Below are 169,588 nucleotides of genomic sequence, written 5' to 3'. Positions count from 1 at the left end.
CCGAAGCTGAGGCAAACTATTACAAGCAGTTGAGCAGTCAGGCTATCCCGGCCTGACTCACACTAACCGGCCTCCACGAAAGCCGGGGCGGTTCAGAACGCGGGCGTAGCGTCTGCGCGATTGGTGACGCGAGTCGGACGGCGACAATGCCGTGGAAACGCATGGTCGCGAATCGACACCACAATACAAGCATGCCGGTGACAGGCAGGCGCGCCGCAACCAAAAGCAAGCGATTGGGAACGATAGGATTGTTGGGGTGAACTAGCACCTGGACAGCCAAGCCTTTTGACGTACCCGCCATGCGTCGGGATACGGATGGTAGTCGGACGAGTGTGTCGTCGCATACTCTCCACGGCCGTACATCGAATAGTATTTCGTCATCGCTTCGATATGGGATGCAGCCTCGAACGTCGCGACCAGGCGAGCCCTTTCGCCAAGTGTCGCTCTGAAAGCGTCTCCGTCCGGCCCAGCCAAGCATAACCCTTCAAGCGCTTGCCCATTCTCATCCAGCTCTTCCCAAACCTCATGCAATAACAACGCCATTCCAGCTCCATAGTTGAATGACCGGCCTTGGCCGGAAGCGGCAGAACAAATCCCTTGCTCACTATGTTCTCGGCCAGACTGACGCCGTTGCCCGGCTGCCTTCTCATTTCCTGCAGCAGCATCGAGCAGCCTCGTCAGCCGCTCGCCACCCTCAGCCGCCGGTCGACATCGGCCGCGGCGCCACACCCTCCGTGGTCATGACCACCGGCTTGATCGTACCGTCCGCATTGAAGTACAAATGCTCGATGGCCATCTCGCGATGATGTCCATCGTTGTCGTTCAGTGGCCGGCGGTGGTAGACGATTACCCAGTCGTCGGTGCCGGGAATATTGGCCACCGAATGATGCCCCGCCCCTTTGGCGATGGTCGTGTCCTGCTGCAAGATGGTGCCGATGCGCTTGAACGGGCCGAACGGCGACTTGCTCATCGCATAGGCGACGCGATAGTCCGGTCCCGTCCACCCGCCTTCCGACCACATGAAGTAGTACACGCCATTGCGCTTGACCATGAACGAACCCTCCACATACGCCGGGTCGGGCGTGATCTCCTTGTAGGTGGTCCCGTCCGGGAACGGCACCACGCTCAGCAGGTCTGGCGCCAGCTTGACCACGTTGGCGTGCTTCCAGCCGCCGTAATACATATATATCTGGCCGTCGTCGTCCTTGAACACCATCTGGTCGATCGGCTGGGCGCCGTTGTGGATCTTGTCGATCAGCGGGCGGCCCAGCGCATCCTTGAACGGCCCTTCGGGACGGTCGCTGACCGCCACGCCGATGCCGCCCGGCTGGCCGTTGGCCTTGATGTCGTTGGCGCCGAAGAACAGGTAGTACTTGCCGTTGTGCGCGATGGCGGACGGCGCCCACACGGCATATGCCGCCCACGCGACGTTCTCGACGTCGAGCACCTGGGTATGCCTGGTCCAGTTGACCAGGTCGGTCGACGAGAAGGCGTCGAGGAAGGTCTGCTTCAGGTAGGGTTCCCAGATCAGGTCGAACCTGGCGCGCATCCGCTCCTGCTCCGGGGTGAAGGCGCGCGAGGTGCGCGGGGCGCCGTAGTGGTCCGAATAGGTGGGGTAGATCCAGTACTTGTTGCCGTAGATCCGGATTTCGGGGTCGGCGTACCAGCCGGGGACGATCGGGTTGGCGGCCTGCAGGGACAGGCCGGCGCTGCTGAGCAAGGCGAGTGCGAACGTTTTAGCGATGAAGAGCGGTTTTTCTTTCATCTGGTCTCCTTGTTGGTTTTTCGGCGGCGCGACCGCCTTGGGCTCCCGCCTACGCGGGAGCGACGTTGGCCTGCTTGTTCTGCTCCTGCGTTGCCCCTGCTTCGCCCCGCACGCCATCCAGGACGCCCAGCAGCACATCGACATTGACCGGCTTGACCAGGTGATGCGCAAAGCCGGCAGCCAGCGCGGCGTCGCGGTCCTGCTGCTGGCCGTAGCCGGTGACGGCGATCAGGGTGGCGCCCGCGGTCGCCGGGTCGGCTTTCAGGCGGCGCGCCAGTTCGCGCCCGTCCATGTCGGGCAGGCCGATGTCGAGCAGGCAGGCGTCCGGCCGCATGCCGCGTGCGCGCTCGAGCGCCGGCAGCGAGGCGTACTCGATCGCCACCTCATGGCTCTGGGTCGACAGCAGCAGGCCCAGCGTCTCGGCGGCATCGATATTGTCGTCCACCACCAGGATGCGCAAGGGCGCGGCGCCGGCCGGACGGGCGGCGCCCGGCGCGGGCGCCGGCGCGTCTTCTTCGTGCAGCAGCGGCAGGCTGATCACGAAGGTGCTGCCTTTACCCAGGCCCGGGCTGGAACAGCCCACCGTGCCGCCGTGCAGCTCGACCAGGTGCTTGACCAGGGCCAGCCCCAGGCCCAGGCCGCCCTGGGAACGATCGGACGAGCGCTCGGCCTGGGTGAACAGGTCGAACACGCGGCCGGTGAGTTCGCGGTCCATGCCGATGCCCTCGTCGCGCACGCTCAGCACCAGGCGCGTGCCCAGCACCTCGGCGCGCAGGTCGATGCCGCGCCCCGAGGGCGTGTACTTGGCGGCGTTGCCCAGCACATTGGCCACCACCTGCACCAGGCGCGCCTTGTCGCCGCGCACCGCGGCGTGTTCCGGCGGCAGGCGCACGCCGAGCTGCTGCGAGCGCGCATCGATCGCCGGCCGCACCTGCTCCACCGCTTCTTCGACCACGGTGCGCGCCGCCACCCGCGCCTGGCCCAGGGTGATCAGGCCGCGCGTGACGCGCGACACGTCGAGCAGGTCGTCCACCAGGCGCGTCATGTGGCGCACCTGGCGTCCGATGATGGTGCTGCTCTGGTGTACCCGGCGCTCGTCCATATTGCCCAGCCGCAGCAGCTCGGCGGCGGCGCTGATCGGCGCCAAGGGGTTCCTCAACTCGTGCGCCAGCATGGCCAGGAATTCGTCCTTGCGGCGGTCGGCTTCCATCAGCTTTTCTTCGGCCAGCTTGCGGTCGGTGATATCGCGGAAGAAGGTGGCGATACCGCCGTCCTGGGTCGGATAGGCGCGGATGTCGGTCCAGATGCGGCGCCCGTCGGGGAACACGCGGCACTCCTCGGCGGCGCCGGCGCGGCGCGTGTCCATCACGCGGTGGTACATGCGGCCGGCCTCGCTGTCGGCCATGGCGGTGAACACGTCCCAGTGGTTGCGGCCGATCACCTCCTCGCGCGTGACGGCGCAGATGCGCAGGCCCTCGGCGTTCATGCGCTGCACGATCCAGTTGCGGTCGAACAGGGCGAAGCCTTCGGAGATGTTGTCGAAGATGTCGCGGCTGCGGTCGCGTTCTTCGCGCAGCAGCGCCTGCGCGCGCGCGGTCTCGGCCGCGCCCCAGGTGCGCTCGGCCACGTCGCGCGCGAGCTGGACGTCGTGGCAGGTCCAGGAGCGCGGCGTCGGCGCATCGACGCCCAGGCAGGCGATCAGGCGGCCGGCTTTCACCAGCGGCACCACCAGCATGGCGCCGATCCGCTCGCCCTTCCAGGCGGCGCGCAGGGCTTGCGCGCGCGGGTCGTTGGCCGCATCGTGGATCTGCACCACGGCGCCGCTGCGCAACTCGTCCACCACCGCCGGACCGAAGTCGTGCAGCGGCGAACGCATTGCGGCCGGGGCGGCGCCGTCCTGGGACCACAGGCGCGGCACGTCCAGGCGGCCGCTGAGCGGATCGATCTCGGCATACAGCACGCGCGCCGCGCCGAGCTCCACCCCGAGCAAGGCGCTGGCCGTGGCGATCACCTCGCCCGGATCCTCGATCGGGCCCAGCGCATCGGACACCCTGAGCTGGAAGGCGGCGCGCCGTTCGGCCAGCACGCGGCCGGTGGTTTCCATGCAGGTGCAGAACAGGCCGCCGACCTGGCCGGCCGCATCGACCAGCGGGGCATACGAGAAGGTGAACCAGGCGCGCTCGGGATAGCCGTTGCGCAGAAGGCTCAGCTCGAGGTCTTCGAAGAACACCGCCTCGCCCGCCACCGTGCGCTCGGCCAGCGGCCCCAGCTCGGGCCAGGCTTCGGGCCACACCTCGGCGAACGGCAGGCCGGGCGAGCACGGGTAGCGCCCGCCCAGGATGGGGATGTAGGCGTCGTTGAACAGGAAGGCGAACTGCGGACCCCACGCGATGAACATCGGGAAGGACGAATGCAGCATCATGTCCACCGCCGTGCGCAGCGACGGTGGCCAGCCCTCGGGAGGGCCGAGGCTGGACGTCCGCCAGTCGTGGCCGCGCATGCGCGCCGCCACCTGGCCGTCACTCGAAAAAGCGGGATGCGGGAGCGGAACCATACCGCCAATTGTCGCATACCTGCTTGTCAATACCGTGCAGTTTTTTCTGCTTTTGCCGGGCTATTTCTGAATGAAATGCTCGCGGTAATAGCGCAGTTCTTCGATCGACTCGGTGATGTCGGCCAGCGCCGTATGCTTCTGGTGCTTCTTGAAGCCGGTAGCGACTTCCGGCTTCCAGCGGCGGCACAGTTCCTTCAGGGTCGACACGTCCAGATTACGGTAGTGGAAGAAGGCTTCGAGCTTCGGCATGCCGCGCGCCATGAAGCGGCGGTCCTGGCAGATCGAGTTGCCGCACATCGGCGATTTATTCGACGCAACGTATTGCTTGAGGAAGGCGATCAGTTCCTGCTCGGCCTGGGCTTCGCTGACGGTCGAGGCTTTCACACGGTCGATCAGGCCCGACTTGCCGTGGGTGCCCTTGTTCCAGTTGTCCATCTTGTCCAGCGTCGCGTCCGACTGGTGGATGGCGAACACCGGGCCTTCGGCGATGATGTTCAGCTCGGGGTCGGTGACGACCACCGCCACTTCGATGATGCGGTCGTTGTCCGGATCCAGGCCAGTCATTTCCATGTCGACCCAGACCAGGTTGAAATCGTTTTGACGCGGCACCGCGGCGGACTCGGTGGTTGGTGTAGCTTGTGACATAATTCTCTCTTTGCCTAGACTTGTTTCACTCAGGTGGTTCACGCTTAGTTTTCACGCATCGTTTCACGCTTAATCCTGCATTTTCTCACAGGCACAGAATGTCCTCATTCGGGTTTTCGCTTTTGTTCGTCGTTTTTTTCGTGCTGACCATGGTGCTGCGCACCTGGCTGGCCGCGCGCCACATCCGGCACATCGCGCGCCACCGCGCCAGCGTGCCGGCCGAGTTTGCGCCAAAGGTGCCGCTGGCGGCGCACCAGAAAGCGGCCGACTATACCGTCGCCAAGACCCGGCTCGGCCTCATCGGCATGCTGTGGGGCGGCGCGGTCCTGATCGGCTTCACCCTGCTGGGCGGCCTGCAGCTGCTGTCGCTGGCGCTGCTGCCGCTGCTGGGGCCGGGCCTGTGGCACCAGCTGGCGCTGGTGGTGGCCTTCGGCGTCATCTCCGGCCTGCTCGACCTGCCGCTGGACTGGTACCGCCAGTTCGTGCTGGAGCAGCGCTTCGGCTTCAACAAGATGACGCCCGGCCTGTGGTTCACCGACCTGGTCAAGAGCACGATCATGGGCGCCGTCATCGGCCTGCCGCTGCTGTGGGTGGTGCTCACGCTGATGGAAAAGTCGGGCGACCTGTGGTGGCTGTACACCTGGCTGGTGTGGAGCGGGTTCCAGTTGCTCATGATCGCGATCTACCCGAGCGTGATCGCGCCGATGTTCAACAAGTTCACCCCGCTCGAAGACGCCAGCCTCAAGCAGCGCATCGAGGGCTTGATGGCGCGCGTCGGCTTCGCCTCGCGCGGCCTGTTCGTGATGGATGGCAGCAAGCGCAGCGCCCACGGCAACGCCTATTTCTCGGGCTTCGGCCGCGCCAAGCGCATCGTGTTCTTCGACACCCTGCTGTCGCGCCTCGAGCCGCAGGAGATCGAGGCCGTGCTGGCGCACGAGCTGGGCCACTTCAAGCTGCGCCACATCGTCAAGCGGGTCGCCGTGATGTTCGCCATGTCGCTGGCCTTCCTGGCCCTGCTCGGCTACCTGAAAGGCCAGGCCTGGTTCTATACCGGCCTGGGCGTGCTGCCCTTCATGAACGCTTCGAACGACGGCATGGCCCTGGTGCTTTTCATGCTGGTGCTGCCGGTGTTCACCTTCCCGCTGGCGCCGCTGTCGTCGATCACTTCGCGCAAGCACGAGTTCGAGGCCGACGCCTTCGCCGCGCAGCACACCGACTACCGCGACCTGGTATCGGCCCTGGTCAAGATGTACGAGGACAACGCCTCCACGCTCACCCCGGACCCGCTGCACTCGGCCTTCTACGATTCGCATCCGCCGGCCTCGGTGCGCGTGAAACACCTGACGCTGGCGGGCGCATGAAGCTCGAGCATCGCAACTGCGTCCGCCGCGCGACAGCGCTCGATCCGCTGGCGATCCAGGCCCTGCTTGCCGACGTACCCGGCTGGAGCGCGGCCGACGGCATCCTGTGGCGCGAATTCCGCCTGCCGGACTACCGCGCCACCATCGCCTTCGTGAACGCGGTGGCGCAGGTCGCCGAGTCGCAGGACCACCATCCGGAAATGACGGTCGGCTATGCGACCTGCCGCGTCGCCTGGAGCACCCACTCCGCCGGCGGCGCCCTGACTGAAAACGATTTTATCTGCGCCGCGAAAGTGAATGCGCTTTACCCTGGAATGACTGGCGCATGAGCGAACTGACCGGAATCATCATCGCGGCCCACGGCCGTCACTACCTGGCCGACGTGGACGGCGAAAAGCTGCAATGCGTCACGCGCGGCAAGAAGACCAACGTCGCCGTGGGCGACGTGGTGCACCTCAAGCGGACTTCGAACGACCAGGCCGTGATCGAACGGATCGCCGACCGCACCACCCTGCTCTATCGCTCCGACCAGTACAAATCGAAGCTGCTGGCGGCGAACATCTCGCGCCTGTTCATCGTCGTCGCCACCGAGCCGGGCTTCACCGACGACCTGGTGTCGCGCGCGCTGGTCGCCTGCGAGGCGGCCGGCATCGAGGCCCACCTCATCCTGAACAAGACCGACGTCGAAGACCTGCTGCCGCGCGCGCGCGAACGGGTCGCGCCGTACGCCGCGCTGGGTTATCCGGTGCACGAGGTGTCGGCCACCGGGCAGCCCGAACAGACCGTGGCGACCCTGGCCCCGCTGCTCGAAGGCCACTCGTCGATCTTCATCGGCCAATCCGGCATGGGCAAGTCGTCGATGATCAACCTTCTGGTGCCGGACGCCGACATCGCGGTGCGCGAGATCTCGGCCGCCCTCGACACCGGCAAGCACACCACGACCTTCACCCGCCTGTACCGGCTGTCCGGCGCGGGTGGCAAAACGTCCACGATCATCGATTCGCCGGGCTTCCAGGAATTCGGCCTGTACCACCTGACGGAAGGCATGCTGGAACGCGCCTTCGTCGAGTTCAAGCCCTACCTGGGCGGCTGCAAGTACTACAACTGCCGCCACTTGGCCGAACCGCAGTGCGCCGTGCTGGACGCGGTCGCCGATGGCAAGATCGCGCGCATGCGCCACGCGCTGTATGCGCAGCTGTTGCACGAATCCTCGCAAACCTTGTACTAGGAAAGCACTGATTGATTCATGGCGGCGGTCCCGACACATCAAAAAATGCCCTGCTGCGTTGCAAATCCTCGCCATGCCACGCGGTATGGCTGCGATTGGCGCGCGGCCGGCGAGGCCTTGCCGGACGCATTGTTATGTTGCCAATCCCATCCGCCAGAATAGATCCGTGCGTCCCTGGAGACTATACTTTCCCTAACGAAAAGAGAAACCCCTTATAATTCAAGGGATAACATTCGAGTTGACCCATTATGCCAGGCACCACTCCGATCAAGCACTTCCTGCAATTCTCCGACTTCACGCGCGACGAGTTCGAATACGTCATCAAGCGCGCGGCGATCATCAAGCGCAAGTTCAAGGCCTATGAGGTCTACCACCCGCTGGTCGACCGCACCCTGGTGATGGTGTTCGAAAAGAGCTCGACCCGTACCCGCCTGTCGTTCGAGGCCGGCATGCACCAGTTGGGCGGCGCCGCCATCTACCTGAACACCCGCGACAGCCAGCTGGGCCGCGGCGAGCCGGTCGAAGACGCCGGCCAGGTGATGAGCCGCATGTGCGACATCATCATGGTGCGCACCTTTGGCCAGGACATCATCGACCGCTTCGCCGCCAATTCGCGCGTCCCGGTCATCAATGGTTTGACCAACGAACACCATCCCTGCCAGGTGCTGGCCGACGTGTTCACCTTCTGGGAGCACCGTGGCTCGATCGCGGGCAAGACGGTGGCCTGGATCGGCGACGCCAACAATATGCTGTACTCGTGGCTGCAGGCAGCCGAGGTGTTCGGCTTCCACCTGAACGTCTCGACGCCGAAGGGCTACGAACTGGACCCAAGCCTGGTCAACACCCAGCGCTACACCCTGTTCGACGATCCGGCGGACGCCTGCCAGGGCGCCCACCTGGTCACTACCGACGTCTGGACCAGCATGGGCTACGAGAAGGAAAACGCGGAGCGCCTGAAAGCCTTCGACGGCTTCATCGTCGACGAAGCCAAGATGGCGCGCGCGGCCAGCGACGCCCTGTTCATGCACTGCCTGCCCGCGCACCGCGGCGAGGAAGTCTCGGCCGGCGTCATCGACGGCCCGCAATCGGTGGTCTGGGACGAAGCCGAGAACCGCCTGCACGTGCAAAAAGCCCTGATCGAGTACCTGCTGCTCGGTCGTATCGAAGATTGATTTTTACGCCTGAAGCTTGATCGTTGGCCATTCATCCTGTTGTAATGGCAGGATGAATTTGCGCGCCAGCTGACCATACCTCCCCTACTATCCCTCCATCACTGGAACTCCCATGAGCGACATCAAGAAAGTAGTCCTTGCCTATTCCGGCGGTCTCGACACCTCCGTCATCCTGAAATGGCTGCAGGATCATTACAACTGCGAAATCGTCACCTTTACCGCCGACCTCGGCCAGGGTGAGGAACTGGAACCGGCGCGCGCCAAGGCGCTGAAGTTCGGCATCAAGCCGGAAAACATCTACATCGACGACGTGCGCGAGGAGTTCGTGCGCGACTTCGTGTTCCCGATGTTCCGCGCCAACACCGTCTACGAAGGCGAATACCTGCTGGGCACCTCGATCGCGCGTCCGCTGATCGCCAAGCGCCTGATCGAGATCGCCAACGAGACCGGCGCCGACGCCGTCTCGCACGGCGCGACCGGCAAGGGCAACGACCAGGTGCGCTTCGAGCTGGGCGCCTATGCGCTGAAACCCGACGTCAAGATCATCGCGCCATGGCGCGAATGGGACCTGCTGTCGCGCGAAAAGCTGCTGAAGTACGCGGAAGACGCCGGCATCGCGGTCGACATGAAGCACAAGAACGGCGGCGCGCCGTACTCGATGGACGCCAACCTGCTGCACATCAGTTTCGAAGGCCGGCATCTGGAAAACCCGAGCGCCGAAGCCGAGGAATCGATGTGGCGCTGGACCGTGTCGCCCGAAGCGGCACCGGACGAAGCCGAGTACCTGGACATCGAATACGAAAAGGGCGACATCGTCGGCCTGAACGGCAAGCGCCTGTCGCCGGCCGCCGTCCTGACCGAGCTGAACCGCCTGGGCGGCAAGCACGGCATCGGCCGCCTGGACCTGGTGGAAAACCGCTACGTCGGCATGAAGTCGCGCGGCTGCTACGAAACCCCGGGCGGCACCATCATGCTGCGCGCGCACCGCGCGATCGAATCGATCACGCTGGACCGCGAAGTGGCGCACCTGAAGGACGACCTGATGCCGCGCTACGCCAGCATGATCTATAACGGCTACTGGTGGGCGCCGGAACGCGTCGCGCTGCAGACCCTGATCGACCACACCCAGCAGACCGTGAACGGCTGGGTGCGCATCAAGCTGTACAAGGGCAATGTGATCGTCGTGTCGCGCGATTCGAAGACCGATTCGCTGTTCGACATGAACATCGCCACCTTCGACGAAGACGGCGGCGCCTACAACCAGGCGGATGCGGGCGGCTTCATCAAGCTCAACGCGCTGCGCATGCGGATCGCGGCCAAGGCGCGCGCCAAGCGCGGCCAATAAGGCGGCCAGCAAGGTGACCAATAAGGTGACCAACAAGGGCTGACGGAACCGGCTTCGCAGCCGGTGTCGAACCGATCGGAAAGCCGCCTTCGGGCGGCTTTTTTTCGTCCCGCGTCCGCGCTAGAATTGGCCACCATGAGCGCCGACGACGTCCCTGCCTGCCTGAGCTGCGGAGCGTGTTGCAAGAGCTACCGCGTGTCCTTCTACTGGGCCGAAGCCCTCGACCTCGGGCTGCCCGACGCCATGACCGAACAGGTCACGCCGCATATCGCGTGCATGAAGGGCACCAATGCGTCCCGCCCCTACTGCGTCGCCCTGGCAACGGGCGATGCAGGACCGATGGCTTGCGGCGTGTATGCGCAGCGGCCGTCGGCATGCCGGGAGGTCCAGATCGGAGATACCAAGTGTAATGCGGCGCGTGAGCGGCATGGGTTGGGAGTGATCGGGGGCGTGACGTGATGGCCTGGATGGTCGTTGGCGGGGGCGGTGTGCGCGCGAACTTGGGTTCCCGCCTGCGCGGGAACGACATTGAGGCTGATCGTGGTGTGCGTGCGAACTTGGGTTCCCGCCTGCGCGGGAACGACATTGAGGCTGATCGTGGTGCGCGTGCGAACTTGGGTTCCCGCCTGCGCGGGAACGACGTTGAGGCTGATCGTGGCGCCTTCACGGCACGACTCCGGCCACGCAACGGAGCACGTCGTTCCCGCGAAGGCGGGAACCCAAGTTTCCTTGAGTCGCCACAATCCCATTCCACGCCATCCAGCGCAGGCTGCTCGCATGGACAAACCTTCCTACGTCTATATCCTGGCCAGCCGCCCCTACGGCACGCTCTATATCGGCGTCACCTCCGACCTCATCAAACGCGTATGGCAGCATCGGGAAGCCGCAGTAGCCAGCTTCACGAATCGGTACAACGTCAAACGCCTCGTCTGGTACGAAATCCACACCGACATCACCCAAGCCATCCTGCGCGAAAAACAGCTCAAGCGCTGGAACCGCGACTGGAAAATCAACCTGATCCAGTCCACCAACCCGGCCTGGCACGACCTGTACGCCTCGATATGTGGCTAGGAAGGTCTACAACAACCCCAACGACTGCAGGGCCGCCTTCCCGAGCGGCACCCGACTGGCGGCCGCGGCCTCGTCGGTAATATCGACGTTCAGGGCGAACGCATACACGTTGCCCTCTTTCTCGACCCAGCCGACCCACCACCCGATCTGGTTATTGCGGTCGTCGGGCATGTACCAGCCGGTCTTGGCGTACAGATTCGGGTTGTCCTCCTGGCGCACGATCTCGCGCACCGCCGCCAGCGCGGCTTTCGGGAACGGCAGCTTGCCCTGCGCCAGCCGGCCCAGGAAGCGGGTCTGCTCGAGCGCGCTGATCTTCAATGGCCCGTCCAGCCAGAAGGCGTCGATGACCGAACCTGTCTCCATATTGCCGTAGTCGAGCCGGCGCAGGCCTTCGCGCATGCGCGCCATGCCGATGCGGCGCGCCAGCTCCTTGTACACCGGGACGTTCGACACCCTGATCGCCTCGCGCAGCGGCATGTCCCTGGCCCATTGCGGCAGGTAGGTCGGCCCACCGCCATAGGGCAGCACGTCGTCGACGCTGGACACGGCGCCGGTGGCCAGGCCGATCAGCGAATTGGGAATCTTGTAGGTCGACGCCGGGACGTAGCGCACGGCGGCGCGCTGGCGGTCATGCCCGGTGTAGACGTTGGCGGCGACGTCGTGCACGACGAAGGTGCCGGTCACGCCCGCCTGGTCGAACATCTCGGTAATCCTGGCGTCGTCGCGCCAGACGATGGCCGGCGTCTTCGCTTCCGTCGCCAGCGTCTTCGCCAACTGCGCGCGGCCCTTGTCGGCGTAGGCGCGGCAGGCGGCCCTGTCGACGAAGGCCGCGTTGCCGAGCGTGGCGCCGCCACAAGTCGCTGCCTTCCGGGTGCGCCGAGACCAGCACGTCGCACGGCAGCGCCGCGACGGTCGCGATCGAGCGCTCGATATCGCTGCGCGCGTTCGGATAGGCCGGGTCGCCGCTGTAGCGGAAGGCCCCGGCGCCGATGGCGTTCAGGCTGTCGGCGTACACCATGTTCAGGCGCTTGCCGCCATCGTTCGATGCCCAGGTCCAGGTCGAGCCGCCCTGCGTGTGGCCGGGCGTCGCATGCAGGGTGACGGCCAGCGGGCCGACCCTGACCGTCTCGCCGTCGCGCACGACGCCGACCTTGGCGACCGCCGCCATGTCGAGTTCGAGCAGGCTGGCATATTGTGGATCGCCGCGACTGGCTTTGCCGGAACGCAGGACCGGCGCCGCGGCCGGCGTGGCCCTGACCTCGGCGCCGGACAGCTGCTGCAGCTCGGCAATGCCGCCCGCGTGGTCGACGTGCTCGTGCGAATTGAGGATGATGCGGATGTCCTCGACCTTGAAACCGAGCTTGCGGACGTTGGCCGCGATCTGGCTGGCCGCGCCCGGACTCGCGCCGTCGATCAGGATGTGGCCCTGCTTCGACGTGATCAGGACCGAACTCAGGCCGCGCGTGCCGACGTAATAGCTGTCGCTCGACAGGTCGAACGGTTCCTGCGGCGTGTTCCAGCCGCCGGCGGATGCGAACGGCATGCACGCAACGAGTCCCGCCGCGGCCAAGGCCAGGCTTGTGATCTTCATGAAGTGTTCCTCAGGGTGGGGTCAGAGCGCGTCCAGCCGTGCCGGCAGTTCGCGCAGGAAGGCTTCTTTCAATAGCGGTCCGGCCGCGCGCTGCGGGTGCTGCCGGTCGAGGGTCAGGCGCGCGAACACGATCGTGCGGCCATCCTTGCTGGCCCAGCCGACGAACCAGCCATAGCAACGCGGCGGATCTTGCGCGCCCGTGGGCGGCTCCAGCACGGCGGTGCCGGTCTTGGCGTACACGTCCCAGCCGTTCGGCAGCGCGGGCAGCCGCAACAGCGTCTGCGTCATGTCGTAGGCGTGCGGCGTCAAGCCCAGCTCGCGGTTGACGATCCTGCGCAGGAAGGCCGCCTGCTCCTGCGCCGAAATCTGCAGCGAAGAACCGATCCAGGCAGCGGCGACGCCGCCCGACAGGTCCCGGTTGCCGTAATCAAAGCGCTCCATGTACGACTGCAGGCCTTCCAGCCCGAGGCGCGTCGTGACCTGCTGCGCATACCACACGGTCGAGTTGCGGATCCAGCTGGTCGGGTCGGTGGTGGTGCGCCAGGCCGGCAACCAGTCGATATAGCCTGGCTTGAACGGCAGCGCCGGGGTGCGGGCGTCGGCCAGGATGCCGGCGTCATAGCCGGCCAGGCTGACCGCGATATTGAAGGTGGAGGCCGGCGTGGCGCGCACGTCGCAATCGCCCTGCTCGACCAGGGGCGCGCCGCTCGCGGCGTCCAGCATCAGGGTGCAATCGAGCCTGGCCGGCTGGCCGCTCCAGGCCAGCGCCGGCTGCAGCGCCAGGTTGCCGCCGAAGGCCAGCGCCAGGGTCGCGAAGCCCGCGCCGCGGGCCCAGGCCGCGTGCCGCGCCGCGCCGGGCGTGCGGATCAGTTCTACCCGGGCCGCCAGCGTATCGGGGGTGACGCCGCCGAACGCCAGGGCGCCCCTCATGCCACGGTGCGCATGGTGCTGCAGGCGCAGCTGCGCGACCAGGGCGGCGGCGTAGGCGCGGCGCTCGAACGGCGGCCGGCCGCGCAGCACGTCGCGGTCGCACCCGAGTTCCTGCGCCCAGGCGAGTCGGTCGCGCAACAGGCGCATGGCGGGATTGAACCAGCACAGCGCCTGCAGCGCGGCGCCCACCGTCAGCCACCACAGGTCGCCGCGGCGCCAGTGCGTCAGCTCGTGGGCCACGATCAGCTCGCGCTGCAGCGGATCGATGTCGCGCAAGCCCCGCGGCAGCAGCAGGCGTGGCCTGAAGGGGCCGACCAGCATGGGTGGGATCGGGGCGTCGACTTCAACGACGGCTGGGTACGCCGGATGCGCCTGGGGCGTCCCATGGCGCAGCAGCCGATGCACGGTGCGCTGGCCGCGCCACAGCCGGCCGAGCATCCAGGCCAGGCCGCAGGCATAGGCCGACGCCCAGGCCCAGGCCAGCCACGCGAGCCACGAGCGCTGATCCACGATGGAGGCCGGCACGCCGGCGGCGAGGCCGGACTGCGCGAGCGCGGCCGGCATCGCCGCCGCGCTCACGTCGACTTCGAACACCGGGTGCATCGGCGCCTGCTGCGCCGGCGGCGCGAGCAGCAGCAGGAAGGTGGCCGCGATCGCGGCCTGCCCCAGCAGCCAGGTCGAGCGCTGCATGGCCAGCGCCGGCAGCGCACGCCGCGCCAGCCAGGCCGCGCCCCATACCGCCAGCCCGGCCGCCACGCAGCCGGCGCTGGCGAACAGGAAGCGGATGGCGAGCTGGTCGAGCGCGTTCATGGAGCGCCATCCTGGTCATCGGGCCAGTCGTTGAGCAGCTGCTCCAGGCGCGCCAGTTCGGCGTCGTCGACCAGCTTGCTGCCGGTGAACATATTGACGGGCAGCGGCGTGTCGATCTCCATCACGCGCCGGCCGAAATCATGGGCGAAGGCGGCCAGGGTGTCGACCTTGTCGCTCACCGCCTCGTACACCTGCACGCCATGGCGCAGCTCCTGGCGCACCATCTTCTTCTCGAGCATGCGTTCGAGCGTCTTGCGGGTCGACGAATACGACCACGCCAGTTCCCCGGCCACGGCGTCGTGGATTTCGCGGGCGCTCAGCGGCTGCCGGCGCCACAGGGCTTTGAGCAGGCTCAGTTCGGAGATCGAGGGGACAGCCATGGGACAACTCCATCATGCGACGATGGACGCAATGATGCGACAAACGTCGCACGGCTGTCAACGGGCATGTCGATCAAGTCCGCAAATCGTCGACCGGTTCGCTGCCGAAGCCCGGCGCCAGCAGGTAGTCGACCAGCTTCTGCGCGCAGGCCGCGGGCGAATCGAGCGCGCCGCCCTCCTTCAGCGCCACGAAGCGCTCGCGCATCGGGAAATCGGCATCCGGCGTGGCGCGGATCGCGGCCTGCATATCGGTGTCGATCACGCCCGGCGCCAGGCTGCAGGCGCGCACGCCCACGTCGCCATCGAGCAGCACCGCGCGCGCATGCTGGTCGAGCGCCGCCTTGGTCGCGCAGTACACGGCCCAGCCGGGATAGGCGTTGCGCGCCGCCCCGCTCGACACGTGCAGGATGCGCCGCCGGGCCTGTGGCGCGGCCCGCACGAAGGCGGCGGCCAGCGCCAGCGGCGCCCCGACGTTGAGCGACACGGCGCGCAGCACCTCTGCCGGGTCCTGCGCGGCAAGCGGGCCGACCGGCGTGACGACGCCGGCATTGTTCACCAACAGCGCTTCGTCCGCGTCGTGGAGAAAATCGCGCAGCGCGGCGCCTGCGAGCCAGGCTTGCAAGGCGGCCGGATCGGCCAGGTCGAGCGCGATCTGTTCGATGCCGGCCAGTGGCGAGCGTGCGCGCGCCAGGCCCAGCACGGCGATCCCGCGCGCCTGCAGGTCGGCCGCGATCGCGGCGCCGAGGCCGCGGGTGTGGCCGGTGACGATTGCCTTCTTCATGCTGTAGTCCTTATCTATGAATACGTCCTCAAATGAATACGGGTTCGGGTTCCAGCGCCACGCCGTAGCGGGCCGCCACGTCGGACTGGATGGCCTGGGCCAGGCGCACCACGTCGGTCCCCGTCGCGCCGCCCAGGTTGACCAGGACCAGGGCCTGCTTGTGGTAAACACCGGCCGGGCCGATATGCTTTCCTTTCCAGCCGCACTGGTCGATGAGCCAGCCCGCGGCCAGCTTTTCGCTGCCGTCCGGCTGGGCATGGTGGACGAGGTTCGGATACATTTCAAGCAGGCGCCGGCATGCTTCGTTCGACACCACCGGGTTCTTGAAGAAGCTGCCGGCATTGCCGATGTCGAGCGGATCGGGCAACTTGCGGCGGCGGATCGCCTCCACGATGGCGCCGATGTCGCGCGGCGTCGGCGCCGCCGGCGTCGCTTCCTGCACCGCGTTGGCCAGCTCGGCATAGCGCAGGTTCGGCCGCCAGGCCGCCGGCAGGGCGAAGGTGACGTCCAGCACGATGAGGTCGCGCCCTTCGGCGTGCTTGAAAATGCTGTCGCGGTAGCCGAAACGACAGGCGGCGGCGTCCAGCGTGCGCAACGCTCCGCTGGCCATGTCGTAGGCCGTCAGGCTGTGGAACACGTCCTTGGTTTCGACGCCGTACGCCCCCACGTTCTGGATGGGCGCGGCGCCCACCGTGCCGGGGATCAGGGACAGGTTTTCCAGCCCGCCCAGGCCCTGCTCCAGCGTGTACTGCACGAAGGCATGCCAGTTTTCTCCGGCCTGGGCGCGCACCAGCACTTTGCCATCCTGCTCGCCCAGGATCTCCCTCCCCTGGCCCGCCATGTGCAGCACCAGCCCGTCGAAGTCCCGGGTGAACAACAGGTTGCTGCCGCCGCCCAGCACCAGGCGCGGCAGTTGGGCGAGCGCGGGATCGGCGCGTACCGCCGCCAGTTGCCCGGCGCCGGTGACGCGCAGGTAGTGGCGGGCCGTGGCGGGAATGCGGAAGGTATTCAGGCCGGCGAGCGGCTGGTCGTGGACGATGAGCAGGTCTGGATGCATGACGGTCGGGGTAGAAAATGTCGTTTCATTATAGTGGTTCGCGCACTCCCGACTTTCCAGGCTGGCAAAACGGTCGCGATCCGGGCCGTTGTCCGCTAAAATAGAGGGATTCATCTAAAGCTTTATCAAAAAAGGACACTCCATGCCATCGTTTGATGTCGTCTGCGAAGCAGACATGGTCGAAGTCAAGAACGCGGTCGAGCAATCGAACAAGGAAATCACGACCCGTTTCGACTTCAAGGGCAGCTCGGCCAATGTCGAACAAAAAGAGCGCGAACTGACCCTGCTCGCCGATTCCGATTTCCAGCTCAGCCAGGTCAAGGACGTGCTCATCAACAAGATGTCGAAGCGCAAGGTCGACGTGCGTTTCCTTGACGAAGGCAAAGTCGAGAAGATCGGCGGCGACAAGGTCAAGCAGGTGATCAAGGTGCGTAACGGCATCGAGACCGAAGACGCGAAAAAGATCACCAAGCTGGTCAAGGAAAGCAAGATGAAGGTGCAGGCCAGCATCCAGGGCGAATCGGTGCGCATCACCGGCGCCAAGCGCGACGACCTGCAGACGGCGATGGCGATGCTGCGCAAGGACGTGCAAGACCTGCCGCTGGCGTTCAATAATTTCCGCGACTGATTTTCACGATTGAGTCGCATGTGGCCGGCATGCCCGGCTTGAGAGCAACGCGCGCGCGGACATGTTTCGCGGCGCCTTGCCCGCTTAGAGTAGAATGGCGCGTGCGAATTCGTGCGCATTTCCTACGACGTTGCGCGCCGCCGCAACCCCGGGCAGATTAGGTAGTCTAAGGATAGCAATGAAACGTGTTGATGATTTCCGCCTGCGTATGGGCAACAAGGAATATGTGCCCATCATGATCGGCGGAATGGGCGTGGACATTTCGACGTCCGAGTTGGCCCTGGAAGCGGCCCGCCTCGGCGGCATCGGTCATATCTCCGACGCCATGTCCCAGGACGTGTCCGACCGCAAGTTCGACACCACCTTCGTTAAAGACAAGACGAAGACCTACAAGTTCAACATCAACAACATGAACAAGGCGGTGGTCCAGTTCGACCTGGATCACCTGGCCGAGGCGACCCGTCGCCACGTCGGCGCGACCATGGAAGCGAAGAAAGGCGATGGCCTTATCTACGTCAATTGCATGGAAAAGCTGACCATGAACGCGCCGAAGGACACCCTGCGCGTGCGCCTGGCCTCGGCGCTGGACGCCGGCATCGACGGCATCACCCTGTCGGCCGGCCTGCACCTGGGTTCGTTCGAGCTGATCAAGGACCACCCGCGCTTCCGCGACGCCCACCTGGGCATCATCGTATCGTCGGTGCGCGCGCTGCAGCTGTTCCTCAAGAAAGTTTCGCGCCTGGACCGCAAGCCCGACTTCGTCATCGTCGAAGGCCCGCTGGCCGGCGGCCACCTGGGCTTCGGTCTCGACGACTGGAAGCAGTACGACCTGCACACGATCATGGACGAGGTGCTCGCCTTCATGCAGGCCGAGCAACTGGGCATCCCGGTGATCGCCGCCGGTGGCGTATTTACCGGCTCCGATGCGGCCGGCTTCCTGGAAAAAGGCGCGGGCGGCGTGCAGGTGGCGACCCGCTTCACCGTCACCCACGAATGCGGCCTGCCGGACAACGTCAAGCAGGAATACTTCCGCGCCAACGAAGACGACATCGAAGTCAACGGCGTGTCGCCGACCGGCTATCCGATGCGCATGCTCAAGAACACGCCGGCGATCGGCTCCGGCATCCGTCCCGGCTGCGAATCCTACGGCTACCTGCTCGACGCCACCGGCAACTGCGCCTATATCAATTCGTACAACCGCGAGGTGCAGGCCCATCCGGACCAGAAGAAGGTCTCGGTGATGGACAAGACCTGCCTGTGCACGCACATGCGCAACTTCAATTGCTGGACCTGCGGCCACTACACCTACCGCCTGAAGGACACCACGCATCTGCTGGCCGACGGCAACTACCAGATCCTGAGCGCGGAACACGTGTTCAAGGATTACCAGTTCAGCACGAACAACGAGATCGCGCTGCCGGTGAAGCAGGAAGTCGCTGCCGCGTAAGCCACTCTTTTGTATCGACGCGAGCCACGGTATTGCCGTGGCTTTTTTTTTGCCCTGCATACAACCGTAACGTGGGCGACTCGCCGCCTACGCGTTCAGCCGGCGCAAGCGCGAGGTCGCGCGAACACCAGAGAGCGCAATAGACTGGACGCGTGGACGAAAGACCCGTCCGCCCGACGTTCCTTTCCCATGCAAAAAGCCACGGCATTGCCGTGGCTTTTTGTTATGCGCTTGTCGTTACGGCTTACCGGCACCACGCCGTCACCTGCTCCGTGCGGCGCGGTGCTATTCCATTACTCCTTCAGTTGCGCGGCCAGTGCTGCGATCTTCGCCGCATCGCCGCCCACCGCCTTCACCAGGCGCTTGCCGTAGTCGGCGTCCGCCTTCCAGAAGTGCGACAGCATGGTCTCGCGGGTCTCGACGTTCTGCACACGCTTCAGGTCGCCCGACAGGTTGGCGATCAGGTCGTCACGATCCTGGCTGCTCAGCGAGCGGTAGAACTCGCCGGCCTGGCGGAAGTTGAGCGTCTTGGCGATGCGCTGCTGCTGGGTGGTGCCGGTCAGCGGCAGGTTGCTCGAGCGTGCGTTCGGATCCTCGACCAGCGGCGCCAGGCGGCTTGGCTGGTAGTTCACGCTGCCCTTGCGACCATCGATATTGCCCTGGCCATCTTGCTGGTGGTTACGCACCGGCACCAGCGGCTTGTTGATCGGCAGCGACTGGAAGTTCGCGCCGAGGCGGTGGTGCTGGGTGTCGATGTACGAGAACAGGCGGCCCTGCAGCATGCGGTCTTCCGACGGCTCGATGCCCGGGACCAGGTTGCCCGGCGCCAGCGCGACTTGCTCGGTTGCTTCGAAGAAGTTGTCAGGCACGCGGTCCAGGGTCATGGTGCCGACCTTGCGCTCCGGGATGCCAGGCCAGATCTTGGTCGCATCCAGTGGATCGAAGTCGAACTTGTCCAGGTCTTGCGGCTTGAGCACCTGCACGGTCAGGTCCCAGCGCGGGAACTTGCCGGCCTTGATCGACTCGTACAGGTCGACGGTGGCGTGCGACGTGCTCTTGCCCTGCACCAGCGGGATCTCATGCGGACGCAGGTTGCGCTCGCCCTGCTTCGTTTTCCAGGCGAACTTGGCGTACACATACTCGCCCTTGGCATTGACCAGCTTGAGCGCATGCACGCTGCTGCCGTCCATCTGGCGGTAGTTGGCCGGCGTGCCGTAGTTCGAATACACGCGGGTCAGCATGGCGGTCGACTCGGGAATGTGCGAGAAGAAGTCGAACACGCGTTCCGGCTCCTGCACATTGGTGACCGGGTCCGGTTTCAGCGCGTGGATCATGTCCGGGAACTTGATCGCGTCGCGGATGAAGAAGATCGGCAGGTTGTTGCCGACCAGGTCCCAGTTGCCTTCCTGGGTATAGAACTTGGTGGCGAAGCCGCGCGGATCGCGCGCGGTTTCCGCGCCTGAGCGGCTCGGGATCACGGTCGAGAAGCGCACGAACACCGGGGTCACGGTATCGCGCTTGAACATCTTGGCGCGGGTCAGGTCGGACAAGTCGTCGGTGACGACGAAGCTGCCGTGGGCGCCGGTGCCGGTCGCGTGCACCACGCGTTCCGGGATGCGCTCGCGGTCGAAGCGCTGCAGCTTCTGGATCAGATGCACGTCCTGCAGCAGGGTCGGACCACCAGGGCCGGCGGTCTGGCTGTTCTGGTTGTCGCCAACCGGGGCGCCATTGTCCTTGGTCAGCGTCTGGGCGTAAGCACCCTGTGCCAGGGCCATGGCCCCGGCCGACAACGTCAATGCGCACAGGGCCAGGCGCCCGGCAGAAGGTAAGGCGTAGCTCATAGTCAAAACCTATTTAAGTTAATGTAGAGATAGGTAGCTTATAGATGAGTATGACGTTTATGAAATGAATTATTTTTATTGTGATCATAGGTATTTCACTAATGACGGATGACAGGTAGCGCATCACCGACGCCTGCCGCCCTCGGAATGACCCGTGATTTGTTCATGATTCCCTGTCAATGTGCGCGGACGCACCGAAAAGCCGGTGGCGTGGAAGCTACGGTAGACCCTCCACCAGCAGGGAGAGCCCGATGAGCCAGCAACACAAACCCGTCCGCGTCGAACCCGCCACCATGCCTGCCGGCGGCTGGGGCTCGGTGGACGACGTCAAGAAAGCCCTGACCGGCCAGAACGTGGTGCTGAAGGACGCGCGCCTGTTGCTCAAGCAGAACAAGCCCGACGGCTATGCCTGCGTCAGCTGCGCCTGGGCCAAGCCGGCCGACCCGCATCCTTTCGAGTTCTGTTCCAGCGGCGCCAAGGCCACCGCCTGGGAAACCACGAGCAAGGCGATCGGACCGGAATTCTTCGAGCGCCATACGCTCACCGAACTGGAAAGCTGGAGCGACCACGCGCTGGAAGACCACGGCCGCCTGACGGCGCCGCTGCGCTACGACCCTGCCAGCGACAAATACCGCCCGGTCGACTGGGAGGTGGCGTTCGCCGAGATCGGCGCCCGGTTGCGCGCCTGCGAGCGCAGCAAGGTGGTGTTCTATGCCTCGGGCCGCGCCTCGCTGGAGACCGCGTACATGTACCAGTTGCTGGCGCGCATGTACGGCAACAACAACCTGCCGGACAGCTCGAACATGTGCCACGAGAGCACCTCGGTCGGCCTGCAAAAGACCATCGGGGTCGGCGTGGGCACGGTGGGGCTGAACGACTTCAAGCACACCGACTGCATCCTGTTCTTCGGCCAGAACGTGGGCGTGAACAGCCCGCGCATGCTGCACCAGCTGCAGGAAGCGCGCGGGCGCGACGTGCCGATCATCACCTTCAACCCCTTGCGCGAGCGCGGCCTGGTGAGCTTCACCAATCCGCAATCGCCGTTCGAGATGCTGACCGGGCACGAGACCGCGATCAGCACCCAGTACCACCAGGTCAGGCCGGGCGGCGACACCGCCGCCATCATGGGCATGTCCAAGGCCGTCTTCGCGTTCGACGACGTCGCCAGGGCGGCCGGCGCGCAGCGCGTGATCGACGTCGCCTTCATCCAGGAGCACACCCATGGCTTCGAGGAATTCGAGCGCGCCGTGCGCGCCTGCGCCTGGGACGCGATCGAGCGCGAATCGGGCCTGCCGCGCGCCGCGCTCGAAGAGGCGGCCGAGGTCTATTGCAAGGCCGGCGCCGCGATGGGCGTGTACGGCATGGGCCTGACCCAGCACCGCAACGGCGTGCAGAACGTGACCATGCTGGTCAACTTGCTGCTGCTGCGCGGCAATATCGGCAAGCCGGGGGCCGGCATCTGCCCGGTGCGCGGCCACTCCAACGTGCAGGGCCAGCGCACGGTCGGCATCACCGAAAAGCCCGAACTCGCCCCGCTGGATCGACTCAAGGAACAGTACGGTTTCGAGCCGCCGCGCGACGAGGGATTGACCACGGTCGACGCCTGCGACGCGATCCTCAAGCACGAACTGCAAGCCTTCATCGGCCTGGGCGGCAACTTCCTGCGCGCGGTGCCGGAAACCCGCCTGATGGAAGCGGCCTGGCGTGAACTGCCGCTGACGGTGCAGGTCGCCACCAAGCTCAATCGCAATCACGTCATCCACGGCAAAGCCGCGTATCTGCTGCCCTGCCTGGGCCGGATCGAGATCGACCGCCAGCGCTCGGGCGCGCAGGCCGTGACGGTCGAGGACAGCACCTCGTGCATGCACGGCTCGCGCGGCATGGCCGAGCCGGCCGCCTCGACCCTGCTGTCCGAACCGGCCATCGTGGCCGGCATCGCCAAGGCCACGCTCGACCCGAACCCGCGCGTCGACTGGGATGCCTGGGTGGCCGACTACGCCACGATCCGCGACGCCATCGCCACGACCTATCCCGAGATCTTCCACGACTTCAACGAGCGCATGTGGACGCCCGGGGGCTTTCGCAAGCCGCTCGGCGCGGCCGAACGGATCTGGAAGACCGGGAGCGGCAAGGCCGAATTCACGGCGCCGGACGAACTGCCCGGCAATCCGGACATGGACGGCGGCGCCGGGGTCCTGCGCCTGTTCACGATCCGCAGCGACGGCCAGTTCAACACCACGATCTACAGTAATGACGACCGTTTCCGCGGCGTGCACGGCAGCCGCATGGTCCTGTTCATGAGCGAGGCCGACATGGCGCGCCTTGGGTTGCGCCAGGGCGACCTGGTGGACTTGCGCACGGCCGCCGACGACGGCGTCGAGCGCCGCGTCGACGGCCTGCAGATCGTGCCCTACGACGTGCCGCCCGGCTGCATCGCCGGCTACTACCCGGAGTGCAATCCCTTGATTCCGCTGTGGCATCACGCCAAGGAAAGCAAGGTGCCGGCGGCCAAGGCAATCGACGTGCTGCTCGAGCGCAGCGCCGCCGCGACGACGCCATGAACGCGCGCGCGCCGCTTGCCGGGGCCGACGATGCCGCATTCGCGCCTGCCAGCAGCGTGCCGGCGACAAGCTGGCGCGACGGCCGGCACGAAGACGGAAGCGAACTGCTGGCCGAGGAAGTGCCGGTGGCCCTGGTCTACAACGGCATCAGCCACGCCGTGATGCTGGCGTCTCCGCAAGACCTCGAGGACTTCGCCGTCGGCTTCTCGCTGTCCGAACGCATCGTCCGCTCGGCGCGCGACGTGCGCGGCGTTGAGGCCGAGGCCGGCCCGCACGGCATCGCGCTGGCCATCGACATCGCCCCCGGCGCCATGGCGCGCCTGAAGGGGACGCGGCGCGCACGCCTCGGCAAGACCGGCTGCGGCCTGTGCGGCATCGACAGCCTGGCCTGGTTCGAACGCGAGACGGCGCCGGACGAGCGCCAGCCGCCCGACGCGTGCGCCGCGCGCGCCGGCGACGCCCGCGATGCGGGCGATTCGTTCGCGCCGGAAGCGCTGCAGCGCGCCATGGCCGCCATGGCCGGCCGGCAGCGCCTGCACCAGGCCACCGGCGCCATGCATGCGGCCGGCTGGGCCGACCGCGACGGCCGCCTGCTGCTGGTGCGCGAGGACGTGGGCCGCCACAACGCCCTCGACAAGCTGGTCGGGGCACTGGCGCGCGCCGGCATCGATGCCGGCGGCGGCTGTGCGCTCGTCACCAGCCGCGCCAGCTTCGAGATGGTGCAGAAGGCGGCGCGCGCCGGCATGGGCCTGCTGGCCGCCATCTCGGCCCCGACCGCGATGGCGGTGCGGCTGGCGGACCGCGCGGGACTGACCCTGGCCGGCTTCGTGCGCGGCGGCCGCCACGTGGTCTACACGCATCCATGGCGCCTGGCGCCACGCGCCGTCGTGCATGGCTCGTAACGTTTGCCAAGTCATTTCGGAACAGGTGTAAGCTGGCTTCACGCAAGCGCGGGCCGCAGCGGCACGTGCGCGCAAGCGAGAAAGGCGGCCCGACATGTCAGCGTTCGACCCCTCCGAGCAAGTCAGCTTCCTGGCTGATGAGGCAGGGACGATCATCACCTGGTCACCCCAGTGCGCCGCGCTGTTCGGCCTGGCGGCGGGGGATGCCCTCGGCCGCCAGGCCTCCAGGTTGCTGGGCGCGGCGCCCTAGCCCGAGCTGCGCGAGGCCGGCGCCGCCGAGCTCGCGTTGCGGGCGGGGCGCGCGGCCAGCATCACGCTCACGGCCCAGCGCGATGCGAGCGGCGCCGCACGCGGCTACCACGTCAACGTCATTCCGGCAGCCCACGCCCTGCCCGATGCCGAACGCCTCGGCGCCACCGCGCTCAAGGACGTGGTCGACCTGTTGCCGGGCACCTTCTACATCCTGGACCGCAAAGGCCGCGTGCTGATGTGGAACCACAACCTCGAGCGCGTTTGTGAAATGATGCCGGAAGAACTGGCGACGGCCAATGCGTTCGAGATGCTCGACGTGAGCGACCGGGCCGAATTCGCCGACAAGCTGCGCCGCATGTTCGACGAAAATATCGAACTCGAGATGGAAGTCGACTACGTCTCGCGCAGCGGACGCGTCACCCCTGCCCTGCTGCGCGGCGCCCGCATCGACTGCGACGGCGGCCAGTACCTGTTCGGCATGGGTATCGACATCGCCAAGCGCCGCGCGCACGAGCGCCAGCTGAACCTGTACAAGCGGGCCCTGGACGCGGCCAGCAACGGCGTGATCATCGCCAGAAACGGCAGCCCCGACCAGCCGATCGAATACGTGAACCCGGCCTTCGAACGCATCACCGGCTACACCGCCGACGAGGTCATCGGCCGCGACCCGCGCTTCATGGCGGCGCCGGGGCTGGACGAGGACGAGCGCAGGCGCATGAGCCAGGCGCTGCACGAGCAGCGCTCGGTCCATGTGGTGCTGCGCAACCTGCGCAAGAACGGCGAACTGTTCTGGAACGACCTGCACATCACCCCGGTGCACGACGAAAATGGCCAGGTGACCCACTTCGTCGGCATCCTGGTCGACGTCACCGCGAGCAAGGAGCGCGCCGACCGCCTGGAACACGAGGTCAACCACGACAGCCTGACGGGCCTGGCCAACCGCACGCTGCTGTGGGACCGGCTCGACCACGCGCTGCACCTGGCCCAGCGCCACCAGACGCTGGTGGCGGCCGTGCTGATCGACCTCGACAACTTCAAGACCATCAACGACACCTTCGGCCACGACGCCGGCGACGCGGTCCTGAAGATGGTGGCGCGGCGCCTGCAGGCGACCGTGCGCGACAGCGACACCGTGGCGCGCATGTCGGGCGACGAGTTCGTGATGGTGCTGGTCGAGCAGCCCAGCCTGCGCTACACGCTGCGCATGGTCGAACGCGTGCGCCGCGCCCTGGTGATGCCGGTGGCCTTCGGCGGCAGCGAAATCCCGGTCGGCGCCAGCCTGGGCGTGGCGGCCTTCCCGCACGATGGCCGCACCTCGGCCGACCTGGTGCGGGCGGCCGACATGGCCATGTACCGGGCCAAGAGCACCGGTGGCGGCCTGCATTTCTATTCCAGCGAAATGCGCTCGGCCAGCGAGGCGCGCGCGACCCTGGCCGGCAACATGAAAAGCGCGCTCGACGACGACCAGTTGTTCCTGCTGTTCCAGCCGCGCATGGACGCGCGCAGCGGCAAGGTGCGCGGCTTCGAGGCGCTGCTACGCTGGCGCCATCCCGAACACGGGGTGATGCTGCCGGCGTCCTTCCTGGCCGAGGCCGAGGAAAGCGGGCAGATCGTCGAGATCGGCAACCGGGTGCTGGACCGGGCCTGCGCCTTCGCGCGCGAGCTGCGCGATGCCGGCTATACCGCGCTGCCGGTCGCGGTCAACGTGTCGCACCGCGAATACAGCCGCCCCACGTTCATCGCCGGCATCGCCGAACGCATGTCGCGCTACGGCCTGCCGCCCGGTACCCTCGAGATCGAAATTCCCGAGGCCGACCTGATCAGGAATCCCGGACTGGCCCGCGACCTGGCCGCCCAGTTGCGTGACGTCGGCGCCATGCTGTCGATCGACCAGTTCGGGCGCGGCATCTCCGACCTGACCTTCCTGCAGCAGCTGTCGGTGCGCCAGGTCAAACTGTCGAGGGTGGCGGTGCACAATATCGCCGACCATGGCGGCGGCTCGCTGGCCAAGGCCCTGATCGACATCGGCCGCAACCTCGACATCACGGTGGTCGGCGAAGCGGTCGAGACCGAGGCGCAGGTGGAGTTCCTGCGCACCCACGGCTGCGACCAGTTGCAGGGCCAGTGGTTCAGCGAACCGCTGTCGGCCGACGCCGCGCGGCATTTGCTGGCGCAGCGGCAGCATATGGCCTAGGTCGGCGGACGCCAGAGAGAAGCGTCAGAACGTCATTCCCGCGAAGGCGGGAATCCAATGCCTGTATGCAGCGGTAAATCACCCCGTAGCGAACACGCCGGCAAACCTGGATTCCCGCCTGCGCGGGAATGACGTGTCAACTACCCTTCACTGGTGATGCGCTTGATCAACGCGCCAAGCACCTCTTCGGCCAGCTCATTGTCCACCTGGCAGGTGCCGGCATTCTCGTGCCCGCCTCCACCATATTCCAGCATCAGCGCGCCGATATTCGTCTTCGAGGTGCGGTTGAGGATCGACTTCCCGGTGGCAAACACGGTGTTCTGCTGCTTCAGGCCCCACAGCACGTGGATCGAGATGTTCGTCTCGGGGAACAGGGCATAGATGATGAAGCGGTTGCCGGCATAGATCACGCTCTCTTGCCGCAGGTCGAGCACCACCAGGTTGCCCTCGACTTTCGCGCAGCGCCGTATCTGCTCCTTGCAGCGCGCGCTGTGCTCGCGGTACAGGGTGCTGCGCTCGACGACGTCCGGCAGCGCCATCAGGTGGTCGATGTCCTGGCTGGCGCAATGGCCGATCAGGTCCATCATGAGCTGGTAGTTCGAGATGCGGAAATCGTGGAAGCGCCCGAGGCCGGTGCGCGCGTCCATCAAGAAATTGAGCAGGTCCCAGCCTTGCGGGTCGAGCACCTCCTCGCGCGTGAAACGCGCCGAATCGCCCTTGTCGACCGCCGCCATCATGGTGTTCCAGGCGGCCGGGAAGGTGCGTGCGCCACCGTAGTGGTTGTACACCACGCGCGCCGCCGACGGCGCATCGGGATGGATGACGTGGTTCTCGCGGCGGCCGGTGTTGCGGATGGTTTCCGACAGGTGGTGGTCGAACACCAGATGGGCGCCCGCGACATAAGGCAGGTTGGTCGTGATGTCGCGGGCGGTGATCACGATCTTGCCGTCCTGCATGTCCTTGGGATGGACGAACAGGATGTCGTCGATCAGTTCGAGATGCCTGAGCAGCACGGCGCAGACCAGGCCGTCGAAATCGCTGCGGGTCACGAGGCGGAATTTGTGGGGAATAGCGGACATCTAGCACACCCTTTCGTCGTCGGTTGTGATTGGTCCCGGCATGGCCCGGCCATCGGAGAAGAGCATCATACCTTGCAATGTTTCTAATTAGTAGCTGTTGAGTTCGATCATTCCCAGCGCATGTGCACCGTCCATTCCCCGAATCCTGCAGGCTGTCGCAGGGGGCTGGTCCTGATGCGTCCGGCGCGTTAGAGTTGCATCATTCCAACGCTCATCGTCGACTTCCTCCGGCGCTGGCGGCCAAACGAGATTGACGACCATGCAAGCACGCAGTTCGATACAACACTATTTGACGGGCATCCTGTCCTGGCTCTACCGGGCCTTCGACGCGGTGGCCACCTGGGTTACCCAGCTCTCGTGGTGGAAGTTCCTCCTGTTCGCCTGCCTGACCCTGACCGCCGCCGGCATCCTGCAGGAAGAACTGTTCAACGGCCCGGTCCAGGAAGAAATCGCGCGCGCCGAGCGCGACGCCGGGCGCCGCAGCGAAGCGAGCATCCTGATCGACGAGAGCGGCATCCGCTTCAATCCGCGCACCCGTGCCCGCAGCGGCGCGGCCGAGCCGGCGGAACCGGCCGACGCGGCCGACCCTGCGGAGCCGGCGGCGCCGGCCGATCCGGATGCGCCGGCGGCGCCCCGTGCGCCGCTGCCGCCCAAGCCGCCCGCCAGCGGCGTCAGCGGCGTCAGCATCCACCCGGGCGACGATTCGGTCCATATCGAGCTGCCGCCCCAGATCGGCGAAGAACTGTCCAACGCCATCGAAGCGGCGGTCGAGGACGCCGCCGAGCAAAAGGTGTCGCGCTACCACAAGCAGGCCTCGACCTGGTTCATGAACTTCGTGCTGCTACTGCTGCTCGCCCTGTTCGGCACCAAGGCCCTGGTCGGCGGCAAGAAGCGCGCCGATGCCGAGGCCCAGGTCGCCAATGCCGCCGCCGAGCGCGAAGCCATGCAGCGCCAGCTGTCGGAAACCAGGATGCAGATGATGCAGGCCCAGGTCGAGCCGCACTTCCTGTTCAACACGCTGGCCTCGGTCGAGCACCTGATCCGGGTCGACCCGCCGCGCGCGTCGGCCATGCAGCGCAGCCTGATCCAGTACCTGCGCGCGGTGCTGCCGCAGATGCGCGACAACGCGGTGCTCACCGGCCTGGGGCGCGAAGTGGACATGGTGAACGCCTACCTGGCCCTGCTCAAGATGCGGATGGAAGAACGCCTGACGGTCGATTGGCAGATCCCGGACGGCCTGCGCAGCGCGGCCTTCCCGCCGATGATGCTGCAGTCGCTGGTCGAGAACGCGATCAAGCACGGCCTGGAATGCAAGCCCGAGGGCGGCACCCTCAAGATCGTGGCCGAGGTGGCCGACAGCAAGCTGCGCGTGACCGTGACCGACGACGGCGTGGGCTTCGGCGTGGTGCCGAGCGACGGCACCGGCCTGGGGCTGCAGACGATCCGCGAGCGCCTCAAGCTGCTGCACGGCGACAGCGCCCGCCTGCACATCGGCGCCAACAGCCCGGGCGGCGTGATCGCGACGATCGAAGTGCCTTATCAGTTGTCGAAACAGGCTTGAGCGTAAAGCTCGAGAATGACGCGCGAGGATAAGACCGAGATGCATGCGACCGCCCGGCTTGCCTGACGCCCGGTTTCATTGAATAATCATTGGATAACAAACCCGAGAAGAGACCGCCATGCCTACCGCGATAATTGCCGATGACGAAAGACTGATGCGCGACCAGCTGCGCATGCGCCTGCAGGACGCCTGGCCCGAGCTGCAGATCGTCGGCGAAGCGAAGAACGGCGACGAAGCCGTGCAGCTGGTCGGCGAGCTCAAGCCCGACCTGACCTTCCTCGACATCCGCATGCCGGGCAAGACCGGCATGGAAGCGGCGCGCGAGATCGGCGACGCCAGCCGGATCGTGTTCGTCACCGCCTACGACCAGTACGCCGTGGAAGCCTTCGAGCGCGGCGCGATCGACTACGTGCTCAAGCCGACCGAGCCGGACCGCCTGAAGATCACCGTCGACCGCCTCAAGGAACGCCTGGAGCAACCGCAGGCCGCCGGCAGCGTCAACGACAGCGTGTCGGCCATGCTGAGCCAGCTGGCCGAGAAGATCGCCGCGCCGAAGCAAAAGCACCTGCAATGGATCCAGGCCAGCATCGGCCAGGACCTGCGCATGATCCCGGTCGAGGACATCCTGTTCTTCCGGTCGGACGAGAAATACACGGCCGTACAGACGTCCAGCTTCGAAGCCCTGATCCGCAAGCCGGTGCGCGACCTGGCCGAAGAGCTCGACCCGTCGCTGTTCTGGCAGATCCATCGCGCGACCCTGGTCAACGTGAATGCGATCGAGGGCGTGACGCGCGACATCCGCGGCCGTCACCTCGTACTGGTCAAGGGGCGCCCGGAAAAGCTCGAGGTCAGCCGCAGCTTCCTGCACCTGTTCAAGCAGATGTGATCGCGCCGGCGCGCCGGCGCCTTGTCTCCCCTCAACGCCCCGCCCTTCTTCCGCGCGTAATGTAGAGGTCCCGGTCCGCGTCCGCGGCCGTCCCCTCTAACTAAGTTTCCCGCATGAGACCTCAGCGCAGGGCACGCAGTCGCCGCACCGGTCCGGTCGTGCTGGTAGCCGGCTTCCTGAGCGGCTATTGCGCCGGCAATATGGCCGCCGCCCTGCGCCGCGCCCGCGGTCCGCAGCGCGGCGTGCGCGGCTTCGACAGTCGGCGCATCGTCCACAGCGCCAGCGACGCCATCCTGTCGGTCGACGAGCACACCACCATCCTGCTGGCCAACCCGGCCGCAGCCCAGATGTTCGGTTCCAGCGTCAGCGCGATGCAGGGCTCCCAGCTGTCGCGCTTCGTCCAGCCCCCCACGCCAGAGGCGCGCACGCCGCTCGACTATTTCCCGGCCGGCGGCGGCCGTGCGGGACGGCGCGCCACCGACTACGCCGTCACCGGCATCCGCACCGGCGGCCAGCTGTTTCCCATCGAGGGCTCGATTTCGAGCGTCGAGCATGACGGCCGCCCCGTGTTCACGGTGATCCTGCGCGACGTGTCCGAGCGCCACCTGGTGCAGCAAAAGCTGGCGCGCTCGCATGACCAGCTGCGCCAGCTGTCCTCCGCCCTGCAAAGCATCCGCGAAGAAGAACGCACCCACATCGCGCGCGAGCTGCACGACGACCTGGGCCAGCTGCTCGCCTCGCTGCGCATGGACCTGACCCTGCTGGCCCGCATCGACGAATTGCCGGATGCCAGCGCACGCCTCCTGGCCGGCATGGAAACCAATCTCCTGACCGCCATCGCCTCGCTGCGCCGCATTGCCACCAACCTGCGCCCGCGCGCCCTGGACGAAGGCGGCCTGTATTTCGCGCTGCAGGGCTTGCGCGACGAGTTCGTCGAACGACACGGCATCGCCTGCACCCTGCTGGCCGACGAAGCCGAGCTGCGCCTGGACGACGCCGCTAGCACGGCCGTGTTTCGCATCGTGCAAGAAGCGCTGACCAATATCGCGCGCCATGCAGAGGCCCGCAACGTGCTGCTCAATCTGTATCGCACCAATGGCGAGCTGCTGGTGACGATCCAGGACGACGGCCGCGGCATCCGCGCCGAGGACATGGAAAAGGCCGAGTCGCTGGGCCTGGTCGGCATGCGCGAGCGGGTCTGGGCCATGCACGGCGACATCACCATCGCCGGCGACGAGCCGCCCGGCACCCGCATCGACATCGTGCTGCCGCTGAGCGGCCACGTGGTCTAGCGTTGTCTACGGATGCCCACACTAAAGGATATTGTTCACGCCATTGCGTAAAAACAACATGGTCAGACTGTCATGAACTCGACATATTGGCTCGATAAGATCGCTGTCGATCTGAGTTGATTGATCACTCAACATCTTGTCGAAACCAAACTGGAGATCTTCATGAAGTATAAGTTCCTGGCCGCCGCCGTGCTGTCGTCCCTGCCACTGTTCGCCCACGCCCAGACCAACGTCCAGATCTATGGCGTGATGGACGCTGCCATCGCGGTCGAGGATACCGACGCGCCGGGTCAAGACCGTCGTACCACCGTCAGCTCGGGCAACCAGTCGAGCAGCCGCCTGGGCTTTCGCGGTACCGAAGATCTCGGCAATGGCCTGAAAGCCCTGTTCAACATCGAAGCCGGCGTGTCGCTCGACACCGGCGCCACCGATACCCAGACCTTCGGCCGCCGCGCCGTGGTCGGCCTGCAGGGCGATTTCGGCACCCTGACCGTCGGTCGCGAATATTCGCCGATCGCCGCCGTCGCCGCCGCCACCGACATCAACGGCCAGGGCCTGTACGGTTCGAACCTGTCAGCGTTCGGCACCAATCGCCTGACCCGCCGCCTGTCGAACTCGGTCAATTACAAATCGAATTCGCTGTCCGGCTTCGTCGTCAACGCCGCCTACGCGACCGGCGAGCAGACCGCCGATCCGTCGCTCGACCTGCTGGGCGTGTCGCTCGAATACAAGAACGGCGGCCTGTACCTGGGCGCCGGCTACCACGCCATCGAGCGCCTGAACGAAGGCGACGACAAGGAAATGGCGTTTGGCGCCGGCTACAACTTCGGCGCGTTCGAAATCAAGGGTAACTGGATGAAAGCGGAGCTGGAGGGCGCCGGCGCCGCCGTCAACCCTGAATACACCAACGCCAACATCGGCGCTTCGTACGCCGTCGGCGCGAACAAGTTCTTCCTGAACTTCCAGCAGCAGAAGCTGGACAACACCGACGCCAAGGGCAACACCGTCTCGGTGTCGTACACCTACTCGCTGTCGAAGCGCACCAACATCTACACCACCTACGCCCAGCTGCGCAACAACAGCCGCGGCGTGTTCGGCATCAACGCGTCGTCGAACAACGTGACCCCGCCGGCCACCGCGCTGGGCGCCGATCCTTCGGTGTTCACGGTGGGCCTGCGTCACGCGTTCTGATCCGCGCGGGCATCCAACGCCGGCCATGCCGGCAATACCGTTAAGTCAAGCTGCTGATCTAGCCGTCAAATGCGTCGTCCCCGCGCAGGCGGGGACCCAAGTTCTGCAAACGTCGCCGAAACGCTTGCAAGATTGGGTCCCCACCTTCGTGGGGAGTCGTTACTGCCAGTGGCAGTAACGACGTTCTTACGCTAACTCAAGAAGACTTTCGCCTTAACTTACCGTCATGACGGCCATGCCGGCATTTTTTCATGGCGCCGCCAGTGCGGCGGCATCAACAGCGCCTAGGCTGCCTCCGATCGCACCAGGCGGGCCGCAATGCCCCGCTCTTCTTCGGGCGAGAAAAAATAGGGGTAGAACGAGCGCTCGCCGGTGTCGATGCCGCGCTTGAAGGCGCCGCCGAACGCCTCGACCTGTTGCGCCACGTAGGCCAGGCTGACGTGCAGCAGGAACGACGGCGCGTTCACCCGCGGATTCACCTTCAGCCCCCCTACCTGGCGAAACCCGAGCATGCGCTCGTAGAAACGGCGGTGGCGCGGATTGACTTCGATGACGGCGTCGGTGCAGCCGTGCATCGCGCGCGCGTAGATGAAGGCGAGGTGGAATACGCTGGCCAGCGCATGCTTGGACTGGACCGAATGGTCGAACGCCAGCTTGGTCACCTCGGCCAGGCGCGCGCCCTTGCCCCGGAAGGCGTCCAGTTCTTCCTTGTACATCTGGTCGGCCATCAGCGCGCGGCTGGCATCGATCCCGATGGTCAGGGTGCCCACCACCTCGTCCTGGTCCGACGCGGTCAGCGTGATGCGGTGCGGGTCGTCGGCGTCGAGCCGCGCCGCCTGGTAGCCGCGCCAGGCGTACATGCGCTCGATCAGCAGGCTGGCGCCGCTGCGGCCGTCGGGGCTGTCGGGCGAACGCAGGCCGTAGCGGGTACGCGTCATGCGGCCACCCGCGGGGTTGCTGACGATGATGGTTCGGTGCGGAGTTTGCGTGTGACGTTAGCGTGCATGGCAAGCTTTCAACGCTCACGCCGGTGTCAGGTTGACATGGACGTGAACTGTTTCGCGTGGCGGCCCGACCATCGCGCATCCTGCCCCGCTCCCGAACGGAGCGTGCACCCTTGCCCCATTATAACAAGAACAACATTGTTATCAACAGCACAACAGCACCGTGCGCGCGTCAATCCATGTTGCCATCCGGCGCCGCGGCGCCGGGGTGGCGCTCCGGCGCGCGCGGCCTGGACCGCGCCAGCTGGCGGTCGAGCGCATTCGCGAAGTGCTGGCGATCGGCCTGGCTGAAGGCGGCCGGCCCGCCGGTGTCGACGCCGCTGCCACGCAGCTCTTCCATGAAGGCGCGCATCGTCAATTGCTGGGCGATCGTGTCCTTGGTGTACCACTCGCCGCGGGGATTGAGCGGCAGGCCGCCCTTGTCCAGCACCAGGGCCGCGAGTGGAATATCGCCGGTCACGACGATGTCGCCGGGATTGACGCGCGCGACGATCTCGGCGTCGGCCGCGTCGGGCCCGGCCGGCACCTGCAGCGCGCGGATGAAGCGCGAACCCGGCACCCGCATCAGCTGGTTCGCCACCAGGGTCACGTTCAGCTGCAGGCGCTCGGCCACGCGAAACAGGATGTCCTTGATGACGGCGGGGCAGGCGTCGGCGTCGACCCAGATGTGCAACTGCCCGGGCATCACTTCAGGCGGCAGGTCAGCACCCAGTAGAACTCCCAGCGCGCAATCTTGATCTCGCGGCCGACCTTGTCCAGGCGCTTGCGCAGATAGCTGTCGGTCGGGTAGTTCTTCACCAGCTCGTGTTGATTGCCGTCGGCGTCGAGCTGGAATTCATGCGTGTTGCCCTGCAGGTCGGTGCGGGCGATGGTGGCGCTCTCGGTTTCGACGTAGGCGTCGTCGAAGATCACCAGCAGCACGTCCTTGCCCAGTCGTTTCCTGAGCGACAGCAGCAGCGCTTCCTGCTGGTCGCGCGTCAGGCGCGACCACAGGCCGGCCATGAACACGGCGCTGAACTTGTCGCCGCCGGCCAGGTCGTCAGGCAAGTCCAGCGCGTCGCCCAGGCGGTAGGCGACGTTGTCCAGGTCTTCGCCATGCAGGCGCGCCAGCTCGAGCATGGCTTCGCTGGCATCGAGCGCCAGGACGGAGTCGGCGGTTTCGGCCAGCACTTCGGTCCAGGCGCCGGTGCCGCAGCCCAGTTCCAGGATGCGGTGGCCGGCCAGCAAGGCGGCGAGCTGCTCGCGCGACTCGTCCAGGTCTTCCAGCTGCTCTTCCGAATACCCGGCGGCGGCGTTGTCGTAGTGGGCGGCGATGCCGTCGTAGTAGGCGATGACGCCGTTCTTGTCCATCTTTGATTCCATTACAGTTCGTAGTTTTCCCCACCGCGCATCGCCGACTCGACCATCTTGCGGTTGAGCGTCGGCGCCAGCAGTTCGATGAAGGTGTAGATATAGCTGCGCAGGTACGCGCCCTGCTTGATCGCCACGCGCGAGGTGTTCATGCCGAACAGGTGGCCGACCGGCAGCGCGCGCAGGTTGCGGTCGCGCTCGGGGTCGAAGGCCATCCCGGCGATGATGCCGACGCCCATGCCCAGCTCGACATAGGTCTTGATCACGTCGGCGTCGATCGCTTCCAGCAACACGTCCGGCTTCAGGTTGCGCAGGCCAAAGGCGTGGTCGATCTTGCTGCGGCCGGCGAAGGCGGCATCATACGTGATCACGGGGTAGCTGGCGATTTCCTCGAGCGAAATGGCGCGCGACTTGAACAGCGGGTGGTCCGGAGGCGCCACTACCACGTGCTCCCACTGGTAAGCGGGCAAGGTGATCAGGCCGTCGACGGCGGTGATCGATTCGGTGGCGATGGCCAGGTCGGCCTGGTCGTTCTTGACCATGTCGGCGATCTGCTTTGGATTACCCTGCAGCAGCGACAGGCGCACCTTCGGATACTTCTGCATGAAGGCCTGGACCACCTTCGGCAGCATGTAGCGCGCCTGGGTGTGAGTGGTGGCGATGGTAAAGCTGCCGCTGTCGTGGGCCGCATACTCCTTGCCGATGCGTTTCAGGCTGTCGATCTCCTGCATGATCAGCTCGACCGACTGCAGCACCAGCCGCCCCGGCTCGGTCAGGCCGCGGATGCGCTTGCCGTGACGGGTGAAAATGTCGACCCCAAGCTCTTCCTCCAGCTCGATGATGGCCTTCGAGACCCCGGGCTGGGAGGTAAACAATGCCTTGGCGGCATCAGTCAGATTGTAGTTCTGGCGGACGGCCTCGCGCACGAAGCGCAGTTGATGGAGATTCATTTGATCATTATTGTTGTTAAAGAGGCAGCGAAGCGCCAACGAACGACATTCTAAGATGCTTATTCGGGTTACGCATATAAGCAAATAAATTATCCGTAGTTTGGAATATAAGCTTAGCTCCGTATGATCGGGGACATTATTTAATGGGCGAACACCATCCGCCTCACCTCATTCGGACCCAGCACATGTACCGTTACGACCATTATGACCACCTCATCGTGCGCGAGCGCATCGCCCAGTATCGCGACCAGGTCGCCCGCCGCCTGAGCGGCGAGCTGCTGGAAGAGGAATTCCTGCCCCTGCGCCTGCAGAATGGCCTGTACATGCAGCGCCACGCCTACATGCTGCGCGTCGCGGTGCCGTACGGCCTGCTGTCGGCGGACCAGATGCGCATGTTCGCCCATATCGCCCGTAAGTACGACCGCGGCTACGGCCACTTCACCACGCGCCAGAACATCCAGTACAACTGGATCGAGCTGGAGCAGACGCCGGACATCCTGACCGACCTGGCTTCGGTCGAAATGCACGCGATCCAAACCTCGGGCAATTGCATCCGCAACATTACCACCGACGAGTATGCCGGTGTGGCGGCCGACGAGATCGTCGATCCGCGTCCCTTCGCCGAGATCCTGCGCCAGTGGAGCACGTTCCACCCAGAATTCCTGGCCTTGCCGCGCAAGTTCAAGGTGGCCATCAATGGCGCGCTGGAAGACCGCGCCGCGATCGCCGTGCACGACATCGGCCTGACCGTCGTGCGCAACGAATCCGGCGAAGTCGGCTTCAAGTTCATGGCCGGCGGCGGCATGGGCCGCACCCCGATCCTGGGCAGCGTGATCCGCGAGTTCCTGCCGTGGCGGCACCTGCTGACCTATACCGAAGCCGTGATGCGTGTGTATAACACGCATGGCCGCCGCGACAACAAGTACAAGGCCCGCATCAAGATCCTGCTCAAGGCTGTGGGCGTCGAGGAATTCACGCGCCAGGTCGAGGAAGAATGGGCCGACCTGAAGGACGGTCCCGAAACCCTCACCCAGGAAGAATTCGACCGCGTGGCCAAGTGGTTCCAGCCGCACGCCTACCGCGAGCTGGCCGATACCGACGTCGTCGCCGCGCAACCGGACGACCGCGCCTTCGCCAACTGGCTCAACCGCAACGTCAAGCCGCACAAGGTGCCTGGTTACGCCGCCGTCGTGCTGTCGCTCAAGAAAAACGGCGTGCCGCCGGGCGACGCCACCGCCGAGCAGATGGACTTCGTGGCCGAGCTGGCCGACCGCTTCAGCTTCGGCCAGGTGCGCGTGACCCACGAGCAGAACCTGGTGCTGGCCGACGTCGAGCAGGGCAAGCTGTTCGAGGTGTGGCAGCTGGCCAAGTCGAAAGGCATGGCCACGCCGAACATCGGCCTGCTGACCGACATTATCGCCTGCCCGGGCGGCGACTACTGCTCGCTGGCGAACGCGAAATCGCTCCCGATCGCCGCCGCCATCGCCGAGCGTTTCGACGACCTGGACTTCCAGCACGATATCGGCGACATCGAACTGAATATCTCGGGCTGCATCAATGCCTGCGGCCACCATCACGTCGGCAATATCGGCGTGCTGGGCGTCGACAAGGACGGCAGCGAGTGGTACCAGGTGTCGATCGGCGGCGCCCAGGGCAACGAGTCCGCCATCGGCAAGATCATCGGCCCATCGTTCTCGGCGGTGCAGATGCCGGAAGTGATCGGACGCTTGCTCGAAGTCTATGTTCGCTGCCGCATCGACGGTGAGCGCTTCGTCGACACCGTGCAGCGCCTGGGCATCGCCCCATTCAAGGAACACGTCTATGCCACGCCGATCCCGGCGGGCGAACTGGTTGGAGAGGACCACTATGCTTGATCAACACCCACAGATCATCAAGGGTCGCGAAGTGGTCAACGACGACTGGAGCGTCCTGAAACTCGACGAGAACCAGACGCCGGAGACCGTTGAGGTCCCGGCCGGCAAGATCATCGTGCCGCTGAGCGTATGGCAGGCGCAGCGCGATGCGCTGCTCGCACGCGCCGCGCTGGGCGTCTGGCTGGCGCCGGACGAGAGCGCCGCCGCCATCAAGGACGAGTTGCAGCGCTTCCAGGTGATCGCCATCGATTTCCCGAAATTCACCGATGGCCGCGGCTATTCGATCGCCTACAACCTGCGCAAGCGCCTGGGCTGGACCGGCGAATTGCGCGCGATCGGCGACGTGCTGCGCGACCAGCTGTTCCAGATGGCGCGCTGCGGCTTCGACGCCTTCGCCACCCGGCCAGACCGCAGCATCCACGACGCGCTCAAGGGCTTGTCGGTGTTTTCAGAAACCTACCAGGCGACGGTCGACAATCCGATCCCGCTGTTCCGCCGGGTTCCACGCGATACCCCGGCTGAACACCGCGACGTCGGCGCCGGTATCTAGGAGCTTCCAGCATGAGTGACCTCCATCATCGCGTGGAAGAAACCCACGCGATACTGGCCCGTATTGCCCGCGACTTCACGCCGGCCGTGTTCGCATCGAGCCTGGCGGCCGAAGACATGGTGCTGACTGACTTGATCTTGAAGGCAAAATTGCCGATCGCGATCTTCTCGCTCGAAACCGGCCGCCTGCACGCCGAAACGCTGTCGATGGTCGAACGCGTCAAGGAAAACTATGACTACGACATCGCGCTATATCGCCCGCAACCCGAGGCGGTCGCGCGCTACGTGGCCGACCATGGCCTGAACGCCTTCTACGACAGCGTCGAGATGCGCAAGGAATGCTGCCGCATCCGCAAGGTCGAGCCGCTGGGCCGCGCCCTGGCGGGCAAGCGCGCCTGGATCACCGGCCAGCGCCGTGCCCAGTCGAGCACGCGCGCCGAACTGGCGGTGCAAGAAGACGATCAGGCCCACGGCATGCAGAAATTCAATCCGCTGACCGACTGGAGCGAGCAGAACGTCTGGGACTACTTACGCAACAATAACGTTCCCTACAATCCCCTGCATGACCGCGGCTACCCGTCGATCGGCTGCGAACCCTGCACCCGGGCCATCCAGCCGGGCGAGGACGTGCGCGCCGGACGCTGGTGGTGGGAAAACCCGGACTCCAAGGAGTGCGGCTTGCACGTGGTGGACGGCAAACTTATTCGTATCAAATCCGTGGCCGTTTGAGCCACGACCCGAGAAAAGAACAGGCACAGCCATGACAACTGTTAGCGACAACGTAGTACTGAGCGACGTCAATGCCGCCCACCTGGACGCGCTGGAATCGGAAGCGATTCACATCATGCGCGAAGTGGCGGCCGAATGCAGCAACCCTGCCCTGCTGTTCTCGGGCGGCAAGGACTCGGTGGTCCTGCTGCGCCTGGCCGAGAAGGCTTTCCGCCCGGGCAAATTCCCCTTCCCGCTGGTGCACATCGACACCGGCCACAACTTCGACGAAGTGATCGCCTTCCGCGACGCACGTGCGGCCGAGCTGGGCGAGCGCCTGATCGTCGGCAGCGTCGAAGACTCGATCAAGCGCGGCACCGTACGCCTGCGCAATCCACAGCTCGACTCGCGCAACGCGGCCCAGGCCGTGACCTTGCTGGAAACCATTGCCGAACACGGCTTCGACGCCTGCATCGGCGGCGCCCGCCGCGACGAAGAAAAAGCGCGCGCCAAGGAACGCATCTTTTCCTTCCGCGACGAGTTCGGCCAGTGGGACCCGAAAGCCCAGCGCCCCGAGCTGTGGGACCTGTATAACACCCGCGTGCATCCGGGCGAGAACATGCGCGTGTTCCCGATCTCGAACTGGACCGAGCTCGACGTGTGGCAGTACATCGCCCGCGAAAAGCTGGCGCTGCCGTCGATCTATTTTGCCCACCAGCGCGACGTGATCCCGCGTAACGGCCTGCTGGTGCCGCTGACCCCGCTCACCCCGGCGCGCGAAGGCGAAACCGTCGAAAACCGCACCGTGCGCTTCCGGACCGTCGGCGACATCTCGTGCACCTGCCCGGTGGCGTCCACTGCCGATACCGTGGCCGGCATCATCGCCGAGACGGCCGTCACCGAAGTGACCGAACGCGGCGCGACCCGGATGGACGACCAGACTTCCGAAGCCTCGATGGAAAAACGCAAGAAAGCAGGATACTTCTGATGAACGCCCGCACCGACAATTTCGAAGACACATTGGACCAACAAGCCGGCTCGACCCTGCTGCGCTTCATCACCGCCGGCTCGGTGGACGATGGCAAGAGCACCCTGATCGGCCGCCTGCTGTTCGACAGCAAGGGCATCTTCGCCGACCAGCTGGCCGCCGTCTCGCGCGCCAAGCACAAGCGCACCGTGGGCGACACCATCGACCTGTCGCTGCTGACCGACGGCCTCGAAGCCGAGCGCGAGCAGGGCATCACGATCGACGTGGCCTACCGTTATTTCGCCACGCCGAAGCGCAAGTTCATCATCGCCGACACCCCGGGCCACGAGCAGTACACCCGCAACATGGTCACCGGCGCCTCGACCGCCGACGCCGTGATCATCCTGATCGACGTGTCGAAAGTGAAGCTGCGCGAGGACGGCGGCGTCGACCTGCTCACGCAGACCAAGCGCCACTCCACCATCGCCAAGCTGCTGCAGATCGAGCACGTGGTGGTGGCCGTGAACAAGATGGACCTGATCGACTACGACCGCACCGTCTACGAGCGCATCGTGGCCGAGTACGAGAAGTTTGCCCAGTCGCTGGGCCTGAAGGACATTACCGCGATTCCGCTGTCGGCGCTGGCCGGCGACAACGTCGTGGAGCGTTCCGACAAACTGGCCTGGTACGAAGGCCCGACCCTGATCGAGCTGCTCGAATCGCTGTCGGTCTATGACCAGTCGCACGCCGCGCCATTCCGCTTCCCGGTGCAGCTGGTGGCGCGCCACAACGGCCACGAGGCGAACGACTTCCGCGGCTATATGGGCCGCATCGAATCGGGCGTGGTCAAGGTCGGCGACCAGCTGGTGGTGCAGCCCTCGAACCAGGCCGCGACGGTCAAAGAGATCGTCACCTTCGACGGTCCGCTGGAATCGGCCGTGGCCGGCCAGTCGGTGACCCTGGTGCTGAACGAATACGTCGATGTCTCGCGCGGCGACATGCTGGCCGGCAGCGCGCAGCCGGCGACCCTGCTCAAGCAGGTGACGGCCGACGTGTGCTGGATGGCCGACGAGCCGCTCGACCTGCGCCGCAAGTACTGGATCAAGCACGGCACCCGCCAGACCGCGGCCAAGGTGGCGCGCCTGGACACCATCCTGGACGTGAACACGCAAGAGCGCCATCCGGCGGAGGGACTGAAGTTGAACGACATCGCGCGCGTGCAGCTGACCGTCCAGCAGCCGCTGGCGGCCGACGCCTACGCCGACATCCGCGCCACCGGCGCCTTCATCCTGATCGATGAAGTCACCCACCAGACCGTCGCAGCGGGTATGATCCGCATCGAAGACTAATCGATACAAGAGGACTGTATGGCGGCGCTGGGCAAGGTATATCTCGTGGGAGCCGGACCCGGCGCGGCTGACCTCATCACGGTGCGCGGCGCGCGCCTGCTGGCCCAGGCCGACGTGGTGCTGTACGACGCCCTCGTCACGCCCGAGATGCTGGAACTGTGTGCACGCGCACAGAAGATCCCGGTCGGCAAGCGCTCCGGCCAGCGCTCGACGGCGCAGTCCCTGATCAACGAACAGCTGGTCGAGTGCGCACGCAATTTCTCGCTCGTGGTGCGGTTGAAGGGCGGCGACCCGATGCTGTTCGGCCGCGCCGACGAGGAATTGCGCGCGCTGGAGGCACAGGGCATCGAGGTCGAGGTCGTCCCCGGCATCACCACCGCCGTGGCCGCCGCCGCCGCGACCAGGCAGCCGCTCACCAAGCGCGGCGTCGCGCGCAGCGTCGCCTTCTTCACGTCCAGCACCGCGCCGGACGAACCCGATCATCCGGCCCTGCCCGAAACCGACACCCTCGTCCAGTACATGGGCGGGCGCGAAGCCGCCGCCACCGCCGAGCGCCTGCTGGCCGAAGGCCGGCGTCCCGACCTGCCGGTGGTGGTGGTGGAAAACTGCAGCCGCGCCGACGAGCGCATCCTGCGCCTGACGCTGACGGACCTGGCGCGCGGCCTCGAGCCGGGCAATGGTCCGGTGCTGGTGATGATGGGCGAGGCGCTCGCCAAGCGCGAACACCAGGTCTGACTCCCCCACGGCGCGAACACGATCGCGTCCCGCATCGCCCCGGAACGGACGCGCCTCGCGGCACATGCTGCATGACGCCCGTCGCGCGGCCGACGGCCGCCGCGGGCAATCAGTCGGCGGCCGCGGCCACGCAATAATCGGTCATGGCGCGCTGCACGCCCGGGTCCTCGCCGATTGCCCCGACCACGTTCAGCTTCAGGCCGGGATGCGCGGCGCGGATGGTGTCGCACAGGGCCGGCAGATCGCGCAGCAAGTGGCCGCCCTGCCCCAGGAATACCGGCACCACGGTGATCTGCGCGATGCCGCGCGCGACCATCGCCGCCACCGTGTCCGGCAGGTTCGGCGTCATCAGTTCCAGGAAGGCCAGCGCCACCTGGGCGTGCGGCGCCTGCGCCTGCGTGGCGTCGCGCAGGCGCTCGAACGGCGCGGCCCAGCTGGCGGCGCGCGCGCCGTGGGCAAACAGGACCAGGCCGCGTTGCGTTGGATTACTCATCAGTGCCTTTCCACCCACCACAGCGCCCCGAGCGCCATCAGCAGGAACAGCAGGCTGGGCGCCACCGCCGTCAGGAAAGCCGGCAGGATGGTCAGCACGCCCAGGTGCGAAAACAGTGAATTGATGAGCAGGAAGCTCACCCCGATCATGATGCCGATGAAGATCTTGAGGCTGACGCCGCCGCTGCGCGTGTGCAGGTAGGCGAACGGCAGCGCCAGCGCCATCAGCACGAAGATCGAGAACGGGTCGACGACCTTCTTCCAGAACGCGACCTTGAAGCGTTCGGTCTCTTGCCGGTTTTCAGCCAGGTGGCGCGTATAGACGGCCAGTTCGGCGGCCGACATGCGTTCGGGGTCGGAGCGGGACACCGACAGGATCTTGGGTGTGATCTCGGAAGCGAGCACGTAGCTGTCGAGCTTGCGGGTCGAGACCGAGGCCGTTTCCTGGCCATAGGTGCTCTGGATGGTCTGCCCGTCCGGGACCTTTGATCCAGGCGCCGGCAGCTCGCGGCTATTGGTGAACATGGTCTCGGTAACGTCGGAAAGACGCCAGGTATTGTTGCCGCCATAGGTGCCGCGCGCCGCCGTGACCACCGAGCGCATGCGCATATTGTTGTCGAATTCGTAGAGGCGCACGTCTTCGAGCTGGCCGTCGGCCGCAATGCGGCGCACGTTGAAGAAGCGCGAGCCGGTGACGTTGCCGCGCACACCGTCCGCGTGCACGCTGTCCTTGGTCCACATGCCCGACCGGAATTCGGCCGACACCGAGCCGCCCTTGGCGGTCAGGCGCATGCGCTCGGCGATCGGCGCCGTGCGCGGCGTGATCAGTTCGCCGAACACGAAGGCGATCAGGACGAACACCGCGCCGATCTTGAACAGCATCATGACGGCCTGGCGGGTCGACATCGAAGAGGCGCGCATGATGGTGAATTCGGAGCTCGAGGCAAATTGCGCCATGGTATAGATGGTGCCGATCAGGGCGGCCACCGGCATCACCTGATACACATTGCCCGGCACCAGCAGCAACACGTACAACAAGGCGTGCTGCATGCCGAAGTCGTTCTTGCCGACCGACGGCAGGATGCTGGTCAGGTCCATGAAGGCGACCAGGGCCAGGAAGGCGGCCAGCACGAAGGCCACTGCCTGGATAATATTGACGGCGAAATAGCGTTGGAGGATTTTCATTCTGCGCGCGCCTCCTCGCGCCTGGCGGCAGGCGACTTCTTCAGGACGCGGCGGCGCTTGAAGGCGCTGATCAGGACCAGCGGATGATAGCGGTGGTTCACGTTCAGGCGCCACGCGAACAGCCCCACCACCACCAGCAGCGCCGTGAGGTGCAATGGCCACCAGCCCATGGCGAAGGCGAGCTTGCCCTGCTTGACGCTGGCTTCGGACAGGCGCACCAGGTTGTTATAGGTGAAGAAGATCAGCAGCGCGACGATCAGGTTGGCCGACGAACCCGCGCGCGGATTGACGAAACCGAGCGGGATCGCCAGCAGCATCAGGACAAGGCAGGTGAGCGGCGCCGCGATACGGGCCAGCAGCTCGGCCTGGGTAAACCGGTTGGGCGCGATCAGGAGCGCCGGCGTGGACAGCGCCGATACCGGCACGTCGGCGCCGATCATCGGCGCCTGGGTCGCCACGCGCATGCTGTAGCGCTCGAATTCCATGGTCTGGAAATCGGCCTGGCCCGGCACGCCCTCATAGCGGCGACCATTGCTGAGCACCAGGAACTGGCCGCCCTTGCCGTCCGATTCGATCACGCCCTGCTTGGCCACCACCACCGAGTGGCTGTCGCCGTCGACGCCGCCGACGAACACGTTCTGCACCACGGTCGAACCCTCGGCGCTGCGTTCGACGAAGAACACGCGGTCGCTCGAGCTGGACTCGCGGAACTGGCCCGGCGCCACCCGCTGCAGGTCTTCGCGCTTCTGGAAGCGCTCGACGAATTCGGCGCTCTTCATCTTGGCCCAGGGCGTGACGACGAAGGACAGCGCGCCGACCAGGGCCACCATCGGCAGGCCCAGGGTCAGCACCGGACGAATCCATCCGAGCAGGGATTGACCCGAGGCGAACCAGACCACCATCTCGGAATCGCGGTAGCTGCGCGTGATGGTCGCGACCACCGCGATGAAGGACGTCAGGATCAGGATGATCGGCAAGAGCTCGGCGCTGCGGAAGACGATCAGCGCCAGCACGTCGCCGGATGCCACCTTGCCGCCCGCGGCCCGGCCCAGGATGGCGATCAGGGTCCAGGTGACGAGGATCGAAAACAGCACCGTGAAAGTAGCGCCCGCGGCGCTCGCCAGTTCACGTTGCAGGGAACGTCGAAAGATCATTCAATAGAGTAGTTATAATTGCAGATTAGGCAGTCCGCCGCCACATATCGAAACGGAGAACCAAATGGACTTTAGCATAAAAGCATTCGACACAAAAAACACCCTGGCCGCTGCGAAATCCGGCTGCATCGCGGTTGCGGTGTACGAGAACAAGAAACTGTCGGCTGCGGCAAAGGCGCTCGATGTGAACGGCGACATCAGCGCGGCGCTCAAGTCGGGCGACATCAGCGGCAAGCCGGGTTCGACCCTGCTGCTGCGCGGCGTGGCCGGCGTGGCGGCTGCGCGCGTGCTGCTGGTCGGTCTCGGCGCCGATGAAGTCGCCAGCGAAAAAAGCTTCGCCGCCGGCGTCGGCGCCGCACTGAAGGTGTTCTCCACCCTGGGCGCGGCGGATGCCATTATCGCACTCCCGCTCGACAGCGTGAAAGAGCGCGACGCAAACTGGGCGCTGCGCGCCCTGGTGATCGGCGCCAGCGAAGTGGAATTCCGTACCGACGCGCAAAAGAGCAAGAAGGATCCAGTCATCGCCGGCGTGCGCAAGATCGTCGTCGCCGCACCAGCCGCCGGCCTGGACAAGGCAACGCTGACCCAGGCCGCGGCCATCGCCAACGGCATGAACCTGACCAAGGAGCTGGGCAACCTGTCGCCGAACGTCTGCACCCCGACCTTCCTTGCCAATACCGCGCGCAAGCTGGCCGACGACTATGGCTTCGACATCGAAGTCCTGGAACGCAAGCAGCTCGAAGCGCTCAAGATGGGCAGCTTCCTGTCGGTGGCCAAGGGCAGCGACGAGCCGCCGAAGTTCATCGTCCTCAAGCACAACGGCGGCAAGCCGAAGGATGCGCCGGTGGTCCTGGTCGGCAAGGGCATCACCTTCGACTCCGGCGGCATCTCGCTCAAGCCCGGCCCCGGCATGGACGAGATGAAATACGATATGTGCGGCGCCGGCTCGGTGCTGGGCACCTTCCGCGCCATCGGCGAGATGGGCCTGAAGCTCAACGTGGTCGCCATCGTTGCCGCCTGCGAGAACATGCCATCGGGCCGCGCCAGTAAGCCCGGCGACATCGTCACCGCGATGAACGGCACCACCATCGAGATCCTGAATACCGACGCCGAGGGCCGCCTGATCCTGTGCGACGCCCTGACCTACGCCGAGCGCTTCAAGCCGGCCGCCGTGGTCGACGTCGCGACCCTGACCGGCGCCTGCATCGTGGCCCTGGGCCACCACACCAGCGGCCTGTTCACGCGCGACGAAGCTGCCCACGACCAGCTCGCGACCGAGCTGCTGGACGCCGGCAAACAGACCGGCGACGTCGCCTGGCGCTTCCCGCTGGGCGAGGTCTACAACGACCAGCTCAAGTCGAACTTCGCCGACCTGGCCAATATCGGCACCCCGGGCGCGGCCTCGATCACCGCGGCCTGCTTCCTGGAGAACTTTACCCGCAAGTACACCTGGGCCCACCTGGACATCGCCGGCACCGCCTGGAAATCGGGCGCGAACAAGGGCGCGACCGGCCGTCCGGTGCCGCTGTTGACGACTTTCCTGATGAACCGGGTGTGACCGCGCGCGTGACTGCCGCCTGATGCGCCGCAACGAGAACAGCCCCGCATGCGGGGCTGTTCTCATTCGGTGGCTCAGAAGACCCGCGTCTCGAGCGGATTCGCCCCCGCCGTCTCGGGCGGCGGCGCGGCCGGCTGCATCACGACGGTCAGGATGGCCGGATAACCATAGCCGGCGCCCGAATGACGGTCGACGAAGTAGCCGAGCCCGGCGCTGGTGACCAGGTTGCCCATCAGGTTGCCGGTGTCGAGCCTGGCCTGGACGACTTCGGCGGCGCTGGCGGCCGCCCCCTTCTTGCAGCTGACCGACATCGGCTGGCTGCTGCGGGTGACGGTCACGCGCCCGGGCGCGATCATGTACCAGCGGCCGACGTCATTGCTGAGGATGCAACCCACCCCGCCGATCTCGCGATAGTCGAGCACGGCGCGCACCTCGAGCTGCTGCACGGGAGAATCGGACATGGTCGCGCATCCGCCCAGGGCGAGGGAGGCGAGAGCGGCGACGGCAAACGGGAGAAATGATAACGGCATGGCGAGCATCGAGAGGCAGATGCCTCATTAACGGCAGCAGCGCGCCGATACTGAAGCCCTGCGCGCTGCGCTCACGCGGGCGTCGCGTCGAGCAGGGTAAAGCGCGGCAGGGTCTTGCCGGCGACCGCTACTTCCCCGAAGAAGGCGTCGTGGGGCCGTACCCACACGACGCCATCCTGGCCGCGATAGACGACCACCGGTGTGTGATCGGCTTCCAGCACTGCTTCGCACACCAGCTCGTAGATGCCGCCCTTGTAATGGCGGTAACGCATCGGCATGCGGACGGGTCAGACCTTCTCGGTCTCGGCCTTCTTTTTCTTCAGGCCCTGGATGACCTTGAGCACGCCTTCCATGCCGGCGGTTTCGTCCAGCTCGCTGAACGCGTCCAGCACTTCGTTCAGCACGCGATTGCGCACGGCTGCCTCGTCCTGGGCGATCGCCGGCTTCTGCTCGCCGTCCTTGGCGAACTTCGACGGGGCATCGGCGGCGGCCTTGGCGCCATGCGCCAACGCTGCCTGCCAGATCACCCAACGGCGCTGGGTTTCAAAAACGAGGTATTCCTCGGGCTTGTCTTCGCGGCGGCGAACGATGTGGCCCTCACGCTGGGCCCACGCTTCAAATGCACTGCGCATTTCTGTCCTTTTTCAAATCTGCGTTCGGATTATTAACTCGTGAAACCGAATATTTCACAATAGTACCACTACCGCGTGTCGATGGCCTTGGACAACTGTGTGGTCCGGCCAAACCTGCTTCACGACACGCTAATGGTACAATGGAAGTTGCCCATACGCAATTTTAATATTACCGAAAAGCAACAAACTCACACTGCCGAGTTCATTTGTATCAAACTCCGCCCTGATCTTGTTATAACGCCGACCGGGCGGTAGAGCAATACTCTTTGGCAATCTGTTAATCAATTTTATTATCACCTGTTGCGACATCACCAAGCGCGTTGCCTGCATTTTCCCTGCGGGAATGGACGGCCAGCCGATGGAGCGTCGCAAAGTCAGTGATAATAGCTCGTTGGCAAGCAACTTGGCCGCACGACAGTATGTTACGGCCAACACTTTACCATGACACATATAGAACAATGAAAATAGTTACCTGGAATGTTAACTCGCTGAAAGTCCGACTCCCACACCTGCTGCAATGGTTGCAGGCCAATCCGGTCGACGTACTCTGCATCCAGGAGACCAAGCTCACGGATGACAAATTCCCCCTGGCCGAACTGAACGCCGCCGGCTACCAGGTCGCGTTCTCGGGCCAGAAGACCTATAACGGCGTCGCCATCCTGTCGAAGCACCCGATCGAGGACGTGGTCAGGAACAACCCGCATTACGAAGACGCCCAGCAGCGCCTGCTGGCGGCCACGATCGGGGGCGTGCGCTTCATCTGCGCCTATGTGCCGAACGGGCAGGAAGTCGGTTCCGACAAATATACGTACAAGCTGGCCTGGCTGGACGCGCTGCGCACCTGGGTGGCGGCCGAAATGGCTGCGCACGCGCAGTTCGCGATCCTGGGCGACTACAATATCGCGCCCGAAGCGCGCGACGTGCATGACCCGGCCGAATGGGAAGGCCGCATTCACTTTTCGCTGCCCGAGCGCGCGGCGCTGCAGGCGCTGATGGCGCTCGGCCTCGCGGACGCGTTCCGCCTGTTCGAGCAGCCCGAGAAGCAATACAGCTGGTGGGACTACCGCCAGATGGCGTTCCGCCGCAACCGCGGCCTGCGCATCGACCACATCCTGCTGTCCAAGTCCCTGGCCGAGCGCTGCACCGCCTGCCATATCGACCGCGAGACGCGCAAGTGGGAACAGCCGTCGGATCACGCGCCGGTGGTGGCGACGCTGGCTGACTGAATTGCTCGCTGCAGTGGGATTCAGAGGCCGGGTGAACGCGGGCAGTCATGGTCCGGTGGACCAGATGACGCGTCTTGCACCCTACCCTGCCAGCAACCCTGCCACCTGCTCCGCCGGCAGCGGCCGCGCGAACAGATAGCCCTGCGCATACTGGCAACCGAAGGAGCGCAGCAATGCGTACTGCCCTTCCGTCTCCACGCCCTCGGCCACCACCGCCAATTGCAGGCTGCCCGCCAGCGCCATCACCGCCGCCACGATGGCGCGATCCTCGGTGCTGACCTCGAGCTCGCGCACGAAGGCGCGGTCGATCTTGATCTTGCGTACCGGGAAGCGCTTCAGGTAGGCCAGGCTCGAATAGCCGGTGCCGAAATCGTCGATCGACAGGCGCATCCCCATCGCATTGATCTGCCGCAGGATGTCGAGCGTCTGGCCGCCGTGCTGCATCAGCGCGGTCTCGGTGATCTCGAACTCCACCAGGCCTGGCGCGATCCCCGTCTCGTCGACGATGGCGCGGATCGAGTCGACCAGGCCCTGGTGCTTGAACTGGCGCGCCGACAGATTGATCGCCAGCGGCACCACGTCCAGCCCCTCGCGTTGCCACTGCATGACCTGGACGCAGGCGCTGCGGATCACCCACTCGCCGACTTCCATGATCATGCCGTTTTCTTCGAGGATCGGGATGAATTCGTCCGGCCCCACCAGCACGCCGCCGCGGCGCCAGCGCAGCAGCACCTCCAGTGCGCTCGGACGGCGCGTTTCGGTGCACACGATCGGCTGAAAATACAGCACGAACTCCTCCCGCGCCAGCGCGCCGCGCAGGCTCGATTCGAGCTCGAAATGGCGCGCCGCCGCCAGGTTCATGCGCTCGGTGAAGAACTGGTAATTGTTGCGGCCGGCCGCCTTGGCCTGGTACATCGCGGCGTCGGCGTGGCGCATCAAGGTCTCGACGTCGAGCCCATCGTCCGGATACAGGCAGATCCCGATCGACGGCGAGATGTGCAGGCAGTGGCCGTCGATCTGGCACGCCTCCGACAGCGCGGCGATGATCCGGTCGGCCACCGCGGCGGCATCATCGGCGCCGGCGATGTCCGGCATCAGTACCACGAACTCGTCGCCGCCGAGGCGCGCCACCAGGTCGCGGGGCCGCACCGCGGTCACCAGGCGCAGGGCGACGTCGCGCAGCAGCTGGTCGCCGACCATGTGGCCGAGGGTGTCGTTGATGTTCTTGAAGCGGTCGAGGTCGATGAACATCAGGGCCAGCTTCACGCCCGGGTGCGGCGCGTCGCCCGAGACCACCACGCGCATCGCCGCATCGAGCCGCTCGGACAGCATGGCGCGGTTGGGCAAACCGGTCAGGCTGTCGTGGTAGGCCATGTGGTGCACGCGCGCCTCGGCCTGGCGGCGCTCGTTGATCTCTTCCTGCAGCAGGGCGTTGGCGCCGGCCAGCTCGGCGGTGCGCTCGGCCACCCGCACCTCGAGTTCGTCGCGCGCGCGCAGGATCGCGTCGGCGGCCTCGCGCTGCGCGGTGACGTCGTCCACCAGCCACACGCTCCTGCCGCCCGCCTGCGCCAGGTCGAACAGGCGTCCCGACAGGCGCGCCCAGAAGCGGCTGCCGTCGCGCCGCACCATCTCGTGCTCGGCCATATGGGCCTGGCCGAGCGCGAACTGGCGCCCGGACAGCGCGCGCGCCCTTGCCCAGCTGGCCTCGTCCGGATACAGCGCGCGCACCGCGAAGCCGTCCATGCCGCCCGGCGGCGCGCCGAACAGTTCTTCCATCTTGCGGTTGCAGTGCAGGGTGCGACCGCCCTCGACCACGGCGATGCCCAGCACCGCGTTGTCGAGGATGGCGCGGTTTTCCATCAGCGCCTCGCGCAGCGATTGCTCGTCGCTGCGCTCGCGGGTGCGGTCTTCGAGCATCCAGATCGTGCCCTTGTCGGGGTCTTTCGCATTGACCTGGTAGCCGATCATCTGGACCCAGGCCGGCGTGCCGCACTTGCGCACCAGGGTGCGCGAGGTCGTGAACGGCCGGCCCTGGGCCAGTTCCGGATAGGCCTCGGCGCCGAGCTGGCGATAGGCGGCTTCGTCCGGGTAGATCATGCGCGTGGACAGTCCGACCGGCTCGTCCTCGGCATAGCCGAACATCTGGCAGAAGGCGGGATTGGCGCGCCGGATCACGCGGTTGCGCGTGAACATGATGCCGATCGAGGCATTGGTCATGATCGCCTGCACCTCGTTCATCGCCTGGCGCGCCTCGGTCACGTCCTCGACGATCCAGATGGTGCCGGCGGCGCGGTTGCCCGGCTCGACCGCGCAGCCGCGCAGGCGCGCCCAGAAGATGGCGCCGTCGCGGCGCCGGAACTGCTGCTCGCTCTTTTCGAACAGGCCGCCCTTGGCCAGCACCGCGAACGCTTCCCGCATCAGCCCCTCGTAATCCTCGGGCGATAGGCAGACCTCGGCCGGCGCGATGCTGCCGACTTCGTCCTGCCCAAAGCCGAACATCTCGCCCAGGCGCGGGTTGAAGGAGCGGATCTGGTCGGGCTGGGTGACGGCGATGCCGACCGGCGCGTTCTCGAACACGGCGCGCTGCTCGCGCACCATGCGCCGCAGCGCGGCAAGGTCGGTCAGCGCCGCATCGGCGTCGCCGGCATCAGCAACGTCCACTAAGTGCAGGTTCGAAAATCCATCCATCGGTCGTTGCTGTCGCGGCTAGGCGCATGGTTGCATTTAGTTTCCGGCTGGAAACTAGGGCAACATGATACCCCGGAACGGCCGCCTGCTGCACTCATTGCAGCAAGAAAGCGACACCGTACGGACGCCGCCGCGGCGTTTTCAGAACGCGTCACCCGGCACGCATATCCGCCCCTCCATCAAGACCCGCGCGCTGCGGCTCATGATGGCCTTGCCGACGGTCCAGGCGCCGTCGCGCCGGACCGCCTCGGCGCCCACGCGCAGGATGCCGGACGGATGGCCGAAGCGCACCGCGCTGCGTTCGCCGCCGCCGGCCGCGAGGTTGACCAGGGTGCCGGGAACCGCCGCCGCGGCGCCGATCGCCACCGCCGCCGTCCCCATCATCGCATGGTGCAGCTTGCCCATCGAGAGCGCGCGCACCAGCAGATCGACGTCGCCCTGCGCCACCTGCTTGCCGCTGGACGAGAGGTAGCCCGCCGCTTTCGCGACGAACGCGACCTTCGGTGTGTGCTGGCGCTTGCCGGCGTCCTCGATGCGCTCGATCAGGCCCATGCGCAGCGCGCCATGGGCGCGGATGGTCTCGAACATGGCCAGCGCGCGCGCGTCGCCATTGATCGCGTCCTGCAGCTCGGTGCCGTCGTAGCCGAGCGCACTGGCCTCGACGAAGATGGTCGGGATGCCGGCATTGATCATGGTCGCGCGCAGGGTGCCGACGCCGGGCACGTCCAGTTCGTCGACCAGGTTACCGGTCGGGAACATCGCACCGGCGCTGCCCTCCTCCTCGGCCGCCGGATCCATGAATTCGAGCTGCACCTCGGCCGCCGGGAAGGTCACGCCATCGAGTTCGAAGTCGCCCGTTTCCTGGACCTGTCCATCCGTCATCGGCACATGGGCGACGATCGTCTTGCCGATATTGGCCTGCCAGATGCGCACGACCGCGATGCCGTCCCGCGGCACCCGGGCCGGGTCGACCAGGCCGTTGGCGATGGCGAAGGGCCCGACCGCGGCCGACAGGTTGCCGCAGTTGCCGCTCCAGTCGACGAAGGGCTTGTCGATCGCCACCTGGCCGAACAGGTAGTCGATGTCGTGCTCGGGACGGGCGCTGCGCTCGACGATCACGGCCTTGCTGGTGCTGGAGGTGGCGCCGCCCATGCCGTCGATCTGCTTGGCGTAGGGGTCGGGGCTGCCGATCACGCGCAGCAGCAGGGCGTCGCGCGCGGCGCCGGGCACGCGCGTCGATTCGGGCAGGTCGTCGAGCTTGAAGAACACGCCCTTGCTGGTGCCGCCGCGCATATAGGTCGCCGGGATCTTGATTTGAGGGATGTGAGGCATACGGTGTCCGTGGTGTGTTGGAGCAGGTTGGACGCGTCGGCAGCTTCGCCGCCGAGGCGTCCAATTCACGTTCGCGTCGACGCGATCTCGCGATCTCGCGATCTCCCGATCTATTATGCAGCCGCCTTCGGCGCCGACGATTCAAGGAAGTCCTGCGCGAAGCGCTGCAGCACCCCGCCCGCCTCATAGATGGCGACTTCCTCGGCCGTATCGAGGCGGCAGGTCACCGTCACCTCGCGCCGTTCTCCGTTGCTGCGATGGATCACCAGCGTCAGGTCGGCGCGCGGCGTGCGCTCGCCCGTCACGTCGAAGGTCTCGGTGCCGTCGATGCCGAGCGTGAGGCGATTCTCGCCGGGCTTGAACTCGAGCGGCAGCACGCCCATGCCGACCAGGTTGGTGCGGTGGATGCGCTCGAAGCCCTCGGCCACGATCGCTTCCACGCCCGCCAGCCGCACGCCCTTGGCCGCCCAGTCGCGCGACGAACCCTGGCCATAGTCGGCGCCGGCCACCACGATCAGCGGCTGCTTGCGTTCCATGTAATGCTCGATTGCTTCCCACATGCGGGTCACCTCGCCGGACGGCTCGATGCGCGCCAGCGAACCGGCGATCACGTTGCCCAGGCCGTCCTTCACCATCTCGTTCCTGAGCGTCGGATTGGCGAAGGTCGCGCGCTGCGCCGTCAGGTGGTCGCCGCGGTGGGTGGCGTAGGAATTGAAGTCTTCTTCGGGCAGGCCCATCTTCGCCAGGTATTCGCCGGCGGCCGAGTCGAGCAGGATCGCGTTCGACGGCGACAGGTGGTCGGTGGTGATGTTGTCGCCCAGGACCGCCAGCGGACGCATCCCGCGCAGGCTGCGCTCGCCCGCCAGCGCGCCTTCCCAGTATGGCGGACGGCGGATGTAGGTGCTGTGTGGACGCCAGTCGTACAGCGGGCTGACCGCGGCGCCATCGTCGACGACGCGCGCGAACATCGGCGTATAGACCTTGCGGAACTGGTCGGGCTTGACGCTGGCGGCGACCACGGCGTCGATTTCTTCGTCCGACGGCCACAGGTCGGCCAGGCGGATCTCTCGGCCCGTGGCGTCCAGTCCGAGCACGTCCTTCTCGATGTCGAAGCGGATCGTGCCGGCGATCGCATACGCGACCACCAGCGGGGGCGAGGCCAGGAACGCCTGCTTGGCATAGGGATGGATGCGGCCGTCGAAGTTGCGGTTGCCCGACAGGACGGCGGTCGCATACAGGTCACGCTCGATGATCTCCTGCTGGATGGTCGGGTCGAGCGCGCCGCTCATGCCGTTGCAGGTGGTGCAGGCGAACGCCACGACGCCGAAGCCCAGCTTGTCCAGCTCGGGCGTGAGGCCGGCTTCGTCCAGATAGAGGGCGACCGCCTTCGAGCCCGGCGCCAGCGAACTTTTCACCCAGGGTTTGCGCTGCAGGCCGGCGCGGTTGGCGTTGCGCGCCAACAGGCCGGCGGCGATCATGTTGCGCGGATTATTGGTGTTGGTGCAGCTGGTAATCGCCGCGATGATTACGGCGCCGTCGGGCATCAGGCCCGGTTCGGCCTGCACCCGGTTCTCGGCCGTGTGGGCGATGCCGCGCGCCGCCAGTTCCGAGGTCGGCACGCGCTTGTGCGGGTTCGACGGCCCGGCGATATTGCGCACCACGCTGGAGAGGTCGAACGACAAGGTGCGTTCGTACTGGGCAGTGGCGAGGCTGTCGGCCCACAGGCCGGCCTGTTTCGCATAGGTTTCGACCAGGTGCACGGTCGCGTCCTCGCGGCCGGTCAGGCGCAGGTACTTGATGGTCTGCTCGTCGATGTAGAACATCGCGGCGGTGGCGCCGAATTCCGGCGCCATGTTCGAGATCGTGGCGCGGTCGCCCAGGGTCAGCGCGGAGGCTCCTTCGCCATAAAACTCGAGGTAGGTCGATACGACCTTCGACTGGCGCAGGAACTCGGTCAGCGCCAGCACGGTGTCGGTGGCGGTGATGCCGGGACCGGGTTTGCCGGTCAGTTCGACGCCGACGATGTCGGGCAGGCGCATGTACGAGGCGCGGCCGAGCATCACGCTCTCGGCTTCCAGCCCGCCGACGCCGATCGCGATCACGCCCAGCGCGTCGACCATCGGCGTGTGCGAGTCGGTGCCGACCAGCGTGTCCGGATAGGCCACGCGCCCTTCCACCTGGATCACGGGCGACATGCGTTCCAGGTTGATCTGGTGCAGGATGCCATTACCGGGCGGGATCACGTCGACGTTCTGGAACGCTCGCTTGGTCCAGTCGATGAAATGGAAGCGGTCTTCGTTGCGGCGATCCTCGATCGCGCGGTTCTTGGCGAACGCGTCCGGGTCGAAGCCGCCGCATTCGACGGCCAGCGAGTGGTCGACCACCAGCTGGGTCGGCACCACCGGATTGACCAGGGCCGGGTCGCCGCCTTGCGCCGCGATGGCGTCGCGCAGGCCAGCCAGGTCGACCAGCGCGGTCTGGCCCAGGATGTCGTGGCAGACCACGCGCGCCGGATACCAGGGGAAGTCGCGCTCGCGCTTGCGTTCGATGATCTGCCCCAGCGCCTGGTTCAGGAGGGCTGGATCGCAGCGGCGCACGAGGTTCTCGGCCAGCACGCGCGAGGTGTAGGGCAAGCCGTCGTAGGCGCCGGGTTCGATGGCGTCAACCGCGGCGCGCGTGTCGAAGTATTCCAGGTCGGTGCCGGGCAGCGGTTTCAGGTGATTCGCATTCATGACAAACCTCTTTATTTGCGCTCGGCCAGCGGCACGAACGCCAGGTCTTCGGGGCCGACGTAGTTCGCGCTCGGGCGGATGATCTTGTTGTCGATGCGCTGCTCGATGACGTGGGCGGCCCAGCCCGAGGTGCGCGCGATGACGAACAGCGGCGTGAACATGGCGGTGGGCACGCCCATCATGTGGTACGACACGGCCGAGAACCAGTCCAGGTTCGGGAACATCTTCTTGACTTCCCACATGACCGATTCGAGGCGCTCGGCGATGTCGAACATCTTCATCGAGCCGGCTTCGAGCGACAGCGAGCGCGCCACTTCCTTGATCACCTTGTTGCGCGGGTCCGAGATCGTGTACACCGGGTGGCCGAAGCCGATCACGACTTCCTTGTTGGCCACGCGGTTGCGGATGTCGGCTTCGGCTTCGTCGGCGTTTTCGTACCGCTTCTGGATGTCGAGCGCCACTTCGTTGGCGCCGCCATGCTTCGGACCGCGCAGTGCGCCGATGGCGCCGGTGATGGCCGAGTGCATGTCCGAACCGGTGCCGGCGATCACGCGGGCGGTGAACGTCGACGCATTGAATTCGTGCTCGGCGTACAGGATCAGCGAGGTGTGCATCGCCTGGACCCAGGACGGGCTCGGCTTGAAGCCGTGCAGCAGGTGCAGGAAGTGGCCGCCGATCGAATCGTCGTCGGTTTCCACCTCGATGCGGCGGCCGGCGTGGCTGTAGTGGTACCAGTACAGCAGCATCGAGCCGAACGAGGCCATCAGGCGGTCGGCGATGTCGCGCGCGCCGGCGAGATTGTGGTCGTCCTTCTCGGGCAAGGCGCAGCCCAGGACCGACACGCCGGTGCGCATCACGTCCATCGGGTGGGCGCCGGCCGGCAGCGCCTCGAGCGCGCTTTTCACCGCCTGCGGCAGGCCGCGCAGCGAACGCAGCTTCGCCTTGTAGCCACGCAGCTCGGCCTCGTTCGGCAGCTTGCCGTGCACCAGCAGGTAGGCGATCTCCTCGAATTCGCAGGCGTCGGCCACGTCCAGGATGTCGTAGCCGCGGTAGTGCAGGTCATTGCCCGATTTGCCGACCGAGCACAGCGCGGTATTGCCGGCGGCGACGCCGGACAGGGCCACGGATTTCTTCGGCTTGAAGGTCGGGGTCTCGTTGCTGATGGCGCTCATGTCCTGGTCTCCTGATTACTTGGCGTTGTTCTGGGCGAACAGCGCGTCGAGCTTCTGTTCATAACGATGGTAGTCGATGCGGTCGTACAGTTCGGCGCGCGTCTGCATGGTGTCGAGCACGTTCTGCTGGGTGCCGTCGCGCCGGATCGCGCTGTACACGTTCTCGGCCGCCTTGTTCATGGCGCGGAAGGCCGACAGCGGATACAGCACCAGGCCGACGCCCGCGCCCTTGAGCTCGTCGACGGTAAACAGCGGAGTCGCGCCGAACTCGGTGATGTTGGCCAGCACCGGCACCTTGACCGCATCCGCGAACCGTTTATACATCTCGAGGCTCGTCATCGCCTCGGGGAAGATCATGTCGGCGCCGGCTTCCACGCAGGCCACGGCGCGCTCGATGGCGGCGTCCAGGCCCTCCACTGCCAGCGCATCGGTGCGCGCCATGATCACGAACTCGTCGTACGGGCGTGCGTCGGCGGCGGCCTTGATGCGGTCGACCATCTCGTCCTTGCTGACGATTTCCTTGCCCGGACGGTGGCCGCAGCGCTTGGCGCCGACCTGGTCTTCGATGTGGCAGGCGGCGGCGCCGGCCTTGGCCAGGGTGCGCACGGTACGCGCGACGTTGAAGGCCGATGCGCCAAACCCCGTGTCGACGTCGACCAGCAGCGGCAGGTCGCACACGTCGGTGATGCGGCGCACGTCGATCAGGACGTCGTCCAGGTTCGAGATCCCGAGATCGGGCAAGCCCAGCGAACCCGCCGCCACGCCGCCGCCCGACAAATAGAGCGCCTTGAAGCCGGCGCGCTTGGCCAGCAAGGCGTGGTTGGCATTGATCGCGCCAACCACTTGCAACGGGGATTCTTCCTGGATTGCCCTGCGAAATGCTGCGCCGGCGGAGATGGAGGCCATGCTGTGTCCTTTCTGGTTCAGTCGATGTCGCCACTAGATATGCAAGCGGCGTGCCAGCGACAACAGGATGGCCATTGACTGAGTTTTTACTGTGAAATCAATGACTTGACCTGCCCATCATGAAGAGAATGGCGGCCGCGCTCCGTGCCGCCTGTGCATTCGTTTCAAATTGAAACGCCGATGTGAAATTGAAACACGGGCCTTCCCGCGCTTGAGCCCCGTAAGCGCACCCATTGATTCCAGCGACCGGGCGCACAATGAAAAAGGCGGCCCGCAGGCCGCCCTCGTTACCTCATGCTGCGCTGCGTTCAGTGTCCCGACGCACCCGCCGCTCCGATACCGGTCTCGGCGCGCACTTCCTGCGCCTCGAAGCCGGCGCGGTCGATGCGGGCACGCGGACCCTTGTCGGTGATCGAGAACAGCCAGATACCGAAGAAGCCCACCGACATCGAGAAGATCGCCGGCGAAGCGTACGGGAAGATCGCTGCGCTATTGCCCAGCACGTCGACCCAGACCGACTTCGACAGCACCGTCAGCACGACCGCGGTCGTCAGGCCCAGGAACCCGCCCACGGTCGCGCCGCGGGTGGTGCAGTCTTTCCACAGCACCGACATGAACAGCACCGGGAAGTTGGCCGAGGCGGCGATCGCGAAGGCCAGCGACACCATGAAGGCGACGTTCTGCTTCTCGAACGCGATGCCGAGCAGCACGGCGATGACGCCGAGGCAGAGGGTGGTGATCTTCGACACCTTCAGCTCGTTGGCGCTGGTTGCCTGGCCCTTCTTGAACACGGTGGCGTACAGGTCGTGCGAGACCGCCGAGGCGCCCGACAGGGTCAGGCCGGCCACCACCGCCAGGATGGTCGCGAAGGCCACGGCCGAGATGAAGCCCAGGAAGACGTCGCCGCCCACGGCTTGCGCCAGGTGGACCGCTGCCATGTTGTTGCCGCCCAGCAGTGCGCCGGCAGCATCCTTGAAGGCCGGGTTGGTGCCCACCAGCACGATCGCGCCGAAGCCGATGATGAAGGTCAGGATGTAGAAGTAGCCGATCCAGGTGGTGGCCCACAGCACCGACTTGCGCGCTTCCTTGGCGCTCGGGACGGTGAAGAAGCGCATCAGGATGTGCGGCAGGCCGGCGGTGCCGAACATCAGCGCCATGCCGAACGAGATCGCGGAAATCGGATCCTTGATGAAGCTGCCCGGGCCCATGATCGCGTCGCCCTTGGCGTGCAGCTCGGTGGCGGTCTGGAACAGCAGCGACGGGCTGAAGTTATAATGGGCCAGCACCGAGAACGCCATGAACGAGGCGCCCGACAGCAGCAGCACGGCCTTGATGATCTGCACCCAGGTGGTGGCGGTCATGCCGCCGAACAGCACGTAGACCATCATCAGCATGCCGACCAGCACCACCGCGATCCAGTAGTCCAGGCCGAACAGCAGCTTGATCAGCTGGCCGGCGCCGACCATCTGCGCGATCAGGTAGAAGGCCACCACGACCAGGGTGCCGGACGCCGCGAACACGCGGATCGGCTTCTGGGCGAAGCGGTACGAGGCCACGTCGGCGAAGGTGTAGCGGCCCAGGTTGCGCAGGCGCTCGGCCATCAGGAAGGTGATGACGGGCCAGCCGACCAGGAAGCCGATCGCATAGATCAGGCCATCGAAGCCGTCCAGGAACACGGCGGCGGAAATGCCCAGGAAGGACGCGGCCGACATGAAGTCGCCCGCGATCGCGAGGCCGTTCTGGAAGCCCGTGATGCCGCCGCCGGCGGTGTAGAAGTCGGATGCCGAGCGGGTCTTGCCGGCGGCCCATTTGGTGATGTACAGGGTGCCCAGCACGAACACGCCGAACATGATGATGGCGGTCCAGTTGGTGGCTTGCTTGACGCCCTGGCCGAGGTCCGGGGCGGCCTGGGCGATGCCGGCGACGGCAAGGAGAGCCAGAGCGGCTGCGGTATGGAAGCGTTTCATCATCATGCACCCACTTTCGCTTTGATGGCGTCGCTCAGTTCGTCGTATTCGCGGTTGGCGCGGCGCACGTAGATGCCGGTGATGACGATGGTGAACACGATGACGAACAGGCCCAGGGGAATGCCCCAGGTCATGACGCCTTCACCGATGCGGGAACCCATGAACTCCTTGTTGAAGGCGACCAGCAGCGTGAAGCCGTAGTACACGATCATCATGGCCCAGGTCAGCGTCCAGCCGAACCGGGAACGGGTTTCTTTGAGCTTGAGGTAATTCGGGTCGCTCTTGACCCTTTGTACGATATCTTGGTCCACTTTTGTCTCCTGATTTTTCTGGTATTGCCTTTTCGGCTGAGACCCATCCTACGGCTGGCCCCTTACCGGATTCTTACGGCATGGAAGTAAATGACCGTTCGCTTTCAGCTCCAGCCGTTTCAAATTGAAACCTGACGCTGAAAATGCACTAAACTTGAAACATGAACGCATCCCGCCCACCGCTCGACGCCGGTGACAAGCCCGTCATCTGGACCGTCTCCGTCTCGCGCCTGTCCGACCTGTTCCGCGACATCACTGTCGAATACGACCATGTGGCTTCGATCGAACCGCTGCACCTTGGTTTCGACGATGCGGCGAAACACATCCGCGAGCGCCTGGCGCTCGAACACTGCGACGTGGTCATCGCGGCCGGCTCGAACGCCGCCTGGCTCAAGGGCCGCGTGTCGGTGCCGGTGGTGGCGGCCAAGGCCAGCGGCTTCGACGTGCTCAAGGCGCTGGCGCGGGCGCGCCGCGTCTCCCACCGGATCGGCGTCATCAGCTACCAGGCGCCGCTGCCGGAACTGGGCGACTTCGCCGCCACCTTCGGCCTGGACCTGGCCCAGCGCACCTACGTGACGCGCGAGGATGCGCGCGCCGCGGTGCACGAGCTCAAGGCCGAGGGCATCGCCGTGATCGTCGGCGCGGGCCTGATCACCGACCTGGCCGAGGAAGCCGGGCTGACCGGCGTGTTCCTGTATTCGGCGGCCTCGATCCGCCAGGCCTTCGACGACGCGCTGGAGCTGGCGCGCCTGACCCGGCTCGAGGCCGGCCGCGGACGGCGCAAGGGAGCGGAACAACGCCCACGGCGCGGCATCAACGACCTGCGCGGCGACGCTCCGGCGATGGAGCGCCTGCGCCAGACCGTGGTGCTGTACGCGCGCTCGCCCAGCACCGTGCTGATCGAGGGCGAGACCGGCAGCGGCAAGGAACTGGTGGCGCAGGCGATCCACCGCGAGAGAGCGCGGCGCGGCGCCGACCGCCCCTTCGTGGCGGTGAACTGCGGCGCGATCGCCGAGTCGCTGCTGGAGTCGGAGCTGTTCGGCCACGAGGAAGGCGCGTTCACCGGCGCGCGCCGCGGCGGCCACGCCGGCCTGTTCGAGGCCGCCAACGGCGGCACCCTGTTCCTGGACGAGATCGGCGAAATGCCGCTGGCCCTGCAGACCCGCCTGCTGCGCGTGCTCGAAGAACGCGAGGTGATGCGGGTCGGCGGCACACGCCCGGTGCCGATCGACCTGCGCGTGATCAGCGCCACCCACTGCGACCTGGAAGCGCGGGTGCGCGAGGGGCGTTTTCGGGCCGACCTGTTCTATCGGCTGGCGGTGCTGCGCCTGCCCTTGCCGCCGCTGCGCGCGCGGGCGCAGGACATCGCGCCGCTGGCCGAATGGTCGCTCAAACACGCGCTGGCCGCGCTCGATGCGCGCCCGCATCCGAACCTGGCGGCCGAGATCGCGGCGTGCGCGCCCCTGCTCTCCTCCTATGCCTGGCCCGGCAATGTGCGCGAGCTGCGCAACCTGATGGAGCGGGTTGCGCTGTTCCTGGCGGCCGAGCCGCTGCAGTCGCTCACGCCCGCTTTCCTGCTGTCGGTGGCGCCCGAGCTGGGGCGCCAGCCGGCGCCGCTCGTCGCCGCCCCGCCGCGCGCGCCTGATGCGCCCGCGCTGCGCGAATCGGCGGCGGCGGTGCTGGCGCGCTTCGGCGGCCAGCGCGACCTGGCCGCGCGGCACCTGGGCATCAGCCGCACGACGCTCTGGCGGCGGCTCAGGTCCGAAGCTCAGTCGATATAACGCAGGCCGGCCTTCTCCAGGGGGCCGCGCATATCGTACATATCCAGGCCCAGCACGCCCGCGGCCAGCCTGGCGCGCTTTTCTTCCTCCAGGCTTTCGCGCTGCTCCGCCACGTGCGCGACACGCCCGGCGTCCTGGCCCGGCACCACCGCCACGCCATCGTCGTCGGCCACGATCACGTCGCCCGGATTGACCAGCGCCCCCGCGCACAGCACGGGAATATTGACCGACCCCAGGGTCGCCTTGATCGTGCCCTTGGCGCTGATGCACTTGCTCCAGACCGGAAAACCCATCTCCTTGAGCACGCGCACGTCGCGCACGCCGGCGTCGATCACCAGGGCGTGCGCCCCGCGCGCCATGAAGCTGGTGGCCAGCAGGTCGCCAAAGTAGCCGTCGCCGCATTCGGCGCTGATCGCCGCAACCACGATGTCGCCGGGCTGGATCTGTTCGGCCACCACATGCATCATCCAGTTGTCGCCAGGGTGCAGCAGCACCGTCACCGCCGAGCCGGACACCTGGGCGCCCGGCCAGATCGGGCGCATATACGGCTTGAGCAGGCCGACACGGCCCATCGCCTCATGCACGGTGGCGCTGCCCAGCTTGCCGAGCAGGTCGATGGTGGCGCGATCGGCGCGCGTGACATGGCGCTTGACCACGCCCAGCTGGTTCATCAATGGAACGGTCATCTCAGTATCCTTTCCGGGTGAGGAAGGCGTCCAGGCGCGGATATACATGGCGCGCGTTGCCCTCGAAAATCTGGAAACGGTCCGCGTCCGACAGGCTTGCCGCCTGCACGTAGCGTTTCGTATCGTCGTAGTAGTGGCCGGTGTCGGGATCGATGCCGCGCACGGCGCCGATCATCTCGGAAGCGAACAGCACGTTCTTTACCGGGATCACCTTGGTCAACAGGTCGATGCCGGGCTGGTGATAGACGCAGGTATCGAAGAAGATGTTGTTCAGCAGGTGTTCTTCGAGCAGCGGTTTCTTCATTTCCTGGGCCAGGCCGCGGAAGCGTCCCCAGTGGTAGGGCACCGCCCCGCCGCCATGCGGGATCAGGAACTTCAGGGTCGGGAAGTCCTTGAACAGGTCGCTGGTCAGGCACTGCATGAAGGCCGTGGTGTCCGCATTCAGGTAGTGCGCGCCGGTGGTATGAAAGCACGCGTTGCAGCTGGTGCTGACGTGGATCATCGCCGGAATGTCGTGCTCCACCATCTTTTCGTAGATCGGATACCAGTGGCGGTCCGATAGCGGCGGCGACGTCCAGTGGCCGCCCGATGGATCGGGATTCAGGTTGATGCCGACCATGCCGTATTGCTTGACGCAGCGCTCCAGCTCGGGAATGCAGGTCTTCGGATCGACACCGGGGGATTGCGGCAGCATCGCGGCGCCGATGAAGTGGTCCGGGTACAGCTGCGACACGCGGTAGCACAACTCGTTGCAGATCGCGGCCCAGGTGGCGCTGGTCTCGAAGTCGCCGACATGGTGGGCCATGAAGCTGGCGCGCGGCGAAAAGATCGTCAGGTCCGAGCCGCGCTCTTTCATCAGACGCAGCTGGTTCGTTTCGATCGACTCGCGCAGCTCGTCGTCGCTGATCTTGAGCTCCGACGCCTTCGGCCCCTGAGCCGGGGCGCCCAGGCTGGCGACCTGGCGCTGGCGCCACTCTTCGAGCGCCTTGGGCGCGGTCGTATAGTGGCCGTGGCAATCGATGACCAACGGCCGCCGTCCTTGATTGTGCAGCATCTTCTATTCTCCTTGTTCGGCGCGGACCAGTACCTCGCCGCGCATGATGGGCCGCGCGGTGCGCAGCAGCGCCGCGCGCGCGACGACTTGCGGATCGTGTTCGTCGAGTTCGAGTTCGACGCTCAATTCTCCGGTCGGATGTTCGACCGAGACGGTCTTGCGGCGCCCGTCCGGCACCTGCGCCAGCCCGGCGCAGACCGATCCGTCCAGGACCGCGGCAGTGGCCACCGTCACCGCGGCCAGCACGCCGATCGCCTCGTGGCACACATGCGGTATGAAGCAACGCGTGGCCAGGCTGCCGCCGGCGGCCGGAGCGGCGACCAGGCACATCTTCGGATAGCTCTTGCTCGTCACGTCGCCCAATCCCATCAGGGGACCGCAGGCCAGCCGCAGCGCCTCGACGCGCGCCCGCAGGGCCACGTTGGCGTCGAGGTCGGCGACCGATTCGTAGCCGCTCGCACCCAGGTCGCAGGCGCGCACCAGCACCATCGGCATGCCGTTGTCGATCAGGGTCGCCTCGATGGTCAGGGGATCGGCGCCGCCGAGCGCGATCGTGTCCTTCACGCGCCCGCTCGGCAGCAGCGCCGGGCATACCGAGCCGGCCGTGTCGAGGAACGCGATCGTGACCGGCGCCGCCGTGCCCGGCACGCCATCGATGCGGGCGGTTCCGCCATACTGCAGGCGCCGGCCCGGGGTGGGTACGGTCACGTCGCACTGCATGCCGGTATTGAGCGTCAGGATGCGCGCCGTCGTGGCGCCATCGGCGGGCGCCAGCAGGCCGCGCTCGAGCGCGAACGGCAGCACGGCGGCGAGCATGTTGCCGCAGTTGGGCGTGACGTCGACCGACTCGGCATCCGGCTGCAACTGGGCGAACAGGAAGTCGAGGTCGACGCCGGGCGTGGCGCTCTTGCGCACGATGCCCACCTTGCTGGTGAGCGGGTGGGCGCCGCCAAGGCCGTCGATCTGGCGGTGGTCGGGCGAGCCCATGGCCGCCAGCAGCACGCGATCGCGCGCCGCCACGTCGGCCGGCAGGTCCGATTCGAGAAAGAACGGACCGCGCGAGGTGCCGCCGCGCATCAGGATGCAGGGCACCGGGACCAGGTCGGATGCGGGCGCGCCGTTCATGCCGACTCCGGCACGCGCCGCGTCTTGAGGAAGTCTTCCAGCGATTCGCCGCGCATGATCGCATACACCTGCAAGTTCGACACCCGCAGCACGCGCGCGAATTTCTCGAGCACGAAGAAGCTGACCCCGTAGCGCACCAGGCCCAGCCAATCCTGCTTGCGCACCAGCGCCCGTTCCTCCGGCGTCAGGTGCGATTCGTCGAAAGCGGCCTCGAGATCGTCGACCACCAGCGCGCGAAACGCCGGCTCGCGATGGCGCCAGAAGAAGCGGTTCAGGTTGACCGCCTTGACGCTGGCGCGCACGTCGAACGGATAGGTGCCGTCGATCTCCTCGATCCCCGCCAGTTGCGCATTCGGCCGCGGCCTGGGCGCGGCCGGCGGCGGGCCGCTCGCTTCGACCTGCTCGTAGATCGTCACCGCCATATTGGTGGTGGTGGCGAGATACTGGTTCTGGTGCACGCAGCGGATTTCGTCGGTCAGCGCGCCGCGCATCGCCAGCCACATGATCACCTCGGCGCTCTCGGCGCCGCCTCGCCTGACCAGCTCGGCATGCGTCAGCGCGGTCATCTCGTGCGGCGCCTCGACGAACAGGCGCAGGAACTCGTCATCCCAGTCGGTGTCGTTGAAGCCGGTGCGCTCGCCGTGGATCTGGTGCGACAGCCCGCCGGTTCCGACCACGACCACCTTCAGGTCGTCCGGGAAGGATTGCACCGCGCGCCGTACCGCCTGCCCCAGCTTGAAGCAGCGCTGCGCGGTCGGCAACGGGTATTGCAGCACATTGATCGCGATCGGCAGGATCGCGCCCGGCCACGCCGGCTCGTGCGGCCACATCAGGCCGAGCGGAGAATTGCAGCCATGGTCGAGGGGGCGGTCCTGGAACACCGCCATGTCGAATTCCTCGTTGACCAGGCAGTCAGTGACGTGCGCCGCCAGGCCCGCATGGCCGCGGATGGACGGCAGCGGACGGCGGCCGGCGCCTTCGTCGGCCATGTCGAACTGGGGCGACACCCCGATCGAGAAGGTCGGATAGCAATCGAAGAAGAAGCTGTTGGCATGGTCGTTGTAGAAGAACAGCAGCACGTCCGGCTTCTTTTCGGCCAGCCATGCCGCTACCGGCTTGTAGCCCTCGAACAGCGGCGCCCAGGCCGGGTCATCCTGGCGCTTGCGGTCATAGGCCAGGCCGATGGTGGGAACGTGCGAGGTGCCGATGCCCCCGATGATGTGTGCCATATGGATTCCTGATGGTGATGGTGATCGTCTTCAGGCGGCTGCCTGATTCTCCGGCGCATCCCGTGTTTCGGCCTCGGCCAGGCGCAGCAGGATCTTGCGCATCGCGATGCCGGGCCGGTCGGGGCCGAAGCTGAGCTCCTCGAACGGCTCCGTCTCGCGCTCGACCACTTCCTGGATCCAGCCCAATGCATCGACGTCTTCCTGGTAGGCCTTCACCGACGATTCGACCAGGAAGCGGTCGGTCTCGGGGTCGTCCAGGTAGGTGTCGCGGCTGTTGAACCACCAGTAGTGGATCGTGCCCTGGGTTTCGGGCGTGTAGACGTGGGTGATCGTGTAGCGGTACTCGATCCGCTCTCCCGCGCGCGGCGCCTTGTTGACGATGCGCGCATGGGCGTAATGCAGCGCCGGACTGGCGAACCAGCCGTCCGAATGGCGGTCGACGATGCGGTCTTTCAGGCGCGCCGGGATGCCGTAGATGTCCGGCGCCGGCGCATCGAGCAGCGCGCGCACCAGGTGCACCCGGTCGCCGTCGACCCGCACGTCCATCGTCGAGCGCGAATACTCGGGGGTGCCGATGCCGGTGCCCGCGTGCAGGATCGGGAAATGCGTCTGGTCGAGCAGGTTTTCGTGCATCGCCACGTAGTTGGTCCGGACGTGGAACCGGCCGTTCACGGTCTTGTACGCCGGGTCGGACAGCCACGGCGTCTCGGGCACCAGGGCCGGATCGGCCCGGTCCGGGTCGCCCAGCCATACCCAGACCAGGGGCGAGCGTTCGACCACCGGGTAGGAGGCGATCCGCACGTGCGATGGCGCGCGCGTGAGCGCCGGCATGAACACGCACTGGCCATCCGGCGTGAAGTTCATGCCATGGTAGCCGCACACCACCCTGTCGCCGTCCAGGCGCCCTTTCGAGAGCGGAAAATTGCGGTGCGGGCAGCGGTCCTGCATGATGACCGGGTCGCCCGCCAGGGTGCGGTACATCAGCACCGTCTTGCCCAGCAGCGTGCGCTGCTTCAGGTCGCGGTTGATTTCCCCGCTCATGCCGGCGACGTACCAGGCGTTCCTGACGAGCGGGGTGGCATGGTCGGCCATCGCCTGGCGCTTGCCTGGGGTTTGCGGTGCTTGCGTGTCATGCGTTGCTTGCGGTGCTTGCGGTGCTTGCGACATGCCGTTCTCCTCGGTTCGTGGTCAGATGACGAGCGCGCCGCGCCGCTGGCTGAATTTCCAGCCGTCCGGCGTCGATACGACCGTATCGTGGAAGGTGCCCGCCACCGGCGCCTTGTTGCTGCCCGCTTCGCCGCGGGTCGCCGCGAACATCAGCATCTTCGAGCGGACCTGCACGACGCCCGCGGCGGATGCCTCCACCAGCACGTCGCTGGTGACGTGGAAGGTGACGACGCTGTCCGGGCGCTTGCGGAAGGCCTCCAGGATCGCCGCGCGGCCCCGGATCGGCTGGTCCGGGCTCGATGGCCGGAACAGGGTCGCGTCCTCGGTGAACAGGTCGGCCAGCTCCTCATAGCGGCGCTCGTCGTTGAGCAGCGCATACAGGGCGATGAGCTCGGCGCAGGCCTGGCGCACCAGCAGTTCTTCAATGGCGTGCATGGTCGTCGCTCCCCGTCGTCGATCCGGCCGGCAGCGCCAGCCATTCGCGCAGCGCCGCCAGCACGGCGGCGGGCTGCTCCATCATCGCCATGTGGCCGCACTCGTCGAGCAGGCGCAGCAGCGGTGGCCGCGGCAGCAGTGCCGCCATCCTTTCGTGGCGTTCGGGCGGGCTCCAGCCGTCCTGGCGGCCGCACAGCACCAGGGTCGGGCAATCGACGCCCTGCAGCACGCCGGTCGCGTCCGGCCGCGACAGCAAGGCGCGGGTCTGGGCCGCGTAGATCGCGCCCGTCATGCGCCCGACCATGTCCAGCACCGGCTGCACCACGGCGGGGTCGTCGCGCCGGTGCGGCGCAAGCATCGGCAAGCCCCAGGTGCGGGCGATGGCCGCCGTCCCCTGCGCGAGCGCCTGCTCGACCAGCACCGCGCGCCGTTCGACCTCGCCCGGGACGGCCGCCTCGTAGCCGGTGTCGAGCAGGGCCAGGCGCTCGACGCGGTGCGGCGCCTGGCGCATCACCTCCAGCGCCACCCGTCCGCCCATCGAATGGCCGGCCAGCGCGAAGCTGGCCGGCGCCCCGGCCAGCACATGGGCGGCCATCGCCGCCAGCGAATCGTGTTGCAGGAAGCTGATCACGCGCACGTCATGGTCGCGCGCCAGTTCACGGGCCTGCGCCTCCCACACGACGTCGTCGCACAGCAGGCCGCACAGCAGGTAGATCGTCTTCATCGCATCCTCACAGGTCCAGCACCAGCAGGCCGGTCTTCGCGCGCGAGCAGCACGGCGTGAACTGGTCGTTGGCGGCTTTTTCTTCGTCGGTGAAATACAGGTCGCGGTGGTCGGGCGTTCCCTCCAGCACGCGCGTGATGCAGGTGCCGCACACGCCCTGCTCGCACGAGATCGGAATGTCGATGCCGTGCTCCAGCAGCGCGTTGCAGACCGATTTTCCCGCCGGGATCACATAGGTCTGGCCGCTGCTGGCCAGCTTCACCTCGAACGCGGCGTCCCCCGACGCGTCCTGCGGCGCGGCGCCGAAGTATTCGAAGTGGATGCGATGCTCGGCCCATCCGGCGCCGCGCGCGCTGCCGGCGACGTGGTCGATGAAGCCCTGCGGACCGCATACATACAGGTGGGTGCCGGCGCCGGCCTGCGCCAGCAGCGCTGCCATGTCGAATTTCTGTCCGGCGGCGCCGGAATCGAAATGCAGGTGCACGCGGTCGCGAAACGGCGCGCCCGCGATGCGATCCAGGAAGGCGGCGCGCTCCGGCGAACGGGCGCAGTAATGCATGGCAAAGCGCGCGCCTGTCTTTGCCAGCCGCTCGGCCATGCACAGGATCGGGGTCACGCCGATGCCCCCGGCAAGCAGCAGGTAGTCGTCCGCGGGGCCCAGCTCGAAGTGATTGCGCGGCGCGCCGATCTGGATGACGTCGCCCTCGCTGAGCCGCTCGTGCGCCGCCTGCGAGCCGCCGCGCGAGGCCGGATCGCGCAGCACCGCGATCCGGTAGCGATGCCGTTCGGCCGGATCGTTGCACAGCGAATACTGGCGCACCAGCCCGTCGGCGATGTGGACGTCGATGTGCGCGCCGGCCGAGAACGGCGGCAGCGCCTGCCCGTCCTCGCTGGCCAGCTCGAAACCGGCGATGTCCTGTGCTTCCTGCGTCTTGCTGACGATTCTGACTGCGATAGTGTTCATGGCGTGACCGTATTTCAAGTAAACAAGGAGGGCTTCAGGCGGCCAGCATCCGGTGTGGATCGATGACGAATTTCTTCGCCACCCCGGCATCGAATTCGCCGTAGCCCTGCGGCGCCTCGTCCAGGCCGATGACCTGCACATTGACCACCTCGGCGACGTTGATGCGGTCCCACAGGATCGCCTGCATCAGGGCCCGGTTGTACTTCATCACCGGCGTCTGGCCGGTATGGAAGCTGTGCGACTTGGCCCAGCCCAGGCCGAAGCGGATCTGCAGGCTGCCGTGTTTGGCTGCCTGGTCGGCGGCGCCCGGATCGTCGGTGACATACAGGCCCGGAATGCCGATCCTGCCGGCCGCGCGCGTGATTTCCATCAGCGAGTTGAGCACCGTGGCCGGCGCCTCGCTGCGTGCGCCGGACTGGCCATGGCCGCGCGCCTCGAAGCCGACGCAGTCGACCGCGCAGTCGACTTCGGGCGTGCCCAGGATCGCGGCGATCTGCTCGCCCAGCGGCGCGTCCTGCGACAGGTCGACCGTCTCGAAGCCGACCGACTTCGCATGCGCCAGGCGGAGCGGATTGACGTCGCCGACGATGGTGACGGCCGCGCCCAGCAGGCGCGCGGACGCCGCGGCCGCCATGCCGACCGGTCCGGCGCCGGCGATATAGACGGTGCTGCCCGGGCCGACGCCGGCGGTGACGGCGCCGTGATAACCGGTCGGCAGGATGTCCGACAGGCAGGTCAGGTCGCGGATCTTCGCCATCGCACGGTCGCGATCGGGGAATTTCAGCAGGTTGAAGTCGGCATACGGCACCAGCACGTATTCGGCCTGGCCGCCGATCCAGCCGCCCATGTCGACGTAGCCGTAGGCGCCGCCGGCGCGCGACGGGTTCACGTTCAGGCACACGCCGGTGTCCTGCTCCTTGCAGGTGCGGCAACGGCCGCAGGCGACGTTGAACGGCACCGATACCAGGTCGCCCTTGCGCAGGGTTTCGACGTCGCGCCCGACTTCCAGCACTTCGCCGGTGATTTCATGGCCCAGCACCAGTCCGACTTGCGCCGTGGTGCGGCCGCGCACCATATGCTGGTCCGAGCCGCAGATATTGGTCGACACCACGCGCAGGATCACGCCATGCTCGATCTTGCGGCCGTGCGGGTCTTCCATCTTCGGAAACGGGATGTTCCGGACTTCGACCTTGCCCTGCCCCATGTACACCACACCACGATTTTCTGCCATTGCTTCCTCCGTTGTCGTTTGCTTGTCCGCAGGTGCGCCACCACGGCGCACCGCTGTCTGGCTCAGAACGCGTGCTTGATGCCGGCCATCACGCCGTTCTGGGTTCCGCCGGCACGCGTCGTCGCGCCCGCGCTGAGGGCGACCGCCGCTGCGCCGCTGTTGTCGACCTTCCCGCCCATCAGGTACACGGTGGTGCGCTTCGAGAAGTTGTACATCCCGCGCAGCACGACCATATTGGTGTCGTTGCCGCTGTCGCGGAAGTCCAGGCGCAGCACCTGGCCGTCGATCGTGATCATCGGCGTCACCGCGTAGGCCGCGCCCAGGTAGGACAGGGTGCTGCGCGGGGTCAGGGCGTTGCCTTCGTTGTCGCGCCAGAAGCGCCCCCCGCTCACCTTCCAGTCGCCCAGCACCACGTACGCGCCGAGGTTGATCCGGGTGTCCGACAGCGCGCTGCTGGTCGGACTGAACGCCGCCGCCGCGCCCGGACCGCCGTTGTAGGTGTCGTAGGCCAGCGCCGCGCCCCAGCGCTTGCTGTCGTAGCGCAGCATGGCGCTCCAGGCGCGGCAGGCCTTGTCGTCGGTCGCGCTCTCGCCGCCGCAGCCGGTGGCGGACGGACCGCCGGCGGTGGCCGCATCGCGTCCGAGGCTGTAGGTGGCGCCGACCGTCACCCCGCTGAACGTGCCCTTGTACGCGATCGAATTGTCCTTGCGGTCGTTCGGCAGGTAGAGGTCGAGCGAGCCCATCGAGTATTGCGAAGGCCCGATGATGTCGGTGTCGAAGCGCGAGAAGAACAGCATGCTGTAGTTGCGGCCGACGGTCACGGCGCCCCAGTCTCCGCTCAGGCCGACCCAGGCCTGGCGCCCGAACAGGCGGCCGCCCTGGTTGACGCCGCCGGCGTCCGGGCCGAAGCCATTCTCGAGGGTGAAGATGGCCTTCAGGCCGTTGCCCAGGTCCTCGCTGCCGCGCAGGCCGATCCGCGACGGGAACATGCCCCCCGACAGGTTCGGCATCCGGGTCAGGCTCTCCCCATTCGGTCCGGCGTTCGACAGCCGCTCGATGGCGGTGTCGATGATGCCGTACACCTGGACCGACGATTGCGCGAGGGCCGGCGCCGCGCCCGCCATGCACAGCATTCCCGCCAACAGCGCGGCCTTGTTCTTCTTCGCTACCTTGTTCTTCATCTGTATGTGTCTCCGTTATGGTCTTATGTCATGCAGTGACGATCGTGTGCTGCTGATTCGGTGTCTCGTGTCGCCGTTCCTCCCTTTCGCGGATTTCGTCTGTCGGATGCGTCAGGCCGTCGCCAGCCGGGCGGCGCCGTCGCCCACGCCGAGCAGTGCGCCCAGGCGCGCGTCGTCGCGCAGCAGATCGCTGCTGACGCCGTCATGCACGATGCGGCCGCGGTCCAGCACCACCACACGGTCGGTGACCTCGAGCGCCATATGGGCGTGCTGCTCGACCAGGACCAGGGTCTGGCCGGCGTCCTTGAGCACGCGCGTGGCGTCGAGCAGGACGTCCATCATGATTGGCGACAGCCCTTCCAGCGGCTCGTCGAGCAGCAACAGGCTGGGGTTGCCGACCAGCGCGCGGCCCATGGCCAGCATCTGCTGCTCGCCGCCCGAGAGCTGGTTGCCGAAGTTCGTCCGGCGCTCGGCCAGGCGCGGAAACAGCCGGTACACGGCCGCCAGGTCCCACTGGCCGGCGCGCGCCGCGACCTCCAGGTTCTGGTGCACGGTGAGCGAGTGAAAAATCTCGCGCTCCTGCGGCACGTAGCCCAGGCCGGCCGCGTTGCGCTGGTGCGGCGCCAGCGCGCCGATGTCGGCCCCATTCATCCGCACGCTTCCCTTGAAGGTGGTGGTCAGTCCCATCAGGGTCGCCAGCAGCGTGCTCTTGCCCACGCCGTTGCGGCCCAGCAGGGCCACCGCCTCGCCCTTGCCGATCGCCAGCGACAGGTCGTTGAGAACGACCGCATCGCGGTAGCCCGCGGTCAGTCCGGATAGTTCGATCAGCTTAGTCATGGCGCCGTCCCAGGTAGACATCCCGCACGCGCGGGTCGTTGCGGATCTCGTCGACCGAGCCTTCGGTGAGCACCGCGCCCTCGACCAGCACGGTGATGCGCCGGGCGAAGCGGAACACCAGGTTCATGTCGTGCTCGATGAAGACGATGGCCAGTTCGGCCGGCAGGCGCTCGAGCAGCTCGAGGACCATGCCGCTCTCGCCGTTGGGGATGCCCGCCGCCGGTTCGTCCAGCAGCAGCACCTTGGGGCGCAGCGCCAGCGCGATGCCGATTTCGACCAGGCGGCGCTGGCCGTAGGCCAGTTCGACGATCTTCCTGGCGGCCAGCGCGCCCAGGCCCAGCTGCTCGAGCAGGTGCGCCACCTCGGCGCGCACGGCGCCGTCGCTGCCGGTGCGGCCCCATGGCTTCCAGCTGCGGCCCAGGCGCTGCGCGACCGGGATCGCGAGGTTCTCGGCCACCGTCAGGTGGTTGAACAGGGTGTTCAGCTGGAAGGTGCGCACCAGCCCGTGGTTGACGCGGCGCTGCGGCGAGGCGCGCGTCAGGTCGCTGCCGCCGACCAGGATCGCGCCTGCGTCGGGCGCCAGCACGCCGGTGCACAGGTTGATGAAGGTGGTCTTGCCGGCGCCGTTCGGGCCGATCAGCGCATGGCGCGCGCCCTGCTCGATCTTGAGGCCGACGTTCTTCGTGACCTCGACCGCGCCGAAGCGCTTGCACATGCCCCGGGTTTCCAGTGCGTAGTTCATGCGCCCTCCGTGGTCGCGGCCGGACGGGCCTGGCGGCCGAACGACTTGAACAGCCCGCCGTCGCCCAGCGACATCAGGCCGCCCGGCGCGAACCGCACCAGGAAGATCAGCATCAGGCCGACCGCGAACATCCAGTGGAAGGGATTGATGGCCGCGGCCCGGTCCAGCATCAGCATGTACAGCGGGATGCCGATGAAGGCGCCGTACATGCGGCCGACGCCGCCGATGATCAGCATGATCAGGATGTCGCCCGACAGCTGGAAGGTGAGGCGGTCGAGGCTGACCGTGCGCGTGAGCTGGGCGCCCAGGCCGCCGGCCATGCCGGCCAGCACCGCCGACAGCGTGTAGACCGCGACCAGGCGCAGGTGCACCGAGGCGCCCACCAGGCCCATGCGCCTGGCGTTCTCGCGAATGCCGCGCAGCGACAGCCCGAAGGGCGAGTTGACGATCGTGCGCACCACCAGGAACGCCAGGAACAGCACGCCGAGCGCGTACAGGTAGGCCGTGGTGCCGTACAGGTCGAACTCGAAGCGGCCGAACAGCGGATCGACGGCGATGCCGGACAGGCCGTCGGCGCCGCCGGTCACGCTGCCCCAGGCGTTCGCGACCTCGTGCAGCAGCACCGTGATCACCATGGTCAGCATCAGCAGCGCCAGGCCATGGGTGCGCAGCACCAGTAGGCCGCTCAGCACGCCGATGACGCCGGCCGCGCCGCCGGCCACCAGCAGGCCGCTCAGGGGCTCTTGCGAGAAATGCAGGTTGTAGTAGCCGGCCGCATAGGCGCCCACGCCGAAGAACGCGGCGTGGCCCAGCGTGGTGATGCCGGCGAATCCCAGCACCAGGTCGAGCGACAGGCCGAACATCACCATCACCAGGATTTGCGCACCCAGCGACAGGTAGGTGTCGAAACTGAAGAAGGCGGCCATGGCCACGATCCAGGGCAGGACGTCCATCGGGCCCAGGCGATAATGCGGCAGCGCATTGGCCGCCAACGGCGTGTTGAATTCGTGTTTCATGCTGGCCTTCCGAAAAGTCCTTGTGGACGCAGCAGCAGCACCACCAGCGTCGCGAGATAGATGACGATCCCGCCGCCGACCGGCAGGTAGTAGCGGCCCAGGGTATCGACCAGGCCGAGGAGGATGGCGGCGCACAGGGTGCCCTTGATGCTGCCCAGGCCGCCGACCGACACCACGATCAGCACCAGCACCAGGTAGTGCAGCGCGTAATAGGGCTCGAGCGGGAACATGTCGGCGCCCAGGGCGCCGCCCAGGCCGGCGAAGCCGCAGCCGATGGCGAAGGTGACGGCGAACAGCGCCTTGACGTCGATGCCGATGCAACCGGCCATGCGCGCATTGTCGACCGCCGCGCGCAGGCGCGCGCCGACCGCGGTTTTCTCCAGTCCCAGCCAGATCGCGACGCCGCAGGCGGCGGCCACCACGATCAGGAACAGGCGGTACACCGGCAGTCCCAGTTCGCCCAGTTGCACGGTACCGCGCAGTCCGGCCGGCACCGGGACGTTCTGGATCGACGAACCGAACAGCGCGTTGGCGCCGGCGATCATCACCATCACCAGGCCCATGGTCATCAAGACCTGCCCCAGTTCGCTCTGGCCGTAGATCCACGAATACACGGTGCGCTCGAGCAGCGCGCCGATCAGCATCGTGCCGAGCACGGCCAGCACGATGGCCGCCCCATACGGCAGGCCGGCCATGGTGGTCAGGGCGACCGTCAGATAGCCGCCGATCATGGCAAAGCCGCAGTGGGCCAGGTTCACGACCCGCATCACGCCCATCGTGATCGACAGGCCGACCGAGATCAGGAACAGGATCATGCCGAACGAGACGCCGTCGAACAGCACCATGACCAGCGAGGCGAAGGCGCTAGACATGGCTGCCTCCACGATGCACAAGGGCGTGCGCGGCCACGCCGGGGGCCAGCCGGCCCCGGTTGAGTGAATATGACTGCAAGATGATTCTCCAAAGCGTGCGCCTGCCCGCGGCGGGCGCGTTATCAGGGTTGAAGCCGGGGGTCGGTGGCGCCTGGATGCGCCGCCACGGTCTTACTCGACCTTGACGCCAGGGTCCTTGATCGCCTCATAGGTTTTGAAGGTCTTGTTGACGTAGGCGCCGTCGACCTTTTCCACCTTGCGGATGTAGACGTTCTGGACCAGTTCACGCGTGACCGGATCGACCTTCACCGGCCCGCGAGGACTCTCCCAGGCCAGGGTCTTGATCGCCGCCATCGCCTTCGGCCCATCCTTCTTGCCGTCGGTGGCCTTGATCATCTGGTAGATCATGTGCATCGAGTCCCAGGCCGACACCGAGGCCACGTTCGGGATGCGCGTGGCGCCGGCCTTCTTGCGCAAGGCGGCCACGAAAGCCTGGTTGGCGGGCGTGGCGCTGGTGGCCGAGTAGTGCAGCGCGGTGACGATGCCGGAGGCGGCGTCGCCGTAGCCGGCCAGTTCGCTTTCCTCGGTCTCGGCGGTGGCCAGCAGCTTGATGCCGTCCTTTTCCAGGCCGCGTTCCACGTAGGCCTTGATGAAGGCGACCGACAGCGGGCCGACCGGCATGAACATGTAGACGTAATCGGGCCTGGCTTCGCGCACCTTCTGCATATAGGTCGAGAAGTCGGCGGTATTCAGGGGCACGCGCATTTCGCCGGCAATCTTGCCGCCGGCCCCGACGAAGGACTTGCGGTAGGCGGCGATGGCGTCGTGGCCGGGCGCATAGTCGGCCGCCGCCAGGAACACGTTCTTGCCGCCCGCCTCGGCCGTCCACTTGGCCAGCGGCGTGGCCACCATCCATTGGGTATAGCCCGAGCGCAGCAGGTAGGGGGAACGCGACAGGATGCCCGAGGTGCCGGAATTGTTGATGATGACCGGTACCCGGGCCTGGGTGGCGACGTCGGCCACCGCCAGCGCGGTCGGGGTGAATTCGATGCCTGCGATGTACTGCACCTGGTCGCGCACCACCAGCTCTTCGGCCAGCTGGCGGGCGCGCGCCGGGTTGTTGCCGCCAACGTCCTTGTAGATGATCTTGACGGTGTGGGCGCCGGCCTTGCCGCCGTGCTGGGCGACGTAGGCTTCCGTCGCTTCTTGAATGTACTTGCCCCAGTGGCTATATGGACCGCTGAACGAGGCGATGACGCCCACCCGCACTTCGGCAGCACTGGCCACACCCATGCCGCATACCATCAGGCAGCCGGCCGCCAGGACCGACGCTTTCCATTTGCTCATCTTCACTGTCTCCTCCGATTTTTATTAACGACATGCTGCGGGGGGCTTCAGCGACCGTCTTGCGCGGTCTTGCTTGCATCTTCGCGTCAGCCATGCAGCGGCATCTCCGGGAACTGCACCGCCTGTATGCAGAACCGGGCTGGTGTGATCCAATTGTATACATGCTTTAGAAATATGACCACAATTTTGCAGAGAATTGGCATATTTTCTCGGTATACATCCCTCGATATGGAAAAACGCGAAAAAGCTGTATACACTATGTATACAAACTGAAACCAGTGCCCCCCCTTTGGCTAGCGGCACGACTAATGAACGGAGACCGTACGTGTACCCAAAAAACGCTTGGTATGTGGCTTGCATGCCGGAGGAAATCGCCGATAAACCGCTGGGCCGCCAGATCTGCGGCGAAAAAATGGTGCTGTACCGCGGCGTCGAAGGCGCCGCCAAGGCGCTGGAAGACTTCTGCCCTCATCGCGGGGCGCCACTTTCCCTCGGATTCGTACGAGACGGCAATCTGGTGTGCGGCTATCACGGCCTGGAAATGGGTTGCGACGGCAAGACGGTCGCCATGCCGGGCCAGCGCGTGCGCGGCTTCCCCTGCATCAAGAGCTTCCCTGTCATCGAGCGCTATGGCTTCATCTGGGTCTGGCCGGGCGATCCGGCGCAGGCCGACCCGGCCAAGTTGCCCCACCTGGCGTGGGCCGAAAGCCCCGATTGGGCGTATGGCGGCGGCCTGTACTACATCAAATGCGATTACCGCCTGATGGTCGACAACCTGATGGACCTGACCCACGAAACCTATGTCCACGCCTCCAGCATCGGCCAGAAGGAAATCGACGAAGCGCCGGTGACCACCAGGGTCGAGGGCGACGAGGTGATCACCAGCCGCCATATGGAAAACATCACTGCGCCGCCCTTCTGGAAGATGGCGCTGCGCGGCAACGACTTGCCGGACGACCAGGCGGTCGACCGCTGGCAGGTCTGCCATTTCACGCCGCCCAGCCACGTGCTGATCGAGGTCGGCGTGGCCTTGGCCGGCAAGGGCGGCATCGACGCCCCGCAGAACGAGAAGGCGGGGTCCATCGTGGTAGACTTCATCACCCCCGAGACCGAGACCACGCACTGGTATTTCTGGGGCATGGCGCGCAACTTCAAGCCGCATGACAAGGAACTGACCGCCTCGATCCGCGAGGGCCAGGGCAAGGTGTTCGGCGAAGACCGCGAGATGCTGGAGCGGCAGCAGGAAAACCTCCTGAAGCATCCCGAACGCAAGCTCCTGATGCTCAATATCGATGCCGGTGGCGTACAATCGCGTCGCGTCATCGACCGCCTGCTGGCCGCGGAACGCCCAGCCTGAACCACCCACCTGCCTGCCCCATGAACGAACCGACCACGCCCACCCCGCACGACCTGAAGAGCGCCCCAGCGGGCAGCCAGCCGGCGGCCAGCCGCGACGCCTCGCAGACCGAGCGCGCGATCCTGGGCTTGCGCGATGCGGTGCTGCGCGGCCATTTCGTCCCGGGCGAGCGCCTGTCCGAGGTCGAGGTTGCCGAGCACCTGGGCGTGTCGCGCACGCCGATCCGCGCCGCCATGCAGCGCCTGGCCGAAGAAGGCCTGCTGGACGCGGCGCAGCCGTCCGGCTACGTGGTGCGGGTTTTTTCCCAGCACGACATCGCCGACGCGATCGAGGTGCGCGGGACGATCGAGGCGCTGGCCGCGCGCCTGGCGGCCGAGCGCGGCGTATCGCGTTTCGTGCTGCAGCAGATGCGCGACTGCGTCGAGCGCCTGGATGCGACGGTCGACAGCGACCTGCCCGAGATCGAGAAACTCGAACAGTACGCCGTGTTCAATGGACGGCTGCACGACCTGATCCTGGAGGCTTCCGCCAGCAGCATGGTCCAGCGCGCGCTGCTGCGGGTCGCGTCGATGCCGTTCGCGTCGCCGAACGCGTTCGTCATCGCCCAGGCCGTACTGCCCGGCTCGCAAATGAACATGAAGCTGGCGCAGATGCAGCACCACGACATCGTCGACGCCATCGAAGCGCGCGCCGGCGCCCGGGTCGAGGCGCTGGTCAAGGAACATTCCCGCATTGCCCAGAAGAACCTCGAACTGGCGCTGCGCAACACCGATGCGCTCGACCGTATCGTCGGCGCGGCGCTGATCCAGCGAGCCTGAGCTGCCAGGCCGCCAGCCCTCTCCCAGCCCGGCAACCGGGTCGCACGGCGTCGTGATGAAACTTTGACCACCTCAAGTGCAGCTCCCGGCAAAACCTCGTATGATGGTTCCTTACCAAGGCCTGGCGCTGAATCGTCGCCGGGACGTCGTAGCATGCCGGCCGCCGGGCACCCGCCCTCACTGGCGTTCACTGCGCCGCGCGTGCCGACCCATCGGAGGCAATATGCAACATGCATCGCAAGCTGCACTGTTTTCGCTGATCGGCGATACCCCGCTGGTGGAAGTCACCCGGATCGATACCGGTCCCTGCCAGCTGTTCCTCAAGCTCGAATCCCAGAACCCGGGCGGCTCCATCAAGGACCGCATCGGCAAGACCATGATCGAGCAGGCCGAGCACGACGGCCTGCTGCAGCCCGGCGGCACCGTGATCGAGGCCACGGCCGGCAATACCGGCCTGGGCCTGGCGCTGGTGGCGCGCATCAAGGGCTATCGGGTGGTCCTGGTCGTGCCCGACAAGATGGCGGCCGAAAAAGTCCTGCACCTGAAGGCGCTCGGCGCCGAGATCCACCTGACCCGCTCCGACGTCGGCAAGGGCCACCCCGAGTATTACCAGGACTACGCGGCGCGCCTGGCCAGGGAGATCCCCGGCGCCTGGTTCGCCGACCAGTTCAATAATCCGGCCAATCCGCGCGCCCACGAAACCACGACCGGCCCCGAGATCTGGGACCAGACCAACCACAAGCTCGACGCCATCGTGGTCGGCGTCGGATCAAGCGGCACCCTCACCGGCCTGTCGCGCTACTTCAAGAAAACCCAGCCCCTGCTCGAATTCGTCCTGGCCGACCCGAAAGGCTCGATCCTGGCCGAATACGTCGAGACCGGCCACGTCTCGCAACACGCGGGCTCGTGGGCGGTCGAGGGCATCGGCGAGGACTTCATCCCCGGCATCGCCGACCTGTCGCGCGTGAAGACCGCATACACCATCAGCGACGAAGAAAGCTTTTCCACCGCGCGCCTGCTGCTGCAGCGCGAAGGCATCCTGGGCGGCTCCTCCACCGGCACCCTGCTGGCGGCGGCGCTGCGCTATTGCCGCGCGCAGACCCGCCCCAGGCGCGTGGTCACCTTCGTCTGCGACACCGGCACGCGCTACCTCTCCAAGGTGTACAGCGACGGCTGGATGGTCGACCAGGGCCTGATCACGCGCCCCAGAATGGGCGACCTGCGCGACCTGATCGGCCGCCGCCACGACGCCGGCGAAGTCATCACGCTCGCGCCCGAGGACACCCTGCTCACCGCCTTCAACCGCATGCGCTCGAGCGACCTGCAGCAACTGCCGGTGGTCGACGCCGGCGGCCGGCTGCTGGGCCTGATCGACGAATCCGACCTGCTGCACCAGGTGACGCAGGATACCGCGCGCTTCAATGCGCCGGTGTCCGGCACCATGACGTCCGAGCTGCAAACCCTGCATCCGGCGGCGAGCATGGGCCAGTTGCGCGAGATCCTCGACCGCGGCCTGACCGCCGTCATCGCCGACGGGCCGACCTTCTATGGCCTGATCACGCGCTACGACCTGCTCAATCATTTGCGAAGGACCCTGTCTTGACTACTCCCATCGAATTCAAGCGTCACCTGGCCACCCGCGTGATCCACGGCGGCCAGGCGCCCGAACCGGTCACCGGCGCCGTGATGCCGCCCATCTTCGCCACCTCGACCTTCCGGCAAGAAAGTCCTGGCGTGCACAAGGGCCTCGACTACGGCCGTTCGCACAACCCGACGCGCTGGGCCCTCGAGCGCTGCGTGGCCGACATCGAGGGCGGCCGCGCCGCCTTCGCCTTTGCTTCCGGCCTGGCCGCGATCGCGGCGGTGCTCGAACTGCTGCCGAGCGGCTCGCACATCGTGGCCGGCGACGATATGTATGGCGGCACCTACCGCCTGTTCGAGCGCGTACGCCGCGACAGCGCCGGCCTGTCGTTCAGCTACGTCGACCTGTCCGACCCCGACGCGCTGGCCGCCGCCATCAAGCCCGAGACGCGCATGGTGTGGGTCGAAACCCCGACCAACCCGATGCTGAACCTCGCCGACCTGACCGCGATCGCCGGCCTCTGCCACGCGCGCGGCATCATCAGCGTGTGCGACAACACCTTCGCAAGCCCGATCAACCAGCGTCCCCTGGCGCACGGCTTCGACATCGTGGTGCACTCCACCACCAAGTACATGAACGGCCACTCGGACGTGATCGGCGGCGTGGCCGTGGTCGGCGCCGGCGACGCCCAGACCGGCCTGGCCGAGAAACTCGGCTTCATCCAGAACGCCGTGGGCGCCATCCAGGGCCCGTTCGACAGCTTCCTGGTGCTGCGCGGGATCAAGACGCTGGCCCTGCGCGTCGAGCGCAGCAACGCCAACGCCCTGCTGCTGGCCAGCTGGCTCGAGCAGCAGCCGAAAGTACGCAAGGTGGTCTACCCGGGCCTGGAATCGCATCCCCAGCACGCGCTGGCGCGCCACCAGATGCACGGCTACGGCGGCATCGTCGCGCTCGACCTCGACACCGACGTCGCCGGCGCGCGCCGCTTCCTGGAAACCTGCGAGGTGTTCACCCTGGCCGAGAGCCTGGGCGGCGTGGAAAGCCTGATCGAGCATCCGGCCCTGATGACCCACGCCAGCATTCCGCCCGAACGTCGCGCCGAGCTGGGCATAGGCGATGGGCTCATCCGCCTGTCGGTGGGCATCGAGCATGTCGACGACCAGCGCGAGGACTTGCGGCGCGCATTGGCCGCGATCTGAGCAGCGTAGGGTTGGCGGCGCTGCCGCCGACGCGGTGATCGTTACCGGCTCCGATATCGAGCCGGATGATCTCGCGGCCAACCATCACCGCGTCGGCGGCGTAGCCGCCAACCCTACGCGTGCAACGGCCCGGTCGTGGGCGCGGCCATTGCGCTGCGCAGCTTGAAGGTCGCCACCAGCGCCGAGAGTTCCGCCGCCTGCCGGCGCATCGACGCCGCCGCCGCCGCGGCTTCCTCCACCATCGCCGCGGTCTGCTGGGTCGACGTGTCGATCTCGGCGATCGACTTGCTGACCTGGGTGACACCCAGGGCCTGGTCCGCGCTGGCGGCATGGATCCGGGCCAGAATGCCGGCCACCTCGTGCACGTGCCGCAGCATCGCGCGCATGGTCGAGCCGGCCGATTCGGCCATGCCGGTGCCGGCCTCGATCTCGCCTGACGACTCCTGGACCAGCTTCTTGATTTCCCTGGCCGCCCCGGCTGAATGCTGGGCCAGGTTGCGCACCTCGCTGGCCACCACGGCGAAGCCGCGGCCTTCGCTGCCGGCGCGCGCCGCTTCCACCGCCGCGTTCAGCGCCAGGATATTGGTCTGGAAGGCGATGCTGTCGATCATGCCCGTAATGTCCACGATGCGCGCGGAGGATGCCTTGATCGCCCCCATGCGCGCCACCAGCTGCTCGACCGCCCGCGCGCCTTCGGCGACCACGCCGGACGCGGCCTGGGCCAAGGCATTGGCTTGGCGCGCATTGGCGTCGTTGCTGGCGATCGCTTCGCTCAGCTCGTCCATCGCGCTTGACGTCTGGCGCAGCGCGTCGGCCTGACGCTCGGTGCGGGACGACAGGTCCTGGTTGCCTTCGGCGATCTCGCTCGAGGCCGCATCGATCGCCTGGGCGCCGGCCAGCACCTGCGACACGGTGCCCGACACGCCATGGGTCATGCCGTTGAGGGCGTCGAACAGGCGGCCGATCTCGTCGCTGCGCCGGTGCCCGATGGTCGGACGCAGGTCGCCCCTGGCGACCTGCTCGGCCAGCATGGCGGCCTGCCGCAGCGGCGCCACCAGGTTGCGGCTCAAGGCCCAGGCCAGGCCGGCGCCGACCAGCAACGCCGCGCTGCCCAGTCCCAGCAGCAGGGTCTTGCTGAAGTGCGACGCGGCGGCCGTTTCGTCGGCCAGGCGGTGCGCCTCGCTGCTCTCGTAGGCGAGCAGGGCTTCGAAGGCGCCGACCCGGGCCTGGTAGCCCGGCTCCCATTGCCTGGTCAGGATCTCCTCGACCCGGCCGGTCTGCCCCAGGTCCTTGGCCTTGAACAGCGCGTCCTGCACCGTGCCCAGCGCAGCCTTGTGGCCGGCCGCGTCCTGCAGCAGTGCGCGCTCGCGCGCCGACACCGGCAGCCTGGCCAGCCTCGCCTCGATGGCGGCGATGTCGTCGCGGCCTTGCTCCAACTGGGCCTGGAAGTAATCGGCCAGTTCCAGGCTGTCGCTGCGCGCGATCGACACCGTGCGCGAACCGTTCAGGCGCTCGATGCCGAGCAGGTCGGACACCAGCTGCTGCTTGGCCAGCTTGTCGTCGACCAGGTTCGCGGTGATCACGTCCGCCGCGTGCATGCGCCAGACCGCGACGGCGGCGATGGTCACGATGACGAGGGAGAGGATGCCGAAGGCGCCGGTGAGCTTGGCGAAGGTATTGAGCGGTGCGAGTCGCATGGGCGGTCCATGATGAGATTGGGCAACGATGCGTGCATTGTAGGAATGCTATATGACACCGTCATGAACCAATCTTCCAGGAATGACCACCCGGCGCGCTCGCCGTACAAATAGAATGTACAAATAAAAAGGCGCTGTAATCGTTAGCTGTGGATGAGCACTGAACTGCTGAGCTGATCCGCGGTCCAATCCCGGTCGTCATCGATCGGGAGCGTACGATGAAAGCGCCGCAGTTTGCACGGTTGTTCACCCAGCTGCCAAAGTTGAACCAGCCACAGCGCCGGCAGGTGCTCGCCGCCCTGCATCCGGCAGCCGGACTGGACCGGGTGACCGCCCTCATCGGTGAGATCCGGTCAACCGGGCGGCGCTGCCCGGACTGCGCCTGCGAACGCTGCCACCGGCACGGCCAGGCCAACGACCTGCAACGCTATCGCTGCTGCGCGTGCGGCCGCACCTTCAACGACCTGACCGGCACGCCGCTGGCGCGGCTCAGGCTCAAGGGCAAGTGGCTCGCCTATCTGGAAGCGGTGCTCGATTCCCGCTCGGTCCGCTCTGCGGCCAAGCGTGTCGGCGTGCACCGCAACACGGCATTTCGCTGGCGTCATCGCTTTCTCGATCGGGTCAAGGACGACCGCCCGGCACGACTGATCGGCATCGTCGAGGCCGACGAGATGTTCCTGCTCGAATCGCAAAAGGGTTCGCGCAAGCTCGATCGCCAGCCGCGCAAGCGCGGCGGCAGGGCTGCCCTGCGCGGGATCTCGCATCACCTTGACTGCATCCTGGTGGCGCGCGACCGCAGCGGCCAGACCATCGACGCCGTGACCGGACGCGGCGCCCTGAAAGCGGCGCAGCTGGTCAGGCACCTGCGGCCGAAACTCGACCCGCAGGCGCTGCTGGTAACGGACGCCAACGCCGCCTATGCCGCCTTCGCCCGTGCGCATGGCGTTGCGCACCAGGCCGTCAATCTCAGCGCCGGTGAACGAGTGCGCAAGGGCGCCCAAGGCGCCATCCATGTGCAGAATGTCAACGCCTATCACCGGCGCTTCAAGGAATGGCTGGCGCGCTTTCATGGCGTGGCGTCGCGCCGCCTGCCCAATTACCTGGGCTGGCACTGGGCGCTCGATGGTGGGCGGGTACCTTCTGTCGAGCAATTGCTGCGCATCGCATTCGGGGTCATCAACAGCTAATGGGTACAGCGCCAATAAAAAAAGCCCGCGGCACACGTGCACGCGGGCTTCCTGCTCGGAGCGCCTTGCGGCGCTCGTCTTACTCGATCTCGACCGTTTCGGCCGGGGCCGGTGGCGGCAGTGCGTCGCCTTCCGGGAACTCGAGGACCACGTCGTCCTTCTCGTTCAGGTCCACCGTCACGCGGCCGCCGTTGACCAGGCGGCCGAACAGCAGCTCGTCGGCCAGCGCCTTGCGGATCATGTCCTGGATCAGGCGCGACATCGGACGCGCGCCCATCGCCGGGTCGAAGCCCTTGTGGCCGAGGAACTTGCGCAGCTTCTCGGTGAAGATCGCCTCGACCTTCTTCTCGTGCAGCTGTTCTTCGAGCTGCATCAGGAACTTGTCGACGACGCGCAGGATGATGTCCTCGTCCAGCGCGCGGAAGCTGATGATCGCGTCCAGGCGGTTGCGGAACTCCGGCGTGAACATGCGCTTGATGTCGGCCATCTCGTCGCCGGTCGCGCGCGAATCCACGAAGCCCAGCGACCGCTTGGTCAGGCTCTCGGCGCCCGCATTGGTGGTCATGATGATGATCACGTTACGGAAGTCCGCCTTGCGGCCGTTGTTATCGGTCAGGGTGCCATGGTCCATCACCTGAAGCAGGATGTTGAAGATGTCCGGATGGGCCTTCTCGATCTCGTCCAGCAGCAGCACGGTGTGCGGCTTCTTGGTGATGGCCTCGGTCAGCAGGCCGCCCTGGTCGAAGCCGACGTAGCCCGGCGGCGCGCCGATCAGGCGCGACACGGCGTGACGCTCCATGTACTCGGACATGTCGAAGCGCACCAGCTCGATGCCCATGATGAAGGCCAGCTGTTTCGCCACCTCGGTCTTGCCGACGCCGGTCGGACCGGAGAACAGGAAGGAGCCGATCGGCTTGTCGGTCTTGCCGAGGCCCGCGCGCGCCATCTTGATCGCGGCCGACAGCGCCTCGATCGCAGGGTCTTGGCCGAACACGACGTTGCGCAGGTCGCGGTCGATCGTCTGCAGCTTGCTGCGGTCGTCCTGGTTGACCGTTTGCGGGGGAATCCGCGCGATCTTGGCGATGATGTCCTCGATCTCGGTTTTGCCGATGGTTTTCTTCTGCTTCGACTTCGGCAGGATGCGTTGGGCCGCGCCCGCTTCGTCGATCACGTCGATCGCCTTGTCCGGCAAATGACGGTCGTTGATGAAGCGCGCCGCCAGTTCGGCCGCGGTCGACAGCGCCGACGCCGAGTATTTCACGCCATGGTGCTCTTCGAAGCGCGACTTGAGGCCGCGCAGGATCGCCACGGTCTGCTCCACCGACGGCTCGTTGACGTCGACTTTCTGGAACCGGCGCGACAGTGCATGGTCTTTCTCGAACACGCCGCGGAATTCGGTGAACGTGGTCGCGCCGATGCACTTGAGCTGGCCATTGGCCAACGCCGGCTTCAGCAGGTTCGACGCGTCGAGCGTGCCGCCCGAGGCCGAACCGGCGCCGATGATCGTGTGGATCTCGTCGATGAACAGGATGCCGTTCGGCGTGTCCTTGATCTGCTTGAGCACGGCCTTCAGGCGCTGCTCGAAATCGCCGCGGTACTTGGTGCCGGCCAGCAGCGCGCCCATGTCGAGCGAGAACACGACGGCGTTCTGCAGGATCTCGGGCACGTCTTCTTGCACGATGCGCCATGCCAGGCCTTCGGCGATCGCGGTCTTGCCCACGCCCGCCTCGCCCACCAGCAGCGGGTTGTTCTTGCGGCGGCGGCACAGGATCTGGATCACGCGGTCGACTTCTTCCTCGCGCCCGATCAGCGGATCGATCTTGCCGTCGGCGGCCGCCTTGTTCAGGTTCTGCGTGAACTGGTCCAGCGGCGACTCCTTGGCTTGGCCTTCGACCTGCGCTTCTTCCACGCCTTCGGACGCCTTCTGGGTGTCCATCTGCTGGTCCTTGCGCACGCCGTGCGAGATGAAGTTGACGACGTCGAGACGGGTCACGCCCTGCTGGTGCAGGTAGTAGACGGCGTGCGAATCCTTCTCGCCGAAGATCGCGACCAGCACATTGGCGCCGGTGACTTCTTTCTTGCCGTTCGAGGCCGACTGCACGTGCATGATCGCGCGCTGGATCACGCGCTGGAAGCCGAGCGTCGGTTGGGTGTCCACCTCGCCCGTGCCAGGCACGGTCGGGGTGTTGTCACCGATAAAATTAGTCAAGGTCTTGCGCAGGTCTTCAATATTGACCGCGCACGCACGCAGGACTTCGGCGGCCGATGGATTATCGAGTAGCGCGAGCAGCAGGTGTTCCACGGTGATGAATTCGTGGCGTGCCTGTCTCGCCTCGACAAAGGCCATGTGTAGGGATACTTCAAGTTCCTGCGCAATCATACTTCCTCCATCACGCACTGCAGGGGGTGCCCGGCCTTGCGCGCATGCGTTAAGACAAACTCCACTTTGGTACACGCTATATCTTTGGAAAACACCCCACACACCCCTTTACCATGCCGGTGAACAGAGAGCATGATCTGGGTTGCGGTCTCGCGATCCTTGTTGAAGTATTCCTGGATCACGGCGACCACGAACTCCATCGGCGTGTAGTCATCGTTCAGCAGCGCCACCTGGTACAGCGGAGGCGGTTTGACGGTCTGCCGCTCAAGCAGTTGTTCAGTATCGTGCTTCGTTGCCATGGGGTTATTCTAATACTTCCGGGGTTGGTGCCAAGCGTAAACATCAGCTCGTTTTCTGGTGCTTCCATCTTACGCGTTTTCAGATATTTGCGCAGATGGCGTTCCGATTGCCGAAATCAAGACCGTGGATGGGTTAGGCCGGAAATATTTGGCAATAGGCATGTAAAAGCGCTTGACTTCAGTAATTATTCCACCAACAATGCAGTTGTTGACATTGTACTTATGTACTTGTTGATAAGAAATAAGCAGGCTGAGGAGGGGCAAGAGGCTTCTTGCTTTTATGGCTCGTGTGATTTGTTAAATTTGAAAGTTCTTTTATGGCAACTGGTACTGTTAAGTGGTTCAATGATTCCAAAGGCTTTGGCTTCATCACTCCTGATGACGGCGGCGAGGATCTGTTTGCTCACTTCTCCGCGATCAACATGAACGGTTTTAAGACCCTCAAAGAAGGTCAAAAAGTCCAATTCGAAGTCACGCAAGGCCCTAAAGGCAAGCAAGCTTCCAACATCCAGGGTATGTAATCACTCCCCTCCCGGAAGCGAAGAACCCCGCGACCAGCGGGGTTTTTTTTCGCCTAGCGCCCGCGCCCTTCCCCATGTGTCCAGCCGCTCTGTTCCACGAACGCCTGCACGTCGGCCAGGATCGCCTGTAATTGGTCGTCGCTCACCGTATCCGGCATGCCCGCCAGGCTATTGCGCTGAAGCGCCTCCAGCGCCTCCAGCGCCTCATCGTAACGGCGCAGCAGCGACGCCGTACGTTCGGCCAGGTCGGGCGCCAGCGCAGCGGTCGCGGCCGCCGCGCGCAGCTGCTCCGGATCGGCATGGCGCTGGAAAGCAACAATAAAGCGTCCGATTCGCTCGTATCTGGCCTGGGTGATCGATTCTTCGCTCACGACCTCTCCTCATCCAATTGAATGACACCTACATGTTCTCGATCATGACCTCGCCGAAGCCCGAGCACGAGACCTGGGTCGCCCCTTCCATCAGGCGCGCGAAATCGTAGGTCACCTTCTTCGAGGCGATCGCCCGGCCCATCGCCGTGATGATCAGGTCGGCCGCTTCGCTCCAGCCCATGTGGCGCAGCATCATCTCGGCCGACAGGATCAGGGAACCGGGATTCACATAATCCTTGCCCGCGTATTTCGGGGCCGTGCCGTGGGTCGCCTCGAACATCGCCACCGAATCGGACATGTTCGCCCCCGGCGCGATGCCGATGCCGCCGACCTGGGCGGCCAGCGCGTCCGAGATATAGTCGCCATTCAGGTTCAGCGTGGCGATCACGCTGTATTCCGCCGGACGCAGCAGGATCTGCTGGAGGAAGGCGTCGGCGATCGAATCCTTGATCATGATGTCGCGCCCGGTCTTCGGATTCTTTACCTTGCACCACGGGCCGCCGTCGAACAGCTCGGCGCCGAATTCCCTCTGGGCCAGCGCATACCCCCAGTCGCGGAACGCGCCTTCGGTGTACTTCATGATATTGCCCTTGTGGACCAGGGTCACCGAGGACTTGTCGTTGTCGATGGCGTACTGGATCGCCTTGCGCACCAGGCGCTCGGACCCTTCGCGCGAGACCGGCTTGATGCCCAGCGCCGAGGTGTCCGGGAAGCGGATCTTGTTCACGCCCATTTCCTCGGCCAGGAAGGCGATCAGTTTCTTCGCGCCTGCGGAACCGGCTTCCCACTCGATGCCGGCGTAGATGTCTTCGGAGTTCTCGCGGAAGATGACCATGTCGGTCTTTTCCGGCTGCTTGAGCGGCGACGGCACGCCGGCAAAGTAACGCACCGGACGCAGGCATACGTAGAGGTCGAGCTCCTGGCGCAGCGCGACGTTGAGCGAACGGATGCCGCCGCCCACCGGCGTCGTCAGCGGGCCCTTGATCGAGACCACGTAGTCCCTCAGCACCTCGAGCGTCTCGTCCGGCAGCCAGGTGTCCGCACCGTAGCGCTGCGTCGCCTTCTCGCCGGCGAAAATCTCCATCCAGCTGATCTTGCGCGCGCCGCCATAGGCCTTCTCCACCGCCGCGTCGACCACCTTGATCATGACCGGCGTGATGTCCACGCCGGTGCCGTCGCCCTCGATATAGGGAATGACCGGATTGGACGGGACGTCCAGGGTGAAGTCGGCGTTGACGGCGATCTTGCGGCCGTCGGCCGGGACGGTGATATGCTGGTACTTCGGCTGGTGCATCGCGTGTTCTCCCAGGTGGATGGCGGCCGGTGGGACGGACTCGATTACAATATCGCCCCGGCCTGCCCATGGTTCGCCACTCTTCTATAAGACATAAGGGCACCTCGAAAAACCGTCGCGAGCGGCAGCAGTTTCGGTCGAGAAGCGCAGCTGTACTAGAGTACAGCGAGCATCGCAGACCGAAAATGCAACGCGCAGCAGGTTTTTCGACGTGCCCATAAGATGGCGTGTTTTCATTATGCCTCAGTATTCTGCCATATCGGCACGCTATTGACCCGGCGCTCTCCCTGTCCGCGCCAATGCGCATATTAGCTATTTTTCGATGCCCCTGATCCTTTTCAATAAACCGTTCCAGGTCCTGTGCCAGTTCTCGCCGCAGGAGGGCCGCGCGTCGCTGGCCGATTATCTCGCTATTCCAGGCATTTATCCGGCCGGCCGGCTGGACGCCGACAGCGAGGGCCTGATGCTGCTGACCGATGACGGCAAACTGCAGCACAAGATCGCCCACCCCGACCACAAGGAGGCCAAGACCTATCTGGTGCAGGTCGATGGCGTGCCCGACGCCGCCACGCTGGCGCGCCTGCAGGCCCCGCTCGACCTGGGCGACTTCACTACCCGCCCTTGCCGCGCGGTGCGCATCGCCGAACCCGAATGGCTGTGGCCGCGCGATCCGCCGATCCGTGCGCGCCAGGACAAGCCGACCGCGTGGATCGCGATCACGCTGGAAGAAGGCAAGAACCGGCAGGTGCGGCGGATGACGGCGGCGGTGGGCTTTCCCACGCTGCGCCTGGTGCGCAGCAGTATCGGCCCGTTTTCGCTGGCGACGCACCCGTTGATGCCTGGGGAATTTACCGAAGTAACGATGTAAAAAAACCCGCCGACCTGACGGTACGGCGGGTTTCATTATCGCGGCAGGCCGCTTATGCCAGCGATTGCAGCGCGGCGTTGAAGGTCGCGCTCGGACGCATCACCGCGCCCACCTTGGCCTCGTCCAGCTTGTAGTAACCGCCGATGTCGACCGGCTTGCCCTGCACTTCCAGCAGTTCGGCGACAATCTTGCCTTCGCTCTCGCTGAGCTGCTTGGCCAGCGGCGCGAACTTGGCGGCCAGTTCGGCATCCTCGGTCTGTGCGGCCAGCTCTTGCGCCCAGTACATCGACAGGTAGAACTGGCTGCCCCGGTTGTCGAGCTCGCCAGTCTTCGGCGATGGCGACTTGCGGTTGTCCAGCAGCTTGCCGGTGGCCGCATCCAGGGTCTTGGCCAGCAGCTTGGCCTTGTTGTTGCCGGTCTTGATGCCGAGGTCTTCCAGCGAGACGGCCAGGGCCAGGAACTCGCCCAGCGAATCCCAGCGCAGGTGGTTCTCTTCGACCAGTTGCTGCACGTGCTTTGGCGCCGAACCGCCGGCGCCGGTCTCGTACATGCCGCCGCCCGCCATCAGCGGCACGATCGACAGCATCTTGGCGGACGTGCCCAGTTCCATGATCGGGAACAGGTCGGTCAGGTAGTCGCGCAGGATGTTGCCGGTCACCGAGATGGTGTCCAGGCCGCGCGAGACGCGCTCCAGGGTGTAGCGCATCGCGCGCACCTGCGCCATGATCTGGATGTCCAGGCCGCTCGTGTCGTGATCCTTCAGGTACAGCCTGACCTTCTTGATCAGCTCATTCTCGTGCGGACGGTACGGGTCGAGCCAGAACACGGCCGGCATGCCCGAGTTGCGGGCGCGCGTCACGGCCAGCTTGACCCAGTCGCGGATCGGCGCGTCCTTGACCTGGCACATACGCCAGATGTCGCCGGTCTCGACGTTCTGGCTCATCAGGACTTCGCCGGTGGCGAGGTCGGTGATGTTGGCCACGCCGTCTTCCGGGATCTCGAAGGTCTTGTCGTGCGAGCCGTATTCCTCGGCCTGCTGGGCCATCAGGCCGACGTTCGGGACGGTGCCCATGGTCTTCGGATCGAAGGCGCCATGCCATTTGCAGAAGTTGATGATCTCCTGGTAGATGCGGGCGAAGGTGCTTTCCGGGATGACGGCCTTGACTTCCTTCAGGCGGCCATCGGCGCCGTACATCTTGCCGCCGGCGCGGATCATCGCCGGCATCGACGCGTCGACGATCACGTCGTTCGGCGAGTGGAAGTTGGTGATGCCCTTGGCCGAGTCGACCATGGCCAGTTCAGGACGGTGTTCCTGGCAGGCGTGCAGGTCGCGGACGATTTCCTCGCGCTGCGACGATGGCAGGTCGGCGATCTTGTTGTACAGGTCGGCCATGCCGTTGTTGACGTTGATGCCGAGGCTGTCGAACAGGGCGCCGTGCTTCTCGAAGGCTTCCTTGTAGAACATGCGCACGCAGTGGCCGAACACGATCGGGTGCGAGACCTTCATCATGGTCGCCTTCACGTGCAGCGAGAACAGCATGCCGGTCTGGTGCGCGTCTTCGATCTGCTGCTCGTAGAACGCCAGCAGGGCCTTGCGGCTCATGAACATCGAATCGATGATCTCGCCGGCCTGCAGGGCGACCTTCGGTTTCAGGACGATGTTCTTGCCGCTCCGGGTGATCAGTTCCATCTTGACTTCGCGCGCCGCGTCGAGGGTCATCGACTTCTCGCCGTGGTAGAAGTCGCCATGGGTCATGTGCGAGACGTGGGTGCGCGAGGCCTGCGACCATGGGGCCATCGAGTGCGGATTCTTGCGCGCGTATTCCTTGACGGCGCGCGGCGCGCGGCGGTCCGAGTTACCTTCGCGCAGGACCGGGTTCACCGCCGAGCCGATGCACTTGCCGTACTTGGCCTTGACGGTTTTTTCTTCGTCGGTCTTCGGGTCGGCCGGGTAGTCGGGGATGTTGTAGCCCTTTTGCTGCAGTTCCTTGATCGCGGTGATCAGCTGCGTGACCGAGGCGCTGATGTTGGGCAGCTTGATGATGTTGGCGTCCGGCGTGAGCGTCTTCTTGCCCAGTTCGGCCAGCGCATCGGGCACGCGCTGCTCCGGAGTCAGGTTCTCCGGGAAGGCGGCCAGGATACGGGCCGCGACCGAGATATCGCTGGCCTCGACCGTGATGCCGGCCGGCTTGGTGAAGGTGCTGACCACAGGCAGGAAGGCGTGGGTCGCCAGCAGCGGCGCCTCGTCGGTCAGGGTGTAGATGATGGTCTGATCACTGCTCATGCACATTTTCCTCGGTAGTCGCGAACGCTGTCGCGAGTATAAAACTGACAATTGGCCACAGGCCAAGACCCTGGCGCTCCGCCTTGGCGCACCGCGCTGACGCCGGACATTCTACCCCTCCCAACCCCGGATGGGCAGATCGCGAAGGGGTGTTCAACACCACCCCCCTGCGGCGTCGCGGCCTGGCGCCGAGGTCTTCTATAAGACATAAGACGCGCCATATTATGCCCGAGCTTTGCACGGGTTACCAGTTTTTAAGCGCTTGACAAGCTTGCCGGGCCGAAGCGTGGGAAAATGCAGCGCCAAGCAAAAAAACCCGCCGGGACCGAAGTCGGGCGGGTCTTTCCAACTGCACAGAACTTTGCCGTCGCGGCCCACGGGCCGCGTCGCACGCGGGCTATTAAGCCGACAGTGCTTTCAGGGCAGCAGCCAGGCGGCTCTTGTGGCGCGCTGCCTTGTTCTTGTGGATGATCTTCTTGTCAGCGATGCTGTCGATCTTCGACACGGATTGCTGGAAGATGGTGGTCGCGGCAGCCTTGTCGCCAGCCTGGATGGCTTTGCGGACGGCCTTGATTGCGGTGCGCAGGGTCGAACGCTGCGACGAGTTGTGTGCGTTTTGCTTAACTGCTTGACGAGCGCGTTTGCGCGCTTGTGCGGTATTTGCCATGGAATTTCCTAAATCGGGGTCAAGTTGCGTTTGCAAACATTAGCGACTGTCAAACTGGCGCCGGGGTTGGCTTGCGGTGCCTGCCCAACGATTAGTGTCTGCTAACAGAATTCAGTACAGCCCACGATTATAGCGAAGGTTTCAATTCGGAGCAATTCAAAATTCGAGGACTGTCGGTTTACCGTCCTTGCGGGCCTATAGGGCAGCACGTTGAAACATAGCGGATTCCAGCGAGTTGCCCAAGTATAATCTTGCGCCATGAACCTGCTCAGAACCCTCGCCGCCATTTCCAGCATGACCATGCTGTCGCGCGTCACCGGCCTGCTGCGCGAAAGCCTGTTCGCGCGCGCCTTCGGCGCCTCGGCCTATACCGATGCCTTCATCATCGCCTTCCGCCTGCCGAACCTGCTGCGCCGGCTGTTCGCCGAAGGCGCGTTCTCCCAGGCCTTCGTGCCGATCCTGTCGGAATACAAAACCCAGCACGGCGAGGCGGCCACCAAGACCCTGGTCGACCACGTCGCCACCGCCCTGATCTGGGCCACGGTGCTGACCAGCATCGTCGGCATCGTCGGCGCCCCGCTCCTGATCACGCTGCTGGCCGGCGACCTGCGCGAGACGCCCGGCGCCTACGACGCCTCGGTGATCATGACGCAGATGATGTTCCCGTACATCGCCTGCATGTCCTTCGTGGCCCTGGCCGGCGGCATCCTGAATACCTGGCGCCAGTTCAAGATTCCCGCCTTCACGCCGGTATTGCTGAACCTGTCCTTCATCTTCGCCTCGCTGGTGCTCGTCAACTACCTGGAGCAGCCGATCTATGCGATGGCGATCGCGGTCGTCGTCGGCGGCCTGTTGCAGGTGGCGATCCAGATCCCGTCGCTGGTCAAGATCGGGATGCTGCCGCGCATTTCGATCAACCCGCTGCACGGCCTGCGCGACGCCGGCGTGCGGCGCATGCTCAGAAAAATGGGGCCGGCCGTGTTCGCGGTGTCCGCCGCCCAGATCAGCCTGTTGATCAATACCGGCATCGCCGCCAGCCTGGCGGCCGGCGCCGTCTCGGCCCTGCAATATGCCGACCGCCTGATGGAGTTCCCGACCGCGATGCTGGGCGTGGCCCTGGGCACCATCCTGCTGCCGTCGCTGTCGAAAGCCAATAGCGAAGGCAATACCGAGGAATATGCGGCCCTGCTCAACTGGGGCCTGCGCCTGACCTTCCTGCTGGCGCTGCCGGCGGCGGTGGGCCTGGCGACGCTGGCCGAGCCGATGATCGCCACCCTCTTCCACTACGGCAAATTCGACGATGCGGCGCTGGCGAACTCGGCCTCGCCCCTGATGGCCTACAGCGCCGGCCTGCTCGGCATCATCCTGGTGAAGATCCTGGCGCCGGCCTTCTATGCGCGCCAGGACGTCAAGACGCCGGTGCGCATCGCGATCATGGTGCTGTTCGCGACCCAGCTGATGAACGTGCTGTTCGTGTTCGTGTTCGACCTCGGCGTCGCGGGCCTGGCCCTGTCGATCGGCCTGGGCGCCTGCATCAACGCCACCTGCCTGTACATGGGCCTGCGCCGGCGCGGCATCTACACGCCGCAGCCGGGCTGGCTCACATTCTTCCTCAAGCTGGCCGTCGCGGTCGGCGTGATGGGGCTTCTCGCCTGGTTCGGCCAGGCGCAGTTCGACTGGGCGGCGATGAAGGCGACGCCTGGTTTGCGCATCGGCGCCCTGCTCGGCATCATCGGCGCCTGCGCCTTCGCCTATTTCGCCGTGCTGGCCGTGCTGGGATTCCGGCCGCGCGACTTCCGGCGCCGCGCGGTGTGAGATTGACCACGCTTCAAGACTTGTACTTGACGTTGCAGCCGTAAGGGCGGGTAGTGGCCTGGGCCACGGTCTCGCCCTTCACGACCGCTTCCATCGCGGTCTTGAACAGCGGGCTGGCCTTCTCGATGTCTTCCAGCCTGGCTGACGCGATGCTGTCGATGCCGCCCGCGTAGCGCAGCACGCCCTTGGCGTCGATCACGTACATATGCGGGGTGGTGCGCGCGTCATAGGCCTTGCCGACCGTGCCTTGCGGGTCGAGCAGCACCGCGCCCGGCGCGGCATTGCGGCTGGCCGTCAGCTCGTCGGCCTTCTTGCCGTCCACATGGCCCTGCTCTCCGGGCGCCGACGAGATCACGCTCAGCCAGACCACGCCGGCATCCCTGGCCTGCTTTTGCAGGGCGGGCATGTTCGCCTGGTAATGCTTCTTCACGTAAGGACAATCGTGGTTGGTCCATTCCAGCACCACGACCTTGCCCTTGTAGTCGGCCAGGCTGTGCTGCTTGCCCTTGCTGTCGAGCGCCGTGAAGGCGGGCGCCGGCTGGCCGATGACGGGCGCGGCCAGCGCGGGCGTCGCAGCGGCGCCCAGCAACAGGGCGGCCATCGATACCGTGGTGCGCAGCATGGCGCGACGAGGGGAAGCTTTCATGATCTCTCCTTGTGAGTAAATGATTACTGCTCGAACGACTCGATGACGATGGCCTGGGTCAGCACCGGCGGCAGGAGCACCGGCGCCGATCCGGCCGGATAGAAGGCATAGAACGGCAGGCCGTCGCGCTGGAACGATTGCAAAAACGCCGTGATGGCGGGATCGCGGTTGGTCCAGTCGCCCTTCATGTAGACCACGCCGCGCTCGCGCATGGCCTGCTGGACGGGAGCGGTCGACAAGGTCGTGCGCTCGTTCACCAGGCAGGTGATGCACCAGGCGGCGGTCATGTTGACGAACACCGGCTTGCCTTCGGCGCGCAAGGCGGCCAGGCGCGCGGCGCTGTAGGGTTCGGCCTGCGCGGATTGCGCCGGGGCCGCGGCGGCCGGCGGCCCGGCGCCATGCAGCGCCGCCAGCAGGCCGACGATGCCGGCGCTACCTGAGACGACACCGGCCAGCGCCGCGCCGCGCGGCCGCCACGTCCAGTTCGGACGCTGCTGGCCGAGGCCGACCAGCCAGGCCACCAGGCCCACCAGCACCAGCCCGGCGAGGGCCATGCGCAGGCCGGCCTCGCCCGCCTGCTGGGCCAGCACCCACAGCAGCCAGGCGGCGGTTGCATACATCGGGAACGCCATCGCCTGGCGCAGCGTCACCATCCACGCGCCGGGCCGCGGCAGGCGCCGGGCGAGCGCCGGGAACATCCCGAGCAGCAGGAACGGCAGCGCCAGGCCGAGGCCCATCATCGCGAACACCACCAGGCTCACGTAGGCGGGCGCCACCAGCGCCGAGCCAATCGCGGCGCCCATGAACGGCGCGGTGCAGGGCGTGGCCACCACCACCGCCAGCAAACCGGTGAAGAAGCTGCCGGCATGGCCCTTGCGCTCGGCGAGGCCCTGGCCGGTTCCCGCCAGCTTCGCCGCCAGCGTCCCGCCCACCTCGAACACGCCGGACAGGTTCAGGCCGATCGCCAGCATCAGCCATGACATCGCCGCCACGAACAGCGGCGACTGGAACTGGAAGCCCCAGCCGACCGCGCTGCCCCCTAGACGCACGGCCAGCAGGCCCAAGGCCAGCGCCATGAAGGCGGCCAGCACGCCGAGGGTGTAGAACAGGCCGGACAGGCGGACGGCGCGCCGGTCGCCGCCCGCCATGCCGGCCACGGCTGTGGCCTTGATCGCCAGCACCGGGAACACGCACGGCATCAGGTTCAGGATCAAGCCGCCCAGGAAGGCGAACGAGGCCATCTGCCACAAGGAAAGCGCGGCCGGCGCCCCGACGGCGGGTGCGGGAGCCGGAGCAGGAACGGCGCCCGCCGGCGCGAGTTCGAGCGCGAACCAGCGTTTCTGTCCGCCGCCGTCGGTGATCGCCAGCAGGCCGGTCGATGGCGCGGGCGTGTAGCCCTGGCCCTTGGTCGTCGTCAGCGTGAGCCTGCCCTCTTCCACTGTAAACGCCTGCTCCGCCACGTGGTCGACGACGCCCCAGCTATCCGGAAAGTACAGGGCCGAGCGCACCGAGGCCGGCGAGATGCCTGCGCCCTCGACCGCCAGCTGCAAGGTGGATTCGCCGGCGCGCACCGAGGCGCGCCAGTCGGTCGGCTGCGGCTGGCGCGCGTCGGCGCTCCTGAAGGCGGCCTGGATCGCCGCGTTGGCCGGACGCGCCTGCGCCTCGACCGGCAGCGCCAGGCGGAACTTGCCCTCCTCGGGAATGCACTCCTTTTCGCACACCACCCAGTCGGCATCGGCCTCGAGGACCAGCAGGCTGCCGGGCCGCGCGTCCCGCGGCACCGTGAGCGCCATCGGAAACACGATCTCGTTCTCGTAGCCGTAGCTGGCGACCGGGCCGATGATGAAGCGGTCGGGGCCCGGCCAGGCGATCTCGCCCACCGTGGCGCCGGCTGGCGCCTTGAACGCGATGCCCGGCGGCGAGCCGGCGTCGCCGGGATTCTTCCAGTAGGTGTGCCAGTGCGACGCCAGGCGCTGGCGCAGGCCGATGCGCAATTGCTGGCCCGGACTGACGGCGGCGTATTCGCTCACCAGCGACACCGTGGCGCGCGGACTTTGCTGCACATTGCTTTCTGCGGCCAGCGCCAGGGTCGATGCCAATACGAGGAACAGCGCGCCTGTCAGGGCGCGCCAGGACGTCCGGGCAATGTGTAAATACGGGCGCATGCGATTGTCGGTCATGTCGGGCAGTCGTGCAAAAGTATCACGCGCCTCACTCCCGATCAACCGCCTCGCCCGCCTCGCCCGCCTCCTCGGTCGGCTCCGGCGGTGCGGGTTCGTCTGCCGCTGGAACCGGAATCGGAGCCGGAAGCGGAGGCGGCATCGGAGCACTCTGCGGCGCCGATGGCGCGCTCTGCGCGCCCGGCCCTCCCGACTGCGTCGCCGGGACGACAGGCGCCAGGCTGCGTTCGTTCGCGCCGAAGCGCCACTCCGCTATCCGTTCCTTGTTGTCCAGGCCCTTGAAACGGCTGTCGAAATTGGCGACCTTCAGCGGCTTCGCGTTCGACAGGCTGTGGAGCGCGACCACGCCGGTCTCGCCGTCGCCCAGGTAGACGATGCCCCACTCGGCCTTGCCGGTCAGCGGATCGACGTACACCTTGCGCAGATGGCGCCGCACGGCGGGCGAGCGCGGATCCTTCAACAGTTCGGCCAGCGACGGCGGATAGGGCGAAGCGCCGCGCGGCGTGGCGGCGGCGTAGCTGTCCAGCGCGGCGCTGAAGGCGGCGCCGATCTCCAGCAGTTCTTCCTCTGCCGCGGCGCGCTGCAGGAGCGAGCCGATCTTGAGCGTGGCCGCGCCCACCAGGCCGATGATGGCAACAAAAATGATCAGGCCGAGATAGGTGAAGCCGGCCTGGTGGCGCGCTTTCATTACCACTGTGCGTAGGGACGCCCGCGCCGGTCGTTGCCCGGCGCGCCGCTGCGCAGGTTGGAAAAGCCCCCCTGCTCGCCATCCTGCGGCGCCTCCAGTATCCAGGTGTCGCGGCTTTCGGTGACCGGGTCGAGCGGGATCTCGCGCAGGTATTTTTCTTCCACCAGTTGCTCGAGCGACTCGGGATAGCGCCCGGTGTCGGAGCGGTACTGGTCGACCACGGCGCGCGTGTTGCGCAGGTTGTCGGCCAGGATGGTTTCCCTGGCGCCGTCGATGCTGGGAAAGAAGCGCGGCACGGCGAGCGTCAGCAGCAGGGCCACGATGCCCAGCACCACCAGCAGTTCGATCAGCGTGAAGCCGCATCGTGTTCTCATCGGAATCACCATTTTTGGTAGGGAATACCATTCAGGCCGATGCGCTGCGAGGTCGAATACACGTCGTAGACGTCGTCGCCCTCCTTCGGCTCGTCGGGCTCGCTGGCATAGCTGCGCTTGCCCCAGGTGGCGGCGTCGGACAATGCGGGATCGGGATTGAAGGGGTCGCGCGGCAGGCGCCGCAGAAAATAGATCCTGGCCTGTTTGGGGCTGCGCAGGTCGGGCACGCCCTCGACCAGCAGTTCCAGGCGCTCCGGGTAACCGCTGGCGTCGGCGGCCTTGCTCACGCGGCCTTCGTCGCCTGCCTTCTTGTAGGCGTCCAGGCCGGCGCGGATCTCGCGCAGCGCGCGCCGCAGTTCCTGTTCATCGCGGCGCTGCACCGTGACCTCGGCCACCGGCAGCACCAGGGTGCCCAGCAGTGCGAGGATGGCCAGCGTGACCAGCAGTTCGATCAGCGTGAAGCCTTTGTGCATGCATCGCGCCGGGGCGTTCATCGCTGCGGGATCGGCGGATTGACGCCCGGCGGATAGGCGGCCGGGACCACCTCGGGTTCGGGCGCCGGCGCCGGCGTCGGTTCCGAAGCGGGCGCGGGCTGCGGCGCCGGCGCGCCGGGCGGCGCCGACGGCGGCGAACCCAGTTGCGGCGTGGCCGGCAGCGCCGACGGCGGCACCGAGAAGCTCGGGGTGGGGTCGCTCGGCTGCGCGACCGGCGGCGGCGCGACCGGGGTCGTCTCGACCGGCGCGGCAGTCGGGGGCGAATTCGGGACCGCCAGCGCCGGCGCCGGCGCGCGCACCGCCCCGACAGGCACCCGCACCAGATTGTCGGGGCGGCGGCGGAAGCTGGCCTCGGTGCCGGCGCCGAATTCCGACGCCGACGCCGGCGGGCGCTGCACGGCGCGCACGATGCGCGGCGTGATCGACAGCACGATCTCGGTGCGGTCGCGCTGGTCGCGCTGGCTGCCGAACAGGCGGCCGACGACCGGCAGGTCGCCGATGCCCGGCACCTTGCTGCCGCTGCTGCGGTCCTCGTTGCTGATCAGGCCCGCCAGCACCTGGTTTTCGCCATCCTTCAGTTGCAGCAAGGTGGTGGCCGAACGGGTGCCGATGCGGTAGGCCACGGTGCCGCTGGTGGTGCGCACCGATTCGCCCAGGCTGCTGACCTCGAGCCCGATGCGGATCGCCACTTCATTGTTGAGGTAGATGGTCGGCTCCACGTTCAGGGTCAGGCCGACGTCGATGTAGTTGATGTTTTCGGACGCGAAGCCGCCGATGCCCGAGGACACCGTGGCCGAGATGTTCGGGATCTTGTCGCCGATGACCACCTTGGCCTTTTCCTTGTTGCGCACGCGGATGCGCGGGTTGGCCAGGGTATTGGTGTCGCCGTCGGTCTTGTTGGCGTTGACCGTGGCGCCGATGTCGCTCAGCGCGATATTGCTGCTGTTGAACGTGCGCAGGGAGTCGATCGTCAGCGGCTCGCCGTTCAGCGTCTGCAGCGGCGCGAACGACAGGTTGGTGGGCCAGGCGATGCCGAGGTCCATCACGCTGCTGCGCCGGATCTCGAGCACCTCGACGTCGAGCATGACCTCGGGCTCGGGCACGTCCTGCAGGGCCACCAGCTGGGTGGCGATGCGGATCGCTTCCGGATTGTCGCGCAGGATCACCAGGTTCAGCTTCTCGTCCACCACCACGTCGCGCGCCTTGAGGATGGTCTTGAAGGTGTTGGCGATGCTCTTGGCTTCGGCATTGGCCAGGAAGAAGGTCTTGACCGTCATCTCCTGGTATTCGCGCACCTTGGCCGCCACGTTCGGGTAGATCAGGACCGTGTTGCCGTCCATGACCTGGCGCTCGAGCTGGTTGGTCATCAACAGGTAGTACACCGCTGCCTCGACCGTGCTGTCCTTGAGGAAGATCGAGGTGCGGGTATCGGCCTTGACGTCCTTGTCGAAGATGAAGTTCAGGCCCGAGTGCCGCGCGATGACCTCGAACACCTGCTTGAGCGGCGCCTCGCGAAACTCCAGGCTGATCGGCTTGCGGTAGCTGGCCGCCAGCGCCGCCTGGCCTTTCGGCGCGGCCGCCGCCTTGTCGTCGACTTCCTGCATCAGCTGGCGCGCCGCCTCGTGCGCGGGGCGTTCGGTGAGCACCGCGGCCAGTAGTTGCCGTGCGGTTTCCGGTTCGTCCTTGCCGAGGGCGGCGCGCGCCTCGCCGATGGCGGCCGCGTGGCGGCGCTCGGCCTCGACCTGGCGCAGGCCTGCGCGGGCGCGGTCGTTGACGGGGTCGATCGCCAGCACGCGGCGATAATCCTGGGTCGCCAGCTCGACCTCGCCGGCGGCCAGCGCGCGCCCGGCCTGCTCCACCAGGCGCGCGGTGGCGTTGTCGCGCGCGCGCAGGTAGGCCGCCCGGTAGACCGGGTTGTCCGGCTCGGACGCCAGCGCTTCCTGGTACTTGGCCAGGCCGGCGCCCACCTGGTCGCGGGCCACCAGTTCATTGCCTTCCTGGTAGGCGCGCTGGGCCGCGCACCCTGCCAGCAGCAGTGGGAGCAGCACCATGGCAAAGCCTTGGATCCGGGTTCGCACCATCAGTCGAATACTCCAATATTGAGCTGCTGTCGTTGTTCCAGCGGCAGGTAGGTCAGGGTCAGCACCGGCGGACGGATCGCGTCCACGCGGTAGGTGCCGTCGATGGTGTCGCCATCGTTGACGAGATAGGTGCGTTCGCCGCGCGCCAGGTAGATTTGCCACACGCCGTCCTGCAGCGACTTGCCGATGTAGGTGAACGGCAGCGGCGGCGCGCTCGGCGGCGGCGGCGGGGGCGGCGGCTCGTTCGATGGCGGCGGGGGCGGCGGCGTCCAGTCATGGCGCGCGAACAGGCTGTTTTCTCCCTCCCCGAAGCGATCCCCGCTGGCGCCGATCAGGGTCTCGCGCGGGATCAGGCGCGCGATGGCGACGTCGTCGCCGGTTTTCCCGATGGACGGCGCGGCGCTGCGTGGCGGCGCTGCGGGCGGCGCAGCCGCGGCGCGCTCGACCGGTTCCGCCAGTTCCGTCTGCGGCGCCTTGTCGCCAAACACGGCCAGGCCGGCGGCGAGCGCCAGCGCCACGCCCATGACGATGTGGCGCGGCTTCATGGCTTGCCGCCCTCGGCGAACTCATTGGCAAGATAAAGGGTCAGGCGCAGGCGCGCCTCGACCCCGGCCTCGCCCACGCTGTCGCGGCGGAAGGCCACGTCGTCCAGCGAGGCATGCGGGATCGCGCGCAGCACGTCCATCGCGAACTGCCAGATCGCGCCGTAGCTGCCCTTGACCGGCAGGTTGACCTGGTAGGCGACCAGCTTCGCATTGCGCTCGTCCGTGGCGCGGTATTCGCCCTGGCGCAGCGCCAGGCCGTGGCGCTCGGCCAGCGCGAACACTTGCTTCAACTGGCGCTCCACGCCGCGGCGCTCGCCCAGGGATGCATAGAAGTGCTGCAGGTTCTCGTCGTTGTCGGGCGGCGCCGGCGCGGCGGCAGCCTGCGGCGGCAGCGGCGTGCGCGCCGCGCGCCGCGCCGCCTCGTAGTCTTCGTTCAGTTGCGCGCGCGCCGGCACCAGCGCCAGCTGGACCGCGGCGCCGGCCACCAGCAGCGCCAGCACCAGCGCCACCAGCGGGTCGACGCGCGCCAGCAGCAGGCGCGCGCGCAGCAGCAACGCCCCCGCCTTCAAGAGTCCCCCCACTGCACGCTGACCTGGAACCGCAGCGGGCGGTTCGGGTCCTGCTCCATCACCTCGTGGCGCAGCAGCACCACGCTGCTGAACCATTCCTCGGCCTGCAGGCGCGTGATATAGGCCAGCATCTCGTCGCTCGAGCGCGCCTCGGCGCTGATGCGCACCGTGCGCCGCCTGGCGTCCGGCTCCAGCGCCAGCAGCGCGATCGTGGTCGGCGTGGCTTCGCCCAGCGCCGCCGCCAGGTCGCGCCACGGCAGGTTCAGCTGCAGGATGGCGGCGTTGACGGCGCCGGCCTGGGCCGCCGACACCACGACCCTGGGGGTCGGCGGCGCGGCCACGGGCGCCGGCGCGCTGCGCGCCGCCAGCGCCGCTTGTAGGCTGCGCACTTCGTCCTGTCGTTCAACATAGCGCTGCGTCATGACCAGCGCCGGAATGCACAGCGCCAGCACGCCCGGCAGCGCATAGACCAGGGTTGGCGGCGCGCGAAACAGCGTGCGGCGCAGGCTCGGCGGCGCGAAATCGATGCGGGTGCGCCTCATGCCGCTACTCCCGTGCGCGCCAGGCGCGCCAGTTCCGACCAGTCGTCCGCCTGCTCGAGCAGGCTGCAGGCGAACTTCAGCCGCCCCGGGCTGCTGGCCCAGGCGGCGGGCGCGGCGCCGCTCAACTGCAATCGCTCGGGCCGTGCGATCCCGACCCGCAGCGCTTCGCGCGCAAGATGAGACTCGAGCCACTGGCGGTCGGCCCCCGCCGGGATCGGGCTGCTGCGCACCGCCGCCAGCTTGCGGCCGTCGTAGGCCGCCAGCGACAACACGCCACCATGGACCAGGCCGAACCAGGCGCTGCTCCGCCGTTCGCGGCGCCAGGCGTTCATGGCGGCGACGAATTGCGGACTCACCTCGACCAGGTGGAAGCCGTGTTCGCGGGCGGCCGCCGCCAGCGCGTCGAGCAGGGCCCGGGGCGCCGCCGCGGCCAGGAAGGGATCGACCGCATCCCAGTCGGCGCTGATCGTCCACTCGCTGCCCGCGGCCCCGAACAGGTGCTGGAAGCGCAGCGCGGCGGCCGCCTCCAGGTCGCCCATCCGGGTCGCGCCCGGCGGCGGCGGCACTTGCCACAGGCGCACCAGCTCGTCGGCCAGCACCACGCTCACCGGCCAGCCCTTGACCGGCAGGTCGGACAGCAGCATGCGCAGGCCACGGGCCAGCGCGTCCGGGGCAAACAGGTCGAGCGGCTGCTCGGCCAGGGCCAGCGGCGCGCCGCCGAACAGGCGGCTGGTCTTGACCAGGGCCAGGCCGCCCGCGGCCACCCCCAGGCGCAGTGCCTGCCCCAGGCGCGGCAACGGCGCGGAAAAGCCAGGGGAAAAGCGCAGTCTACGCATGCAGGGTCACCCGCTTGATCTCGTCGATCGTGGTGGCGCCGCGCCGCACCAGGTCGAGCGCCGCCAGGCGCAGGCTGCGGGTGCCGTTGGCGTGGGCCGCGGCCTTGATGCGGCGGATCGGCTGCTTGTCGACGATCAGTTCGCGGATCTCATCGTTCAGGGTCAATATCTCGGCGATCGAACGGCGCCCCTTGTAACCGGTGCCGCGGCAGTCGCCGCAACCCGTGCCGCGCATGAAGACGTAGTCCGCCACCTCGTCGCGCGCCAGGTGCACCGAGGCCAGCTCCTGCGCGCTCGGCTCATAGCGCTCGGCGCAGCGCGGGCAGCACATGCGGATCAGGCGCTGGGCCCAGATGCCGTTCAGCGCCGAGACGAACGCATACGGATCGATGCCCATGTGGGTGAAGCGGCCGAACACGTCGAACACATTGTTGGCGTGGACGGTGGTGAGCACCAGGTGGCCGGTCAGCGCCGACTGCACCGCGATCTCGGCGGTCTCGCGGTCGCGGATCTCGCCCACCATGATCTTGTCCGGGTCGTGGCGCAGGATCGAACGCAGGCCCTTGGCGAAGGTGAGCCCCTTCTTTTCATTGACCGGGATCTGCAGGATGCCCGGCAGCTGGTATTCGACCGGATCCTCGATCGTGATGATCTTCTCGCGGCCGTTGTGGATCTCGGTCAGCGCCGCGTACAGGGTCGTGGTCTTGCCCGAGCCGGTGGGCCCCGTCACCAGCAGCATGCCGTAGGCCTCCCGGGCCAGGTGGCGCAAGGTCGCCAGGGATGGGGCGTCAAAGCCCAGCGCCTCGAGCGTGAGCGCGCCATAGGCCTCGATCATGGCGCGCTTGTCGAGGATGCGGATCACCGCATCCTCGCCGTGGATGCTCGGCATGATCGAGACCCGCAGGTCGATGTCGCGCCCGCCCGCCTCGACCCGGAAGCTGCCGTCCTGCGGGACGCGGCGCTCGGCGATGTCGAGTTCGGCCAGCACCTTCAGGCGCGAGATGATGTGCTCGGCCAGCTCGGTGCCGCCCACGGTGGCGGCGTGATCGAGCACGCCATCGACCCGGTATTTGACGGCCAGCCCGCCGGCGGTGCTCTCCAGGTGGATGTCCGAGGCGCCGGCCTTCAGGGCGTCGTACAGGGTCGAGTTGACCAGCTTGACGGCCGGGCTGCCCGCTTCCGACACCGAGGCGAAGGACAGCACGGTGCCGGTCTTGCCGTCGCGCCGCGCGTCCTGGGCGCCGCCCACCAGCGCATCGACGGCGCGCGCCGACTCTTCCTGCTTCGACAGATAGGCCTGGATGTCGGACTGCAACGCCAGGCACAGGTCCAGCGGCTCCCTGGCGCTGGCGCGCGCCTGGGCCCCGAGCCAGGTCTGCAGGTCGAGGTCGAAGGGATCGGCCAGCACGCCGGTCAGGCGCCCATCCGGATGGCGCAGCAGCGCGCAGTGGCGCGACAGCGCCTGGGCCAGCGGCAACAGTTCAAAGGCCGGAGCCAGCGCCAGCATCGCGCCGGTCTCCATCACCGGCAGGCCGAACGGCGCGGCCAGCTCGCGCACCAATTCGCGCGGGTCGCGCCCGGTCAGGGCTTCGAGCTCGGGCACCAGGCCGCGCCGCGAGACGGCGGCGGCGGCGCGGGCGCGCGCCAGCAGCGCCGTGTCGAAGGGTTCGGCGTGGCCGGCGTCGATCGCGGTGTTCACGACATGTCTCCCGCCAGGTCGAAGATCGGCATGTACAGCAGCACCACGATGGCGCCCACCACCAGGCCGATGGCGGCCATCAGGAGCGGCTCGAAAGTGCGCGTGAAGCGGTCGATCCAGCGTCCGATCTCGCCGTCGTAGAAGGCGGCCGACTGCGTGAGCATCGGGCCCATGTCGCCGGTACGCTCGCCCACGCGCAGCATGCGCAGCGAGATCGGCGTGGTCAGGCCCTGCGCCTCGAAGGCGTTCGACAGCGGCTGGCCGGCCTCGATCGCGGCGCGCGCCGCGGCCAGGTTGCGCGCCAGCTGGCTGGACACCATCGGCTGCACCGTCTCGATCGCGCCGACGATGGTGATGCCGCCCTCGGTCAGCATGCCCAGGGTCAGGTACAGGCGCGACAGCTCGTAGACGCGGGCCCGCTCGCCGATGCCCGGCAGGCGGGCCAGCAGGCGCGCCATGCCGCCGCTGCGCAGCAAATGGCGCACGCCGGCAACCAGGCCGGCGACCAGCAGCGCCGCGGCGACCAGGATCGCGCTGCCGTGGCCGGCAGCGAACTGGCCCCAGTCCAGCATCAGTTGCGACATCCACGGCAGGTCGCGCCCGGCCCCGTGGTAGACCTCGGCGAACTTCGGCACCACGTAGCCGATCAGGAAGGCGCTGACGCCGCCGCCGACCATCAACAGGATCACCGGATAGATCGAGGCGCTGACGATCTTGGAACGCACGGTGTCGATGCGCTGCTGGTAGTCGATATACCGCGCCAGCGCGCGCGGCAGGTCGCTGGTGCCTTCGGCGGCGCGCACGATGCCGACGTACAGCGGCGGAAACAGGGCCGGCTGGGCCGCCAGCACGCTGGAAAAGCGCTTGCCTTCGCGCAGGCCGCCCAGCAGCCGTTCCAGTACGCCGCGCGTGGCCGGCGCGGCCTCCTTCTCGAGCAGGGCCTCCAGGCTTTCGACGATGCCCAGGCCCGCGTTGAGCAAGGCCAGCAACTCCTGGCTGAACAGCACGAGGGAGAGCTTGCCGGCCCTGCCGGGGCGCGCCAGCGCCGCCCCGCGCGCCGGCTCGACGGCGCTGACGAACAGGCCGCGCGCCTCGACCTGGCGGCGCGCGTCCTGGGCGTCGAGCGCGTCGACGACGACGTTCGAGATCGACATATCGGGCGCGAGGGTACGAACGGCGAACTGCATGGGATGCCCGGCGAGGTTGCGGTATGGCGGAAAAAAGTCAGTTCGAGGTGATGTCGGCGTTGTCGCCGGTCCCGCCCGGCTGTCCATCCTTGCCGAGGGACAGCACTTCGTAGTCGCCGCGGGCGCCCGGGGCGCGGTACTGGTAGGGATTGCCCCAGGGGTCGGGCGGAATCGCCTTCTTCAGATAGGGGCCGTTCCATTTGGCGCCGGCGCTCGGCGGCGCCGTCATGAGGGCGGCCAGGCCTTCTTCCGTCGTCGGATAACGGCCGACGTCGAGCCGGTAGGTGTCGAGGGTCTTGTCGAAGGCGTCGATCTGGGCGCGGGCGGCGGTGACTTCGGATTTGCCGAGCTGCGAGAAGTACTTGGGTCCGACGTAGGCGGCGAGCAGGCCGATGATGACGATCACCACCAGCAGCTCCAGCAGCGTGAAGCCCGCGCTGCGCCCAATGCGGACGACGGCGCCCTGTTTCTTAGCAAAAACCATCAAGCGACTCCTAGATTGCTTCTTTGAAATCCTGCCCGTGAAAGGTAACACGCTGCCGAGCGCGGCGACAACTGTTCTTTTCAAAAAAACACCATCCCGATGCAAGACGCAACCGGATTAACAACCCGATTAATTTCGGCCAATAACCTCGCCTAAATTCAGCTGATGCGTATTTCAAACAGGCGCCCACAGGGCGGAAATAATGATTGCCCATAGGAGAAACCGAATTTAATCAATGCAAGTTGTGGAAAGTCAAAATATTGCTTGTTAAACTTTTTTACACTTTTCTTACTGCCATTGATATATTTCTTGGCAACCTGAAACTCAGGTGCCACCCGCAGTGCCCCGCCCTACCCAGGCGAGAGAAATCCCAACCACAAAGGCAAATCATGACTCGGAAATCGCACATGGCATTACCCTCCCTGACCAAGTTCGCCGCCGCCGCCCTCGGCGCCGCGGCGATCGCCGCTCCGGCCCAAGGCGCGAACATCAATTTCGACGCCGGCGCGGGCATGCTGTTCGGCAGCGGCGACAGCTGGCAGGAGCAAGGGTACAGGCTGACCTTCGAAGCCTACAACCCGGCGGACGTGGGCAGCCTGGTCGGCGCGATCGTCGACACCAGCGATCCGGGTTACTGCGTCGGCATGGCGTGCCCGGTCAACGGCGAAGGCGGCTATTACGGCGCCTTCAACGACAGCATCGTCTGGGTCGATTCCGAAGCCGCCGGCGGCTCCTTCATGGTCAAGTCGATCGACGCCAGCTTCATCGGCCTGGATGCGGCCCTGGGCGGTTATCCGATCTATTCCGGCCTGCTGCGGATGCAGGGCTTCCTGGCCGACGGCGGCTATATGGTGCAAGACCTGCTGCTCGACGGCCCCAGCGCGCAAGGCTTCCTGTTCGGCCGCTATTCGCCGTTCGAGACCTTCGCCAACACCGCCTTCGTGAGCATGGCCATGTTCGGCTTTACCTGCGACACCTCCGGCAACTGCTCGGCATTCCAGAGCAACCGCGGCCAGTTCGCCATCGACAACCTGGTGCTCGAAGACGCGCTGGCCGAGGTGCCGGAGCCGGCCAGCCTCGCGCTGTTCGGTCTTGGCCTGCTGGGTCTTGCCGCCCGCGCCCGCCGCCGCAATGCCTGAGCACACCGTCACACCAACGCCGAACCCCGCAGAATCCAAGGACATGCATCCATGAAACTTCGCCCAATTTCCGCCGCCATCCTGTTCGCACTGAGCGGCCTGTCGCTGGCAGTCCAGGCCGACGACGTCCGCCGGCCCTATGTCGTGCAACTGACCGACAAGCCGATCGCCTCCTATGACGGCAGCGTCAGCGGCCTGGCCGCCACCCAGCCGCGCCAGGGCCAGCGCCTTGACCTGAACAGCGCCAGCGTCCAGCTCTACAGCGGCTACCTGGCCCAGAAGAAGGCCGCCGTGCGCGCCGCCATCGGCGGCGCGCCAGTTGTGCACGACTACAAGGTGGTGCTCAACGGCTTCTCCGCCATGCTGACCGACGCCGAAGTGCGCGCCCTGATGGTCCGCGGCGACGTGCTGGCGGTCACGCCCGACGTGCCGCGCGAAGTGACCACCGTGTCCACCCGTGACTTCCTCAAGCTGACCGGCCCGAACGGCGCCTGGTCCAAGCTCGGCGGCGTGACCGAGGCCGGCGAAGACGTCATCATCGGCATCGTCGACACCGGCATCTGGCCCGAGCACCTGTCCTACGCCGACCGCGTGGACGCCAACGGCAAGCCGACCCACGACACCAGCGGCAGCCTGGCCTATTCGGCGCCGCCGGCGCGCTGGCAGGGCGATTGCCAGACCGGCGAAGGCTTCACCACCGCCCACTGCAACAACAAGCTGATCGGCGCGCAATACTTCGACAATACGTTCCTGAGCGTCGGCCGCACCGCCCACTGGAGCGAATTCCGCTCCTCGCCGCGCGATTCGCTCGGCGGCGACGTCGGCGAGGGCAGCCACGGCACCCACACCTCGACCACCGCCGGCGGCAACCATGGCGTGGACGTGACCATGGCCGGCGTCAACGTCGGCGAAATGTCGGGCGTCGCGCCACGGGCGCGCATCGCTTCCTACAAGGTGTGCTGGACCTATGTCGACCCCAGCGTGGCGATCGGCCGCCGCAACAGCTGCTACGTCGGCGACAGCGTGGCCGCGATCGAGAAGGCCGTCGCCGACGGCGTCCACGTGATCAACTTCTCGATCAGCGGCGGCACCAGCGTCACCGATCCGGTCGAGCAGGCCTTCTTCGGCGCCGCCAACGCCGGCGTCGTGGCCGTCGCCTCGGCCGGCAACGACGGACCGGGCAACCAGGTGGCCCACATCAGCCCGTGGCACACCACGGTCGGCGCCTCGACCCACAACCGCGAATTCCAGGCGACGGTCACCCTGGGCAACGGCCAGAAATACACCGGCGCCTCGATGAATACCACGCCGCTGCCGGCCGAGCCGGTCGTCGACGCCTCCAGCGTCGGCCTGCCGGGCGCCAACGCCAACCGCCTCGCCCTGTGCTACAGCGCCTCGTTCAACGGCGGCCAGCCCGTGCTCGACCCGGCCAAGGTGGCCGGCAAGGTGGTGATCTGCAACCGCGGCGAGAACGACCGGGTCGACAAGAGCCGCGCGGTGCGCGAAGCCGGCGGCGTCGGCATGATCCAGGTCGACAACGGCGCCGGCCTGGTCGCCGACAGGCACTCGGTGCCCTCGGTCCACGTCACCCAGGCCGACGGCCAGGCGATCCGCAGCTACGCGGCCGCGAGCGCCGCCAGCGCCACCGCCGCGATCAGCAAGTTCGTGGTCGGCGTATCGAGGCTGAATGCCCCGATCATGGCCGGCTTCTCGTCGCGCGGCCCGAACCGCGCCGACGCCAACGTGCTCAAGCCGGACATCACCGCGCCGGGCGTGGACATCATCGCCGGCGGCACGCCGGGCCTGACCCAGGAACAGCGTGACGACATCGTCAACGGCACCCTGGTGCCGCCGGTCGAGTTCGTGTCGTTGCAGGGCACCTCGATGTCGGCGCCGCACGTGGCCGGCGTGAGCGCCCTGGTGCGCCAGAAATACCCGACCTGGTCGCCGGCGATGATCAAGTCGGCAATGATGACCACCGCGACCGACACCTTCCCGGATACGCTGACCGGCGACATCCGCGGCGGGCTGCCGTTCGCGCAGGGCGCGGGCCACGTCAACCCGACCGCCGCGCTCGACCCGGGCCTGGTGTACGACATCGCCGAAGCCGACTACCGCAAATACCTGTGCGGCGCCGGCGTCGCCACCCAGTGCGCGGGCGGCCAGATCCCCGGCTACGACCTGAACCTGCCGTCGATCTCCGTCGGCAACGTGCTCGGTTCGGTGAGGGTCACCCGTTCGGTGACCAACGTCAGCACCAGCGCGTCGAGCTTCACCTCGCAGATCTCGGTGCCGGGTTATAGCGCCGTCGTGACCCCGGCCACGCTGGCGATCGAGCCGGGCCAGACCAAGTCGTTCACGGTGACCCTGACCCGTAACGGCGCGCCCGAAAACGCCTGGCAGTTCGGTTCGCTGACCTGGACCGGCGGCGGCCATACCGTGCGCAGCCCGGTCGTGGCCCGCTCGGGCAGGCTGATCATCGCCCCGACGTTCATCTCGAGCGACCGCGCCAGCGGCAGCAAGGCCCTGTCCATCACCACCGGCTTCGCCGGCAAGATGGGAGCGACCGTCGGCGGCCTGAAGGAAATCGTGCGCACGGCAAACACCATCGCGCCGGCGCCGGATGGCAGCCTCGACACGCTGAGCCTGATGGCCGACGCCTGCCACCGCGGCCTGTACGGCGCCCGCGTGCTGCCGGTGACCTTCACCGCCGACACGGTGGCGGCGCAATTCGAGCTGTTCGACCGCGATACCAGCGGCCAGGGTGGGGACGACCTCGACCTGGTGATGGTGAACGCGGCCGGCCAGCTGGTCGCCTACTCCGCCAGCTACGGCTCGGACGAAACGATCGCGCTGGCGGCCCCGCCGGCAGGCAACTACCGCGTCTGCACGCTGGGCTACAGCACCGCCTCCGGCGGCACCACCTCGTATGGCCTGCATGCGGTGGTCGTCAATACCACCGACAAGGGCGGCAACCTGCGCGCCATGGTGCCGGCCACCGTGTATGCCGGCGGCAAGGCGACGGTGGCGGTGAGCTGGTCCGGCCTGCCGAGCGGCAAGCGCTTCCTGGGCGGCGTGCGCCTGCTGGACGCCAGCGGCGCGATCGGCTCGACCACCGTGCTGCAGGTCGAGACCAACCAGCCGGTGCCGAAGGCCGAGCGTCCGCAGCGCGTCAAGGAGAAGGACGTCGGCGTGTAATTGAAGGAGACGGGGCCCATGGCCCCGGCCGAATGGACAAAGCGCGCCCCGGCGCGCTTTGTCTTTTTTGGTGGGCTATTTTTGGCGGACTATTGACGGACTGCGGAGCCAATCAGGCTGCCGGCGAACCCAGCTGGCAAGCGCCGGCGACGCAGACGGCGCCCGGGTCGGGGCGGTGGATGCAGATCGACATCTCGCCGGTACGCTGGATCTCGGCCTGGCGCTCGGTCTTCGAACGTTCGGCCAGCGCCAGGAGCGCCTTCCCGTCGGTCGTCGCGGTCGAATACGGCAGGTATTCCTGCGGGCCGCCGCAGGCCAGCGCGCCGACCGGGAGCGAGCGGCATTGCGCATTGTCGCTGCAGGTGGGCGTGCCGATCAGACGCTTGATCTCGGACACGGTGGCGCCGGGCTGGAGCGCGACGACCGGCGCCGCGCCGTCTTTCACCGGCGGCTGGGCCGGATCGTGGGCCTGGGTGGTGCAGGCGGCAGTGGCGCCCAACACGAGGATAAGGAGGAGTTTTTTCATGCCGCCATCTTCGCGCGCACGGTAAGGCTGGTCAAGCGGATCGGATTGACCAACTGTGTCCGGATGTATCGTCCGCCTGTTGCGCACACCTTACGGAACACCACCAAGCCTAATTTATTTCCTAAATACATTTTCTATTTCCATGTAGATATATTTCTCAATTACAGGCAAACGGAGTGAACGTCGCGCATCCCGCTCACATCCCGTATCTCATCCGCTGTGAGCCTAAAAGTTCGCAGACACAAAAATTGACCGCAGGGAAATTTTACTTATTACAATGGCTTCGTTAAAGACGAGCTTGTTCGAGTTCATAGATGACCCTCCTGCGCCCCCTCATCGCCTTCTTCCTGACCTCCCTGCTGGCTGCCTGCGGCGGCGAGTACGACCTCGACACGACGGCCCGCACCGCGGCGGCTGCCACCATTGCTGGAGCATCCGCCTTCGCCGGGACGCCGGCAACCGGACCGAACCCGGCGCCAGGCGCCCCGCTCATTGCCACCACCGCCACCCTCGCCTCGGCGACGATGCCCGCGCCCGACTGCGCCGCCGAAGGCTGCGTCAGCCTGCGCATCATCGACGGCAATGCCGAAGCCTGGCGCATCGATGCCCAGCGCCGCGCCGCGCGCGAGGCCGGCCTGCCCCAGTCCTGAGCTCGGCGCGCCGGCGTCGGCGTTAGCGCCGCGGGAGCGGGAGCGGGAGCGGGCGGCGCGTCGCGGCCAGCAGGAACAGGCCGCTCGCGACCAGCAGCCAGGCGCCCGGCTCCGGCACCTCCGCCACGCTGGCGAAGGCCGGGTCCACCAGTTGCAGCGCGACCGGCTCGCCCGCAACCAGGTTCATCTCGACCACATTGCCGGCGGCGCCCAGGTAATGGTAGGCGTCGTCGATGAAGGCGACGCTGAACAGGGTGCCGTTGACGCCCTCGCCCAGGTCGAACTCGACGTCGAAGCTGAACAGGCCGCCGAACGCGACGAGTTGCTCGAAGAAGTTGAAGTCCGGACCATTGCGCAGCACGACGCCGTTGACGACGTCGCCACTGACGTTGCCCGATGACGGCAAGACGCCGCCGTCCAGGAAGGCGCCGCTGAAGTTGCCGAGGCGGGCCACCGTCGGCGCCGCGTCCAGCGGGCCGTTCAGGCCCAGGTCGAGGTAGCCGACGGCGCCGGCCAGGGCCGAGGTATCGAGCGAGACACGGTACAGCGGACCGGCCAGCGCCGCCGGGGCGCCGAACACGATCGACAGCGCCAGCAGCGCGCGCAGCAGCAGGGGTGCAAGGGATGAGGTGAAGTGCGACATGTCGGTTTTCCTTTAGAGCGAGCCGGAGACCAGCTGCGGCGTATAAGTGAAGTTGCGCTTGGCGCCATTGGTGAATGCGGTGGCGATCGTGACCGTGGCGCCCGGCGCGATGCCGGCCTGCGGCAGCGTGACGTACGGTGCGCCCTCGTGCATGCCGGCCGGGTTGTCGAGGGTGACGCCGGTCGGCAGGCCGCGCAGCACCAGGTGCAGCGGACCGCTCAGGTGCTGGCCGCTCGTGTTGGTGACCGTGACGTTGCCGGTGGTCTTGCCCGTCGCACGATGGATGCTGAAGCCGCCGATCACGATCCTGCTCGACGCCGTCACGTCGGTATGCGAGCCGGTCAGGTTCAGGCTGACCACCAGCGGGTCGTGGTCCGAGGCGCGCCAGGCGTTCTTGCGGTACGGGTCTTGCGCCGTATCGCCCAGGTTGTAGTCGATGGTTTCCGGCTCGTCGGCATTGCTGTGCCATTCGACCGCGCCCGCCACCTGCGGCGCCAGCGAGCCGCTCGCCAGCGCATGGTCGAGGTAGCCCGACAGGCCGTTGAACACATAGGAATACGGCATGCCGTGCGGACGCACGAAGCGTTCGAGCAGGTTGACCATGCCGGCCTGCTGCGTCAGATGATTGATCGGGGTCTCGAAGGCGTACGCATTCAGGTCGCCGATCACGAGCACGTCCGGATCCCCGGCCGCCTTGACTACCTGCGGGATGAAATACTCGGCGAGGCGCCGGGCCTGCTCGGTACGGGTACGGTCCCAGCAGCCTTCGCCGTTGCCCGGGTCGGTGTCGCCAGGACCGGCGCCGCTGCAGCCACCCTTCGATTTCAGGTGGTTCACGATCACCGAGAAGGCGCCGCCGCCCTGCCTGGCCCTGAATGCCTGGGCCATCGGCGGGCGGTTGTTGATCTCGTGGCCGTCCGACAGCGCGCTGCCTGCCAGGCTCAGCCTGGCGGGCTTGTAGATCATCGCCACCCGGATCGCGTCGGTGCCCAGCGCCGCCGGCTTCGGCACCACGGCATAGGCGCCGGGCGTGGTGGCGGCGTTCAGTTGCTCGACCAGGTAGCCGACCGCGACGTCGCCATTGTTCTGGATTTCCATCAGGCCGACCACGTCGGCATCGAGTGCGGCCAGCGAGGCGACGATCTTGTCGCGCTGGCGCACGAATTCGGCGCTGTTGTCGGCGCCGCGGCACTCCCTGGCGGAAGTCGTGTTGCCGATGGTGCAGCCCTGGCCGCTGCGGCCCCAGGCGTCGTGGCCATCGGTGAAGGTGGTGAAGAAATTGAGCACATTGGCGCTGGCCACCTTGATCGCGCCCGGCAGGGCCGGGGCCGGAGTGCGCGGGTTGGCGCGCGCGAAGCTCGGCGCGACGGTCGGCTGCAGCTTGAAGCCGGCGCCGCCGCCGCCCAGCGCGCCATAGTCGACCACGCCGGTCAGGTCGTGCACGGTGTCGCCCACGCGCACGGTGCCGTCTTCCGCCAGATAGGGGATGGTGGCCGGCGCCACGAAGATGCCGTCGTCGAGCACGATCTGGTTGCTCGCATGTTCGCGCGCGAGCGCGAGCGCCTCGGGCGAGCCGAGCGGATACCGGTTGGTCGGATTCTCGCGGCGGCCGTTGGCCAGGATCAGCTCGCCACGATCGCCGAGGTTGCGGTTGCCGTTGACGGTGAGCGGCGTTGCAAAGCGCACCAGCATGCCTTCCACGTCCGCCAGGTTCGCGTTCGGGAGGGTGATATTGGCCGGCACGATGGCCGGGCCGGCGCCCAGCGACACGATGCTGCTGACGTCCTTGAGCTCGGTGTAGCTGCGGGTCGCGCCGCTCGGGCGGTATTCCTCGACCGTGCCGGTCACGCGCACGAGCGTGCCGACCGGCAAGTCCGTGGTCTTGCCATAGATGTACAGGCCATCCGACGTCGATGGATCGCCGTCGCCCTGCGCGTCCTGGATGAAGAAGCCGGCGCCGACCTTGGCGGTGATCACGCCCTGCGTGGTCTGGACGGTGCCGACGTAGGCGCTGGCCGGCCCCGAACCCTGGAGCGTCGGGATGCGCAACTGGCCGGCGACGGCGACGTCGACCGTGCAGCGCTCGGTGTCGCCTTCGGTGTTGGCGAACTCGATCTGGACCGGATAGCGGCCGCCGGCCAGCCTGTCGCCGACCATGAGGCGCGCGGCGGCAGGGCCGCCGATGGCGTTCGACGGCGCGAAGTCGGCCAGGCCAATGCCGGCCACGGCGCCGGCCACGATGGCGGCGCGCGTCACCATGCTGTCGGCGTCGACCGCCGACAGCTGGGCCGAGGACGCGCTGCCCTGGGCGACCTGGAGCGCCGCCGGGCAGCTCGGCACGATCGGCTGGATGCCGGGAGCGCCGCCGCCGTCGCAGGCAGCCAACGGCGAACGGGTGCTGCGCGGACCGTTGACCGGGCCAGCGACGAAGTCGTCGCGGTTGTTGTCGGTGTCCTGGCAGCCCTGGGCCAGGCGCGCGATCGCATTGACGGTCGACGGCGCCGGCGCGGCCGCCCCTTCGAAGCGGTTGGCCGTGCCGAATCCGACCAGGTCGACCAGGTTGGCGCCTTCCGGCGTGGACATCTGCGTGCGTCCATTGACCAGCGCCACCTTGCCCGCGGCACCGGCCATGTCGAGGCCGTTGTTGAACAGATCGCCCTCGCCCACCGCATTCGGACCACCGCCATTGCGGCCCAGGACCAGGAAATACTGGCCGGGCGCCAGGGTCAGGTCTGGAAGCACCGTCACCGCGCCCCAGTTGGCGCCAGTGGCGGACTGGTATTGCAGGCTCATGCCGTCGAGCCGGACCGGGGCCTCGCTACGGTTGAACAACTCGACGAAGTCGTGGCTCCACTGGCCGCCGGCGTTGTTCGACGCGCCATACAGCTGGCTGATCACCACGTCGCCGGGTGCGGCGTGGGCGCCGGCGGCAAGGCCCGCCAGCAAGGTCGCCAGCAGCGTGCGCCGCGGTGCGAAGGATGCAAAAGTCGTCATGGATTCCCCATTAATGATCGCACAAGATGTGCCCGCCAGATTCATTAACAGAATGATAGTAATTGCGGATATTGACAACATGATGACCAGAAATTAGCCACGGAGGGTAATTTCTAGCTTAGCGGCAAACCAACGCGTCGGCGTCGGGTTTCCGCAGGGAATCGGTAAAGAGGATAACGCGGACGTCAGCAGCGGCGGCGCCGGGCGGCCCAGGTGGCCACCCCGAGGCCGCCGGCCAGCAGCGCCCAGGCAGGCGGTTCGGGTACGAGCGAAATCGCGTAGGTCTCGAGCGCCTCGACGCGCCTGAATTGCCCGCCATAGGTGCCGTCGATGATGCTGCGCCCTTCGAAGGCGGGGTCGCCGTAGCTCAGCTGCCACGAAATGGAGGTCGTCAGCCGCTCGTCGACGAAGAGGTCGGGTCCGGCGCCGAAGGTGGGGCCGTGTTCGGGCGAGTTATAGGTCTGGCGCGCGCCCTGGCTGGGCAGGACGTTATCGAGCAGCAGTTGCCGATACACGGCCGCAGTGCTGTAGTTGAACAGGAAAGCGGTGCGTTCCCAGTCACGTTCGGAAACGTGCCAGCCATCCGTGGACGACCAGCTGCGCGGATTGTAGCCGCCCACCACCCAGCTGTCGCCGGTGTCGTTGGCGACCTGCATCAAGGTGAAGTTGCTGCCGCGTCCGTCCGCGGCGGCATGGAAGTCGCGCGCGTCGTCGCCCGCCTGCCGCGTATAGACGTTCTCGAGATAAAGAGGGCCGGCGCCGAGCCAGCGTTCGAGCTGGCCCTTCAGGCTTGGGTCGAGCAGTGGCGTAGCATCTTGCGACACTCGTTGCGCCACTGCCGACGATGCCGCCATGCCGGCGGCTGCAACCAGGATGGCGGCCGCACCGCTCCGCGCCAGGATCTTGTTCATGCAACGTCAGACTGCACGTTGCCGACACTAGTTCCAGGCGCGCGGCGGATCGGGTCAGGCGCGCTTGTAGATGTCCTCGAAGCGGACGATGTCGTCCTCGCCCAGGTAGCTGCCCGACTGCACCTCGATGATGTGCAGCGGCAGCTTGCCCGGGTTCTCCAGACGGTGGTTCATGCCGATCGGGATATAGGTCGATTCGTTCTCGGACAGCAGGCTGACGGTATCGCCGCAGGTCACGCGCGCGGTGCCCGACACCACGACCCAGTGCTCGGCGCGGTGATGGTGCATCTGCAGCGACAGCTTCTCGCCCGGCTTGACCGTGATGCGCTTGACCTGGAAACGGTCGCCCGCATCGATGCCCTCGTAGTGGCCCCATGGACGGTAGACGCGGGTGTGGTGCAGGTGCTCGGTGCGCTCCATCGAGGCCAGGTGTTCGACCACCTGCTTGACGCGCTGCACTTTACTCTTGCAGGTGACCAGCACCGCATCCTGGGTCTCGACCACGACCACGTCTTCCAGGCCCACCACCGCCACGATGCGGCTCTCGGCGCGCACCAGCGAATTCTTGACGCCGTCCAGGTAGACGTCGCCGCGCTGGGCATTGCCGTTGGCGTCCTTGGCCTGGGTTTCCCACAGGGCCGACCACGAACCGACGTCGTTCCAGCCGATATCGGCCGGCACCACGGCGGCGTCGCGGGTATGTTCCATCACCGCGTAGTCGATCGAATCCGCCGGGCAGGCCGAGAACGCGGTGTCGTCGAGGCGGCAGAAATCGAGGTCGCGGTAGGCCGCGTGCATGGCCTGGCTGGCGGCGCCGGCGATCGCCGGCGCGTGCTGCTCCAGCTCTTGCAGATAGCGCGCCGCGGCGAACATGAACATGCCGCTGTTCCAGTAGTAACTGCCCTCGGCCAGGAAACCTTCGGCCGTGGCGGCGTCGGGCTTCTCGACGAAGCGCGCCACCTTGTAGCATTCGCCGCACCCGTCCACCGGTTCGCCGCGGCGGATGTAGCCGTAGCCGGTTTCCGGCGTCCTGGGCACGATGCCGAAGGTGGCCAGCGCGCCCTTGGCCACCAGGCGGGTGGCGCGGTCGACCGCTTCACGGAAGGCTTCGCCGTTCTCGATCACGTGGTCGGCCGGCAGCACCAGCATGACCGCCTCGGGGTCGATCGCCTGCAGGTGGTGGGCGGCGGCGGCCACGGCCGGCGCCGTGTTGCGGCCGACCGGCTCGAGCAGGATGCCCAGCGGCGTGATCCCCACTTCGCGCAACTGCTCAGCCACCATGAAACGGTGGTCATTGCCGCAAACCACGAGCGGCGCCATCATCTCCGGCCAGCCGGCCACGCGCAAGGCGGTTTCTTGCAACATGGTCTTGTTGGCCACCAGCGGCAGCAACTGCTTTGGCAAGACCTTGCGCGACAGCGGCCACAGGCGGGTGCCGGCGCCGCCGGAGAGGATGACTGGATAGATCTTCATGCGCTGACTTTCTCTTTTTCTAATTCGTTGGTGTCGTGATCCGCGACGTCCTTGCGCCGTGAGCGGCGACGATCGCGTGCATTGAGCCATTCCTCCGACGAATATTCGGAGGCGTGCTTCATTTCGCCTTTTCGGTCGACACTATATTCCTTAAAGACAATCATTTCATTCAATGTTACATCATGCAACACGCGGGTGTATTCGAACAGGATGCTGCGCACGATCTCGGCGCCTTCGCAGATATGGCTGCCGTGGCCGATCCAGCTGGGGCCCACGATGCGGGCGCCGGCCTCGACTTTCACCCCGGAGCCGATGTAGACCGGTCCCTCGATGGTCGTGCCTTCCCAGTCGATGCTGGAGTTCAGGCCCACCCAGACGCCGGGCTTGATCTGGATGCCCGGCACGTCCATATTGTTGACTTCGCCGGTGATGACCGACTGCAGCACTTCCCAGTAGTCGCCCATGGTGCCGATGTCGAGCCAGTTGAACGGACGGCCCTGGGCATAGAACGGCAGGCCGCGCTCGGCCAGCAGGGGGAACAGCTCGGAACCGATGTCGAACGGCACGCCCGACGGAATCAGGTCGATGACTTCTGGTTCGAAGATATAGATGCCGGTGGAAATGAAGTTGGACTTCGCGACGTCCTGGCTCGGCTTTTCCTGGAATTCGACGATACGGCCCTGCTCGTCCGAGACCACCACGCCATAGGACGACACCTTGTCCCATGGCACTTCTTTGGTGATGACGGTGGCCATCGCGCCCTTGCGCCGGTGTTCCAGCAGCGCGGCCTTGAGGTCGAGGTCGATCAGGGCGTCGCCGCACAGCACCACGGTGGTGTCGTCGAAGAAGCCGCCGAATTCCTGGATTTTCTTCATGCCGCCGGCCGAGCCGATCGGTTCGGGGACGACTTCGCCGTCGTCCTTCGTATAGCCTTCGAAGGAATAGCCGATCTGGACGCCGAACTGTTCGCCTTCGCCGAAGTACTCTTCGATCTTTTCGTGCAGCCAGCTGACGTTGACCATGATTTCGGACACGCCATTTTTCTTGAGGTGTTCGATCAGGTAAGCCATCACGGGTTTGCCCAGAATCGGGATCATGGGTTTCGGCAGATCGTAGGTGAGCGGACGGACGCGTGTGCCCTTGCCTGCGGCGAGAATCATGGCTTTCATTAGACTATCCTTTGCATTATTTGGCTGTGGTTTGGTAGCGCCATACGTCGGCGCACATTTGAGCGACATCACGTTCGGCAGTCCAGCCCAGTTCCTCGCGGGCCAGGGATGGATCGGCGTAGCACTTGGCCACGTCGCCGGGACGGCGGTCGACGATCTGGTAGGGGACCGGACGCCCGCTGGCGGCTTCGAAGGCGCGCACCATTTCCAGGACACTGTTACCGCGGCCAGTACCCAGGTTGTAGGTGACGATGCCCGGGCCCTTGTTCAGGCGATCCAGGGTCTTGACGTGGCCGATCGCCAGGTCCACCACGTGGATGTAGTCGCGCAGGCCGGTGCCGTCCGGGGTGTCGTAGTCGCCGCCGAACACCGACAGCTTGTCGCGCTGGCCGTTGGCGACCTGGGCGATGTAAGGGACGAGGTTGTTCGGGATGCCGCTCGGCTCTTCGCCGATCAGGGCGCTCTCATGGGCGCCGACCGGATTGAAGTAGCGCAGCAGCGCGATGCGCCAATCGGGCTCGGCCTTTGCCAGGTCGCGCAGGATGTCTTCGATCATCAGCTTGCTGCGGCCATAGGGATTGGTGGCCGACAGCGGGAAGTCCTCGCGGATCGGCACCGAGGCCGGATCGCCGTACACGGTGGCCGAGGACGAGAACACCAGCGATTTGCAGCCGAACTTGGCCATGGTCTCGAACAGCACCACGCTGCCGTTGACGTTGTTGTCGTAGTAGCGCAGCGGCTGCGCCACCGATTCGCCGACCGCCTTCAGGCCGGCGAAGTGGATCACCGCCTCGGGCTTGTGCTCGGCGAACGCGGCTTCCATCGCCGCGCGGTCGCGGATGTCGGCCTGGACGAAAGCGAACGGCTTGCCCGTGATGCGCTGGACGCGCTCGCAGACCGAGCGCTGAGCGTTCGACAGATTGTCGACCACGACCACGTCGTGCCCGGCGCTCTGCAGTTCGACGACGGTATGCGACCCGATATAGCCCACACCGCCAGTAACCAGAATCTTCATGTCTTTCGCTCTCTGTTAATCATAGTTTGATGCTCCATGGACCGCTTGCGGCCCGTTGTCCTGTCGGCGCAACGCTGCGCCGCGATCCCGCTGTCACTCATCCTTCCTGGCCGCTTCCTTGATCAAGAGCCAGAGAAACGCCATGTCGTCGATAAAGTAACGCCGAAACATCCGGCGCGGTTCCTGCAGGAAGCGGTAGAACCACTCGAGCCCCGCCGTCTGCATCCACGCCGGCGCCCGCTTGACCCGGCCGATCGCCACGTCGAAGCTCCCGCCCACCCCCATCGCGAACGGTATCCGCATCTCGGCCTGGTACAGGCCGAGGAAACGTTCCTTCCTGGGCGAGGAAATCGCCACGAACAGCAGGTCGGCGCGGCTCTCGCGCACCTGGCGCACCACCTGCGCTTCCGCGCCCTCACCCTGCCAGTAGCCGTCATGCAGGCCAGCCAGCACCAGGCCCGGATAGCGGCGGACATAGGTCGCGGCCACCTCGCGCACGACGTCGGGACGCGCACCGAGCAGGAACACCCGCCAGCGTTTCTGCGCCGCGCGCCGCATCAGGGCCTCGAACAGGTCGATGCCGGCCACCCTTTCCTTGAGTGGCTTGCCCAGCAGGCGCGAGGCCCATACCACCGGCATGCCGTCCACATTCACCAGGTCGCATTCGTTGATGATGCGGCGCAGGCCCTCGTCGCGGCTGGCCTTGACCAGCTTATCGACATTGACCACCACATGCTGGTGCGGCCGCCCCGTGCGCACGAAACCGTCAATCCGCTCCAGCGTCTCTTCCATCGAAACGTTATCTATATTACAACCAAACAGCGTGACGCGCTCGTTCATGCGTGCCTCCGGTCCGGTGTCTGACGTTTCCTGCGATTAATTATTTATTAATCGGTAAAAGTGATTGTAAACCTGCATTCGATGGGAACGGCGGACGATACGGTCGTGATGCGCAGCACTTCGCACGGCGTCTTCGATTCATACGCGGCCGAATACCAGCCCAGGGGCGGATTTTCGGCGCCGCGCACCAGTTCCAGGTGCAGGTCTTCGCCGCTGGCCTGCATCTGCAGCACGAAGCGCTTGCCGCGCACCGACAGGCCGTGGCTGGTCAGGCGCACGTCCAGGCCCGGCGCGAAGTGCCAGAACGTTTCGACCTTGTGGGGCTTCCTGGCCGCCACCTCGTCGCGCACGGTCAGGGTGTTGCTGGCGCCGTCGAAGCGCACGCTGCGCAGGTGCAGCACCGGGTCCGGCAGGCGCGCATAGCCGTCGTGCGAGCCGCGGAAGTCGAATTCGTGGGGGGACGCCGGCATGCGCTCGATGCTGGAGCGCGCCTTGCGCAGCCACATGAAGCGCCCGCCGGGCGTCGACTGGTCGAGGCCGTCGACGCGCACGGTGTTGTGGCTCGAGGTGCCGCGGAAATAATCGCGCCACTTCTGTTCTTGCCAGTAAGAATACGTGCCGGAATCGACCAGGCAGGCTTCGCCCGCCACCGACAGGCTCAAGGCAAGCGCATCGGCGTGGCCGTGGGCGGCGATGCCGAGATAGCCCAGCGGGCCGCAGTCGAGCACGCCCTTGATCTCGTTGGCTTCGCCGAAGTGATTTCCGAACAACAAGTAACCGCCGTCGGGGAAGGACCACCCGGAATCGGCTTCGTGCGGATCGCAGTCGGGCCGCCCGCCCGGCAACGCGTGCAGCAGCCAGCGCACGCCCGGGTGCTGGTCGTGCTGGCCGCCGAACACGGTGTCGCCCAGCGCCAGCAACTGCGCGGCGCGGTCCGGGCCCGGGCGCCCGGTGCCGGCGTGCAGGCGGAACAGGCAACCGTCGTCGGCGTCGCCGACCATCGGCAGGCCGCCGTCGACGTCGCGCACCGAGCGCAGGAAGCGCAGCGCGCGCTGCAGCACGGCCCAGTAACTGCGCGAGAAAGGCTGACTGTGGGGCTGACTGTGCGAATGATCGTGAGGCTGATCGCGCGACTGGCTGCGGAACTGGCTGCGGGGCTGACTGCGCTGCTGGCTGCTGGCCTGGCCCAGGAGCCCGGCCACGAACAGGCATTCGCTGGAAAACATATGGTAGGAAAACGCCTGCTCGCGGTTGACGCCGTCGCGCGAGAACTGGGCCTGCGCTTCGTGCTCCAGTTCGCGCTGCGCCTGGGCTTCCCAGTCCTTCGATTCCTTCCAGCACGGCCAGGTAACGGCGCCGGCGTACAGGCCGGTCAGTTCGCCGATCAGGTGGTTGTTGGCCGACGAATGGCGCGACAGGTGGCGCGCGATGGTGCGGCAGTGCGCATGGATGCTGTCCAGCCAGTCGGCGCGCAGGCGCTCCCCGGCGGCGCCCTCGAACAAGGCGCTGCGCTCGCCACCCACCAGCTGCCAGATCAGGCTCCAGTTGACGAGGCGGATGCCCAGCTCCATCGAGCTGGTCCAGTTGGGTCCCGTGAGCGGCGGGCAGGCTTCGAACCAGCTGCGCAGGTTTTGCGCCAGGGCCTGCAGCCAGCGCGGATCGCCCGTCAAGGCCCAGGCCTGGGCCAGGGTCACCAGGTGCAGGTGACGGTTCAATTCCCATACGTGCTTGATGTCGCCTACCAGTTCGCGGTCGCCAATGGCGATGTCGCCGCGGTACAGCGACGGCGCGACGACGCCGGTCTCGGGATCGCGGTTCCAGGCGGTCGGCACGCCGACGTCGAAGCGGCGTTCGGCGAACAGCACCACGTGGCCGGCCTCGATGCGCTCGGCGTCGAGCAGCAGTGCATCGACGTCGGCCTGCTCCAGCGCCGGCGCGCCGCGCACGCCCAGGCTCAGGGTGCGCGGCAGCGGCGGCGGCGCGGCAAGGCCGACGGAGCGGCGCCCCAGGCGGATCGTCGCCGCCTGGCGCAGCCGGTAGGCCATTTCAGGCACCGACATGCAGCGCAGCCGGTTGACCAGCCATGCCATGCGTACTGTTGCGTTCATCAAATTTCCTTCACCGTTTTCTGGATTGCGTCTTTTCGTCCAGCAATTGCGCGTACAGCGCAGCCAATGTGCCGCACACCACGCCGGCCGCGTAGTGCCGTTCGGCGGCGGCGCGCGCCGCGCGCGCCAAGCGCGCACGCAATCGCGCGTCGTCCAGCAATCGTTCGATGGCGTCCGCCAGCGCCGCCGCGTCGCGCGGCGGAACCAGCAGGCCGAGTTCGCCGTCGGCCAGCGCTTCCGGAATGCCGCCGACGCGTGTCGCCACCACCGGCGTCCCGGCCGCCATCGCCTCGAGCACCGACATCGGCAAGCCTTCGGCATGGGACGGCAGGCAGAACAGCCAGGCGCGCGCCAGCTGCGCGTCGCGCGCGGCCGCATCCAGCCAGCCCGGCGTCTCGACGCGGCCGGCGATGCCGAGCTCGGCGGCTCGGCCGCGCACCCAGTCCAGGTCGCCGCTGCCGCCCAGCACCAGGCGCAGCCCCGGGTGGCGCGCGGCCAGCGCGGCGCAAGCCTGCAGCAGTTCGTCCACGCCCTTGGCCGGGTCGAGGCGGCCCAGGAACAGGATGCGGCCGGCTTCGGCCCGTGCACCCGCCGCGGCCGACGTCGGGCGCACCGGATTGGGCACCACGACCACGCGCGCGCGCGGCGCGCATTCGCGCACGCAGGCGGCCCAACCGGGCGACAGCGCGATCACGCGCGAGCTCGCCTCCAGGGTGTGCCGGATCCAGCGCCGCAGCAGCGGCCCGGCCTCCGCCAGCGCATAGCGCCGAAAGCCGCCGCCATGCAGATGAAACACCGTGCATGCGCCGCCCATGCGCGCCATGAGCAGCACCAGCGACTTGCGCAGGAAACTGGCGTGCGATCCGGCATGCACGTGGACGATGGCCGGACTTGCCCCGGCGCCGAGGCAGGCCCGCGCGGCGCGCCACAGGCCGCGCAGCGCGCGATCGAGCTTATGCAGGCGGCGCCCCTCGGCGTGGGTGGCGACATAGGCGACGCCTTCGCGCTCGAACAGGCCGTCGGCGCGCAGCACCTCGACCACGCTGGCGATGCCTCCCCTGCCCCCCAGCGCGGTTCCGACCATCAGCACGCGTGGGGGCGCCATGGTCATGCAGGCGCCCCTGGGAAATGTGTCGCAATCCTGTTCATCGCTATATGTACTTATGAAAGGGGCAATATTTACGATCATACAGGGCAACTTGTTGATCTAGCGCACGATTCGTCAGTCGACGGCAATGAACTCGAACTTGCCGTTGGCGCCGCGCGGGATCGCCTCGACCCGCTCCACGGCGACCTGCACGCCGGGCACCCGCTGCAGGAATCGTTCGCGCAGGGCGGCCTCGTCGCGCCCGCCGAAACCGTCGGCCGCGACCACGCGCAGGGTGAAACGGGCCTGGCCGTGGTAGCGCACCTGGCCCTCGAGCAGGCGCAGGTCGCTGCCCTGGAACACGCGGTCCAGACGCGCCACCATGCGGCCATCGGGCAAGGTGAGGATGCGCTCCTGGCGTCCCATCACGGCCTCGAGCGTCGGAAACACGCGCCCGCAGGGGCAAGGCGCCGGCTGGTCCAGGCTGCTGCCCACGCGCACGGTGTCGCCCGTGCGGTAGCGCGCCAGCGGCATCGCGGCGTTGTTCAGGCTGGTGCCGACGAGTTCGCAGCTGCCGTCTGGCAGCGCCAGCAACTCCACGCCGCCGTAGTCGGTCAGCAGGTGGTAGCGGCCGTGCTCGCAGGTGCCGATGGCCGCGACCCGCTCGGCCTGCCCATACCAGTCGAACACGGTCACGCCGAAGGCGCGCACGACGGCCGCGCGCACGGCCGGCTCCAGGGTCTCGGACGAGGTCATCACGCCGCGCAGGGCCCGGCCGCCATAGCGGCGCCCGGCCGCTTCCAGCCAGTGGGCGATGGCCCCGATCGAGGACGGATAGGCGTGGATCACCACCGGATCGTAGGCTTCCAGCGCCGCCACATAGGCGCCGATGGTCGCGTTGGACAAGTGATAGGACGACATCACGAGCAGCTTGCCGACCGGGTCGCGCCGCCAGTAGCGGCCATCGGCGGGCCGTTCGTCGCACACGAGGTCGCCGCGGATCCAGGCCCGCCGCCGCCCCGGCCGCCAGCCGATCCAGCGCAGCTGGCGCTGGACGAAGGCTTCCTCGCGGATCACGGCGCCGAGCGACTGCACCAGGGTCAGGGGCGAACCCGAGGTGCCGCTGGTGCGGATCGTGTTGCGCAGCAGCGAGCCGAAGCGGCGCGGCCGCAGGTGGCGCGCCGGGTCCTGGCGCAGGGCCGGCTTGGCGAGCAGGAAGGCGCCGGGCGGCACCGCATGCAGCCGGGTCGCGTCCGGCGGCGCCGCGACGCCGAGGCGCCGTGCGCGCCGCGCCACGTAGGCGTTGAGGGCGACGCCCGAGCGCTCGTTGCGCAAAAGAGACGGCAACACCAGCAGCCGCGCCGGCAGGCCGCGCGCCAGCAGGCGGCCGAGCGACCTGAGCGCCAGGGCGAGCGTGCGCGCATCCATCAGGCGCCCCGCCCGCCCAGGATGCCGGCGTAAGCCTGCGCCACCACCCGCCCCAGGATCGCGTAGCTGCGGTGGGCCCTGACCCAGGCCGGCCCGCGCGCGGCGCAGGCGGCGGCCAGGCCGGGTTCGTGCAGCAGCCGGCGCACGGCGGCGGCGAAGGCCGGCGCCTCCATCGGCGCGCACAGCCCGGCCCCGCTCTCGGCCAGCACCCGGGCCTGGTCCGGGATGTCGTTGGCCACGCCGGGGATGCCCAGCGCCAGGTATTCGAGCAGCTTGGTCGGCGAAGAAACGTCGTACAGGACCCCGCGCGGGATCGGCGACAGGCCGACTTCGGCCCGCACCGCATAGCCGAGCGCCACATCCCGCGGCAGCCAGCCGGTCAGCAGCACGCGCCCGTCCAGCCCGCGGCGGGCGATCTCGGCGCGCATCCAGGCCATCTCGTCGCGCGAGGGGGCGTCGCCGGCGATCACCAGCAGGATATCGGGCACATCAAAAGCGAGCTGTTCGACGACATCGAGCAGGAAGCCGGAGCCGCGCGCCTGCGCGACTCGGCCCAGGTACAGCAGCACGCGCCGTCCGTCCAGGCGCGGGTCAAGGCTGGGCGCGACCAACCCGCGCTCGCACAACGCGGCATCGACGCCCATCGGCACCGCGGTCATGCGCGCGCGCGCGACGCCCTTGCCTGCGAGCCAGTCGGCCATCGCCTCGCTCTGCACGAACACATGGCGCGCGCCCGGCAGCACCAGGCGATAGAGCAACCAGCGCGAGGCGGCGGCGCGCGCCGCATGCGCCAGCCAGCGCGGCCCCCGGCCGCGGCGCGCGATCTCGTCGCGCCGCGCCGCGAAGCCTTCGACGATCGGGAACGACATCCAGTACAGGAATGGCACGCCGAGCGCGGCGGCGGCCAGGCGCCCCAGCAGAGCGGACGCGATTTTGTCGCGCACCTGGATGCCGTCCGGCTTGCGGCGGCGCCAGGCGCGCGCCAGGCCTACCAGGTCCCAGGCGGGCGCCAACACGCTGGCAAAGCGGCTCTCGATGCTGCCGACGACGTGCATCCCGCCGCCGCCCCACCCCACCGGGCCGGCGCCGCCGGACTGGCCGACCAGCTCGCTGCCGACGCCATGGCGCGGCATCTCGGCGCCGAACAGGGTCAGCAGGTCGGCGCGCACCGGCGGCAAGGGGTCGCGCACGATGAAGGCGATGGACAATGGCTTGCGCATGGCGCCTCGTACCCAGGGGGAACCTACGATACTAGACCGGCGCGGCGCGCAAACGTTCAGCTATCGCAGGGATGGGCGCATGGGAGGCGCATGGGCGAGGTGCATGGGCGAGCTGCATGAGCGAGGTGCATGCGCGACGCTAGCGCTCGGTCTCGCGGTCCGCCTTGGCATATTCTCCCGCCTTCTTGGACGGTGCGCGCAGGATCGACAGGATCACCAGCCCGAACAGCGCGCTGAGGATGGCCGTGGCTTCGCGGCCCATGCCGGCGGACACGCCGATGGCGGCCGTCATCCAGACGCTGGCGGCGGTGGTCAGGCCGCGCACGTCGTTGTTCTCCTTTTGCTTGAGAATGGCGCCGGCGCCCAGGAAGCCGACGCCGGCCGTGACGCCCTGCAGCACGCGCGACAGGTCTTCGATCTTCATGCCGCCCTGCAGTGGAATCAGCACGAACAGCGCCGAGCCGACCGAGACCAGCATATGGGTGCGCAGGCCGGCCGAGGCCCCCACCGATTCACGCTCGTAGCCCAGTATGCCCCCCACCAGAGCGGCGACCAGCAGGCGCACCACGATGACGGTCACGTCTTCGGCATTGCCCAGGTCGGAAAATTCGCGCTGTATCGTCAGCCAGCTTTCTGTCCACCACAATTGCATTGCGCCACCCTTTGTCCGGTTTTGATGTCGGACAAATCATGCCATCCATGCAAGATGCGTGTCGCCACGCTCAGCCATTCCATCAGGTATCGGCGCGCGCACGCCGGGCCGGCTTTCGTATAATCGGCTGCCCAGCCAACGCTTCGAGGAGACCCCGATGGAAACGATGGAAATCTACCGCGGACGCCTGATCGACCACATCCAGCTGGTGGTGCGCGACCTGCCCGCGTCACGCAGGTTTTATACGGCCGTGTTCGAAGTGCTGGGCATTCCGCTGGCCGGCTCGGGCGATGATTATTTCTGGGCCGACGAGCTGTTCGTCTCGACGCCCGACAGCTCAGCAGCCCAGGGCCAATTGACCGGCCGCCATCACCTGGCCTTCCAGGCGCGCGACCGCGCCATGGTCGACGCCTTTCATCGGGCGGCGCTGGCGGCCGGCGGCAAGGATAATGGCGCGCCGGGCGAACGTCCCTACCACCCGGGTTATTACGGCGCCTTCGTGATCGATCCCGACGGAAACAATATCGAAGCCGTGCACCACGGCGAAGCGACCTTCAGCGCGCGCGAGATCAGGATCACTTTCTGACCAACGAGCTACGCGGCGCGGCCTACGCGGCGCGGCCGTCCTTCCACGCCAGCAGCCTCGGCAGCAAGGCGGCGCTGGCATGGCTGTCGAGCTTGCGGCAGAAGTGGGCGCCGGACGCCTTGAGTCGCTCCAGGTCGCCTTCGTCCAGCACCCTGGGGTGGCAGGCGCCGCCGTCCGGCCAGGCAATGTAGCGAAAGTTGTTTGACAGCACCCGGCCGGCGTGGCGGGAATGCATCACCAGGGTCTGGAAGAACAGCTCGTCCGGCGACTGCACGCTGCGGCAAAAGCGCAGCAGGCGCGGATGCGCATCGGCCAGGGCCAGCATGTCGCGCAGGCAGTCGCGCGACAGCGCCCACCAGCACGATCCGCCATACGGCGTGAACCCGCCGGGCAAGCGGCGCGTGCGCCGCAGCAGGCGCAGGACGCGGTTGGCGGCAACGCAGGCCAGGCGCTCGGCCGGGTGGCCGCCAGCGCGATGAAAATAGGCATAGCGGTGCATCACGCGCCAGCCGTCGGGCGCGATCGGCGCGGTCTCGATCAGCTCGCGATCGCGCAGCCGCGCCAGGGCCGCCTTCAATAGCGGATTGGGCAATAGCGGGAAATCCTGGGCCGACAGCAGCACGAGCTTGTCGAAGACCGGCGCCTCGGCCAGGATCTGCCGCACCGACGTCAGGGTGGCCTCGACCTGGGATACCTGGCCCCAGCGCACGGCGACGCGCTCGCGCACGGCGCGGGCATGCGGATGCAGGCGCGCCGGGTCGAGACCGCTCTTGCGGTCGAGGTGCACATAGACCAGGAAATCGGGATCGCACAATTGCTCCACCAGCCGGTTGAGCTGGTCCAGGTCCTTGTGCGCGCAGATCAGGAATGCCTGTCTCATCGGTGGCCCGGCGAGCGCCTTGCTCATGCGCGACGAGGCTAGCACGGCGCACGCACGGGCCGCGCCAGCGAGACATGAAGCCATTAATGCTGAGCTATTAATGTTGCACTATTAGTGCAGCGTTTTTAATGCCGCACTATTGGTGCCCGACTATTAATTCAGCGTCACGCTCTGGCCGGCGACGGTCACGGTGCGCACCGTGCCCGAGGTGGCGATGTCCACCCGCGGCCTCTTGCAGCCGACGTCGAGCAGCACCAGGAACTCGGCGGTGGACTTGCCATCGTTCTTGAGGTAGAAGGCGCCGTGGTCCTCGATCACCCTCGCCTTGGCGGCCGGCCCGGTCCACTTGGCGAAGCTGGCTTGCGCGTTCAGCGAGCGCAGGCACAGCGACTGGCCGCCGGCCGACACCGTGACATTCTGCGCGTTCTCCACCGTCATGACGACCGGGGTGTGGACATTCCACTCGTAGGTGCGGGCGACCGTGCTGGCCAGGCGGTCGCGCACCAGGATCGCATTGCCGGCGTTGCGCAGGTGCCAGACCTGGCGCCTGGCCATGGTCAGCTGGCCGCCATAGGCGGCGGTGGCGTCGCCCTCGACGAAATCATAGGCGGGCTGGGCGGCGAAGCCGGTGATCCTGCCGTTGCGCTGCAGCTGTTCGCGATAGCCCGTCACCAGCTGGCCCTTGCCGCCGTCGAAGGTGACCGCGTTCTGCGAGCGGGTCTGGTGATACCAGTCGGTCCAGTAGGGCGAACCGTACCAGTCATACCAGCCGGCCTTGACCAGCAGCGGCTGACCCGCGCTCGACAGCAGGATGCCGTTCTGGTCGCCATGGCTGTGGTTGAACGAGCCGTAGGGACTGGACTTGAAGTACAGCGAGGACCGCGTGGCCGAGCCGATGTCGGTATGCATCGACGCCCAGCCGATGCTCGGATAATAGGCCGAGTTGGTTGGCGGCGTCCTGGACCTGGTGTCCTTGACCGGCATCGGGTAAGGCGCTTGCAGCAGGCTCAGCGTGTCTTCGGCGCCGCCCAGGCTGGCGACGTACCAGGCCGCCCGCGGCGAGACCATGCGCGAGCCGAAGGCGTGCCAGACGCGCGGGTCGGGCCTGGTCTCGGAGCCGTCGCCGAAGGCGTGTACGCGCGCGCCCGGCGGCGTGAACTGGGTGGCGAAGTCGAGCAGGCCCTGGGCCCAGGGCTTGGCATAGAAATTCACGCCGGACGCCTGCGACATCGGATCCCACAGCGCGACCAGGTAGCCGGCCGCGTATTCGGCATACGCGGTGCCGTTGGCGTAGCCGCCTTCCTGGCCGCTCCAGGGCGACGGCGCGTTGGCATAGGCGCGAAACGAGAAGTCGAACCACTTCTGCGCCTCCGGAATGTCGCCCAGCGCCAGGGTCGAGATCAGCGCCAGGAAGACCAGGCTCGTGTTGCCGTGCGAATCGAACGGATACTGGTCGAGGCGGCCGTTATCGCCCGCCAGATTGCCGTAGATCACTTCGGTGCGGGTCCTGACCGTGTTCAGCCAGCGCGCGCGGCGCGGCGCGTCCAGGTCGGCGGCCAGGATGTCGACCGCCTTGATCAGCGAAACCGCGATCTGGCGCGTGGCCTGGTCCTGGTTGGCGTAGCTGGTGGGCCCGGCCGGGTCGAGGGCCGCGATCTGGTCGCCGCGGCGCAGCGCCTCGTCGAGGAACAGGCGGTCGCCCTTCATGCGCCACATCAGGGCGGCGGCTTCGAGCTGGCGGCTGGCCTCGTTGATGCGCTGGCGGATGTCGGTCTGCTGGCTGGCCATGGCGGCCGTCAGCGGCGAACTGATCACGATCGGCCAGCGTCCATCGGTCAGGGGCGGCACCGCCTTGATCTGCAGCTTGATCTCGTTGATCATGCGGCTGACGTAGGGGTCGAGTTCGGCGCGGCGGGCAGCGTTCCAGCTGGCGTACGGCGTGAACGAGGACGGCAGCCCGCGCGGCCGCGCCCTGGCCGTGATGCGCGCGCGCAGCGTGGCGTTGTCCGGCACCTCGAACAGGTTCGACCTGCTGGTGATCGAGAAGCCGCGCGGCATCGACCAGTCATTGCTGCCGACCGGCCGCACGCGCCAGCTGTACTTTCCCAAGGCCATGGCTTTCGGTGGCAGGTACCAGTTCCGTTCGGTGATCACCTTGCCCGGCGCCCCGCCTTCCGGCGTGATCTCGAGCTCGTAGGCGGCAGGGCCCCTGGCGTGGCGGGCCCAGGTGAATCCGGGCGGATTCTGCGCCTGGACCTGGTTCAAGTTCGGGCTGGGCTGGACCACCAGCGGGTCAAGGGACCGGGCCCAGTCCGCGCGCGCGCTCAGGGACAACAAGAGCGACGTCAGCGCCAGCGCGCAGACCAGGCCTTTCCGGTGAAAATTCATGCTGAAGCTCCGAGAGAACGAGGATTGTCCAGAATCGCACCGCGCTCGGGCGCTGGCACGACATCTGCCGCAGGCATCGGGGATGCTTGCTTGAGGAAAACAATGTTATCGCAGGTTTTTTTGAACAAAATCAAATTCCCTAAGGAAATTATTGGTTTGCCTGTTTTGGCGCCCGTCGTTCGCACAAATCCAACACGAACGATTCGACCTGTGGCGAGCAGGATGTTCTGTGCTGTAACTGTCGTGCCCGGTATGGAGAACAGTGCGGTAACCAGCGGCCTGCGCGGCAGCCCCCTAGGCTTGGGCTTGGCCATCTTCGCCGCGTTCAAGCCGCCGCAAGGCCCGCATGCGCTTCAGGTAGCGCAGGCAAAAGATGCCGAACGATAGCGGCGCCTTGCCCGCATGGCGCCGGCGCACGGCGAATTCCTCGCGCCGCGCCGCGATCCGGTTGCGCGACGAGACGCTGCCGGCATGGTCGCGAAACACGGCCAGCACCGCGTCCACCAGCGCCGGCTGGCTGAGCGCCCCCAGCCGCAGCCACAGGTCGACGTCCATCGCATAGCGCAGGCGTTCGTCGAAGCCGCCGACCAGCGCGAACATGTCGCGCCGCACGAACACGGCCGGATGCGGCACCCAGGCGCGGCCGGCGGCGTAGGCGCGGTAGGAAAACGGCGGCATCGGGTTCGGCGGCAGCAGGCGGCCTTCCTTGAGCACCTGGATGTTGCCGACCACCCAGGCCGGCGGGCAGCCGCCGGAGCGCGCCTGTTCGATGCGCCGCCCGACCGTGGCCAGGACCGCCGGGCCGGCGTAGTAGTCGTCCGAGTGCAGATGAGCGACGTAGCGGCCGCCCGCCGCGGCGACGCCCCGGTTCATGGCGTGGCCGATGCCGCCGCGCACCTCGCGCAGCACGCGTTTGTTGCCGGGATAGGCGGCGATCATGTCCAGGGTGGCGTCGCTCGAGCCGGCATCGACGAAGACGTGCTCGAGATCGCGGCAGGTCTGGTCCTGGACCGACGCCAGCGTGTTAGCCAGCGTGGCCGCGCTGTTCCAGGTGCAGGTGACGATCGAGAAGGTCGGCTGGTTCGGCATACAGCTCCAGTAAGGTGGGCAGCAGGCGGGCGGCGTCGGCCCCGAACCCTGCTGGCGGGGCGACGCGCATCGGCGGCGCCGCGAGCAGGCGCGCGAGCCGCGCGACCAGCGCCGGCATGGTGGCGGCCAGCGCCAGCTGGCCCGGATACTGGACGTACTGCGCCAGCTCGGGCGTGCCGCCGCGCGCCAGCGCCAGGCAGCCGCGGCCCAGCGCCAGCGCTTCGAGCACCGTGGTGCTGCAGGCCTCCTCGCAAACCGAGGGCACCACGCACAGGTGGGCGCGCGCGGCCAGGACCAGGGTCGCCGCATGGTCTTGCCAGCCGAGGAAGCGCACCTGCGCTCCGGCGTGGCGCCGCTCCAGCGCCGCACGCTGCGGGCCGTCGCCGACCACGGTCAGGCGCGCATGCGCCGGCAGGCGGCCGGCGGCGGCGTCGAGAAATTCCGCCACGCCCTTGCCGGTGTCGATCCGCCCGGCCAGCACCACCTCGCCCGCCTGCGGCCCGGGGGCGGCCAGGGCCAGGGCGCGCAGCAAGGCGTAGTCGACCAGGTTGTGGATCACGCGGCTGCGCGACAGGTCGGCGTCGGGCACCGCGCGCAGGAAACGGCGGCGCAGGAAGTGGGACACGAACACCGTCTTGTGGCGGGCGAAGGCGCGCGCAGCCTGGCTGCGGTAGCCGCTCACGGCGAGCGCCGTCAGCGCCGTGCGCACCGATCCCGGACCTGGAGTGGCGTGGCGCGCGCTGCACGCCGTGCACGCGCCCGGGGCCAGCCGCTCGCACACGGCGCCGTCGACGAAGCGCAGGTGGGTCAGGCATTCGCTGCCCTGGTCGTGGCGCGTCTGCACGAAGTTGATGCCGTCCCGGACGTACAGGCCCGTCATCGGCAGGTGGCCGTGGTAGTGAACCACGTCGAAGCCGGCGGCGTGGGCATCGATGGCGCGCGCGATGCCGCGCGCCAGCCAGGGCCGCTTGAGCGGATTGAACGCGCCCAGCTGCGCCTCTTTCCAGCCGGGGCGCGCGATGGCGAAACCGGGCCGGAAACGGCCGCCGAAGCCGATCTGGCGCGCGGGATCGGCGCCCGGCCGGTCGCTGCGGCCCAGGATCTCGACGGCATGGCCCTCTTGCAGCAGGCGGTTGGCCAGCGTCACCACGTGCTTGCCCAGGCCGCCCACTTGCTCGCCCGGCAAATCCTCGGACACCATCAGGATGCGCATGCTCCACCCCTCCCCGGCGGCCCTCAGCCGGCCCGGGCGCGCACCGGCTGGCGGCGCGTCTTGAGGCGGGCCCAGGCCAGGTCGCGGTCGCCGCGCTCGAGCACGAACAGCGTCCCATGCAGGGCCAGCAGGAGCACGGTCGCGGCCAGGATCGCGAGGAAGGCGCGCAGGCTGTCGTCCAGCAGGGTCTCGGCCGCGCCGGCGGCGACGGCGACCAGGGCGATCCCGGCCAGCCCCGGCGCATAGCCATGGACCAGCAGGCGGCGCAGCGGGGTCGGGACCGTGCGGCCATGGACGTAGGCCAGGAACGCCGTGGCGCACAGCAGCGAGGCGGCCAGGTGGCCCCAGGCGGCGCCGACGATGCCCCAGGCGGCCACGCCGGCATACACGGCGCCCAGCCCGGCCAGCGCCCGCACCACGGCGAACAGGCCCGAGACGCGCGGGTGGCCCATGCCGTCGTTGACCAGCGACGGCAGGCTGGTCAGGGAATCGACGAATTGCGCCAGGGCCATCAGCGCCAGGATGGCGGCGCCGTGGCGCGCGAAGGCGGCGTCCATCCAGTACAGCAGGATCGGATAGGCGAACACCGCCAGCAGCAGCAGGATCGCCGCGTTCAGGTAGACCACGTAGCGCGTCGCCTTCAGGTAGACCGCGTCCAGGCGCGCCAGCTCGCCCCTGGCCGCGAGCGCGCTGGCGGCCGGAAAGGCCACCGCCGACAGGCGAAAGCTCAGCCCCAGCACGCGGTTGGCCAGGGTGGCGGCAACCGTGAAATACGCCAGGCCCGCGACGCCGACCAGGGCCCCGATCACCAGCTTGTCGGCGTGGGCGTACGACAGTGCGGCAAAGCGCGACAGGAAAGTCCAGCCCGAGAAGCGCAGCAGGGCCGCGCGTACGCCTGCGGCCGGCCAGCGCCAGCGCCAGTGCGGCAGCAGGCGCCGGATCGCCCGCCACAGCAGCAGGGCGTGCAGGCTGCTGGCGACCACGCGCAGCAGGATCACCTCGAACAGGCCGAAGCCCAGGGCCAGCACGCCGACCGTGGCCAGCGGCACCAGCGCGCCGAACGCCATCTCGAGCCGGCCCGAGATATCGTAGCGCATGAGCGACTGCGGCACGCTGTTCAGGTAACTCTGCAGCTGGCCGCACAGGAAAGCGAGCGCGGCCAGTTGCAGGGTCGCGCCCGCCTCGGGGCGCAGGGCCGCCGGCACGGCGAACACGGCATCGACCAGCCAGGCTGCGCACAGATAGATGCCCAGCGCGCCGACGAGGCCAATGGCGGCGTAGGTGGCCAGGCCAAAGGACAGGGTCTCGGCGACCTGGCGCGCGTCGCCGTTGGCCCGGTGCTGGGCGATGTACTTGACCGAGCCGGCCGTGAGGTTGATGTCCATCACCGCGAAGTAGCCGACGATGGCCGTCACCAGCGAATAGACGCCATAGCCGGCCTCGCCCAGGCCACGCACCACCAGCGGCACCGTGGCCAGCATCACCAGCGCGGGGACCGCCGCCCCGAGCAGGTTGGACCAGGCGTTGCGGGCCAGGCGCAGCTTCATGCGCTTGGCGCCGGTTGCCGGCCCGATGCGCGCCGCGGCGCCGGCCGCCAGGCCGGCCGCGACGGCGCTGCCTGCGCGGCCGCCAGCGCCAGGTAAGGCAGGCTCAGGCATAGCGCCAGCATCTGGGTGGTGCGCACCTGCGGGAACGGCGTGCCGATCAGCAGGTCGGGAATCATGAACGCCAGTCCCGCCGCACCGGCCGCGCCCAGCCCCAGCAGCTCGGGCGGCAGGCTGCGCAGCGCGCGCCGCGCACCCACGATGAAGGCGGCGATGGTGCCGGCCAGCAGCACCATGCCCACCAGGCCGCTCTTGAGCGCGATGTGCAGCACCCCGCTGTGCAGGAACAGGCCCCCGTCCGGGTTGCCCTGCCACGAGATGGCCTGGTAGCCGTGATAGCGGCCCCAGGCGCCGATGCCGGCCAGCGGGTGCGCCAGGAAATCGGCGAAGCCCAGCTTGAGCTCCAGCACCCGCTCGCTTTCGGGACCGAAGCGGCGCGACTGCATGTCGTGCAACAGGCCGCCGAGCGCGCCGCCTCCGCCTTCCACCGCGCCTTCCACCGCGCCTTCCACCGCGCCTCCCCCCGCGCCGGCCGCGCGCGTCTGCCCCAGGCGCCGCCCCGCCACGAAGGCCATGGCCGCGCCGGCCAGCGGCACGGCGGCCAGGCCCAGCTGCAGGCGGCGCGCGGGCGGAAAGCGCAGCAGCACGACCGCGTACGCCAGCAGGAAGCCGACCCAGGCGGTGCGGCGATAGGACAGCACCACGCACAGCGTGGTCGCGACCAGGGTGGCCCACGCCAGCGCGCGCCACGCCCGGCCCTGCGCCGGCATCGCCGTACCCGCCGCGCCCGCCGGCGCCTGGAACAGCGCGACGGCGGCGATCGCGAACGCCAGGACGCATAGCAGGCTGTCGTTGATGTCGAAAAAGGTCAGGCGGATCGGGATCGCATTCATGTTGGCATACACGTTGTTCGGATCGCCCCCCGATACCGCCCAGCGGCCGAGGCCGAACAGCGCGCGCGCGAGACCGGCCAGCATGATGAAGCGCGCCAGTTCGCGCGCCTGCTCACGGGTGCGAAAGGCCAGCAGCATCAGCGAAACGAGCGGCGCCATCCAGACGATATTCGAAAACCCCGACGGCGCCAGCGACGCGGCCAGCGGCACCCCGGTGGCCAGCCCGACGCCGACGTGGGCGGCCAGCAGGGCGGCCCAGGCCAGGAACCAGGGCCGCAGATTGCAGGCCGGCGCGCCCGCGCGCCGCGGGCCGGTCGCGAGGTGGTTCGCGTAGGTGTCCATGAAACTGGCGGAGATGCGGGCGCAGAGCCAGGCGCCGAGCACGTACCACAGCACCACGCCGAAGAACAGCATGCCCGAGCCGCGGCTGTAGATGCTGCGCGACGCAAACACGGCCAGGTTGCCATAGCTGGTGGAGTTGACCCAAAAAAAGACCAGCAGATAGGGATAGACTAGGAAGCGCGGCCATACCATCCCGACGCCGATGCCCAGCACGGCCGCGACCGACAGGCCGGCGACGAACAGCCACGGCAGCGAATAATAGAGATAGGGCAGGATGTCGTTCATCGCCGCGCCGTCGCCGTGTCAGTGGGGTGCGCTGCCGGCGGCGCGGGCTGAGACGTCGGCGTCGGCAGCGCGGGCCGCGCCCGCCACGGCGGACGCGCTGTCGGCGCCGATCAGGCGGGCGCGGTCGGCCGGCGCCAGCACCGCGAGCAGGTCGGCCACGAAGCGGTCCTGCACCCGCCAGGCGGCGTGCCGGTCGGACCCGATGGTCGATACCCGCACCAGCATGCCGTCCGGGATCTCGCCCGACAGGCCATAGGCGAGGCGGCGCAGTTTTTGCTGGATGCCGGCCTTGGTCGCCTTGTCGCCGATGGTGATCCAGTAGGTGATCGGCTCGTTACGCTCGCTCAGGCGCGCCACCAGGCGCTTGACCGGCAAGCGGCCATGGCGGGTGGGCAGCAGGTCTTCGCTGTCCTCGACCAGCTCGAAGCCCTGGGCCACGTAGCAGACCTCGGGCAGGTGCAGCTGCAATGCCTTGCTCTGGTCGCCGCCATAGGCGATCGACAGCATCACCCGCTGGCCGCGCGGGTCGATATACGTGCGCGACAGGGTCTGGTCGTAGATCTTCGCGAGCACGCCCTGCTGCTCCGGATTGGGCTGCAGGGGCACGACGCCCGGGTCGACCGTCCAGGCGCCGAAGCGTTGCGGAATCATCTGCTCCAGGCTGAAGCGCTCGTGCGGCAGCGGCGCGCGCGGCGTCGGCATCAAGGCCCCGGTCAGCGCCGAGGTGGCGGCCATGGCCAGGCCCAGCACGATGCTGACGGCCAGGCGGCGGCGCGCCGGCTTCATCGGACGCCCCCGCGGATTGGACCGGGTGGGTTCGGCGAGTGCGGCGAGTATGGCGCGTGCGGCGAGTGCGGCGAGTGCGGCCGGAGGTCGCCGGGATGACGCCGCCCCTCCCGGGACTTGATCGACCATTGCAGGGCCGAGTCGAGCGCCAGGATCATCAGGAGCGCCGTCACGAACAGCACCATGCCGGCAAAGTCGTGCAGGAAGCCCTGCCCGGCCGCGTCGCCGAAATAATAGGTGATCAGGGTCAGCGCGATCACGCGGATCACATTCGCCGTGAACGAGACCGGCACGATCAGGATCGCCAGCGCCACATTGCGAAAGGCGGAAGGGTGGCGCATCAGGTTCAGGTAGAACAGGCCCAGCGCCTCGAGCGTCAGCAGGGTCTGCAGGCCGGCGCAGGCATCGGCCACCAGCAGCTGGTACTGGCCGATCTGCAGCACCACGCCGGAGCGCGAGATCGGATAGCCGGCCGCGAACAGCAGGTGTTCGGTGGCCCAGGAGACGGCCATCTTCATCGGCATCGTCACCGCCGCCACCAGCTCGCTCGGCAGGGGCACCATGAACAGCATGAAGAAGAACGGAAAACACAGCACGCGCAGGGCCCGCGCGCCCAGCTTGAGCAGGACGGTTGCCGCCAGCACCGCCACGATCGAGGCCACCTCGAACATCAGAATCTGTTGCGACCGGCCCAGCAGGTGGATGCCCAGGCCGAAAGCCAGCACCGCCCAGCCGGACGGGTGCGGCCGCGCCGGTGCGGTGGCCTGCCTCACCTCGGGCCACTTGCGCCAGATGAGCCACAGCGACAGGAAGAAGATGATCGGCCCGTGGCCCTGCTCTTCGCCGATCCAGGCGCCGGTGAACAGGTCGTGGAAGGTCGGGCCGAACAGCAGGGCCAGGCCCAGCATGACCGGCCACCATTCGGGCAGGGCCTGGCGCAGGCCGACGGCCGGGCCGGGACCAGAGCCGGAGCCGGCATGCGGGCCGGATTGCGGACCGTGCCGCGGGTCCATCTCGCGCCCGGTCGCCATGCTAGAACTCCATCACCACCGAGCCGACCACTTCGGCGCCGGCCTCGGCCATCTGCTCGGCCATGCGCGCCACGTCGGCGATGCGGGTGCGGTGCTTGCGGGCCACCAGCAGCACGCCGCCGGCGCGGCCCGCCACCGCCAGGGCGTCGGCGCCGGCGCTCAAGGGCGGCAAATCGACCAGCACGACGTCGTGGCGGCTTTCCAGCTGCGCCGACAGGCTGCGAAAGCCGGGCCGCGCCAGCAGTTCTTGCGGATTCGGCGGCAAGGTCCCGGCCGGCAACAGCGACAGGTCGGCGAAGGACGGCACGCGCAGTATGGCGTCCAGGTCGGCCCGCCCCGCCAGCAGGTCGGACAGGCCCTGGCGCGGCCTGAGCCCGAACAGCTCATGCTGGCGCGGCGCGCGCAGGTTGGCGTCCACCAGCAGGGTCTGCTCGCCGAGCTGGGAAAACACGAGCGCCAGATTGGCCGCGAACAGGCTGGCGCCGTCGTCCGGATCGGCGCTGGCGATCGCCAGCGCGCGCCGCCCGCGCGCGAACCAGCGCAGGATCAGCTGGCTGCGGATCGCGCGCAAGGCCTCGGCCTGGGCCGCGAACGGCTCATACGCGGCGACCAGCCTGGGCGACAGCCCGGCCTGCCCTTTCTGCACATAGGGATAGGCGAACTGGCGGGCCAGCGCCTGCTGGATGTCGTCCTCGCTCACCAGGCCGAGGCGCAGCGCCGCTTCACCGAAGCGGATGCCCAGGTCTTCGTGGACACGCAGCACGCGCTCGGCGTCATCGACGCTGAGTTTGCCCGCATCGACCAGCAGCGTTCCCATGCTGGCGTCGCGGCCGGGGCCGCTGTGCAGGGCGGATAGCACGGATGAGTTCATGGCGCGTCCTCGGCTCGGTTCAGCTCAGCTCAGTTCAGTTCAGTTCAGTTCAGCTCAGTTCAGCTCAGTTCAGGCGCGGCTGGCGCACCGGCGCCATCAGCCTGCGAATGGGGCCGGCCCGCGCCGGCGGCGGTTGCCAGGCGATGGCGCCCAGGACCGGAATGCCCAGCAGGTCGTGCAGGTCGTTGCTGGAACGCACCGGGCGCGCCAGCAATTCCAGCAGCAGCGCCACGCCGACGCCGAGCACGGCGCCGAGCACGATGCCAGCCAGCGTATTGAGCAGGATGCGCGGACCGCTCGGCGTCGTCGGTGGCACGGCCGGGTTGAGCACCGAGACATCGGATTGCTCGGACTGGGCCTCGATCCGCGTCTGTGCATGGCGCTGGCTGGCCGAATCGAAGGCGCGCTGCGCGCCTTCGAGGTCTTTCAGCAAGGGACCGAGCTCGTCGCGGGTGCGGTTCAGCTCCAGCACGCGCGCCTTCTGCGCCGCCAGCTCGCTGCGCAGCTGGGCTTCGCGCTGGCGGTAGACTTCGGCATTGGCGCCGACGCTGCGGGTGACGCTGCCCAGCGCGCTACCGAGCTCGGCGCGCAGCTTGCCGGCTTCGGCGGCCGCGGCCTGGTATTGCGGGTGGTTGCGCCCGAAGCGTGCGCCGGCCTCGGCCAGCTTGGCCTCGGCGCTGGCCAGGTTCATGCGCAGGTTCTGGATCAGGGCATTGTCGGCGACGTCGGGCGAATCGACGGCGGCGCCGGCGGCCCTTTCACGCGAGCCCGCTTCCATGGCCGCGGCCTGGGCCACGACCAGCTGGGCTGCCAGGTCATTCAGGCGCGACAGCTCGACATCGACCCGGTTGTTGTCGAGGCTGACGATGCCTTTTTCTTGCTGGTACTTCGACAGGCGCGCCTGGGCCGCCTCGAGGTTGTCGCGCAACTGCCTGGTCTGCTCGTTGAAGTACAGCGAGGCGTTCTTGGCCGGCTCGGTCTTGAGCTGCACGCCGACCCGCCGGTACTCCTCGGCGAAAGCGTTCGCGACCGCGGCCGCGAACACGGGGTCGGCGCCGCTGAAGCTGATCTCGACCACGCTCGACTCGCGCGACGGCATGATCTCGAGCTTCTGGAGCAGCAGGTCGGCCAGCCAGTCGCGCACCGTCCCCCTGCCCTCGCTGGCTTCCTGGAATTGCCGGAGGGCTGCCGGGCTGGACGCCAGCCGCAGCGTGTCGACGACGCGCAGCGCCACGTTCTTGCTGCCGATGATGTCCATCTGGGTCGCCATATACCCTGGCATCAATTGCCCTGGCATCGTCAGGCCGGTGAGCGGATCGACGCCCTTGTAGTTGAGCAACACCGATGCCGTGGCTGCATAGGTTTTTTGCTGCACCATGCTCCAGCCGAGGGCAAGCAGCACCGTGCACAGGAGCGTACCCAGGATGATTTTCTTACGAGCTAGCAAGATCAACAGAAATTGATACACGCTCATGTCTCACCTCTGCATGGGGTCCGGAATCACATCCCGCCAGCATCCCGTAGGGTGGACGGCTTTGCCGTCCACCGTCGATCGTCACGGCTGCGCTTTCGCGCCGGATGATCGAGCTGCCAGCCATCACCGCATGAGGCGATTCGGTCCAGGACCGAATCACAGGCCGTCCACCCCGGCATGCGGCGCCGGTGACGCGCCGGATGATCATGGGGCCAACCCATGGGGCCAACCATCACCGCGTGGAGCGATGCGCTCCAGTGGACCGAATCACGCGCCGTCCATCCTAAAACCAGCTTTCGCGCACCACGATCACGTCATCGATCTGGACCGTATCGCTGGCCTCGACGTCCAGCGTGACCGGTTTGCCGCTGGCGTCGCGGCGCGTAACCTTGATGCCGTTGTCGCTGCCGCGCGGGCTCAGGCCGCCACCAGCCGAGATCGCCTGCTGGACCGTCATGCCACGCTCCAGGCGGAACGGGCCCGGACGGCTGACTTCGCCGGTAACGTAGGCGCGCGGCGCCCGTTCCACGAAGATGATGTCGCCGCCGGCGACCTCGTAGTCCTTGTCGAGCTCGCCCTTGCGCACCATGTCGACCACGTCGATGGTCTCGCGCGTCGTCTTGCCGTCGCGCGTGCGCACCAGGCTGATCATGTCGCCGCCATCGCCGTGGATGCCGCCGGCCAGCGCCAGCATGTCGAGCACCTTGCGCCTGCCTTCGACCGGATAACGGCCCGGCCGGTTCACCTGGCCCAACACCGACACCTGCTGGCTGGCCAGCGTGGTCACCAGCATGTTCACCTGGGCCCGCTTGATGTAGCCGCCCTTCTCGAGCTGGCCGGCGATCTTCTTTTCGGCGGCGGCCACCGACAGGCCGCCGACAGCCACCTGGCCCAGCAGCGGGAACGTGATGTGGCCGCTCTCGCTGACGCGGGTCTCGATCGACAGGTCGGGACTGCCATACACGGACAGCCTGACCACGTCGCCGGCGCCCAGGAGTACCTCGGTCGCACCGGCCACGCTCATGCCCAGCATGAAGGCAACCCCCGTTATCCACTTGATCCAGCGTTTCATCGTCAGTCTCCAGGCACGTCGTTGGGAAATCTTTCGAAAGCCCTGCTTGAAACCGATCCCGGCAGGTGGGAGTCGCTCCAGGCGCGCATGTCGCCTACGCGCATGTCGCCTACGCGCATGTCGCCATGCGCTTCCCCCTACCTAGCGGGACAGGTTCCCGAGGCCGGCCACGCCGCGATCGAGCGCCGCCTTGTCGGCGCGCGCGTTCTCGTCCACGGCGCCGGACGTCGGCCCGATGTCGCTGTCGCCGTTGCCGTCACCCACGGCCGGCTCCGCTCCCGGTCCGGTATCCGGCGCCGCGCCCGGCAGCCCCGCCAGCGCGGCCGGCGCCGCGGCCGGCAGCGCACCGGGCGCGGCGGCGTCGGGCGCCAGGTCCTTGTTCAGGTAGTCGATCTTCGCGGTGGCGCGCAGGCGCTGGATCTCGGCCTCGGCCAGTTCCTTGTTCTTGCGGTTGGCGAGGTATTGCGCGATCTGCGGCGCGGCGATCGCCAGCGACACCGGCGCGTCGCGCACTTCGTCGACCGCGGTCAGGAGCGCGCGCTGCCCTTCCTGCACCAGGAACAGCTGGCCCTTCGGCATCGACAGCAGCTTCGCGGCCAGCTCGGGCTTGAGGTCGGCGGTGCTGCGGGTGACCTGGGCGCGGCCGTAGGCGACCTGCCTGGTGTCGAGATAGGCCGCCACTTCCTCGAGCGACCGGGCCTTGTCGGCGACGGCGCGCAGCGCGGGCGTCACGGCGGACGCCGGCATCACGAGCTGGTTCATCGCCAACTGGCGGCGATTGGCAAAGAACTGGGGATGCTTGTTGAAGTAGTCCTCGATCTCGGCCTCGGTGGGCCGCCCGGCGTCGCCCACCCGTTTCTGCATATAGGCCTGGGCGAGGATCAGGGAGCGCGCGCGCTCGATCGCCTGCATCACCTTGGGATCGCGGTCGATCTTTTCCTTGGTCGCGACGCTTTCGAGCAGTTCGCGGTCGATCAGGGCTTGCAGCAACTGCTTGCTGGCGGTTTGCTGCTGGGCGGCCGGGACGCCGGCAAGCTGCATTTCTTCATTGAGCTGCAGTAGCGTGATCTCTTCGCCATTCACGCTGGCCAGCGCCTGGCCGGGCCTGGCCTCGGTCGCCGGCTGGTCCCGGTTGCAGCCCGCCAGCGCAACGCCGGCCAGGACCAGGGCCGCGCACGCGGCCCGCAGCGGGGTGAGCCTCGGTGCGGAGGAAAGCGGCAAGTCGGTGGCGTTCTGGTACGGGCTCTGCATGGTGTTCTCCGGCGTGGTTGGACAGGATTGCCCCTCAGGCATGCGCCGTCCGGGGGGAAATCTGCCATTCTGGACCGCTTGCGCCATCTGCTCTGTTGTGCAGTTCACATCGTGCGTCGATACCGGCGCCGCCGGCGAGGTGATCGAGATACCCGAGATAGGCGCGCTGCAGGCCCTCGGCCAGCGGCGTACTGGCGCGCCAGCCCAGCGCCGCCAGCTTGGAGACGTCGAGCAACTTGCGCGGCGTGCCGTCGGGCTTGCTGGCGTCGAAGACGATGGCGCCCCGGTAGCCCACGGTCTGGCCCACCAGGCGCGCCAGCTCGGCGATGGTCACGTCGTGGCCGGTGCCGACATTGATGTGCGAATGCATGGGATCGGTAGCGGCCGCATACGCCTCGGGCGCCAGCTCCATCACATGGATGCTGGCGCTCGCCATGTCGTCGACGTAGAGGAATTCGCGCATCGGCTTGCCGCTGCCCCAGATCACGACCTCGGGGGCGGCGCTCATCCTGGCCTCATGGAAGCGGCGCAGCAGGGCGGGAATGACGTGGCTGTTCTCGGGGTGGTAATTGTCGCCGGGACCGTACAGATTGGTGGGCATCACGCTGCGATAGTCGGTGCCGTACTGGCGGTTGTAGCTCTCGCACAGCTTGATGCCGGCGATCTTGGCCATGGCGTACGGTTCGTTGGTCGGCTCGAGCATGCCGTTCATCAGGTATTCCTCGCGGATCGGCTGCGCCGCCATGCGCGGATAGATGCAGGACGACCCCAGGAACAGCAGCTTGCGCACGCCCGCGCGCCAGGCCTCGTGCACGACATTTGCCTGCACCATCAGGTTGTCGTAGATGAACTCGGCCGGATAGGTGTTATTGGCGTGGATGCCGCCGACCCTGGCCGCGGCCAGGTAGACCTGGTCGATGCCTTCGCTGTGGAAGAATTCGCGTACCCGCGCCTGATCGGTCAGCTCGAGTTCGGCGTGGCTGCGGGTGACGATCTCGGACTTGCCGGCGGCGCGCAGCGCACGCACGATGGCCGAGCCGACGAGGCCGCGGTGACCGGCAACGTAGATGCGTGGCTTGTCGTGCACATGGCCTCCCGTGATCAATGTCGATGCCTCGCCGCCCCGATCGCAGCGGCGACATCGGCCATTGTTCTTGCATTCTGATTAACGATTCTACCCAGCCCGGATGGCTGCGCAAGCTCGTCGGCAGTCGTCCAGATCAAAGAGCTCGTCGATTGGCGCTCATCCGTTTCCAGGCCAAAATTAATTGGCTCGAAAGCGCCGTTGGAATCGCCGCCACCCTGCCATTCGATGCGCGCGAAGCCCAACGGTTCACTTTTCTCGCACAGGGATTGGCGCGCGATGCGCGGCTAATGCGCGTTCTGGCGCGTGAGAACGACCTTGACGGTCTTGAGGATGATCCACAGATCGAGCCACAGCGACCAGTTGCGCAAGTAATCGAGGTCGTACTGGATCCGCGCCTCCATCTTGTCGAGGGTGGCCGTCTCGCCGCGCAAACCGTTCACCTGGGCCCAGCCGGTAATGCCCGGCTTGACCTTGTGGCGCAGCATGTAACCCTTGATGAGCTTGCGGTATTCCTCGTTGTGCGCGACCGCATGCGGACGCGGTCCGACCACGCTCATGCGTCCTTGCAGTGCATTGATAAATTGAGGCAATTCGTCGAGAGAAGTGCGGCGCAGGAAGTGGCCGAGCCGTGTGATGCGGCAATCGCCGGGCCTGGCCTGGACGATGGTCGGCCCGTCATCCAGCACCGTCATGGAGCGGAATTTATAGATATGGATCTCTTCGCCATACAGGCCGTAGCGGCGCTGCTTGAACAGCACGGGTCCGGGCGAGTCGAGCTTCACGGCGAGCGCGATCAGCAGCATCAGCGGTCCCAGCAGCAGCAGGGCCAGCACGCTGACCACGACGTCGGTGCCGCGCTTGAGCACGCTGTTGAAGCCCATGAACGGCGTTTCGCTGATCGCGATCACCGGCATGCCGCCCACGGTATCGAAACGCGCCTGCATCAGGTCGAACACGTATACGTCGGGCAAGAAATACACCGAGGCGGTGGTGTCCTTCAATTCGTCGACCAGCTGGCGAATGCGCGGCTGGGCCGAGACCGGCTGGCTGATGAAGATCATCTTGATGTTCTTGCGCCGCACGTAGGCGGCGACGTCGGCCATCTTGCCCAGCATCGGATAGCGCAGGCCAGGCGGCTTGCGCCCGTCGGTACGGTCGTCGAAAAAGCCCTGCACCTGCATGAACAGGTTCGGATGGCGCTCGCATACGCCGGCGAACCTGATGCCGGCAGCGTTGGCGCCGACCACCACGATCGAGCGCAGTTCCCCGGCATGCCTGCGGCCCGTGGTGGCAAAGCGCACCGCGATGTGGCTGGCCAGGATCGTCAACGGCGTCGCCACCGCCCAGGCCAGCAACACCCGCTCGTCGTAGTAGACCTTCATGCCGCTGGCCGAGCCGACGAAGTACAGCACGGCGAGCGTCAGGCACCAGCCGAACACCGTGTCGCGCGCATAGGCCAGCATGCGGCCGCTGCGCCAGGTGCGGTAGGGATCGATTTGCTGGTAGACGGCCGACGAGATCAGGAAGGCCAGGATCATCAGCACCAGGCAATAGCCGGAGAACGGTTCGCCAAAGACCAGGGTCGCCAGGTACAGGCTGCCCATCACGATCAGCGGATCGAGCACACGCTGGAAGAAAGAGATGATGGGAATGTCGTTGACCGTCATGCGCCGCCACGTCCATCATCAGAACAGCACATTGGCGCTCAGCTGCACCATATTGGCGTCGAACTTGCCGGTGCCGAGCGCCTGCGAGCCCGTGCGCGACTCGTAGGCGTAGCCGGCTATCACTTGCACCTTTCGGCGGACCTGCCATGACGCCCGCACGGTGGCGCTGCGGATCGCGTCGTTCAGGTCTTCCAGGCCGGCAAACGCAGAGCGCGCCGTGTAATCGCGTTTTTCGTAGGCGGCGCGGGCGTCCACCCTGATGCGGTCGGTCGCGCGCCAGGTGGCTTGCAGGCTCGCCCCCTTGTTCAGGGTCGTGCTGACCCGCGTGCTTTCGATCGGCGCGAACTCGCGCCACAGCGACGCGCCGTAGCTGATCTTGCCTCGCGGCTCATACAGCCAGGTGACACGGCCATTGACGCCGCCGGTGCTGCCTTCGCCGTACGACGGCTGGTCGCGCCGCGCATAGCCGACCAGCGCCTGCAGCGTGGTCGATCCGCCCGCCAGCCACTCGACCCGGGCCTTGAGTTCGTCCTGGGTGAAATCGTCGGTGAGGACGCTGTCGTTGTAAGGCCGCCGGTACGGATAGGTGCCCTCCAGGCGACGCGCGACGAGGCCGACCGTGCTGCCGCTTTTCGGCCGGTACTGGAGTTCGACCTCATAGGCTTTTTCGGTGCGGTCGTTGTAGCGCTGGGCCACCAGCTCGTAGGTGTACTTGTCGCGCGCGGCGCCGACGCGCAGCTTCCAGCTCGGGTGCAGCTTCCAGCCGGCATCGAGCAACTGGCGCCGCTGCCGGCGCAGGTTGCGCTCGTCGCTGTCGAAGTCGGTGTACGGCGCCAGCGTCTTGATGTACAGCGCTTCGACACGGCCCTCGAACTGCTTGCCGGCCTGCCACAGCCAGCTCGCCTGCAGGTCGCGTCCATCGTAGTCGAGCTGGTCGAAGTGGTCGAACTTGACCTTCGACACCTTGGCGGTGGCCGTGATGCGCTGGCGGCTGACGGTCTTGTCGAGCACGACGCCGGCATCGAGCGTGCGGTAGGAATCGCTGCGCCGGCCGTCGAACGGTTGCTCGTCGTCGGCCACCCGCAACAGATTGTCATCGTAGGCCCAACCGATGCCGCCTAGCAGCCGCAGGCCGTCTTCTTGTTGCCCATCGTTCGGCGCGGACACTGCCGGGAAAGAACACAACACCGTCGCCAGGGCCGCCACGGTCCGAAGCCGATGCGATACAGGGTTGAAAGGCATGTTCTACATTTCCCGGTAGATGCTGCGCCGATGGAATTACCAGAACTGCCAGCCTCCGGTATGCACCACCCAGACTCCCAGCAATCCATTGGTGACAGCGTGAGCCAGTATCGGCGACCACAGCTTGCGGTGCCGCATATACAGCAAGCCATAGGCGACGCCGGCCATGACGCCGGCCAGCCAAAGATGGTGTTCGAATCCGAACAACAGGCATGGAATCACGAAAGCCCTGAAGCCGATTCGCGCCGGATCAAGCGACATGAAATCGGATCGCTCGACCCAGCGCATCAAGAAAGAGCGCCAGAATAATTCTTCCATCACGGGGACGACCAGGGCGGCGCCGGCGATGCGGATCGTCACCAGCAGCCAGTCGATCTGGCCATGGGTGCGCGGGTCGTAGCCGGGCGCGCTGCCGATCGTCATCCAGGGGGCGTCGAGATGGACCCACAAGACCAGCACCACGATGCCCGCGGCGCCGGCGGCCAGCACCTGCCTCGGCGCCAGCGCAAAGCGGTGCAGCTCGTCATAGCTGCGCCAGAACACGGCCAGGAGCGCGAGCACGGCGCCGACCTGGACCGGATATAGCCAGCGCAGCTCGGCGCGGCCGACACCGATCCGCTCGAGCACGTCGCCCAGGACGATGAAGAAAATATAGGTGCCGAAAGGCAGGATCCGCACCCAGGCGGCGCGCTCGAGGAAGGGTTTTTCGGCCGCGCGTGCGGCCGGTGGCGGGACGGCAGGTGAATCATCGTGTTCGGTCATCGATGCCGCGTCCCGTCATTGCCTCATTGAAGGTCTGTTGACGTCTGCTTGGGTCTGCTCACTCGCCTCTGGCGCGCGCCTCGATGCGTTCCCAGCGGTCGAGCGCGTCGAGCAGCAGGTCGTCGATCTCGGCAAACCGCGCATTGATGCGCTTGGCGTCGGCCGGATTCGTCTTGTAGAAGTCAGGCGCGTTCAATTGCTGCGTGATCGCGGACTGCTCGTCTTCGAGCGAAGCGATCAGCTGGGGCAGTTCTTCGAGCTCGCGCTGTTCCTTGTAGCTCAGCTTGACCTTCTTGCCCGCGCCCTGGGCCGGCGCTTCTTCCACCCTGGCGGCGCCGGCCTTGGCCGCGTTCGATGCAGATGCCGGCGCAGCCGCCTGCAGCGCCGGGGCCGTCGCCTTGACGCGCTCCCAGTCGGTATAGCCGCCGACAAATTCGCGCCACTTGCCGCCGCCCTCGGCCACGATGACCTGGGTCACGACATTGTCCAGGAACGTGCGGTCGTGACTGACGAGGAAGACGGTGCCGGTGTATTCCTCCAGCAATTCTTCCAGCAATTCGAGGGTGTCGATGTCGAGGTCGTTGGTCGGTTCGTCCAGCACCAGGCAGTTGGCCGGCTTGGCGAACAGGCGTGCCAGCAGCAGGCGGTTGCGCTCGCCGCCCGACAGCGACTTGACCGGCGAACGCGCCCGCTCCGGCGAGAACAGGAAGTCGTTCAGGTAGGTCATCACATGCTTGCGCTGGCCATTGATCTCGACCCAGTCGCTGCCGGGCGCGATGGTCTCGGCCAGGCTCGCCTCTTCGTTGAGCTGGGTGCGCATCTGGTCGAAATAGGCCACGTTCAATTTGGTGCCCAGGCGCACGGCGCCGCTGTCGGCCGCTTCCTCGCCCAGGATGATCTTGAGCAGGGTCGTCTTGCCGGCGCCGTTCGGTCCGATCAGGCCGACCTTGTCGCCGCGCATGATGGTGCCGGTGAAATCGTCGACGATGACCTTGTCGCCGTAGCGCTTCGACACGCCTTCCAGGTCGGCGACGATCTTGCCCGAGCGCTCGCCGGTGGCGACGTCGAGCTTGATCTGGCCCTGCTGGTCGCGGCGCGCGGTGCGCTGCAGGCGCAGCGCTTCCAGGCGGCGCACGCGGCCTTCGTCGCGGGTGCGGCGCGCCTGCACGCCCTTGCGGATCCAGACTTCTTCTTGCGCCAGGAATTTATCGAACTTGGCGTTCTCGACTTCCTCGTTGGCCAGCAGTTCGCGCTTGCGTTCCTGGTACGTCGAGAAGTTGCCCGGGAACGAGAGCAGCTTGCCGCGGTCGAGTTCGATGATGCGGGTGGCGACATTGTCCAGGAAGCTGCGGTCGTGGGTGATGAACAGGACCGAGCCGCGGAACTCGCGCAGCAAGCTCTCCAGCCACTTGATCGAGGTAAAGTCCAGGTGGTTGGTCGGTTCGTCGAGCAGCAGCACGTCCGGCGCCGACACCAGGGCCACGGCCAGCGCCACCCGCTTTTGCATACCGCCGGACAAAGTGCCCATCTTCGCTTCGCCCGCCAGGCTCAGGCGGCCCAGCGTCGTCTCGACCTTGTTCGCCAGGTTCCAGCCGTCGGTGGCGTCCAGCCTGGTCTGCAGCACATGCATGCGCTCCATCAGCGCATCGTCGTCGCCCTGGCCGAACTTGCCGGTCAGTTCTTCATATTCGGTCAGCATCGCCTGCTGGTCGCCCATGCCGAGCGCGACCACGTCGAACACGGTCATCTGCGGGTCGAACACCGGTTCCTGTTCCACGTAGGCGATGCTCACGCCCTGCTGCATGACCAGGAGGCCGTCGTCGAGTTTCGAGCGGCCCGAGATGATCTTCAGGAGCGAGGATTTGCCGGTGCCGTTACGGCCGATGAGACCGACGCGCTCGCCGGATTCGAGCGAAAAGTCGGCGTGGTCGAGCAGCGGGACGTGGCCGAAGGCCAGTTGCGCGGAAGTGAGGGAGATGACTGCCATGTTCGGTCTGAGGCCCGGTGCCGGGCAAAAGCATGAGTTGATTGAGTAAGGCGCACATTGTACCGACTGGGCGCGCGCCCGACGCCAATTCTCACATATTCTGGGGAAACTGCTGGAGGGGAGAATGGTATCGCCAGCAGGAATCGAACCTGCATCTAACCCTTAGGAGGGGCTTGTACTATCCATTGTACGATGGCGACACGCGAGGCGCATTGTACCAGCGGTTGCCATGGTCTGTCAGTTCGGCAATGCAACAGTCAGGCGCCCGGCGGCACATAGAGCCTATCCCGGTAGGTGGGGGGAAGCGCATGCTGATGCATGGCGGGCGTGAGCAAGGCGCGAGGAGGCCGCATGGCGAGCCACGGGTTTGCCACTGCGCGACGATCAACGCCGCGCACGCCCGCCAGGCGCGGCAGGGGCGACTCCCACCTACCGGGATAGGCTCTTATTCACCGTCCTCCACTCGCAGCCGCCGCTTCATGGTCGACAACAAGGCGATCATGCTGGCCTTGTCCTCGCCCGACACATCCGCCAGCATCTCCTCGATCCAGCGCTCGTGCACCGCCGCCATCGCGGCGAACGTCTCCCTGCCCGCTGCGGTCAGCTTGACCGCCGACGCGCGCCGGTCGCGCGCATCCTGCACCCGCACCACCAGTTGTTCGCGCTCCAGCTGGTCGGTGATCCCGGTGATATTGCCCCCGGTAACCATCATGCGGCGGGACAGCTCGCCCATGCGCAGGCCTTCCGGATGGCGCTCGAGCTGCGCCATCAGGTCGAAGCGCGGCAAGGTGATCCCGAACGTGGTGCGCAGGCGGCTGCGGATCTCGTTCTCGATCCGCGTCGTGCACGACAGCATGCGCAGCCACAGTCGCAGCGACTGGTGGTGCGCGTCCGTCAGGCGGCTTTCCAGGTCCAGGTCGGACGCCCCTCCCCTGTCGGCGTCGGCAGCCCGTACGTGCCTGTCGTCATCCATCTCAACCCTCAAACCGCATCCGTGCGTAATTTAAACCGCTGCAGTTTACCGGTTTCGGTGCGCGGCAGTTGTTCCTTAAACAGAATTGCTCGCGGGTATTTATACGGCGCGATCTGGCCCTTCACGAATTCTTGCAGCTCATGGGCCAGTTCCTCGGTTCCCACGTGACTGCCTCGTAACACGACATGGGCTTCCACGACCTGCCCGCGTTCGGGGTCGCGGCGTCCCACCACGGCGCATTCGGCCACCGCCGGATGGTGCAGCAGCGCTTCTTCGACCTCGGCGCCGGCGATGTTGTAGCCGGCCGAGATGATCATGTCGTCAAGGCGCGAGCGGTAATGAAAATAGCCGTCCGCATCCATCTCGTAGGCGTCGCCGGTCAGGTTCCAGCCATCCTGCACGTAATGGCGCTGGCGCTCGTCGGCCAGGTAGCGGCAGCCGGTCGGCCCCTTCACCGCCAGCCGGCCGATCACGCCCGGCCCCAGCTGCCTGCCCTGGGCGTCGAGGATGCAGGCCTGGTAGCCCGGCACCGGTTTGCCGGTGGCCCCTGGCCGGACGTCGTCGCCCGCGCTCGCGATAAAGATGTGCAACATCTCGGTCGCGCCGATGCCGTCGATCATGGCCAGCCCGGTCGCCGCCCGCCAGGCCTCGCGCGTGGCCACCGGCAGCGCTTCGCCGGCCGACACGCTGGCGCGCAGGCTGGACAAGTCGAAACGGCCAGCCTGCGCCGCCATCTGGCGATAGAAGGTCGGCGCCGTGAAGCACACGGTGGCGCGGTGTTCGGCGACCGTCGCCAGCAGGCTTTCGGGACTCAGGCGCTCGATCAGCACCCCGGCGGCGCCCACCCGCAACGGGAACAGCAGCAGGCCGCCCAGGCCGAAAGTGAAGGCCAGCGGCGGCGTGCCGACGAAGACGTCGTCGGCCTGCGAACCCAGGACGTGGCGCGGGAAGCAGTCGCAGATCGCCAGCAGGTCGCGATGGAAGTGCATGGTTCCTTTCGGCACGCCGGTGGTGCCGGAAGTGAAGCCGATCAGGCAGACGTCGTCCTGCGCCGTGTCGGCGGCGGCGAACGGCTCGCCATGGCGCGCCATGCGTTCTTCGAGGGCATCCGGCACGGGGGCGTCATACACCAGCACCGGCACGGCCAGGCCCAGCGCGTCGACCTCGTCCACCAGGGCGCCGGCGCACAGCACCGCGTTCACGCGCGCCTTGTCGGCGATGGCGCCGAGTTCGCGCGCGCGCAGCAGCGGCATGGTGGGCACCGCGATGCAGCCGGCCTTGATCACGGCCAGGATGCAGGCCGCCATCATCGGGCAGTTGGCGCCGCGCACCAGCACCCGGTTGCCGCTGGCCAGGCCCAGGTCGTGGCGCAGCACGTGCGCGATGCGGTCGACCCGATCCAGCAGCGCGGCATAGGTGAGCCGCTCGCGCGCGCCGATCAGCGCCGTGCGCCCGCCCCAGCCGCGCTTGACGGCGCCGTCGAGCAGGTCGGCGACGCAGTTCAGGCGCGGCGGGTAATGCAGTTCGGGCAGGTCGAACAGGAAGTCGGGCCAGGCGTGCGCCGGCGGCAGGTTGGCGCGGGCGAAACCGTCCGAGTGGCCGGACGGGAACAGCGTTGCGATGGTGGCGTCGTTCATGAATGGTCCCGGATGGGTAAGACGAGGCGACGGCAAAAAGCGCTCGGGCGACAATCCGGGAATACTTTAAATCTAAAGCAAACCATCGGCAAGCGGATTTGCCAGCGCCTCTTGCGCTCAGCCATGGGCGGCGCGACCGGCCTGGCGCGCGACCGCCGCGCTGGCCGTCGCCAGCGCCGCCGCCACGTCCTGCGGCGCCGGGGAACCGGCGACCGCCACCCTGGCCAGCGCCGCGGCGGCGCCGTACAGGCCAAGCGTCTTGCAGCCTTCGTGCAGGCGGTTCAGGCGCGCCGCCGATCCTTCGTCGCCGGCCGGGGGCTCGTGCATGGCCACCTGCAGCTGGCGCGCCAGGCCGTCCAGGTAGAGGCGCAGGCGCGCCTGATCGATGCCGAGCCGGCGCGCCACGTCGAATGGCGCTTCGTCCGGCGCTTCGTCTGGTTCTTCGTCCGGCGCATCGTCCGGCGCGTCGTCCCGAGCTCCGGCGCCGGCGGCCGCCGGAAACAGGCGCTCGAACTGCCCGCGCACGTCTTCGTGGCGGAACGGCTTGACGATGTAGCCGCTGGCGCCCAGCGCCGCCGCCTCGTCCAGCGTCGCGGCGTCGGCCGCGGCCGACACCAGCACGAAGGGCAGCGCGGCCGTGTCCGCGCCGGCGCGCACCCGCTGCAGCAGCTCGAGGCCGGACAGGTGCGGCATGCGCAGGTCGCAGAACACGATGTCGGGCCGCAGGCCGGCTTGCAGCTGGCGCCAGGCGTCGGCGCCGTCCTCCGCTTCCAGGATCGCGTGGTTGCCGCAGCTGTCGACCAGATGCATCAGCATCATGCGCGCCACGATGTCGTCGTCCACTACCAGCACCTTCATTCGCTCTCCGCCAGATCGGTCAATACCTGCATTATAGGCAGGTGCGGTCGCTCGGTTGCAAAAATGCAAGATTGCCTGCGGGATCAGCGCGACGCGAAGGCGTCGAGCAGCGCGTGCAGTTGCGGCAGGCCGGCGCGCAGGCGCGCGTGGTCGCCGGCGTCGGCCGCCGCTTCCAGCGCCTTGCACAGCGCCTCGAGCGCCGGCTCGGCCAGGTGGCCGGCGCTGCCGCGCAGGCCGTGCAGGATGCGGCCGGCCGCGTCCAGGTCGTCCGACGCGACCGCGGCCGCCAGCTCGCGGCGGCGGCGCGGCAGGTCGGCGCGGAAGGCGGCGCGCAGGCGCACCGCCAACGCGTCGTCAAGCGCGGCCGCCGGTGACGCAAGCGCCGCCGCCGCTTGCGCAGGCGCCGCTTGCGCAGGCGCCGCTGCCGGCTCCCGCTGGCGCGCCGCCGCCGGCTCGTCGAAGGTCACCTCGAACATCGCGTCCAGCGCCGCCATCGCCTGCGCGCGGCTGTCGGACGCGCCTTGCGCCGGCGCCGGCTCGAGCGGCACGCCGCGCTGCAGCTGGCGTTCGATCGCGCGCGCCAGCTGGACGTGCAGCGCCGCCTGGTCGATCGGCTTGGTCAGGAAAGCATCCATCCCGCAGGCCAGGTAGCGCGTGCGGTCCTCGTCGGTGGCGTTGGCGGTGAGCGCCACGATCATCAGGTGCGGATCGGCTACCGGCGCATCCGGCGGGCCGCCGGCGCGGATCAGGCGGGTGGCGCTGGCGCCATCCATCTCGGGCATGCGGCCGTCCATCAGGATCAGGTCGTAGCGCTTGCGCGCGCAGGCGGCCACCGCTTCCAGGCCATTGTCGACGATGTCGATCGCGTGGCCCATCTCCTCGACCATCAGCCGCGCGATGATCTGGTTGGTCGGGAAGTCCTCGGCGCACAGGATCCTGAGGCGGTGGCTGTGCGGCGCGCGCGGCGCATGCTCCACCTGCACCGGCGGGGCGCCGTCCGGCAGCGGCAGCAGCACGCTGAACACGCTGCCCTTGCCTTCCTGGCTGTTGACGCCGATGGTGCCACCCATCAGCTCCACCAGCTGGCGGCAGATCGCCAGGCCGAGGCCAGTGCCGCCATAGCGGCGCGTGGTGGTGGAGTCGGCCTGCTCGAACTTCTGGAACAGGCGCGGCAGCGCATCGGCCGGGATGCCGACGCCGGTGTCGCGCACCGTGAAGCGGATCATGTGCATGCCCGGCGGGCGGTCCTGGTCGCCCGGCCGGCATTCGACCTGCACCGTCACGCTGCCCGACCTGGTGAACTTGAAGGCGTTGCCGATCAGGTTCACCAGCACCTGGCGCACGCGGGTCGGGTCGCCCACCAGGAAACGCGGCACGTCGTCGTCGACCCGGACCGAGAAGTCCAGGCTGTAGCCCGCGGCCTGCTCCTGGAACAGGCTGGCCACGCTGCGCATCTTCTCGTGCAGGTCGAAGTCGATGCGCTCGACCGTCAGCTTGCCGGCCTCGATCTTCGAAAAGTCGAGCAGGTCGTTGATGATCGCCAGCAGCGCTTCGGCGTTGGCCTGGCCGCGCAGGATCTGTTCGCGCGTGTTGTCCCTGAGCGCCGCGTCGCGCAGCGCGAACCCGAGCATGCCGATCACGCCGGCCAGCGGGGTGCGCATCTCGTGGCTCATATTGGCCAGGAACTCGGACTTCTGGCGCGTCGCGTCCTCGGCGCGCTCCTTGGCCTGGCGCAGGACTTCCTCGTTCTCCTGCAGCGCGCGGTAGGCGCGCGCCAGTTCGTTGCTCTGGTGGCGTCCGCGCCGCTCCTGCTCGCGCAGTTCCTGGGTCTGCAGCTCGAGCATGCGGTTCTGCTGCTCCACCTGCTCGGTGCGCGCGCTCACCTGGTGCTCCAGCCGGTCCTTGTGGCGGCGCAGGCTGGACAGGCGCATGCGCAGGCCCACGTAGGCGCCGCTGCACACCAGCAGGATCATGGCGATCCGGGCCCACGGCGTACCCCAGGGCGGCGGCTCGATGGTCAGCGCCAGCGCCGCCACGTCCTCGCTCCAGACGTCATCCTTGTTGGCCGCGCGCACCCGGAACACGTAGGTTCCGGGGTCGAGGTTGGCGTAGGTGGCGAAGCGCTGGTCGGCGTCGGCGCTCATCCAGCCCTTGTCGAAGCCGTCCAGCCGGTAGGCAAACTTGTTGCGCTCGGGCGCGGCGAAGTGCAGCGCCGCGAATTCGAGGGTGATCACGGCGGCGTCGGCCGGCAGGGTCACGGCGCTGGCGGTCTCGATCGGTCCGGCCAGCAGGCCGGGGAAGGCTTGCTCGAGCGGCCGGTTGAAGACCTGCAGGCCGGTGATCACGGGCCGCGGCGCGATGCGGTTGTCGCGGATCGCGCGCGGGTCGAACGCGGTGATGCCGTTGAAGCCGCCGAAGTACAGGGTCCCGTCCCTGGTCCGCGCCACCGCGGCGTCGAAGAAGGCCCCCTCGGTGATGCCGTCGGCCGCCGTGTAGCTGCGCCAGCGCCCGCTGGCCGGGTCGAAGCGCGAGAGGCCGCTCGCCGTGCTGGCCCAGATGCGCCCGTCCTGGTCTTCCACGATCGCCGCCACCGAATCGTCGACCAGGCCGTCGCGCGTGGTGTAGCGGGTGAAGCTGAGCGCGCCGTCGCGCCCGGTGACCATGCGGTTCAGTCCCACCGCGGTGCCGATCCAGATGTCGCCGCGGCTGTCTTCCATCAGGTGGTGCACCTCGTCGTGGCTGATGCTGTTCGGGTCGTAGGGATCGTGCCTGAAATGCCGGAACCTGCCGCTGGCGCGATCCAGCAGGTCGAGGCCGGCGAAGGTGCCGACCCAGAAGCGGCCATGCCGGTCTTCCAGCATCGGCCGCGCGATGTCGTCCGACAGGCTGGTGAACTTCGACGGATCGTGGCGGTAGCTGGTCACCGCGCGCGTGCCTGGGTCGAGCCGGTGCATGCCGCCGTGGGTCGCGATCCAGACCATGCCGGCGCGGTCGAGCAGCATCGAGCGCACGTTGTTGGCGTCGGCGTCGCCCGGCAGGACCTGGCGCCGGAACCGGCGCGTGCGGGGATCGAACGAGGTGACGCCGGCGCGGCTGCCGATCCACAGCAGGCCGGCGCCGTCGCGCACGATGGCGGACGCCGGCACGTCGATCAGGCTGTTCGGGTCGTCCTTGCGGTGCCGGAACACCTCGGCCTTGCCGGTGCGCGGATCGAGGCGGTGCAAGGCGGTGGCCGAGCCGACCCACAGCCGCTCCCCATCCTCAAGCAGCGCGCGCACCTTGTTGTCCGCCAGCGAATCGCCCGCCGCGCCGGCCACGCCCGGTCGCGCATTGATGCGCGCGAAGCCGCCGCTGCCCAGGTCGACGCGCGAGACGCCGCCATACCAGGTGCCGGCCCAGAAGGTGCCGGTCCGGTCGCGGTACAGGGCCGAGACGTGGTTGTCGACCAGGCTGTGGCGGTCGGTGACGACGTTGCGAAAGGCCTCGAAGCGCTCGTCCGCCGCGCGCCAGCGCAGCAGGCCGTCGTCATGGGTGCCGGCCCACACCGTGCCGTCGGGATCCTGGTACAGCGCGGTGATCCAGGCGTCCCCGACGCCGTCGGCGGGCCCGAAGCGGCGCAGCTTGCCGGCGCCGGGCCCGCGCAGTTCGCGCCGTTCCAGCCCGCCGTCGCGCCCGATCCAGAGCCGCTGCCCGGCGTCGACCAGCAGCGCGTGCACCGGCCGCGAATGCGGGCCCGGCGGCAGGCCGGGTTGCGAAGGATGGTGCTCGATCGTCCGGCGGTCGGGGGCGAGGCTGTCCAGGCCCGCCGCAGTGCCGATCCACAGCCGCCCGTCGGCGTCGAGCGCCAGCGCCTGGATGCCGTCGTCGCGCAGGGTGCGCTCGTCGTTCGGCACGTGGTGCCAGACCGTGAACTTGCCGGTGTCGGGATCGAAGTGCTGCAGGCCGTCGGCGGTGCCGATCCACAGCCCGTCGCCGCCGTCGCCGGTCAATGCCTTGATCTGGCGGTTGCCGGTGCCGCGCCGGGTGGGCTCGTGCGGCGCATGCAGGGTGAAGCTGCGGGTGACCGGATCGTAGCGGTTCAGCCCGCCGTCGGTACCCAGCCACAGGCGGCCGTGGCGGTCCAGGTGCAGCACCCGCACCCAGTTGCTCGCCAGGCTGCGCGGGTCGCCGATCTCGCTGCGGTGGTGCACGAAGCGGTAGCCGTCGTAGCGCGACAGGCCGGACTGGGTGCCGAACCACATGAAGCCGTCGCGGTCCTGGATGATGGACAGCACCGATTCCTGGCCCAGGCCCTGCTGCACCGACAGGTGCTCGAAGCGCAGGGTCGGTTCGGGCGCCGCCGCGCGCAGCGGCGCCGAGGCCGCCAGCAGGAACGACAGCAAGACGAGCGACAGCAAGACAGGCAGGCACCGGCGCGGCATGGTCATGCGGCGTGAAAGCCGGCGCGCGCGGCGGCGCCGCGCGTTCCCGCTCTCATCTGGATCGATCCGGTTTTCTGTTTGCTGTCCACGGCGACAGGTTAGCAAACTCTGCTTGACTTGAGGCAAATATGGGGCGGGAATCGCAACAAATTCTCGCCAATTGTCGCTTCCTTGCCCCCACCCGGCGGCCGCGCGTCAGTCGCCCTTGGCGACTCCCTCGCGGCGCGGATCGGCGCCACCGAACCAGATCGGCACCCCGTGCACCCGGATCCGCTCGATGCCGTGCAGGCCCGAGGTCAGCTCGCTGACCCGGATCGCGTGACCACGCGCGCGCAGCAGGTCTTGCGTGGCCTGCGGGAAGCGCCCGCGCTCCAGCTCGGTGGGACCGTTGCGGCTGCCGAAATTGGGCAGCGCGATCGCCTGCTGCACGTCCAGGCCCCAGTCGAGCGTGCCGACCAGCACCTTGGCCACGTAGTTGATGATGGCCGGGCCGCCCGGCGAGCCGACGGTGAGCACCAGCTTGCCGCTGTCCTTTTCGAACACGATGGTCGGCGACATGGCGCTGCGCGGCCGCTTATTGGCCTCGACCCGGTTCGCCACCGGCCCGTCGGCGTCACGCGCGCTGAACGAAAAATCGGTCAGCTGGTTGTTGAGCATGAAGCCGTCGACCATCTGGCGCGAACCGAAGGCGTCCTCGATGGTGGTCGTCATCGCCAGGCCGCGGCCGTCGGCGTCGACCACCGACAGGTGCGAGGTCGACGGCGTCTCGATCGCATTGTCCGTGCCCCACGCGACTTCCATGCCCGGTGGGGTGCCGGCCCTGGCCTCGCCCATCGAACGCTCGCCGATCAGGGCGGCGCGCTGCTTCAGGTAGCCCTTGTCGATCAGGCTCGGGATGCCGCGCCCCGGCAGCGGCACGAAATCGGTGTCGGCCGCGTAGCGGTTGCGGTCGGCGTAGGCCAGGCGGCCCACTTCCGAGAACACGTGCACGGCTTCGGCCCCGGGCACGCCGTCCTTTGGGGCCAGCGCCTTCATGTCGAAGGTCTCGAACATGCCCAGCATCTGGGCCACTGCGATCCCGCCCGACGACGGCGGCGGCATGCCGCACACCGTATATTGCCGGTAATCGCTGCAGACCGGCGTGCGCACCTTGGGCCGGTAGTCGGCGATGTCCTGCGCCGTGAGCAGGCCCGGATTGGTCGGATGCCGCGCGACCTTGTCCGCGATGGCGCGCGCGATGCGGCCGGTATAGAACGCGTCGGCGCCGCCCTCGGCGATCGCGCGCAGCGTCCTGGCCAGCGCCGGGTTCTTGAGCACATGGCCGACCGGCCACGCCTGGCCACTCTGGTCGTAGAAGTAGGCGGCGGCCACCGGGTCCTTGCGCAGGTGGGTCTCGCCGGCCAGCATCTTGTGCATGCGCGGGCTGACCGCGAAGCCCTGCTCCGACAGCCGGATCGCCGGCTCGAACAGCGTCTTCCAGGGCAGCTTGCCGTGCTGGCGGTGGGCCAGTTCGAGCATGCGCAGCACGCCCGGGGCGCCGACCGAGCGGCCGCCGACCACGCCCTCGGTGCGCGACAGCGGCGTGCCGTCCGGACGCTCGAACAGGTGTTCGTCGGCCCTGGCGGGCGCGGTCTCGCGGCCGTCGAAGGCCTGGGTCTGCCTGCCGTCGTAGTGGACCATGAAGGCGCCGCCGCCGATGCCCGACGATTGCGGTTCGACCAGGGTCAGCACCAGCTGGGTGGCGATCGCCGCGTCGATCGCGCTGCCGCCGCGGCGCAGGATCTGGTAGCCGGCTTCCACCGCCAGCGGGTTGGCCGCGGCCACCATGTATTTCCGGGCCGGCCAGCCGGGTTTTTCGGCATAGCCGGTGGCCGCCTCGGGCGCGGCCTGCAGCGAATCCTGGGCGGCGGCAGGCAGGTAAAAAGCGCCGGCCAGGGCCAGCGCAGGTACCAATGCGCGGGCAAGCGTGTTGAACTGTTTCAATCGATTCTCCCAAAAGCAGACGGGCGCGCCGTCGCACGACAGCGGCAACGCGCCCGAGATCGCAGACATGCTACCTCATGTCGCGCGAGCTTGCTTCCAGGACAATGCCTGAGCTATTACCGAGCGATGAGAGACTACTTCGGCTGCATGCGGATCGCGCCGTCGAGGCGGATCGTTTCGCCATTGAGCATCACGTTCTCGATGATGGCCTTGGCCAGGTGGGCATACTCTTTCGGCTGGCCCAGGCGCGGCGGGAACGGCACCATCTTGCCCAGCGAATCGCGCACTTCCTGCGGCATGTTCATCAGCATCGGGGTCTCGAAGATACCCGGTGCGATGGTCATCACGCGGATGCCGCTGCGCGCCAGGTCGCGCGCCATCGGCAGGGTCAGGCCGGCCACGGCCGCCTTCGACGCGCCGTAGGCCGCCTGCCCCATCTGGCCGTCGTAGGCCGCGACCGAAGCGGTATTGATGATGACGCCGCGCTCTCCGTATTCGGCTTCTTCGGTCCTGGCCATGGCGTCGGCCGCCAGGCGCGCCATATTGAAGGTGCCGACCAGGTTGATGTTGACGGTGCGCTGGAACAGGTCGAGCGGATGCGGACCGTCCTTGCCGACGGTCTTGGCGGCCGGCGCCACGCCGGCGCAGTTGACCAGGCCGCGCAGGGTGCCCAGCGCCACCGCCGCCTCGACCACCGCCTTGCCGTCCGCCTCCTGGGTGACGTCGCACTTGACGAACTGGCCGCCGAGTTCCTGCGCCAGCGCGCGGCCGGCGTCCTCCTGGAGGTCGGCGATCACGACTTTGGCGCCGCTGTCGGCCAGCATGCGCGCGCTGGCCGCGCCCAGGCCCGAGGCCCCGCCGGTGACGATGAAGACGTTGTTCTGGATCTGCATGGTGTGTCCCTTATAAAAGTTCTGGTTGCCGCACGTTGCCGCATGTCTCATGCCTGCGCTTACGTTAACGTAAACGTAAACCTGCATTGTAGCGAACTTTCAAGGGGAAACGCCATGGCGCCGCGCAGGCTTTCAGAAGCACTGCATCGTATTTCCGGTACGGTTGCACAGGCGGCCGGCGCTGTTGACGCTGGCGTTGCCGACCTGGCCGGACGTGGTGGCGCCGCTGGCGTCGGTGCAGGTGGCGCCGGTGCAGGCGCTGACCGGGCTCGCGGTCGGGCCGGCCGGGGCGGTCGATGGCGCGACCGTGGGCGCCGATGGGGTGACGGATGCGCTCGGCAGCACCGCCCCGCCGACACGCGGCGTCGGGGTCGGGGTCGGCTGCGGACGCACGTTCTGCGGCGCCGGGTGGATGGCCGGGTCGATGTCCTTCAGGCGCGACGGTTCCTGGCGCCCGGTGGCCTTTTCTTCCTGGGTCATGGGACGCATGTCGATCGTCGGGGCCGGCGTCGAGGTCTGTTGGCCGTCGAGCGTCGGACGATAGGTCGCGCCGGTGGCCGGCTGGCCCTGGGCGACGCCGGTGGTCTGGGCGCCGGCGCCGATGGCGCTGACGGCGAGCAGGACGGCAAGAATGGTTTTCGACGTGTTCATGGTGCACCTCTCTCCGGATTGACTTGATCGATGACCCATTATCGTCTTGTCAACCTTCGTACGGCGCACGAGAAACAATTTCTCACATAATCATGATGACCAATACCGTAAACGCATCAGTGCTGCCACTGGCAGCACTGATGTCACGCGAGAAGTCGTCACTGCCAGCGGCAGTCACGACGGGGACTGCGACCTGCCTCGCGGGGGCGGCGCTTACTCGGACAGCGCCGCGAACGCGGCGTCGCGCACCTGCTCGACCGGGCCGACGCCCGAGATCTTGCGGTATTTCGGCGCACCCGGCAGGCCCGATTCGGCCCACTTGCCGTAGTAGCCCAGCAGCACTTCGGTCTGGTTGTGAAAGACTTCCAGCCGCTTGGACACGGTCTCGGCCTTGTCGTCGTCGCGCTGGATCAGCGGCTCGCCGGTGACGTCGTCGACTTCGTCGACCTTGGGCGGGTTGAACTTGACGTGGTACACGCGGCCCGAGGCCGGGTGCGAGCGGCGCCCGGTCATGCGTTCGAGGATCAGTTCGTCAGGCACATCGATCTCGAGCACGTAGTCGATGTTCACGCCGCTGTCCTTCATCGCCTCGGCCTGGGCGATGGTGCGCGGGAAGCCGTCGAACAGATAGCCGTTGGCGCAGTCCGACTGCTTCAGGCGCTCCTTGACGAGACCGATGATGATGTCGTCCGACACCAGTTGGCCGGCATCCATGACCTTCTTGGCAGCCAGGCCCAGTTCGGTTCCTTCCTTGATCGCGGCGCGCAGCATGTCGCCGGTCGAGATTTGCGGAATGTTGAACTTTTCCTTGATGAAGTTTGCCTGGGTGCCCTTACCGGCACCGGGTGCTCCTAACAGAATGAGACGCATGAGTTTCCTGAGATTCTAGAAAATAATGAAAATTGCTGGGGATTGTATAAATTATGTTTGATGCTGCCAAGCCTTCTTGACACGGAAGTTACCACAGAAGTTGGCTTTCAAGCCAGTTTTGGGGCGCTGCGAACAGGATTATTGATCCTGCGCAGACGGCCCCATCACTCCCCTGGGGTTAACATCAAAATGGGAAATGCAGGCGTACCCGCGCCAGGTCATCCGGCGTGTCGACGCCGCCGGGTGGCGCGTCTTGTGTGACATGCACGGCGATCGGGTAGCCGTGCCACAGCACGCGCAGCTGTTCGAGCGCCTCGATGCCTTCGAGCGGCGAGACCGCCAGTCTCGGATAGGCTTGCAGGAAGGCGTTACTGTAGGCATACAGGCCGATGTGGCGCAGCGGCGGGTGGCCGTCGAACCGGTCCAGCGGCAGGGCGTCGCGGGTGGCCGCGAAGGCGTCGCGGTGCCACGGAATGGTGGCGCGCGAGAAGTACAGCGCGCGGCCGCGCTTGTCGAGCACCACCTTGACGATGTTCGGGTTGAAGACCTCGGCGGCGTCCAGGATCGGATGCGCGCAGGTGGCCATCGGGGTGTCGGCGTCGATGCGGGCGGCGCAAGCCGCGAGCAGCGCCGGATCGATCAGCGGCTCGTCGCCCTGCAGGTTGACCACCACGTCGTCCGGGCCCAGGCCCAGCACCTGCGCCACTTCGGCGATGCGGTCGGTGCCGGACGGGTGATCGGCGCGCGTGAGCACTGCGGAGACGCCATGCGCGGCGCAGGCGCCGGCGATGTCTTCATGGTCGGTGGCGACGATGATGCGCGCCGCGCCGGATGCACGCGCGCGTTCGGCCACGCGCACCACCATTGGTTTACCACCCAGGTCGGCCAGCGGCTTGTTCGGCAGACGGGTCGACGCCAGGCGCGCCGGGATGATGACGGTAAAGCTCATCGGGCAGCGTCAGGCCGGTTCGATCTTGCGCGCCTGGTCGGCCCACATGATCGGGATGCCGTCGCGGATCGGATAGGCCAGGCGGTCGGCGCGGCAAGTCAGTTCCTGCGCCTTTTTGTCGAGTTCAAGCGGACCCTTGCACAACGGGCAGACCAGGATATCAAGCAAGCGAGCGTCCACGACATTTCTCCACGATTTGTTCGGCCAGGCGCGCGTCGAGCTGCGCCGTGACCGGCACGACCCACAGCCGTGGATCGTTCTTCAGATGATCAATTTGCCGACATTTTACTGCATCCTTCTCGGTGATCAGGATGACATCGGCATCGACCCCGGCAAACGGGTCGTCGAGGAAGTCGTGATGGTCGGGCAAAGGCAGCTCGCCGACCGTCAGCCCGGCCGCGCGCAGCATGGCGAAGAAGCGCCCGGGATTGCCGATGCCGGCGGCGGCCACGATGCGCTTGCCGGCCAGGCGCGCCAGCGGCAGCCGTGCGCCGCCCTGCAGCGGCTCGGCATGCTCGCCCGCCAGGTGCATGCGCCACGGCTGGCCGCCGACCGCCTGCGCCAGGCTCGGGGTGATCTCGGGCGCGTTGACGACCGTGAAGTCGCGCCGGCGCGACGGCGGCTCGCGCAAGGGGCCGGCCGGCAGCAGCCAGCCGTTGCCGACGCCGCGGCCGTCGAACAGGACGATCTCGACGTCGCGCGCCAGCGCGTAGTGCTGCAGGCCGTCGTCGGCGATCAGCACGTCGACCGCGGGATGCGCCTGCAGCAAGGCCTTGCCCGCTGCCACGCGGCGGCGGCCGACCACGACCGGGCACCCGGCGCGGGCCGCGATCAACAGCGGCTCGTCGCCTACGGCGCGCGGATCGGACTGCGGGGTGACTTCGAGCGGCGCGCCTTCGTGGCCGCCGTGTCCGCGCGAGATCACGCCGGGGCGAAAGCCCGCCGTGCGCAGGCTCTCGGCCAGCCAGATCGTCAGCGGCGTCTTGCCGGTGCCGCCGATAAAGATATTGCCGACCACGATCACCGGCACCGGCAGGCGCTCCGCGCGCTTCAGGCCGGCGCGAAACAGCAGCCGGCGCAGGCCGGCGAGCAGGCGAAACAGCAGCGCCGGCGGCAGCAGCAGCCAGGCGAGGACCCCGCGCCGAAGCCAGGCGCGGGTCAGGGTCGATTCGAGTCGGGAAGCCATGCGGGAAGAAAATGAACAGCCGGCGCGGCGCGCGCGGCGCGCCCCGGGATTATTTGGCGGCGCCGGTCTGGGCCGCGAAGGTCAGCTTGTCGTAGCCGGCCACGCGCGCCGCTTCCAGCACATTGATCACCATCTGGTGCATGGCGAACTGGTCGGCATTGACGATCACCACCGGGCTGGCCACCACCTGGCCGTCGGGCCTGCGCGCGGCGTTCTGCATGTCCTGGGCCAGGCCGGCCACGCTGTGGAAGGTCACCGGCGTATTGTTGATCGTGTAGTTGCCCTTGGCGTCGACCGTCACGTTGATCTCGAACGGTTTTTCCGCCTGCTTCTCGGCCTCGGCCGTCGGCAGCGTGATCTGCAGCTCGGTGAACTTGCTGTAGGTGGTCGAGACCATCAGGAAGATCAGGATCACCAGCAGCACGTCGATGAACGGGATCAGGTTGATCTCCGGTTCCTCGCGCCTGCGGCCGCGGCGAAAGTCCATCATTTGCGGGCACCGTGGACGACGTCGACCAGTTTCACCGCCTGCAGTTCCATGTCGACGACATAGGTGTCGACCAGGTTGCGGAAGTGGCGGTAGAACACCAGGGCCGGCATGGCGATCGCGATGCCGAAGCCGGTGTTGTACAGCGCCACCGAGATGCCGTGCGCCAGCTGGGCCGGGTTATTGCCGCCGGTCGGGGTCGCGGCGCCGAAGATCTCGATCATGCCGACCACCGTGCCGAACAGGCCCATCAGCGGCGCCAGCGAGGCGATGGTGCCGAGCGTGGTGAGGAAGCGTTCCAGGCCCTGGGCCACGCCGCGGCCGGTTTCCTCGATCGATTCCTTCATCACGTCGCGCGGGGCGTCGACGTTGCGCAGCGCCGCGGCCAGCACCGCGCCCAGCGGCGAATTCTGTTCCAGCTTGTCGACCACCTCGGGCGTCACCTTGCCGCTGCGATAGACGCGGATGACTTCATCGAGCAGGTTGCGGGGCAGGATCTTCTCGCGGCGCAGGGTGATCAGGCGTTCGACGATGAGGGCGACGGCGACGATCGACGCGACCAGCAGGAACCAGATGGGCCAGCCTGCGGCTTGGAAAATGGCGAGCAAGAGAGACTCCAGAGATGAAAAAAATCAATTCGGCAATGTAGCAAGTTGGCAGCGAAGCGGCAAGTAGAGTTCTTCACATCTTCTGTGGATAAAATTGTGCGCAATGGCCGCGAGGTGGAACAAGCACCTTGATTTGTAAGGGCTTTCTGCGTCTGCGCAAGAAAATGGCAGTCTCATGACTTGGCTCAAGCAGGCTCTGGCTTGATGGCTTGTCCACTTGCACGGTGTAGTTGCGAACAAATTCTGTGGACAAAATTGTGCGCAAGGGGCGCCGGACTCGACTAAGTGATTGATTCCATACAAATAAATGATCAAGCCTAAATCGCAGGCAGCCAAACTCAGCTGTACTTCGCCTGCGCTTGCTTGAGGTTCCGCACACTTTTTGTGGACAAAAGTGTGAGCAATGCGCACTTCGCGAAAGTAAGCCTTTGATTTATATCAATAAAACGCTGCTGCACAAAATATTAGCATATGGCATTTTTTGCCAATAAACCGTGCCTGGATGGGCATTCCTGCCCCGATTGTTTGGCTTGCGACGGCCCTGTGCATACAATATTCGCTATCTGCACAATTTTTGTGGATAAGAATGTGCGGAAGATCGAACTTTACTAGTCAAGTGCTTGATTTCATTGGAATTACCTCAGGCTGCCTCAAAAACAGGCAGCGCAGAAACCGGTCCCTCCGGCGCGATCGTGCGCCGATCGACCACGTTGCGGTCCCTCACCGCACCCGAAAAGTTTGCACAGATTCTGTGGACAACTTTGTGATCAAGATTCCGGTCACGAACTTAAGTCATTGATTTGTAACAATTCTACTTCTCCTGCCCAATTGCTACGCACGCTCCCACGGATCACATGAGTTCCCCACAGTTTTTGTGGATAAATGGCCCGAAATCGACATTAGTCAGATACTAAGCGATTGATTCATAAGGGATTTCAACAGTTTGCATTGAAAAACAGCAACATTGACCTCGCTTCCCTTCCCGCTGCCGGTCACGGGCCGCGCACCATCTGCCCCAGCCGATAGAGGATAATGCTCGCTTTCGCCATTTTCGCCAGAGCGCCATGCAAGCACCGAACGACGCCGATCCCGCCTTCGCCACCCCCGCCGTCCTGAGCGTCACCGCCCTGAACCAGCAAGTGGCGCGCCTGCTGGAGCGCTCGTTCCCGCTGGTGTGGATCGGCGGCGAGCTCTCCAACTTCACCCGGGCCGCCTCCGGCCACTGGTATTTCACCCTCAAGGACGATGCGGCCCAGGTGCGCGCGGTGATGTTCCGCAGCCGCGCGCAACTGGCCGGCTTTACCCCGCGCGAAGGCGACAAGGTCGAGGTGCGCGCCCTGGTCACCCTGTACGGCGCGCGCGGCGACTACCAGATCAACGTCGAGGCGATCCGCCGCGCCGGCGTGGGCCAGCTCTACGAGGCCTTCCTGCGCCTGAAGGAAAAGCTGGCCGCGCAAGGGCTGTTCGACGCCGAGCGCAAGCGCGCGCTGCCGCTGTTCGCGCGCAGCATCGGCATCGTCACCAGCCCGCAGGCGGCTGCCCTGCGCGACGTGCTGACCGCCCTGCGCCGGCGCGCCCCGCACGTGCGGATCGTGCTCTACCCTGCCCCGGTCCAGGGCCAGTTCGCGGCCGACAAGATCGCCGAAGCCATCATGACGGCCTCGCGCCGCGCCGAGGTGGACGTGCTGCTGGTCTGCCGCGGCGGCGGCTCGATCGAAGACTTGTGGAGCTTTAACGAGGAATGCGTGGCGCGTGCCATCGACGCCTGCGCGATCCCCGTGATCTCGGGCGTCGGCCACGAAACCGACGTCACCATCGCCGACTTCGCCGCCGACGTGCGCGCCGCCACGCCGACGGCCGCCGCCGAACTGGCCGCGACGCCGCGCGCCGACTGGCTGGCCTCGCTCGAAGGCGACGCCCTCGACCTGCAGCGCGCCATGGAGCGCCGCCTGCACGACGCCGGCCAGGGCCTCGACAACCTGAGCCGGCGGCTGCTCAGCCCCTCGGCCCAGATCGGCCACCAGCGCCTCAAGTTACTGTCGCTGGCCACGGCCATGACGCACGCGGTCAAGCTGCCGGTGAATCGTCACGGCCTGCTGCTGGCCCAGCTGCAGCAGCGCTGGTCGCGTCACCGCCCCGACATGCGCTCCTTGCGCGCCCGGCTGGCGTCGGACAGCCGCCACCTGAACGCGAGCCTGTCCAGCCAGCTCAGGGCGCGGCGCGAGGCGCTCAACGCCCTGGCCGCCCAGCTCGACCTGCTCGACCCGCAGCGCACGCTGGAGCGCGGCTATGCCATCGTGCGCGACGGCAAGGGGAAGATCGTGCGCGACCCGGCCCAGATCCACGCGCGCGACACGCTGACGGTGCGGCTGGCCAATGGCAGCGCCGAGGTGGGCGTGGCGCAAGTCCAGGCCGTGCTGGAGTGACGGCACAGCGGATGGCGATACTTGTCTGCAACCGCGCAGCAGACCGGCTAGAATAGCGACGCTATAAGAACAGCAACCTTTCCCAACCACTAAGGAACGCACACATGGAACACACCCTGCCGCCGCTGCCGTATGCAAAAGACGCCCTGCAACCGCACATCTCGGCCGAGACCCTGGAATACCACCACGGCAAGCACCACCAGACCTATGTGACCAACCTGAACAACATGATCAAGGGCACCGAGTTCGAGAACCTGTCCCTGGAAGAGATCATCAAGAAGTCGACCGGCGGCGTGTTCAACAACTCGGCCCAGGTCTGGAACCACACCTTCTTCTGGAACTGCATGAGCCCGAACGGCGGCGGCGCGCCGACCGGCAAGGCGCTGGACGCGATCAACGCCAAGTGGGGTTCGTTCGACAAGTTCAAGGAAGAGTTCAACAAGTCGGCACTGGGCAACTTCGGCTCGGGCTGGACCTGGCTGGTGCAAAAGGCCGACGGCAGCGTCGACATCGTCAACACCTCGAACGCCGCCACCCCGCTGACCACCACCGACGTGCCGCTGCTGACCGCCGACGTATGGGAACACGCCTACTACATCGACTACCGCAATGCACGCGCCAAGTTCCTGGACGCGTTCTGGAATGTCGCCAACTGGGAATTCGTGAACAAGAATTTCGCCTGACGCCAGGGCCGTGTTTCGTCGTAATTAAGTTCGGAACCATTTAATTAAGATTGGAACAACGGCTTCTCGCTACGGATTCCAACTATAAAGAAGTTCGGAACATATCGAGACCCCGCCGCATCCAGTCGATGCGGCGGAAATTCTTCGCTCCCTCATTTAGCGATCTCGTACCTTGAAGGGCTTTCGCAACACAGGTAGGTTCCGGAAGGCAGCTACATCGTTGCGCCCGGCACAGACGTTGGCACTGGGTTGACCGTCCAGGAATACGCCCCAGCGACAACAAGCTCCACACCAATTTGAATACGACCGCTGACCTGTGGGAGCTTGGCAGACTAACCGATTCGTTTGCCCCTAAGTGTCAAGTCCCGCCTGTTCATAAACCCGCTTAACGAATAATTCCGGCCGTCTTTGTTGCCATTCCTTGAGTGCGAGGATGGGCGTCTTTGCATC

General features: G+C 67.0%; 147 protein-coding genes and 1 tRNA gene. 40 read left to right on the top strand and 108 right to left on the bottom strand.

Annotated elements, in window-relative coordinates:
* Window positions 1-694: 694 nt before the first annotated feature.
* The 3 genes from ABIB38_RS13115 to orn are packed head-to-tail and all read right to left on the bottom strand — an operon-like array spanning window position 695 to window position 4,964.
* Entirely contained in the window at window positions 695-1,765 is a 1,071-nt protein-coding gene (locus tag ABIB38_RS13115; protein ID WP_429204445.1) for a glycoside hydrolase family 43 protein, read from the bottom strand.
* Window positions 1,766-1,814: 49 nt separating this feature from the next.
* A complete protein-coding gene (locus tag ABIB38_RS13110; RefSeq protein ID WP_429204444.1) occupies window positions 1,815-4,319 on the bottom strand; it encodes an ATP-binding protein in 2,505 nt (834 codons plus the stop codon).
* Window positions 4,320-4,379: 60 nt separating this feature from the next.
* Window positions 4,380-4,964 (bottom strand): oligoribonuclease, encoded by a 585-nt coding sequence (gene orn / locus ABIB38_RS13105; protein WP_429204443.1) that lies wholly within the window; start codon window positions 4,962-4,964, stop codon window positions 4,380-4,382.
* Window positions 4,965-5,062: 98 nt separating this feature from the next.
* On the opposite strand from orn, the gene ABIB38_RS13100 reads away from it, so the two are divergent.
* The 7 genes from ABIB38_RS13100 to ABIB38_RS13070 all read left to right on the top strand — a co-directional run bounded on the left by ABIB38_RS13100 (window position 5,063) and on the right by ABIB38_RS13070 (window position 11,141).
* On the top strand, window positions 5,063-6,325 hold the full coding sequence (locus ABIB38_RS13100) for a M48 family metallopeptidase (protein ID WP_429204441.1): 1,263 nt from the start codon (window positions 5,063-5,065) through the stop codon (window positions 6,323-6,325).
* Complete coding sequence (locus ABIB38_RS13095) at window positions 6,322-6,654, top strand: 4a-hydroxytetrahydrobiopterin dehydratase (protein ID WP_429204439.1); 333 nt, start codon at window positions 6,322-6,324, stop codon at window positions 6,652-6,654. Before ABIB38_RS13100 ends, ABIB38_RS13095 begins: the two co-directional genes overlap by 4 nt.
* Window positions 6,651-7,553, top strand: a complete 903-nt coding sequence (rsgA, locus tag ABIB38_RS13090) for a ribosome small subunit-dependent GTPase A (protein WP_429204438.1) — start codon at window positions 6,651-6,653, stop codon at window positions 7,551-7,553. Before ABIB38_RS13095 ends, rsgA begins: the two co-directional genes overlap by 4 nt.
* Before the next feature lie 248 nt (window positions 7,554-7,801).
* Window positions 7,802-8,725 (top strand): ornithine carbamoyltransferase, encoded by a 924-nt coding sequence (gene argF, locus ABIB38_RS13085; protein ID WP_429204436.1) that lies wholly within the window; start codon window positions 7,802-7,804, stop codon window positions 8,723-8,725.
* 112 nt (window positions 8,726-8,837) lie between these two features.
* On the top strand, window positions 8,838-10,070 hold the full coding sequence (locus ABIB38_RS13080) for an argininosuccinate synthase (protein ID WP_429204435.1): 1,233 nt from the start codon (window positions 8,838-8,840) through the stop codon (window positions 10,068-10,070).
* Between the two features lie 135 nt (window positions 10,071-10,205).
* Window positions 10,206-10,529: a YkgJ family cysteine cluster protein gene (locus tag ABIB38_RS13075; RefSeq protein ID WP_429204434.1), complete on the top strand. Its 324-nt coding sequence runs from the start codon at window positions 10,206-10,208 to the stop codon at window positions 10,527-10,529.
* Between the two features lie 69 nt (window positions 10,530-10,598).
* A complete protein-coding gene (locus ABIB38_RS13070) occupies window positions 10,599-11,141 on the top strand; it encodes a GIY-YIG nuclease family protein (RefSeq protein ID WP_429204432.1) in 543 nt (180 codons plus the stop codon).
* Window positions 11,142-11,147: 6 nt separating this feature from the next.
* Here the strand turns inward: ABIB38_RS13070 and blaOXA are convergent, their stop codons facing one another.
* From blaOXA to murB, 6 genes are all read right to left on the bottom strand, one after another.
* Window positions 11,148-11,876: a class D beta-lactamase gene (gene blaOXA / locus ABIB38_RS13065; RefSeq protein WP_429204457.1), complete on the bottom strand. Its 729-nt coding sequence runs from the start codon at window positions 11,874-11,876 to the stop codon at window positions 11,148-11,150.
* Complete coding sequence (bla, locus tag ABIB38_RS13060) at window positions 11,770-12,732, bottom strand: subclass B3 metallo-beta-lactamase (protein ID WP_429204430.1); 963 nt, start codon at window positions 12,730-12,732, stop codon at window positions 11,770-11,772. The genes blaOXA and bla overlap by 107 nt, the downstream gene beginning before the upstream one ends.
* Before the next feature lie 21 nt (window positions 12,733-12,753).
* Window positions 12,754-14,472 carry a penicillin-binding transpeptidase domain-containing protein gene (locus ABIB38_RS13055; RefSeq protein ID WP_429204428.1) on the bottom strand — a complete coding sequence of 573 codons (1,719 nt, stop codon included), beginning with the start codon at window positions 14,470-14,472 and terminating at the stop codon, window positions 12,754-12,756.
* Entirely contained in the window at window positions 14,469-14,852 is a 384-nt protein-coding gene (locus ABIB38_RS13050) for a BlaI/MecI/CopY family transcriptional regulator (RefSeq protein ID WP_429204426.1), read from the bottom strand. The genes ABIB38_RS13055 and ABIB38_RS13050 overlap by 4 nt, the downstream gene beginning before the upstream one ends.
* A gap of 73 nt (window positions 14,853-14,925) precedes the next feature.
* Window positions 14,926-15,633, bottom strand: a complete 708-nt coding sequence (locus ABIB38_RS13045) for an SDR family oxidoreductase (RefSeq protein ID WP_429204424.1) — start codon at window positions 15,631-15,633, stop codon at window positions 14,926-14,928.
* 28 nt (window positions 15,634-15,661) lie between these two features.
* Window positions 15,662-16,690, bottom strand: coding sequence for a UDP-N-acetylmuramate dehydrogenase (gene murB / locus ABIB38_RS13040; RefSeq protein ID WP_429204422.1), 1,029 nt, complete (start codon window positions 16,688-16,690; stop codon window positions 15,662-15,664).
* Window positions 16,691-16,832: 142 nt separating this feature from the next.
* On the opposite strand from murB, the gene ABIB38_RS13035 reads away from it, so the two are divergent.
* Both ABIB38_RS13035 and ABIB38_RS13030 read left to right on the top strand, forming a co-directional pair.
* A complete protein-coding gene (locus ABIB38_RS13035; protein WP_429204420.1) occupies window positions 16,833-17,318 on the top strand; it encodes a YajQ family cyclic di-GMP-binding protein in 486 nt (161 codons plus the stop codon).
* A 178-nt stretch (window positions 17,319-17,496) separates the two neighbouring features.
* Window positions 17,497-18,765, top strand: coding sequence for a nitronate monooxygenase (locus ABIB38_RS13030; RefSeq protein WP_429204419.1), 1,269 nt, complete (start codon window positions 17,497-17,499; stop codon window positions 18,763-18,765).
* A gap of 293 nt (window positions 18,766-19,058) precedes the next feature.
* On the opposite strand, the gene ABIB38_RS13025 is transcribed toward ABIB38_RS13030, so the two are convergent.
* Window positions 19,059-20,606 (bottom strand): catalase, encoded by a 1,548-nt coding sequence (locus ABIB38_RS13025; protein WP_429204417.1) that lies wholly within the window; start codon window positions 20,604-20,606, stop codon window positions 19,059-19,061.
* 251 nt (window positions 20,607-20,857) lie between these two features.
* Between ABIB38_RS13025 and ABIB38_RS13020 the strand changes: the two genes are divergently transcribed.
* The 4 genes from ABIB38_RS13020 (at window position 20,858) to ABIB38_RS13005 (ending at window position 26,515) form a co-directional block, all read left to right on the top strand.
* A complete protein-coding gene (locus ABIB38_RS13020; RefSeq protein ID WP_429204416.1) occupies window positions 20,858-23,167 on the top strand; it encodes an FdhF/YdeP family oxidoreductase in 2,310 nt (769 codons plus the stop codon).
* Window positions 23,164-24,069 carry a formate dehydrogenase accessory sulfurtransferase FdhD gene (fdhD, locus tag ABIB38_RS13015; RefSeq protein ID WP_429204415.1) on the top strand — a complete coding sequence of 302 codons (906 nt, stop codon included), beginning with the start codon at window positions 23,164-23,166 and terminating at the stop codon, window positions 24,067-24,069. Before ABIB38_RS13020 ends, fdhD begins: the two co-directional genes overlap by 4 nt.
* Before the next feature lie 94 nt (window positions 24,070-24,163).
* Window positions 24,164-24,319 carry a hypothetical protein gene (locus tag ABIB38_RS13010; protein ID WP_429204413.1) on the top strand — a complete coding sequence of 52 codons (156 nt, stop codon included), beginning with the start codon at window positions 24,164-24,166 and terminating at the stop codon, window positions 24,317-24,319.
* A 36-nt stretch (window positions 24,320-24,355) separates the two neighbouring features.
* Entirely contained in the window at window positions 24,356-26,515 is a 2,160-nt protein-coding gene (locus ABIB38_RS13005) for a sensor domain-containing protein (protein ID WP_429204411.1), read from the top strand.
* 140 nt (window positions 26,516-26,655) lie between these two features.
* On the opposite strand, the gene ABIB38_RS13000 is transcribed toward ABIB38_RS13005, so the two are convergent.
* Window positions 26,656-27,594 carry an exopolyphosphatase gene (locus tag ABIB38_RS13000; protein WP_429204410.1) on the bottom strand — a complete coding sequence of 313 codons (939 nt, stop codon included), beginning with the start codon at window positions 27,592-27,594 and terminating at the stop codon, window positions 26,656-26,658.
* Between the two features lie 259 nt (window positions 27,595-27,853).
* Here ABIB38_RS13000 and ABIB38_RS12995 point away from each other — a divergent pair, with 259 nt between their 5' ends.
* The 4 genes from ABIB38_RS12995 (at window position 27,854) to ABIB38_RS12980 (ending at window position 32,524) form a co-directional block, all read left to right on the top strand.
* Window positions 27,854-29,155: a sensor histidine kinase gene (locus tag ABIB38_RS12995; RefSeq protein ID WP_429204409.1), complete on the top strand. Its 1,302-nt coding sequence runs from the start codon at window positions 27,854-27,856 to the stop codon at window positions 29,153-29,155.
* A 118-nt stretch (window positions 29,156-29,273) separates the two neighbouring features.
* Entirely contained in the window at window positions 29,274-30,041 is a 768-nt protein-coding gene (locus ABIB38_RS12990) for a LytR/AlgR family response regulator transcription factor (RefSeq protein ID WP_429204408.1), read from the top strand.
* Between the two features lie 113 nt (window positions 30,042-30,154).
* A complete protein-coding gene (locus ABIB38_RS12985) occupies window positions 30,155-31,333 on the top strand; it encodes a histidine kinase (RefSeq protein ID WP_429204407.1) in 1,179 nt (392 codons plus the stop codon).
* A gap of 162 nt (window positions 31,334-31,495) precedes the next feature.
* Window positions 31,496-32,524 carry a porin gene (locus tag ABIB38_RS12980; protein ID WP_429204405.1) on the top strand — a complete coding sequence of 343 codons (1,029 nt, stop codon included), beginning with the start codon at window positions 31,496-31,498 and terminating at the stop codon, window positions 32,522-32,524.
* Between the two features lie 284 nt (window positions 32,525-32,808).
* Here ABIB38_RS12980 and ABIB38_RS12975 read toward each other — a convergent pair whose 3' ends face one another.
* The 4 genes from ABIB38_RS12975 to ABIB38_RS12960 form a co-directional block, all read right to left on the bottom strand.
* The gene (locus ABIB38_RS12975; protein ID WP_429204403.1) at window positions 32,809-33,462 is read right to left on the bottom strand and encodes a GNAT family N-acetyltransferase; all 654 of its coding nucleotides are present in this window, start codon (window positions 33,460-33,462) and stop codon (window positions 32,809-32,811) included.
* 238 nt (window positions 33,463-33,700) lie between these two features.
* Window positions 33,701-34,201, bottom strand: coding sequence for a YaiI/YqxD family protein (locus tag ABIB38_RS12970; RefSeq protein WP_429204455.1), 501 nt, complete (start codon window positions 34,199-34,201; stop codon window positions 33,701-33,703).
* An 11-nt stretch (window positions 34,202-34,212) separates the two neighbouring features.
* Window positions 34,213-34,890: a class I SAM-dependent methyltransferase gene (locus ABIB38_RS12965; RefSeq protein ID WP_429204401.1), complete on the bottom strand. Its 678-nt coding sequence runs from the start codon at window positions 34,888-34,890 to the stop codon at window positions 34,213-34,215.
* The gene (locus ABIB38_RS12960) at window positions 34,890-35,828 is read right to left on the bottom strand and encodes a CysB family HTH-type transcriptional regulator (protein WP_429204399.1); all 939 of its coding nucleotides are present in this window, start codon (window positions 35,826-35,828) and stop codon (window positions 34,890-34,892) included. The genes ABIB38_RS12965 and ABIB38_RS12960 overlap by 1 nt, the downstream gene beginning before the upstream one ends.
* Window positions 35,829-36,013: 185 nt before the next feature.
* Between ABIB38_RS12960 and ABIB38_RS12955 the strand changes: the two genes are divergently transcribed.
* From ABIB38_RS12955 to cobA, 6 genes are read left to right on the top strand one after another with little or no spacing between them, the layout of a single operon-like run.
* Window positions 36,014-37,702, top strand: coding sequence for a nitrite/sulfite reductase (locus ABIB38_RS12955; RefSeq protein ID WP_429204397.1), 1,689 nt, complete (start codon window positions 36,014-36,016; stop codon window positions 37,700-37,702).
* The gene (locus tag ABIB38_RS12950; RefSeq protein WP_429204395.1) at window positions 37,695-38,252 is read left to right on the top strand and encodes a DUF934 domain-containing protein; all 558 of its coding nucleotides are present in this window, start codon (window positions 37,695-37,697) and stop codon (window positions 38,250-38,252) included. The genes ABIB38_RS12955 and ABIB38_RS12950 overlap by 8 nt, the downstream gene beginning before the upstream one ends.
* A gap of 11 nt (window positions 38,253-38,263) precedes the next feature.
* Window positions 38,264-38,980, top strand: a complete 717-nt coding sequence (locus ABIB38_RS12945; RefSeq protein WP_429204394.1) for a phosphoadenylyl-sulfate reductase — start codon at window positions 38,264-38,266, stop codon at window positions 38,978-38,980.
* Between the two features lie 31 nt (window positions 38,981-39,011).
* Complete coding sequence (gene cysD, locus ABIB38_RS12940) at window positions 39,012-39,947, top strand: sulfate adenylyltransferase subunit CysD (RefSeq protein WP_429204392.1); 936 nt, start codon at window positions 39,012-39,014, stop codon at window positions 39,945-39,947.
* Entirely contained in the window at window positions 39,947-41,275 is a 1,329-nt protein-coding gene (locus ABIB38_RS12935; RefSeq protein WP_429204390.1) for a sulfate adenylyltransferase subunit 1, read from the top strand. The genes cysD and ABIB38_RS12935 overlap by 1 nt, the downstream gene beginning before the upstream one ends.
* A gap of 18 nt (window positions 41,276-41,293) precedes the next feature.
* Window positions 41,294-42,010 (top strand): uroporphyrinogen-III C-methyltransferase, encoded by a 717-nt coding sequence (gene cobA, locus ABIB38_RS12930; RefSeq protein WP_429204388.1) that lies wholly within the window; start codon window positions 41,294-41,296, stop codon window positions 42,008-42,010.
* A 109-nt stretch (window positions 42,011-42,119) separates the two neighbouring features.
* Here the strand turns inward: cobA and ABIB38_RS12925 are convergent, their stop codons facing one another.
* The 3 genes from ABIB38_RS12925 to lptF are packed head-to-tail and all read right to left on the bottom strand — an operon-like array spanning window position 42,120 to window position 44,841.
* On the bottom strand, window positions 42,120-42,503 hold the full coding sequence (locus tag ABIB38_RS12925; protein WP_429204386.1) for a sirohydrochlorin chelatase: 384 nt from the start codon (window positions 42,501-42,503) through the stop codon (window positions 42,120-42,122).
* Window positions 42,503-43,687 carry an LPS export ABC transporter permease LptG gene (gene lptG / locus ABIB38_RS12920; RefSeq protein WP_429204385.1) on the bottom strand — a complete coding sequence of 395 codons (1,185 nt, stop codon included), beginning with the start codon at window positions 43,685-43,687 and terminating at the stop codon, window positions 42,503-42,505. Before lptG ends, ABIB38_RS12925 begins: the two co-directional genes overlap by 1 nt.
* Window positions 43,684-44,841 (bottom strand): LPS export ABC transporter permease LptF, encoded by a 1,158-nt coding sequence (gene lptF, locus ABIB38_RS12915; RefSeq protein WP_429204384.1) that lies wholly within the window; start codon window positions 44,839-44,841, stop codon window positions 43,684-43,686. The genes lptG and lptF overlap by 4 nt, the downstream gene beginning before the upstream one ends.
* Window positions 44,842-44,905: 64 nt before the next feature.
* Here lptF and ABIB38_RS12910 point away from each other — a divergent pair, with 64 nt between their 5' ends.
* Complete coding sequence (locus ABIB38_RS12910; RefSeq protein ID WP_429204383.1) at window positions 44,906-46,399, top strand: leucyl aminopeptidase; 1,494 nt, start codon at window positions 44,906-44,908, stop codon at window positions 46,397-46,399.
* A 74-nt stretch (window positions 46,400-46,473) separates the two neighbouring features.
* Here ABIB38_RS12910 and ABIB38_RS12905 read toward each other — a convergent pair whose 3' ends face one another.
* From ABIB38_RS12905 to ABIB38_RS12895, 3 genes are all read right to left on the bottom strand, one after another.
* Window positions 46,474-46,860 carry a hypothetical protein gene (locus tag ABIB38_RS12905; RefSeq protein ID WP_429204382.1) on the bottom strand — a complete coding sequence of 129 codons (387 nt, stop codon included), beginning with the start codon at window positions 46,858-46,860 and terminating at the stop codon, window positions 46,474-46,476.
* A gap of 140 nt (window positions 46,861-47,000) precedes the next feature.
* The gene (locus tag ABIB38_RS12900; protein ID WP_429204453.1) at window positions 47,001-47,201 is read right to left on the bottom strand and encodes a DUF1653 domain-containing protein; all 201 of its coding nucleotides are present in this window, start codon (window positions 47,199-47,201) and stop codon (window positions 47,001-47,003) included.
* Between the two features lie 15 nt (window positions 47,202-47,216).
* On the bottom strand, window positions 47,217-47,561 hold the full coding sequence (locus tag ABIB38_RS12895) for a hypothetical protein (RefSeq protein WP_429204381.1): 345 nt from the start codon (window positions 47,559-47,561) through the stop codon (window positions 47,217-47,219).
* A gap of 458 nt (window positions 47,562-48,019) precedes the next feature.
* On the opposite strand from ABIB38_RS12895, the gene xth reads away from it, so the two are divergent.
* A complete protein-coding gene (gene xth, locus ABIB38_RS12890; RefSeq protein WP_429204379.1) occupies window positions 48,020-48,787 on the top strand; it encodes an exodeoxyribonuclease III in 768 nt (255 codons plus the stop codon).
* A gap of 81 nt (window positions 48,788-48,868) precedes the next feature.
* Here the strand turns inward: xth and ABIB38_RS12885 are convergent, their stop codons facing one another.
* The 7 genes from ABIB38_RS12885 to ABIB38_RS12855 all read right to left on the bottom strand — a co-directional run bounded on the left by ABIB38_RS12885 (window position 48,869) and on the right by ABIB38_RS12855 (window position 59,895).
* A complete protein-coding gene (locus ABIB38_RS12885; protein WP_429204378.1) occupies window positions 48,869-51,475 on the bottom strand; it encodes an EAL domain-containing protein in 2,607 nt (868 codons plus the stop codon).
* A gap of 141 nt (window positions 51,476-51,616) precedes the next feature.
* A complete protein-coding gene (gene prpF / locus ABIB38_RS12880; RefSeq protein ID WP_429204377.1) occupies window positions 51,617-52,807 on the bottom strand; it encodes a 2-methylaconitate cis-trans isomerase PrpF in 1,191 nt (396 codons plus the stop codon).
* Window positions 52,808-52,920: 113 nt separating this feature from the next.
* Window positions 52,921-55,539, bottom strand: coding sequence for a Fe/S-dependent 2-methylisocitrate dehydratase AcnD (gene acnD / locus ABIB38_RS12875; RefSeq protein WP_429204375.1), 2,619 nt, complete (start codon window positions 55,537-55,539; stop codon window positions 52,921-52,923).
* A gap of 11 nt (window positions 55,540-55,550) precedes the next feature.
* Window positions 55,551-56,711 (bottom strand): bifunctional 2-methylcitrate synthase/citrate synthase, encoded by a 1,161-nt coding sequence (gene prpC / locus ABIB38_RS12870; protein WP_429204374.1) that lies wholly within the window; start codon window positions 56,709-56,711, stop codon window positions 55,551-55,553.
* Window positions 56,712-56,726: 15 nt separating this feature from the next.
* Complete coding sequence (prpB, locus tag ABIB38_RS12865; RefSeq protein WP_429204372.1) at window positions 56,727-57,617, bottom strand: methylisocitrate lyase; 891 nt, start codon at window positions 57,615-57,617, stop codon at window positions 56,727-56,729.
* 308 nt (window positions 57,618-57,925) lie between these two features.
* The gene (locus tag ABIB38_RS12860; protein ID WP_429204452.1) at window positions 57,926-59,587 is read right to left on the bottom strand and encodes a cation acetate symporter; all 1,662 of its coding nucleotides are present in this window, start codon (window positions 59,585-59,587) and stop codon (window positions 57,926-57,928) included.
* Window positions 59,587-59,895: a DUF485 domain-containing protein gene (locus tag ABIB38_RS12855; RefSeq protein ID WP_429204370.1), complete on the bottom strand. Its 309-nt coding sequence runs from the start codon at window positions 59,893-59,895 to the stop codon at window positions 59,587-59,589. The genes ABIB38_RS12860 and ABIB38_RS12855 overlap by 1 nt, the downstream gene beginning before the upstream one ends.
* Before the next feature lie 161 nt (window positions 59,896-60,056).
* On the opposite strand from ABIB38_RS12855, the gene prpR reads away from it, so the two are divergent.
* Window positions 60,057-61,676 carry a propionate catabolism operon regulatory protein PrpR gene (prpR, locus tag ABIB38_RS12850; RefSeq protein ID WP_429204369.1) on the top strand — a complete coding sequence of 540 codons (1,620 nt, stop codon included), beginning with the start codon at window positions 60,057-60,059 and terminating at the stop codon, window positions 61,674-61,676.
* Here the strand turns inward: prpR and ligK are convergent.
* The 15 genes from ligK to ABIB38_RS12775 form a co-directional block, all read right to left on the bottom strand.
* Window positions 61,664-62,347 carry a 4-carboxy-4-hydroxy-2-oxoadipate aldolase/oxaloacetate decarboxylase gene (ligK, locus tag ABIB38_RS12845; protein ID WP_429204450.1) on the bottom strand — a complete coding sequence of 228 codons (684 nt, stop codon included), beginning with the start codon at window positions 62,345-62,347 and terminating at the stop codon, window positions 61,664-61,666. The genes prpR and ligK overlap by 13 nt on opposite strands.
* Before the next feature lie 16 nt (window positions 62,348-62,363).
* Window positions 62,364-63,389, bottom strand: coding sequence for an amidohydrolase family protein (locus tag ABIB38_RS12840; RefSeq protein WP_429204448.1), 1,026 nt, complete (start codon window positions 63,387-63,389; stop codon window positions 62,364-62,366).
* Between the two features lie 30 nt (window positions 63,390-63,419).
* Entirely contained in the window at window positions 63,420-64,541 is a 1,122-nt protein-coding gene (locus tag ABIB38_RS12835; RefSeq protein WP_429204367.1) for a 4-oxalomesaconate tautomerase, read from the bottom strand.
* Complete coding sequence (locus ABIB38_RS12830; RefSeq protein ID WP_429204366.1) at window positions 64,538-65,770, bottom strand: gallate dioxygenase; 1,233 nt, start codon at window positions 65,768-65,770, stop codon at window positions 64,538-64,540. Before ABIB38_RS12830 ends, ABIB38_RS12835 begins: the two co-directional genes overlap by 4 nt.
* A 30-nt stretch (window positions 65,771-65,800) precedes the next feature.
* The gene (locus tag ABIB38_RS12825) at window positions 65,801-66,937 is read right to left on the bottom strand and encodes a Rieske 2Fe-2S domain-containing protein (RefSeq protein ID WP_429204364.1); all 1,137 of its coding nucleotides are present in this window, start codon (window positions 66,935-66,937) and stop codon (window positions 65,801-65,803) included.
* A 21-nt stretch (window positions 66,938-66,958) separates the two neighbouring features.
* Entirely contained in the window at window positions 66,959-67,372 is a 414-nt protein-coding gene (locus tag ABIB38_RS12820) for a nuclear transport factor 2 family protein (RefSeq protein WP_429204362.1), read from the bottom strand.
* Complete coding sequence (locus tag ABIB38_RS12815; RefSeq protein WP_429204361.1) at window positions 67,359-68,096, bottom strand: alpha/beta fold hydrolase; 738 nt, start codon at window positions 68,094-68,096, stop codon at window positions 67,359-67,361. The genes ABIB38_RS12820 and ABIB38_RS12815 overlap by 14 nt, the downstream gene beginning before the upstream one ends.
* A 7-nt stretch (window positions 68,097-68,103) precedes the next feature.
* A complete protein-coding gene (locus tag ABIB38_RS12810; RefSeq protein ID WP_429204359.1) occupies window positions 68,104-69,060 on the bottom strand; it encodes a PDR/VanB family oxidoreductase in 957 nt (318 codons plus the stop codon).
* Between the two features lie 34 nt (window positions 69,061-69,094).
* Entirely contained in the window at window positions 69,095-70,291 is a 1,197-nt protein-coding gene (fdhA, locus tag ABIB38_RS12805) for a formaldehyde dehydrogenase, glutathione-independent (protein WP_429204357.1), read from the bottom strand.
* Between the two features lie 62 nt (window positions 70,292-70,353).
* Complete coding sequence (locus ABIB38_RS12800) at window positions 70,354-71,472, bottom strand: porin (protein WP_429204355.1); 1,119 nt, start codon at window positions 71,470-71,472, stop codon at window positions 70,354-70,356.
* Window positions 71,473-71,583: 111 nt separating this feature from the next.
* Entirely contained in the window at window positions 71,584-72,309 is a 726-nt protein-coding gene (locus ABIB38_RS12795) for an ABC transporter ATP-binding protein (protein WP_429204354.1), read from the bottom strand.
* Window positions 72,302-73,051, bottom strand: a complete 750-nt coding sequence (locus ABIB38_RS12790; RefSeq protein ID WP_429204352.1) for an ABC transporter ATP-binding protein — start codon at window positions 73,049-73,051, stop codon at window positions 72,302-72,304. The genes ABIB38_RS12795 and ABIB38_RS12790 overlap by 8 nt, the downstream gene beginning before the upstream one ends.
* Entirely contained in the window at window positions 73,048-74,067 is a 1,020-nt protein-coding gene (locus tag ABIB38_RS12785; protein ID WP_429204351.1) for a branched-chain amino acid ABC transporter permease, read from the bottom strand. Before ABIB38_RS12785 ends, ABIB38_RS12790 begins: the two co-directional genes overlap by 4 nt.
* Window positions 74,064-74,939, bottom strand: a complete 876-nt coding sequence (locus ABIB38_RS12780) for a branched-chain amino acid ABC transporter permease (protein ID WP_429204350.1) — start codon at window positions 74,937-74,939, stop codon at window positions 74,064-74,066. The genes ABIB38_RS12785 and ABIB38_RS12780 overlap by 4 nt, the downstream gene beginning before the upstream one ends.
* A gap of 171 nt (window positions 74,940-75,110) precedes the next feature.
* Window positions 75,111-76,286, bottom strand: coding sequence for an ABC transporter substrate-binding protein (locus ABIB38_RS12775; RefSeq protein WP_429204348.1), 1,176 nt, complete (start codon window positions 76,284-76,286; stop codon window positions 75,111-75,113).
* A gap of 325 nt (window positions 76,287-76,611) precedes the next feature.
* Between ABIB38_RS12775 and ABIB38_RS12770 the strand changes: the two genes are divergently transcribed.
* From ABIB38_RS12770 to ABIB38_RS12755, 4 genes are all read left to right on the top strand, one after another.
* Entirely contained in the window at window positions 76,612-77,643 is a 1,032-nt protein-coding gene (locus tag ABIB38_RS12770; RefSeq protein ID WP_429204347.1) for a Rieske 2Fe-2S domain-containing protein, read from the top strand.
* Between the two features lie 20 nt (window positions 77,644-77,663).
* Window positions 77,664-78,461, top strand: a complete 798-nt coding sequence (locus ABIB38_RS12765; RefSeq protein ID WP_429204345.1) for a GntR family transcriptional regulator — start codon at window positions 77,664-77,666, stop codon at window positions 78,459-78,461.
* A gap of 223 nt (window positions 78,462-78,684) precedes the next feature.
* On the top strand, window positions 78,685-80,064 hold the full coding sequence (locus ABIB38_RS12760; protein ID WP_429204343.1) for a pyridoxal-phosphate dependent enzyme: 1,380 nt from the start codon (window positions 78,685-78,687) through the stop codon (window positions 80,062-80,064).
* Window positions 80,061-81,242 carry a trans-sulfuration enzyme family protein gene (locus tag ABIB38_RS12755; RefSeq protein ID WP_429204341.1) on the top strand — a complete coding sequence of 394 codons (1,182 nt, stop codon included), beginning with the start codon at window positions 80,061-80,063 and terminating at the stop codon, window positions 81,240-81,242. Before ABIB38_RS12760 ends, ABIB38_RS12755 begins: the two co-directional genes overlap by 4 nt.
* 113 nt (window positions 81,243-81,355) lie before the next feature.
* Here ABIB38_RS12755 and ABIB38_RS12750 read toward each other — a convergent pair whose 3' ends face one another.
* The gene (locus ABIB38_RS12750; protein ID WP_429204340.1) at window positions 81,356-82,939 is read right to left on the bottom strand and encodes a methyl-accepting chemotaxis protein; all 1,584 of its coding nucleotides are present in this window, start codon (window positions 82,937-82,939) and stop codon (window positions 81,356-81,358) included.
* A 218-nt stretch (window positions 82,940-83,157) separates the two neighbouring features.
* On the opposite strand from ABIB38_RS12750, the gene ABIB38_RS12745 reads away from it, so the two are divergent.
* Window positions 83,158-84,126 (top strand): IS1595 family transposase, encoded by a 969-nt coding sequence (locus ABIB38_RS12745; RefSeq protein WP_429204339.1) that lies wholly within the window; start codon window positions 83,158-83,160, stop codon window positions 84,124-84,126.
* 79 nt (window positions 84,127-84,205) lie between these two features.
* On the opposite strand, the gene clpA is transcribed toward ABIB38_RS12745, so the two are convergent.
* The gene (gene clpA, locus ABIB38_RS12740) at window positions 84,206-86,506 is read right to left on the bottom strand and encodes an ATP-dependent Clp protease ATP-binding subunit ClpA (RefSeq protein ID WP_429204338.1); all 2,301 of its coding nucleotides are present in this window, start codon (window positions 86,504-86,506) and stop codon (window positions 84,206-84,208) included.
* Window positions 86,503-86,805, bottom strand: coding sequence for an ATP-dependent Clp protease adapter ClpS (clpS, locus tag ABIB38_RS12735; protein WP_020653505.1), 303 nt, complete (start codon window positions 86,803-86,805; stop codon window positions 86,503-86,505). Before clpS ends, clpA begins: the two co-directional genes overlap by 4 nt.
* 317 nt (window positions 86,806-87,122) lie before the next feature.
* Here clpS and cspE point away from each other — a divergent pair, with 317 nt between their 5' ends.
* The gene (cspE, locus tag ABIB38_RS12730; protein ID WP_020653506.1) at window positions 87,123-87,326 is read left to right on the top strand and encodes a transcription antiterminator/RNA stability regulator CspE; all 204 of its coding nucleotides are present in this window, start codon (window positions 87,123-87,125) and stop codon (window positions 87,324-87,326) included.
* 53 nt (window positions 87,327-87,379) lie between these two features.
* Here the strand turns inward: cspE and ABIB38_RS12725 are convergent, their stop codons facing one another.
* Together ABIB38_RS12725 and icd are read right to left on the bottom strand one after the other, a co-directional pair.
* Window positions 87,380-87,697 carry a hypothetical protein gene (locus ABIB38_RS12725; RefSeq protein WP_429204337.1) on the bottom strand — a complete coding sequence of 106 codons (318 nt, stop codon included), beginning with the start codon at window positions 87,695-87,697 and terminating at the stop codon, window positions 87,380-87,382.
* A gap of 28 nt (window positions 87,698-87,725) precedes the next feature.
* A complete protein-coding gene (gene icd, locus ABIB38_RS12720) occupies window positions 87,726-88,991 on the bottom strand; it encodes an NADP-dependent isocitrate dehydrogenase (RefSeq protein WP_429204336.1) in 1,266 nt (421 codons plus the stop codon).
* 322 nt (window positions 88,992-89,313) lie between these two features.
* On the opposite strand from icd, the gene ABIB38_RS12715 reads away from it, so the two are divergent.
* Entirely contained in the window at window positions 89,314-89,859 is a 546-nt protein-coding gene (locus tag ABIB38_RS12715) for a pseudouridine synthase (protein WP_429204335.1), read from the top strand.
* Between the two features lie 52 nt (window positions 89,860-89,911).
* On the opposite strand, the gene ABIB38_RS12710 is transcribed toward ABIB38_RS12715, so the two are convergent.
* Together ABIB38_RS12710 and rpsT are read right to left on the bottom strand one after the other, a co-directional pair.
* Window positions 89,912-92,143: an NADP-dependent isocitrate dehydrogenase gene (locus ABIB38_RS12710; protein ID WP_429204334.1), complete on the bottom strand. Its 2,232-nt coding sequence runs from the start codon at window positions 92,141-92,143 to the stop codon at window positions 89,912-89,914.
* A 400-nt stretch (window positions 92,144-92,543) separates the two neighbouring features.
* On the bottom strand, window positions 92,544-92,810 hold the full coding sequence (gene rpsT, locus ABIB38_RS12705; protein ID WP_005669248.1) for a 30S ribosomal protein S20: 267 nt from the start codon (window positions 92,808-92,810) through the stop codon (window positions 92,544-92,546).
* Window positions 92,811-93,068: 258 nt separating this feature from the next.
* Between rpsT and murJ the strand changes: the two genes are divergently transcribed.
* On the top strand, window positions 93,069-94,625 hold the full coding sequence (murJ, locus tag ABIB38_RS12700; protein ID WP_429204333.1) for a murein biosynthesis integral membrane protein MurJ: 1,557 nt from the start codon (window positions 93,069-93,071) through the stop codon (window positions 94,623-94,625).
* Window positions 94,626-94,638: 13 nt separating this feature from the next.
* Here the strand turns inward: murJ and ABIB38_RS12695 are convergent, their stop codons facing one another.
* The 13 genes from ABIB38_RS12695 to gspG are packed head-to-tail and all read right to left on the bottom strand — an operon-like array spanning window position 94,639 to window position 106,950.
* On the bottom strand, window positions 94,639-95,271 hold the full coding sequence (locus ABIB38_RS12695) for a redoxin domain-containing protein (protein WP_429204332.1): 633 nt from the start codon (window positions 95,269-95,271) through the stop codon (window positions 94,639-94,641).
* Window positions 95,272-95,294: 23 nt separating this feature from the next.
* Window positions 95,295-97,451, bottom strand: coding sequence for a protein-disulfide reductase DsbD family protein (locus tag ABIB38_RS12690; RefSeq protein WP_429204331.1), 2,157 nt, complete (start codon window positions 97,449-97,451; stop codon window positions 95,295-95,297).
* A gap of 31 nt (window positions 97,452-97,482) precedes the next feature.
* Window positions 97,483-98,139, bottom strand: a complete 657-nt coding sequence (locus ABIB38_RS12685) for a type II secretion system protein (protein WP_429204329.1) — start codon at window positions 98,137-98,139, stop codon at window positions 97,483-97,485.
* Window positions 98,139-98,513 (bottom strand): type II secretion system protein, encoded by a 375-nt coding sequence (locus ABIB38_RS12680; RefSeq protein ID WP_429204328.1) that lies wholly within the window; start codon window positions 98,511-98,513, stop codon window positions 98,139-98,141. The genes ABIB38_RS12685 and ABIB38_RS12680 overlap by 1 nt, the downstream gene beginning before the upstream one ends.
* 5 nt (window positions 98,514-98,518) lie before the next feature.
* Window positions 98,519-98,986: a type II secretion system protein gene (locus ABIB38_RS12675; RefSeq protein ID WP_429204327.1), complete on the bottom strand. Its 468-nt coding sequence runs from the start codon at window positions 98,984-98,986 to the stop codon at window positions 98,519-98,521.
* Between the two features lie 17 nt (window positions 98,987-99,003).
* Window positions 99,004-101,058 (bottom strand): secretin N-terminal domain-containing protein, encoded by a 2,055-nt coding sequence (locus tag ABIB38_RS12670; RefSeq protein WP_429204325.1) that lies wholly within the window; start codon window positions 101,056-101,058, stop codon window positions 99,004-99,006.
* A 29-nt stretch (window positions 101,059-101,087) separates the two neighbouring features.
* Window positions 101,088-101,633, bottom strand: coding sequence for a hypothetical protein (locus tag ABIB38_RS12665; protein WP_429204324.1), 546 nt, complete (start codon window positions 101,631-101,633; stop codon window positions 101,088-101,090).
* The gene (locus ABIB38_RS12660; protein WP_429204322.1) at window positions 101,630-102,214 is read right to left on the bottom strand and encodes a hypothetical protein; all 585 of its coding nucleotides are present in this window, start codon (window positions 102,212-102,214) and stop codon (window positions 101,630-101,632) included. The genes ABIB38_RS12665 and ABIB38_RS12660 overlap by 4 nt, the downstream gene beginning before the upstream one ends.
* The gene (locus ABIB38_RS12655; protein ID WP_429204320.1) at window positions 102,199-102,744 is read right to left on the bottom strand and encodes a PilN domain-containing protein; all 546 of its coding nucleotides are present in this window, start codon (window positions 102,742-102,744) and stop codon (window positions 102,199-102,201) included. Before ABIB38_RS12655 ends, ABIB38_RS12660 begins: the two co-directional genes overlap by 16 nt.
* Window positions 102,741-103,580, bottom strand: a complete 840-nt coding sequence (locus ABIB38_RS12650) for a hypothetical protein (protein WP_429204318.1) — start codon at window positions 103,578-103,580, stop codon at window positions 102,741-102,743. Before ABIB38_RS12650 ends, ABIB38_RS12655 begins: the two co-directional genes overlap by 4 nt.
* Entirely contained in the window at window positions 103,573-105,279 is a 1,707-nt protein-coding gene (locus ABIB38_RS12645; RefSeq protein WP_429204317.1) for a GspE/PulE family protein, read from the bottom strand. The genes ABIB38_RS12650 and ABIB38_RS12645 overlap by 8 nt, the downstream gene beginning before the upstream one ends.
* Window positions 105,276-106,466 (bottom strand): type II secretion system F family protein, encoded by a 1,191-nt coding sequence (locus ABIB38_RS12640; RefSeq protein WP_429204316.1) that lies wholly within the window; start codon window positions 106,464-106,466, stop codon window positions 105,276-105,278. The genes ABIB38_RS12645 and ABIB38_RS12640 overlap by 4 nt, the downstream gene beginning before the upstream one ends.
* Before the next feature lie 37 nt (window positions 106,467-106,503).
* Window positions 106,504-106,950: a type II secretion system major pseudopilin GspG gene (gene gspG / locus ABIB38_RS12635; RefSeq protein ID WP_429204315.1), complete on the bottom strand. Its 447-nt coding sequence runs from the start codon at window positions 106,948-106,950 to the stop codon at window positions 106,504-106,506.
* Between the two features lie 407 nt (window positions 106,951-107,357).
* Between gspG and ABIB38_RS12630 the strand changes: the two genes are divergently transcribed.
* Together ABIB38_RS12630 and ABIB38_RS12625 are read left to right on the top strand one after the other, a co-directional pair.
* Window positions 107,358-108,089, top strand: coding sequence for an NF038120 family PEP-CTERM protein (locus ABIB38_RS12630; RefSeq protein ID WP_429204314.1), 732 nt, complete (start codon window positions 107,358-107,360; stop codon window positions 108,087-108,089).
* Window positions 108,090-108,140: 51 nt separating this feature from the next.
* The gene (locus ABIB38_RS12625) at window positions 108,141-111,287 is read left to right on the top strand and encodes a S8 family peptidase (protein ID WP_429204312.1); all 3,147 of its coding nucleotides are present in this window, start codon (window positions 108,141-108,143) and stop codon (window positions 111,285-111,287) included.
* Between the two features lie 112 nt (window positions 111,288-111,399).
* Here the strand turns inward: ABIB38_RS12625 and ABIB38_RS12620 are convergent, their stop codons facing one another.
* Window positions 111,400-111,813, bottom strand: a complete 414-nt coding sequence (locus ABIB38_RS12620) for a hypothetical protein (protein ID WP_429204310.1) — start codon at window positions 111,811-111,813, stop codon at window positions 111,400-111,402.
* Between the two features lie 314 nt (window positions 111,814-112,127).
* Between ABIB38_RS12620 and ABIB38_RS12615 the strand changes: the two genes are divergently transcribed.
* The gene (locus ABIB38_RS12615) at window positions 112,128-112,463 is read left to right on the top strand and encodes a hypothetical protein (protein ID WP_429204309.1); all 336 of its coding nucleotides are present in this window, start codon (window positions 112,128-112,130) and stop codon (window positions 112,461-112,463) included.
* Window positions 112,464-112,485: 22 nt separating this feature from the next.
* Here the strand turns inward: ABIB38_RS12615 and ABIB38_RS12610 are convergent, their stop codons facing one another.
* From ABIB38_RS12610 to ABIB38_RS12555, 12 genes are all read right to left on the bottom strand, one after another.
* Window positions 112,486-113,106, bottom strand: coding sequence for an NF038129 family PEP-CTERM protein (locus ABIB38_RS12610; protein WP_429204307.1), 621 nt, complete (start codon window positions 113,104-113,106; stop codon window positions 112,486-112,488).
* Between the two features lie 12 nt (window positions 113,107-113,118).
* Window positions 113,119-116,100, bottom strand: a complete 2,982-nt coding sequence (locus ABIB38_RS12605; protein ID WP_429204305.1) for an ExeM/NucH family extracellular endonuclease — start codon at window positions 116,098-116,100, stop codon at window positions 113,119-113,121.
* Between the two features lie 185 nt (window positions 116,101-116,285).
* The gene (locus ABIB38_RS12600) at window positions 116,286-117,011 is read right to left on the bottom strand and encodes a PEP_CTERM-anchored TLD domain-containing protein (RefSeq protein WP_429204303.1); all 726 of its coding nucleotides are present in this window, start codon (window positions 117,009-117,011) and stop codon (window positions 116,286-116,288) included.
* 54 nt (window positions 117,012-117,065) lie between these two features.
* Window positions 117,066-118,484, bottom strand: coding sequence for a mannose-1-phosphate guanylyltransferase/mannose-6-phosphate isomerase (locus tag ABIB38_RS12595; RefSeq protein ID WP_429204301.1), 1,419 nt, complete (start codon window positions 118,482-118,484; stop codon window positions 117,066-117,068).
* Window positions 118,481-119,653 carry a sugar phosphate nucleotidyltransferase gene (locus ABIB38_RS12590; protein WP_429204299.1) on the bottom strand — a complete coding sequence of 391 codons (1,173 nt, stop codon included), beginning with the start codon at window positions 119,651-119,653 and terminating at the stop codon, window positions 118,481-118,483. Before ABIB38_RS12590 ends, ABIB38_RS12595 begins: the two co-directional genes overlap by 4 nt.
* 16 nt (window positions 119,654-119,669) lie before the next feature.
* Complete coding sequence (gene galE, locus ABIB38_RS12585; protein ID WP_429204297.1) at window positions 119,670-120,668, bottom strand: UDP-glucose 4-epimerase GalE; 999 nt, start codon at window positions 120,666-120,668, stop codon at window positions 119,670-119,672.
* Window positions 120,669-120,761: 93 nt separating this feature from the next.
* Entirely contained in the window at window positions 120,762-121,508 is a 747-nt protein-coding gene (locus ABIB38_RS12580) for a WecB/TagA/CpsF family glycosyltransferase (RefSeq protein WP_429204295.1), read from the bottom strand.
* Window positions 121,509-121,555: 47 nt separating this feature from the next.
* Window positions 121,556-123,616, bottom strand: coding sequence for an alginate lyase family protein (locus ABIB38_RS12575; RefSeq protein WP_429204293.1), 2,061 nt, complete (start codon window positions 123,614-123,616; stop codon window positions 121,556-121,558).
* Window positions 123,617-123,626: 10 nt separating this feature from the next.
* Window positions 123,627-124,727 carry a glycosyltransferase gene (locus ABIB38_RS12570; RefSeq protein WP_429204291.1) on the bottom strand — a complete coding sequence of 367 codons (1,101 nt, stop codon included), beginning with the start codon at window positions 124,725-124,727 and terminating at the stop codon, window positions 123,627-123,629.
* Window positions 124,728-124,838: 111 nt separating this feature from the next.
* Window positions 124,839-126,131, bottom strand: a complete 1,293-nt coding sequence (locus tag ABIB38_RS12565) for a phenylacetate--CoA ligase family protein (protein ID WP_429204289.1) — start codon at window positions 126,129-126,131, stop codon at window positions 124,839-124,841.
* The gene (locus ABIB38_RS12560; protein WP_429204287.1) at window positions 126,131-127,351 is read right to left on the bottom strand and encodes a glycosyltransferase; all 1,221 of its coding nucleotides are present in this window, start codon (window positions 127,349-127,351) and stop codon (window positions 126,131-126,133) included. The genes ABIB38_RS12565 and ABIB38_RS12560 overlap by 1 nt, the downstream gene beginning before the upstream one ends.
* A gap of 139 nt (window positions 127,352-127,490) precedes the next feature.
* Window positions 127,491-128,003, bottom strand: a complete 513-nt coding sequence (locus tag ABIB38_RS12555; protein WP_429204285.1) for an MgtC/SapB family protein — start codon at window positions 128,001-128,003, stop codon at window positions 127,491-127,493.
* 157 nt (window positions 128,004-128,160) lie between these two features.
* Here ABIB38_RS12555 and ABIB38_RS12550 point away from each other — a divergent pair, with 157 nt between their 5' ends.
* Window positions 128,161-128,589: a VOC family protein gene (locus ABIB38_RS12550; RefSeq protein ID WP_429204283.1), complete on the top strand. Its 429-nt coding sequence runs from the start codon at window positions 128,161-128,163 to the stop codon at window positions 128,587-128,589.
* 22 nt (window positions 128,590-128,611) lie between these two features.
* Here the strand turns inward: ABIB38_RS12550 and ABIB38_RS12545 are convergent, their stop codons facing one another.
* The 32 genes from ABIB38_RS12545 to ABIB38_RS12390 form a co-directional block, all read right to left on the bottom strand.
* Window positions 128,612-129,469 (bottom strand): beta-1,6-N-acetylglucosaminyltransferase, encoded by an 858-nt coding sequence (locus tag ABIB38_RS12545; RefSeq protein ID WP_429204281.1) that lies wholly within the window; start codon window positions 129,467-129,469, stop codon window positions 128,612-128,614.
* 153 nt (window positions 129,470-129,622) lie between these two features.
* Window positions 129,623-131,857 (bottom strand): heparinase II/III domain-containing protein, encoded by a 2,235-nt coding sequence (locus tag ABIB38_RS12540; protein WP_429204279.1) that lies wholly within the window; start codon window positions 131,855-131,857, stop codon window positions 129,623-129,625.
* The gene (locus ABIB38_RS12535; protein ID WP_429204277.1) at window positions 131,854-132,171 is read right to left on the bottom strand and encodes a hypothetical protein; all 318 of its coding nucleotides are present in this window, start codon (window positions 132,169-132,171) and stop codon (window positions 131,854-131,856) included. Before ABIB38_RS12535 ends, ABIB38_RS12540 begins: the two co-directional genes overlap by 4 nt.
* The gene (locus ABIB38_RS12530; protein ID WP_429204275.1) at window positions 132,152-132,946 is read right to left on the bottom strand and encodes a glycosyltransferase family 2 protein; all 795 of its coding nucleotides are present in this window, start codon (window positions 132,944-132,946) and stop codon (window positions 132,152-132,154) included. The genes ABIB38_RS12535 and ABIB38_RS12530 overlap by 20 nt, the downstream gene beginning before the upstream one ends.
* A complete protein-coding gene (locus ABIB38_RS12525; protein WP_429204274.1) occupies window positions 132,882-134,159 on the bottom strand; it encodes a glycosyltransferase family 4 protein in 1,278 nt (425 codons plus the stop codon). The genes ABIB38_RS12530 and ABIB38_RS12525 overlap by 65 nt, the downstream gene beginning before the upstream one ends.
* Window positions 134,160-134,182: 23 nt before the next feature.
* Window positions 134,183-135,817, bottom strand: coding sequence for a lipopolysaccharide biosynthesis protein (locus ABIB38_RS12520; protein ID WP_429204273.1), 1,635 nt, complete (start codon window positions 135,815-135,817; stop codon window positions 134,183-134,185).
* Complete coding sequence (locus ABIB38_RS12515; protein WP_429204272.1) at window positions 135,703-137,283, bottom strand: O-antigen ligase family protein; 1,581 nt, start codon at window positions 137,281-137,283, stop codon at window positions 135,703-135,705. Before ABIB38_RS12515 ends, ABIB38_RS12520 begins: the two co-directional genes overlap by 115 nt.
* An 18-nt stretch (window positions 137,284-137,301) precedes the next feature.
* A complete protein-coding gene (gene epsI, locus ABIB38_RS12510) occupies window positions 137,302-138,069 on the bottom strand; it encodes an exosortase-associated protein EpsI, B-type (protein ID WP_429204271.1) in 768 nt (255 codons plus the stop codon).
* Window positions 138,066-139,100 (bottom strand): exosortase B, encoded by a 1,035-nt coding sequence (xrtB, locus tag ABIB38_RS12505; protein WP_429204270.1) that lies wholly within the window; start codon window positions 139,098-139,100, stop codon window positions 138,066-138,068. Before xrtB ends, epsI begins: the two co-directional genes overlap by 4 nt.
* 1 nt (window position 139,101) lies before the next feature.
* Window positions 139,102-139,971, bottom strand: a complete 870-nt coding sequence (gene epsG, locus ABIB38_RS12500) for a chain length determinant protein tyrosine kinase EpsG (RefSeq protein ID WP_429204268.1) — start codon at window positions 139,969-139,971, stop codon at window positions 139,102-139,104.
* 64 nt (window positions 139,972-140,035) lie between these two features.
* Window positions 140,036-141,445 (bottom strand): chain length determinant protein EpsF, encoded by a 1,410-nt coding sequence (gene epsF, locus ABIB38_RS12495; protein WP_429204267.1) that lies wholly within the window; start codon window positions 141,443-141,445, stop codon window positions 140,036-140,038.
* 283 nt (window positions 141,446-141,728) lie between these two features.
* A complete protein-coding gene (gene epsE, locus ABIB38_RS12490; protein WP_429204266.1) occupies window positions 141,729-142,517 on the bottom strand; it encodes a polysaccharide export protein EpsE in 789 nt (262 codons plus the stop codon).
* Between the two features lie 141 nt (window positions 142,518-142,658).
* Window positions 142,659-143,768, bottom strand: coding sequence for an EpsD family peptidyl-prolyl cis-trans isomerase (locus ABIB38_RS12485; RefSeq protein WP_429204264.1), 1,110 nt, complete (start codon window positions 143,766-143,768; stop codon window positions 142,659-142,661).
* Window positions 143,769-143,802: 34 nt separating this feature from the next.
* A complete protein-coding gene (gene fcl / locus ABIB38_RS12480) occupies window positions 143,803-144,855 on the bottom strand; it encodes a GDP-L-fucose synthase (RefSeq protein ID WP_429204262.1) in 1,053 nt (350 codons plus the stop codon).
* Window positions 144,856-145,139: 284 nt separating this feature from the next.
* Complete coding sequence (locus tag ABIB38_RS12475) at window positions 145,140-146,522, bottom strand: undecaprenyl-phosphate glucose phosphotransferase (protein ID WP_429204260.1); 1,383 nt, start codon at window positions 146,520-146,522, stop codon at window positions 145,140-145,142.
* Window positions 146,523-146,540: 18 nt separating this feature from the next.
* The gene (epsL, locus tag ABIB38_RS12470) at window positions 146,541-147,764 is read right to left on the bottom strand and encodes an XrtB/PEP-CTERM-associated polysaccharide biosynthesis outer membrane protein EpsL (RefSeq protein ID WP_429204259.1); all 1,224 of its coding nucleotides are present in this window, start codon (window positions 147,762-147,764) and stop codon (window positions 146,541-146,543) included.
* 36 nt (window positions 147,765-147,800) lie between these two features.
* On the bottom strand, window positions 147,801-148,526 hold the full coding sequence (locus ABIB38_RS12465; RefSeq protein WP_429204258.1) for a CAAX prenyl protease-related protein: 726 nt from the start codon (window positions 148,524-148,526) through the stop codon (window positions 147,801-147,803).
* Between the two features lie 58 nt (window positions 148,527-148,584).
* On the bottom strand, window positions 148,585-150,513 hold the full coding sequence (locus ABIB38_RS12460; protein ID WP_429204256.1) for an ATP-binding cassette domain-containing protein: 1,929 nt from the start codon (window positions 150,511-150,513) through the stop codon (window positions 148,585-148,587).
* A 125-nt stretch (window positions 150,514-150,638) separates the two neighbouring features.
* A tRNA-Arg gene (locus ABIB38_RS12455) sits at window positions 150,639-150,713 on the bottom strand.
* Between the two features lie 245 nt (window positions 150,714-150,958).
* The gene (locus ABIB38_RS12450) at window positions 150,959-151,486 is read right to left on the bottom strand and encodes a MarR family winged helix-turn-helix transcriptional regulator (protein ID WP_429204254.1); all 528 of its coding nucleotides are present in this window, start codon (window positions 151,484-151,486) and stop codon (window positions 150,959-150,961) included.
* A gap of 8 nt (window positions 151,487-151,494) precedes the next feature.
* Entirely contained in the window at window positions 151,495-153,123 is a 1,629-nt protein-coding gene (locus tag ABIB38_RS12445; protein ID WP_429204252.1) for an AMP-binding protein, read from the bottom strand.
* A gap of 117 nt (window positions 153,124-153,240) precedes the next feature.
* Entirely contained in the window at window positions 153,241-153,981 is a 741-nt protein-coding gene (locus ABIB38_RS12440; protein WP_429204251.1) for a response regulator, read from the bottom strand.
* Window positions 153,982-154,064: 83 nt separating this feature from the next.
* Window positions 154,065-158,408, bottom strand: a complete 4,344-nt coding sequence (locus ABIB38_RS12435; RefSeq protein ID WP_429204249.1) for a two-component regulator propeller domain-containing protein — start codon at window positions 158,406-158,408, stop codon at window positions 154,065-154,067.
* 189 nt (window positions 158,409-158,597) lie between these two features.
* On the bottom strand, window positions 158,598-160,454 hold the full coding sequence (gene ggt, locus ABIB38_RS12430) for a gamma-glutamyltransferase (protein ID WP_429204247.1): 1,857 nt from the start codon (window positions 160,452-160,454) through the stop codon (window positions 158,598-158,600).
* Window positions 160,455-160,519: 65 nt separating this feature from the next.
* A complete protein-coding gene (locus ABIB38_RS12425) occupies window positions 160,520-161,278 on the bottom strand; it encodes a 3-hydroxyacyl-CoA dehydrogenase (RefSeq protein ID WP_429204245.1) in 759 nt (252 codons plus the stop codon).
* A 132-nt stretch (window positions 161,279-161,410) separates the two neighbouring features.
* Window positions 161,411-161,929 carry a hypothetical protein gene (locus ABIB38_RS12420; protein ID WP_429204243.1) on the bottom strand — a complete coding sequence of 173 codons (519 nt, stop codon included), beginning with the start codon at window positions 161,927-161,929 and terminating at the stop codon, window positions 161,411-161,413.
* Between the two features lie 213 nt (window positions 161,930-162,142).
* Window positions 162,143-162,799: an adenylate kinase gene (gene adk / locus ABIB38_RS12415; RefSeq protein ID WP_429204241.1), complete on the bottom strand. Its 657-nt coding sequence runs from the start codon at window positions 162,797-162,799 to the stop codon at window positions 162,143-162,145.
* A 184-nt stretch (window positions 162,800-162,983) separates the two neighbouring features.
* Window positions 162,984-163,748: a 3-deoxy-manno-octulosonate cytidylyltransferase gene (kdsB, locus tag ABIB38_RS12410; RefSeq protein ID WP_429204239.1), complete on the bottom strand. Its 765-nt coding sequence runs from the start codon at window positions 163,746-163,748 to the stop codon at window positions 162,984-162,986.
* 9 nt (window positions 163,749-163,757) lie between these two features.
* Window positions 163,758-163,928 carry a Trm112 family protein gene (locus ABIB38_RS12405; protein ID WP_005669111.1) on the bottom strand — a complete coding sequence of 57 codons (171 nt, stop codon included), beginning with the start codon at window positions 163,926-163,928 and terminating at the stop codon, window positions 163,758-163,760.
* On the bottom strand, window positions 163,909-164,934 hold the full coding sequence (lpxK, locus tag ABIB38_RS12400; protein ID WP_429204237.1) for a tetraacyldisaccharide 4'-kinase: 1,026 nt from the start codon (window positions 164,932-164,934) through the stop codon (window positions 163,909-163,911). Before lpxK ends, ABIB38_RS12405 begins: the two co-directional genes overlap by 20 nt.
* A 49-nt stretch (window positions 164,935-164,983) precedes the next feature.
* Window positions 164,984-165,421 (bottom strand): ExbD/TolR family protein, encoded by a 438-nt coding sequence (locus tag ABIB38_RS12395; RefSeq protein WP_429204446.1) that lies wholly within the window; start codon window positions 165,419-165,421, stop codon window positions 164,984-164,986.
* Window positions 165,421-166,029: a MotA/TolQ/ExbB proton channel family protein gene (locus ABIB38_RS12390; protein WP_429204235.1), complete on the bottom strand. Its 609-nt coding sequence runs from the start codon at window positions 166,027-166,029 to the stop codon at window positions 165,421-165,423. Before ABIB38_RS12390 ends, ABIB38_RS12395 begins: the two co-directional genes overlap by 1 nt.
* Before the next feature lie 1,064 nt (window positions 166,030-167,093).
* Here ABIB38_RS12390 and xseA point away from each other — a divergent pair.
* Entirely contained in the window at window positions 167,094-168,455 is a 1,362-nt protein-coding gene (xseA, locus tag ABIB38_RS12385; RefSeq protein ID WP_429204234.1) for an exodeoxyribonuclease VII large subunit, read from the top strand.
* A gap of 104 nt (window positions 168,456-168,559) precedes the next feature.
* Window positions 168,560-169,138 carry a superoxide dismutase gene (locus ABIB38_RS12380; RefSeq protein ID WP_429204233.1) on the top strand — a complete coding sequence of 193 codons (579 nt, stop codon included), beginning with the start codon at window positions 168,560-168,562 and terminating at the stop codon, window positions 169,136-169,138.
* The last annotated feature ends 450 nt before the right edge of the window (window positions 169,139-169,588 follow it).

The sequence above is a fragment of the Massilia sp. UYP11 genome, from assembly GCF_050434805.1.
Classification (GTDB): domain Bacteria; phylum Pseudomonadota; class Gammaproteobacteria; order Burkholderiales; family Burkholderiaceae_D; genus Telluria.
This window is presented reverse-complemented; position numbering and strand designations above follow the sequence as displayed.

Coding starts and splice junctions, on each gene's coding strand:
- ABIB38_RS12780 (WP_429204350.1), bottom strand. CDS start 74,939: ATGTCTAGCGCCTTCGCCTCGCTGGTCATGGTGCTGTTCGACGGCGTC.
- ABIB38_RS12990 (WP_429204408.1), top strand. CDS start 29,274: ATGCCTACCGCGATAATTGCCGATGACGAAAGACTGATGCGCGACCAG.
- ABIB38_RS12960 (WP_429204399.1), bottom strand. CDS start 35,828: ATGAATCTCCATCAACTGCGCTTCGTGCGCGAGGCCGTCCGCCAGAAC.
- xth (WP_429204379.1), top strand. CDS start 48,020: ATGAAAATAGTTACCTGGAATGTTAACTCGCTGAAAGTCCGACTCCCA.
- ABIB38_RS12530 (WP_429204275.1), bottom strand. CDS start 132,946: ATGCCGAACCAGCCGACCTTCTCGATCGTCACCTGCACCTGGAACAGC.
- ABIB38_RS12750 (WP_429204340.1), bottom strand. CDS start 82,939: ATGCGACTCGCACCGCTCAATACCTTCGCCAAGCTCACCGGCGCCTTC.
- ABIB38_RS12745 (WP_429204339.1), top strand. CDS start 83,158: ATGAAAGCGCCGCAGTTTGCACGGTTGTTCACCCAGCTGCCAAAGTTG.
- ABIB38_RS12835 (WP_429204367.1), bottom strand. CDS start 64,541: ATGAACGGCGCGCCCGCATCCGACCTGGTCCCGGTGCCCTGCATCCTG.
- ABIB38_RS12655 (WP_429204320.1), bottom strand. CDS start 102,744: ATGAGGCGCACCCGCATCGATTTCGCGCCGCCGAGCCTGCGCCGCACG.
- ABIB38_RS12975 (WP_429204403.1), bottom strand. CDS start 33,462: ATGACGCGTACCCGCTACGGCCTGCGTTCGCCCGACAGCCCCGACGGC.
- ABIB38_RS12980 (WP_429204405.1), top strand. CDS start 31,496: ATGAAGTATAAGTTCCTGGCCGCCGCCGTGCTGTCGTCCCTGCCACTG.
- adk (WP_429204241.1), bottom strand. CDS start 162,799: ATGCGTCTCATTCTGTTAGGAGCACCCGGTGCCGGTAAGGGCACCCAG.
- ABIB38_RS12420 (WP_429204243.1), bottom strand. CDS start 161,929: ATGAACACGTCGAAAACCATTCTTGCCGTCCTGCTCGCCGTCAGCGCC.
- epsG (WP_429204268.1), bottom strand. CDS start 139,971: ATGAACTCATCCGTGCTATCCGCCCTGCACAGCGGCCCCGGCCGCGAC.
- ABIB38_RS12925 (WP_429204386.1), bottom strand. CDS start 42,503: ATGAGTAATCCAACGCAACGCGGCCTGGTCCTGTTTGCCCACGGCGCG.
- ABIB38_RS12710 (WP_429204334.1), bottom strand. CDS start 92,143: ATGAGCAGTGATCAGACCATCATCTACACCCTGACCGACGAGGCGCCG.
- ABIB38_RS13010 (WP_429204413.1), top strand. CDS start 24,164: ATGTCAGCGTTCGACCCCTCCGAGCAAGTCAGCTTCCTGGCTGATGAG.
- epsE (WP_429204266.1), bottom strand. CDS start 142,517: ATGAAACGCTGGATCAAGTGGATAACGGGGGTTGCCTTCATGCTGGGC.
- ABIB38_RS13080 (WP_429204435.1), top strand. CDS start 8,838: ATGAGCGACATCAAGAAAGTAGTCCTTGCCTATTCCGGCGGTCTCGAC.
- ABIB38_RS12815 (WP_429204361.1), bottom strand. CDS start 68,096: ATGAAGACGATCTACCTGCTGTGCGGCCTGCTGTGCGACGACGTCGTG.
- ABIB38_RS12985 (WP_429204407.1), top strand. CDS start 30,155: ATGAGACCTCAGCGCAGGGCACGCAGTCGCCGCACCGGTCCGGTCGTG.
- ABIB38_RS12715 (WP_429204335.1), top strand. CDS start 89,314: ATGCCCCTGATCCTTTTCAATAAACCGTTCCAGGTCCTGTGCCAGTTC.
- ABIB38_RS12610 (WP_429204307.1), bottom strand. CDS start 113,106: ATGTCGCACTTCACCTCATCCCTTGCACCCCTGCTGCTGCGCGCGCTG.
- bla (WP_429204430.1), bottom strand. CDS start 12,732: ATGAAGATCACAAGCCTGGCCTTGGCCGCGGCGGGACTCGTTGCGTGC.
- rsgA (WP_429204438.1), top strand. CDS start 6,651: ATGAGCGAACTGACCGGAATCATCATCGCGGCCCACGGCCGTCACTAC.
- fdhD (WP_429204415.1), top strand. CDS start 23,164: ATGAACGCGCGCGCGCCGCTTGCCGGGGCCGACGATGCCGCATTCGCG.
- ABIB38_RS12935 (WP_429204390.1), top strand. CDS start 39,947: ATGAACGCCCGCACCGACAATTTCGAAGACACATTGGACCAACAAGCC.
- ABIB38_RS12945 (WP_429204394.1), top strand. CDS start 38,264: ATGAGTGACCTCCATCATCGCGTGGAAGAAACCCACGCGATACTGGCC.
- ABIB38_RS12545 (WP_429204281.1), bottom strand. CDS start 129,469: ATGAGACAGGCATTCCTGATCTGCGCGCACAAGGACCTGGACCAGCTC.
- ABIB38_RS12600 (WP_429204303.1), bottom strand. CDS start 117,011: ATGAACAAGATCCTGGCGCGGAGCGGTGCGGCCGCCATCCTGGTTGCA.
- prpF (WP_429204377.1), bottom strand. CDS start 52,807: ATGCCTCACATCCCTCAAATCAAGATCCCGGCGACCTATATGCGCGGC.
- ABIB38_RS12595 (WP_429204301.1), bottom strand. CDS start 118,484: ATGAAGATCTATCCAGTCATCCTCTCCGGCGGCGCCGGCACCCGCCTG.
- ABIB38_RS13035 (WP_429204420.1), top strand. CDS start 16,833: ATGCCATCGTTTGATGTCGTCTGCGAAGCAGACATGGTCGAAGTCAAG.
- ABIB38_RS12955 (WP_429204397.1), top strand. CDS start 36,014: ATGTACCGTTACGACCATTATGACCACCTCATCGTGCGCGAGCGCATC.
- xseA (WP_429204234.1), top strand. CDS start 167,094: ATGCAAGCACCGAACGACGCCGATCCCGCCTTCGCCACCCCCGCCGTC.
- ABIB38_RS12605 (WP_429204305.1), bottom strand. CDS start 116,100: ATGACGACTTTTGCATCCTTCGCACCGCGGCGCACGCTGCTGGCGACC.
- ABIB38_RS13110 (WP_429204444.1), bottom strand. CDS start 4,319: ATGGTTCCGCTCCCGCATCCCGCTTTTTCGAGTGACGGCCAGGTGGCG.
- epsF (WP_429204267.1), bottom strand. CDS start 141,445: ATGAGCGTGTATCAATTTCTGTTGATCTTGCTAGCTCGTAAGAAAATC.
- ABIB38_RS12695 (WP_429204332.1), bottom strand. CDS start 95,271: ATGAAAGCTTCCCCTCGTCGCGCCATGCTGCGCACCACGGTATCGATG.
- ABIB38_RS13030 (WP_429204419.1), top strand. CDS start 17,497: ATGAAACGTGTTGATGATTTCCGCCTGCGTATGGGCAACAAGGAATAT.
- ABIB38_RS12525 (WP_429204274.1), bottom strand. CDS start 134,159: ATGCGCATCCTGATGGTGTCCGAGGATTTGCCGGGCGAGCAAGTGGGC.
- ABIB38_RS12950 (WP_429204395.1), top strand. CDS start 37,695: ATGCTTGATCAACACCCACAGATCATCAAGGGTCGCGAAGTGGTCAAC.
- ABIB38_RS12515 (WP_429204272.1), bottom strand. CDS start 137,283: ATGAACGACATCCTGCCCTATCTCTATTATTCGCTGCCGTGGCTGTTC.
- ABIB38_RS12395 (WP_429204446.1), bottom strand. CDS start 165,421: ATGGACTTTCGCCGCGGCCGCAGGCGCGAGGAACCGGAGATCAACCTG.
- ABIB38_RS12905 (WP_429204382.1), bottom strand. CDS start 46,860: ATGTCCGATTCTCCCGTGCAGCAGCTCGAGGTGCGCGCCGTGCTCGAC.
- ABIB38_RS12765 (WP_429204345.1), top strand. CDS start 77,664: ATGAACGAACCGACCACGCCCACCCCGCACGACCTGAAGAGCGCCCCA.
- ABIB38_RS13050 (WP_429204426.1), bottom strand. CDS start 14,852: ATGGCTGTCCCCTCGATCTCCGAACTGAGCCTGCTCAAAGCCCTGTGG.
- ABIB38_RS12885 (WP_429204378.1), bottom strand. CDS start 51,475: ATGGATGGATTTTCGAACCTGCACTTAGTGGACGTTGCTGATGCCGGC.
- ABIB38_RS12630 (WP_429204314.1), top strand. CDS start 107,358: ATGGCATTACCCTCCCTGACCAAGTTCGCCGCCGCCGCCCTCGGCGCC.
- xrtB (WP_429204270.1), bottom strand. CDS start 139,100: ATGGCGACCGGGCGCGAGATGGACCCGCGGCACGGTCCGCAATCCGGC.
- ABIB38_RS12520 (WP_429204273.1), bottom strand. CDS start 135,817: ATGCCTGAGCCTGCCTTACCTGGCGCTGGCGGCCGCGCAGGCAGCGCC.
- lptF (WP_429204384.1), bottom strand. CDS start 44,841: ATGATCTTTCGACGTTCCCTGCAACGTGAACTGGCGAGCGCCGCGGGC.
- ABIB38_RS12460 (WP_429204256.1), bottom strand. CDS start 150,513: ATGGCAGTCATCTCCCTCACTTCCGCGCAACTGGCCTTCGGCCACGTC.
- ABIB38_RS12580 (WP_429204295.1), bottom strand. CDS start 121,508: ATGAACGAGCGCGTCACGCTGTTTGGTTGTAATATAGATAACGTTTCG.
- murB (WP_429204422.1), bottom strand. CDS start 16,690: ATGCATCCAGACCTGCTCATCGTCCACGACCAGCCGCTCGCCGGCCTG.
- orn (WP_429204443.1), bottom strand. CDS start 4,964: ATGTCACAAGCTACACCAACCACCGAGTCCGCCGCGGTGCCGCGTCAA.
- ABIB38_RS12830 (WP_429204366.1), bottom strand. CDS start 65,770: ATGGCACACATCATCGGGGGCATCGGCACCTCGCACGTTCCCACCATC.
- ABIB38_RS13095 (WP_429204439.1), top strand. CDS start 6,322: ATGAAGCTCGAGCATCGCAACTGCGTCCGCCGCGCGACAGCGCTCGAT.
- ABIB38_RS12625 (WP_429204312.1), top strand. CDS start 108,141: ATGAAACTTCGCCCAATTTCCGCCGCCATCCTGTTCGCACTGAGCGGC.
- rpsT (WP_005669248.1), bottom strand. CDS start 92,810: ATGGCAAATACCGCACAAGCGCGCAAACGCGCTCGTCAAGCAGTTAAG.
- ABIB38_RS12965 (WP_429204401.1), bottom strand. CDS start 34,890: ATGGAATCAAAGATGGACAAGAACGGCGTCATCGCCTACTACGACGGC.
- ABIB38_RS12615 (WP_429204309.1), top strand. CDS start 112,128: ATGACCCTCCTGCGCCCCCTCATCGCCTTCTTCCTGACCTCCCTGCTG.
- ABIB38_RS12465 (WP_429204258.1), bottom strand. CDS start 148,526: ATGACCGAACACGATGATTCACCTGCCGTCCCGCCACCGGCCGCACGC.
- ABIB38_RS12825 (WP_429204364.1), bottom strand. CDS start 66,937: ATGTCGCAAGCACCGCAAGCACCGCAAGCAACGCATGACACGCAAGCA.
- cspE (WP_020653506.1), top strand. CDS start 87,123: ATGGCAACTGGTACTGTTAAGTGGTTCAATGATTCCAAAGGCTTTGGC.
- murJ (WP_429204333.1), top strand. CDS start 93,069: ATGAACCTGCTCAGAACCCTCGCCGCCATTTCCAGCATGACCATGCTG.
- fdhA (WP_429204357.1), bottom strand. CDS start 70,291: ATGGCAGAAAATCGTGGTGTGGTGTACATGGGGCAGGGCAAGGTCGAA.
- ABIB38_RS13055 (WP_429204428.1), bottom strand. CDS start 14,472: ATGAACGCGCTCGACCAGCTCGCCATCCGCTTCCTGTTCGCCAGCGCC.
- ABIB38_RS13045 (WP_429204424.1), bottom strand. CDS start 15,633: ATGAAGAAGGCAATCGTCACCGGCCACACCCGCGGCCTCGGCGCCGCG.
- ABIB38_RS12995 (WP_429204409.1), top strand. CDS start 27,854: ATGCAAGCACGCAGTTCGATACAACACTATTTGACGGGCATCCTGTCC.
- ABIB38_RS12665 (WP_429204324.1), bottom strand. CDS start 101,633: ATGAAGCCGCGCCACATCGTCATGGGCGTGGCGCTGGCGCTCGCCGCC.
- clpS (WP_020653505.1), bottom strand. CDS start 86,805: ATGGCAACGAAGCACGATACTGAACAACTGCTTGAGCGGCAGACCGTC.
- ABIB38_RS12895 (WP_429204381.1), bottom strand. CDS start 47,561: ATGCGCAGTGCATTTGAAGCGTGGGCCCAGCGTGAGGGCCACATCGTT.
- ABIB38_RS12860 (WP_429204452.1), bottom strand. CDS start 59,587: ATGATGAAACGCTTCCATACCGCAGCCGCTCTGGCTCTCCTTGCCGTC.
- ABIB38_RS12680 (WP_429204328.1), bottom strand. CDS start 98,513: ATGAGAACACGATGCGGCTTCACGCTGATCGAACTGCTGGTGGTGCTG.
- ABIB38_RS12565 (WP_429204289.1), bottom strand. CDS start 126,131: ATGGATGCGCGCACGCTCGCCCTGGCGCTCAGGTCGCTCGGCCGCCTG.
- ABIB38_RS12485 (WP_429204264.1), bottom strand. CDS start 143,768: ATGCAGAGCCCGTACCAGAACGCCACCGACTTGCCGCTTTCCTCCGCA.
- icd (WP_429204336.1), bottom strand. CDS start 88,991: ATGCACCAGCCGAAGTACCAGCATATCACCGTCCCGGCCGACGGCCGC.
- ABIB38_RS12800 (WP_429204355.1), bottom strand. CDS start 71,472: ATGAAGAACAAGGTAGCGAAGAAGAACAAGGCCGCGCTGTTGGCGGGA.
- ABIB38_RS12590 (WP_429204299.1), bottom strand. CDS start 119,653: ATGAAAGCCATGATTCTCGCCGCAGGCAAGGGCACACGCGTCCGTCCG.
- ABIB38_RS12690 (WP_429204331.1), bottom strand. CDS start 97,451: ATGACCGACAATCGCATGCGCCCGTATTTACACATTGCCCGGACGTCC.
- ABIB38_RS12675 (WP_429204327.1), bottom strand. CDS start 98,986: ATGCACAAAGGCTTCACGCTGATCGAACTGCTGGTCACGCTGGCCATC.
- ABIB38_RS13000 (WP_429204410.1), bottom strand. CDS start 27,594: ATGTCCGCTATTCCCCACAAATTCCGCCTCGTGACCCGCAGCGATTTC.
- ABIB38_RS12535 (WP_429204277.1), bottom strand. CDS start 132,171: ATGGCCAAGCCCAAGCCTAGGGGGCTGCCGCGCAGGCCGCTGGTTACC.
- prpB (WP_429204372.1), bottom strand. CDS start 57,617: ATGGCCTCCATCTCCGCCGGCGCAGCATTTCGCAGGGCAATCCAGGAA.
- cysD (WP_429204392.1), top strand. CDS start 39,012: ATGACAACTGTTAGCGACAACGTAGTACTGAGCGACGTCAATGCCGCC.
- ABIB38_RS12810 (WP_429204359.1), bottom strand. CDS start 69,060: ATGAACACTATCGCAGTCAGAATCGTCAGCAAGACGCAGGAAGCACAG.
- ABIB38_RS13020 (WP_429204416.1), top strand. CDS start 20,858: ATGAGCCAGCAACACAAACCCGTCCGCGTCGAACCCGCCACCATGCCT.
- argF (WP_429204436.1), top strand. CDS start 7,802: ATGCCAGGCACCACTCCGATCAAGCACTTCCTGCAATTCTCCGACTTC.
- lpxK (WP_429204237.1), bottom strand. CDS start 164,934: ATGGCTTCCCGACTCGAATCGACCCTGACCCGCGCCTGGCTTCGGCGC.
- ABIB38_RS12650 (WP_429204318.1), bottom strand. CDS start 103,580: ATGCGTAGACTGCGCTTTTCCCCTGGCTTTTCCGCGCCGTTGCCGCGC.
- ABIB38_RS13100 (WP_429204441.1), top strand. CDS start 5,063: ATGTCCTCATTCGGGTTTTCGCTTTTGTTCGTCGTTTTTTTCGTGCTG.
- ABIB38_RS12570 (WP_429204291.1), bottom strand. CDS start 124,727: ATGACCATGGCGCCCCCACGCGTGCTGATGGTCGGAACCGCGCTGGGG.
- ABIB38_RS12795 (WP_429204354.1), bottom strand. CDS start 72,309: ATGACTAAGCTGATCGAACTATCCGGACTGACCGCGGGCTACCGCGAT.
- ABIB38_RS12790 (WP_429204352.1), bottom strand. CDS start 73,051: ATGAACTACGCACTGGAAACCCGGGGCATGTGCAAGCGCTTCGGCGCG.
- ABIB38_RS12785 (WP_429204351.1), bottom strand. CDS start 74,067: ATGAAACACGAATTCAACACGCCGTTGGCGGCCAATGCGCTGCCGCAT.
- ABIB38_RS12445 (WP_429204252.1), bottom strand. CDS start 153,123: ATGAACGACGCCACCATCGCAACGCTGTTCCCGTCCGGCCACTCGGAC.
- clpA (WP_429204338.1), bottom strand. CDS start 86,506: ATGATTGCGCAGGAACTTGAAGTATCCCTACACATGGCCTTTGTCGAG.
- ABIB38_RS12440 (WP_429204251.1), bottom strand. CDS start 153,981: ATGAAGGTGCTGGTAGTGGACGACGACATCGTGGCGCGCATGATGCTG.
- ABIB38_RS12575 (WP_429204293.1), bottom strand. CDS start 123,616: ATGAACGCAACAGTACGCATGGCATGGCTGGTCAACCGGCTGCGCTGC.
- prpR (WP_429204369.1), top strand. CDS start 60,057: ATGAACGCATCCCGCCCACCGCTCGACGCCGGTGACAAGCCCGTCATC.
- ABIB38_RS12910 (WP_429204383.1), top strand. CDS start 44,906: ATGGACTTTAGCATAAAAGCATTCGACACAAAAAACACCCTGGCCGCT.
- galE (WP_429204297.1), bottom strand. CDS start 120,668: ATGAAGATTCTGGTTACTGGCGGTGTGGGCTATATCGGGTCGCATACC.
- ABIB38_RS12620 (WP_429204310.1), bottom strand. CDS start 111,813: ATGAAAAAACTCCTCCTTATCCTCGTGTTGGGCGCCACTGCCGCCTGC.
- ABIB38_RS13075 (WP_429204434.1), top strand. CDS start 10,206: ATGAGCGCCGACGACGTCCCTGCCTGCCTGAGCTGCGGAGCGTGTTGC.
- ABIB38_RS13115 (WP_429204445.1), bottom strand. CDS start 1,765: ATGAAAGAAAAACCGCTCTTCATCGCTAAAACGTTCGCACTCGCCTTG.
- ABIB38_RS12760 (WP_429204343.1), top strand. CDS start 78,685: ATGCAACATGCATCGCAAGCTGCACTGTTTTCGCTGATCGGCGATACC.
- ABIB38_RS12475 (WP_429204260.1), bottom strand. CDS start 146,522: ATGACGGTCAACGACATTCCCATCATCTCTTTCTTCCAGCGTGTGCTC.
- ABIB38_RS12685 (WP_429204329.1), bottom strand. CDS start 98,139: ATGAAAGCGCGCCACCAGGCCGGCTTCACCTATCTCGGCCTGATCATT.
- ABIB38_RS12380 (WP_429204233.1), top strand. CDS start 168,560: ATGGAACACACCCTGCCGCCGCTGCCGTATGCAAAAGACGCCCTGCAA.
- epsL (WP_429204259.1), bottom strand. CDS start 147,764: ATGCCTTTCAACCCTGTATCGCATCGGCTTCGGACCGTGGCGGCCCTG.
- ABIB38_RS12540 (WP_429204279.1), bottom strand. CDS start 131,857: ATGAATTTTCACCGGAAAGGCCTGGTCTGCGCGCTGGCGCTGACGTCG.
- ABIB38_RS12560 (WP_429204287.1), bottom strand. CDS start 127,351: ATGCGCAAGCCATTGTCCATCGCCTTCATCGTGCGCGACCCCTTGCCG.
- ABIB38_RS12670 (WP_429204325.1), bottom strand. CDS start 101,058: ATGGTGCTGCTCCCACTGCTGCTGGCAGGGTGCGCGGCCCAGCGCGCC.
- gspG (WP_429204315.1), bottom strand. CDS start 106,950: ATGGTTTTTGCTAAGAAACAGGGCGCCGTCGTCCGCATTGGGCGCAGC.
- ABIB38_RS12820 (WP_429204362.1), bottom strand. CDS start 67,372: ATGCACGCCATTGAAGAACTGCTGGTGCGCCAGGCCTGCGCCGAGCTC.
- epsI (WP_429204271.1), bottom strand. CDS start 138,069: ATGAAGCCGGCGCGCCGCCGCCTGGCCGTCAGCATCGTGCTGGGCCTG.
- ABIB38_RS12555 (WP_429204285.1), bottom strand. CDS start 128,003: ATGCAATTGTGGTGGACAGAAAGCTGGCTGACGATACAGCGCGAATTT.
- kdsB (WP_429204239.1), bottom strand. CDS start 163,748: ATGAGCTTTACCGTCATCATCCCGGCGCGCCTGGCGTCGACCCGTCTG.
- ABIB38_RS12775 (WP_429204348.1), bottom strand. CDS start 76,286: ATGAGCAAATGGAAAGCGTCGGTCCTGGCGGCCGGCTGCCTGATGGTA.
- ligK (WP_429204450.1), bottom strand. CDS start 62,347: ATGAACCAGCTGGGCGTGGTCAAGCGCCATGTCACGCGCGCCGATCGC.
- ABIB38_RS12450 (WP_429204254.1), bottom strand. CDS start 151,486: ATGGATGACGACAGGCACGTACGGGCTGCCGACGCCGACAGGGGAGGG.
- ABIB38_RS12900 (WP_429204453.1), bottom strand. CDS start 47,201: ATGCGTTACCGCCATTACAAGGGCGGCATCTACGAGCTGGTGTGCGAA.
- ABIB38_RS13025 (WP_429204417.1), bottom strand. CDS start 20,606: ATGAGCTACGCCTTACCTTCTGCCGGGCGCCTGGCCCTGTGCGCATTG.
- lptG (WP_429204385.1), bottom strand. CDS start 43,687: ATGAAAATCCTCCAACGCTATTTCGCCGTCAATATTATCCAGGCAGTG.
- prpC (WP_429204374.1), bottom strand. CDS start 56,711: ATGAGCGCCATCAGCAACGAGACCCCGACCTTCAAGCCGAAGAAATCC.
- ABIB38_RS12435 (WP_429204249.1), bottom strand. CDS start 158,408: ATGACCATGCCGCGCCGGTGCCTGCCTGTCTTGCTGTCGCTCGTCTTG.
- ABIB38_RS12425 (WP_429204245.1), bottom strand. CDS start 161,278: ATGCAGATCCAGAACAACGTCTTCATCGTCACCGGCGGGGCCTCGGGC.
- ABIB38_RS12550 (WP_429204283.1), top strand. CDS start 128,161: ATGGAAACGATGGAAATCTACCGCGGACGCCTGATCGACCACATCCAG.
- cobA (WP_429204388.1), top strand. CDS start 41,294: ATGGCGGCGCTGGGCAAGGTATATCTCGTGGGAGCCGGACCCGGCGCG.
- ggt (WP_429204247.1), bottom strand. CDS start 160,454: ATGTCTGCGATCTCGGGCGCGTTGCCGCTGTCGTGCGACGGCGCGCCC.
- acnD (WP_429204375.1), bottom strand. CDS start 55,539: ATGAATGCGAATCACCTGAAACCGCTGCCCGGCACCGACCTGGAATAC.
- ABIB38_RS12640 (WP_429204316.1), bottom strand. CDS start 106,466: ATGCAGTTCGCCGTTCGTACCCTCGCGCCCGATATGTCGATCTCGAAC.